Raw genomic sequence first — 225,915 nt, 5'->3', positions numbered from 1 at the left:
GATCTCGGCCCGATCGTCCTCGACGAGGTCGTGCCGGCCCGCGCCCCCTGGACCGCCGTGGTCAAGGCCGACCAGACGCTGCGGATCGTCGACCTCGAAGGCAACCAGGCCGTCGACTTCCTGATGTACGCGGAAAACGACGACGCCGAACGCTATTCAGCCCAGGACACCATCGCCGCCCAGGGGAACATCTTCCTGCGCGCCGGCTCGGTGCTGATGTCCAACGAGGGCCGGCCGATGGCGGTGGTGACCACCACCGCGGTCGACTACCACGACACCATCGGCGGGGCCTGTTCCTGCGAGAGCAACACCCTGCGCTACGGCCACCACACCAAGAGCCAGCACGCCTGCGTGGAGAACTTCCTGCAGGGCAACGCCCGCTTCGGCCGCGGCAAGCGCGATATGGTCTCCAACATCAACTGGTTCATGAACGTGCCGGTCGAGGCGGACGGGGCGCTGGGCATCGTCGACGGCATCTCCGCGCCCGGCCTCTTCGTCGATATCCGCGCCGAGATGGACCTGGTGGCGGTGGTCTCCAACTGCCCGCAGATCAACAACCCCTGCAACGGCTTCAACCCGACGCCGGTGCGGATGGTCATCGCCGGCTGACGACGAGGCGCCTCAGTGTTTTCCAAGGTCCTGATCGCCAACCGCGGCGCCATCGCCTGCCGGATCATCCGCACGCTTCGCCGGATGGGCGTGGCCTCCGTCGCGGTCTTCTCCGACGCCGACGCGGGCTCCTTGCACGTCAGCCAGGCGGACGAGGCGGTGCGGCTGGGTCCCGCGCCGGCGGCCGAGAGCTACCTCAACGTCGAGGCGGTGCTGGCCGCGGCCAAGGCGACGGGCGCCCAGGCGATCCACCCAGGCTATGGCTTCCTCTCCGAGAACACCGCCTTCGCCGAGGCCTGCGAGGCGGCGGGCATCGCTTTCATCGGCCCGACGCCCGACAACATCCGCGCCTTCGGCCTGAAGCACACCGCCCGCGACCTGGCCCAGGCCTATGGCGTGCCGCTGGCGCCCGGCACCGACCTCTTGACCGACGCCGAGGCCGCGCGCGAGGCCGCCGAGGTCATCGGCTATCCGGTGATCCTCAAGGCCACCGCCGGCGGCGGCGGCATCGGCATGCGGGTCTGCGAGGACGAGGCGGGGCTTTCCGAAGCCTTCGCCGCGGTCGCACGCCTCGCCGGCACCAACTTCTCCGACGGCGGGGTCTTCCTGGAGCGTTACGTCCGCCGCGCCCGGCACATCGAGGTGCAGGTGTTCGGCGACGGCCAGGGCAGGGTCGTCGCGCTTGGCGAGCGGGACTGCTCGCTGCAGCGGCGCAACCAGAAGGTCATCGAGGAGACGCCGGCGCCGCATCTGCCGCCGATCACTCGCGCGGCCCTGATCAACGCCGCGACCGACCTGGCCACGGCCGTGAACTACCGCTCGGCCGGCACGGTGGAGTTCCTCTACGACGCCGAGCGCGACGACTTCTTCTTCCTCGAGGTGAACACCCGCCTGCAGGTCGAGCACGGGGTGACCGAGCAGGTCACCGGGGTCGACCTTGTGGAATGGATGGTCCGCGGCGCAGCCGGCGACTTCAGCTTTCTCGACACGCCGCTCCCGGCGCCGAAGGGCGCCTCGATCCAGGCGCGCCTCTACGCCGAGGACCCGGGCCAGGACTATCGGCCGAGCTCCGGCGTCCTGACCGAGGTCAGCTTCCCGGCCGCGGCGCGAGTGGACGGCTGGGTGGCGGCCGGGACCGAGGTCAGCGCCTTCTACGACCCGCTGCTGGCCAAGCTGATCGTCACCGCGCCGACCCGCGAGCAGGCGGTGGCCGCCTTGCAGGGCTCGCTCGACGCGACCCGGCTGGCGGGCCTTGAGACCAACCTCGGCTGGCTGCGCGACGTGGCCCGCAGCGAGGCCTTCGTCACCGGCCAGGTCTCGACCCGGGTGCTGTCGGAACTGCCCTACCGCGGCCGCACGGTGCGGGTGCTGAGCGGCGGCGCCTCGACCACGGTGCAGGACTACCCCGGCCGGCTCGGCTACTGGGATGTGGGCGTGCCGCCGTCCGGGCCGATGGACGCCCTGTCCTTGCGCCTCGGCAACCGGCTGCTCGGCAATGACGAGGGCGCGGCGGGGCTGGAGATCACCGGCCTCGGTCCCAGCCTGGTGTTCAACGCCCCGGCCACCGCCTGCCTGGCGGGCGCCGAGCTTGAGGCAAGTCTCGACGGCCAGCCGGTCGCCCCCTATGCGCCGTTCCAGGTGGCCGCCGGCCAGACCCTGAAGCTCGGCCGGGTGAAGGGCGGGGGCCTGCGCGCCTATTTGCTGGTCGCCGGCGGTTTCGACGTGCCGGCCTATCTGGGCAGCCGCGCCGGCTTCACCCTCGGCGGCTTCGGCGGCCATGCGGGGAGGGCGCTGGCTGCCGGCGACGTGCTGCACCTTTCGACGGCGGTCGCCGAGAAGACCACGGCCCTGCCGGCGGGCCTGCGTCCGCAGATCGCCAAGGCCTGGACCCTGCGGGTGCTCTACGGCCCGCACGGCGCGCCAGACTTTTTCACGGCGAAGGACATCGAGACCTTCTGCGCGACCGACTGGGGCGTGCACTACAATTCCAATCGCACCGGCGTGCGCCTCGTGGGCCCCAAGCCCGAGTGGGCCCGGCGCGACGGCGGCGAGGCCGGGCTGCACCCGTCGAACATCCACGACAACGCCTACGCCATCGGCGCGGTCGACTTCACCGGCGACCTGCCGATCATCCTGGGCCCCGACGGGCCCTCGCTCGGCGGCTTCGTCTGCCCCTTCGTGGTGATCCAGGCCGACCTCTGGAAGGCGGGCCAGCTCGCGCCGGGCGATACGGTGCGGTTTGAGGCGGTGGACGATGCGACGGCGGTGGCGGCGGAGCAGGCGCAGGATGCAATGATCGCCGGTGTGGCGGATGCGCCGAACGCCCCCTCAGTCAGCTTCGCTGACAGCTCCCCCGCAAGCGGTGGAGCATCTTCGGCCCAGATCCTCCACCGCGCAGCGGGGGAGGGGGACCGCGAAGCGGTGGAGGGGGCGTTCGGCGCAGGCCGATTCTCCCCCATCCTCGGCCGCATCGCCGCTCACGACCACCGCCCGGAGGTCGTCTACCGCCGGCAGGGGGACCGCAACCTGCTGGTCGAGTACGGGCCGATCGTGCTGGATCTGGAGCTGCGGCTGCGCGTGCATGCCCTGATGCTCGAATTGCAGGCGATGGACCTCTCAGGGGTGATCGACATCACGCCTGGCATACGATCGATGCAGATCCACTACGACAGCCGCATCCTCAGCCAGGCCAAGCTGCTGCAAGCTCTCGCCGACGCGGAAGAACGGCTGGGCGGACTCGACGACTTCGAGATCCCGTCGCGGGTCGTGCGGTTGCCGCTCTCGTGGAAGGACCCGGCGATCTACGAGACCATCGACAAATACATGGCCTCGGTTCGCGACGACGCCCCCTGGTGTCCGGACAACATCGAGTTCATCCGCCGGGTGAACGGGCTTTCGTCGGAAGAGGACGTGCGCCGCATCGTCTTCGACGCCCGCTACCTGGTGATGGGCCTGGGCGACGTCTATCTCGGCGCGCCGGTGGCGACCCCGGTCGATCCGCGCCACCGGCTGGTGACCACCAAGTACAATCCCGCCCGCACCTGGACCCCGCCCAACGTGGTGGGCATCGGCGGCGCCTATATGTGCATCTACGGCATGGAGGGGCCGGGCGGGTACCAGCTGTTCGGCCGCACCATCCAGGTGTGGAACACCTGGCGGCAGACCAAGGCCTTCACCGACGGCAAGCCCTGGCTGCTGCGCTTCTTCGACCAGGTGCAGTTCTTCCCGGTCTCCGCCGAGGAGCTGACCGAGTGGCGGCGCGACTTCCCGCTCGGCCGGCGCGAGATCGAAGTCGAGCAGGAAACCTTCCGGCTTTCGGAATACCGCAGCTTCCTGGCCGACAACGCCGACAGCATCGGCGCCTTCCAGGCTACGCGTCAGGCCGCCTTTGACGCCGAGCGCGCCGACTGGCAGGCCCGAGGCGAGTTCGACCGGGTAGCGGCCCTCACTGAAGAGGTCGACGCGGGCGCCGCGCCCGAGGCCATCGAGGTTCCCGAGGGCGCGGAGCTGGTCGAGGCCCCGCTCGGCGGCAGCGTCTGGAAGATGCTGGTGAAGCCCGGCGACCGGGTCGAGAAGGGCGCCGTCATCGCCGTCATCGAGGCCATGAAGACCGAGTGCGACGTCGCCAGTCCCGAGGCCGGGGTGGTTCGCGCCGTCTACGCCGCCGAGCGCCAGGCGATCGCCGCGGGCGCCCCGATGATCGCCATCGAACCCATTTGACGGAGCCGGAGCTCGCCTGATGCCTGTCCTTAAGGTCACCGAGATCGCCGCCGAGGTTCAGGCCGGCCGGCGCACGGCCGAGACGGTCGCCCGCGAGGCGCTCGAGCGGATCGAAGCCTATGACGCCGTCCAGGCCCACGCCTGGATCGAGCGGCCCAGGGCCGAGGCCATCCTGGCCCGCGCCCGCGACGTCGACGCCCGCATCGCCGCCGGCGAGGTCCTGCCGCTGGCCGGCGTGCCCTTCGCGGTGAAGGACAATATCGACGTGGCGGGCGTGCCGACGACGGCGGCCTGTCCGACCTTCGCCTACCGGCCCGACGCTTCGGCCACCGTGGTCGCGCGACTGGAGGCGGCCGGCGCGATCATGATGGGCAAGACCAACCTCGACCAGTTCGCCACCGGCCTGGTCGGCGCGCGCAGCCCCTACGGCGCGCCGGAGTGCGTCTTCAACCGCGCCTATGTCAGCGGCGGCTCCAGCTCGGGTTCGGCCGTTTCCGTGGGCGCCGGCCTGGTCGGGTTCGCGCTCGGCACCGACACCGCAGGCTCCGGCCGGGTGCCGGCCTCCTTCAACAACCTGATCGGCCTGAAGCCGACCAAGGGCCGCTGGAGCACCACCGGCCTGGTCCCGGCCTGCCGCTCGATCGACTGCATCACCGTCTTCGCCGGCGACGTGGCCGGCGCGGCCCTGGTGGACTCGGTCGCCGCCGGTTTCGACGCGACCGACCCTTACTCGCGCAGCGATCCCGGCGCGGCCACGGCGATCCCCGCCAGCTTCCGCTTCGGCCTGCCCAAGCCCGAGCAGCAGATCTTCATGGGCGACGCCCAGGCCGAGGCGATGTTCCAGGCCGCCGTCCAGCGGGTGAAAACCATGGGCGGGACGCCGGTCGAGGTCGACATCGAGCCCTTCCTGGCCGCCGCCCAGCTGCTCTACTCCGGCCCCTGGGTCGCCGAGCGCACCGCGGCGGTCGAGGAGCTCCTGAAGACCAATCCCGGCGCCATTCAGCCGACGGTGCGGGCCATCCTGCAGGGCGGCCTGGCCTACAGCGCCGTCGACACCTTCAAGGCCATGTACGAGATGCAGGCCTACGCCCGCGTCGCCGAGCAGATGTGGGAGGGGATCGACGTCCTGCTGCTGCCGACCGCGCCCACCATCTATCGCGTCGCCGAGGTGATGGCCGAGCCGGTCGCGCTCAACGCCAACCTCGGCCGCTACACCAACTTCGTGAACCTGCTGGACATGAGCGCCGTGGCCGTCCCGGCCGGCTTCCGTGAGAACGGGACCGGCTTCGGGGTGACCCTGATCGGGCCGGCCTTCGCCGACACCGCGCTCCTGGACCTGGCCCGCCGCTATGTGGAGATCGCCCCGATGCCTGACGCCCCGCCGCTCGACCTCGAGGGCCGTCCCGAGACCGTAAAGCTGGCCGTGGTCGGCGCCCACCTCGCCGGCATGCCGCTGCACTGGCAGCTGACCTCGCGTGAGGCGAGGCTGCTGGCGCGGACCCGCACGGCGCCGGCCTACAGGCTCTACGCCATGGCCAACTCCACCCCGCCCAAGCCGGCGCTGATCCATGCGGGCGGCGAGGGGAGCCAGATCGAGGTCGAGGTCTACGAGCTGCCGGTGGCGGCCTTCGGCTCCTTCGTCGTCGAGGTGCCGGCGCCGCTGGCCATCGGAACGGTGACCCTGGAGGACGGCAGCCAGGTGAAGGGCTTCGTCGCCGAGCCCCGCGCCATCGACGGCGCCCAGGACATCACGGCGCTCGGCGGCTGGCGGGCATATATCGCGCAACGATAGCGTGGGGGGATCGCTTCGCCTGGCCGGGACTGGACAAAGCGCTGCCGTCCGATCAGGGCTATTACGCTGACGCTAGCCGCGACAAGCCGGCGAACGCCAGGTCGACGCCGTCATCCCGCCCAAGCCAACGCTGGAACCCATGCCGCACGACAGGATCGCGTTCGAACGGCAGGGTCTCGCCGCGCGGCTCGTTGCGCCGCTTTCCCGTTGGGCCCCGGCGATCTGCCTGGCGATCATCCTGGCGGGCCTCGCCATCAGGATCCTGGCCCTGCCGCACTCGCTTTGGGTCGATGAGGTGGCATCGGTCAGGTTCGCCGAGCAGCCGTGGTCCCACCTATGGTCCGACTGGATGCGGCGTGAGACCAACCCGCCTCTGTTCTACTCGGCCCTGAAGGCCTGGATCCAGATCGCGGGCGGCTCGGATCTCTCGCTCAGAATACCTTCGATCTTCTATGGCTGCGCTTCGATCGCCCTGGCCTATGTCCTGGGCGACAGGCTCTCCGGACCCTGGGCGGGCCTCGCCGCGGCCGCCCTTGTCGCGGTATCGCCCGCGGAAATCCAATACAGCCTGGAAATTCGCGGCTACGGCCAGGCTCAGCTCGCCGCCCTGGTGTCGCTCCTGGGCCTGATCAACTTCTGTGACGCCGAGCGAAACCGGGCGCGCTGGGCATGGCTCGGGCTCTATGCGGCGGGGTGTACGGCCGCCCTCTACTCCCACACCATGCTTCTGCTCTATCCGGCGATCGCAAGCCTTTGGGTCCTGGCCTGGCTCATCTTCGTCCGCAAGGCGCGGCCGGCTCTATGGCTGGAATGGATCGCGGCGAACACCCTCGTGCTGGCCGCCTACGCCTGGTGGCTGTCGATCACCCTCTGGCAGGTTCAGCACCCTGCAAACATCGCTTGGATCGAACGACCCACGCTCAGGGTCGCGATCAATCAGGTGCTCAAAAGCTACGGCCCGGGTGGTCCGACCCTGAACGTCGTCTTGGCCGCGACGGCCATGTTGGCGGCCTTCTGCTACATGATGTGGCTGCATCGGCGCAGGGCGTCCCTGGTCCTGCCCCTCTGCGCGATCGGCGCGCCGACGCTGTTGTTCGCGCTGAGCATGATCACGCCGGTCATGTTGCCCCGGGCCTTCTTCTGGGCGGTGGCGCCCTTTCTGATCGCCGTCGCCATCGGCGTCACCTCGATCCGCATCCGCGCCGTGGGGGTCGTGCTGTTCGGCCTGGTTTTCCTGCTGAACCTGTCGGGCGCTCGCGCCTACGCCAGGCGGCCCGATCCCGAGCCCTATCGCCAGATCGTCGCGGAAATACGCAAAGCGGATCCGACGGCGATCGTCGTCGCCAACAATCCGCCGACCGGGATGTCCCTGGACAGATACTGCCCGGAGCCAGGGTGTCCCTTGGAACTTATGACGCTGAAGGTTCCGGAGTGGTGGACGGTCGACATGCCGAGACCAAACCCCGTATCGGCGTCGGAGCTTCCCAACATCATCGCCTGCGCCGGAGAGCTCTATACGGTCGTGCGCGGGGATCTGAATGATCCCTCGCCGTTGTTGGCCAGCCTGGCTGATCCCGAGGACCTCGCGGGGACCTTCCAGCCGAGGAAGTCGCTGGTGATCACCCGGTGGCGGATCAAGCCTGGGAAACGGCTTGTCGGGGCGTCCCAGTGCGAGGCCGGCAGGGGGTAGCGGCTCCGGACAGTCCTTAGCGCCCTTCGTCAGCCTGGCCGCTCGGCCTTCTCCTTGGCCATCCGCGCCGCGAAGAGCGCCTGGGCCTTTGCGGCGTAGGCGCGGCAGGCGCCCGGATCGATGAACGGGTTGGGGGTGCGACCGGCCTGCAGGGCCTTCAGCTTCAGATCCGCCCCGGAGTTGTCCGGATGGGCGGAGACGAGAACGTCGCAGGGCAGGGCCGCGAGGCGCGCCCGGCTGCGCCTGAAGACGGCGGGGAGGTCGCCGTGGGCCGCGATGTCGCTGAAGCGGAAACCGGTTGCAGAGACCGGGTTGAGGCTGGCGGCGAACACCATGTTCAGGCATCGGCCGGTCTCGCAGGAGGTCCAGGTCCAGCTGGTGCTCCCCGCCGTGTGCCCCGGGGTGAACCGGGCAGTGACCGTGACGCGCCCAAGCCGCACCGATTGTCCGTCGCCGATCTCGCGGACCCGGGTCACGGCTGGGAAGGCCGGCAGGCTTCCGTATTGCGGATCGTCGGGGTTCGCAGCGCCGGCGCGCAGGGCCTTGGCGGTGGCCGGGCTGGCGACCGCCGTCGCGCCGCTGTCGCGGGCGATCGCCGCGACGCCGCCTGCGTGGTCGAAATGCGGTTCGGTGACCAGGATGTATTTGATGTCCTCGACCCGGAAGCCGAGCTGGCGGATGTGGGCCTCCACCATGGCCGCGGACTGCGGCATGGAGCCGTCGATCAGGATCAGACCGGCGTCGCTCTTGATCAGCACGACGCTCAGGCCGCCAAGGCCCACATAGTAGGTGTCGCCCCAGATCCTCAGCGGCGTCTGCGGCTTCATCCAGTCCGCCGCGCGCGACGAGGGAATGGGCGCGGTCAGCGGGTCCGGCGCGGGTTGCGCCGCAACGGCCTGCGGGGCCGCGAGGGCGATCGTGGCGGCCGATATCCAGCGCTTCATCAAGGTCGCTCCCGGCGGAATGGGGGCGGACGATCCCCCGCGCCGCCTCGCGTGGTCAAGCCGTCTAGCCGGCCTCTCTACCTCCCCCGCGCAACGCGCGGCGAGAGGGGGACCGCGTCCCCCTCAGGCCGCCGCCTCGCCGACCATCTTCTCCAGCTCCTTGCGGATCGCCGCGTTCGGTTTGTCGAGGGGGAAGTCGTAGACCGCCGTCGAGCCGTAGCGGTGCGGGGCCTGGGGGTCCTTGCGGCGCTTGTCGATGGCGATCACCCGGGTGCCGAGCTTGAAGGCTTCCTTGATGTCGTGGGTGACCATCAGGATGGTCAGGCCGTGCTCGCGCCAGAGGGTGGTGATCAGCTCGTGCATGTCGAGCCGCACGCCGGGGTCGAGCGCGCCGAACGGCTCGTCCAGCAACAGGATGCGCGGATGGGTGATCAGCGCCTGGGCGATGGCCAGCCGCTGCTGCATGCCGCCCGAAAGCGCCGCCGGATAGGCGTCGAGATTGTCGCCCAGGCCCACGTGGCGGAGCATCTCGACGGCCTCTTCGCGGACGTTCGTGGACTTGCCCTTGCACTGCACGCCGAACATCACGTTCTTCAGCACCGTCATGTGCGGGAAGACCGAATAGCGCTGGAAGACCACGCCGCGGTCGGGGCCGGGCTCGGGGCAGAGCGGCTCGTCGTCGAGGTAGATGCGGCCGCGGCTCGGGGCCTCCTGGCCCAGCACCAGGCGCAGGAAGGTGCTCTTGCCCGCCCCCGAGGGGCCGACGATGGAGACGAAGGCGCCTTCGGCGACGTCGAGCGAGACCTTCTCCAGGACGATCTTCTCGCCGTACTCGACCCAGACGTCGCGGAACGACAGTACGCTCATCAGCGGATCCTCTTGGGATGGGCCCATGGGAAGGCGGTGCGGCTTAGCGAGATCAGCGCCCAGTCCATCAGGACGGCCAGGAGCGAGATCCAGGCGACGTAGGGCAGGATGACGTCCATGGCGAGATAACGCCGGACCAGGAAGATCCGGTAGCCGAGGCCCACGTCGGCGGCGATCGCCTCGGCGGAGATCAGGAACACCCAGGCCGGGCCCAGCGAGAAGCGCAAGGACTCGATCAGCCGTGGCAGGGCCTGGGGCAGGGCGATCCTGAGCGCCACCACCCAGGTGTTGGCGCCCAGCGTCTGGGCCTTGACCAGCTGCTCTTCGGGAATGGCGGAGACCGACGAGGCCAGGTCGCGGACCATGAACGGCGTCAGGCCGACGAAGATCAGGGCGATCTTCGAGGCCTCGCCCAGGCCCATGACGATGAACAGGATGGGCAGGACGGCGATCGGCGGGATCACCGCGATGGTGGCGACCAGCGGCCCGAGACCGGCGCGCACCACGGGCAGGAGGCCGATCGCCAGGCCCAGGACCAAGGTGGTCCCGGCGGCGAGCGCGATGCCCGAGCCGAGCCGCTTGAGGCTGGCGAGGGTGTCGGCGACCAGCGGGACCTGACCCGTCTGCGGATCGACGTGAAAGGCCATCACCCGGATCTGGTCGGCCATGGCGCCGAAGGTCGGCAGGATCTTGTCGGCCGGGTTGGCTGCGTGCCGCGCCGTCGAGCCGGCCAGATAGACCAGCAGGACGATCAGGATCGGGACCAGGCCGAGCAAAAGGCGACCGCCCCCACGCGGCCGGACATTCAGCAATCGGGGCATGGGGGCGGTCTCTCCGGGGAGGGAGGCTTGGAGACTGTCGGGCTAGAGCGTTAGAGCGTGCCGGCCGCGGCGGCCGACACATAGGTCGGGTCGAACCTCAGCTTCACGTTCTGCGGGTTGCCGAGGATCTTGCCGCCCGGGAACTCGATGCCGATGTCGTCGACCGACTTGGCCCCTTGTCCAAAGAGGCCGTTCTCGAAGCTGAACTTCCGCACCTTGTCGTTGGCGTCGACCAGCTGCTGGCTCTTGGTGAAGGCCTCGGCCGCCTTCGGGTCGGCGTAGAGGAAGGTGGTCTTCAGTTGGGCGTCGAAGCCGGCGAGATCGGTGCCGGAGAGCTTGGCCATGGCTTCGCGCGCCGCCTTACCCGCCGCGTCGTCCTTGGTCATGATCGACATGGTCTCGTACCAGATGCCGGCGAGCGCCTTGCCCAGGTTGGGGTTGGCCTTGAGCACGTCCGTCGAGACGATGACCATGTCCTCGATCTCGGCCGGGATATTGGTCGAGGCGCAGACCTCGCTGGCGCCCGGGGCTTTCTTGATCTCCATCAGCATCGGGTTCCAGGTGACCATGGCGTTGGAGCCGGGCGCCGCGAACGCCGAGACCATGTCGGCGTCGGAGGTGTTCACCAGTTTGACGTCGGACGTCTTCATGCCGGCGTTCTCGAGGCAGCGCGCCAGCAGGTATTGCGAGACCGAGTTGGAGACGATGTTGACCGAGCGGCCCTTGATGTCGGCTAGGGTCTTGCCGTTCTTCAGCACCACGCCGTCGTTGCCGTTGGAGTAGTCGCCGACCATCACCACCGTCGAGTCGCGGCCGCCGGCGGCCGGGATGGTCAGGGCGTCCATATTGGTGGAGGTGACGCCGTCGAGCTTGCCGGCGGTGAACTGGTTCAGGCTCTCGACGTAGTCGTTGATCTGAACCAGCTTGATCTTGACGTTGTACTTGTCGGCCCACTTCTGGACGATGCCGGCCTGCTGGGCGTAGGGCCACGGCATCCACCCCGCATAGATGGTCCAGCCGATCTGGTACTCCTTGTCGGCGGCGGCCGGCGCAGCGGCCTGCTCGTTCGTCGCCGGCTTGCTGCAGCTGGCCAGGCTCAGGCCCACCGCCGCGGTCGCCGCGGCGACCCCCATCGTTTTCAGCCACGGATGCATCGCGATCCCCTTCTCGAACCGGCGCGTCCAAGCCGGCGTCGTTATTACTAACTGGGGAGTTCGTAATAATCCAAGCCTCGCAAGCGGCTACGGCGAGTCTCCCGCGCCGGCGCCGAATTTGTGGGCGCCCCAAGGCCGGAGAGACGAATAGGCGGTCAGTTCGCCAGGTCGTCTGCACGACAGGCGCGCCAGCCGTCCCCGCCGCTCGCCCTGGTGTTACGAAAATCGGGGTTCGTAATACCGAAGAGCGAGGAACCGTCGTGGCCGCCGACTTCCGGACCATCCCCGTCATCGACATTGCGGGGCTCGCCTCGGCCGATCTGGCCGATCGCCGGGCGGTGGCCGCGGAGATCGGCCGCGCCGCCCGCGAGGTGGGTTTCCTCTATGTCACCGGCCATGGCGTGCCGGAGGCCGTGAGCCAGGGCGTGCGCGCCGCGGCGGCGCGGTTCTTCGACCTGTCCTCGGATCAGAAGATGGCCGGCTACATCGGCCGCTCGACCAACCACTCCGGCTATGTGCCCGAGGGCGAGGAGGTGTTCGAGGCCGGCAAGGTCGACAAGAAGGAGGCCTTCGACGTCAACCTCGACCTGCCCGAGGCGGCGGGCGAGGCGCCGATGCTGGGCGGCAATCTCTGGCCGGAGCTTGACGGTTTCCGGCCGGCGGTCTCGGCCTATTACGACGCCGTGGCCGAGCTCGCCCGGCGGATGTTCCGCGGCTTTGCGCTGGCGCTCGACCTGCCGGAGGACCACTTCGACCCGCACCTTGAGCGCCCGCCCAGCCAGCTGCGGCTGGTCCACTATCCCTACGACGCCGACGCCCGCGACCAGCAGGGGATCGGCGCCCACACCGACTATGAGTTCTTCACCGTCCTGCAGGTCACCGCGCCCGGCCTGGAGGTGCGCAACGGGGCGGGCGAATGGATCGACGCCCCGCCGGTCGCGGGCGCCTTCGTCGTCAACATCGGCGACATGCTGGAGGTCTGGACCAACGGCGTCTTCCGCGCGACCGCCCATCGAGTCCGCAAGGTAACCGAGGAACGCTATTCCTTCCCCTTCTTCGCCGCCTGCGACTACTGGACGGTGGTGGAACCCGCGGCCCAGTTCGTCACCCCTGAGCGGCCGGCCCGCTTCGGCCGGGTGGTGTGCGGCGAACACCTCTGGGCCCAGACGGTGAAGACCTTCCGCTACCTCGCCCCTCGCCGCGAGAACCTGCCGGCCTGAGCGCCGAACGCCCCCTCAGTCAGCTTCGCTGACAGCTCCCCCGCTGCGCGGTGGAGCATCTACGGCCCAGATCCTCCACCGCGCAGCGGGGGAGGTGGCTCGCGTAGCGAGACGGAGGGGGCGTTGCGGCCTGTCCGCTCTCCCTAGCTCACGCGTGCGCCCGCACGACGTGGACCGTCGAGGCCTGCGGGCCCTTCTCGCCCTCGCTTTCGAAGAAGCGGACCTCGCGGCCGACCGCCAGGCGATCGAAGTCGCCGTTCACCAGGGCGTTGCGGTGGAAATAGATCTCGCGGCCGTCGCTCTCCAGGAAACCATAGCCCTGGTCTGCGAACAGCCGGCTGACCCGGGCCCGCGGCGGCTCCTCGTGGGATTTCACCTGGCCGACGATGCGGCGGTGGCGATCCTGCAGCCGCCGCCGCGCGGCGGCGAAGGCGTCGCGCACCGAGACGAAGGCGTCCTCGTGGGCGTGGTCCGCCGGCGGATTGCGGTCGATCACCAGGTCGCCAAGGCCCGGTCCTGTCAGTTGCAGCCGCACCGCGTAGAGATCGCCGTGCCGCCTTCGCCCGGCGCGGCCGGTCACGGCCACGCGGCAGGAGGTGATCCGGTCGTGGAAGCGCTCGAGCTTGGCCGCCTCCCGCTCGATCCGGCGGCGCAGCGCTTCGCTGGTCGCCAGCCCGCCTTCGAAGGTGATCTGCAGGGGAATTTGCATTCGCCACTCCTTCTGGCGCCGTCCGCGCCCGCATGGACCCGAACCACGTGGTGATTTGCGGACCTTGGACGCTCTGGGCTTTCAGCGGGATCAACATCTCGCGAGCGCCCGGCGGGGCCGCTTCGGGCCGGGCCTCCTTGGAATGGTCACCTTCCTGACCTCGACCCGCCGTGCTCGACCGCCATATGCCCCACCGTCGGATCCTGGGCGCGCCCGGCGGTTTGCTCTATCTCGTCCGTCCGACGTGTTTCTGAAGGAGGCGGTTCATGCGCCCACTCGCCCTGGCCATTTGCGCCGGTCTCGCCTTGTCGCCGCTGCCGGCCGCCGCCGCGGCGTCCGCGGGCGCCGCCCCGGCTGACGCCCGCTGCCTGATGACCATGGCGGCGCTGACCTCCTCGAAGGACGAGGCCAAGGCCCGCACCGCCCAGGCCGGCGTCATCTATTTCGCCGGGCGGGTGAAGGCGGACGACCCCAGCTACAATTTCGGCGTGAAGCTGAAGGATGTGGCCGCCTCGATGAGCCGCGAAACCCTCGCTGCGGAGGCTCAGCGCTGCGGCCCGATCCTGGTGAGCGCGCTTCGCGAGCTCGACGCCGCCCAGAAGTCCTTCCCGCCGGCGGCGCCGGCCGCCGCCGCCAAGCCGCCAGCCAAGCCACCCGCCAAACCCTGAGGCGGGTGGGCGCACTCGCCCGCGCGCGCAGGAAGCCGAGCGCAAGGTTCTCCGCCGCCGTGTAAGGTGAGCGCGCGGCGCGCCGGACACCGCCCGGTGACGACCGCTGAGCGGCCTGTGAATGACTGAGCTCAAGCGCACGATCGGGCCCGTTCAGCTGATGCTGTACGGCATGGGTTCGATGCTCGGCGCAGGCATCTACGGCCTGGTCGGCAAGGCTGCAGGCGTGATGGGCGCGGCGGTGTGGATGGCCTTCCTCGTGGCCATGGTCGCCGCCCTGTTGACGGGCGTCAGCTACGCCTCGATCGCCTCGCGCTATCCGAGGGCCGGAGGGGCCGCCTATGCGACCCAGCGGGCCTACCGTGCGCCTTGGCTGAGCTATCTGATCGGTCTCACGGTCGTCTGTTCGGGGCTTTCGTCGATCGCGACCCAGGCCAAGGTCGTGGCCGTAAACCTCAACACCCTCTTAGGCTTCGACCTGGGCTTTACGATCGCCGGGGAGCCTGCGGAAGTCACCCTGCTCGCGATCGGCTTCCTGCTGCTGGTCAGCGCCATCGTCTATCGCGGGATCACCGAGTCCCTGTGGGCCAACGCCCTGTGCACCCTGGTCGAGTCCCTGGGCCTGCTGCTCGTCGTCGCCGTCGGCCTCCGTTACTGGGGCCAGGCGGACCTGTTCGAGACGCCCCTGGGATTGGCGAATTCGGCGGGAGGCCTGAGCGCGAGCCTCGTGCTCCAGGGCTCGGTCCTCACCTTCTTCTCGTTCCTCGGCTTCGAGGACATGCTCAATGTCGCCGAGGAGGTCAAACGTCCGGAGCGGGCCATCCCGGTGGCGCTGATCGGCGCGATGGTCTTGGTCTCGCTGATCTATATGGCGGTGGCGATCACCGCGGTGTCCGTCGCGCCGTGGCGGGAATTGGCGGCGGCCCCTGGCCCGCTCAAGCTCGTCGTCGAACGCGCGGCCCCGTGGTTCCCGGCCATCGGGTTCACCTTCGTCACCATCGCCGCCGTCGCCAACACCGCCCTGGTCAACTACGTCATGGGCTCGCGCATGCTCTACGGGATGGCCAGGCAAGGGCTTCTCCCCCGTGCGATCGGCGTCGTGCACGGCGGCCGACAGACACCCCATGTGGCGATCGGCGTCCTGCTCGTGGTCGTCGTCTCTCTGCAGTTCGTGGGCGATATCAAACAGTTGGCGGCGGCGACCGTGCTTCTGCTGCTGTTTGTCTTCACCCTGGTGAATGGGGCGCTGATCATCCTCAAGCGCCGGGAGGGCGACCTCCCGGGCTGTTTCAACGCGCCGATCTTCGTTCCAGCCCTGGGGGCGGCGGTCTGCCTGCTGATGATCGTGGGGCAGGTGCGCCAGAACGATTGGCGGGCGCTCGCCGTAGCCGGGACGCTGATCGCGATGATCCTGGGGCTCTACGCGCTCACCAGGAGAGGCCTGGATGGCGGCGGGACGCCCTTCGATCCGGACGCGGTTCTGGTCAGATCGGGCTCGAACCTCAGCCCGCCGGCGCCCGCTCGCGGTCGAAGGCGTCGGCGTCGTCGAAGGCCTGCATGACGGCGCCGACGTAGCTGCGCATGAAGAACTCCCGTCGCCAGCCCTCGGTCAGCACCATGGGCCGGTTGGCGCGCACCGCACGCAGCGTCATCTGGGCTACCTCGTCAGCAGGGCGGAAATAGAGGTCCGCCATGTGCACCGAGGTCGGCGGAATGACGCCGGCCTCGGAAGGCCCGCCATATCGATCCGGTCGCACGGTCTGGCATTCGGCGATGCGGGTCGCCACGCCGCCCGGGCAGAGCACCGTGCATCCCACGCCGCGCTCGGAGAGCTCGTGGCGCAGGTTGAGCATCATGGCGATGATCCCGCCCTTGGCGGCCGCATAGGGGGCGTGGGTTGGCAGCCATTCGGGGATCAGGGCCGCCATCGAGGCCGTCGCCGTCACATGGCCGCCGCCCGCCGAGATCATGCCCGGCAGGAAGGCGTGCAGACAGTCGGCCACGCCGTGCAGGTTGACGTTGAGGATCCAGTCGATGTCGCCGCCGGACATCTCGGCCAGCGGCTGCAGGGCCGTCACCCCGGCGTTGGCGAACAGCAGCGTGACGGTTCCGAAGGCCTGCTCCGCCCTGGCCTTCATCGCCTGGATCGACGCACGATCCGACACGTCGCAGCCGACCCCGATCGCAGAGCCGCCGGCCTGGCCGATCTCCGCGGCGACCTCGGCGGCGCGGCCCTCGGCGATGTCGGCGACCACCACCGAGGCTCCCTCCGCCGCCAGGGCGAGCGCCAGGCCTCGGCCGATGCCGCTTCCACCGCCGGTCACCAGCGCCACGCGTCCTGCGATCTCCGTCACGCCGCACTCCCGCCTTTTTGTTATGGCGAGGCTTGCAGAGGCCGGCGGCTGGGACAAGGGCGGCGGAGGCGCTTGTACATGTCGGGTGGGGCAGGAGACTTGATCCCCGAAGCGTCATCGCGCCGTCGCGGCGCGGGCGGCGCAGCCTCCGCGCGGCCGGCGCACCCAAATCGAGATCATGACGGTTCCCCTTCGGCGCCGGAGATGCGCCGCATGGCGACGCCCAACGTGACCCGCTCGGCGGGTCTGGCCGCTCCGCTGGCCCGCGCCGTCGCCGAGGACCTGGAGGCCATCTTCCCGAACCCGTCGCCGAGCGACCGCCGCCTGCGCCTGCGGTTCGCGCGACGTGGCGATCAGGCGCGCGGCGTCCCGCAGCGTGGCCAGGGCCGGGTTGCGGCGCTGGGCGCGATGGTCGCCGCGGCGTTCGTCGGGGTCACCGCCGGGGCCTGGTTCGCACGCGGCCCGGAACCTGAAAGGCCCGTCCAGGCGGCCGCGCCGGCGCCGAGCCTGAGACCGCTCGCGGCGGGGCCGCCTGCGGTCGATCCGTCGCACGCCGTGGCCGCCGTCCCGACCTCGACCGCAGGTCCAGCCGCAAAGCCCGCCGCAGGTCCGATCGCGGTGGCGAGCGCTTCGCCGCCGCGGCCGGTGAAGGCCCATAAGATCTCCGCCCAAAAGGTCGCGGCCGGCAGGGCTTCGACCTACAGGAGCCCCGCCCGGAAAGCCTCCATTCGGAAGCCTGCGCCGACGCGGACGGCGCGCACGTCCCCGCTCATCGAGGCCGATGCGCGCCTGCGGAAGGCCTACGCCGCCGCGATCCGCGCCGATGTCCCGCGCGGCGTGGTGGTCGACTATCGCAATGAGTGGGAACGGCTGCGCCATCGCGCGTCGGATCAGCCCGGCATGGTCGCCACGCGATACAACGACATGGCCGGCGAGCTGAAACGGATGGCGGCGCGACGCCAGGTGGCCGACGCTTCGGCCCAACCCTCATCCCGCAACCGGCGCACCCAGCTGGCGGCGCAGTGGTGATGGGCGTGGCGGCCGACGCCCTCGAGCTGGCGCGCCCGGCGCCGCCGCCCCGCGCCCGCGGCACGGAAGGCCAGCTGATCTACGCCTTGGGCGACATTCACGGCTGTTACGACCTCCTGAAGTCGGCGCTCGCCCAGATCGCCGCCGACGCGGCCGTCGAGGCGAGAGGCCGTACGCCCGTGCTCGTCCTGCTGGGCGACTACATCGACCGCGGACCGGACTCGGCCAAGGTGCTGCAGGCCCTGGTCTGGCTGCAGCGGCGTGGAGATCTCATGCTGCGGCTGCTGAAGGGCAACCACGAGCAGGGGCTCCTGGGCTTCCTGGAGGAGCCGGAACAGGGGCAGGCGTGGTTGGACTATGGTGGGGCTCAGACGCTCGTCTCCTACGGGGTCGCGCCGCCGGACGCGGGCGCCGGACCCCAGGCCTGGCGCGAGGCGCGCGACGCCCTGCTCGACCAGTTGCCCGCCTCGCACCTGCAGCTCCTGGGCGAGCTGGAGCTGATGGTCCTCGTCGGCGACTACGCCTTCGTCCATGCCGGCGTCCGGCCCGACCGGCCGCTCGCCGCCCAGACGGAGGCCGAGCTGCTGTGGATCCGGCGCGGCTTCGTCGACGCGCCCGGTCCCTTCGAGCGGCTCATCGTCCACGGCCACACCTGGCAGAGCGAACACCCGCAGATCCTCGAGCATCGTCTCGGCCTCGACACCGGCGCCTACGCCACGGGGGTCCTCACGGGCGCTCGGCTGGACGGGGAGACGGTGCACCTCTTCCAGGCTCGCGCGGCCGCCTGACCCGCGAAGTTCCATTGTCGAAGTAGGCGTCCCAGCCCGGGTCGCCGCGCAGCCGTCGGAACAGCCGGACCATCCGCGGCCGGCTCAGCAGCCAGGCGTCGTAGGCCGCCGTCAGGACCAGGCCGGCCAGCAGGCTCTGGGTGATGACCACGGCCGCGGCCAGCAGGCCCGCCGTGGTCGCAATGCAGAATGCGATCGCCCGAACGTCGCGCGCCCTCATATCGTCCTCGCTCGCGATGTCGTCCCCATTCCACAAACGGCTAAGGGGGCGGAGTGGCTCCCGAGAAACCTTGAGGGCGCGGGTCTCAGGCGTCGGCGGGCCCGTAGATGAAGACGCAGATCTTGTTGCCGTCGAGGTCGCGGAAGTAGGCGCCATAGAAGCCGTCGGGACCCGGGCCGCGCACGCCGGGCGCGCCTTCGTCCTTGCCGCCCGCCGCGAGCGCCGTGGCGTAGACCGTGTCAACGAGGGCGCGGCTCGTAAGCTTCAGCGCCGTCATGGCGCCATTTCCCGCCGCCGCGGGCTGTCCGTCATAAGGGCCGGTGGACGGGCCGATCGCCGCCCTGGCGGAGGGGCGGGCGGATCTGGCGCTGCTGCTGATGCCGCCGTCGAGCGCAGGCCTGGACCTGATGGAGCATCGCCGGGTGGGGCGGCTGGGCTTCGCCACCGTCGTGCGCGCCGACCTGGACGAGGCCGCGGCCCTGGCGCTGCCGCAGATCGTCGCCTCCGACTTCGCGCCGGCCTCCCGCTCGTTCGGGGTGGTCGAGGGACGCCGCTATTGGCGGGTCAGCAGCCACGCCATGAAGGCCGAGCTCATCCTGGCCGGGCTCGGCTGGGGCGCCCTGCCGGCGCATCTCGTCGAGACGCCGCTGCGCGACGGGCGGCTGAAGGCCGTCGACCGCCAGGGGCAGGGCCGCTCCGAGCACGACATCTTCCTCTACCGCCGCGCCGAGGCCCCCAGAGGCCCGGTGGCGACGGCGCTCTGGGAGGCGTTCGGGGCTTAGGGAGCCCTACTTCTCGTGACCCGCCGCCAGCCCGCGGTGCTCCAGCATCGGCGCGATGTCGGGATCCTTGCCGTAGAAGGCGCGGAACATCGGGCCGTAGTCGAGGGTGTGGCCGCGCGACAGGATCAGGTCGCGGAAGCGCTGGCCGTTGGCCCGGGTCATCCCGCCGTGATCGACGAACCACTGGTAGCTGTCGTCGGCCAGCATCTGGGTCCAGAGATAGGCGTAGTAGCCGGCCGAATAGCCGTTGCTCCAGATGTGCCGGAAATAGCTCGTCCGATAGCGCGGCGGCACGTCGAGGAAGTCGACGCCGGCGGTCTTCAGCGCCTGGGTTTCGAAGGCGTCGACGTCCGTAGGCGTCGCGCCGGCGGTCTGCTGGTGCCACTGCATGTCGAGCTCTGCGGCGGCGATCAACTCGCCCATCGTGTAGCCCTGGTTGAACTTCGAGGCGGCCTTGATCTTGTCGACCAGGGCTTGGGGAATGGGCTGGCCGGTCTTGTAGTGGACGGCGTAGTTCTTCAGGACCTTCGGATCGAGCGCCCAGTTCTCATTGATCTGGCTGGGGAATTCGACGAAGTCCCGGGCGGTGTTGGTCCCGGAGATGCTGGGGTAGGTCTGGTCCGCGAAGAGGCCGTGCAGGGCGTGGCCGAACTCGTGGAACAGAGTCGTGACGTCGTCGAACGAGATCAGCGCTGGCTGGCCGGCCGCCGGCTTGGTGAAGTTCTCGACATTGTAGACGACGGGCTTGGTCCCGATCAGCTTCGACTGGTTGACGAAGTTGCTCATCCAGGCGCCGCCCGACTTGTTGTCGCGCTTGAAGAAGTCGAAATAGATCATGCCGAGCAGCGAGCCGTCCTGCTCATGCACCTCGAACACCCGCACGTCCGGCTGATAGACCGGCAGGTCCGTACGCTCCTTGAAGGTCAGGCCGTAGAGCTGGCCGGCGGCGAAGAAGACCCCGTCCTTCAGAACCCGATCGAGCTGGAAGTAGGGCTTCACCTCCGCCTCATCCAGGTCGTAGCGGGCCTTGCGGACCCGTTCGGAATAGCGGTCCCAATCCCAGGGCTTGAGCTGGAAGCTCTCGCCGCCGGCCTCGACCATCTTCTGGTTCTCGGCGGCCTCGGCCACGGAGCGCGCGCGGGCGGCCGGCGACAGCTGGCGTAGGAAGCTCTCCGTGGCCGCCGGCGTCTGGGCCATCTGGTCCTCGAGCACATAGGCCGCATAGTTCGGATAGCCGAGCAGCTTGGCCTTTTCGGCGCGCAGCTTGGCGAGGGTGAGGATGGTCTCGCGGGTGTCGTTGGCGTCGCCCTGTTCGGCGCGCGTCCAGGCCTTCTGGAACAGCTGCTCGCGCACGCTGCGGTCGGCCAGATCCTGCAGCAGCGGCTGCTGGGTGGTGTTCTGCAGCACCAGGACCCATTTGCCCTTCAGCCCGCGGGCCTCGGCCGCCGACGCGGCTGCGGTGATCTGTTCCGCGCTCAGGCCGGCCAGCTTGGCCTTGTCGTCGACGACCAGGGCGCCGGCCTTGTCGGCCGCCAGCAGCTTCTGCCGAAAGGCTGTCTCCAGCGTCGCCACCTGCGCGTTGAGCGCCTTCAGCCGGGTCTGGTCCGCCGGCGCGAGCTTGGCGCCGGCCTGGACGAAGTCCTGATAGGTGATCTTCAGCAGCTGTTGCTGTTCTGGGTTCAGTCCGAGGCTGTCGCGGCGCTCGTACAGGCTCTGCACGCGGGCGAACAGCTTGGGGTTCAGGTAGATCCAGTCGCGGTGCGCCGACAGCTTCGGCGACATCTCCGTCTCGATCTTCTGCAGGCCGTCAGAGGTGTTGGCGCTGGTCAGGGCGTCAAACACCAGGTTGACCCGCTCCAGCATCCGGCCGGACCGTTCCATGGCCGCCAGGGTGTTGTCGAAGGTGGGGGCCGCCGGGTCGTCGGCGATCTTGCCGATCTCGACCTTTTGCCGCGCCATGCCGGTTTCGAGGGCGGGCTTGAAGTCGGCTTCCTTGATCTTGTCGAACTGCGGCGCCTGCAGGAAGAGCGGGCTTGGTTCGGCGAAGATCGCCCCGGCTGTGGCGTCCGGTTGGTGTGCGTGGGTCATGGCGGGCTTGGCCTTGGGGGCGGCTGCAGTCGCGCCGGCGGCGAGCGCGCAGGCGGCGGCGCCCAGGAGAAGCGAACGAACGAAAGGCATCAAGGACTCCTTGGCCCGGGCGACGCCGGGCGGCGTCACATTTGACGTAACATTCGCCGCGGCGCAACCGCGAGAGGTGGGCGGGGAAGCGGTCTTCTACGACGCAAAAAGGGCCGGCGCGAGATCGCGCCGGCCCTTTCGCGTCAAAGCCAAGACCTAGAATCTCGCCGAGATCTCCATGCCGTAGGTGCGCGGTTCGCCCACGGCGGCGTTGTTCGTGCCAAGCGAGGCGCCCAGCGGAATGCCGCCGGTGAAATAGGCCTTGTCGAACAGGTTCTTCGCCCAAAGTGCGGCCGAGACCCGGCTGCCGCCGATATCGTCCCAGCCGAAGCGGCCGTTCACCAAGGCGTAGCCCGGCAGCTTGGTCCCGGGCGTCAGCGAATTCGCCGAGCTGGAGAAGAAGACGTGGGTCTGGGCGTAGACCTCGCCGCGCAGGCTGACGCGGCCGACCGCCTCGCTGTCGTGCACGGTGGCGACGCCGTAGAGCACGCCGGAGGCCTTCGGCGTGTCCGGGAAGGGCCCGTAGCTGAAGGCCTGGCCGAACAGGGTCACGTCGGGCTTGGTGAACTTGCTCTTCACCAGCGAGCCCGACGCGCCGATCTCGAGCCAGGCGGTCGGCATGATCGAGGAGTCGACTTCCAGCCCGTAGATCCGCGCCGCCGGCACATTCACGGTTACGGCGATCGAGCCGCCCGGCACCGCCGGGAATTCGACGCGCTGGATGTCCTGGATCCACTGGTGGAAGGCCGCGACGTTCAGCGAGGCCGGCCGCCCCATCACCTCGCCGCGGTATTTCAGCCCGGCTTCGACATCCTGGGTGTGTTCGGACTTGAAGCGGTTGCCGCCGCCGGTGGCGTCGTCGTCGACCGGCGGGGCCGCGCCGTTGAAGCCGCCGCTGCGGAAGCTGCCGCGGGTCTTCAGATAGGTCAGCAGGCCGGGCGTCGCCTGGTATTCGAGGCCAACCTCCCAGCTGGGGTCGCTGAAGTCTTCCGATTGCGCCGGCGCGCCGAAGAAGCTGGAGCCCGCGATGTGCCGGAACTTCACGTGCTCCCAGGTGTAGCGCAGGCCGGCGGTGAAGCGCAGGCCGTCGACGCCGGTGATGTCGCCGAGGTCATAGGTGCCCTGGGCGTACACGGCCTCGGTCTTGTTCTGGGTTCGATAGGCCGAGGTGACATTCGCCGCCGGCAGCACCGGCGACAGGTCGAAATAGCTCTGCGGCCAGCTGATATCGACCTTCTGATCCTGGAAGTAGCCGCCGATGATCCAGGTGAGCCGGTTGTCGAACGCCTTGCCCTGCAGCTGCACCTCTTCCGAGACGGATTTGGCGAGCAGATGGTTGCCGTTCTCGCCGGTCGCCAGGTTGCGGCTCAGGAAGATGCCGTAGGGCGCGCCCACCCCGCCCTGTTCGCTGCGATACCAGGAGCGGGACAGGCCGAAGATGTTCTTGAACTGCAGATTGTCGGAGAGGTCGACGGTGGTGGTGTTGGTCGCCATCCAGTCGTTGCCCTGGTGGCGCGAACCTCCGACATAGTTGGTCTTGTAGGGGCCGAGCCGACGCTGCTCGTCGACGTAGGCGAGGACTCCCGGCGCATAGGCGCCGGGGTGTGCGGCCAGATAGGCGGCCCAGGCCCCCGCACCGAATATTCCGTCCAGTTGCGGCCCATAGAGGGCCGCGGCCGCGCAGTTCAGGGTCGCCCCGTTGTTGGTCGCTCCGCACGGGTAGACGTTATAGACGTAGGAGGCGCCCGTGTTGGTGCCGCCGGCATGTGAATACTGGAACATGCTGGCGTTGGCGATCTTCTCGGTCGGCTTGACCAGCAGGGTCACGCGGCCGCTCTGACGACGGATGATGCCCTTCTCGTCGCCGTTGAACAGGTCGTGGATGTAGCCGTCGCGCTCGATGATGTTGAAGGCGCCGCGCAACAGCACCTTGTCGTCCACCAGCGGGATGTTGATGGAGCCTTCGGCTTCCCTCAGATCCAGGTTGCCGGCGCGCAGGCGGAACGCCGTCGAGAACTCGTTCGTCGGCTTGGCCGAGTTGTAGAGCACGGCGCCGCCGGTGGCGTTGCGGCCGAACAGCGTCCCCTGCGGACCCTTGAGCACCTGGACATTTTCGAGATCGAAGAAGGAGGACGCGGCCGAGATGCTCAGCGGAACTTCGTTCAGATAGGCGACCACGGCGGACGGCGAGCCGCTGAAGGTGTCGGCAGTCTGTCCGCGGATGGAATAGGTCAGGCTGTTGTTGCCCTGGGTCTGCCGGATCGTCAGGCCCGGAGTGGCGATCTGCAGGTCGGCGTCCGTCCGGATCGAGCGTTCGACCAGCTGCTGGCCGCTGAAGGCGGTGATCGCTGTCGGCACGCGAGACAGGTTCTCGCTACGGCGGCGGGCGGTGACGATCACCTCGCCCAACTGTGCAGCTTCGCTGGCTGCGGGCGTGTCCTGGGCCTGGGCGGCGCTGGGCGCGAACACAGCGCAGCTCAGCCCGCAGGCGAGCGCGATCGGCGCTCCGGTTCGAAGAAGCGTTTCACGGCTCAGAAGATCACGTTGAATAGCCCGCACTTCGTTTCCCCTCTGTTCTATTGAGGTTGTTGTGCGGGCAGGGGTGTCCAGCATCAAGGCAGAAGCTGGGGCTCCCTCGTCTTGAGCGGAGAGCTAACTTGTCTCTGTCGGTATTGGTCTAGTCTGGAGCTGCAAGTCCGTCAGCGTCCATCGTCGCCGCCGGCTCAGCAACTGGGCGGCGCGGGGTCTCTAATCTTCGCGACCCTCAGACAGGTCTCGTCAGTTCAGCCGCAGATCACCCACTCGGCCACATAGGCCTGGGCCTTGCGCGCCAGGACCGGCGGACCGGAGAAGTAGAACTCGCTGCCGAACCAGGATCGCAGCTCGCGCCAGGCGAGGGGGCCCGTGTCCTCCGTCCGGAGGATCTTGCGCAGTTCGTCGCGTTTGGCTTTCGGGACGAAGACGACGTAGGTGGCTTCTGACATCGGTTTACTCGGCTCGAACGGCTTAAGAAGCGGCGAGTCGCCCCTTCCATAGGGTTAACGTTCGCGTGAGGCCCCCGCGTAGACCCGGATTCGCCTGTCGCGTGTAGGCGTATCGAAAGCGCCGGCGCGTCGTCGGCTCGCGGCGCCTCGATCATGATCGCCGACCGCCCCGACGGGGTGAGACACCGCGTCCCTTGCCAAGCCATGAGGCTGAGGCGAAACAAGGTTCAGTGAACAAAGACTGATCCGGGGGAGGATGGGGTGGGGATATGGATTCGGCGCAAACGCCAGACTCCCTGAGCCCGCAGACTCCTTGAGCCCGCAGACTCCTTGAGCCAAGCAGCCGCCTTGAGCCCCGCAGCCGCCTTGATCCCCGTCGAGGCTCGTGTCGCCGGCCGCCTGACCGTCGGCTTCCTGCTGGATATCGGCGACCTGGGCCGGATGGCCACGCCGATGCTGGACGCGCTCCTGTTCGCCGCCGTCATCGAGGCCAACGTCAACCGCTTCAACCGCGACCCAGCCCTGCAGGCGGCCCACGCCCGGCTCGACAGCGCGCCGCCGGACGCGTTGCGCCGGCCGGTAAGCATCAATGCGCTGGCCACCTCCCTGCGCATTCCTTTCGAGACCGTCCGCCGGCACATCAACCAGCTGGTGGGGCAGGGCATGCTGGTGAGCACCAGCGGCGGGGTCTACGCCCCGACCGAGGTGCTGGCGGCGCCGCAGTTCGTGGCCGCGATGCGGGGCCGCTATGAACGGGTCTTCCGATTCTACGACGACCTGCGCGCGGCCGAGCTGGTCGAGCCGCTGCCCTGCGAGCCCTTGCCGGTCGATCACCCGGCCGCGCCGGTCCGCGCGGTCGGCCGCGTCCTCTCGGACTATTTCTTTCGCACCCTCGATGTGCTGCACCGGCAGGTGCCGGACGTGCTGACGGCGATGGTCCTGCTCGACGTCATCCGCACGAGCAGCGGTCACATTTCCGCCGCCCAGGAGATGGTGGCGATCCGCGCGGGATGGATTCCCGAGGCGGAGCGCACGCCCGTACGGGTGGCGCAGGTCTCGCGACGGCTGTGCATCCCCTACGAGACCACGCGTCGGCACGTCGGCTGGCTGGTCGACAAGGGCTTCTGCCGCCGGGAGGGCGGCGGTGTGCTGCTCTCGGCCGACTATCGGCAGGCGCCGACCCTGTTCTCCATCGCCACCGACAACCTGGTCAACGCGCGCCGCATGTTCCGCCAGATCGCGGCCTTGCCAAGCGGTCTGGAGCAGACGTCCGAGGGGTGCGTCTCCGGTCTCTGACCGTCTTGGCCGAAGATCGGGCCGATCTCAGGTGGCGCGGGCGGCGGGCTCTTGCGCGGCGCGGATCGCCCGGCCGCGAACCCGGCGCAGCTCGGACCAGACGCGGGCGCTCATCTGTGGAACGGTGGGCCCGAGGTCCTTGTCGCGCAGGATCGCCGGCGTAAAGCTGGGTTGCGCCGGGGACGCGGCGGGCGCTTGCGGGTCGGCTTGCGCCGCCTGGGCGGCGGTCGCCGAAACCCAGAGGGCGGCGCCCAGGATCAGGGCGCGAAGGGCTCCGTACTGAAACACCGATCACCACCTGACCTGTTGTTCTCATGTGAATCATGCGGCGATCTCTGTTAAGATCGCGTTCCGCTCCAATAGGTTAAGCCGGGATCTACATCTCGATATTGATCTTGGATCGTGCGGGCACTGACGACCCTTTCCGCGCTGGGCGACGCTGAGATTCCGTCTCGTTCCGAGGAGCGCCTGCGGAGCGGCGGATATGCGGATGGTCGGCCAAGTCCTTCTGCGTGGCGACGAGCCGATCGTGTAGGTCGCGCGTTTCACTGCGATGGCGCCCCTAGCGACGGTCTTCGTCATCACCATGCGGGCGATCGCCGGGCCTGAGAATTCTCAGCCCGACGGTCGCGACTATGACCTGCTGGTCTTCGCGCGGGCGGACACCGAGGCCGAGGCCGAGCGCGTCGCCTTTCAGGGCCTCGGCCAGCTCGGATGGATCGACCCCCAGGCGCTGCGCAGCGGCGAAATCACCGATCCGGACGCGGTTCCGGACGACCTGCTGGCCAGCTTCGCGCGGGCGCTCGAGGACGGCTGCGCCGTCATCGTTTACGACGAGCCCTGACAGTCCACGACTCCTAGAGCGTGACAGCCGCAAGTGGGTGCCGGTTGCGGCGGCCGTCACGCTCTAAGCTCTTGAAGATAGCCCCTTCTTTTCCGGTTCAGGTAATTCCACCTGAACCGGGAAGGGGCTAGGGACAGCCGAGGCTCAGCACGTCGCGCTTCGGGCCCGAGACGCGGAAGAGGGCGTAGCGGGTCCAGCGGCTGCGTCCCTGGCCGCGATCGACGACGCCCACCGGCTGCACCAGGGCGAAGCAGCGTTCGAGATCCGCGGTCTTCATCCGCCGCTCGAGGTCCAGCACCAGGCCGGGCCCGGAGAGGTCGGCGCCCTTCTGCCAGTCGAAATAGCGCTCGCGGTCGGCGATCTGGACCACCGGGGCGGCGATGCGGCGCTGGGCCTCGATCTGGGCTGTGACGCCATAGCTCTGCACCCCGACCCAGGTCGCGCCCTGGGCGATGCGCTGCGCCTCCACCTCCTGGGCGAAGGCCGGCCACTGGCGGATGTGCAGCGCCGGGTCGGAATCGCCCAGCCGCGGCGAGGGCGCGGCGAGGTGCAGCAGCGCCAGGGCTGAGAGCGCCAGGCCGAGGATCGGCGTGGCTCGCCGCAGGCCCAGGCGGCTGGTCTCGGCGGCGAAGGCGGCGGCGATCGCCAGGGCGCCGAAGGCCGGCGCGGGCCAATGGCCCTGCACCCGGTCATGCAGGCTGTGGACCGTCAGATAGAGGAGGAAGGGGGCGGCGATGGCGAGCGGCAGCAGGACGCGCGGAACGTCCGCGACCTTGCGCCCGCGCCAGGCCCGGCCGGCGCCGCGCGCGGCCAGCACGGCGATCAGCGGATTGAGCAGCAGGAACTGGGTGACCAGGAACTCCGGCAATCGGTCCAGGTGCAGGCCGTGGCCGCCGACGCGGCCGAACTGCTTGTCGAAGGTCATCCAGTCGTGCGTCGCGTTCCAGATCACGTTCGGCGCGAAGGCGGCGGCGGCGCAGACCGCCGCCAGCCACGGCCAGGGCCGCTTCAGCTCGGCCAGGCCGTTCGGCGCGAGGAGAAGCCAGACGACGACGCCGGGCGCGAGGAAGAGGCCGGAGTATTTCGAGAGGCAGCACAGCCCCGCGGCGACGCCGGCGCCCAGCCACCAGGCGCGGGTCTCGCCCTGCCAGAGCCGCGCGAGCTGCCAGAGGGTGAGGGTCCAGAACAGGCAGGCCGGCGTGTCCGGCGTCGCCAGCATGCCGCCGAGCGCCACCGTGAAGGTGGCGTTGTACCAGAGCGCCGCGCGCTCGGCCGTCGCGTCCGCAAGCCCGAGCCGCCGTGCGAGGTCGCCGATCAGCCAGGTGACGAGGCCGGTGGCCAGGGCGGGAACCAGCCTCACGCCCAGCGCCGTGTCGCCGGCGATCAGCTGGCCCAGCCGGATCCACCAGGCGATCATCGGCGGATGGTCGAGGTAGCCCGCCTGCGGGTGCTGGGCCCAGAGGCGGTAGTAGGCCTCGTCCTCCGTCAGCGGGATCAGGCCGGCGAAGACCAGCCTCATGACCGTGAGGGTCAGCGCGATCAGCAGCAGGCGCTGGGCGGGCGAAAGCCGCGCCTGCTTCACCACACCGCCAAGGCTCACCAGACCGCCAGGGCCGTCGTGACGTAGTTCCAGCCCGCCCCGACGCCCGCGCCTGCGACGCTGGCGATCCAGTCGGCAGGAACATAGGGACGCACAATCGTCGCCACCCCGACGTTGGCCGCCAGGCCGGCGCTGCAGAGCAGGCAGAAGCGGGCGTAGGCGACCGCCATGCCCCAGCCGTGCTTGCGCCGGTCGCGGTAGGTGACGGTGTTGTTGATCAGGAAGTTGGAGGTCATCGCCAGCAGGGCGGCGACCGTCTGGGCGGCGGCGAACTGCATCCCGAAGTGGCGCAGCACCTCCAGGGCGGCGAGCTGGACGACGACGCCGCTGCCGCCCACCGCGAGAAACATCAGCGCGCGTGGGGAGATCACGTCCTTGGTCATCTTGGAGCCAAGGAGGCTGAGGTACTGGGCGACGACGCCGTTATCGAGCTTGCTCTCGCCGGCGACCCGGGGCCGGAACTCATAGCCGAGCTCGACGCAGCGCAGCGGCTGGGGCTGGGAGGCGACGATGTCGAACAGCACCTTGAAGCCGCTGGCCGCGAGCTTGGGCGCCACCCGGTCGATCACCTCGCGCCGCGCCATGAAGAAGCCGCTTACCGGATCGGTCAGGTCAACCGCCAGGGCGCGCCGGCCCAGCCAGTTGGCGAAACGGCTGCCCCAGGCGCGATGGCCCTCGAGGCCGTTCACCACCCGGGCTTCGGGCTCGAGATAGCGGCTGCCGATGACGAGGTCGGTCTGGCCGCCGCGCAGCACCTGCAGCATGGCCGGCAGCAGGCTCTCGTCATGCTGCATGTCGCCGTCGATCACCGCGACGTAGGGCGCGGCGCTGGCCAGGGCGCCTTCGATCACGGCGCCTGCGAGGCCGCGGCGGCCGATGCGTCGCAGGCAGGCGATGCGGCCGTCGTCGGCGGCGATCGCCTTGACCGCCTCGGCGGTGCCGTCGGGCGAGTCGTCGTCGACGAAGATCGCCTGCCACTCGATGCCGGCGAGCGCCGTCTCGAGCTTGCGAATCAGCGGTTCGACGTTGGCGACCTCGTTGAAGGTCGGCACCACGACGGAAAGCTCCAGCCGGCGCAAGGGCTCGGGGGCGCGGGCCGCCGTGACCGGGCGGCTGGCGCGGTCGGCTTCATCCTGCGACAAGAGAGGCTCCCTGAGAGTGGCCGATTGGTAAAGACCGCAAGGTGAAGGCGATGTCGAGCCGTCAGAGCGTCTCGCGCCAGAATGCTTCGATTCAGGCCCGTCTTCAGGCAGGTTGCAGCGCTTCGGCGTGCAGGCGCGCCAGTCGTTCGACCTCCGCCTTGGAGCCCAGCATGACCGAAACCCGCTGGTGCAGGGAGACCGGCTTGCAGTCCAGCGTGGCGCCCTGGCCGTCGAAAGCCGCGCCGCCGGCCTGCTCGACCAACAGGGCCATCGGATTGGCCTCGTACATCAGGCGCAGCTTGCCGGCGCGGTTGGGTTCGCGCGCGTCCCACGGATAGAGGAAGACGCCGCCGCGCATGACGATGCGGTGGACGTCGGCGACCATCGAGGCCACCCAGCGCATGTTGAAGTTCTTGCCCCGCGGGCCGGTATCGCCGGCCAGGCACTCTTCGACGTACTGGCGCACGGGCGCAGCCCAGTGGCGCATGTTCGAGGCGTTGATCGAGAATTCCTTGGTCTCGGGCGGGATGGCCAGGGCTTCGTTGGTCTCCAGCCACTCGCCGGTGACCGGATCGAGGGTGAAGGCGCGCACGCCGGCGCGCAGCGTCAGCACCAGGGTGGTCTGCGGGCCGTAGACCACATAGCCGGCGGCGATCTGGCTGCGGCCGGGCTGCAGGAAGTCGGCTTCGGTCGCGTCGCGCTCGGTCGCCGAGGTCGGCGCCGGCAGCACCGAGAAGATGGTGCCGATCGAGACGTTGACGTCGATGTTGCTGGAGCCGTCGAGCGGGTCGAACAGCAGGAAGAAGCCGCCCTGCGGGCCGACTTTGCGGACCTCGTAGATCCCATCCATCTCTTCCGAGCCGATGGCGACCAGGCGCGAGGCCGGCGAGCAGGCCTCGAGCAGCAGCTCGTTGGAGATCACGTCCAGCTTCTTCTGGGTCTCGCCCTGGACGTTCTCGCTTTCCAGCGCGCCCAGGATGTCGCCCACGGCGCCGCGGCGGACCGCCGCGCTGATCCGTTCGCAGCCGATCGAGACAGCCAGCAGCAGTTCGACCAGGCTCGGGTCGGCTCCCGACTGCGCGAAATACTGGCCAAGCGTGACGGGCATAGAAACAATCTCCGAGGCGGCCCTCTTAAGGCCAAGGTTCCGCACCATGCCGGCGCGACGGGCGATCTTGAAGCATGTGGGGCCGGTCTTGGCCAGTCGGCGCGGATTACCGCGATTTATCTTTGCGTCTGCCCGCTCACGCGACAGAAGGGACGCAGCACTCTCCACCTCGCTTACTTTTGAGGAAGCCTCCGCGTGATCGCTGCTGCGCTCGCCGCCCTGTCGCTCAGCCTGCCGTCGCCCGAGCTGCCGAATTTGCCGCCGATCCGGCGCGACCCGCAGATCACCTACGTCGACCGCTCTGGGACGGTCCTGGGCGTGCGCGGCGGCCGCTATGCCCCGCCCGTCAACATGGCGCGCCTTCCTGCCTACGTGCCGGCGGCCTTCGTGGCCATCGAGGACCGGCGCTTCTACGAGCACACCGGCTTCGATGCGCGCGGGATCGCGCGGGCCATCGTCACCAACATCGAGCGCGGACGCGCCGCCCAGGGCGCCTCGACCATCACCCAGCAGCTGGCGCGCAACCTCTACCTCAGTTCCGACCGCACCTTGCAGCGCAAGGCCGACGAGCTGCTCTATTCGATCCAGCTTGAGCGCACCTATTCGAAGCAGCAGATCCTCGCCCTCTACCTCAGCCGGATCTATTTCGGCTCGGGCGCCTATGGGATCGAGGCGGCCTCGCAGCGCTATTTCAACAAGCCGGCGTCGCGTCTGACGCTGCGCGAGGCGGCCATTCTGGCCGCCATCCCCAAGTCGCCCACGGGTTATAACCCGACCGACCATGCGGAAGCCTCCGCCCAGCGCAGCCGCCTGGTGCTGAACGCCATGGTCGAGACCGGGGCGATCACGCCCGCCCAGCGCGCCAAGGCCCTGGCCCAGAACCCGAAGGTCTGGAAGACCCCGCCCCACGACGCGGCGCAGTACTTCCTCGACTGGCTGGACGGCGAGACGCGCCGGGCGGTGGGCGCGCCGCGTCAGGATCTGGTCGTCGAAACCACGCTCGACGCCGCCCTCGAAACCGCCGCCGGCGAGGCGGCGCGCTCGGCCGTGGCCCGCTACGCCAAGCAGGGCGTCGGCCAGGCCGCGGTGGTGGCGGTGGACGGGCAGGGCCGTGTCCGCGCCTTCGTCGGCGGCCTCGACCACACCGCCAGTCCCTTCGATCGGGCGGCGGACGCCCGGCGCCAGGCGGGCTCGTCCTGGAAGCCCTTCGTCTATCTGACCGCCCTGGAGGCCGGGCTGACGCCGGATGCGCCGGTGGTCGATGAGCCGGTGGCCTTCGGGACCTGGTCGCCGCGCAACTATGAGGACGGTTATCTCGGCCCGATCACCCTGCAGCAGGCGCTCGCCCAGTCGGTCAACACGGTCGCCGTGCGGCTGGCCGACCAGGTCGGCCGCACCAATGTCGCGGCCACGGCGCGGCGGCTGGGCGTCGCCTCGCCGATCAACACCGACCCGGCGATGGCGCTTGGCACCAGCCAGGTGTCGCCGCTGGAGATGGCCCAGGCCTACGCCGCCTTCGCCAACGGCGGGCAGCGGGTCGCAGCCTATGGGGTGGAGCGGATCCGCACGACCGGCGGCGTGGTGGTCTGGCAGCGTCGGGCGCCGGCCCCGGTCCAGGTGATCGGCAACCCCGCGCTCGGCGCGCTCAACCAGATGCTGCGCGGGGTGATCAGCTCGGGCACCGGGGCGCGCGCGGCGATGCCCGGCCGCGACGTGGCGGGCAAGACCGGCACCACATCCGACTACCGCGACGCCTGGTTCTGCGGCTTCACCGGCAATCTGACGACGGTGGTCTGGATGGGGCGAGACGACAATTCGCCGATGCGCAGCATCACCGGAGGCTCGGCGCCCGCCGAGCTTTGGCGCAGCGTGATGTCGAGCGGCGTTCAGCGCCTGTCGACCGGGCCGATCCCGCCGGGCCCGCCGCCGCCGCTCGTCGCGCCGGCGCCCATGCTCACCACCGCTCCGCTAGGGCCTACGCCCGCAGTGGGGCTCGCGCCGGCGCAGGCCGCGCCGCTGGCGGAGCCGATCGGCTGACGGCCCGGGCCTGGCTCCCGTCCGGCGTTCGCGGCCAGCCCCCAAAGCGGGCCGCAAAAACCTGGGGATAACCTGGGGAAAACCTCGGAGGCTAGCGCTCGCCGGCGCTGAGGACCGCGGGCTTGTGTTCGGCCACGATATCCTCGTGCTCGGCGGCGCGCACGGCGCGCGCGACATTCAGGCGCGTGTAGAGCCGCGCCGAGGGGTCTTTGGCGGCCGTTTTGCGGCTTTCGTTGGCGGCCTGAGACAGGTCGCTGGTGATTCCCGCCAGCAACACCTTCGGACCATTCGCATCTTCGCGCAGCACGATGTAGTTGCCGGCGATGGGCGGATGGGCTCCACCCTCCGGCCAGAGCCGGAATCGGTAGAGGGTCCCGGAAGCGCCACGCAGATCGACGAATTCTCTCATGAGTACTCCAACGCAGCTGAACGAGGGGGCCAGGGGTCCGCTGCGTGCTTTGCGCGTTATGAGCGCCGCACGCCGAAAGAGCTATCCCGAATGAGCGCCTCGTTCGACCGCTTCCTCAACGCGCGCCATCGCCAATCGCGCAAGGCGTCCCTTGGTCGCGCCTTTACAGTCACGCGTCAAAGCTGGCGCCTTAATGACGATCCGCGGGAGATCGCCCCCGAGGTGGAAGTGATGGCCACGCGGCGCAGCGCCTCCGAGGCGGCCGACCTCGCGCGGGAGGCCGCCTGGAGCTTCAAACGCTACGGATTCCACAAGCCGAGCGGCGCTTGGTGGGGGGCGGACAGCGACATGTTCCACAGATTTATGGTGGGCCCCAGCTCGCGGCGGGCCACCGGAGCTCTGCTCGCATTCGCCCTGGCGGGCGTGGCCGCGGTCGCGATCTCGCAGCGCAAGTCCGGCGGGCGGCGTCGGACGCGCGATAAAAGCTGACCGATTCGGCGGGCAGCCCTAGGACCGCCCGTCGGACGGGCGCTACAACGGATGCAGCTTTTCCGTGCATCTGGGCCGCTGCGCGCGCTGGATAGTGGTCAGGCGCGCGGGCCTGGCCTAATCGGCGCAAGTCAGCCCGGGAACCGAAGGCCACATGGACCTCAGCCGCGTCCGCATCCTCGTGGTCGACGACAACCGTCAGGCCGCCGAACTGGTGAAGTCCATCCTCGGCGGGGTGGGGGCGAACGACATCCGCCAGGCCGTCACGGCGTCCGAGGCGTTCGACTGTCTTCGCAACGAGATGATCGATCTCGTCATCCTTGATCAGAACCTAGGCGCCGGCGGCGACGGCCTGGAGCTGGTGCGGCGCATCCGCAACGATCCCAGGAGCCCGAACCCATACGTCGCGATTCTGATGCTGACCGGCCACGCCGACGAGCGGCGCGTGCTGGCGGCGCGGGACGTCGGCGCCAACGAGTTCCTGGCCAAGCCGTTCAATGTCACGTCGCTGCTGAAGCGGATCGAAGCGCTGATCTTCCAGACCAGAGGCTTCGTGCGCTCGCCCGCCTATTTCGGCCCCGATCGGCGCCGTCGTGAGGATCGCGACTACGACGGCGCGGAGCGCCGCAGTCGGAGCGACGGCGGGTCTTCGTCCCGGAACTGACCCCGCTCGAGCCGACCTCGGGACGCTAGCCGTGGGCCCGCAGCTTGTCGCGTTCGCGGGTCAGCCACTCGAATTCCTCGCAGGCCGCCGCATGGGCCGTCGCCAGGGCCGTGACGGCGTCGCCGAGGTTGTCGTCGGTATGGTTGGCCATCACCTGCAGGCGGATCCGGGCGTGGCCCTTCGGCACGTCGGGGAATTCCACCAGGTTGGCGATCAATCCCGCGTCCGGCAGGCGACGGGCGACCAGGCGGGCCAGGCCCTCGGCGCCGATCTTCACGCAGACGACGCCGGAGGGCGCCCCGTGGACCTCGAACCCGGCGTCGATCAGGCTGCGGCGCAGGCCTTGGATATTGCCCAGCAGCCGGTCGCGTAGCGTCTGGCCCTCAGCGCTCTCGATGATCTCGAAGGCCTTCATCGCCGTCGCCGCCTGGATCGGCGAGAGGGTGGTGGAATAGGCGCAGGAGGGGCTGAAGAAGCGAAGGTACTCCTTGGCCTCGCGGCTGCGGCAGGCGACGAAGCCGCCGTTGGAGCCGAAGCTCTTTGAGAAGGTCCCCACCACCAGGTCGACCTTGCCGAGCAGGTCCTGGTCGCCGAGCGCGCCCTTTCCCGCCGGGCCGAGCGCGCCGAGGTCGTGGGCGGCGTCCACCAGCAGGGTGGCGTTGAACTCGTGGCAAAGCGCCTGCAGGGCCCTGAGGTCCGGCGTGTCGGACTCCAGGGCGAACAGGCTCTCGGTCACCACCATGACGCCGTTCTGGACGTCCTTGGCGCGGATCTTCTGCAGCCAGCGGCGGCACTCTTCCACGCTGTTGTGGCGGAAGAGGTAGATGTTCTTGGTCGCGGAGGCGGCCCCTTCCTTCAGCGACGGGTGCGCCAGGGCGTCCATCAGCACATGGTCGGTCGGCCGCACCAGGCCCTTGATGGCGCCATAGGCCGCGGCCCAGCCGGTCGGGAACAGGATAGCTTCGGCGGCGCCCAGGAAGTCGGCGATCCGGCGCTCCAGCCGCACAGAGTGGGCGGTGGCGCCCAGCATGGCGGCGGTTCCGGCGCTGTGCATGCCGAACTGGTCGATCACCTCGTGGGCGACCTGTTTGATCGCCGGGTGCGAGGCCAGGTTGAGATAGTCTTCGCTGGCGAAATTGACGCCGCGGAAGTGGCCGCCGGCGTCATCGCGCGCGGCCGTCACGGGGGAGGGGCTCTCCTCGGCGGACCGCGAGAACGGCCACAGGCCGTGCTGGCGGCGAAGGTTCTGCCACTTGTAGAAGCCTTCGATCCTGGCCTGCAAATCGGCGCCACGGGGATATCGATAGTCGCGCGCGCTGCCGGTGAGCGCCGATGGCGGCGTATAGTTAAACGTCCCGTTAAGCATCCGCTGGCCCACCTGTCTTCGAACTTGTCCGCTTACTATGACAGGCAGGCCTTATTGCGAGGTATACAGCCGGGACGTGTAGGGTTACCGCAAATTTTACCATCCACTCGCGCTCAGATATCCGGATTTTACTTCGAGAGGTGGAGCTGGGAGATCTGGTTGGCGATGCTCTGGAAGGTGGAGGTGAGATTCGATCCCGCCGTGACGTCGAAATAGTGGTCAGCGCCGGAGGCGCAGGCTTGCAGCAGCGCCTTGTTGGCGGTCGTGACGCCGACGCCCACGGTGTAGATTTCGATATCGACGCTGCTGGCCTTCATGTTGGCGCAGAGCTTCTTCAGGCGGGAATCCATCGCTGCGGTCCGATCGGTCTCGGAGCTGTAGATGGCGTTCAGCTTCGTGCCGTCCGCCTTGAGGAAGCGGCCCTGCCAGACGAAGCCGGCGGCGGAATAGTTCGAGTTGTTGTTGCCGCCCTTGGTGCTCATCGTGTTGTCGCCGTCGGTCATCAGCACGACGATCTTTTTGTGCTTGGGCGTCAGATAGGCGACGCCATCGGCGAAGGGTGCGTTCGGCGACAAGGTGTGCCACCCCCACATCAGGCCGTTGGGGATGTTGGTCTCGCCGCCGTCGGTCATGGAGTTCACCGCGGATTTCAGGGCGGTGAAGTCCGTCGTCAGTCGCTGGATCGTCTGCAGGCTGCAGCCTGCGTTCGGCCCCTTCGATCCGCTCGGCTTCGGCTTGGCGGTGACCGTCAGATATTTGTTGGTGTCGCCCTGTACGGCCCACCAGGTGGTGAGCGTATTGCCGTTCGCGTCCTTGGTCGGATCCTTCAGATAGTCGTTGCCGTTCTGCTCGTCCTGTTCGTCGGGTGCGAAGAGGGGCGTGAAGAGGCTCGCCGGGTCTGCGCTGGTCGGCGGCGTGTCCTGGATGTCGTAGGGCGCCTTGCGCATCTCCACGCAGCCGCGCCAGGGGTCGATCTTGTCGAAATAGGCCCATCGATTGCCGGTCTGGGTCACGCCGGCGGCCGTCGTGAAGATCTCGTTGTTCAGCGGCGAGACGCCGCTCTGGTCCATCCACGTCGCATTCCGGTAGGTCGAGCCGACCCGCACCATGTTCGAGAACGGGACCAGCGAAATCTGGATGGAGTTGGAGATGGTGCTCTGTTTCGACGCCTTCGCCATGGTGTCGATGAAGCTCGACGCGGCGGTCTTCAGGTAGGAGAGCTTCGACCCCCCGGAGCCCAGGGTGTCGCCCATCGAGCCGGTGTTATCCAGCACCATGGCGATCTCCAGGATGCTGTTGGCGCGCATCACCTCCGTCGAAGCCGCCAGGTCGACCGGCCCGCCGCCGCTGAACGACGTCAGCATGGGTTGGAAGGTCGCCTTCGCCGAGGCGACGATCTGGTTGTTCGCCCCGATCGTGAAGACGGCGGAGGTCAGGGTGAAGTCGCTCGCGCCGCTCAGGTTCAGCTTCAGGATCCGCTCGCCGAGCGCCTGAAGCTGGGCGGCGTCCTGGCTGTCGCTGCGGCCGGTGGCCAGGGCCGCGGCGTCCAGCGCGTCCTGCAGCTCGACGCGGGCGGCGATCGTGCGGGTCAGGTCGACTGCGCCGAGCGAGGCCACGGTCAGCGGAATGATGGCGAGCGTCGTAATCATCGCAATGTTGCCGCGCTCGTCGGCGCGAAGGCGTCGGAGCGCCTGCGTCATCAATGTCTTCATCGCCTTTTCCGTGCGGCGTACCTGCATGGGAGGAGAATGGCGCGACGCGGTTAAGGCGGGGCTTCGTATAAGGGTTAAATATTGGACCCGTTGATCTGTAACCTTTTCTTGGCGCTGCCGACCTAGACTTGGCGTCGTGAGGTCAAGGGGATGAAGCCGTTGCGCGGTCGCGCTTTCAGGAAGGACGATCGGGGGGCGACCGCGATGGAGTTCGGGCTCATCGCGCCGATGTTCATCGCCATTCTCGTGGCGACCATCGAAATCGGGATGCTCGAGGTGATATCGACAAATCTTGACACGGCGGTGATGGCGGCGGCGCGCAAGATCCGCACCGGCCAATCGGATCGGCCGGCGACAGCCGCGGAGTTCACCACGCTGATCTGCGACAGCATGATCGACGACCCCGCCGACTGCCGCGGCCGCCTGGCGATCAGCGTGCAGAAGATGTCGGATTTCGCCACCGCCCAGTCGGCGGCGAACACCGCGCCGGCGGGCCAGTTCGACTCCGGCGGCCCTGGCGACATCATCCTGGTCCGCGCGACCTATCGCTGGCCGCTGGTGCTGCCGATGTATGCGGGCAACTTCCAGCTGGCCGGGCCGACTGAGGCCCTGCTCGACGCGCGCGCCGCATTCCGCAACGAGCCCTACGCATGAGCCGCGTCCTTCAGCTCCTGCGTCGGTGCGAGCGCGGCGCTGCAGCGATGGAGTTCGCCCTCGTCGCGCCGATCCTGATCCTTTGCCATTTCGGCGCGGTCGAGACGGTCCAGGCCTGGGAGGCGCATCGGCGCGTGGCCCACGTGGCCGCGGCCCTGGCGGACCTGACCGCGCAGAACCGCTCCGTGACCACCGCCGACCTGGACGACATCCTGTTGGCCGGCACGCTGATGGTCGCTCCGTTCCCCACCGCCAAGCTGGGCGAGCGGATCGCCAGCCTCTCGGCGAATTCGAGCGGGACGGTCAGCGTCGACTGGTCGGCCACCCGCAACTGGACGGCTGGCGGATCCCCATCCGTGCCTGCCGGCTACCTGCAGGCCGATGAGAGCGTGATCGTCGCCGAGGTGACCTTCGGCCACGACGCCTTGTTCGCCTTGGTGCTGCCCAGCGCCTTCACCATGCAGAAGAAGGCCTATCTGCGGCCCAGGCTCTCGCAGCAGGTCCAGAAGCTCTAGGCGCGGTCGGTCGCCGCAGCCGAGATCCGTCGCCGGCGAATTGGCGTCGCGGCAATCGCTGCCGGGCAAAACCGGCCGGCGCCCGGCAACATCTTCTTTCCGTGTAATTCTTGCCGACCCCGCGCGACGGCGGGGTTTCCGAAAACACCTAGCGAAATCAGTCAGGTGAGCCGCTCGAGGGGTCGGCGTTGCCGACTGGCCCGGCAATTGCGGCGTGGTTGGCGGGCAAAACGCCCACGGCCGTCAAAATGATAGCCGTCGACCTTGAAACAAGGAGTGCGGTTCATGCCGATGAACAGCGTGAATACCAACGTGGGCGCCATGGTGGCGCTGCAAAACCTCAACATGACGAATACGGAGCTGTCGACCACCCAGTCGCGGATCAACACCGGCCTGAAGATCGCTTCGGCCAAGGACAACGGCGCCATCTGGGCGATCGCCCAGAACCAGCGTGCGACGTCCGGCTCCCTGAACGCCGTCAAGGAATCTCTCTCGCGCGGCCAGTCCACGGTGGACGTGGCCATGGCCGCCGGCGAAAGCGTCTCCGATCTGCTGCTGCAGATGAAGCAGAAGGCGCTGGCGGCCTCCGACACCACCCTCGACACCAACAGCCGGATCGCGCTGAACGACGACTTCACCTCGCTCCGCGACCAGATCCAGAAGGCCGTGGACAACGCCGAGTTCAACGGCGCCAACATGATCAAGGCGACCGCCTCGGCGCCCTCGACGGTGATGGCCCTGGCCAACGCCGACGGCACCCAGCTGATCACGGTCGCGGCCCAGGACCTGTCCCTGGGGTCGGCGGCGCTCGGCGGGGCGTCGGGCATCAGCGCCACGGCCTCGATCGGCGCGCAGTCCACCGCCGCCTCGATGATCACCATCGTCAACAGTGCGATCATCGCGGTGTCCAGCGCCTTGTCCAAACTCGGCACGGGCTCGCGATCGCTGGCGTCGCACCTCACCTTCGTCGGCAAGCTTCAGGACACCCTGGACGCCGGGGTCGGCAACCTGGTGGACGCCGACCTGGCGAAGGAAAGCGCCAAGCTCCAGGCGCTGCAGACGAAGCAGCAGCTGGGCATCCAGGCGCTCAATATCGCCAACCAGTCGAGCTCCACCCTGATGTCGCTGTTCCGCTAGGGCTGATCGGCGGGCGTTCGCGCCCGCCGGCCACGCATCGCCGGCGGAGGGAGACCTCCGCCGGCGTTCGCATTTCCACGTAGGCGACCTTTTCCGCTTCGGCCGCAAAGCGTGCTAGTCACCGGCCGCCGCTGACTTCCGCCGAGATCCCGATGTTGCAGAACCCCTTCACCCAGACGCCCGCGAAGATTGCGGTGCTCGGCCTGGGCTATGTGGGCCTGCCGCTGGCGGTGGCCTTCGCGGCCGGCCACGAGGTGGTGGGGTTCGACCTCAACGCCCAGCGCGCCGCCGAGCTGAACGCGGGCCACGACCGGACGCTGGAGGTCTCGCCCGAGGCCCTGGCCGCCGCGCGCACCCTGCAGGTCACCGCCGACGAGGCGGATCTGGCCGGCTGCAACGTCTTCATCGTCACCGTGCCGACGCCGATCGACGCCCACAAGCAGCCGGACCTCTCGGCCCTTCTGGCCGCCAGCCGGACGGTCGGCCGGGCGATCGGGCAGGGCGGGGTGGTGATCTACGAGAGCACCGTCTATCCCGGCGCCACCGAAGACGACTGCGTGCCGGCGGTGGCGGCGGTGTCAGGCCTGGCCTTCAACCGCGACTTCTTCGCCGGCTACAGCCCGGAGCGCGCCAATCCGGGCGACCCGCAGCATCGTCTCGCCAACATCGTCAAGGTGACCGCCGGCTCGACGCCGCAGGCCGCCGAGTTCGTCGACGCCCTCTACGCCACGGTGGTCAGCGCCGGCACCCATCGCGCCAGCTCGATCAAGGTGGCCGAGGCCGCCAAGGTGATCGAGAACACCCAGCGCGACCTGAACATCGCCCTGATCAACGAGTTCGCCCTCATCTTCCATCGGCTGGGCATCGACACCCAGGAGGTGCTGGAGGCTGCGGCCACCAAGTGGAACTTCCTGAATTTCCGCCCCGGCCTGGTCGGAGGCCACTGCATCGGCGTCGATCCCTACTATCTGACCCACAAGGCCGAGGCGCTGGGCTACCACCCGGAGGTCATCCTGGCCGGGCGGCGGATCAACGACGGGATGGGCGGCTATATCGCCCGCGAGCTGGTCAAGGAGCTGATCCGGCGCGGGTCGGTGGTGAACGGAGCCCGGGTGCTGGTCATGGGCCTGGCCTTCAAGGAGAACACCCCGGACCTGCGCAACACCCGCGTGATCGACATCGTCCAGGAGCTTGCGGACTACCAGGCGAAGGTCGAGGTCTGGGATCCCTGGATCGCGCCGGCCGATGCGCGCCACGAATACGGGCTGGACCTGATCGCGCGGCCGGAGGCGGGCGACTATGACGCCATCGTCCTGGCGGTGGCGCATCGCCAGTTCGCCGAGTTGGGCGAGGACTGGATCCGTGCGCTCGGCAAGCCGGGCGCGGTGCTGTTCGATGTGAAGGGCCTGCTGCCGAAGGCGGTCACGGACCTGCGGCTCTAGGACAGGAGAACGCCGGGGCCTCCAGCGGGCGCGGCGTGGCGTGGCGCTCAGGCGGCGCCGTAATAGTCCAGGTACCAGTCGACGAACTGGCCGACGCCGACCTCCACGGGGGTCTTCGGCGCATAGTCGAGCGCGGCCGTGGTCGCTTCGACGTCGGCCTCCGTGCGGGCCACGTCGCCCGGCTGCATGGGCATGAGGTTGAGCTCGGCCTTGCGCCCGAGCTTTTCCTCCAGGACCTGGATGTAGCGCATCAGCTCGACCTTGCGCGCGGCGCCCAGGTTCAGCACCCGCCAGGGCGCGACGCCGCTGGTGGACGGGTCGGGCTTCAGCGGATCCCAGGCCGGGTCGACCTGGGCGGGACGGTCGACCGCCGCCACCAGGCCGTCGACGATGTCGTCCACGAAGGTGAAGTCGCGCTGCATCCTCCCCTCGCCGTAGACGTCGATCGGCTGGCCTTTGAGGATGGCGTCGGTGAACTTGAACAGCGCCATGTCCGGGCGGCCCCACGGACCGTAGACGGTGAAGAACCGAAATCCGGTCGCCGGTATGGAGAACAGGTGCGCATAGGCGTGCGCCATCGACTCGTTGGCGAGCTTGGTGGCGGCGTAAAGGGTGATCGGGTGATTGGCGCCGTCGTGCACGTTGAACGGCAGCTTGCCGTTGGCGCCGTAGACCGAGCTGGTGGAGGCGTAGACGAGGTGCTTCGGCTGCACCGCGCGGCAGCCTTCCAGAACGTTGAGGAAGCCCACGACGTTCGCGTCCACATAGGCCTCTGGTTTTTCAAGGCTGTAACGAACGCCGGCCTGGGCGGCGAGGTTGACCACGGCGGCCGGCCGGGTCTTGGCGAACAGGGCCGCGACCCCCTCACGGTCGGCGAGGTCGACCCGGGCGTGGCGATAACCCGGGTATTTTTCCAGGATCGCCAAGCGTGCTGCTTTCAGCGCCGGGTCGTAGTAGGCGTTCAAATTGTCGACGCCCACCACCTCGTCCCCGCGCTCCAGGAGGCGCCGGCTGAGGTGGAAGCCTATGAAACCTGCCGAACCCGTAAGCAGGACTGTCATTTTGCCTCCGTAGATAGTGACGCAGCTCGCAGCATGGGGTACGCGACCGAAGACGCTCGGTCGAGCGTAAGTGAACGAAACCGCTGAGCCAAACACCCCATGGTGCGTTGACGTGCAACGCGGATTTTTGGGCTTGGCGTGCGGCGTGCAGGGGTCGTCCCTGCATTGAGTGGATGTTCTATAATGACCGTTCGGGGGCCGGCGGAGCCGCGCTGTCCATCGGGGTTACGGAGTAATTGGATGTCTCAACCTACCGTCTCGGGTCTCGAGCCCGCGCCGACGAAAAACCAGAAGCTGATCGAATGGGTGCGGGAGATTGCAGAGCTGACACAGCCCGCCCGTGTGGTTTGGTGCGACGGATCCGAGGATGAGTGGAATCGCCTGACGGAGGAGCTCGTCCAGACGGGTACTCTCAAGCGCCTCAACCCGTCGAAGCGGCCGAACTCCTTCTACGCCGCCTCCGATCCGCGCGACGTCGCCCGCGTCGAGAGCCGCACCTTCATCTGCTCCGAAAAGCAGGTGGACGCCGGCCCGACCAACAACTGGTCCGACCCCGCCGGGATGCGGACCACCCTGCACGGCCTGTTCAAGGGCGCCATGGCCGGCCGCACCATGTATGTGGTGCCCTTCTGCATGGGACCGCTCGGCTCGAAGATCAGCGCCATCGGCGTGGAGATTACCGACTCCGCCTACGTAGCCATCTCCATGAAGGTGATGACGCGCATGGGTCAGGCCGCCCTCGACCAGCTCGGCGAGGACGGCTTTTTTGTGCCGGCCGTACACACGGTGGGCGCGCCGCTCGCCGCGGGCGAGAAGGACGTCGCCTGGCCCTGCAACGAAGAGAAATACATCGTCCACTTCCCCGAGACCCGGGAGATCTGGTCCTACGGCTCCGGCTACGGCGGCAACGCCCTGCTGGGCAAGAAGTGCTTCGCCCTGCGCATCGCCTCGGTCATGGCCCGCGACGAGGGATGGTTCGCCGAGCACATGCTGATCCTCAAGCTGACCTCGCCGGAAGGCGGCGTGCACTACGTCGCCGCCGCCTTCCCGAGCGCCTGCGGCAAGACCAACATGGCCATGCTGCAGCCGACGCTGCCCGGCTGGAAGGCCGAGACGATCGGCGACGACATATGCTGGATGCGCTTCGGCCAGGACGGCCGGCTCTATGCGGTCAATCCGGAAGCCGGCTTCTTCGGCGTGGCGCCGGGCACCGGCGTCGAGACCAACAAGAACGCCATCGACTCTCTCTACGCCAACAGCGTCTTCACCAACGTCGCCCTGACCGACGACGGCGATGTCTGGTGGGAAGGGTTGACCCCGGAAGCCCCGGCGCATCTGATCGACTGGCGCGGCCGCGACTGGACGCCGGCGAGCGACGAGCCCGCCGCCCATCCGAATGCGCGCTTCACCGTGCCGGCCTCGCAATGCCCGGTCGCCGCGGACGAATGGGAAGATCCCGCCGGCGTGCCGATCTCGGCCATCCTGTTCGGCGGCCGCCGCGCCAGCGCCGTGCCGCTGGTGCGTGAGGCGAGCGACTGGGCCCAGGGCGTCTTCATGGCCTCGAACGTCGCCTCGGAAGGCACCGCCGCGGCCGAGAACGCCATCGGCGCCCTGCGTCGCGACCCCTTCGCCATGCTGCCGTTCTGCGGCTACAACATGGGCGACTATTTCGGCCACTGGCTGGCGATGGGCGCCAAGGCGGACCCCGCGAAGCTGCCGCGCATCTATTTCGTCAACTGGTTCCGCAAGGACGAGCGCGGCAAGTTCGTCTGGCCGGGCTACGGCGACAACAGCCGCGTGCTGAAGTGGATCGTCGACCGTCTGGAAGGCCGGGCCGAGGGCGTCGAGACCTCGATCGGCCTGCTGCCCAAGGCTTCTGAACTGGACGTCTCCGGCCTCAACCTGACGGCCGAACAGATCGAGCTGCTGCTCAGCGTCGATCCGGAGATCTGGCGCCAGGAAGCGGCCCTGATCCCGCCCTTCTACGAGACCTTCGGCGAACGCCTGCCCAAGGCGCTCTGGGCCGAGTACGAGACCCTGGTGCAGCGGCTCGAGACCGCCAGCCCGGCGATGGCCGCCGCCGAATAGGCGAGGCCGTCAGAACCTGACCTGAACTCGAGGGGCCGCGGTGACGCCGCGGCCCCTTTTGCTTGTCTCGCCCTTCTCCCCTTGTGGGAGAAGGTGTCGGGCGAGAGCCCGACGGATGAGGGGGCGAAGATGATCGCCGCCTCGAAAGCTTCGCGGCTAATCCGACGGTTCTGAGAGCCCCCTCATCCGACCCGCTTCGCGGGCCACCTTCTCCCACATGGGGAGAAGGACGCCGCCGCCGGCGCGGGTGTCGCCGCCAGCCGCTCGCCTAGCGGTTCGCCACGACCCGCAGGGCGGGGGCCGCGCCGGGCTTTTCGCCGCGGATCTGGGCGACCAGCTCGAACAGAGCGCGGCGGACCTCGTCGACCTCGCCCAACTCCGCCAGCCGCTGAAGCTCGGCGAGATGGCCGGCGGTGACGCGCAGGGCCGAGGCGGAGATCACCTCCATCACCTTGGGCGCGCAGCGGATCGAGCGCTCGGTCTCGTCCAGCAGGGCTTCGGTCAGCTTTTCCCCCGGGCGCAGGCCGGTGACTTCGATCTCGATATCCCTGCGGCCGGACAAGGCGACCATCTGCCGGGCGAGGTCGAGGATCCGCACCGGGGCGCCCATCTCGAGCAGGAAGAGACGCGCGTCGCGACCCTCGCCTTCGGTGTTGGTGGCGGTGGCGTGCAGCACGAGCTGCGTCGCCTCCGGTATGGTCATGAAGAACCGTTCCATCTCCGGATGGGTGACGGTGACCGGCCCGCCGCGCTCGATCTGCGATTTGAAGATCGGCACCACCGAGCCGGCCGAGCCGAGCACATTGCCGAAGCGCACGGCGGCGAAGCGGGTGGTGTGTCCCGAGCCCTGCTGGGCGCGGATGACCGATTCCGCCAGCCGCTTGGTCGCGCCCATGACATTGGTCGGATCGACGGCCTTGTCGGTGGAGATCAGCACCATGTGGTCGGCGCCGCAGCTCTTGGCGGCCTCGGCGACGTTCCAGGTGCCGACCACATTGGTCAGCACGCCCTCGCAGGGGTGACGCTCGACCATCGAGACGTGCTTCAGGGCCGCGGCGTGGAACACAAGGTCCGGCTGCTCCTCCTGGAACAGGCTGGTCAGGCGCGCGGCGTTGCGGACGTCGCAGAGGATCGCCCGGCGCGTGGCGCTCGGGAAGGTCTCGGCGAGCTCGCGCTCGATCTCGAACAGCGCCGTTTCGGAATAGTCGAGCAGGCTGAAATGACCGCACTCGAAGGTGGCCAGCTGCCGGCAGAGCTCCGCGCCGATCGAGCCGCCGGCGCCGGTGACCAGGACCCGGCGGCCGCGCACCAGGCTGGCGATGGCGCTGCGATCGAGCTGGATGGGGTCGCGCGCCAGCAGCTCCTCGATGTTGATGTCGCGCATCGGCAGCAGGGTGACGCCGTCGTGCTGTGACAGCTCGACGATCGAGGGCAGCCGCAGCAGGCGAATTCCGTCGTTCTTGAGGCGGCCGAGCAGGCCGGCGGTCAGGCCCTTCAGCCGCGTCGGCTCGTCCAGGAACAGCAGGGCGCGCGGATATCGGTTCCAGCGCCGGAGGTCGGCGAGGGCGGCCTCGAGGTTGTCCAGGGAGTCGATGATGCAGACGCCGCGAACCTGATGGCCGACGTCGCGCTGGTCGGCGGCGACGATGCCCACCGGCGAATAGGTCCGGTCATGGCTGCGGGCGACGTCGCGCAGATAGCTGTCGGCGAGCGCCGGCGGGCCGATCAGCAGCAGCGGCGGCGCCTGGTTCGCGCGGTCGCCGAGGGAGGCCAGCGGGGCGAAGGCGCCCAGCGCATGCTCGTGCAGCGCGCGGCGCAGGATGCGGATGCCCATCGAGCCGGTCATCTGGAAGAGCGGCGCCAGGAAGAGCGTCGGCCGCGGCAGGCCGCGCGCCCGGTCGAGCACGAAGACCCAGACCAGGAAGACGCCGATGGTCAGCACCGCGACCCGCATCAGCACCACGGCGTCGGGGATCGAGGTGTAGCGCCAGGGCGAAAGCTCGCGGCGGAACAGCAGCGAGAAGCTGGCGGCGAGGGCGGCGTAAAGCACCACCAGTTGAATGAGGGTCAGCGAAGGAAGGCCGTTCGCGGCCAGGCCGTGCAGCCGCGGCGGGGCCACCATATAGGCGGCGGCGAAGGCGGCGGCGGCGATCAGGGCGTCGAGCAGAATGGTCTGGGCTCGCAAAGCCATCCGCTGCATGGGCCGCGCTCCGCTCACCCTCGAACCCCGCAACCTGCCGTCGGAGTGCGTCGGCCGACGTGCGAATCGCAACAGGAAACCCCGTGCTTTAATGAGCTTAGGTCGGCCACGTGGGACCTTAGGAACCCCGGGCTGCTGACGCAATTGGCAAAAGCCGCCGCGTTTCCGCGACGGCTTCGCCTGTGGCTAGAAGGTCGCGCCTTTTGGCGCGTCCTCTTTAGAAGGTGACCTTCAGGCCCGCCACGAGCTTCGCATCGGCGGTGCTGCCGTAGAAGCTCTTCTCCGCGCTGGCGGTGTCCCAGTAGCGCAGGTCGAAGCCGACGGTGTCGTTCAGGGCGTAGCCCGCGCCCAGGTTCCAGGTCGTGTAGTCGCCAATGCCCTGGTATTCCTGCCGCCCCACGGCGCCGCTGACCGAGAACTTGGTCTCCGGAATCGCCGCGCTGGCGTTCAGCTCGTAGTAGTAGGCGTTGACGTTGCCGGCGCCCCAGGTGTTCGGCGAATAGTAGAAGGCCGCGCCGACGGTCGCCGGGCCCACCGGCACCGAGCCGGCCGCCTTGAATTCCCAGTAGTCGTAGTCGTTGCTGTCGCCATGGGTGTAGCCGTAGCGAATCGCGCCGAAGTCGAAGGTGACCGCGCCCAGTTTCGGCTTCACGCCGGCGTAGAGGTCATACTCGATGTCGGTGTTGGTGCCGAAATCGACGTTCGACACCCAGGCGCCCGCATAGCCGATCTCGGCGATCGTCACGTCGGCGCCGGCGAAGACCTGCGGGTCGTGCTGCGTCTGCGTCACGCCGCGGAACTCATAGTTCGTCGCGGCGCCGGCGTTGAAGGTCAGGCCCAGCGGGCGGTCGGCGGCCTGGGCGGCGCCCGTGAGCGCCATCGAGCCGACAGCGGCCAGCAGCGCGAGTTTCAGCAACTTCATTCTTATCCCCTTTTTTCTGCGACCGAGATTTGACGCAGGGCTCGCCCCGCTTCGGCCGTCGCGGCATCCTCCCGGCGACGGCGTTAGGATCAATGTGGCGGCGCCGCATATTCCGGCAGGCCGTCCACCCGCCTAGCCTTTGGACGATTATGCTTAAGTGTAGGTTAAAAAATGAGCATATTCGCGTGAAGCGTAATCCGGCTCGCCCGTTTTCACCGGTGGGGTGATTCGGCGCCATCATGCCTCTGGCCGTTGTTCCCTCCCGAGCGAGGCGCTAAAGCCGCGCATATGGAAGAGACCCATCTCACGCAGCTCGGGCGCGAGGTCCGCGGATTCGCCAGCCCGGACGAGGCGGTGCTGGAGCGCGTGCCCAATCCGCACCCCGACACCCTTTATCTCGCCCGCTTCACCGCGCCGGAATTCACCTCGTTGTGCCCGGTCACCGGCCAGCCGGACTTCGCCCACATCGTCATCGACTATGCGCCGGCCGACTGGCTGGTCGAATCGAAGTCGTTGAAGCTCTACCTCAGCTCCTTCCGCAACCACGGCGCCTTCCACGAGGACTGCACCGTGTCGATCGGCCGGCGTCTGGCGACCGAGCTGGCGCCGCGCTGGCTGCGGATCGGCGGCTACTGGTATCCGCGGGGCGGCATTCCGATCGACGTCTTCTGGCAGACCGGCCCGGCCCCAGAGGGGATGTGGCTGCCGGACCAGGGTGTGACCCCATACCGCGGCCGCGGCTGAGCGCGTTTTTCCCGTGCCGGAAAGGTTATCGGAACAAGGTGAGTTGGTTAATCGTGAAGCAAAACTGACGCTTCTGACAGCTGCGAATTTCCGCCTCTTCAGCATTTGACAGATGAGTCGCGTCCGTCCCGAATTCACGCCTGGCGTGAAAATGGCGGCCTGCTCGCGCCTGCGGGCCCAACGGGCTTCCCAGGCCGGCGATTTCGATCTATATCTGTCTCGCCCATCTCTCCTCGGGCGTGTCACCTCAGGCCGGACGGCGCGACGCGTCGTTCGGCCGTTGTGTTTCTGGGGCCTGCTTCCGGGGGCCTGACGTCCAGCGTTTCGCGCTGGCTCAGCCCGCCCAGTCCGACGTCAGGCCCGCAGAATCCGGACGTTCGCGCTCGAGCGGCGGCTCGCGCGGCGTGCCGATCAGGATGAAGCCCGCCACCTTCTCATGGGCCGCGAGACCCAGGAGGGCGCAGGCCTGCGGATCGTAGGCGTACCAGTCGGTGATCCAGTTCGCTCCGAAGCCCATGGCCAGGGCGGCGTAGGTCAGGGTGGTGCACACCGCCCCGGCCGACAGCAGCTGCTCCCATTCCGGGATCGCCGCCGGCCGCGGGGCGGCGATCACCGCGATCGCCAGCGGCGGGGTCTTCAGCTTGGCGAGCTTGGAGGCCGCTGTCGCGTCGTCGCGGTCCTGGGCCAGCCGGTCGAGCCCGCCGGCGAAGGCGGCCTTGGCGGCGCCCTGCAGGACGACGAAGCGCCAGGGCGCGAGCTTGCCGTGGTCGGGAACCCGGGCGGCCAGCCGGATCAGTTCGGCGATCTGCGTCGATGAGGGCGCGGGTTCGGCCAGGGTGACCGCGGAGACGGATCGGCGGCGGGCGAGAAAGGCCAGCACCTCGGGCGCAGCCTCGACGGGCAGGGGGCTTCCGAAGGCGGGGGCCGAGGGCAGGGCGTCGGGCACGCGGGTACAGCTTTCTTTTTCACAAGACCGGGCGGCGGCCGCCCTTTATTGGGGGCGGCGGGCCCCATGTGCAAGGCAAGTTATTGGGGGCGGCGGGCCCCATGTGCAAGGCAAGTTGGCCGCAAGGCAGGTTGGCTCAAGGTAAGCTGGAAGATGTCGCAAAAGCCCGCCTGGCTTCGGCCGCACGGTCTTCCCTGGAAGCGCGGGGCGGCGCGTCTTGTCTATGACAATCCCTGGATTCGAGTCACCGACCACGAGGCTGTCGCGCCCACCGGCCAGCCTGCGCAATACGGGCTGATCAGCTTCAAGAACCTGGCGACAGCCGTCCTGCCGCTGCACGACGACGGGACTGTCACCCTGGTCGGCCAGAATCGCTTTGCGCATGCGGACTACAGCTGGGAGCTGCCGGAGGGCGGCGCGCCGCTCGATGAGGATCCGCTGGACGGCGCCAAGCGGGAGCTGGCCGAAGAGACCGGGCTGCAGGCGCTGGAATGGCGCAAGATCCTGCACGTGCAGCTGTCCAACTCGGTCACCGACGAGTGCGGCGTCGGCTACTTGGCGCTCGGCCTCTCCGAGAGCGACGGCGGCCATCAGAGCGACGACACCGAGGCCCTGATGCTGGCCCGCGTTCCATATCGTGAAGCGCTGGACGCCGCGCTCGAAGGTCATCTCAAAGACGTCCTGACGGTGGCGATGCTGCTTCGGGCCTACCATATGGCTCGGGAAGGGGCCCTGCCTGATGCTTTAACCCGCGTCATGCTAGGCTAGGGGATGCGGCCGAAGGCTGGAGGAGCGACATTGAGCCAACGACTGGAAGTGATCGATCCCGGCGTCGCGCCCCCGGTCTGGGCGGCGCTGCGCAATGAAGCGACGGCCGCCGCGCGCGATGAATCCGCGCTGGCCAGTCTGCTGGCGACGGTCATCCTCAACCACAAGACCCTGGCGGACGCCCTGTCCTACCAGCTGGCGCGCAAGCTCGGCGACCAGGAGTTCCGGGCCATGACCCTGCGCGAGATCGCCCAGGACGCCTACGCCAGCGATCCCGGCCTGGTCGACACCGCCGAGGCGGACCTGCGCGCCGTCTTCGAACGCGATCCGGCCTGCAAGGGCTATCTGCAGCCCTTCCTCTTCTTCAAGGGCTTCCTGGCCCTGCAGACCCAGCGGGTGTCGCACTGGCTTTGGCAGGAGGGGCGCGAGACCCTGGCCTTCCATCTGCAAAGCCGCACCAGCGAGCTGTTCCAGGTCGACATTCACCCCGCCACCCAGATCGGCCGGGGCGTCTTCGTCGACCACGGCACCGGCATCGTCATCGGCGAGACCGCGGTGATCGGCGACGGCGTCTCCATGCTGCAGGGCGTGACGCTCGGCGGCACCGGCGCCGACCGCGGCGACCGCCACCCGAAGATCGGCAAGGGCGTGCTGCTGGGCGCCGGCGCCAAGGTGCTCGGCAACATCACCATCGGCGACTACGCCAAGATCGCCTCCGGCTCGGTCGTGCTGAAGCCGGTGCCGCCCGGCTGCACCGCCGCCGGGGTGCCGGCGCGCCTGATCAACTGCCCGACCTGCAACGAGCCGGCCCGCAGCATGGACCACACCCTGGCCGAGGCGGTGTACGACTACGTGATCTGAGGCGCGCGCGCCTGTTTGAGGCCTGCGGCTGGCGCCGGTTGCGACCGAAATGCCAGACTCGTCCACAAAACTGCGCCGGCATCCCTCTCGCGGGGCCGGATTCTACTTTGGCGCGACGCTGCGCGCGGCTAGGTTCCGCGCGAGTGAACGTTTCAGGAGCGCCCGCGTGGACGAGAAGACCATCCGCAAGATCGAGACCCATCTGCGCGGGACTTTCGCCAACGCGCGCATCAAGCTGACGCCGCGTCCGAAGCAGAAGGACTCCGCCGAAGTCTATGTCGGCGAGGAATTCGTCGGTGTCGTCTTCCAGGACGAAGACGAAGACGGCTCCTTCATGTTCGAGATGGCGATCCTCGCCGAGGACCTTCCGTAGGTCCCATGTCGGTAGGACCCGGACCGGTCCGCACCGCCGCCTGCCGCTGCGGCGCGCTCAGCGCCCGGTGCGAGGGCGAGCCCGTGCGGGTCTCGGTCTGCCACTGCCTGGTCTGCCAGCGCCGCACCGGCAGCGCCTTTTCCGCCCAGGCGCGCTTTCCGCAAGACTCCGTCACCCTGTCCGGCGAGGCGAGCACCTATGTTCGCATCGCCGACAGCGGAGGCGAGGTCATCGACCGCTTCTGCCCGCGGTGCGGTTCGACGGTCGCCTACACCAATGAGAACATGCCGGGCGTGGTCGCCATCCCGCTCGGCGCCTTCGCCGACCCGGAGTTCCCGCCGCCGCGCTTCTCCGTCTACGAGGCGCGCAAGCATCCGTGGACCGTGGTGCTGGGCGAGACGGTCGAGCACATCGACTAGCGGATCTGCTCCACCTTCAGGCTGCCGGCGGGGAGCGGCTCCAGAGGCGGCTGCGCCTCGGCGGGGCCCAGCCAGGCCGCCCAGTGCTTGCGGTGCAGGATGACGATCTGCCGGTCGTGATAGGGCGCGATGTCCGGGCCGGGTTCGGCGGTCAGCATGGTGAAGCGGTCGTCGCGCACCAGGCCTGCGATGCAAAACAGCTCCCGGTCGTCCGCCCGGGTGAACAGCCACTTCGACTTCGGATATTTCGCGCCGGTGAACTCGTAGAAGCCGTCGGCCGGGATCAGGCAGCGCCCTGCGGGAAACCGTCGGCCGTCTGAGCGGAAGTTGATCACTGGCGGCCGGCCGGCCTGGACGAAGCCCCAGCGCAGCTGTTTCAGCTCCGCGCCCTCGGGGGCGCCCACGATGACCGGCGCGGGATCGGTGGGGCGGATGGAGTCGCGCGGTTCGAGGTTGGGCGCGCCGTCCGCCCAGTGCAGGGGCAGTTTCAGCGCGCCGAACTCCAGCGCGAGGCGGTCGAGGGACTGTTTGAAGCGGTACTCGTTGCACATGGGCGACAAGTCTGGGGGGCGGACAGCCGTGCGTCCACCCGGACGGCGCTAGGGTTGCAGCAGCGCGACCACCCGCTCGGCCAGCTCCTCCGGATAGAAGGGCTTGGGAAACATGACGGAGTCGTTGACGCCCTGCTTCTGCAGGTGGGCGGCGTGGCCGGTGATGTAGACCACCTTCAGCTCAGGATGCAGCTCGCGCGCCCGCCGGGCGACGTCGAAGCCGGTGGTCCCGGGGCCGAGGTTGATGTCGGCGATCAGCACCGAGAAGGACTGTGCTTCGTCTTCGAGAGCAGCGTAGGCAGAGCGGTCCGAGTAGACGCTCTTGACCTGCAGGCCGCGATCCTCGAGCGCATCCTGGATCATCTCCGCAATGAAGGCCTCGTCCTCGACGAGCAGGACCTGTCCCATGACCTCTCCCTGCGCAGTGGCGGCCCGGGGCTAAAGGTCGCCAGCTGCGAAGGCAAGCTGCACTTTGGAGAATTGCGCCTAGGCCGCCTTGGCGTTGCTAAGACGGTCAAAGTCGGCCACCAGCGATTCGAGCGGGGTCGAGGACCTCTGGCCCGGCGCCAGCTTGCCGCGGAAGAGGATGGCCTGCAGCTCGTCGCGGGCGCGGCGCACGCGGCTTTTCACCGTGCCCAGCGGGCAGCCGGCGATCTGGGCCACCTCATCGTAGGACATGCCGCCCGCGCCGACGAGGATCAGGGCCTCGCGCTGGAAGTCGGGGAGCATGGCCAGGGCGCGGCGCACGTCCTCCAGCGCGACGATGCTCTCGGCGTCGTCGGGGGCGACCAGTGTTCGCTCGATGACCTCCTGATCATAGTCGGCCTGCCATTTGCGGCGCCGACCGAGCGAGTAGAAGCGGTTGCGCAGGATGGTCGCCAGCCAGGCGCGCAGGTTGGTTCCCGGCTGGAACTGCTCGCGGCATTGCCAGGCCTTCATGAGGGCTTCCTGGGCGAGGTCCTCCGCCTGCTCGGGGTCGCGGCACAGGGTGCGTGCGAAGGCGCGCAGGAAGGGCGCCGCCTCCAGCAGCTCGGTCTCAAAGCGGTCGGCCTGACGGTCCGTCATTCGCACACCCCTGGTCTACCCAGGCGAAAAACGTCCATGGCGCAGCTTGGTTCCGGCCGTATGGATCGCAACGCGAGGGACGGGCTGGCGGCCCGCCCGTCCCATGTGGCCCTGTCAATGTCGGTGGATGGGGTTTTCGGCGATGCGCGGCTCGCGCGGCAGGCCGACGCTCGCGCCTGCGGCCCTGAGGGTTCGGGCCCGGGCGCGGTCGAAGCCCGGGACGAAGGCGACCTCGTCCCAGGTCAGGTATGGCCGCCAGAGCAGCAGGTCATAGGCGGCGCGCAGATCCACGCTGGGCAGCGTCTGCAACTGGGCGATCGAAGCTGAATTCAGATCTACCATCACGCCGTAACACCTTATCAGAAGATAGGTTCACCCAGCGGAGACCTTTTCCGCCGCGGGCGCCGCGCGCGCTACAGCAGCGGGCTCTGGGTGGAGCAGGTTCCCGGCCGGCCGTGTTCCGGCAATCGGATGGTGAAGCTCGCGCCGCCGTCCTGCGCCACGCCCAGCTCGCCGCGGCACTGCTGGACCAGGGAGCGCACGAGGCGCATGCCGATCCCCGTCGGCGAGCCGCCGGTGGAGATCCCCTGGCCGTCGTCGCTGACCTTGAGCAGAAACTCCCCTGGCCGATTGCGCAGCTCCACGCGGATCACGCCGCCGGCCGGCGGCGGATAGGCATATTTGGCGGCGTTGGTGACGAGCTCGTTGACGATCAGCCCCAGGGCCACCGCCTCGTCGAGCGAGGCCATCGCCGGATCGGCGTCGACGTCGATCCGTACGCGCTCGCTGTCGATCAGTCCGGTCGTCAGGCGTTCGCAGAGGCGCCGCAGATAGGCGGCGAAGTCGACCTCGTCGGTGCTGCTGACGCGATAGAGGCTGGCGTGGACCTCGCCGATTGTCGCGATGCGGTCGACCGCCTTGTTCAACTGGTCGCGGACCCGCGGATCGTCGGCCGCCCGGGCCTGCAGGCTCAGCATGGCGGAGACCGCGGCGAGGTTGTTCTTCACCCGGTGGTTCAACTCGTCGAACATTTCCGTCTGGCGGCTCTCGGCGGCCTTGCGGTCGGTGATGTCGACGAAGATCTGCGCCAGCTTGGTGTCGCCGACCCGGCTGAGGCGGATGTCGTACCAGCGCTGCGCCCGGGCGTGGAAGATCTCCAGGTGGACCGGCGGCCCGGCGAAGGCGCGCTCGCAGGCCTCAATATAGGTGGGAACGAGCCTCGTCGGGTGTTCGCTTTGCCGCCGGCCGATGATGTCGGGCGTCAGTCGGAACATCTTCAGGAGGGCGGGGTTGGCTTCGTCCAGGGCGAAGTCGAGCAGCCGTCCGTCGTCGCTCCAGACCCCATCCATCAGGGCGAAGCCCTCGGACACGCCCTCGAACAGGGCCCGGTAGCGGGCCTCCCGCTCGCCCAGCCGCAGGATGTCCACCCGGCGTCGGCGCAGCAGCCAGCGCAGCCTTGCGCCGGCAGCGCCGACGAAGGCGGCGGTGGCGACGAAGAGCAGGACGTTGACCGTGATCGTCGACATCGGCACGAGCAGGCCGCGCGCATTGTGCAGCATCAGCCAGCAGATCGAGGCGCTCAGCACCAGCGCCAGCGCTGCAGCGGCCTCCCCGCCGATGAGCGCCGCCCCCAGGATCGCCGGATAATAGAGGCTGAAGACGGTCAGGCCTGGAAGCCGCTCTCCCAGCACGGTGCGCAGGGCCGCAGCCAGAAGCACGAAGCCAACGGCGCTCAGCGGGCCGACCATTTGCCGCGCCAAGGCGGCAAGTGGGGCGAAGCGGGCGGTTGGATTGCGCGACATGCTGCGCCCTGTGCGTGCTTGTCGGCCAGTCTAAGCCCCGCAAGGTCAAGGTGGCGAATCGCATTTCCTGTGACGGGGGAGAGTCATGGGCGCCGCATATCAAATGAAAGGGCGGTTGGGTCGAACAGTGGAGGTCTTCGCGCCCAGGAGGCGTGGGTCCTTATCAGTATAAGAAACCGTCTAGATTGCAGTCAGCCTGGTGAATCGGCCGTTCTGTGCGCGCGGACGCTATCATAGGTTGAGTCAGTTGGTGCAAGCTCAAGCTGCAGGCGGGCGGAGGCCCGGGGCGGCGCCTGTTGTTCCGCCGTCCGGCGGCTGGACCTTGCGCGCGGTTTCGGCGAAGCCTCGCGGCATGATGGCGCAGACCGAACCCACGGCGGCCCTGCTGATACGCGCGGCCGCCGCTCGCGAGGCAGGCGACGCCGCCGAGGCCCGGCGACTGCTGGAGCGGGCCCTGGCTTCCGGCCCAGCCGACGCCGAGCTGTGGCGGCATCTGGCGCTCGCCTGCGAACAGGCGGGCGACCTCGAGCTCGCCGAAGCGCATCTCCGCAAGGCGCTGGAGCTTGCGCCCGAAGACATGGCGACCGCCCGCCTGCTGGCCATCCTGCTGCTCAGCCAGGGGCGATATGCCGAAGGCTTCGCCCTGTTCGAGGCGCGCCATGCGATGGACGCCTATGTAAAGCCGCGCTTGCCGTTTTCCGAGTGGCCGGGCGGCGACGTCGCGGGCCGCAAGATCCTGATCTGGCCCGAGCAAGGCTTTGGCGACCAGATCCAGTTCGCCCGTTTCGCGCCGATCCTGAAGGCGAAGGGAGCGGACGTGACCCTGGTCTGCTGGCCGCCGCTCGAGCGGCTGTTCGCCGGAAGTCTCGGGGTGCGCGTGATCCCTGCGCGCGGGGAGATCAGCTTTCCAGATCCCGACGGCTGGGTGATGGCCTGTTCCCTGGCCGCGCGGCTCGGCGTCACCGTCGAGACCGTGCCTGGCGCGCCCTATCTGCAGTCGGCGAGCCCATGGCCGAAGGCGCTGCCGCCGGGCGTCAAGGTGGGGCTGATGACCGCTGGAAACCGGGCCAACGCCAACGACCGCAACCGCTCGCTTTCAGGGCGCGAGGCCGAAGCGCTGCGCAGCCTGCCGGCCCAGGTGATCGACCTGGACCCCGCGGCCACCGGCGCCGCCGACTTCGCCGACACTGCGGCGATCGTCGAGCAGCTGGACCTGGTGATCTCGGTGGACACCGCCGTGGCCCATCTGGCCGGGGCCATGGGCAAGCCCTGCTGGGTGCTGTTGCCGGTCCAGGGGCTCGACTGGCGCTGGATGCGCGGCCGGCGGGATACGCCCTGGTATCCGTCGATGCGGCTCTATCGCCAGGCGACGCCGGGGGACTGGGCGCCGGTGCTGGGCGAGATCGCGGCGGACCTCGAGATCCTCGTCGCCGGACGATAGCGCCGGCGGGTTGCGGGGCGAGGGCGTTGGGAGTCAAGATCGTCACAGCCGCTCGGCCCGAGGGCGCGCGAAGATGGGAGACCAGATGTCAGGTTCCGCAGACGTCGCTGACGCGGCGCAGGCTCCGGTCTCGCGCTTCCGAATCTTCCGCGCCGAGCAGGCGAAGGACATGGACGAGCACAACATGCCGTCCGAGAACATCACCGCCACCGACCTGGCGGGCATCGCCCAGGCCGGTCCCGCCGGCGCTGCGGAGGGCGCCATGGCCCGGCTGCTGTTCTCCGACCCGGTCTCTGGGATGAGCATCGGCTACGGCTGGTTCAAGGCCAACTACATGCTGCCGCGGCACAGCCACAACGCCGACTGCGCCTACTATGTGATCTCGGGCGAGGCGCGCCTGGGGACCGAGGTGCTGCGCGCCGGGGACGGCTTCTTCATCCCGTCGGGCCACAACTACCAGTACAGCGCCGGGCCCGAGGGCGTGGAGGTGCTGGAGTTCCGCAACGCCGACCAGTTCAACATCCGCCTGAGCGGCAACGGCGAGGCCGTCTGGGGACGGATCGCCGCCATGGCGCTCGCCAACCGCGACCACTGGCGCGAGCAGACCCCGCCGCCGGCGGCCGCGCGGATGGGCGCGCCTATTCCCCGACCATAGCCCGGCGCCCTGGCCGAAGACGCCCGTCGGCCTATTCCGCCGCCTGCGTCTCGACCGCGGCGGCGCGGACGTTGACCGGGATGCCCGAGAAGCGCGGCATGAAGTTGATTGGCTCCAGATACTGGTCGAGCGAGGTCAGCTGTCCGGTGTTGCTGCCGCCCTGGCTCCAGGGATCGTGCGACGGCGTCATGGCGCCGAACAGGTGGGTCATCGAGACGACGCCCCGGCGCAGCCGGTCCTCGGCCCGGGCGACCCCGATGATGCGGCCGGCCTCCGAGGTGATCTCGATCGGCGCGCCCTCGGCGATCCCGTCGGCGGCCATGTCCTGCGGGTTCATATAGGCCCAGTTCACCGGATACTTCCGGCCGGTCCCACGGGACTGGCGATAGGCGCTGTTCATCGCCTCGAGGATGCGCCGGCAGGTCAGCTGGTAGCGGAAGCGGCTGTCGGCGGTTTCGGCCAGCACCGCCGCCAGCTCCTGGGCGATGTCGGGCGGACAGATCTCCAGCCGCGCGCCATTGTCCTCGACGGCCTCGACATGCTGCGGGGCGATCTGAGGCCGAACGCCGCTGGGATTGGCCTTGAGCTCCTCGAACGAGACCCGGCTGTCGCGGCAGAGGTGGCGGATCAGGTCTTCCGGATCGGGGGCGACGTCGACGTCCAGGTCGAGGCCGTCGGGGATGGAGTCGAAGTCCAGCCCATAGGTCCAGTATTTGAAGGTCAGGGGCAGGCGCAGCCGCGAGGCCGTCGCCCAGAAGAACTCCCAGTCGTCGATCAGGCCCGGCGGTTTCGGGACCACCGGGGCGGCGTACTGGGCGAAGGCCTCGGGATAGAGGCCGTCGCCGGGCACGCTCAGGTCGTGCCGCTCGAAGGGCTGGGTGGTGGCGATGACGTAGTGGGCGAGGCGGGCGGTCTCGTTCAGCCGCGCGTCGAGGCTGACCAGCAGTTCCAGATCCTGGAAGGCGGGAATCGCCTTGTCCGGATGGCCCAGCGCCATCAGCGGATTGCCGCCGAAGACGATCAGCGCCCGGATGCGGTCGGGGCCGGGGACGGTGATTTCCTCGGGCAGGCGGGCGGTGGGGAATTCGCCGAACAGCTTGCCGATGTCGGCGGTGCGGCACTTCACGCCGGTTTCCCAGGTCCGGGTGGGCGCTGCCGCCGTCTCCTTGACGACGCGCGGCTTGAGCGCGCCGGGATTGCGCACCAGGTCGCCCGCGCGCCGATATCCGCCGACCAGGGCGTTGACCGCCTCGATCATATGGTCGGCGAGGTTGGAGTGGGCTGACATCGAGGGGCCCGAGCCGCTGCCGACGAAGGGCCGGCGGGCCGCGCCCAGCAGCCGGGCGGCCTCTTCGATCTGTTCGACCGGCACCTCGGCGCGCTCGGCCGCCATCTTGGGCGTGAACGGGGCGACGGCCGCGCGCAGTTCGTCCATCTGGCTGACGAAACGGTCGCAGAAGGCTCTGTTGTAGGTCCCGTCGCGCAGCAGGATGTGGGCGATGGCGGCGAAGATTTCGGCGTCGTGGCCGGGCAGGGGCTGGATCAGCAGGTCGGCGTAGCGCGCCGTCTCGGTGCGGCGCGGGTCGACGACGATCAGCTTCACGCCGCGCGCCCTGGCCTCGGCGAAGGCGCGGGCGGGCGCGCCGCTCTCGCCCGGACCGAAGGGATAGGTCTGGTGGCTGACCACCGGATTGTTGCCGGCCAGCAGGCCGACGTCGACGTCCTTGAAGCTGGGCTTGCCGCTGGCCATCACCCCCATGCGTCCCGATGTGACCCATTTCGCCGACTGGTCGATGGTCATGGTCGAGAACAGGTTGGGCGAGCCGATCGCCGCCAGGAAGGCCTTCTCCATCAGCCCGCCCAGGACGCTGCGATAGGCGCCGGTGCCGTGGAAGACCGCGACCGAGCGCGGCCCGTGCTCGGCGATCAGGGCGCCGATCTTGGCGGCGATCTCGTCCAGCGCCCGCTCCGCCGCGATCGGGGCGAAGTCGCCCCCAAGGCCTCGGGAGGCGTCGCGCTTCAGGCTGTGCAGCAAGCGGCCCTCGGCGCCGTTGTGGAAATCGACCGCGGCTGCGCCCTTGGGACACATGTAGGCGCCGTAGGGCGAAACGGCGTCCGGATCCGGGGCGGCTTCGACCACCCGGCCGTTGTCGACGGTCACCTCCATGGAGCAGAGGGCGCCGCAGTTCCGGCAGAAGGTCTTGGCCTTGTGCGCCATCAACGGTCCTTTCGGCCTGTCGTCAGCACCCAAGGATCGCAGCTGGGGAGGGGGAGGCAAGAGCGCCGGGCCGCCGCCCCGTGTCCCTGCAGGCCAACCGGGGGCGGAAAACATTGTCCCGGAGCGTCAAGCCGTCGCCGTCGCCGTGATTCGCCGGCCAGCCGTGTCCCTCGGAGCCGAAACGAAAGGCCCCCGGCCTCGCGAGAGGACCGGGGGCTCCGGCGCGCTCCACCCGGGAAAGGGGGAGTAACGAGGGGCATCGTGATGCGCCGCTGTTTGCGGAAACGTTTTGCAATGTGTCGGGGTTCCGACATGGCGCGGCGACCCGGGGTCGCCGCGGCCTACTCTGGCAAGGTCTTGAGGACTTTCGCGGGAACGCCGCCGACCAGGGCATTGCTCGGGACGTCCTTTGTCACCACGGACCCTGCGGCGACGATGCTTCCCCGGCCGATGCGGACACCCCCCAGAACCGTGACGCACGCCCCGATCCAGACGCCGTCTTCGACGACGATCGGGTCGAATCGCTCAGCGCCGGCGCGCCGGCTCGACGGCCCAGCGTCGTGAGTATCGGTGACGAAGCGTGTAAACGGGCCTACGGCGACATTCTTTCCGATCGTCGTCTTTGCTCTGACGTAGCAGTCTCGATTGAGAAACGTCGATGCGCCGATTTCAACCGGTGAAAGAATCTCGGTGTTTCTGAATATGCTTACGCCGTCGCCAATCACTATTTCTCCGTGATTGTACAAAAACGCCACCTTGTTCCCGAGTTTGGCGCGCCCTTTAAACGTGACAAATCGAGGGGAGGAGAGGCGGATTATTTTGTTCCGAATTCGTCCGATCACCTTCTTTAGATTGAAGATATCCCCGACGTTCATTTCGGATGCCCCCGTGTTCTTGTAGGACGCAATATAGGCCAGCCTCTGGCTTGTAAACGTGGCGTTCCCATTCTCACATCTCGCACAGGCCAGGCGCGGGCTTGGGAACATCGATCCATTGAAAAGAGAGCTGGAAGCGCAAAGTCCGCCATGGACGGCCGCCAGCATCGCAACGATCGCAGCCTGCGTCAGCGCGTCGGAGGCCGCCGGCGCGACACAGGGTGAGCTGCTTGGGGATTGGGCAGGCGGGGCGAGGTCGCACCCTCGAGGCGCGGCGCCAGACGTCGTCCAGCTCTCGCCGAACGCGCAAACAGACCGCGAAGCGGCTTGCCGGCGCTCAGACGGACTATTTTTTTGGGAGGAGTGGTGTTTCCCCAAGCCCTTGAAGGGCTTGGGGAAACATGGTGCCGCCGGGCAGGATTGAACTGCCGACCTCAGCCTTACCAAGGATGCGCTCTACCACTGAGCTACGGCGGCGAAAGGCGAGGCGGGGTCTATAGCCATCGAATCCCGCGGCGTGAAGCCCCAATTCGCGCCGCGTGCGCTTGACGCGGTGGACAGCTGGCCGCACCGGTGGGCGATGGCGTCCGATCGCACCCCCCAGAAGCCGGGGGCCCCCACCGAAAGACAGGCGCGAATCGAGGCCGAGCGCGAGGCCAAGCTCGCCCGGGCGCTGCGGGCGAACCTCCGTCGGCGGAAGGTCGAGCCCAGGCGAGGGGCCGAGGCGGAGCCGCCTGAATCTGGCCCCGAATCTGGCCCCGAACCGGGCCCCAAACCAGGCGACGGCGATTCCGCCTGAGCCGCCCTTTGCGCAAAGCAGGGCGCACGTTAGATAGCGAAAGCATTTGGGCCTGCCCGCCGCGACGGAAATGGCGGTCGTTTCGAAGGATTGGGATTGGACCGCATCGCGATCACGGGCGGCGCGCGGCTGAAGGGGGAAATCCCGATCAGCGGCGCCAAGAATTCGGCCATCAAGCTGATGGCGGCGAGCCTGCTCACTGACGAGCCGCTGCGCCTGACCAACATGCCGCGGCTGGCGGACACCCGCTTCCTCGGCCGGCTGCTGCAGCGGCTGGGCGCCGACGTCGTCGAGAGCGACGGCCCGGACGGGCCGGAGACCCTGCTCACCACCCGCGAGATCGTCTCGGGCTTTGCGCCCTATGACCTAGTGCGCCAGATGCGCGCCTCGTTCAACGTGCTGGGCCCGCTCCTGGCCCGCGGCGGCCAGGCCAAGGTCTCCCTGCCCGGCGGCTGCACCATCGGCGCCCGGCCGGTCGACCTGCACCTGAAGGCGCTGGAGGCGCTGGGCGCCCGGATCGACCTGCACGAGGGCTATGTCTACGCCCAGGCGCCGCGCGGCCTGACCGGGGCGCGGATCGCGTTTCCCTTCGTCTCGGTCGGCGCGACCGAGCATGCGCTGCTGGCCGCCGTCCTGGCCGCGGGCGAAACGATTCTCGAGAACGCCGCCGCCGAACCGGAGATGGTCGACCTCGCCGACTGCCTGAACGCCATGGGCGCCAAGGTCAGCGGCGCCGGCACGAAGACCATCCGCGTGGAGGGCGTGGCCAGGCTGCACGGGGCGACCCACGCGGTCCTGCCCGACCGTATCGAGACCGGCACCTATGCGCTGGCCGCCGCCATGGCGGGCGGCGAGGTCCGGCTGACCCGCACCCGCAGCGACTTCATCCAGGCGCTGATCGGCAAGATGAGCGAGGCCGGCGTCGAGGTGATCGAGCACGACGACGGGCTGACGGTGAAGCGCGACGGCGGCCGGCTGAAGGCGGTGGACATCGAGACCGACCCCTTTCCCGGCTTCGCGACCGACCTGCAGGCCCAGTTCATGGCCCTGATGACGCTGGCCGACGGCGAGAGCGTCATCAAGGAGACCATCTTCGAGAACCGCTTCATGCACGTCCCTGAGCTTGGCCGTCTGGGCGCCGACATCTCGGTGCACGGCGGCGAGGCGCGGGTGCGCGGGGTGGCTGCGCTGGAAGGCGCGCCGGTGATGGCCACCGACCTGCGCGCCTCGGTCAGCCTGGTGATCGCCGGCCTGGCCGCGCGCGGTGAGACCGTGGTCAACCGGGTCTACCACCTCGACCGCGGCTTCGAGCGGCTGGAAGAGAAGCTCAGCGCCTGCGGGGCCCAGATCCGTCGTCTCAAGGGCGACTCCGGGCCGGCGGAGGACTGATGGCCAGCCCCTCGTCCCAGCCGGCGCCCGCGCCGCTTCGCCTCCTGGCCCAGGACGCCGACGACCTGGCGGTGATCTCGGCGGCCATGCAGGACGCCGTCGCCAAGGTCGGCGACATCATCTTCGAACCGAAGGCGCGGCGCCTGACCGTGGCCTTCAACCGCTACCGCTGGGAAACCGGCGGCGAGCGGGTGCGCTCGGCCCTGCAGCTGTCGGGCGTGCTGAGCCTGCAGACCCGCAAGATCCGCCGCACCCCCGCCGACGCCGTCGTCGAGATCCTGGCCATGACCTTCGAGCCGGGCGAGGCCCCGGGCGGGGTGGTGACCCTGACCTGCGCCGGCGGCGGCGACCTGCGGGCCACCGTCGAATGCGTCGACGCCGTGCTGGCCGACGTCTCCCAGCCCTGGCCCACGCCTCGCAAGCCGGCCCACGAGCTCTAAATAAAGACCATGCGCCGTTTCCGAACTTCCGATCCCGGCTTCGAGGCCGACTTCAGGGCCTTCGTTGAAGAGCGTCGCGATACGCCCGACGACGTGGACGCCATCGTTCGCGACGTGCTGGCCGCCGTCCGCGCGGAGGGCCTGGCCGCCTTGCTGCGCTTCGCCCGCGAGTTCGACCGGGTGGAGATCGACGAGAGCAACATCCGGGTCTCGGAAGCCGAGATCGAGGCGGGCGCCGCGGCCTGCGCGCCGGAGGTCCGCGAGGCGATCGCCTTCGCCGCCGAGCGCATCCGCACCTATCACGAGCGCCAGCGCCCGGCCGACCAGTGGTTCAAGGACGAGGCCGGCGTCGAGCTCGGCTGGCGCTGGGGGCCGATCGAGGCGGTCGGCGTCTATGTGCCGGGGGGTCGCGCGGCCTATCCCTCGACCGTGCTGATGAACGCCGTCCCGGCCGCCGCCGCGGGCGTGCAGCGGATCGCCATGGTCACTCCGCCGGGTCGGTTGCAGCCGGCGGTGCTGGCCGCCGCCAAGATCGCCGGCGTGACCGAGATCTGGCGGGTGGGCGGGGCCCAGGCCGTGGCCGCGCTGGCCTATGGCGCAGGCCCCATCGCCCCGGTCGACAAGATCGTCGGCCCAGGCAACGCCTTCGTCACCGCCGCCAAGCGACGGGTCTATGGGGTGGTCGGCATCGACGCGCTCGCCGGCCCGTCCGAGATCGTGGTGGTGGCCGACGCAGCCAACGATCCGCAGTGGATCGCCGCCGACCTCCTCTCGCAGGCCGAGCACGACCCGGCCGCCCAGTCGATCCTGATCACCGACGACGAGGCCTTCGCCGCCGAGGTCGAGGCCGCGGTCGGGAGCCAGCTGTCCCAGCTCGCCACCGGCGTAGACGCGGCCGCCTCCTGGCGCGACCACGGCGCGGTGGTGATCGCCTCGCGCGAGGACTCCGCCCGGCTGGTCGACCTGATCGCTCCCGAACACGTCGAGCTGGCCGTCGAGGACCCGGACAGCCTGTCGAGCCAGATCCGCCACGCCGGCGCGATCTTCCTGGGCCGTTACACGCCCGAGGCCGTCGGCGACTATGTGGCCGGCTCCAACCACGTGCTGCCGACCAGCCGCGCGGCGCGCTTCTCCTCGGGCCTGTCGCTCTATGACTTCCTGAAGCGCACCTCGATCGTGAAGTGCGATCCCGCGGCCTTCGCCGTCCTGGGGCCGCACACTGTGGCCCTGGCGGAAGCCGAAGGCCTGCCGGCGCACGCCCGCTCCGCCGCCATCCGCCTCGGCCGATAGAGCGCGTTGCGCAAAAGTGGACACCGGTTTTGCGCTTAGAACGCGCTCAAACATTTGATTCGAGAGCACGATGCGATCAGGCGATTCCGCCTGATCGCATCGTGCTCTAGGCCGCCGGACCGGCTTTCGAAGCTGAACAATAGCTGACAGCCCAGGTCCTGCGGCCGTTCAGGGAAGCCTCTCTATCTTCCAACTCATCGGGCGGCGACGCCTTGCAGAGAAGGAAATGGGAGAGTCTCTCATGCGGACTACGAAGACCAAGATGACGGCCGGCGCTTTCCTGGCGACGGCGATGGCTGCGGCGACGCTGGCCGGCGCGGCCGCTCCGGCCCAGGCCGAGACCCTGATTCCCGGCGTGACCAGCTGCGGCGCCTCGGGCGTCAAGCAGGAGCGCGGGGCCCTGCTGGGCGCGGTCGCCGGCGGCCTGATCGGCAACAGCGTCTCGGGCCACAACCGCACCACCGGCACGGTGGTGGGCGCGGTGGCCGGCGCCGCGGCCGGCTCGGCGGTGGGCTGCCAGATGCAGCACAACAGCCAGCAGCGCGCGGCCTCGGACCACTACGGCCAGCGCACCTATCGCCAGGGCGGCTACGACCTCTACTCCGGCGTGGCGCCGGCCAGTTACAAGAGGGTCGGCGGAACCTTCGTCGCCACCTCGACGGTCAATCTGCGGGCCGCCCCGGCCCAGGGCAGCAGCCGCGTGGGCCAACTGCGCCGCGGCGAACGCTTCGAGGCGCTCGCCAAGGTGCGTGGGACCGACTGGATCCTGGTCGGCCGCGGCGGCGTCGGCGTGGGCTATGTCCACGGCGCCTACGCCCACGCGGACGGCTACCGCTACGCCTCATACTAAGGGGATGACGGGGCTTCCGCTCAGAAGCTGAGTGGAAGCCCCCCGCCGGCGCCTCTCCCTGCGGGGAGAGGCGCTCGCGTTCCACCAAAAACCATCGCGCAGGATGACGGACGGGGGCGGAATGGCCTAAAGGTGCAGGCGCGTCCCGACCCATGGCCACGTCCAGCACCTCCCACCGCCTGCAAAGCGTCCAGCTTGACGAGGATTCCCTCGCCGCGGCTTCGCGCGACCAGGAACAGGAGCGGCAGATCGCCATCTTCGATCTGCTCGAAGACAACTATTTCGCGCCGGAAGGGGCGAACGGCGGCCCGTACGACCTGCACATGGGGCTGATGGACAATCGCCTGGTGCTCGACGTGCGCGCGTCGGGCTACGAGCGCCGCCACATTCTTTCGCTGTCGCCGTTCCGCTCGCTGATCCGTGATTATTTCATGATCTGCGAGAGCTATTTCCAAGCTATCCGCAATGCGACGCCGGCGCAGATCGAGGTCTTGGACATGGGTCGACGGGGCCTGCACAACGAGGCCTCCGAGCTATTGATGACGCGGCTCAAAGGGAAGATCGAAACCGATCTGGACACCTCGCGCAGGCTCTTCACCCTGATCTGCGCCCTGTATCGGCGGGGCTGATGGCGACGGACGACCCTCCATCTCCGCGACAGCCGGGCGCTGTGCTCTTCGCCTGCAACTTCAACCGCGTGCGCTCGCCGATGGCGGAGGCCCTGCTGCGGCGGCTGGCCGGCGACCGGATCTTCGTCGACAGCTGCGGGCTGAAGCCGACGCCGGAGGCCTTCACCGATCCTGAGCAGCCCCGCGCGGTCGATCCCCTGGTCGCCGAAGTCATGGCCGAGATCGGCTGCGATCTCTCGGGCTACAGGACCAAGACCTTCGACGAGCTGGAGGATGACAGCTTCGACCTGGTGATCTCCCTGACGCCCGAGTCGCAGCACCGCGCGGTGGAGATGGCCCGCGGCCGGGCCGCCGAGATCGAGTACTGGCCGACCCAGGATCCGACCCTCACCGAGGGCTCGCGCCAGGCGCGGCTGGAGGCCTACCGGATGACCCGCGACGCCCTGGCCCAGAAGATCGCGCGCCGCTTCCGCTGACCCCGCGGAACCTTCACCAGACCATCGACCCGCCGCGGGACGCTGCGGTATATATTCTCTGCTGTGAACGGCTCGCCGCCTATGCAAAGGGGCGAGCCGTCGCTTTGTTCGTGCAGGAGCTTGCATGGCGAAAGAAGACTTGCTGGAGTTTCCGGGGACGGTCAGCGAGGTGCTGCCGAACGCGACCTTCCGAGTGAAGCTCGAGAACGCTCACGAGATTATCGCCCACACCGCCGGCAAGATGCGTAAGAACCGCATCCGCGTTTCGGCCGGGGACAAGGTCCTCGTCGAAATGACCCCCTACGACTTGACCAAGGGACGTATCACATTCCGCGTTCGCTAAACGTTTGACCGCGCCCGTGACGCGCGTTCCCCCACGCCTCGTGCTCGCCTCCGCAAGCCCCAGGCGGCTCCACCTTCTGCGTCAGATCGGCCTTACGCCGGACGCGGTGATCGGCGCCGAGATCGACGAATCGCCCAAGCGTGACGAGACCCCGCGCCTGCTGGCCCTGCGGCTGGCGGCGGAGAAGGCTGCGCGCGTCGCGGAAGGCCGTCCTGACGTCTATGTGCTGGCGGCCGACACCGTGGTCGCTGTCGGCCGTCGCGTGCTTCCCAAGGTGGAGACCGAGGCCGAGGGCCGCCGCTGCCTGGCGCTGTTGTCCGGCCGGGCGCACCGGGTGCTGACCGGCGTGGCGGTGATCGCGCCCGACGGCCGCCGCGCCGAACGGCTGGTCGAGACGCGGGTCTATTTCAAGCGGCTCGGCCCGGACGAGGTCCGCCGCTACCTGGACAGCGGGGAAGGGCAGGGCAAGGCTGGCGGCTACGCCATCCAGGGTCTCGCCGGGGCCTTCGTCACCGATCTGAAGGGATCCTATTCCTCGGTGGTCGGCCTGCCGCTCTACGAGACGATGAATCTGCTGACGGGCCTGGGGTATCAGAGGCCATGAGCGAGCGCCGGATCTTTCTCGACCAGGGGCCGGGCGAGGCCCGCGGGGTGGTGACCCTCGACGGGGCGCCCGAGCGGCTGCTGATTCGCCGCACGGGCGACGACGCGCGCCTGCAGCTGGGCGCGCGTCTGGTGGCGGTGGTCGCCAGCGTCGAGCCCTCGCTCTCCACCGCCTTCCTCGACCTGGGCGACGGCGCCCAGGCGATCCTGCAGTTCAAGCCCGACGTCCGGCCGGCCCGCGGCGAGGTGGTCGAGGTCGAGATCCGCGCCGAGCCGCGGCGCGGCAAGCTGGCCATCGCCCGGCTGTTCGGCCCGGCCGAGGGCCGGCCGCGCCTGCTGGCCGAGGCCCCCGAGCTGGCGGAGATCCTGCAGGGGATCGTGCGCGACGGCGACCTCGTCACCGGCCGCGACGCGCGAGCCCTCGCGGACGAGGCGGAGGCCGAGGCGCTCGAGGTGCTGCATCCGCTACCGGGCGGCGGCGCGCTCGCCGTCGAGCCCACCCGGGCGCTCACCGCCGTCGACGTCGACCTGGGCGATCGCAAGGGGGCGGACGCCAAGCGCCTGACGCGTGCGGCCAACTTCGCGGCGATCGACCTGGCCGCGCGGCTGCTGCGTCTGAAGGGCCTTGGCGGCATCGTGGTCATCGACCTAGTCGGCCGCGGGCACGACGCCAAGGCCTTGCTCGCTGCGGCGCGCGTCGCCTTCGCGCCGGACAACCCGGGCGTGGCGGTCGAGCCGGTCGGCCGTTTCGGGACCATGGAGCTTTCCCTGCCCAGGCGCACCCGGCCGCTCGCCGAGATCCTCTGTCGCGAGGACGGAGCGCTCAGCGACCGCAGCCTCGCCCAGCGACTGCTGCGTCGCATCGAGGCGGAGGCCGCCGCCCAGCCGGGCGCGCGCCTGACCGCCCGCTGCGCTCCAGCCGTCGCCGTCGCCGCCGCACCCTTGGCCGGCCGTCTCTCCGATAGAATCGGCGCGCGGTTCCAGATCGCCCCCGACCCGGCCTGCGCCCGGGAGAGCCTCGACGTGGCCGCCGCATGAGCCAGCCAAAATGTCCGATCTGCGGGCGTCCGGCCGAGCCCGCGGCCCGACCCTTCTGCTCGAAGCGTTGCGCCGACGTCGACCTGCAGCGCTGGCTGACGGGCGGCTACGCCATCCCCGCCGTCGAGAACGAGGACGGCCCGTCGGACGAGCCTTCAGAAGAGGACTGAACGGTGGCTGGACTTCCAGGATCGGCTCTTTTATAGACGCGGCTCCCGCGACGGCGGCCTTCGCCTGGGTAGCTCAGTTGGTAGAGCAGCGGATTGAAAATCCGCGTGTCGGTGGTTCGAATCCGCCCCCAGGCACCATTCCTTTTCGGACAGCGTTCGATCGGCGTCGTGGCGGTCACGCCCCGCCCCGGCGTGCCGGAGCGTCCAAGTTTTCGCCCTTGCCTGTGGCGGCTCGAAAAATGATCATTTCGAGATCGCGGTTCCGCCGACTTTATTGCACTGCGGCGCCGAAATTCTTTCCGACCTGCAATCCGCTAGTCAGGACCCCTGCCTGGCGTTGTGCGGTGCAGCATGGAGCCGCCGGCCGCTGGCCACATGGCTCATGCGATCCGTCCTCCCCCTTGACGCTGGAATAAGGGGTTGCCAAAGGTCCGCAGCCGCCCGTCTAACATAGCGGTAAGACTTCGCCGTCCCCGCCGGGGAGGCGAGGTCGCCATGCGCCTTCGAAACGCAAAGCTTCCACGCTTAGTTGGGAGATCGCGTAACGGGTCGGGCGCAGCGACAGCGGCTCTGCCGTCCGACCCCCGAGACCGGGGAGTGGCGGCGGGCGTGTTTTAACTAGGGTGGAGACGCTCTCGCGCGACGACCCTCCGGCCAATCGTGCTAGACCAACCAGGAACTGGCGACAGATGCTCGACAACAAACGGAAGACCTCCCTTATCGCTCTGGTCGGCGCTGTGGCGCTGATGGTGAGCGCGCCGGCGTTCGCTCAGAACGCTGCGGATCCCGCGGCTCCGGCTGCGGCGACGGCCGAAGGCAACGCTGCGGCGGCCCCCGCCGAAGCTGAACTGCCCCCGCAGATCAGCCACGGCGGCAAGCTGAACGTCGGCACCATGTTCATGGACGCCGACCCGGTCGTGAAGACGGTGATGATCGGCCTGATGCTGGCCTCGCTCTTCTCGTGGGCGACCCTGATTACCAAGATGCTCGAGTTCCGGTCGCTGAACCGTTCCACCGACAGCTTCCTCGAAGCTTTCCGCGGCGCGAAGTCGATCAACGACATGGGCCGTATCGCCCAGTCGGAAGATTTCGAAGGCAATCCGCTGGCCGACATGGCCGCCGCGGCCGCCGCCGAAGTCGAACTTTCCCGTCAGGCCGGCCTGCAAGTGACCGGCGATCACCGGGACAGCACCATCGTCCGCGCTGAGGCGGCGGTCGGCGCCGTCCAGGCCTCTCTCGCCCGTCGCCTTTCGGGCGGCATGCAGTTCCTGGCTTCGGTCGGCTCCAACGGTCCGTTCATCGGCCTGTTCGGCACCGTCTACGGGATCATGAACTCGTTCATCGGGATCGCGAACACCAACACCACCAACCTGGCCGTCGTCGCGCCCGGCATCGCCGAAGCGCTTCTGGCCACCGGTCTGGGCCTGTTCGCCGCCATCCCGTCGGTTATCTTCTACAACTACTTCCAGACGCGGATTTCGGCCTACGGCGCCCGCACTGAAGGTTTTGTGGCCGAACTGATGAACGCGATCTCCCGGCAGCTCGACAAAGGAGCTTAATCCACATGGGAGCCAAACTTTCAGGCTCTGGTGGGGGACGTTATCAGGAAGAGCAGAACGCCGAGATCAATGTCACCCCATTCGTGGACGTGATGCTGGTTCTCTTGATCATCTTCATGGTGGCCGCGCCTATGGCGACGGTGAGCGTGAAAGTGGCTCTTCCGCCGGCGGTCGCGAAAGCGTCGCCAAACCCTCCGAAGCCGATTTACATCTCGCTACAGAGCAACGGGCGGGTGTTCATCCAGGATAACCAGAGCGACCTCGCCAGTCTTGGCGACGACCTCCGGTCCTCCCTGGGCGCGAAGCGCAACCCTACCAAGGAACGGATCTTCATCCGAGCTGACAAGGATGTCCTCTACGGGGACTTCATGGGCGTGATGAACATGCTGCAGGACAACGGGTTCTACAGCGTGGCGCTCGTCGGCGAAGACAAGCGTCCGGTGGGGCAGTGAAGCATGGCTGACATTCAACCGCGCGACATCGCCCACCCGGGGCACAACCCGTTCGACATGCCCAAGCCCAAGCGGAGCAAGGGCTTCATCGCGGCGGTCCTGATCGCCCTGGTGGCCCATGCCGCCCTGGCGATGTACCTCTGGCGAAGCAAGTTCGAAATGCGGATGCAGGAGTACTCGGACGACGTCACGGACGTGGCCCTGATCAAACCTCAGGCCCCGCCGCCGCCGCCGCCTCCGCCGCCGCCGCCGCCGAACACCCCGCCGCCGCCGCCGCCGAAGCTTCAGCCTCGTCCGCCGGTGTCGATGCCGAACGTGCCGACGATTCCTCCGCTGCCGGTCCCGCCGGTTCCGGAGCGTATCGAAACGCCCAAGCCGCCTGCGCCGCCGCCGCCGGAACCCCCGCGGGCCTCGGTGATCACGCAGCCCGACTGGGTTCGTCGTCCGTCGGCCGAGGACCTGGACCGGTACTACCCGGAACGGGCCCAGCGGATGAGCGTCGAAGGCCGCGCCAGCATCAGCTGCACGGTCGACGCGCGCGGCACCCTGCAGAACTGCTCGGTCGCCTCGGAAAACCCGAGCGACGCTGGATTCGGCGACGCCGCGATCCGGATGAGCCGGCTCTTCAAGATGCGGCCCATGACCAAGGACGGCTCGCCGGTCGACGGCGGGAAGATCGTCATCCCGATCGCCTTCCGACTGCCGAAAGGCTGAGGCCAGGGCGACCTGAAAGACCAAGCCCCGGGGCGCAAGCTCCGGGGCTTTTTCTTTGTCCGGGCTCGGTGTCGGCGCCGGACATGTTCTTTCTTGAGACGTGGCTTGATCGCGCCGCCCGGCGCGACTACAACCCCGCCCTCGCGATACGCCGCCTTAGCTCAGTTGGTTAGAGCGCCAGATTGTGGCTCTGGAGGTCTCCCGTTCGATCCGGGAAGGCGGTACCATCGCGAAGACCCGCAGGCGTTGCGGACCCGGCTTCAGATCCCTCTGCGCCTCGAGCCGTTAGGAGCCCGGCGTGGGCTGCGGCGGCCCGGTTTGCCTGTCTGGGGTCAGATTTCGCCTTCCAGGGGGCGAATGCGGCGGTCTGCCGCAAAATTCTCCCGAAGGCTCGGCTTCCCTCCCATCGACACGTTCCCATTTGCTCGTTAAATGCGCGCGATTGCGCCGGATCGGTCCGCCTCGAGCTTGGGTCGGGCCGCGTCTTGGCGTGCGTGAGTGGGAGCTGAGGACGAGCGAATGGGGTTCTCAAGGCAAGGTCTGTACGATCCGGCGAACGAGCATGACTCGTGCGGCGTGGGCTTCGTGGCCAATATCAAAGGCCGCAAAACTCATGAGACGATCCAGGCTGGCCTGAAAATCCTCGTCAACCTCGACCACCGCGGCGCCGTCGGCGCCGACCCGCTGGTCGGCGACGGAGCCGGGATTCTGATTCAGATTCCGGACGCCCTCTATCGTGACTGGGCGCAGGGCGCGGGCGTGACCCTGCCGCCGGCCGGCGAGTATGCGGTCGCCATGTGCTTCATGCCGCGGGACGAGGCGGCGCACGCCGCCGCCGTGCAGCAGTTCGAGCACTTCCTGGTGGTCGAGAAGCAGCCGCTGATCGGCTGGCGCGACGTGCCGGTCGACCTGACCGGCCTGGGCGAGGCCGTGCTGGCCTCGATGCCTGTGGTTCGCCAGTGCTTCATCGGCCGCGGCCCCAACATCCGCGACCAGGACGCCCACGAGCGCAAGCTGCTGGCCCTGCGCAAGCAGATCCAGAACCCGCTGGCGGACCTGGCGGTGAAGCGCAACCTGCCGGGGCTGAGCGAGCTCTACGTGCCGTCGCTGTCGACCCGCACCGTGGTCTACAAGGGCCTGCTGCTCGCCGACCAGGTCGGCAGCTTCTATGAGGACCTGAAGAACCCGCTGGCCCAGTCGGCGCTCGCCCTGGTCCACCAGCGCTTCTCGACCAACACCTTCCCGTCGTGGAGGCTGGCCCACCCGTACCGGTTCATCGCCCACAACGGCGAGATCAACACCGTCCGCGGCAACGTGAACTGGATGAACGCGCGGCGTCGCTCGATGGAGAGCGAACTGCTGGGGCCGGATCTGCATAAGATGTGGCCGCTGATTCCGCACGGCCAGTCGGACACCGCCTGCCTCGACAATGCGCTCGAGCTGCTGGTCGCCGGCGGCTACCCGCTGGCGCACGCGGTGATGATGCTGATCCCGGAGGCCTGGGCCGGCAACCCGCTGATGGATCCGAAGCGGAAGGCCTTCTACGAGTACCACGCCGCCCTGATGGAGCCGTGGGACGGGCCGGCCGCCGTGGCCTTCACCGACGGTCGCCAGATCGGCGCGACCCTCGACCGCAACGGCCTGCGCCCGGCGCGCTTCGTCATCACCGACGACGACAACGTCATCATGGCCTCGGAAGTCGGCGTGCTCGACGTCCCTGAGGAGAAGGTTGTCCGCAAGTGGCGGCTGCAGCCCGGCAAGATGCTGCTGATCGACATGGAAGCCGGCCGCATCATCGAGGACGAGGAGATCAAGGCCAGCCTCGCCGAGGCCGAGCCCTACGAGCACTGGCTCTCCGAGACCCAGTTCAAGCTCGAGGAGCTTTCGCTCGGCGCCGATGGCGTCGCGCCGCGGCTGAACGATCCCTCGACCCTGCTCGATCGTCAGCAGGCCTTTGGCTACACCCAGGAAGACATCGCCTTCTTCCTGGAGCCGATGGCGCGCAACGGCGACGATCCGATCGGCTCGATGGGCTCAGACACGCCGATCGCCGTGCTCTCGGCGCGGCCGAAGCTGCTCTACGAGTACTTCAAGCAGAACTTCGCCCAGGTGACGAACCCGCCGATCGACCCGATCCGCGAAGAGCTCGTCATGAGCCTGGTGTCGATGATCGGACCGCGTCCGAACCTGCTCGGCCGCCAGGCCGGCACGCACAAGCGGCTCGAGGTCTCCCAGCCGATCCTCACCGACGAGGACCTGGCCAAGATCCGTTCGATCCACGAGTTGCTGGACGGCGCGTTCCGCACCGCCACGCTCGACGCGACCTGGCCCGCCGAAGACGGCGCGGCCGGGCTCGAGGGCGCGCTCGACCGGCTCTGCCGGGAAGCCACCGAACAGGTGCTGGCCGACGCCAACATCTTGATCCTGTCGGACCGTGCGGCGTCCGCCGACTGCATCCCGATCCCGGCGGCTCTGGCCACCGCGGCGGTGCACCACCATCTGATCCGTCAGGGCCTGCGCATGCAGACCGGCCTCGTCGTCGAGACCGGCGAGGCGCGCGAGGTGCACCATTTCTGCGTGCTGGCGGGCTATGGCGCGGAAGCCGTGAACCCCTACCTGGCCTTCCAGACCCTGGAGCAGATCCGGGTCGAGAACGGCCTGCCGCAGAGCGCCTACGAGGTTCGCAAGAACTTCATCAAGGCGATCGGCAAGGGCGTGCTGAAGGTGATGTCCAAGATGGGCATCTCCACCTACCAGTCCTACTGCGGCGCGCAGATCTTCGACGGCGTCGGCCTGGCCTCGGAGCTGGTGGAGAAGTATTTCACCGGCACGGCGACGACCATCGAGGGCGTCGGCCTGGCGGAGATCGCCGAGGAAAGCGTCCGGCGTCACCGCGACGCCTACAGCGACAATCCGATCTACAAGTCGATGCTCGACGTCGGCGGTCAGTACGCCTTCCGCATCCGCGGCGAGGCCCACGCCTGGAACCCGGAATCGGTGTCGCGTCTGCAGCACGCCGTGCGCGGCAACCTGCCCGACGAGTACCGCGCCTTCTCGCGCACCATCAACGAGCAGAGCGAGCGGCTGCTCACCATCCGCGGCCTGATGCGGCTGAAGCCGGCTGACCAGCCGATCCCGCTGGACGAGGTCGAGCCGGCGGCCGAGATCGTCAAGCGCTTCGCCACCGGCGCCATGTCCTTCGGCTCGATCAGCCGCGAGGCGCACACCACGCTGGCGATCGCCATGAACCGCATCGGCGGCCGCTCGAACACCGGCGAAGGGGGCGAGGAGACCGATCGCTTCACGCCGCTGCCGAACGGCGACTCGATGCGCTCGGCGATCAAGCAGGTGGCCTCCGGCCGCTTCGGCGTGACCGCCGAGTACCTGGTCAACGCCGACGACATCCAGATCAAGATGGCCCAGGGCGCCAAGCCCGGGGAGGGCGGCCAGCTGCCCGGCCACAAGGTCGACCGCAACATCGCCCGCGTGCGTCACTCCACGCCGGGCGTGGGCCTGATCAGCCCGCCGCCGCACCACGACATCTATTCGATCGAGGATCTGGCGCAGCTGATCCACGACCTGAAGAACGTCAATCCGCGCGCCCGCATCTCCGTGAAGCTGGTGTCGGAAGTGGGCGTGGGCACCGTGGCCGCGGGCGTCGCCAAGGCGCGCGCCGACCATGTGACCATCTCCGGCTTCGAAGGCGGCACCGGGGCTTCGCCGCTCACCTCGCTGACCCATGCCGGCTCGCCCTGGGAGATCGGCCTCGCCGAGACCCAGCAGACCCTGCTGCTGAACGGCCTGCGCCGGCGGATCGCCGTCCAGGTCGACGGCGGTCTGCGCACCGGCCGCGACGTGGCCGTGGGCGCGCTGCTGGGCGCCGACGAGTTCGGCTTCGCGACGGCGCCGCTGATCGCCGCCGGCTGCATCATGATGCGCAAGTGCCACCTCAACACCTGTCCGGTGGGGGTGGCGACCCAGGACCCGGTGCTGCGCGCGCGCTTCACCGGCCAGCCCGAGCATGTGATCAACTTCTTCTTCTTCGTCGCCGAAGAGCTGCGGGAGATCATGGCCGAGATGGGCTTCCGCACCCTGAACGAGATGATCGGCCGGGTGGACCGGCTCGACATGCGTCCGGCGCTCGACCACTGGAAGGCGCACAACGTGGATCTGTCGAAGATCCTCTATGCGGCGCCAGCGCAGGCGGCGAAGGGCCTCTGGAACATGGACCGGCAGGACCATGGCCTGGGCAAGGCGCTGGACAACACCCTGATCGCCGACAGCGCGGCCGCGCTCGAACACGGCAAGCCGGTGCAGGGCGAGTATCAGGTGCGCAACATCAACCGCACCGTGGGCGCCATGCTCTCCGGCGAGGTGGCCAAGCGCTACGGCCACACGGGCCTGGCCGAGGACACCATCCAGCTGAAGTTCCTCGGCACCGCCGGGCAGAGCTTCGGGGCCTTCGCCGCGCGCGGCGTCAGCCTGGAGCTGTCCGGCGACGCCAACGACTACGTCGGCAAGGGGCTGTCGGGCGGCCGGGTGGTGGTGCGCCAGCCCCAGGGCTCCAAGCGCGATCCCACGACCAACATCATCGTCGGCAACACGGTGCTCTACGGGGCGATCGCCGGCGAGGCCTACTTCCAGGGCGTCGGCGGCGAGCGGTTCGCGGTGCGAAACTCCGGCGCGGTGACCGTGGTCGAAGGCGTGGGCGACCACGGCTGCGAATACATGACCGGCGGCGTGGTGGTGGTGCTCGGCGACACCGGGCGCAACTTCGCGGCCGGCATGAGCGGAGGCGTGGCCTATGTCTACGACCCGCAAGGCCGGTTCCGGGCGCTCTGCAACACCGCCATGGTCGAGCTGGAAGCGGTTGCTCCGGCGGCGGCGCCGAGCGCGGGCGATGACGCCTATCGTCCGCTCCAGCGGGCGCCGTCGGTCGAGAACAACGGCATGGGCGACATGCTGCGGTTCGACGCCGAGCGGCTGCGGATCCTGGTGGAGCGCCATCAGCTCTACACCGGCTCGAAGCGCGCCGCCGAGCTCCTGGCCAACTGGGACCAGGCGCTGACGTCCTTCGTCAAGGTGATGCCGACCGACTATCGCCGGGCTCTGCTCGACATGCAGGCGCAGCGGGAAGCTGCGCCGGTCGCCGCCGAGTAGACGCGTACACGCCACACCCTGTCCCGCCTGACTGAGCCAAGTCAGGCGGGATGAACAGGGTCGTCGTCTTTGGATAGAGCCCGTCTTGGCCACGCGCACTCCAGCGCGTGGGAAGGGCTCCAGAGTTGGAGACTGACCGATGGGCAAGCCCACCGGCTTCCTCGAGATCGAGCGCCACGACCGCGGCTATGATCCGCCGGCCGAGCGTCTGAAGCATTATAAGGAATTCGTCCGCCCGCTTCCGACCGCGGAGGTGACCCAGCAGGCCTCGCGCTGCATGGACTGCGGGATTCCGTTCTGTCACCAGGGCTGTCCGGTGAACAACCAGATCCCCGACTTCAACAATCTGGTCTATCGCGACCAGTGGAAGGCGGCGCTGGAGAACCTGCAGTCCACCAACAACTTCCCGGAGTTCACCGGCCGCATCTGCCCCGCGCCCTGCGAGGCCTCGTGCACCCTGAACATCCCGGACACGCCGGTGACCATCAAGACGATCGAGTGCGAGATCATCGATCGCGGGTGGAAGGAGGGCTGGGTCGCGCCGCAGCCCAGCGCGCGCGGCACCGGCAAGCGCGTGGCGGTCGTGGGCTCCGGCCCTGCTGGCCTGGCCTGCGCCCAACAGCTCGCCCGCGCCGGCCACGCCACGACGGTGTTCGAGAAGAACGACCGGATCGGCGGCCTGCTGCGCTACGGCATCCCCGACTTCAAGATGGAGAAGCATCACATCGACCGCCGCATCAAGCAGATGGAGGCGGAAGGCGTGATCTTCCGGACCAGCTTCGAGGTCGGCGTCACCGTCTCGGTCCAGCGGCTGCTCGACGACTACGATGTGCTGGTGATGGCCGGCGGCGCCGAGAACCCGCGCGACCTGCCGATCCCGGGCCGCGAGCTCGACGGCGTGCATTTCGCCATGGACTTCCTCACCCAGCAGAACAAGCGCAACGCCGGCGACGCCGAGGCGGTGGCCGCGCCGAACGGCACGCTGAGCGCCAAGGGCAAGCACGTCGTCGTCATCGGCGGCGGCGACACCGGCTCGGACTGCATCGGCACCTCCAACCGCCACGGCGCCGTCTCGGTGACCCAGCTGGAGATCATGCCGCGTCCGCCGGAGATGGAGAACAAGCAGCTCAACTGGCCCGACTGGCCGCTGAAGCTGCGCACCTCGTCCAGCCACCAGGAAGGCTGCGAGCGCGAGTTCGCCGTCGGCACCAAGCAGTTCATCGGCGAGAACGGCAAGGTGACCGCCATCCAGTGCGTGCGCCTGGAGTGGGCGGCCGACGACAGCGGCCGCATGCAGATGCGCGAAATCCCGGGGTCGGAGTTCGAGCTGAAGGCTGACCTCGTGCTGTTCGCCATGGGCTTCGTCGGTCCGAAGCACGCCGGCCTGATCGAGCAGGGCGCGGTCGAGCTCGACCCGCGCGGCAACGTCAAGGCCAACGTCGTCGACTACCGCACCTCGGCGCCGAACATCTTCTCTTGCGGCGACATGCGCCGCGGCCAGTCCCTGGTGGTCTGGGCGATCCGCGAGGGCCGCCAGTGCGCCCGCGCGATCGACGAGTACCTGATGGGCGCGACCAAGCTGCCGCGATAGGCGGCGGGTCGCGCGCTTCGGCGAGCCCTCTCCCCGCTAGCGGGGAGAGGGCTCGACGGCGGCTCGACGGCCTCAATCGCTCCGCGTGAACATGCCCGCGCCGTTCACCAGGATGAATCCCGATTCGACGCGGCAGTAGCTGCGCCGCTCCACGCGCCCGTCGGGATAGGCGAGCTCCAGCACGTAGCCGTCCAGACGGTAGCGACCGCCCTGCGGCCCGCGTCCTGTATGGCCGACGGCGCCGGGGGTGTTGAAGGCGGTGGACGAGCCGCGGTTGAAGGTTCCGTCGGGTTTGAAGCGAAAGAAGCTCTGCGACATCGTCATGCTGCGCGACTCGCCGATGCCGATGGAGGTGGCGCTGCTCATCTCGAACCCCTGGTTCAGGGTCTCGCCCGGCCGGGCGGGCCGGCAGGGCTTGGTCAACCCGCCGGGATCGACCCGGTCCTTCCGCCCCTCCGGGCCCCAGGACACCGCGTAGCCGCGGCCGTCCCGCCGCCAGCTTCCCCACCGCTGCGGCTTGGCGCGGCGCGACGCCGCCACGTCGAAGTCCTCCGGCGCGGCGTCGAAGCCGGAATAGACTGTGCCGTCCTTGAGGATGAGATAGGTGCTGCTTCGCACGTCCAGCAGGCCGGTCAGGCCGTTGTACTGGGGCAGCGACTGCCAGAAGTAGACCGCCTCAATCGCCCCGGGCTTTAGCCCCCCGCCAGGCGCGGCGCGTGCGGGCGCCGCCGCTGTGACCGCTCGCGGCGGGGCGTCGTCCTGGGCCGAGGCGGCGGTGGAGCCGTCTATCGCCGCCAGCCTGGCGCGGACCTGTCCCAGGATTTCGAAGCACATGCGATAGCCGGTCTGGAGGCTCGCCTTCGTCCCGTCGCCGACGGCGATCCGCAGCCGGCAGACGAGGCCCAGGCCGCGGCGCAGCTCTGCGCCGACGACGATGCGCAGCCGGCGGCCGTCCGCCTCCTCGATCTCTCGCATCACGGCGACGACCGGCACGCCCTCACGCGTGGTCGCATGGTTGGGGGCCGTCCGTTTCACCACCTGGCCTAGCCGGTCGAACCGAGCGGCCTCGGCCGACACCGTCGCGTCCAGGCCGCTCCTCAATGAGATCGGCTTGGACAGGGCGAGATCCGCCTGGTCGTCGGGCGAGGTGAAGGTCATCTCCCCCTCAGCGTTGACGCCCTTGCGCCACACGCCCGCCGCCTGGCCCATGGCCGACGACGAGCCGCACGCCCAGGCGATGAGGGCGCAGAGAAGGACATGGCGAAGAGAGGCTCGCATCATTGCCCCGCAAGGTTAGCGATCGGGGCCAGTAGCATCCCTAAGTTGTCATTTGTGCGAAAGCCGCGAGCCCCTTCTGGGCAGGCCGCGGCGGCTACATCGCCTGTCTGACGGCGTTCACCAGGCCGCTGGCGCGGTCGGTCCAACGGTGCTCGGCCTGGGCGCGCTTGGCGCCGGCGCGGGCGATGCGACCGGCGCGGCCGGTGTCGGCGACCAGGGCGGCGAGCTGGTCGGGCGCGCTCGCCAGCTTCGGCCAGCCGAAAGTGACGATCTCGCGGCCGTCCTTGAAGACCTCCTCGTAGTAGCGGTTGGCGTCGGAGAAGACCGCCGCCCCGGCGCACATGGCGGTGAACACCCGCTCGTGCCCGCCGGCCACGAAGCCGTTGTTGATGTTCAGCACGACGCGGGCGCGCCGCAAGGTGTGCAGGGTCTCGGCGAAGCTGCCGACGCCGCCATAGACGAAGGAGGGGTAGCGCTCGGCGAGCGGCTCCCAGCCGTTGCCCCAGATGTGCAGCGGCAGGCCCGCCGCGCCCAGGGCGGTCAGCACCGCGTCGCGATGATAGGCCTCCGCGAAGAGCTGCGCGCCGGCGGCCAGGGGTGCGGCGTCGTCGAAGATCTTCGGCGTGAGCGCCACCCCCTGCTGGGTCAGCGCCTGCCGCAGCGCCTCAAGCACCGGCAGGCGCGCGTCGGCGACCATGCGCTCGACGATCGATTCGCCGATCCTCCTGGCGGGGCTGTCCGGCCACTGCCGCCAGGGCGCCTGGGGCGCGCCGCGGTAGGTGCCGGTGAACATCAGGGGAATGTCGCGCTTGGCGAACGCTTCGTCGGAGAGATCAGGCGGCTCTGGGAGCTCGTTGGCGCCGGGCGGCAAAAAACCCAGCTGGCTGAAATTCCCGGCGCAGGGCGAGGCCCGGACGAACTGAAGGTGGCTGCGGTCCAGGAACAGGGCGATGTTCTTGCGGATCGGCGTCTTTAGCCGTTCGTAGTGGTGGATGGGATGGTCGACATAGATCGAAGCGAAGGCGACGCCCAGAAAGTCATACGCTGACTGGTCCATGATCTTCAGGTCGTGGCCGCCGCCGCTGAAGGTGAAGAAGCAGTCCGGCGGATCGAAGGTCACGACATTGAGCTGGTCCTGACGGTCGTCGGCCGCCATGTCGACGATCCGCGCCTCGTGTCCGATCGCGGTCAGGGCCTGGGCCAGCTGGTCGATGTGCAGCCGCAGGGAGCCGTACTGCGACTGGCCTTTGATCAACGCAAAGCGCAACGGCGGACCTCGAGCGGCGAAGCTCTATTAGTCAGGCGATTCCGCACCTTCGACGAGCTTGGCAGGCGTTGCGCGCAACGCGCGATCTGGCGCGTGAACAAGGAACAACGTCGGCGCGCAGCCATTGTTCAAACAAGGGCGCTGCGCAGGGCGGCGACGGCGGCGAGCGGCGACACGCCGGGCCCACCGCATCAGGGAGCCGGGGCTATGAGTTTGGAGCCCATTACATCCCATCCGGAGCGGGCGCCCGTCGGGTCGCTCGCCGGCCGGCCGCGGCAGGCGGAGACCCGCATCTGCGCGGCGGCCATCGGCGCCTACGACATCCGCGGCCACGTCGGGCGCGACATCGATCGCGGGGGCGCCTATTCGCTCGGACTTTCCTACGCCGCCGCAGCGCGCAGGGCGGGCGCCAGCCGGATCGGCGTCGCCCGCGACGGCCGGTTGAGCTCGCCGACCCTGGAGCAGGCGCTGGTCTGGGGCCTGATGGACGGCGGCATGCGGATCGAGCGGATCGGGCTCGGACCCACGCCGATGCTGGGGTTCGCCGTGCGCGAGCTCGATCTCGACGGCTCGATCATGGTCACCGCCTCGCATAACCCCGCGGCGGAGAACGGCTTCAAGATCCTGCTGGGCGCGCAGCGGGTGCACGGCGACGCGCTCAAGGCCCTGGTGCAAGGCCCCTGCGAACGCGCCGTCTGCGGCTCGGCGCGCCGCCATTCGCTGATGGACGCCTATGTCGAGGACCTGGCGCGCGCCGCGAAGGGCATGGCCTCGCTGAAGGTGGCCTGGGACTGCGGCCATGGCGCCACCGGGCCGGTGGTCGAGCGGCTGGCGGCCCTGCTGCCCGGACATCACCTGCTGCTCAACACCGAGGTCGACGGCAGCTTCCCCGCCCACCATCCGGATCCGGCGGTGGCGGGCAATCTCTCGCAGCTCGCTGAGACGGTGACCGCCCGCGGCTGCGACCTGGGCGTGGCCTTTGACGGCGACGGCGACCGGCTGGGGGTGGTGGACGCCCAGGGCCGGATCCTCTGGGCCGACCAACTGCTGCTGCTGCTCGCCCGCGACCTGATCGGCCGCCACCCGGGCGCCGGCGTGGTCGCCGACGTGAAGTGCTCCAAGGTTCTGTTCGACGGGGTGGCCCTGGCCGGCGGCCGCTGCACGCGTTCGCCGGCCGGCTATGTGCACGTGCGTGAGACCATGGTGCAGGAAGGCGCCCGGCTCGGCGGCGAGCTCTCCGGCCACATCTTCTTCGCCGACGAAGCGGGCGAGGGCGGGGTGGACGACGCCATCTACGCCGCCATCCAGACCTTTCAGGCGATCTCGCGCCTGCACGGCGGCCTGGCCGGTTTCCGCGACAGCCTGCCCTCGAGCTTCGCCACGCCGGAGGTGCGGATCCCCTGTCCCGACGCGCGCAAGTCCGAAGTCGTCGCCGAGATCGCCAAGCGCCTGGCGGGCGAGGGCGCGGTCTTCGATCCCAGGTTCGGCCTGCGCGTCGAAACCCCCGATGGCTGGTGGCTGCTGCGCGCCGCGGGTTCGGAGCCGGCGCTCACCTGCCGTTGCGAGTCGGTCCACCCCGACGGCCTCGAGCGCCTGCGCGGCGAGCTGAGGCGGCAATTGCAGCTCTCCGGCGTCGAGGCGGACCTTTAAGGGGCGAAGGCGGACGGAGGCGGAACCAGCCGGAATCGGCGCCCCGTGGCCTGAACGGAAGCCCTGTGGGGCTCCAGGGTCGGGCTTCGCGCAGCGGTTGTTTTGTCTAAGTTTTCCGTCTATTTTCAAAGGATGCACGGCGGCGGAAGCGTCGGCCTGCGCGGGGCGCGCCGCCCCGCATTGACCCCACATCGTTCGCATGCGAATTTTTTCAGGCGCCGCTGGAACCGCGCCGTGAGTTCAAAGGTTTCGCCGAAAGGCGGGGGGTGTGTCTCATTGCGTCGGAGGGGCTCCGGCGTGATCAATTCATGACCCCGACGCCGCGCCACGCAGTTCTCTGGGGGAACCATGCCGCTGTCCGACGTGAAGTCGCCGACCCCTGCTCAAGGCGCCGGCAAGGACAAACGCCGCGCGCGTCCGCGCAAATCCGAGATCCCGCTGGAGACCGCCGAACTGCTGGCGGCGCTGCGCGCCTTTAAGCGCGGCGACTTCTCGGTTCGCCTGCCCCGCGGGCTGACCGGCATGAGCGGCGAGATCGCCGAGGCCTTCAACGACGTGGTCGAGCTGAACGACCGGATGACCAAGGAATTCGACCGGCTGGGCGAGACGGTCGGCCGGCAGGGCAAGATCAACCACCGGGCCAAGCTTCCCGGAGCCCAGGGCTCCTGGGCGGCCGGCGTCGATTCCGTGAACACCCTGATCGCCGACATGGTCCACCCGACCGCCGAGATGGCCCGCGTGATCGGCGCGGTGGCCAAGGGCGACCTTTCCCAGACCATGGACCTGGAGAACGAGGAGCGGCCGCTGCGGGGGGAGTTCCTGCGCACCGGCAAGGTGGTGAACACCATGGTGGGCCAGCTGGGCTCGTTCGTGTCGGAAGTGACCCGCGTGGCGCGGGAAGTCGGCACCGAGGGCAAGCTGGGCGGCCAGGCCCAGGTGAAGGGCGTCGCCGGCGCCTGGAAGGACCTGACCGACAACGTGAACCTGATGGCCGCCAACCTGACGGGCCAGGTGCGGAACATCGCCGAGGTGACCACCGCCGTGGCCAACGGCGACCTCAGCCGCAAGATCACCGTCGACGTGAAGGGCGAGGTGCTGGAGCTGAAGAACACCATCAACACCATGGTGGACCAGCTGAACTCCTTCGCCTCGGAAGTGACGCGGGTGGCGCGGGAAGTCGGCACCGAAGGCAAGCTGGGCGGCCAGGCGCAGGTGAAGGGCGTGGCCGGCACCTGGAAGGACCTGACCGACAATGTGAACCTGATGGCCGCCAACCTGACCGGCCAGGTGCGGAACATCGCCGAGGTGACCACCGCCGTGGCCCGCGGCGACCTGTCGAAGAAGATCACCGTGGACGTGCGCGGCGAGATCCTCGAGCTGAAGAACACCATCAACACCATGGTGGACCAGCTGAACGCCTTCGCCTCGGAAGTGACCCGGGTGGCCCGCGAAGTCGGCACCGAGGGCAAGCTCGGCGGCCAGGCTCGCGTGGAGGGCGTGACCGGCGCCTGGAAGGACCTGACCGACAATGTGAACTTCATGGCCGCCAACCTGACCGGCCAGGTGCGGAACATCGCCGAGGTGACCACCGCCGTGGCCAACGGCGATCTGTCGAAGAAGATCACCGTGGACGTGCGCGGCGAGATCCTGGAGCTGAAGAACACCATCAACACCATGGTGGACCAGCTGAACGCCTTCGCCTCGGAAGTGACCCGGGTGGCCCGCGAAGTCGGCACCGAAGGCAAGCTGGGCGGCCAGGCGCAGGTGAAGGGCGTGGCCGGCACCTGGAAGGACCTGACCGACAACGTGAACCTGATGGCCGCCAACCTGACGGGCCAGGTGCGGAACATCGCCGAGGTGACCACCGCGGTGGCCATGGGCGACCTCTCCAAGAAGATCACCGTGGACGTGCGCGGGGAGATCCTGGAGCTGAAGAACACCATCAACACCATGGTGGACCAGCTGAACGCCTTCTCCTCGGAAGTGACCCGCGTGGCCCGCGAAGTCGGCACCGAAGGCAAGCTGGGCGGTCAGGCCAACGTGAAGGGCGTCGGCGGCACCTGGAAGGATCTGACCGACAACGTGAACCTGATGGCCGCCAACCTGACGGGCCAGGTGCGGAACATCGCCGAGGTGACCACCGCCGTGGCCAACGGCGACCTGTCGAAGAAGATCACCGTCGACGTGAAGGGCGAGATCCTGGAGCTCAAGAACACCATCAACACCATGGTGGACCAGCTGAACTCCTTCGCCTCGGAAGTGACCCGGGTGGCCCGTGAAGTGGGGACCGAGGGCAAGCTGGGCGGCCAGGCGCAGGTGAAGGGGGTCGCCGGCACCTGGAAGGACCTGACCGACAATGTGAACTTCATGGCCGCCAACCTGACGGGCCAGGTGCGGAACATCGCCGAGGTGACCACCGCCGTGGCCATGGGCGACCTGTCGAAGAAGATCACCGTGGACGTGCGCGGCGAGATCCTGGAGCTGAAGAACACCATCAACACCATGGTGGACCAGCTGAACGCCTTCGCCTCGGAAGTGACCCGGGTGGCGCGCGAAGTCGGCACCGAAGGCAAGCTGGGCGGCCAGGCGCAGGTGAAGGGCGTGGCCGGCACCTGGAAGGACCTGACCGACAACGTGAACCTGATGGCCGCCAACCTGACCGGCCAGGTGCGGAACATCGCCGACGTCACCACCGCCGTCGCCAAGGGCGACCTTTCCAAGAAGATCACTGTGGACGTGCGGGGAGAGATCCTGGAGCTGAAGAACACCATCAACACCATGGTGGACCAGCTGAACTCCTTCGCCTCGGAAGTGACGCGGGTGGCGCGGGAAGTCGGCACCGAGGGCAAGCTGGGCGGCCAGGCGCAGGTGCCGGGCGTGGCCGGCACCTGGAAGGACCTGACCGACAATGTGAACATGATGGCCGCCAACCTGACGGGTCAGGTGCGGAACATCGCCGACGTCGTCACCGCGGTGGCCATGGGCGACCTGAAGCGCAAGCTGACCCTGGACGCCAAGGGCGAGATCGCCGCTCTGGCCGACACCATCAACGGCATGATCGAGACGCTCGCCACCTTCGCCGACCAGGTGACCAACGTCGCCCGCGAGGTGGGGATCGAGGGCAAGCTCGGCGGCCAGGCGCGGGTGCCCGGCGCCGCCGGCCTGTGGCGCGACCTGACCGACAACGTCAACGCCATGGCCGCCAACCTGACCACCCAGGTGCGCGCCATCGCCGAGGTGTCCACCGCGGTGACCAAGGGCGACCTCACCCGGTCGATCACCGTGGAAGCCTCGGGCGAGGTGGAGGAGCTGAAGAACAACATCAACGAGATGATCCGCAACCTGAAGGATCAGACGTTGAAGAACACCGAGCAGGACTGGCTGAAGACCAACCTCGCCCGGTTCACCCGGATGCTGCAGGGCGAGCGCGACCTTTCGACCGTCTCGAACCTGGTGCTGTCGGAGCTGGCGCCGCTGATCAACGCCCAGCACGCGGTCTTCTATGTCTCCGACCGCGACGACGAGAGCCAGATGGTCATGAACCTGGCGGCCTCCTACGCCTTCAACAACCGCAAGCACCTGGCCAGCCAGTTCAAGCTGCGCGAGGGACTGATCGGCCAGTGCGCCTATGAGAAGTCGCGCATCCTGCTCGCCAATGTGCCGAAGGACTATGTGCAGATCTCGTCAGGTCTGGGCGAAGCCTCGCCGGCCAACATCATCGTTCTGCCCGCCCTGTTCGAGGGCGAGGTGAAGGCGGTGATCGAGCTGGCCACCTTCGGCGAGTTCAACGAGACCCAGCAGCAGTTCCTCGACCAGCTGATGGAATCCATCGGCATCGTCTTGAACACCATCGCCGCCAACATGCGCACCGAAGGCCTGCTGAAGCAGTCCCAGCTGCTGACCTCCGAGCTGCAGGCCCAGCAGGAAGAGCTGAAGAAGACCAACGACCGGCTGGAGCAGCAGGCCGCGTCCTTGCGTCAATCCGAAGAGCTGCTGCGGGCCAAGCAGGAGGAGCTGCAGCAGACCAACGCCGAGCTGCAGGAGAAGGCGCACCTGCTGTCGGTCCAGAACCAGCAGGTGGAAGCCAAGAACCGCGAGGTCGAACAGGCCAAGCTGGCCCTGGAGGACAAGGCCGAACAGCTGGCGCTGACCTCGAAGTACAAGTCCGAGTTCCTGGCCAACATGAGCCACGAGCTGCGCACGCCGCTGAACTCGCTGCTGATCCTGTCCAAGCTGCTGGCCGACAACGGCCAGGGCAACCTCTCCGACAAGCAGGTGGAGTTCGCCCGCAACATCCACGACGCGGGCGCCGACCTCCTGGGGCTGATCAACGACATCCTCGACCTGTCGAAGATCGAATCCGGCACGGTCACCCTCGACATCAGCGAGATGTCCTTCGCCTCCTTGCGCGACCAGGTCGACCGGATGTTCAGCCAGGTGGCGGCGGACAAGAAGCTGGACTTCCGCGTCGAGCTCGACCCCGCGTTGCCGCGGTCGCTGTACACCGACGACAAGCGGCTGCAGCAGATCATCAAGAACCTGCTCTCGAACGCCTTCAAGTTCACCGAGCAGGGCCATGTGAAGCTGAAGGTCAGCCGCGCACATGCCGGCTGGAATCCGACCAACGACCACCTGAACACCGCCGGCCAGGTGCTCGCCATCGCCGTCGAGGACACCGGCATCGGCATCCCCGACGACAAGCAGAGGATCATCTTCGAGGCCTTCCAGCAGGCCGACGGCACCACCAGCCGCAAGTACGGCGGTACCGGCCTGGGCCTGTCCATCAGCCGCGAGATCGCCCGCATGCTCGGCGGCGAGCTGCGGGTGGAATCCAAGCCGGGCCGCGGCTCGACCTTCACCCTCTACCTGCCGCTGAACTTCAGCCCGTCGCAGACGCTGACCGTCCCGCGCACCCTCGGCGCGTCGCTGCAGCGGCCGATGGTCATGCCCCTGATGCTGTCGGACGAGCCGGTCGACGCGGTGGCGGACGACCGCGAGACCATCGTCGCCGACGACAACGTGGTGCTGATCGTCGAGGACGATCCGCGCTTCGCCTCGATCCTGCTCAGCCTGGTGCACGAGAGCGGCTTCAAGGGCGTGGTGACGGGCGAGGGGGCGGCCGCGCCGTCGCTGGTCCGCCGGTTCGAGCCGGACGCCATCATGCTCGACATCGGCCTGCCGGACATGGACGGCCTGGCCCTGCTCGACCTCCTGAAGCGGACGCCCGAGACGCGGCACGTCCCGGTGCACGTCATCTCGGCGGACGACCAGAGGGGGCTCGGCCTGTCGATCGGCGCCTTCGGCTTCACCCATAAGCCGGTGGAGCGCGAGGTGGTGGTCTCGACCCTGCAAGGCGTGCGCAGTTTCGTCGAAAAGGCCGACCGCCGCGTCGTCCTGGTCGGCGAAGAGGGCGAGGCGGCCAATCTGCTGCGCGAGTGTTTCAGCCGTGTCGAGCTGGTGGACGACCTCGCCGCCGTCCTCGCAGGGGCCGCGGCCGATCGGCCGGACGCCCTGGTCGTCGACGCCACGACGGTCGGGGCGCCGGCGCTCATCGATCTCCTCAGGCAGAGCGACGGACGGATGGCGCCCGCCGTGGTCTATTCGCCGGACGAGCTGGCGCCGGACGACGACCGCCGCCTGCGGCTGGCGGTGTTTGCGGGCCTCGTTCGGCTGGCCCGCACCGGCGGCCAGCTGGTCGACCAGACCAGCCTTCTGCTGCACGCCCCGATCGAGCGGCTGCCGGCGCAAGCCAAGGCCAAGCTCGCCCCGTCCAAACATGACGACGTCGTGCTTGCCGGCCGCAAGGTGGTCGTCATCGACGACGACATCCGCAACATCTTCTCGCTCGCCTCGGCGCTCGAGGAGTACGGCATCGAGCTTTCCTATGCGGAGAGCGGGCGCGCGGGTCTCGAGGTGCTGGACGCCAAACCCGACATCGATGTGGTGCTGGTGGACATCATGATGCCCGACATGGACGGCTACGAGACGATCCGCGAAATCCGTGCGCGCGCCGGATTGCAAGACTTGCCAATCGTCGCAGTGACCGCCAAGGCGATGAAGGGAGACCGTCAGAAGTGCATCCAGGCTGGCGCCTCGGACTATGTGTCCAAGCCGGTGGACATCGACCACCTGGTCTCGGTGCTGCGGGTTTCCATCCAGCGGGCCGATGCGCTGAAGCTCGCCAATGACAGGGCGGTCCCGCTGCTTCCGCAAGCGAGCTGACGTGACGCCGGCGTCCACCGGTCCCGGTCTGACGCGCTCAGGGCGGGCGGAGCGATCGGCTCCGCCCGACCTCTCGACGCCGTTGACGGCGCGGATCCTCATCGTCGACGACGACGAGCGCAACGCCTTCGCCGCTGTCCAGGCGCTGGAGGAGCTCGGCCACGACCTGGTGGTGGCGCGCTCCGGCGAGGAGGCCTTGCGCCGCCTGCTCGACGAGGAGTTCGCGGTCATCCTGCTCGACCTGCACATGCCGGGCATGGACGGTTACGAGACCGCCGAGCTGGTGCGTTCGCGCAAGCGCACCAGCCGTACGCCGATCGTCTTCCTCACCGCGATCTTCCGCGACGAGGCGCATGTCTTCCAGGCCTATTCGGCCGGGGCGGTGGACGTGGTGTTCAAGCCGGTCGACCCCTTCATCCTGAAGTCGAAGGTCGCGGTCCTGGTCGATCTCTACCTCAAGACCGAGGAGGTGAAGCGCCAGTCCGCCTACCAGCAGTGGCTGCTCGACGAGCACGCCCGGGTGAAGGCCGAGGCGGCGCTGACGGAGCGCGCACTGCGCCAGACCGAAGCGCGGCAGGAGGCCATCCTACAGTCCCTGCCGGTCGTCTTCACCTCCCGTGCCGCGGAGCCGCCTTACGCCACCCATTTCGTCTCCCAGGCGATCGAGGCGATCACCGGCTTCCCCTCCGCCTGCTTCCTGCAGGAGGCGGAGTTCGGCCTGAGCCGGGTTCACCCCGAAGACGTCGAACAGGTGCGCCAGGCGCTGGCGGGCGCGGCCCGGACCGGCCGCTATGCCTGCGAGTTCCGCTGGCTGTGCGCGGACGGCCAGTACCGGGTGTTCCAGGACCAGGGCGTGCTGGCGCCCGCCCTCGACGGCGCGCCGCGGGAGATCTTCGGCGTCCTGCTCGACGCCACCGATCGGCGGATGCTGGAGGAACAGCTCACCCAGGCGCGCAAGATGGAGGCGGTCGGCCAGCTCACCGGCGGGGTGGCCCATGACTTCAACAACCTGCTCACCGTCGTGCTCGGCAATGTCGACATGCTGGCCCGCAAGGCCGAGGACGAGGCGCGGCGCGCCCGCCGGATTGACGCCGTGCGCCAGGCCGCCGAGCGCGGCCGCGACCTGACCCGCCAGCTGCTGGCCTTCTCGCGCCGCCAGCACCTCACGCCCGTCATCCTGGACGTGAGCGCTCTGATCCGCGACTTCACCCCGCTGATCCATCAGGCCGTGGGCGAGGCGGTGACGGTCGAGCTTTTGCTGCCGGACTCGCCGCTCTGCTCGCACGTCGATCCCACCCAGCTGGAGACCGCCCTGCTGAATCTGGCGGTCAACGCCCGCGACGCCATGCCGGAAGGCGGCGTGCTGGCGATCCGGGCCTTGCGGGAGACGACCGCGACGGGAGACTGGGTGACGATCGAGGTCGAGGACACGGGCGCCGGCATGGCGACGGAGGTGCGCGACCGCGTGTTCGAACCCTTCTTCACCACCAAGGAGGTGGGCAAGGGCTCGGGCCTGGGCCTGTCCCAGGTCTATGGCTTCGTCCGCCAGTCCGAGGGCGAGGTGCAGCTGGACAGCGCGGTCGGCCGGGGCTCGACCTTCCGTCTGCGCCTGCCGCATTCCGGCGAAGCGGCCCAGGAGGTCCGCGCCGCGGCGCCCGAGATCGAGATCGTCGGCGGCAGCGAGAAGATCCTGCTCGTCGAGGATGACCCCACGGTCCTGTCGCTGACCCACGATCTGCTCACCGGGCTTGGCTACCAGGTCACCTGCGCGACCAACGCCGCCGAGGCGCTGGTGATCCTGCGCTCGCCGGCGCCGTTCGACCTGTTGTTCACCGACGTGGTGATGCCCGGCGGCGTCAGCGGTGTCAGCCTCGCGCGCACCGCGCGCGAACTGCGGCCGGGCATGGCGGTCCTGTTGACCTCGGGCTTCATCGGCGAGGGCGCGGTCACCGCGGACGTGGAGTTCCCGTTGCTCGACAAGCCCTACGAGACCTCGATCATGTCGACCAAGCTGCGAAAGCTGCTCGACGCCGGCGCGACCCCGGCGTCGACCAAGGCAGGTTCGGTGGCGGCGGAATAGGGGCTCACCCCTCGGACGTCCGCGCCAGCCGGCGCAGGGCGGCGGCGACGAGACGGGCGCGGGCGCGGCCGGTCTCAAAATCGCGGGCGCCGGACTGCAGGGATCGGGCGAGGCGCCTGATCTGCAACGTGCGATCTTCCGGCCCGAAGGCGTCCGCCAGCATGATCGCCTCGGCCATCACCTCCGCGAGCTGGGCCGTCGGGCAGGCGTCGAGCCGGGCTTCGTCGAAATCGACGATCTCTGCGCCTGCGGCCGGCGCTCGGGATCTGGGGGCGTGGTCCATGCGAGTCTCGCAACCCACAGGCGTTACTTGGGTTCCACAACCATGAAGGGTTCGGCCCGGACCTCGTAGGTGAGGCTGCGTCCCGGCGCGAGCCGGGCCATGCCGGTGTCGAGGCCTGCCGGCCAGATGTCGCTGTAGGGATCCGCCAGGTTGAACTGCGGCTCGATGGCGGCGAACGCCTTGTCGAGCGGGGCGTAGACCTGCACCGCCTTCACCTGCGCCGTGGGGGAGCTGATGCGAAAGCCCATCCCGGCGGCCGGGTCGATCAGCTCGACGACCACGCGGCCGTCCCGGCGAACGAGGCCTGTGAAGCAGTCGTCGAGATAGAGGTCGCCCAGCGCCCGACCGTCCGCGGCGCCGAAGTCGTAGGGCGTGCCGGCCGTCTCGAGCAGCCGTCCGGTCGGCAGCACCTGATCATAGTCGTCCACCTCGACCCGGGCGGCGGCCGCCAGGCGCAGGCGGGCCTGGTCGCGCCGGCCGCTCGGCAGGGCGAAATAGGGATGCCAGCCCAGGGCGAAGGGCAGGGGCTCGGCGCCGGTGTTGCGCACGGTGACCGCCAGCTCCAGCCTGCCGCCGGCGAGCCGCCACTCCAGGTGCATCGCGGTGCGGGCCGGCCAGCGTCCGCCGAAGTCGCCGGCGTCGAGATGGCCCGTCAGCCGGTCGGGCGAGGGTTGGGCGCAGATCACCGGCGTGTCGAGGATCAGGCCGTGCATGGCGTACTGCGCAGCCCCCGGCGCCTTGCCGCCCCAGTTGCGCGGCAGCCGCACGCTGTGGCCATCGATCTCCGTTTCGATCTCGCGCGCGCCGGTGACGTGGCGGCCGCGGATGCGGTTGGCGTAGGGGGCGAGGATGGCGCCGCCGAAGCTGAAGGCCCGGTTGCCGGCGAAGTCCTCCGGTCCGCCGTCCAGCAGGCGGGCCGCCTCGGCGGGCTCGGGGCCCTGGACGCCGTCGACGATTTCACCGGAGGCCAGTCGCAGTCGGGCGCGCAGCAGCAGGAAGCCGCGACCGGGCGCCACCTCGGCGGAGACGAAGGCTGGGCCCTCGGCCGGCAGGTCGCGGGCTTCGAGCGAAACGACCGGCGCCCCGCCGATGACGACAGGCTCGGTCATCCCCTAACCTCGATCATGCCCCGATCTCGACCATGACTGGTCCTCAGCTGCCTTCGTTGGCGAGCTCGAATTCGCGCCGTCGGCTGGCGTCGTGACGCTGGCGCTCCGCGCCCGCGCCATCGAACTCCGACGGCGGCATGACCGGCACGCTCAGGCAGACGCTCTGGGTCGGCAGCACCTCGCCCCAGTCGGTGATCAGCTGCTTGTAGGAGCGGCCGACCGGGCGGATGTCGCGGTTGAGGTCGTAGAGGCCGACCGGGTGCACCCGGCCATTGTTCTCGCGAAGGCCGGTGTCCCAGTCGATCTGGTCGGTCAGCGAGTACCAGGTGAAGCCCACGGTCGGCACGCCGTCGTTGCGCACGCGCAGCACGTTGGCCCATTCCTTCCAGAGCCAGTTGACCGCCTCGTCCCCGTTCGCCCCCTCGGCGATGTTGGTTTCGGTGTGCATCACCGGCAGTCGGTAGCGGTCGTAGTACTGCCGGGTGATCTCCGAGTATCCGAAGATCTCGCCCGAGGCGCGGCTCATGCCGTCGGCCGACACCCGGTGCTCGTTGGTCCAGTAGTAGTCGTTGCCCAGGATGCAGTGGTGGTGCAGGGCGTTGCCCAGGAAGAAGTGGTACTCGTCCCGGGTCATGCCGTTGTCCATCAGGTACTCGTACATCTCCGAGTCGACCCGGTGGCCGTAGTTCAGGTCGAGGGAGAGGAAGCGCTTGGAGTTCTCCACCTCGGCCGGCTTGATCGCCGCCGGGTTCTCCGCGTGGAAATATTCCGAGGACTCGCTCTGGATGAAGATTGCGTCGGCGCGGACCTTCAGGATTTCCTGCATCGCCCGCACATTGGCCTTCACGATGTGCTTCAGGGCGGTGACGAAGGTCTGGTCCGTCGTGCCCTCTTCGTTCCACCAGCCGTACTTGGCCGAGAACTGGGCGCAGATGAACATCTCGTTGACCGGGGTGTAGAGCTGCACCCACGGAAAGCGCCGGGCGAAGGCGGCCGAATAGCGGGCGAAGATCTCCGGGAAGTCCGGGTTCTGGAAGTCGCCGAGAAAGTCGGGCACGCCGAAGTGGCAGAGGTCGACGATCGGCACGATGTCGCGGCGTTTCAGGTCGGCGAAGGTGACGTCGGCGAATTCCCAGTCGTAGCGGTCCGGACCCAGCAGCGAGGTGTGGATCGGCGGACCGTAGCGCAAGAAGCGCAGCCCCAGCTCCTCCACCAGGTCGAAGTCCTTGCGCCAGTGCCGGTAGTGGCCGCAGGACTCCATCTGATCCACGCGGACGCGACCGCCCTTGATCTTGGGTATGCTGTTCTCGATGCCGGTGGCGAACATGAATGCGGAGATAGCGAGTCCTCCGGACTGGCCCCGCACGCAGGGCGCCCCTACCGCCTAAAACTCCGGGCCTAGCCCAAGGTTCACCATCCGGACCGCTCTATTCGCGGCCGCTCGGTCTGCGACCGGCGATCGCCTATTCCGCGGCGTCCGCCAGCGGCTGGCCATTGATCTTGCGGCAGCGCGACAGGAGGGCCAGGTGGTCGGCGCCGTTCTGCACGTCGCGGACCCAGGCCTTGTCGCCATGGATGGCGACCACCTCGAAGTGGGGGAAGAAGTTCGGGCCGGTGCGGACCATGTCGCCGGGTTGAATATCCTCGGCGTATGCGCGGTCGTGGCTGATCGAGAACACGTCGGAATAGCTGGACAAGGTCATTGCGGGGATCCCCTCCCGAATCTCTATCGAAGGATACTGGACCCCTGACCCTGAATGAATTCGGAACGGACTGGTCAGGTTGTCGCAGCCCCATCTGTATGCATTCCCGCCACATCGACCGCACAGGCGCCTCATACGGTGGTTCCAGTGTCCCACAACCGTAGCGAGATCACCCATCATTTGGCTGATTTGATAAAGTAAAAGGCGACAGGCCGGCAGAATTCCGGACCCGGCTGGGTCCTCATTACGTCCGGAATTCGGTGACGGAATTCCGGTCAGAATCCTAAGCTGCTTCGCGATTAGACGACAGCCTCGGTGGTTGTCGGACTTTGGATGGCCTGCCGGTATCGCCATTCTCAGGGCCAAGCCCCACGTCGCCAATCAGTTATTGCCGGAGGCCTCTAGTAGCCTCCGGCGCGCTTGGGTTGGTCGGTTGGCGGCGATAGCGGCTGCGGGCGCGGCGGTTGGGGCTGGCGCGCCGACCGGCGCTGCCGCGACCTCACAGTGTGAAGCTTGACCGTTCTAGGTCCTTTCAGTAGCGCTTTACGGGAATTCGGGGGAAATTCAGATGCAGCGTGCAGTGGGTTTGGTCTGCGCCGCCGGCGTGTTCGCCGCCGCGCAGGGTAGCGCGTGGGCGCAAGGATCGGCGTCCGCGCAGACCGAGACACAGGCACCCGCCGCCGTGACGGCCGACGTCGCTCCAACCGCCGAACCCACACCTGCCGAGCCGTCGACGGCTCCCGCCCCAAATGCTCCAGCTGTCGCCGAAGCCGCACCGCCCGCTGCCGTACCAGCCGGGCCGCCATTGATCGCCTACACCGTCCGCCGCGCGCCGCTCGGGTTCATCATGTTGCACCCAAGCCAGGGCGCCTTGGGCCTACTCGGCGCTGCCGCCGCGATCGCGCAGAGCAAGAAGACAGTCGAGGCCTTCAAGCTGGAGGATTTGTCTGACGCCATCAGCGCGGAGATCGCCATGAGCTTCGCCACCGAGCGGGGCGGCGGTGTGGCCGCTCCGATACTGCTGGACGACACGCACAAGGATCCGGCAGCCGGCAATATCGAGAAGGCGCGCTACATACTCGACGCCGGCCAGTCGCAGGTGAACGTCGTCTACTACCCTACCAACTGGACGCATTACCGGATGACCTACGGGGTCACGGTTCGCGTGCTCGACGGCGCGACCGGCAAGGTCGTCGCCAAGGGCAAGTGCGTGGTGAAGCCTGAGAAGACGGACAACCCGCCGACCGAAGAACAGCTGTTCGCCAACAACGCCGAGATGTTGAAGACGATGATCAGGGCGGCGGGTCAAACCTGCATGCCGCAACTCCTGGCCATCGCTCAGAAGATTTAGGTTATTCGCGCTCGAAGACGAGCGGGGCGGACGGAGACGTCCGGGCGCTGTTGCGGAGAGTGGCCGCCGCCGACGCCGACGGCCGCTGTCTTTGTCAGAAGGCGTAGCGCAAGGTCACGCGGGCATTGCGAGGCTCGCCGTACACAAAGCCGGCGAACCAGGCGTTGTTGCTGTAGTAGGTCTTGTCGAACAGATTGTTGACGTTGAGTTGGATCGAGGTCCGGTCGGTCAGGTCGTAATTCGCCAACAGGTTCACCAGCACATAGGCCGACTGGCCGACCGCTTCCGCCAGCCCCGTTCGGGGGTTGACCGCCGTCTGCGGCGGCCGGCTTTCCCAGCGCAGCGACCCGCCCACGCTGAGGAGGTCCAGGGCGCCTGACAGTTCGTACTTGGTGGAAAGACGAAGCACGCGCCGCGGATGGTGGGCCTGAACGTTGACGCCGTCCCCGTCCTTGGCCGCGAACTGGCTCCAGCCGACGCTGATGTCCCAAGTCGGCAGGAGCTTGCCCGCGACCTCGAGCTCATAGCCCTCGGAAACGGTTCCCTGAGCGGTGCGATAGGCCGGATCGAGGGTGCCCGGGACCAGATAGCCTTTGTCGACGACCGCGAAATTGTCTTGCTCGATGCGGAATACGGCGCCCGAGGCCCTGAGGCGGCCGTCCATCAGGTCCGCCTTCAACCCCGTTTCATAGGTCTTGCCCTTCAACGGGGCGAGATACTTGCCCTCCCGATCCTTGGCGGTCTGCGGATCAAAGATGGTCGTATAGCTGGCATAGGCCGACAGGGTGTCGGTCAGGTCGTAGATCAACCCGACGTAGGGCGTGAACTCGTTGTTGTACTTGATGGTGTAGGCTAGGGGCGTCCACTGCGACACCTCCTCATGGCGACGCCAGGAGCTCAGTCTGCCGCCCGCGATCAGCTTCAGTTGATCCAGGATCTGCAAGCGTGTCGCCCCGTAGATGGCGCTTTGCTTCGTGGTTCCGACGCCGGACGTGTCATAGCGCTCGCCCCATTGAGGCTCCGGGAAGCTGCCGTCCCAGTTGTGGAAGTTCTCCGTGTCGGGCACGGCCGAGACCGGATCGCGGTTGCTCCAGCCGGACAGCAGGCGGTCGTACATCGCCCCCACGACCAGGTCGTGTTCGCGGCCGAAGAGGTCGTACTTGCCATTGACCGTGAGGTTGAGGTTCCACTGCTCGGGCGCTGCATTGTACCAGTAGGGCAAGGCGCTCATGCCGGCCCCCGCCTGCTTGTCCAGATCGCCCCACATCCAGAGCAGCTTCGAATCCTCGTCCTGCCGGTGATAGCTGACGTCGCCGCGGACGGTCCAACGGCGGCCCAGGGAATGCTCGAGCGTGACGAACGCCGTCTGTTCGGTGGTGTCCCATTGGTTCCACTTCGCCGCGGTCGTCTGTGAGCGCGGCCAGTCGGTGCGCGTGCCGTCGCTGTAGAAGGACGGGAGTTGTCCCCACAGCACGCCGCTGCGTTCGTCGCGCTGGTGGCTGGCCCCGACGCTGAGCCGCGTGTTCTCGCCGAGGTCGGCGTCGATCACCCCGTACAAGGTGAAGCCCTGCGAGCTCTCGAGGTCGACGAAGGAGCCGTCGTCATAGACCTGGGCGACGAAGCGCCCGCGAACCGCCCCGCTTTTCGTGAGCGGCGCGCTCACGTCCGCCGTGCCGGAGAAATGGCTCCAGGAGCCGGCCTCGATGCTGAGTTCGCCCGAGAATTCGCGAGCGTCGGCATGTTTGCGCACCAGGCTGATGGAGGCCGAAGGCTCCCCGGCGCCTTGAAGCAGGCCGGTCGCGCCGCGCACGACCTCCACGCGCTCATAGATCGCCGTGCTCGTCTCCTCCAACCCGATATTGCCGGGTTCGAACGGAACGCCGTCGATCTGGAAGTTGGTGATCTCGAAGCCCCGCGCCGAAAGCATGTTGCGGCCCCGGTCCACGGCCTTGACCGAAATGCCGGTCGTATAGGCGAGCACGTCGGTCACCCTGAACGCGGCCTGATCCTGGATCTGCTCTCGCGTGATGACGCTGAGGGATTGCGGGGTTTCCCGCGGCGTAAGGGCGAGACCGGTCGCAGCCGTATTCGCTGTGGCGCCGCGCCCGTAGACCACCAGGGCCTCCACTTCGCTCTCGGGCTTCAAGTCTTCCGCCGACGCTTCAGCCATCGGCATGACGGTCGCTGCGACAAGCGCGAGGAGGGAGGTGGAGCGGACCCACTTGAGTCGACCCGCCACGACTGAAGGATGTGTTCCAGGCATTCAACGCTCTCCGCCCCACGTCTCGATCGGGCCGATTATTGCAAATGCGAGTCGATTGCAAGAATGGCTTGGCTGTGAGCTTCCGACGCGCGGGGCGAACCGGCCTATCTGCCGCAGACCTCACTAGGGGCGCTGCACCTTCGAAGAGCGGACGTCCGAAGGGGGGAGGTGCGCGCCGGTCCGGCGCGCGATGCGCGGGCCTGACCCTGGTCAAGCGTTGCGGCGCATCTGGTCGGACAGGATGACGGCCTGGTCGCGGTGCGCCCGGTGCTGGAGCGGGTGGAGGACTCGCCAGGCTGCTGCTGGATACGTCCGACACCGCGGAGGTTGCGTTCCGCGACGCCACCCAGGCCTGCCGAGATCATCGGTCGCCCGCTGGGGACCCCCGACTTCATCGCCGATCTGGAGCGACGGTTGGGCCGGCCGCTGGCGCGTCGAGCACCCGGACGCAAGCCCAGGCCACCGTCCGCGGAGCAGCCTCTCTTACTGTAATGGATAACCTGTCACCGAATTCGAGATCGAGCCCGATCGTCGTAACCTCGCCCACGGACGCCTCCTTCGAGTGGTGCTTCAACACCTCCACTCTGGCACTTCGATGCCGTCAGGGGGCGTCCACCCCATCGCTGATGGCGCTCGGCGGATGTCATTCGCCTTCGCTGGGCGACCGAGACTCCGCCCTGGCAAGCGCCAGGAGAGTGCTCACCTGGTCGTCGACAGCGCCGATGAACGCATCCAGGTCAATGTTAGGCCGCGCCTTGAGGTCGTAGTGGCCGGCGAGGCGATCCACGAGGCCTGGCGAGCGCCGTTCTCCTTCGGAAACCAGTCGGCGTATGATCACCTCGAGTGCGGCGATCCGGACGTTCAATCCCTGCTCTGGGCCCTTGGTTTCGCTCATCACGGCCTCACACCGATAACCTAACGCTCGATTCCGTTGTGGTTCTACTGCGCGTCGGCGAGACGCCGGACGCACCGATCAGGTCGCCACAAGCACGAGATCGGCTATGGTCGGGCGATGTCAGCCGAGGCCATCTCCATACCGATCGGCGAGGGTGCGTCGGTCTCCGGCCTCTGGCTCGCGTCCGATGCGGCCCGCGCCTGTCTTATCCTAGCCCACGGCGCCGGCGCCGGCATGAGCCACCGCACCATGTCCGCCATCGCCGAGGGGCTGGCCGCCCACGGCGTGGCCACGCTGCGCTTTCAATTCCCGTACATGGAGCTTGGCCGCAAGCGGGTCGATCCTCCCGCCGTCGCTCACGCCGCCATCCGCGCAGCTGTGTCCGCGGCGCGTGGGCGGGCCCATGGCTTGCCGCTGTTCGCCGGCGGCAAGTCGTTCGGCGGGCGCATGACGTCTCAGGCGCAAGCGCAATCGGCTCTTGAAGGCGTCCGCGGTCTGGTCTTCTTCGGCTTTCCTCTCCATCCGGCCGGCAAGCCGTCCTCCGACCGAGCGGCCCATCTTGCGGAGGTCTTCATCCCGATGCTGTTCGTCCAGGGGACGAGGGACGCTCTTGCGGACCACGCTCTTCTTCGAGACGTCGTGGACAGCCTTGGCGAGCGCGCGACGCTCCAGCTCGTCGGCGACGCCGACCATTCTTTCCACGTGCCGGCCAAGACGGGGCGAAAGGATGCCGAGGTTCTAGACGAAGCCCTGGCTAAAGCCGCCGGCTGGATGATCGACATCTGACGGCGAGCGGCCCTCCAGGCGCGTCCATTGCTGCGAACGTCTGCAAACTGGAGCGGTCCTAGAGTCCGTTGATGGCGCCACTTGGACCTGGCCGCGCACGCGGCATTGGGCCCGAGCAGCGGACCTTCAGAACGGCAGGAGAGGGTGTTAGCCGCCCTACGATGATAATAGCTGAGCGATGAGCACCCTCACCGCGTTCGGCTTGTTCGCCGTCACGGCCATGTTGATCTGCTATGCGCTGGAGGGCCGCTCCTCCTGGTGGGTGCTGGGCTTTGCGCTCTCTTGCTGGCTCGGCTCGGCCTACGGCTTCATGCAGGGGGCGTGGCCGTTCGGGATCGTCGAAGCTGTGTGGGGCCTAGTTGCGGTGGCCCGATGGCGACGGCTGCGGGCAGGCGGCCGTCAGCGTGTCTGATCGGTCTGGGCGCGAGCCCGACGGACGATGGTTAGCGAAACCGGCTGCAATTCCGGCTCTTCTCGCTTTAACTCCGCCAAGGCGGAGGCGATGACCCGGGCCGCCGAGCGCAGAAACAGAGCCGCGATCCCACCGGCGATCAGAATGTCCGGCCAAGTCGAGTGCGACCAAGCCACTGCACCAGCGGCAACGAGCACACCGAGGTTCGCGATTACGTCGTTGCGGGAGCACTCGAAAGTGCTGGACATGTTCACGTCCTGCCGGCGGAACCTCCAAAGCAGGCGAAGGCAGGTGAGGTTCACGGCGAGTGCGGAGGCCCCCATGACAAGCATCAGCCGCGAGGATGGCGGGACGCCCGTCGCCAGCTTCACCCCGATCTCGGCGAGCACGCCCAGGCCAAATAGGAAGATGAAGCCGCCCTTTGCGAGCGCCGCGCCGGCTTTCCATCGCGACCCGCGCGAGAGGGCGAAGAGGCTGAGACCGTAGACGAAGGCGTCGCCCAGCATGTCGACTGCGTCCGCCATCAGGGCGGCCGAGCCGGCGACCAGGCCTGCGCCGAACTCGACGATGAACATCAGGGCGTTGAGGACAAGGACCGTCGCGAGCACGCGACGTTGGGCCGTGTCGGCGGCTAGCCGCTCCAACTCACATCCCTTCGCCGAACAGCAATCATCCATGCGTCCACGATAGGTGTAGTGCGGACCCGCTGAAAGGTCCGCCATGGGTCGTTCGGGCCCGTCAGAGCGCCGGCGCGAATGTCCTGAAACTGGAGCGAGCGCCGAGTCCGCTCCTGGCGCAAGTTTGGCCGAGATCGCCACTCGGGTCAGGAGCGGCGCCTTGACAAATCGGCCTAAATGTTCATACTTTGTTCTCAAATGCCCGCCACAGTCTCAACCCTCCCAGGCCAAGGCGACGGCCCGGCGCCCGCCGGGGCGGAGGGCGTGGCGCGTGGTCTGATCGAGCGCCAGCTTGGGCTGCTGGGCCGGCTGGCCGAGGCGGGGCTCAATATTGCGCTGGCGGTCGAGCGGCAGGTGATGGCGGTCGAGGCGGGCTCGCCCGAAGCGGGCTCGCCTGAGGCGGTGAAGGTGGTGCAGGGCCTCGCCCTGGCCTACGGGCGGGTTTCGCGGGCCGTGCGGCTGACGGTCGCCCTGCAGTCCAGGCTGGTGAAGGACCTCCAGGAGATCGACGTGGTCGCGGCCCGCAGGCGGGCCGGCGAACAGGCCGACGCCGGCCGGGCGCGCCAGCAGCGCGAGGCCGCGCGCAAGGCGCGCGTGGAGCGCATCGTCGAGCGGCTGATCCGGGCCGAGGTCGGCGACGAGGCCGAGGTCGACCGGCTGGCCGACGAGGCCTATGAGCGGCTCGACCACGACGACATCTACGGCGACCTCTTGGCCAAGCCGGTCAGCGAGATCGTAGCGATGGTCTGCCGGGACTTAGGGTTGGCGCCGGACTGGGGCCGGCTGGCTGAGGAGGCCTGGGCCCAGGAAGAGATCGACGGCGGGGCTGCGGGATCGCCGCTCATGGCGCTGCGATGGCTGGACCCGCCGCAGCCGCAGACGAACCCCGCCGATCCGCCGCCGATGGCGCCTCAGGCCGCATCGCCGTGAACCGGGCGACCGGTTGCTGCGGCTGAACTTCCCGCCTTCGATGCGGGTTTAGGCAGGGCCTCGCCGATCGCGACAAAGGGAGCCCTGCGCATGGCCGACAAACCGCTGCGTAGCCAGCGAAGCTATGGGAAGCTCGACCGCGACGGCTTCATCCACCGTAGCTGGATCAAGGGCACGGGCCTGCCCGAGCACGTCTTCGACGGCCGGCCGATCATCGGCATCTGCAACACCTGGTCGGAGCTGGTCACCTGCCAGGTGCACCTGCGCGAGCTCGCCGAGTTCGTGAAGCGCGGGGTCTGGGAGGCCGGCGGCGTGCCGATCGAATTCCCGGCCATGTCGCTGCCCGAGACCCAGATGCGGCCGACGGCCATGCTGTTCCGCAACCTGCTGGCGATGGAGGTGGAGGAATCCATCCGCGCCAACCCGATCGACGGGGTGGTGCTGCTGGGCGGTTGCGACAAGACCACGCCCGGCCAGCTGATGGGGGCGGCCAGCGTCGATCTGCCGAGCATCGTGCTCTCCTCCGGTCCGCAGCTGAACGGCGACTTCCGCGGCCACGCCATCGGCTCGGGCACCGACGTCTGGCGCTTCTCGGAGATGGTGCGGGCGGGCGAGATGACCATGGCCGAGTTCATCAGCGCCGAGGCCGGCATGAGCCGTTCGAACGGCGTCTGCAACACCATGGGCACGGCTTCGACCATCTCCACCCTGATCGAGGCCATGGGGCTCTGCCTGCCGATGAACGGCTCGCTGCCGGGGGCGGATTCCCGCCGCAAGGCGCTGGCCCACATGACCGGCGCCCGCATCGTCGAACTGGTGAAGCAGGACGTCCGGCTGTCGCAGATCCTGACGCGCGAAGCCTTTGAGAACGGTATCCTGATGCATGCGGCCTGCGGCGGCTCGACCAATGCGGTGGTGCATCTGCTGGCCCTGGCTGGGCGGGTTGGAGTCCCGCTCGACCTGCACGACTTCGACACGATCGGCCGGGAGGTCCCGCTGCTGGTCAACCTGATGCCGTCCGGCAAATATCTGATGGAGCAGTTCTGCTACGCCGGCGGCGTGCCGGCGGTGATGCACGAGCTGGGCGCCCTGATGCGCCGCGAGGCCGTGACCGCGTCCGGCCAGACCATCGGCGAGATCGCCGACGCCGCCCAGGTCTGGATCCGCGATGTGATCGGCACGCGCGAGGCTCCGATCGGCCCGTCGTCCGGCGTCTGGGTGCTGCACGGCAACCTCTGTCCGGACGGCGCCATCCTCAAGCCGAGCGCGGCGACGCCGGCCCTGCTCACCCACCGCGGCCGGGCGGTGGTCTTCGAGACCATCGAGGACTACCACGCCCGCATCGACCATCCCGATCTGGAGGTCGACGCCAGATCCGTCCTGGTGCTGAAGGGCTGCGGCCCGAAGGGGTATCCGGGCATGCCGGAGGTCGGCAACATGGCCCTGCCGCCCAAGCTGCTGCGCGAAGGCGTGCGCGACATGGTTCGCATCTCCGACGCCCGGATGAGCGGGACGGCCTATGGCACGGTGATCCTGCACGTCTCGCCCGAGGCCGAGGCCGGCGGGCCGCTGGCCCTGGTCCGGACCGGAGACGAGATCGTGCTCGACGGGCCGAACCGGTCGCTGGAGCTGGTGGTCGACGCGGCCGAGCTCGCGCGGCGCCGCGTCGAATGGAACGCGGCCCGCGAGCCCTCGCAATTCACCCGCGGCTGGTACAGGCTCTACATCGACACCGTCCTGCAGGCCGACAAGGGCGTTGACTTGGACTTCCTGGTCGGCAAGTCGAGCGCGGACGTCACCCGGGAATCCCACTGAATGCCAAACGCCGCTGTGCTCGCCTGCGACTGGGGCACGACCAACCTGCGAACCTGGACGCTGGACGCCGGCGGCGAGGTGCTGGCCAGCCGCGACTTCGAGCTGGGAGTCTCCCGGCTGCAGCCGGGCGAGGCGGCCGCCCGTTTTCAATCTGAAGTGCGGCCGGCCATGGAGGCCCTGGCGCTGCCGGCGGTGCTTTGCGGCATGATCGGCTCCAACCTCGGTTGGACGGTCGCGCCCTACCTCGATTGTCCGGTGAGCCTGCAGGACCTGGCGCGCGGCCTGGTCACGCCGCCGTCGGCCGAGGGCTGGGCGCGGCTCGCGCCCGGCGTTCGTGGCGAGGGCCTGGACGGCGCAAGCGACGTGATGCGCGGCGAAGAGACCCAGCTGTTCGGCTGGCTGGCCCTCAACCCCGACCGCGCCCGCGGCCGCCACGTCGTCTGCCATCCCGGGACCCACGCCAAATGGATGGTCGTCGAGGACGGCCGGCTGACCCATTTCATCACCGCCATGACCGGCGAGCTGTTCGCCGTCCTGCGCAAGCACAGCGTCCTGAAGAGCGACGCCGCCCCCGACGACGCCGCCGCCTTCGCCGAGGGGTTGGCCGCGGCCGGCGACGGCGGCGCACTCGCCGCGCGGCTGTTCACCGCCCGGGCGCGGGTGGTCGGCCGGGGCAAGGCGGCCGAGACCACGCCGTCCTATCTCTCCGGCCTGCTGATCGGCGCGGAGGCGGCGAGCGTGCCGAAGCTGCTGGGCGTCGAGCCGGGGACGAAGGTCGCGGTGCTCGGCGACATCGGCCTCTGCGCCCTTTACAGTCAGGCCCTGCAGGCCCAGGGGCTGGCGTGCGAAACCTTTGACGGAGAGGCGGCGGCCGTCGCCGGCCTCTTCGCCCTCTATCGGAAGGCGACCGGCCAATGACCCTCGGTCTCGACGACGCCCTGGCCGAATGCCCGGTGGTGGCCATCATCCGCGGCGTGCGCCCGGACGAGATCCTGGCCCACGCCGAGGCCCTCTACGTCGCGGGCGTCCGCGGGGTGGAGGTGCCGCTGAATTCTCCGGATCCGCTCCACAGCATCCGCAAACTGGCCGAGGCCTGGGGCGAGCGGATGGTGGTGGGCGCGGGCACGGTGCTGACCGCGGCCGGCGTCGATGACGTGGCCGCCGTCGGCGGGCGGATCATCGTCTCGCCCAACACCTCCCGCGAGGTGATCGCCCGGGCCGTCGAGCTGAAGCTTGACCCGGCGCCCGGCTTCTCGACGCCGACCGAGGCCTTCGCGGCGATCGCCGCCGGCGCACGCCATCTCAAGCTCTTTCCCGCGGTCAGCTTCGGCCCGGCGCACGTCAAGCAGATCAAGGCCGTGCTGCCGCCTGAGGCCGTGGTCTGGGCGGTGGGCGGCGTCGGCCCGGCGCAGATGGCCGACTGGTGGTCGGCAGGCGCCCGCGCCTTCGGCCTCGGCGGCGAGCTCTACCGCGCGGGCCAGTCGCCGGACGAGACCGCCGAGAAGGCCCGGCGCGTCGTCGCTGCGGCGCGCGCCCTGCGCTGAACGAAACACGCCGCTGGCGGTTATGGATCGGACGGAGGGACAACCCATGCGACAGCTCATCAAGTTCTCGGTCACCGTGCGCGAAGAGGACTTCGTGTTCCACCTGGTGGACGACGCCGGCCAGACGACCGACTTCGCCGCTTCGCCGGAACAGTTCGACGCAGTCATCGACGCCCTCGACGAGCTCCTTTCGGAGAACGAGGACGATGAGTTCGAGATCGAGGACGACGAGCCGGTCTACCAGAAGCCGCTGAGCTGATCGCCGACGTCAGGGCGATGTCGGCAGGGCCGAGCGGACGGCCGGCATGACTTCGCTCGCGAACAGTTCGCGGCGTCCGTCGCCGCCGTCCGGATAGAAGCCTGGACCGACGAACACCAGTCGTTCGAGGCCGCAACGCACCAGCTGCAGCAGGCGCTCGATGCAATGATCCGGCGGCCCGGCGATGGCGAAGCGGTCGACGAAGTCCCGCGTCAGCGAGGCGCCGACGAGCTTGTTGGTCGCCATGCTCTTGTCGTGCTTGGTCATGTCATAGCCGGTGCGGAGCGCAGCGAAGTTCTCCGCATCGCCCGCGCTCAGGGGCCCTGCCGGCGCGCCCTGGATCACCTGGAACCGGGCGAGGGGGGCCGCCGCGCTGGCTGCCATCTCCAGCGCCGTTTCGCGGTCGCGATGGCAGATGACGATGATCTGCGCGCCATAGGAGACCGCGTCCGGCTCGAGGCCGCGCCGGATGCGCGCCGCCCTGGCGAGATCGATCGCCCAGCGGATCCGCTCCGGAACCGCGCCCACGCTCAAGGTCAGCTGTTCGGCGATCGGCGCCGCCGTCTCGATCACCTTGGGCCCGGTCGCGGCGACGTCGAGCGGCGTCTTGGGCAGGTGTTCCGGGAGCCACTTCAGGCCGAAGTCGCTCGGTCGGTCGCCGAGCGACAGCGAGTCCAGGGATGGCGCGTCCGCCTCGGGAGAGGTCTCGAAGCCAAGGCGGCCGCCGCCCAGCAGGGTTTGCAGGTCGTGGAGCGCCCGCTCGAAAGCCGCAAGCGTGACCGGACCGCGCCCGAGATAGGCCAGGGCGGAGTCGCCGCGGCCGATGCCGAGCGCCGCCCGTCCGCCGGACACCAGCTGGACGGCGGCGATGCTGGCCGCCGTAACCGCCAGGTGACGGGTGAGGGGATTGGTGACGCCGGTGCACAGCTTGAGCCGCTCGGTCCGCATGGCGCAGGCGCCCATCAGGACGTAGGGGTCCGGACTGAGCGACTGGGAGTCCATGAACATCTGGCCGTCCCAGCCGGCCGCCTCGGCGGCGACCGCCGCCTCGATGGTGGTGGAGTGCCCGCCCGCTCGCCAGAATTCCACTGCCCGCATCTCCGCCCCCCCCGAGCTTCGCCGTCTCTGCGGCGCCAGCAACCGTCTCCATTCGCAACTGAACGGCGCAAGGCGCGGCGGCGTCAACTCACCCGCGGCCGGGCGCGCTCGAAGAGGTTCGGGCGCGCGCCTTCCGCCAGGGCCTCGGCCTCCGGGGCGAACTCGGCCTCGACGACGATGGCGGCGTAGCGGGCGATGGCGGTGTCGAGCGGCGGCATGACCTCCCCCCGCTCGGTGGCCAGGGCGGCGTACCTCGGCCGGCGGGCGGCCCAGTCGAACTCGCCATGGTGACGGCTGCGCACCAGGCCGGTATCCAGGTTCAGCGCCACGGCGACATGGCGGGCGAATTCCGCCCAGGAGACCGCCCCCTGGTTGGCCAGGTGGCGCACGCCGGTCTCGCCGTCGATCAGGAGGTCGAGGGTCGCATCCACCAGGTCGGGCACATAGGTCGGCGAAACGATCAGGTCCTCGGCCGCCTCGAAGGGCGCCCCGGCGGCCAGGGTGCGGGTCAGGTAGGCGGCGAAGTTGTGCGGATCGTAGGGAGAGAAGAAGGCTGCGGTGCGGATCATCAGGGCGCGTCCGCCGAGGTCGAGGATATCCCGCTCGGCTCGGGCCTTGCTGAGACCGTAGACGTTGAGCGGCGCGGGGCGGTCGCTCTCGACGTAGGGCCGGTCCAGCCTGCCGTTGAACACCAGGTCGCTGGAGAAGGCGACGTTCGGCAGGCCGCGGTCGCGGCAGGCGCGAGCCAGCCGCACCGCCCCTTCGGCGTTGGCCGCCATACAGGCCCCGGCCTCGTTCTCGGCGTCGTCTACGCGTACGAAGCCGGCGGCGTTGATCACCGCCCACGGCTCGCAGGCGTCGAGCACGCGCTCGATCGACCCCTCATGGGACAGGTCCAGCTCGTGTCGACGGGTCAGGCGATAGGCGAGGCCGCGCCATTCGCAGGCCCGGGCGAGCGCCTTGCCGAGGGTGCCGGTCGCGCCGGTGATCAGCAGCGGACGGCGCGAACCGGCCGCGGCGCTCCATTCGGCCCGCGGTTCGGGCGTCTCGACGGTGCGGTACACCGGCTGGAATTCTAGGCGCAGGTCGCGTCGCCACCAGCCGGGACCATCGCAACCCGGGTGGCGCTCGCCCGAGCCTGATCCGATCCGGGCGAGCTCGCCGGCCACGGCGGTGGGCCTGGGCTCCGGGGGTCGCACATCGAAGGCGCCGACCTCGTAGTGGCCGATGTGGCGGGTGAGCAGGCTGTTCCAGTCGAAGGCGCCGAGCAGGGCCCAGGCGGTGATCGCCTGGACCTCGACGCCGCGGACCCGCAGCCGCCCAGCGATCTCCCAGGCTTCCTGGATCCAGCGCACCTGATCCTCGCGGGTGCAGCCGTTGTGGCTTTCGGTGACCGCCAGCGGCAGGCCGTAGCGGGCCCAGGCCTCTTCGAGCGCGCCCTCCAGCCCGCCGGGCGCGGGCAGGGCGACGCGCACGGCCTCCACGTCGGCGTAGGTCATGAAGGCGTTGCCGCCGACGCGGTGCGGGGGGTAGCGCTCCACGCGGTGATCGAGGAAGCGGTCGCTGGTCAGATAGTGGTTCACGCCCAGCACGTCCGGCGGGCAGGGCGCGTCGGCGACGGCCCGCAGCCGGTCGCCGAAGCCGAAACTGTCCAGCCTGGCCCACAGCGGGTGGCCCGGCGTGACGCGGCCGGTCAGCAGGTCCCAGGTCATCCAGCGCCGGACGTTGTCGAACTCGGCTTGGTGAGCGACCGCGCGGGTCGCATAGGACCGGCCGAGGTCCTCGGTCTGCAACAGGCGGGCGGCGGGATTGACCGCGCGGATCTGCGCCATCGCCAGCTGCACCCCCTCGACCTGGTTGAGCAGGGCGGCCCAGAACATGTGCTCGTCGGCGAGGTGCGGATACCAGTGGCCGTAAAGGGCGGAGAAGCGGGCGGTGGTCAGGGGCTCGTTGATCGGCGTCCAGTCGTCGATCCACGGATAGCGTTCGGCGGCGGCGCGGGCGTAGCGGGCGAAGAGCGGGGCGAAGGCCGGATCGACCAGGCTGGTGTAGCGCGGGCCGCTGCCGTGGTGCAGCAGGCCGGCGATCGGCCGCATGCCAAGCTCGCGAATGCGCGCCAGGCGAAGGTCGGTCCATTCCCAGTCGAACTGGTCGGGCGCGTGGGGCGCCACCCGCTCCCAGAGCACAGGGTAGCGCAGGGCCTTCAACCCGAGCGCGGCGAAGCGGTCGAGATCTTCAATTCGGTGTTCATGGCCGGAGCGGACCGTCTGATCGTGGAAGGCGCCGCCGACGCGGTTCACGGTTTGCTCGTGGCCGCCCCACAGCTCCAAAGCGCGCATCAAGCCTGGCTTTCCCGTGGATCCAGAGACCTAAGGCCGCGGCGCCGCGAAACGTTCCACGCCCGGCGAAGTTGCGACAAGCGCCACCGTCGCCATGGAACCGACACGCGTACCGCTGTATTAGGGGGCATGGATCGGGGAACAAAAGCCGCCGTGCTGGTGACCGGCGGGGCCGGCTTCATCGGCGCTCACACCGCAAAAGCACTTTACGATCGCGGCTATCTGCCCGTGGTCTATGACAGTCTCAGCTCCGGCTTCCGCGAGGCGGTGCGCTGGGGGCCGTTGGTGCATGGCGATATTCGCGACGCCCGCACGCTCAGCGACGCCATGGCCGAGCACGACGTCAAGGCGGTGATCCACTTCGCCGGCCTGATCGAGGTCGGCCGTTCGACGGTCAAGCCCGACCTGTTCTGGGAGCACAATGTCGCGGGCACGGTCTCGCTGCTCGGCGCCATGCGCGAGCGCGGGGTCGGCCGGCTGGTCTTCTCCTCGAGCGCGGCGGTCTATGGCCAGGGCGGTCGCGGGGCGCTGGAGACCATCCCGGAAAACGCGCCCAAGGCGCCGGCCAGCCCCTACGGCGACACCAAGCTCGCCTGTGAATGGATGATCGAGGCCCAGTGCCGCGCCTACGGCCTGACCGGAGTGGCGTTGCGCTACTTCAACGCCGCCGGCGCTGACGCCTCGGGCCAGATCGGCGAGGCGCACGAGCCGGAGACCCACCTGATTCCGCTGGCGATCGCCGCCGCACTCGGCGACGGCAAGCCGCTCACCGTCTTCGGCGCCGACTTCGACACGCCGGACGGCACCTGCCTGCGCGACTATATCCACGTCAGCGACCTTGCCGACGCCCACGTCGCGGCGCTCGAGGCTGATCTTCCGGCGGGCGCCTACGAGGCCGCCAACGTGGGCACGGGGCAGGGCGCTTCGGTGCTCGAGGTGGTGGAAGCTGTCGGCCGCGCGGTCGGCCGTCCGGTGCCGCACAGCATCGGCCCCCGGCGCGCCGGCGACCCGCCGAGCCTGGTCGCCAACCCGGGCCGCGCCCGCGAACTGCTGGGCTGGGGCGCGACGCGCTCGTCGCTCGATCAGATCGTCGCCGACGCCTTGAGATGGGAGTCGCAGCCCAGTTACGGGGCTGGTGTGCGCGGTAAACGCAAGGCGAGTGTCCCGGTTCGCTAAACTATCGGCTGCGAACGATACTCAATAAGCTGAGCATCGGCTAACTAGCCTGTGATCATTGGGAAAATCGGAAGGAGGTTGCTGAGACCGCGGAACCTTCAGGGATGCTGGGTGTTTTCTCGCCCGGGCTTCGTGTGTCGTTTGTAAGAAAAAAGGAATGCGCCCTTGAACACTCAGTGGTTCCCGAGCGCCGAAGGCGCTGCGCCATTGCAACCTCAAGTAGGGCCGCGTTCCCGAGGTCGTCAGACCCTCCTCTGCTTTTCTCATCTTCGCTGGGATTTCGTCTTCCAACGCCCCCAGCACCTGATGACCCGTTTCGCCAAGGGGCGGCGGGTGATCGTCTGGGAAGAACCGATCTTCCACACTGATCTGAACGTCCCCGCCCTGGAGGCGCGCACCTGCGCAGACTCGGGCGTGATCGTCGCCACCCCGCAATTGCCGGCGTCCCTGTCCGCGGAGGCGCGCGAGTCCGCGCTGCGCGGGCTGCTGGACAGCATGCTCGAGGCCTACGAGGGCGACCTGATCCGCTGGTATTACACGCCGATGATGCTGAGCTTCTCGCGTCATCTGAATGCGGTCTGCACCGTCTATGACTGCATGGACGAACTTGCCAACTTCAAGTTCGCCCCGCCGGAGCTGACCAGCCTGGAGCGCGAGCTGATGGTCGCGGCCGACGTGGTCTTCACCGGCGGCTATTCGCTGTGGGAAGCCAAGCGCGACCGGCACCCCAATATCCATCCCTTTCCCTCGAGCGTCGACCGGGTCCACTTCGCCAAGGCGCGGCATCTGCGCGAGGAGCCGGCCGATCAGGCGAAGATCGCGTGGCCGCGCCTGGGCTTCTACGGCGTCATCGACGAGCGGATGGATCTCGCGCTGCTGGCGGCCCTGGCCGACGCGCGTCCCGAATGGAGCCTGGTGATCGTCGGACCGGTGGTGAAGATCGACCCGGAAAGCCTGCCCCAGCGCCCGAACCTCCATTACCTGGGCGGCAAGAGCTACGACGACCTGCCGCGCTATCTGTCGGGCTGGGACGTGGCCCTGATGCCGTTCGCGATCAACGAGTCGACGCGCTTCATCAGCCCGACCAAGACGCCGGAATACCTGGCGGCCGGCCGTCCGGTGGTCTCCACGCCGATCGTCGACGTGGTGCGCCACTACGGCGAGTTGGAGGCGGTCAAGGTCGGCTCCACCCACGAGGAGTTCATCGCCGGCTGCGATCAGGCCTTGGCGCTCTCGCGCATCCCCGGCGCCTGGCTGAAGGAGGTCGACTCCGCCCTCATCGCCCTGTCCTGGGACGAGACCTTCGCGCGGATGAACCATGAGATCGGCCGCGCCGCCGCCCAGCGCGAACGGGTCGCCGTCGACATCCTGGCCGAGAAGGGATCGAGCCTCAGCCCGCTGGTCCCCACCGGACTGGCGATGAGCGGCGTCGCCGCGCCTGCGGTGCGCCCGGCCTCGCGCAACAAGCCGTTCGACTACATGATCGTCGGCGCGGGCTTCGCCGGCTCGGTGCTGGCCGAACGGCTGACGAGCCAGCTCGGCAAGCGGGTGCTGGTCGTCGACAAGCGTCCCCACGTCGCCGGCAACGCCTATGACGAAAAGGACGCGGCCGGCGTGCTGATGCACAAGTACGGCCCGCACATCTTCCACACCAACTCCGACGACGTCGCCGCCTACCTGTCGCAGTTCACGCGCTGGCGGCCCTACGAGCATCGGGTGCTGGCGGAGGTGAAGGGCGGGCTGCATGTGCCGATTCCGATCAACCGCACCACGCTCAACACCCTGTACGGCCTGAACCTGAAGACGGACGAGGAGGCGCAGGCCTATCTCGCCGCCCGCGCCGAGCCGGTGGACAAGATCCGCACCTCCGAAGATGTCGTGGTCTCGGCCGTGGGGCGTGAACTCTACGAGACCTTCTTCCGCGGCTATACCCGCAAGCAGTGGGGCATGGACCCCTCCGAGCTCGACAAGTCGGTCACTGCGCGGGTGCCCACGCGGACCAACACGGACGATCGCTACTTCACCGACAAGTTCCAGAACATGCCCGCCGAAGGCTACACGCGGATGTTCGAGAACATGCTGGACCAGAAGGGCGTCGAACTGGAGCTGGGCGTCGAGTTCGAGGACGCGCGTCGGGAGGCGGTCTACGACCGGCTGATCTTCAGCGGTCCGGTCGACGAGTATTTCGACTTCCGGTACGGCAAACTGCCCTATCGCAGCCTCAAGTTCCGCCATGAGACCTTGGACCAGGAATGGTTCCAGCCGGTCGGCACAGTGAACTATCCGAACGAAGCCACGCCTTATACCCGGATCAGTGAATACAAGCACATGACCGGCCAGACCGTCGGCAAGACCACCATCACCTACGAATACCCAAGCGCGGAGGGCGACCCCTACTATCCGGTGCCGCGCCCTGAGAACCAGGCGTTGTACAAGAGGTACGAGGCTCTCGCCCTGGAGACGTCGAACGTCGACTTCGTGGGCAGGCTGGCGACCTACCGCTACTACAACATGGACCAGGTGGTCGGTCAGGCGCTCGCCACCTTCCGGCGGATCGCCGAGCGCGAAGGGCGCGCCACCATCGCCGCCCAGCGCCAGGGCCGGGCGATCGCGGCCAACTAACGACTTGCGGCCTAAAACCGGCCCGGCCCGCGGATCATCCCCCGCGGGGCCGGCTGTCGCCAAGAGTTCCGCCGACAGAACAGTCGTGCTATGCGCCGGCCGATGCCCGCGGCGAGCGATCCCATGAGCGAATTCCAAACTGAGCGCGCGCGAGCGGCGGCCGAAGACCTCGTCGCCCTCCTGAGCGCCTATGAGCTCGAGCTCTGCGGGCTGGAGCAGGATGCGCCGGGCGTCGCATCCCTCCGCGAGGCGGTTGGCGCCGCCCTTGCTCAGGTCTCATTCTGGATCTCGGATCGAGACGCCGAGCTTCGCCGCATAACGCGGACGACCCACTAGGCCGAAATGGCAGGATAGGAAGATACGATGACTCGCAAGCCGGAGGCGTTGGCCGATCCCGTCGATGTGGCCGTAGGCGCGCGCATCCGCCTGCTGCGCAAGCTGCGCGGCCTCTCGCAACAGGCGCTGGCCGAGGCGGCCGGCGTCACCTTCCAGCAGATTCAGAAGTACGAGCGCGGCGCCAATCGCGTCAGCGCGTCCATGCTGTCGCGCATCGCCGGCGCCCTGGAGACGCCGGTGGCCGAGATGTTCGGCGAGGCCAGCTCGAGCGGGGGAGCCATCGACGAGGTCGCCGGCCTGCTCGCAGAGCCCGGCGCGCTCGAGCTGCTGCGCGCCTATACCGCCCTGCCGCGCGGACCGGCGCGAGCGGCGCTGGTGGACTTCGTCCGCGCGCTCAGGACGCCTTTCGCCGCGGCCTGAGGCCGAAGCCTCGCGGCCGACGGATCGCGGGGCAGGGGAACCTGCGTCGCGCACGAGGGTTGCTCCCAGGACGCCGCCGCCTTGGCTGGCGCAACCTATGGGAGAGCCGCATGGCCAGCACCCCCAATGACGCCAACCCGCGATACGGCGATCGAGCCGCCGACGCCGCGCGCGAGGACGAGGCTCCGCCCTCCCGCAGCGTCGGCGAGCATGTGTTCATCTGGATCGCCTGGGCGCTGGCCGCAGCCTTCTGGGGCGGGAGCCTGACCAGCACGATGGGCATACTTCAGGCCGCGGGGCAGGACTCCTCGACGCTCAGCGCGCCGGGTGCGCCCGGCGGGTCGGCCTTCCTCGTGCTGGTGGTGGCGGCCTTTGTCGCCATGGGTGTGGCGCTGGCCTACGGATCCCTGCGTTCGGCGAGCCGCTCCGCACGCGTGGGTGAAGGGGCGACGGCGGCGCTTTACGACAGCATCGAACGTCAGGGTGGGGAAGATTCGCCCCGCCAATCTCCCGACGTGACGCGCGCAAACAGCGAAATCCGGTGATTTTCGCGCGTTTCTGGCTCCAAGAGCGGACTGGGCGTGATTGTCGCGGTGGCGCGCAGCGCGGGAGGCGCCTAGGATGTCTCAGCGACTCAGCCCTTGCTTGCAACTCCAAGGGGCGGACGCCTCATATCCAGCTGGGGGAACACCATGGCCGATGAACCGAAAAAGACCAACGCCCTGCAAAAGCCGCTGACCCCGTCTGCCGAGCTTGCCGCCGTCGTGGGCGCCGCGCAGCTCTCGCGCGGCGAAGTGGTTTCGAAGATCTGGGAGTACATCAAGAAGAACAATCTCCAGAATCCGGAGAACAAGCGCGAGATCGTCGCGGACGCCAAGCTGAAGCCGGTCTTCGGCGGCAAGGACCGCGTCTCCATGTTCGAAATGAACAAGCACCTCGCGCAACACCTTAAGTAGGGCTGCGAAGCGCGGCTCGGGCGCGCTCAAAGACCGAAGTTATGGGAACCCCGTCGGCCTGGCGCCGGCGGGGTTTCTTATTGCCTCGACTTCGCGCCATTCTGGGACATGTGCGCGGCAGGAGGTCGCACCTCACGATAGTTTAGGTTGACCTTAAGCCTTTGAAGCCAAATCTTTCCCTTGGTTCGGGCGTACGAGCTTAGTCGGGGTTTCCACGCATGCAGACAAACCTGGGAAGGCGCGGACTGTTGCTCGGCGCAGGCGCAGCGATGGCCGCCGTGGCCGCGCCGGCGATCGTGCGGGCTCAACCCCTCCCAGGCGTGCGGCGGGCTGTCCTGCACAATCTGCACACCGGCGACACCTTCAACGACGTCTTCTTCGCCAACGGCCGCTATGTTCCCGACGCCCTGGCCGAGGCCATGCGCGTGCTGCGTGACTGGCGTAACGGCGAAGAGCACCCGATGGATCCGCGGCTCTTCGACACCCTGCACGCGATCAACGACCGGCTGGACAACAACCGCCCTTTCCAAGTGATCTCCGGCTACCGGTCGCCGCGGACCAACGCCATGCTGCACGCTCGCAGCTCCGGGGTCGCGGACCGTAGCCAGCACGTGCTGGGTAAGGCCATGGACGTGCGCATCCAAGGGGTCAGCCTGCGCAATCTGCGCAACGCGGCCGTGGATGTGCAGGCCGGGGGCGTCGGCTATTATCCGGTCTCCAACTTCGTCCACGTGGACGTCGCCCGCGTCCGTCAATGGACGGGCGTCTGATCTAGGGCACGATGGCGTCGGGCGGACTCGCCGAGCCTCTCGCCTAAGCGCGGGACGACCTCCAGGCTCCGCCGGGCGAGCGCCCGGGCGTCCAGACCGGGCGCTGCGCTCTCCGGAAGCACCTCCGACGGTGTCGCCAGACAGTCTGCGAGCAGAGGGCTCAGCCCTGACTCGAGGCGGAGCGTCGCGATCAAGGCCCGCTCCTCGGCGATCTGCGCCGCCACCGTGCCGCTGCGGTAGTCGAAGATCGTTCGGCCGCAGACCAGCTCCCAGAGGATCATGCCGAAGGCCTGGACGTCGTAGCCGAGCTCCAGCGGCGCGGCGTTCGGCTTGGCGAGCCCGAAATCGACCACGGTGACGTTTCTGTCCTCGCCGATGAAGATGTGGTCGGGCGAGAGATCCCGGTGCGCGTATCCGCGCGCATGCAGCGCGGAGATCCAGTTGGCGAGGGCCGAGGCGCACTCCAGGATGTCCTCCAGCTCGGCCTCGGCGCAATATCTCGGCAGCGGCGTGGCGCGGACCAGGGCGCAGGCGTGGAACATGGGCGTGGCGGCGACGTCATGGGCGAGAAGCCGCGGCGTTCCGGCCAGGCCCTGCAGGTCGCTCAGGCAGCCGATTTCCCGCTGGAAGTTGCGGACCGGGCCGGGGGCTTCGGCGTGCAGGACCTTGACGAACACGGCCGTGTCGCTGGCCTCGTGACGTCCCAGGTAGCAGTCGGTCAGGGGCCGCCGCTGAAGGTGGCGTTCCAGGCGCAGGCCAGCCTTGGCCATGGCGGCCGGGGTGGGAAGAGCCGTGGTCATGCCGGGACCTTTCCGAACAGTTCGGCGGCGAGCGGCCGCCAGAGCGCTTCGCCGGCCGCGGTGAGGGCGCGCGTCGCCTCCAAATGGTCGGCCATCACCGCAAGGTCGGCCAGGTTCTTCTGCAGCGGGACGCCGGCGATCACCTCACGGGCCGGATCGATCTCGGCGAGCTGGCGCTGGAAGAGCGCGCCGTTGCCGAAGGCGTGGAAAGAAAACAGGATCACGTCGATCGGTCGACCGCGCTGCTTGATCGGCGAGTGATAGTCGGCCGTGTCCGAGCCGTCGTGCAGGCTGGCCAGCCGTTCGAGGGCGTAGAAGTTCTGGTGGCTCGCCTCGTGCGCCAGCCGGGCTGCGATCTCCACCGGCTCCAGCGGCGCGGAAAGGTAGACCGCCCCCGGCGTCTCGCGGGCCGTGGCGCTGAAGCGGGCGCCGCCGGCCCCGTCCAGCAGCACCAGGTCGGACACGGCGTCAGCCACCCAGGGCGCGAACGCGGGGCTCAGGTCGGCGATCAGTTCGCAAGCCTCGGCGATCGTCGGCGAGATCTCAGCCAGCGGCTTGGGGAACAGAGTCCAGCCGCTTGGCGTGGGCAGGACGGCGGGCGTGGCCAGGCTATGCAGGGCGAGGCCTCGCCCCGCCAGTCGCCCGGCGGACGCCGCCGCTTCGGCGCCGGCGCGAGTGAAGGCCCGTGCGTGGGTCCAGACGATCTCCGCGGGGGCGCAGGCGTAGAGGGCGTGCTCCAGGCGGCCCAGCCTGGGACCCCAGGCCAGCCTCCAGGGCAGGGGCGCTTCGAGCAGCTCAGTGAGTTCGGCCAGGGCGGGGTCGCCGGCGGGCGCAGCCTTGGCGCCGGCCTCCACCGCGATCTCCAGCAGGGCGCGGGCGTGTTCGCCGAACACCAGCTGCGCCGCCGCATGGTCAGCCTCGACGAGCGGCGAGGCGAAGTGGCGCGCCGCTTCCTCAGACAGGCCCATGTCGGTCACGCGGCCGTTCTCGCGGCGTCGGCGGCCAGCAGGGCGCGGGCATGGCTGAAGATGGCCTGGATGTCGGCGCACCAGACCGAGGGATTGTCGAAGCCGCGGGCCCGGCTGTAGCGATGCGGCACGTATCCGCCGGCGCAGGTGGTCTCTTCCCGACAGCCGGCGCAGCCGCGCGGCGTGGGCAGGGCGCCGGCGAACACCTGCAGGGGCGCCGGGCGCGCCTGAGCCAGATCGTCGAAGCCGTCGGCGAGCACGTTCAGCCCGCTGTCGCCGAGGCCCTCCTCGCAGACGCGTAGCGCGTCGTTGGCCTGGATCGAGCCGTCGGTCTCGATCACCAGATAGGGCGAGGGCCCGCCGCCGAAGGCGTCGGTGGCGCAGTCGTCGCCGAGCGCCAGCCGCAGGATGTCGCTGAAGAAGCGGACCTCGACGCTCGGGTCGTTCTCCGCCAGCCAGGTGTCGATCGCCGGGATCAGATAGTCCGCCGCCGGCAGCAGGCCCGCGTCGCCGAAGATCGGGCCGTAGTCGTCGTGGGACACGTCCGGCAGCAGGAAGTCGAGGCTCTGCACGCCCAGGCTGCGCAGGTGGCGATAGATGGCCGCCCCGGACTCGCCAGGCCGGACGACGCAGAGCACCGAGACCCTGACGCCGGCCTCCAGCAGAAGCTGCAGGCCGCGCGCCGCCGCGGCGTAGCTGCCACGCCCCATGTGGTCCGGGCGGCCAGCGTCGTTGACGGTCGCATCGCCGTCGAGGCTGAGACTGACCGAGAGCCTGAGGGTCTTCAGCAGCTCCGCCCACGCCGGGTCGATCAGCACGCCGTTGGTCTGCACCGCAAGGCTGCCCAGATGCGGTCCAAGCCGGTCACGGATCCGCGTCACCACCGCGGCGAAACGCTCCTTGCCCACCAGCAGGGGCTCGCCCCCGTGCAGGCAGATCGACAGCCGATGGCCCGGTCGGGCCTGGCAGTAGTCGAGGCTTCTCGAGAGCACGGCGTCGAGAATCTCGTCGCTCAGCAGGCCCGGGCGTGACCGGTAGGTCTGGTCCTTGGCGTTGTAGACATAGCAATAGCCGCAATTGAGATTGCAGGCGCCGGCGACCTTGAGGATCAGTCCGGTGACCGGCGGCAATTGCATGTCCGCGGCAGGTCCAGCCTCGCTTAGGAGGCGGAGCATCGGCGCTACTTCTGTTCGCGCTGCACGATCGCGGGGTTGATGACCTCGTCACCCATTTCGATGGTGGCGCCCATCTTCCAGTACTTCATCTTCCAGTACTTCATCTTCCAATACCCCATCCCGGCGATGGACGCGGGATCGATGTGGGTCGCTAGCTTGTAGGCGGCGCGCTTGGAATCGATCTCCGCCCGCAGTTTCGCCAGGACGAGGGACCGGTAGTGCTCGGCGTCGACCGTGACGGTCTTGGCGCCCTTTTGCTTGTCGTCAGCCATTGCGTTTCCTTCCCTGACTCAGATCGCGTCGAGGCGACCTGAGGTGACAGGGGAGATAGAAGCACAACTTTCGCTATAGTAAAGCTGCAACCGCAGGTCATGCGCACATACTGTGCGGTCGTGCCGGAAGCGCGAGCGCCTCAGCCGATCGGCTGCGATCCGGAAGGATCCGCGCCGCCGGCTGCGCTCTTGGGCTGCGAAGCCTCGTCGTCGCCGTCGCGCGTCGTCATTCCGACCGCCGCAGCGTCTTCCTGCACCTGAAGGTCCGGTGCGATCGGAATCGGCGCCGGAACCGCGGCTGGCTGCGGCGGCGGGACGGTGGCGGGCAGGGGCGTCACGGCGGGCAGGGCCGGCGGCGGGGCGGTGGTGATCTGCACCGCCTGGGCGTTGCCTGGCGCGATCGACTCGACGCGCTGGCTGCGGCCGATCAGCACGCCGACCAGAAGCGCGAGCACGAGCCCGCCCACCAGCAGCAGGATGCGGCCCAGAGTGTTCATAGCGGGGCTCCTTAAGCCTTGGGCGCGTCCAGCACGCCGATTCGCTGCAGCAGCAGGCGGTCCCAATTATAGGGATCGGAGCGGAAATTCATCGCGCCGTCCGGCGAGGCGAAGGCCGTCCAGTAGAAGATGAAGACCGGAACCTGGTCGCTCAGCCGCACCCGCAGGGTGTCGCCCTTGTCGAGCGCCGTGGCGATGGCGTCCGGAGTCCACTTCGGGTCGTTGGTCAGCAGCGCCTCGGCCAGCGCCTTGGGCTTCTCCAGCCGCACGCAACCGTGGCTCGCCTGGCGCGTGAAGCGGGCGAAGGTCGCCTGTGTCGGCGTGTCGTGCAGATAGACGCCGTAGGGATTGTCGAAGTCGAACTTGTAGCGGCCCAGAGCGCTCTTGGCCGGCTTCTGCTGCAGCCGCGAGCCGCCGCCCTCGGTCTTGATGACGACGAAGCCGTTGCGGGCGAGGTAGCCCGGATTCTGCTTCTCCTTCGGCCACAGCTCCTTGGTGGCGATCGAGCTCGGCACGTTCCAGGGCGGGTTGAGGACGACGGAGTGGATCTTCGAGAACAGCATCGGCGTCTCGTCGCCCGGCCGGCCGGAGACCGCCTTCATCGACAGCACCGGCCTGTCGTCCTGGAACAGGGTGACGATGGCGGCGCCGGAGTTCACCTGAACGCGCGAGGACGGCATGGTGGGCGGCAGCCAGCGCCAGCGCTCGAGATTGGCGATGATCTGCAGCACCCGCTGACCGATGGGCTGGTTGAGGGCCGCCAGCGTCTCGCCGGCGACCACGCCGTCGGGCTTGAGACCAAAGCGGCGCTGGGCGCCGGCGACGGCGTCCTGCAATGCAGCATCGACTTCGGCCGGGCCCTTGGCGTCGACGGTGGTGTCTTCCGCCGCCAACCGGGTGCGCAGGGCGGCGGCCCGCGGGCCCTTTTCGCCGAGGCCGAACGCCGGTCCGGCCGGAACCGGTTTCCAGCCGCCCTTGGCGGCGATCGCCCGATAGGTCGCCAGGCCGCGCCGCAGTGCGCTGTAGCCGGAGTAACGGGGCGGCAGGCTGTCGAGCCACGGGCCCAGGCGGTCGGTGGTGAGCGCGGCGGCGAGATCGGGGCGCGGGTCGTAGGCCGGAGGACGAACGCCCCATTCCTGCAGGAAGTCAGCCGCCGCGAGCCGGCCGACGTGCACTTCGTGCGCGTAGCGCAGCAGGGCCTGGGTGATCCGTTCCGGCGGGTCGTCGGCGGCGAAGATCTGCCGCGCGAGGCCGTGGGTGTCGGCGGCGTTGAGCGTGCGCACGGCGAGCGCCAACTGCGCGGCGCTGAGCGGCGGCAGCACGACCGGCGGCGGCAGGGGCGGCAGCGACGGCAGAAGCGGCGGGGCGGCCTCCTGGGCGAAGGCGCTGCCGGCGGCGGAGAGGGCGAGGGCCGGCGCGGCGACCAGCAGCGCCCGACGGCTGCAGGACGGGCGGGCGGAGGGATAGGACATCAGAAGCTTCACGCCCGCAGAACGCGTCAAAAGTGAGTCGGCACAACTGATATGGGATTCTTCCCCATTTCTTCCAGCGCTACCGCAGCGGACCGCATCCCCAAAAAAGAAATCGCCGGGCGGCAGGGCCGCCCGGCGATCGCTTTGGATCAGCCGTGCTGAGGCTTGCGCTTAGCGCGAGCCGAAGGCGTAGCGGACGTTGACGCCAACCTCACGCCGCGGCGTGTAGGTGGTGCCGAAGTAGCCGCTGGCGCCGGCGCCGAACGGATTGCCGCTGACGGTGTAGGCGTTGGCGTCGAGCGAGGTGGTCTCGTCCGTCTTGAACGCGTTCTTGGCGAAGATCGCGACTTCCCAGGCGCCGTCCTGGCTGCGGAGGCCCGCATACAGGTTCAGCAAGCTGTAGTTGTCGATCACCAGGGCGGAGCTCTTCCGCGGGTTCTCCGGATAGTAGTTGAACAGGCCGCGGACAAAGCCGTCGACGCCGTCCTTCACCGGCCGCGCGTATTCCGAGGTGGCCGTGAGGCTCCACAGCGGGTCACGCGAGGTCGAGCCGCTCGACTGGCACATCCGGATGAACTGGCCGGCGGGGATCGCGCCGTTGCACGGAATCGTGCCGTTCTCGATCCGGCCGTCGGCGTAGCTGACCGCCAGGGTGGCGTTCCAACCCTGGGTGATCTGCAGGGCCGCGTCGATGTCGAAGCCCTCGATGACCGCGGGCACGCCCGTCGTGAAGTTGAACAGGGTCGGGCTCGTGGTCTGGCCGTTGAAGGCGAGATACGAGACCGGCTCGGTCCGGATGATCAGGTTGTTGAACTTCTGCCGGAAGAGGGCGACGTTGAAGCGAGCGCGGCCGTCGAGCAGGGTCGACTTGAAGCCCACTTCATACGAGCGCGAGGTCTCGTTCCGCAGGTTCTGCAGGGCGGTCAACGTCGGGTCGTTGGCGGCGTTGGTGATGCCGACCACGCCCGGGCCGTAACGCCAGGAGCTGCCGGTGTTGGCGTAGACCATGAAGTCGCGGTTGAAGCGGTGCGACAACGACACGTTGTAGATGAACGGCCGGTCGAGCGAGCGCTTCGAGGCGCCCGGGATCGACGACGCCGGGACCGGGGCGTCGCAGAAGCCCGCATAGGTGCTGGTGAAGGGACCGCAACCGCCGCCGAACGGAAGGCGGCTGGCCGGCGTCGCGGCGAAACCGCCGGCGTTCAGGCCGAGGGAGGTGGTGCGGGTATAGCGGAAGATGATCTGGCGGCCCCCGACGGTCAGCTCGGTGTTGTCGCCGAAGTGCGCCGTCAGGCTGCCGAAGAACGAGGTCTCTTCAGCCCGGCTCGGCGAGACGATCGAGAGGTTCGTCTGGTAGCGCGGATTGATGGTGAACGGGCTGGGGGAGGCCGGCGAACCGAAATAGCCCGGCAGCAGGGTCGGCTGCGCCGCGTCCACGTCGGTGGCGATCCACTGGTAGAAGGCGCCGACCGTATAGTCGAGGAAACGGCCGGGCGCCGGGTCCGAGGCCAGGCGGATCTCATGCGAGGTCCGCTCCTGCGGGCTGCGGGTGAAGTTGAAGATCTCCACGTCCGGGATCACGTTGCCGCGGTCGACGTTTTCAGCCGCCTTGACCTTCTGGAACCCATAGGAGCCGACGTAGCTTAGGTGCTGGCCCCAGATGCGCGAGTCGATCTGGGCGGTGACCAGGTCGAAGTTCTGGTGAATGGTGCTCAGCTCGTCATTGACGGCCAGCCGGTCACCCGAGCCGATCGAGGGACCATTGTAGCCGGCGCCGAGGCCCGCGACCTGGGCGTAGCCTTGCAGGTTGCGGTCCATGTGCAGGTAGCTGACGAGCACGTTGAGCTTGTCGCTCGGCTCGAAGGCGAGGCTGGTGCGGATCGCGCCGGTCTCTTGCTTCGGGCGCAGTCGATTGTTGATGCTGCGCACGCCGTCGTAGTCGGTCTGGTCGATGATGCCGGCCACGCGCAGGGCGAGGACGTCCTGGATGATCGGCACGTTGACGGCGCCGTTGACGTTGCGGCCCTGGTGGTCAGTGACCGTGGCGTTGATGTAGCCGCCGTATTCCGAAAGGACCGGCTTGCGGGTGGTCACGGTGATCGCGCCCGACGGCGAGGAAATGCCGCGGGTCGTGCCTTGCGGACCGCGCAACACTTCGATCTGGCCGACGTCGAACAGCGACTGGAACATGACCGTCGATTCGACCGGCGCATCGTTCAGGTAGAAGGCGACGGTCGGGGCCGCCGAGGACTCCGACTGGAAGCTCACGCCGCGGGTCGAGGCCGCGGTGGCGTAGCCGCTGGCGCCGCTATTCAGCGACAGGCCCGGCGTCACGGCGGTGACGTCTTCGAGCCGTTGAATATTGAGCTTGTTGATGGTGTCTGAGGTCACCGCGGTGACGCTCTGCGGAACCTGCTGCAGGCTTTCCGAACGACGGCGGGCGGTGACGACGATCTCGCCGAGCTCGGTCTGTTCCGCGGGCGCGGCCTGTTCGGCGGGCGCTGCCTCGGCTGCGGCGGGCTGAGCGGCATGAACGCTGGTGGCGGCGGCGAGCGCGAGCAGGCTCGCGCTGGCGAAGGCAACACTAATACGCGGCGTCATTCTGAGATGACCTCCCCTCTAATTTTGTCGAGAAACCAGCCTTCTCAGGCGACCCAGGCGAAGCCGATCACGGCGCGCCGCGCGGCAAGGTCGTCGCCGGAATACCGGCGCACGCCATCGCCGACCGCGGGTGCGATCCGTTTAGGCCTTTCAAGCGTCTTCCCTCGAAGCGCCCGGCAGCGGTTGGGAGACCGCCAGGCTGCTGCAAAGTTCCGAATTCGTCAGGGCCTTACGTCAGCCGCGACCGATCCCGGAATCTTCGCTGCGGGGGCTAACATGCGTCATGGGCAGCCGCCAGCATGGCCCCGGAGCCTTGGCCCTGGCTTCGCCATACGCGGTCGTTTGTGTGGCGCAAGCGACACGTTTCTGACGTTCTGGGCAATAAAACCCCAATAACTCATACAAAAGAACGTGGGTTTTTGAGTATTCGTCCGGCGGCGATTTGAAGGCGAGTCGCCCCGCCAGCGCTGGACTTGCTGGCCGCGACGGATGGCGTCGCCGCCCGGCAGTCGCGTCCGCCTGCGTGGGCGGAGGAGCGAAGCCAAAAAACGCCGGGCGGTCGAAACCGCCCGGCGATCCTTGAGAGGTCTCTCTACAGCCTGCGCTTAGCGCGACCCGAAGGCGTAGCGGACATTGACGCCCACTTCGCGCCGCGGCGTGTAGGTTGCGCCAAAGTAGTTGGTGGTAAACGGCAGGGTCGAACCGGAGACGCCGTAGGGGTTGATGTCGAGGGAGGTGACCTCGTCCGTCTTGAAGGCGTTCTTGGCGAACACCGCCACTTCCCAGGCCCCGTCCTCGCTCCGCAGACCGGCGTAGAGGTTCAGCAGGCTGTAGGGGTTGATCACCTGCGCGGCGCTGCGGCGGGAATTCTCCGGGTAGTATTGGAACAGTCCGCGGACGAAGCCCTCCATCCCCTCCCGCACGTTATGCGAATACTCTGAGGTGATGGTCCCGTTCCATAGCGGGTCGCGCGAGGTGGAGGCGTTGGTGGTGCAGATCGCGATGCGCTGGCCCGTCGGAATTGGCCCGTTGCAGGGCACGGCGCCGTTGTTGATCCGACCGTCGGCGTAGCTGAGGGCTGCGGTGACGTTCCAGTTCGAGGTGATCTGGAAGGCCGTGTCGATGTCGAAGCCTTCGATCGTGGCCGGGACTGCGGTGGTGAAGTTGAAGAGCGCGTTCGGATCGGTCCGGCCGCCAGCGATCGAGATGTAGCGGACCGGCTCGGTGCGGATGAACAGGTTGCGGAAGGTCTGGCGGAACAGGGCGACGTTGAAGCGCATGCGGCCGTCGAGCAGAGTCGACTTGAGGCCGACCTCATACGAGCGCGAGGTCTCGTTCGGCATTTGCGAAAGACTCGAGAGCACTGGGTCGATCTGTCCGGACGCATCGGCGCCGTTGGTGATGCCGACCACTTGCGGGCCGAAGCGCCAGGCGGTGCCGTGGTTGGCGTAGACCAGGAGGTCGGGACTGAAGCGGTGCGACAGCGAGACGTTGTAGATAAAGGGGCGGTCGATGGTGCGCCTGGCCTGGGATAGCAGGGGGGTGAAGGGCACAGGGGCGTCGCAGAGGCCGGGATAGGTGCTCGGCAGCGGACCACAGGTTCCGCCGAAGGGCAGGGCGCTGGGCGGGGCGATGCTGAACCCGCCCGGGAGAAGCGCAACGTTTGTAGTCCGGACCACACGCGAGATGATTTGGCGGCCGCCGAAGGTGAGTTCGGTGTCCTCGCCGAAATGCGCGGTCAGGCTGCCGAAGAAGGAGGTCTCCTCAAGCCGGCTCGGCGAGATGATGCCGGTCGTCGTCTGGAAGCGCGTATTGATGACCGCCGGGTCGGGGGCGAATGGGTTGAAGAAGCCCGGCAGCAGGCGCGGCTGCGGCGCGTCCACGTCGGTCGCGGTCCACGAGTAGAAGGCGCCCACGGTGTAGTCCAGGAAGCGGCCCGGCGCCGGATCCGACGCCAGTCGGATTTCGTGCGTGGTCCGTTCCTGGGGCACGTAGGTGAGGTTGAAGACCTCGTAGTTCGGGATGAGGTTCCCGCGGTCGACGTTCTCCCGCACGTTCAGCTTCTGGAAGGCGTAGGAGCCGACATAGCTCAGGTGCTGGCCCCAGATGCGCGAATCGATCTGCGCCGTCACCACGTCGACGTGGTTCTTGATGTGGCTAAGCTCGTCGTTCACCGCCAGGCGATCGGAAGCCTCGATCACTGGGCCGTTGTAGCCCTGACCCGCGCCGGCCACCTGGGCGTAGCTTTGCAGCTCCCGGTCCAGGTGCATGTAGGAGACGTAGGCGTTGAAGGCGTCGCTCGGCTCGTAGGCGAGGCTCGCGCGGATGGCGTTGGTCTCCGCCTTCGGGCGCAGCGGATTGTTGACGCTGCGGACGCCGTCGAAGTCGTTCTGGTCGATAACCCCGGCGAGGCGCAGGCCGAGGATGTCCTTGATGATCGGCACGTTGACCGCAGCTTGCAGGTTCCGGCTCTGCAGGTCGGTGACCGTAGCATTGACGAAGCCACCGTATTCCGAGAGGTCGGGCCGGCGCGTGGTGAGGGTGATGGCGCCCGACGGCGAGGAGATGCCGCGCACGGTGCCTTGCGGGCCGCGCAGCACTTCGACCTGGCCGACGTCGAACATCGACTGGAAGAGGACCGGGGTCTCGACGGGCGCGTCGTTCAGGTAGAAGGCCACCGTCGGGCTGGCCGAAGTCTCTTGCTGGAAGCTCACGCCCCGCGTCGAGGCCGCAGTGGCGTAGCCGTTGTTGCCGGTGCTCAGCGATAGGCCCGGGGTCACCGAGCTGATGTCGTCGAAGTCCTGGATGTTCAGCTTCTGCAAGGTGTCGGCGGTGACCGCGGTCACGCTCTGCGGAACCTGCTGCAGGCTTTCCGAACGCCGCCGCGCCGTGACGACGATCTCGCCGAGCATGACATCGTCGGCGGGCGCCGCGGCGGGCGCCGCCGCAGGCTGGGCCGTTACGCTTGTCGCAAGTGCAGCAAAACTCGCGCTCGCAAGCGCGAGCACCATGAAACGCTTCATGTTTCCTCCCCGGACTCATCCCGCGCTTGGATGCGCTGATGTTTTTAGGCCCCCGCCCTAGCACCAGGGCTCTCGCGGCAGCAAGGCGCATTTCCTCGCTGAAATGGGGCAACCGCAAACCTGCCGTCTTTCGGGCAAAACTGTGTCTTCGCGGTCGCAGGTCCGTCAGCGCGCTCGCCCCTCGCGGTGGAGCTTGAAGCTCAGATCGTGCGCTCGGCGTGCGTTCGTGGCGGCAGGATGATTCGCCGGCCCAAAGGTCAGGGGACCTCGATCGGCCGCCAGCTGGGCGCCGGCGCGGCCTGACCCTCCGCCGCCTGGTAGACGACGCGGCCACGGTAGGACCACAGCCGCTCTCCGCTCGTCCCTTGCACCGGGCGCCATTCGCCGACCGGCAGCGCCGCCAGCGGCGCGGGAAAGGGCGTCAGGCCGTCGCACGCGCGGGCGCAGGTCTTGGGGGCCGTGTAGAGCGGCTGGTTGTCGGCGTCGGCGAAGACGTAGGCGACCTTGGACCAGTGCGCGGTCACCCCCGCGGGCGTCACGACCTTGGGGGCCGCCGGCTGATAGAGGGCCGGGCGCCAATAGAGGGTGGCGACTGGGACGCCATCCACCAGCAGGGTCGGCTTGGCGGCGTAAGACGAGAAATAGGGCGGCGCGACCTGAATCTTCGCCGCCTCGTCGAGGCTCTTGCCGGCGAAGCTGTAGAGCGGATCGCCCTTGTAGGTGAGCTGAGCGCCGCCCTTGCGCTCTGTTACGCTCCAGTCGCCGTCGGCCTTGAAGGTCTTCGGCGCCAGCGCCGGCCGCCAGAGCCGGTCGCAGACGTCGGCGCAACGCGCGGCCAGGACGCCGCCGCCGCCGCGGCGGCGCGCCATCCGGTCGATGTCGAGGCGATACAGCGGCTGACCGGCGGAGGTGGACAGCACGAGGCCGTCTTCGCTCTTCGCGACCGACAGACCCTGCGGCAGCCGCTCGCCGCCGAACGCCAAGGTCGGAAGCGCCGCGACCACGCCGGTCAGGACGCAAGCCCAGAGTTTCGACGTCCGACTCATGGTTTTCTCCGCTGGTTCCGGCGCGGCCGTTTGATCTCGCCAGCGACTATAACGCAGGCATTAAATTCATATATCGAAATGTTCGGTGTCGCGTCGCCTTCGAGGCTGGTAGAGTCCCCATCCCTGTTGAAATAAGGAATGGCCCGGCCGGGCGATCGAACCCGCAGGGGGAGTCAGAGGTAAGTCGGTGACCAAGCCCAAGACCGTCAAAGCGTCTGAAGGCGCCGAGGTCCGTCTCGATCCGCAGATCATCGCGGTAATGAGAATGACGGCGGACATGCAGCGCGCGTCCAGCCGGCACCTCAAGAGCCTGTGGCGGCAAAAGGGGCTGACCGAGCGCGGCCTCTTCATCCTGGAGCTGGTGAACAGCGGGCTGGATCGGCCGAGCAAGCTCATCGAATATTTCGACGTCCTGCCCAGCACCATCACCTTCGAGACGGAAAAGCTCGTTTCGGCCGGTCTGCTGAACCGCGAGTCGCTGCCCACCGACCGGCGTGTCGTGCAATTGAGCCTGACCGAGAAGGGCCACGAGGTTCACCGCGAGACCACGAAGATGCTCAACGCCTTTCTGCTGCCGCGGCTGAACGCGCTGGCGCCGGGCGAGCTTGAGACGTTTCTCACCATCTTCCAGAAGATCGTCGAGCCGATTCCCTTCGTCGAGCACGGCGGGGCCGACGACGAGGGTGAGCCGCAAGCTGCGGCGTCCGCGGCAGGGCGGACAGCCGCCGCGAAGGGCCGCCACGCGAGCTGACGCGCCGCGGCGCTGGCCAGGGCGCTCCGTCGCCTCAAGTCATGATTTCGGAGATCGGCTTGCTGGTGTGAAGGCCGCCTTCGCCCCAGGAATCCACCGGCACGCCCATCACCTGCTGCAGGGTCAGCCCGACGCGCGAGGCCGGAGAGCCGCCGCCGGCGACGTGCAGTCCGGTCTTGATCTTCCCGCCGGCCCGGCCCGCCAGCATCATCGGGACGCCTTCCACCGAGTGTGTCTTGGCGAAGTTGGTCTCCGAGTGGGCCACCACCAGGGTGTTGTCCAGCAGGGTGCCGTCGCCTTCCTTGAACTGGCCCAGGGTGTCCACGAACACGCCGAAGGCCTCCATGCAGCGCTCGACGAACCAGGTCGACTCCGGCTGGTAGCCAAGCTTCGGATCGATCTGCTCCTCGTGGGTCAGCTGGTGGTGCGAGATGGTGCTGCCCGCCTTCGTCAACGACGAGGCTCCGTTGTTGAAGTTCATGTTGAACACCCGGGTCTGGTTGCAGGCCAGCGCCATGGCCAGCAGCTGCGCCATCGTCTTATGGTTCTCGATGACGTACTCGATCTGGTTGTTCGGCGGGGTGGTGTCGGCGGGCCGCGGCGGGATCCGGCAGGCGGCGAGCGGCGCGGGTTTTTCCAGCTGCAGGGACAGCTGCTGCTCGGTCTGGCGAAGGGCGGTGAAGTACTGGTCGAGCCGCTCGCGGTCGCGGGCGCCCAGCCGGGCCTCCAGGTCCTTGCGCTGGTCGGCCACGGCCGACAGCACGCTCTGGCGCGCCATGATCTGCGGATCGGGCTTGAAGTCGGCCTTGTTGGGATCGACGAACTCCGGGCCGAACAGCCGGTTGTAGAAATTGATCGGCGAGCTCTCGGCGGGGTTCAGGCTGCCGGCGCCGCGGCCGCTGAGCGAGTTGGTGGCGTCCCGCGTGGCGGAGATCTCAAGCGAGCGGAACCGCGTCTGGCCGCCGATCTTGTCGGCGATCAGCACGTCGAACGACGGGGCGGGCAGGGCGGCGCTGGTGGGGGCGACTCCGGTGCGGATGCCGATGCCGCCGCTGTTGTGCGGCAGGTTGGGCTTGCCGTCGAGCGGGACGTCGAAGCCGGACAGGATGGATATCTTGTCGCTGTAGGGCGCGATCGGCTTCAGCTCGAAGGGCAGGTCGTAGCCCGCCCCGATCTTGGTCGGTTTCCAGCGGTCCTCCGTCACCCCCAGGCCCCAGAACCAGGCGCCGAAGCGGACCGGGATCGGCGCGCCGGAGGCCAACGCCTGGCCGTTGCCGTCGAGGAAGACGTCGAGCAGGGGCAGGGCGACGCCGACCGCCGCGCCGTTCAGCACGCCGCGCAGCATGGTGCGCCGGGAAAGCCGGATCATCAGCGGACCTCGCCTGTCTGAATGTTGGGCGTCTTGGGGCCGGCCGCCAGGGCCGCCACCTTGGCAGCCGGCGCGGGCGGCTCGGCCACGGCGTAGAATTCCGGGCTCAGCGCCACCTTCTCGATCAGGGCGCGGTACTTGTAGCCGCCGGCCTGGAAGCCCTTGCCGAGGGCGTCGAGCCAGCCCTTCGGCATCTTGTCCTCGGTGACGCCCGAGGCGTATTCGGCGACGCGCTTGGTCAGGCAGTCGGTCGGACCGGCGCTCTGGGACATCAGGTAGCCGAGGGCTGCGGCGCCGTCGAAGGCCTTGCCCTCGAAGCTGCCGCTGGAGTTGATCGGCGCGCCGTTCTCGGTGTTGCGGAAGGCGCCGACGCCGTCGAAGCGCTCCAGCGGCAGGCCCAGCGGATCGGTGATCTTGTGGCAGGAGGCGCAGACCGGGTCGGTGTTGTGCTGGGTCAGCCGCTGGCGCGCGGTCTTCAGCACCGCGTTCGACGTGTCGTTGAAGCCCGCGAAATCGACGTTGGCCGGCGGGTTCGGCACCGGCTGACAGAGCAGGACCTCGCGGACCGCCCGCCCGCGCAGGGTCGGCGAGCTGCGGCCCTCGTGCGAGAACAGCGCCAGGAAGGCGCCCTGGCCCAGCAGGCCGGCGCGCTCGTCCGTGGTCGGGATCTCGTACGGCTCCCAGCCGTCGGCCTTGGCGACGGGGGCGTGGTACATCAGGCCCAGCCGGCGGTTCAGGAAGGTCTTGCGGCTGGTGAAGATCTCCGGATAGGGCCGGTCCTGGCTGATCAGGTGATCGACGACCGTGAGCAGCATCTGCTCCTTCAGGTCCTGGGCCGCAGCCGCCGTGAAGCGCTTGTAGACCACCGTGTCCTTGGAGAGGTCGGAGACCCGATCCAGCATCAGGAAGTCGGTGAAGAACGCGCGGACGCCTTGCTCCGCCCGACGCGAGGCGAGCATACGTTCGACCTGCGCCTGCAGCCCCTTCGCGGTCTCCAGGTCGCCGTGAGCGGCCGCTTCCAGGAGGGCTTGGTCCGGCACGGAGTTCCAGATCAGGAAGCTCAGGCGCGCGGCCTTGGAATAGGGGTCCAGCTGCGCCCCGTCCGGCGCCGCAGTCTCCACCCGATAGAGGAACTCCGGCGAGACCAGCATCGAGGCGAGGCCGAGCTCCAGCCCCTTGTAGAAGTCCTGGGTCGGCCCGCCGCCCCGCCCGGCGAGGGTCGCATAGAATTCGACCTCGGCGGAGGTCAGCGGGCGGCGGAAGAGGTAGACGCCCAGCTGGCGATAGAAGCTGCGGGCGCAGGCGGCGTCCGCCTTGGCGGGATCGGCCGGCGTGCACGGCAGGAAGGTCGCCCGCCGCCGCTCGTCCAGCACCTGGGCGGCGATGGTCCTGGCCATGACGTCGAACTGCTCGAAGCCGGCCGGCGAGATGGTGCTGTCGGCTGCGCCGGTGGCGATCAGCTCGTGGTCGGGACGGACGATCGGATCGAAGCGGCCGCCAATCTTGATCTCGGCCCCGAAGATGTCGGCGATGGCGTTGCGGTATTGCACCTCGGTCAGCCGGCGCATGCCGACGACGCGGCCGGGCGCCTCGGCCGTGGCGACCAGGCCGGCCGCGTTCGCCTCGCGGCGGGTGGAGCAGCCGACCAGCGCCGCCATGAGGCCCGCAGCCGCCAGGGCCGTCGCCGTCCGCAGATGCCGTCGCGACGCCCGCATGCCCGCCTTGCTCCCAAACCCATGCGGCCCGTCCGGCGAGCTGCTTCGAGAGCAGGATCGAGAAGGTTCGATCTTACGTCAATTCAAAAAATGAATGATTCGTCTTGCGCGGGCGTCGGCGCGTGTGCGAGCGTCCGCGGCGTTGGGGGACAGTGACGCTCGAGGAGGCGATCTGTTGAGGTTGCGCGTGATGATGATGGCCGGCGCCGGCCTGGCTTTGGTGCTCGGCGGGAGCGCCGCGGCCCAGTTCAGTCCGAAGGAAGGTGTGGCGGCGCGGGTGAACGCCTATCGGGAGACCGGCTCGGCGTTCAAGACGATCAACGACCAGCTGAAGGCCCCAGCGCCCCTCAAGATCATGATGCGCACCTCGGCGCGGACGATCGCCGCCACGGGACGCGACCAGTACGCCTGGTTCCCGGCGGGCTCCGGTCCCGAGGCCGGGCTGAAGACAAAGGCCAAGGCCGCCATCTGGTCCGACGCAGCCGGCTTCCGCGACGCCCAGGCCCGCTTCCAGCGCGAGGCCGACCTGATGACCAAGGTCGTCGAGACCGGCGACAAGGCGGCGATGCAGAAACAGGCCCGGGCGCTCGGCCAGGCCTGTTCGGCCTGTCACCAGAAATACCGGGCGGAGGACTGAGCCGTGAACCGATCCGAGTTCGCCGGCGCCACCCGGCGCGGTCTCCTGAGGTTGGCGCTGGCCGCGCCGCTCGCCGGCTACGCCATGGCGGCCTCGGCGGCTGATGCGACCTGCGTCGACCCCGACGCCCTAACGTCCAGCCAGAAGTCGATGCGCGCCTCGCTGGGTTTCAAGTTGGTCTCGGAGGACCCGAAGAGGCGCTGCGGCGGCTGCGCCTTCTATACTGCGGCGCAGGGCGCCTGCGGCAAGTGCGCCCTGCTGAACGGTCCCGTGCCGGCGGACGGTCATTGCGATTCCTGGGCGGCGCGCAAATAGCGCGGAGAGACGGCGAGTGACTCTGGGCACAGCGTTTGGAGCCTGGCGCTCGCCGTCGCGGACCTGAAGGCGCTGGCCGCGCCCCGGCATGGCGCTAAGGTCGCCTCAAAGCAGGTCTCGGCGCCGGCCTCAGGCTGCAGCGGTCGAGCGGAGGAGGCGATATGGACGTCCAGCGCTACGGGCCCTGGGCCCTGGTCATTGGCGGCTCCGAAGGGGTGGGCGCAGCCTTTGCGCGCAAGCTGGCGGCCAGTGGCTTCAAGCTGGTTCTGGTCGCGCGCAAGGAGGCGCCGCTGCGTGAGCTGGCGGAGGAGCTCGAGACGATGGGCGGGGAGGTTCGGCGCCTGTCCGTCGACATGAGCCAGCCGGACGCCCTCGATCGCGTGCGAAGCGTCACCGACGACCTCGAGGTCGGCCTGCTGATCTACAATGCCGGGGCGAACAACACCCGCGGCGCCTTCGTCGAGCTGGATCCGGAGGTGTTCAGAGCGGTCATCGGGGTGAATGTGATCGGCCAGAGCGAGTTCGCCCGGCACTACGGCGGCCTGATGCGCGCGCGGGGGCGGGGCGGGATGATCCTGACCGGATCGCTGGCCGGCTACATGGGGGCGCCGTCGCTGGCGGCCTATTGCGGCGCCAAGGCCTTCAGCCGCATCTTCAGCGAAGCCTTGTGGGCTGAATGCAAGCCGCTCGGGATCGACGTGCTGCACCTCGTCATCGGCTTCACCGCGACGCCGGCCATGGTCCGGCTGGGCTACGACCTCAGCGCAGCGCAGTCATCGGAGGCGGTGGCGCAAGAGGGTCTCGACAACATCGCCAACGGCCCGGCGTGGATCGTCGGCGGCGAGGGAAACCTCAAGGTCGCGATCGCGCGGTCGCAGGTCACCGACCGCGCCCAGGCCATCGAGGCCTCGGCGACGCCGCCGCGGAGCTGAGCTTGGGGGCGGTCAGACGCGCGCGGTCCTGGATTTCGTGCGGGTTCCGTTGCTTGCCCGCACACGCTTCCTCGGCAGATCCACCCGATCCGCCCTCACCACGGCGGGGTTGCCGAAGTGCTGTGTAAGCCCGATCCGCCGGGCGAGCGTCTCGATCTTCTGCAACAGGGGCGCGCCTTTCGTCAGCCGATGGAGCGCCATCGGCAGCACGAATTGAGGCGTCGTTGCGCGCACGGCGAAGTCGCCCGCCTGGAAGGCGTGAGCGATCTCGCGCGGCCAGAAGCTACGATAGGTGCGCGTCGTGTTCTTCTCTATGGCGCGCTTGATGTGGAAGGACGCCACGGAGAGCAGGTTCAAGCTCTTGAAGGTCGGATAGTCGATCACCACCGTGCGGCGGGCGACGCGGCAAAACTCCTGCATGAGCCCCGTCCAGTCGTCGACGTGCGGAATAAGGCGGACCGAGACGACCGCGTCAAAACTTTCGTCGGCATAGGGCAGCCTAGAAAAGTCGGACGCCCTGAACTGCACGGCGCCGGTCGAAATCTCCCTCTGCAATCTAAGGGCGCAAGCTGTCGAGCTACCTAAAGTGGTAACGCGAAAGCCACGACGCAGCAACGGACCGGTCAGCTGAGCATGTCCGCCGCCGACATCGAGAATTGAGGAGCCCGGCGGGAGGTCCGCCAAAAGCTCGAGGACGCACTGTTCCTGGACCGAGAGCATGTATTCACCGGCCGCGCCGGCGAAACGGTTTGCGTATGCCTCAGATGACGTTTCTACATCGGCCCATTCCGCCACCGCGTCTACGGCGAAATCTCTGAAAGCCATGCCCCCACACCCCCCGATAACCCCCCGATCCACTGCCTCGTAATTGAGCGTGGGCGCCGTCTGAACCGTAGACGGCTGTCGGATTCTCAGCTTGAGGGCAATTGAGGCGTAAGTCTAGAGGTGTGGCCCCACAATCGCCACAATCTCGAGTAGCTGGCTAAGCTTGTTGATCTTGGCAAGGTTGTAATTTGGGGTTCGTCACGGCCATCGGAATCTCTAGCTTCGTCAGATTGTAGATGACGCCGCCCGCCCCGGCCGCGAAGAAGGTTTTGAGGCGGTGGAGCACAGCCGCTGAGAGCGCCACCGAAGGTGGAACGCCAAACAGGCCTAGCACGACCGTGTAGGCGAACTCCATCAGGCCGACATTTCCCAGGCTGAGGGGGATGTTCATGATCAGCATGATGAAGGGGGTGGCGTCCATGATCCGGACGAGCGGCGCAGAGGGGGCGAAGGCTGCGACGTTTAGCCAGTAGCTGACGCCGCACCCAGCGTAGAACAGAAGCGACAGGAGGAAGGCGCCCGCCAGGCGCCCATGCTGGCGCCGATAGAGGTTGATGGCGTTCAACACCTTGTCGCTCTTGTGGAACAGCCCATCGAGGCGCGGGACGAGGGACAGGCAGACGCGTCTCAGCAGGTCGAACGGCCGGCGATCGAAGATGACCCAGAGCAGCGCAAGGAGGCCGAGCGCGCTGACCGCGAGCGCTTCCTTGACGAACGGCGCCTGCAGGGAGCGGGCGTGCAGCAGGCTGCCCCCGGTGGCGAGGATCAGCAACACCACGAAGCCCGTCAGGCGGTCCGTGAAGACGCTGGCGGCCGCGGCCGCCATGTCGCCGGTGGACCGCCCCTGGAGGTTCACCCGGATGACGTCGCCGCCGATGTTGCTCGGCAGGACCAGGTTGAAGAAGCGTCCGCTCAAGTAGTAGCAGAACAGGCTCCAGACGCCGCTCTTCAGGCCCAGGGCGCGCGAAAGCACCTGCCATTTCGCCGCGCTGATGAAATCCAGCACAATGTTCATCGCGATCGACGCGGCGACGAAGGCGTAGCTAGCCCTGCTGAAGGTTGTCGCGAACTTGTTCCAGCCGTCCGCCGTGAACAGATCGGCCTTGTAGAGCACGTAACCCAGCATCAGCGCCGTGCCGACGAGCCTGGCGACCTTGAGCAGTCTGATGTTGCGGAGCTTGAACATGGCCATTGTACCCGGAAGTGCTGTTCAGGTCGGCGATCTCCAGAGAGATCTGGCTTTCATCCCATCCCGCTTCCTGCGCCATGATCCCGGCGCAAGACCGCAGCGCGTCTTCACCGGGATGCTGCAGGCTGCCCAGGTCCGTGCGGCGCAGAACGACGTCCGACAGCCGGATCGCCATCTCCTCCGTGACGGCGTGGACCACCTCGGCTTTCAGCACCGGGCTTCCGGGCAGCGTCGACATCAACTCAGGGCGCTCGCGGGCCGTGGCCAGGATCGCCTCGAACCCTGTCCCGTAGGTCGCGAGCAGACGGTCGGCTGTCGGACCGGGCAGGAAGGACAAGGCCTTGGCCCCTTCGTGCAGGAAGGCGTCCAGAGAGGCGATGTCGCCCCCATGGAGCGGTGTTCGGGCAGTGACGGATCGGGCTGCGCAGCCGAGCTTGCGGCAGGCCAGGTCGATGGCCTTCTCCGCCACGTCGCGAGAGGTGGTGAACTTCACCCCCGCAACGGAGATCAGGCCCTCGATCGCGTCGCTCTCGGCGTGGTCGATGATCTTGTCGTGCTTGTCGGGGCCCGCCTCTCCAGGGCTCTCCCCGGGCACCATGCCCCAGAGCACGCGTTTGACGTCCGATCTCGTCAGCCTGGCCGCCGGGTAGCCGTCGTTGATCATGTCGATGTAGGCGGCGATTTCTTCGTCGGAGACGCCGACCTTCTCCGGATCATCGTCGGCCGGCAGATGCAGCGAGCCGATCAGCGAGCTGCCGCGCCACGGAATGGCGAACTGGATGCTGGCCCCCTTGTCCAGCATCGCCTTCTTGTCGCGATACATGGCGCGGGCATGGAAGCTCAACGCATGGGTGTCGCAGAGCGATCGGGTGAGCAGGCTGAAGGCCTTCGAGCCGACGACGTAGTTCTGCTCCGTCACCCCTGACGCATGCAGCACCCCATTGATCCAGGGACCGGAGGCGTTGACGACCAGGCGGGCCTGCAGGGAAAGGCTCCGGCCGGAGATCCTGTCGATCGCCTCAACGCCTCTGGCGGCGCCGTTCTCCACGACGATCCGGGTCACCTCGGTATAGTTGGCGATCTCGGCGCCGGCCCCCGCGGCGGTCCGGAGCACGGACATCAGGAGGCGCTCGGTGTTCTGGATCTGGCCTTCGTGCCAGACGACGGCCCCTGCAAGTCCCTCTTGTTTGATTCCGGGCGCGATCTTCAGGGCTTCGGCCTTGGAGATCAGCCGTGAACCGGGGATCCGGCGAGCAGGATCGGCGAACTGCCGACGTTCCGGGCTCAGAAGGTCAAAGATCTTCAGGTAGATCGTCATCACCTCGCGGCCCTTCAGCCCGTGGCCATAGACGGGGAAGAGCACCGGCTGTGAGCGGACGAGATGGGGGGCGTTCTGGATCAGCAGATTGCGTTCGCGAATGGATTTCCGCATTCGGCGGAAATCGGCATGCTGCAGGTAGCGCATCCCGCTGTGGGCGATCTTGGCGCTGTTTGAAGAGGTCGCGCCGCCGAAATCGTCCCGCTCAAGCACGGCCACCTTCAAGCCGCGAAGGGTGGCGTCCAGGGCGCAGGCGGCGCCGTTGACGCCGCCCCCTACGACGATCACGTCGTAGGCCTTGCGGGTCAGGGAGGCGGTGTCTCGCTTCATCGCGGGCTCCTTCGTCGAGCACACTGTTCCGGCCTCGGCGCAGACGGGCTTTGTCGGCTCAATCGCGCTCAAGCGTCGCTATCGCTCCCGCAGAGGCGGTGTCGATACGAATGTGCGCGGACCCTCGCGGTTGCCGTTGGCGCCGCGCCCATGCTTAAGGTTGTTGAGCGTTGTGGTTGCGATTGAGGCGCCTGCGGGGGCGCATCCGGGGCTTTGCAGCGATTGCAGTCTGGAAAAGTTTCTGCGCGTCGTCGCCCGGCCGAGCCGGAAAACAGGCGGGCGGCCGCAAAGCGTCCGCCCGCCTGGCTCAGCCTCGAAGCCGGAGCCGGTCTTGCCCTGGAGCGTGATTCAGGACCCGAAGCGGTGCTTGATGCGGACGCCATACATGCGCGGCTGGCCCAGTTGGGCGGTTTCGAAGCCGGTGCTGACCCCGAGACCGGCGATGAAGGTGTAGTATTTCTCGTTCGTCACATTGGTCGCGAAGAGGGCCACGTCGACGGGCTGGCCGCCGATCGAGCTCCAGGTTGCGTCCAGGTTCACGAGGTTGAACGACGGGATGGTCCCCAGCTTCTGGATCGTCGGGTCGTCCGAGTTGCGGTCGCCGTAGTTGGTGACCTGTTTGCCGGTGTAGATGTAGTTCGCTCCGACCGTGATCCTGCCGATGCTCTCGTCGAGCGGCAGGGTGTAGTTCGCCGCGAGGGTGAGCTTGTTCTTCGGCGACAGGGCGACGGGGTCGCCCTTCCGCTGCGCGCCGTCGATCACATAGAGCGAGCCCGCGGGCGTCGGGAAGTCCGGGATCGAGAGGATCTTGGTGTTCAGGTAGGTGTAGCCCGCCTGGACGTTGAAGCCCTCGAACAAGGTCAGGGTCGTTTCGAGCTCGACGCCGTAGATCCGCGACTTGCCGGCGTTGATCGGCGCGGCGGTGAGAGCGTGCCGGCGCGGTAGCCGCGGGCGTACTTGGCGTACACCAGCACGTCCGACGTCGGCGTGTAGTCGAGGTCGATGAGCCAGGTCGGCTTGTGCGACGTCTGCTTAGAGCTGAGCGTGCAGGTCGCCGGCGGCGCCGTCGGGTTGGTGCAGACCGCAAAAGACGTGACCGGACCTGGAAGTGACCGCGCCGAAGGCCGTCGTGACGCGCGCCCTTTCGGGCTCAGTATTCCGCTGGCGGGGCGATGGCCGGCTCGGCTAATCCGATCCCATGACAGCATCGGCCGCCAACGACGATTTCGAGCCTGCCGCGCGGGTCCACCTCTCCCAGGGGCTGAGGCTCAACTACTTCGACTGGGGAAACCAGGGCGCGCCCCTGCTGCTGCTGGTTCACGGCATACGCGACCATGCGCGCAGCTGGGACTGGGTGGCGCGGGCGCTTCGCCATGACTGGCATGTGATCGCGCCGGACCTTCGCGGCCATGGCGACAGCGCCTGGTCGCCCGATGGCGGCTACCTCGGCTCCTACCATGTCCTCGACATCGCCGACCTGGTCGAGACCCTGGTCGGCGAGCCTGGGGGGCAGGGGCCGCTGACGATCATCGGCCACTCCTTCGGGGGCAATGTCGTGGCGCGCTACTGCGCCGCCTATCCCGACCGTGTGCGCAAGCTGGTGCTGGTGGAGGGGCTGGGGCCGTCGCCGAACGTGCAGGCCGAATGGGCCGCGCTCGGCCCGGCCGCACGCACGCGGGACTGGATCGACAAGCGCCGGGCCACGGCTGCGGCGCCGCCGCGGCGCATGGCCACGCTCGCCGAAGCTGTCCAGCGCATGCAGGCGGCCAACCCGCACCTCTCCGAGGCGCAGGCGTCCCATCTGGCCCGGCACGGCGCGCGCCGGCATGCCGACGGCTATGGCTGGAAGTACGATCCGCTCGTCAGCATCTTTCCGCCCGAGGACTTCTCGGCGCTGGGCCCGGCCGTCTGGCAGGCGATCGCCGCGCCGGCGCTGCTCTGCTACGGGACGGAAAGCTGGACGACCGATCCCGAGAAGGACGGCCGCGCCAGCCATTTCCGGGACCGCCGATCCCTGGCCTTCGAGATGGCCGGGCACTGGCTGCATCACGACCAGTTCGACGCCTTCATGGCGGCGCTGCGGGACTTTCTCTGACGTCGCCCGCCGTTTGACCCTGGATCAGCGCTGAGCCTGCTGGATCGGCCCGCGCGGGGCGCCGACCAGCACGCCCTTGTCGAAGACGAAGGCCGGCTTGGCGGCGAAATCGAGCCCCGTGGAGACCGAGGTGCAGGCGCCGGTCTTCGGGTCGGGATCGCCGTCGGCCAACACCCGCAGGGTCTTGCGCACCGAGGCGCAGTCCACGCCCGCCGTGCTGGCGACGCCCGGGCCGCCGACGTGCATGACCGCCAGCGCGTTGTCGATCGGACGGTAGCCGCCGGCGTCGCCCACCAGTTCGCCCTGCGGCGTCAACCGGACGCGGAGGCGGGCGTGGTTGAGGATGAATTCCCCGCCGCTCGCCCCGACCCAACTCCGCGGCAGGACCAGATTGGCCGGATCGGTCGTCAGGACGCCGTTCTCGATGCGGCCGGTGAGCACGATGCGGTAGCGCGGGTTGGAGGTCACGTTCAGGCTGCCGCCGTCGGTGATGGCCTGGGTCGTATCGACCGGCGGCTTGTCCGGCGAGGCGGCGATCAGGACCTCGACCTGGGGATCATTCTCCCAGCTGTCGACGCCGCGGACGACCACCACCACCGGATCCGACGTCCAATACAGTTCGCCGGCCCCGTCGCCGACGCCGGTCGCGGCCCCGCGCCAGAAGGTGTTGCAAGCGATGGCGCGGAAATACTGGTTGTCCACGCCGGCCTCGCCGGTCGGGCTTGTGAAGCTCTTGTGGGCGCAGGCGCCGGGCGCCGGGCGGTCGTCGGAGGCCGCACGGTCCAGGTCCAGGCCGGGGCCGATCTTGCTCTGCACGGTCTTCTGCAACCCGCGATCCGGCGTGTCGAAGGCCTCGGAATTGGTGCAGATGTCCTTGCCGCCGGGTCCGTAGACGTAGTCCTCCTTGTACTTGTGCTCGAGCTCCGCGGCGTTCTCGGCCTTCAGCAGCCGCGCCTGCTCCGCCGGCGTCTGTGTCGCCAGGAAGGCCTCGCGCAGGGAGGGCGAACGTCCTTCCGGACAATCGATCTTCTCGTCGCCGCGATAGAAGACCACGCCCATCTTGGCGAGGACGAAGCCGTAGTCGGGGTTCTGTCGCGGCTGGCCGGCTCCCGCGGAGAAGGCGAGCAGCACCAGTCCTCCCGCCGCCGCGCCGTACCGTGAGAGCTTCAGGCGCGCCATCGTTTCCTCCGCATCGACGTCACACCGCCCCGTCGCGCTCACGGCGCGGCGTTCGGCGGCCATGGGTGAATTGGAATTAGAATTATTCGTAAGTCAAATTTATTGGCGAGGGGCGACGATGGTCGCCGGCGTCTCGGCGTCTGGCCCGGCCGCCTCAACCTTTGATTCACCACGCCTTTTCACGACGCCTTAGAGGGCTGTGTGGTCTCTCGGAGCATGTCGTCGACCACCCCCGCACCCACCGATGCCTACGCCGCGAGACTGGCGGAGCTGAGACAACGTTTCCGGGCGCGACTGCCAGCGCAACTCACGGTCATCCACAAGTACGCCAAGCAGTTGCACCGCGGCGAGCTCGCGCCCGCGGAGCTCAAGCCGCTGCGGATCGAGCTGCACAGCCTGGCCGGGTCCGCCGGAGCCTTCGGCGAGGCCCAGCTCGGCGCCAAGGCGAAGGCGCTGGAGAACTGGCTCATTGAACTGGAGAGGGGCGCGCTGAGCGACGCGGCGCCGCTCGCCCGTGAATTGCTCGCCTTCACCAGCGTCATCGACGGGGACGGCGAGCCGCCGGCATGACTGTGAGCTGGCAGCCTGGACGGCTCAATCCAGCGGACGAGGCGATCGGCGACTTTCTGGTGCAGCGGCGTTTCATCACGCTGCGGCAGCTGGACGAGGCGGCCAAGGCCGCCATCGAATGGAAAATGTCGCTGAGCGACGTCCTCATGGCCAAGAACTGGCTGCGGCCGATCGTCTTCTATCGCGCCCTGGCCGAACAGTTCGACCTGCCGTTCGTGGACCTGTCGAAGGAGCCGCCGGATCCGGAGCTGCTCGATCCGGCGATGACCGAGACCTACGCGGCCCAGGCCACCCTGCCGATCCGCCGGGTGAACGGCCGGGTCGTGGTGGCCACTGCGCGCCCGGGCGTCGAAAGCCTGCTGTTCGCGCGCCGCCAGTTCGGCGCGACGGTGGACCTGGTCGTCACCTCGAAGTTCGACATCCTCTGGGCCCTGCAGCACGCCTTCCGCGAGGAGCAGTCGCACCAGGCCGTCTACGCCCTGGCGGAGACCGACCCGCTGATGTCGGCGCAGACCGTAGCGACGCGCGGACAGCTGGCGGTCATGGCCGCGCTGGGGTTCGGCTTCGTGCTGGGCCTTGTCCTTGCGCCGGTCGCAACCTTGATCGCGGTGCAGGCGCTGATCGCCCTGTTCTACACCGGCAACTTCATCTTCAAGGCGATCCTGGTCTGGGCCGGCGGCCGCGGCCAGGCCGGCGGCGCGAAGGCCCTGGAGGCGGAGGCGCGGCTGCTTTCGGAGGCGGATCTTCCCGTCTACACCATCCTCGTGCCGATGTTCCGCGAGCCGGAGGTGCTGCCGATCCTCGCCGGCGCCCTGCGCGACCTCGACTATCCGCTGGCCAAGCTCGACATCAAGATCGTGCTGGAGGAGGGCGACGAGCCGACCATCGAGGCGGCCAAGCGGCTCGGCCTGGAAGGCATCTTCGAGATCATCCGGGTGCCGCCGTCGCAGCCGCAGACCAAGCCCAAGGCCTGCAACTATGCGCTGCCCTACGCCCGCGGCGACTACCTCGTCATCTACGACGCCGAGGACAAGCCCGAGCGGGACCAGCTGCGCAAGGTGGTGGCCGCCTTTCGCCGATCGCCGAAGAACATCGCCTGCATCCAGTGCCGCCTGAACTACTACAACGCCGGGGAGAACTGGCTCACCCGGCTGTTCACGCTCGACTACTCCCTATGGTTCGACCTGATGCTGCCGGGCCTGGAGCGGCTTGGCGTGCCGATCCCGCTCGGCGGGACGTCCAACCACTTCAAGATCGACGTGCTGCGCGAGCTGCACGCCTGGGACCCCTTCAACGTCACCGAGGACGCCGATCTCGGCATCCGCATGACCCAGAAGGGCTACCGCGTCGGGGTCATCGATTCCACGACCTACGAGGAGGCGAATGTCTCCCAGAGCAACTGGGTCCGGCAGCGGTCGCGCTGGATCAAGGGCTATATGCAGACCTTCCTGGTGCACACGCGCCGCCCGCTGCATCTGATGCGCTCGGTCGGGCCGCTGGGCGTCATCGGCTTCGTCTTCTTCATCGGCGGCACGGCGGTGTCGGGCCTGCTCAACCCGATCGTCTGGGCGAGCTTCCTGTTCTGGCTTCTCGGCCGTGGCCTGGGGGTTTCGATGAACCTGCCCGAGCCCGTGCTGCTGCTTGCGCTCTTCAACCTGATCGCGGGCAATGGGCTCTTCATCTGGCTGATGAGCGTCGCGCCGATCCGGCGCAACAAGTTCGAGCTCTCGCCCTTCGCCCTGACCGCCATCTGGTACTGGGTGCTGATGTCCGTCGCGGCGTGGAAGGGATTGTGGCAGCTCGTCCGCAACCCGTTCTACTGGGAGAAGACCTCGCACGGTCTTTCCAAGCACACGGCGGCCGAGGTGGCGTCCGCCCTGGCGGCGGAGCCGACGTCGTCATCCTTCAGTTCGGGGCCAGCCTTGAATTCAGGCCCCGCCCCCAGCTCCGCGCCGGCCGTCGGCGTCTTTGCGCAGGCGGCCGATGCCTTCCCGCCCGGGCGCGCCGCCGCATGACCCGGGCCCTGGCTTCCGAGGCGTCGCCGTCGCGTTTCGCACGGGTCGGCGCGCGCGCCGCATCCGTCCTGCCGCTGGCCGCGGCGGTCGCCCTGCTGGCGCTGCAGATGCGCAGCGGAGCGCTGGACGCCGCGGCGGAGGGGACCCCCGTCACCGTGCGCGCGGCCCTCGCCCTGGACGCGCCGGCCGACGGACTGCTCGCCCGCTTGCTGGCCGGGCCCGCATCGCTGTTCGGCATGACCGGGCAGGGCGGGCTGATCGTCGCTCTCGCCCTCGTGGCGACCTTCCTCTGGTCGAGCGGATTCCAGCGGCTGTCGCAGGCCCGCTGGTCGCGGGCCGCGCTCGTTCTACTCCTGATCGCCAGCCCCATGTGGCAGGCGATCCTGGCTGCAGGCGCCGGGCCCGCGCTTGCGACGGTCGGCATGTGGGTCGCCTGCTGGGGATTGTTCGAGCTGCGTGCGGCGCCGGGCGCGCCCGCGGTCATGACGATCGCCATGGGACTGGTCGCCGCGGCCTTCGCCGACCTCATTGGCGCGGTCTTCGCCGGGTTCGCCGCCCTGTTTTTCGTCCTGGCCGCGCCCCCGGCCATGCTGCGGCGATCCTGGCTCGGCGTCGCGATCGCCCTGCTGTTCCCGCTGTTCTTCTCAGCCTTCGGCCTGGTGCTGATACGCTGGATCCTGGATCCCGCGAGCGTCGTGATTTCACCGCCCGCGGCGCTCCTGCATTTGGCGTCGGACGACCTCCTCCTCGCCGGGATGGCGGCGGCGGGCGCGCTGCTTTTCTGCACGCCGCTGATCGCCACGGTGCTCATCTCCAGACGCAGCTTCACCACCGTAGCGCCCGCCATGGCGGTCGCTGGAAGCGCGGTCTGCTCGGCCGTCGTGACCGTGCTGCTTGGCCATCCCCTGATGCTCGCCCTAGCCGCCGCCAGCGTCGCGCCCGCCATCGCCGCCGCCTGGCTGCCGTCATCCGAGCGGGCGCGCTTCCATGCCGGAGCGATCCTCGCCGTCGGATTGGCCGCCGGCGCGGCCGTCGCCTCGCTCGACGCCAGTCCGAAGCTCGGACACTGGCGCGAAGCCGTCCTGGGGGCGGACCCCGCCGCCCAGAGAATTCCCCTGCCGGCGCGTTGGCCGGAACAAAGCCTGCCCGAGGCAAGGAGCTGGCAAGGCTCCCTCGGCGATAATCCCCCCAAGCCCGTTTCGACGGCTGACTGAGGACAACATGCGCATCTTGGTTATCGACGACTCCGAGGACGCCCGCGACCTGCTCGCGGCCGCCCTGGCGTCGGGCGGGCATCTCGACATCACCTTCGCCGTCTCCGGCGAGGAGGGGCTGCAGGTCGCCGCCGAGGCGAACCCGACATTCGACATCGTCTTCCTGGACATCCTGATGGTCGGAATCGACGGGGTCGAGACCTGCGCGCGCCTGCGCACCGACCCGCGCTACGCCGACCTGCCGATCATCATGGTCACCTCGAACAACGACATGGATTCGTTGCAGCACGCCTTCATCGCCGGCGCGACGGACTACATCACCAAGCCCTTCAACCGCATCGAGCTGCTCGCGCGGCTGCGCGGCGCCGTGCGCCTCAAGGGGGAGCTCGACCGGCGCAAGTCCCGCGAGGCCGAACTCGTCGCCGCCTACAACGAGGCGCGCGCCAACGCCGGCGATCTGGTGGACCGGGCGACCGGCCTGCTCAGCCGGCAGGCGGTCGAAGCCCTGCTGCGCGAAGCGAATGACCAGCGGGACGCCGCCGACTTCAGCGTCCTGGTCGCCCAGATCGACGCCTACGACCGGTTTCGCCAGGCGCATGGATCTGCGGCCGCGGAGCAGATGTTCCGCGACGTGGCCGCCGCGGCGCGACGTCTACAGGCGCCGCTCGGCGCGCTGCTGGCCGCCTATGACGACGGCGTCCTGATGATCCTGGCGCCGGCTGCAGAACCGGCGCTGCTGGCGCGCCTCGCGGCCGAGCTCGTCGCCGCGGTGCGCGCCCTGGCGATCCCGCACCGCGACTCCGGCAGCGGCCCCTTTGTGACCCTCAGCGTCGGCGCAAGCAGCGCGAGCGGGGAGGGCGGACGCCACCCCCTCTCGCTGGCCATAGAGGCGGCCGAGCTGGCCGCCGAACAGGGCGGCGCCCGCATCCACCACGCCCCGACGAGGACGACAGGACGAACCAATGCTTCTTAGAACGATTTTGGGCGCTTCGATCGCCAGTTCCGTGGCGAGCGTCGCCGTCGCCGGCGCCTGGACCGAGCCGAAGGGCGAGGGGCAGGCCATCCTCACGGGCGCCTACAGCCATAGCGGCAAGGGCTACGCCTCGGATGGGCGTGTCGTCGACATCGGCCGCTACGACAAGACGACGCTCAGCCTGCTGATCGAATACGGCCTGACGGATCGCACGACCCTGTTCGCCAAGCCTGAATTGCGCGCCGTGGATCTGAAGGCGCCTGGCGGGACGACCCAGCGCTCTCGCGGGCTCGGGCTGAGCGAGTTCGGCGTCCGCAATCGGTTCGCGAAGATGGGCGGCTGGGTGATCGCGGCCCAGGCCAGTGGCTTCGCGCCCGGCTCCTCCAACAAGAGCACCAATGTCGCCCAGGCCGGCGCGACGGACGCCGAGGCCGACGCCCGGCTCCTGGCGGGCCGCCCCTTGCCCTTGCCGGGCGACGGCGGCTTCATCGATGTGCAGGGCGGCTATCACCTGCGGGCCGGAGCCGCGCCGAACGAATACCGCGCCGATGTGACGGTCGGCTGGCGACCCAAGCGGACCGTCCTTGTCTACGCCCAGTCGTTCAATACCTGGGCGGACGGCCGCGGACGCGGCTTCTATGACAACTACCAGTACCACAACCTCTCCCTGAACGGCGCGGTGGATATCGCGCAGAAGGTGAGGCTCCAGGCCGGCGTCTTCGGCACGGCGAGCGGACGAAACGCGCTTCGCGAGCGCGGCGTCACCATCGGCGTCTGGCGTCGTTTCTGATGGCGGGCGGCGATCTTGCCCAACTGACCGCGGCCGCCGCACTCGATGCGAGCGAGCTCCGCCGTAGTCGGCCCAAGCGGCCCCTCGCCGGCGCCCGCATTCTCGTCGCCGACGACGTCGCCGTGAACCGGGAGCTGACGCTGCTCTTCCTGCAGATGTTGGGCTGCAGCGTAACCCTGGCGGAGGACGGCGCGGCCGCCATCGAACGGTGGGAGCACGAGCCGTTCGATCTCGTCCTGATGGACCTGCTGATGCCGGTGATGGACGGGTGGAGCGCCGCGCGCGAGATCCGGCGGCGCGACGGGCAGGTGCCGATCTTCGCCATCACGGCGAGCGACGCCGATCAAGCCGCGGGACTGGCGGAGGCTGGCTTCGACGGGCGTGTCGAGAAGCCCTTCCGGCTCGACCAGTTGGCGGATGCGCTCGCCGACTGGTTCGAGGGCTGAGCGGGCGGCGACCAAGGCCGCCGTTCGCAGCGGCCTGCAAGATTGCTCAGAGCAACGCCTCGACGGCGCGTCGGATCGCCTGCGGCTTGGTGGTCGGGGCGTAGCGTTCCACGACCTTGCCGCCGCGGTCGACGAGGAACTTGGTGAAGTTCCACTTCACGGCCCGGGTCCCGAGCAGGCCTGGCGCCTGGGCCTTCAGCCAGGTGAAGAGCGGATGGGCGCCGGCGCCGTTCACCTCCACCTTGGTGAACATCGGGAAGCTCCCGTCGAAGGTCAGCTTGCAGAAGTCGGCGATCTCGGCGGCGTCGCCCGGCTCCTGGTCGCCGAACTGGTTGCAGGGGAAGCCCAGCACCGCGAAGCCGCGCGGCGCGTACTCGCGGTGCAGCGCCTCCAGCCCGTCGTATTGGGGCGTGAAGCCGCATTTGCTGGCGGTGTTGACGATCAGCAGCACCTGGCCGCGATGCCGCTCCAGCGGGGTCTCGCGGCCGGCGATGTCCTGGGCCGAGAAGTCATAGATCGTCGTCATCCGTCGCAGTCTCGACCGGATCTGCGGCTCAGACCATGGTGTTCTCGAGGATGGCGGCGCCCTGGCCGTCATTCTCGAAACGGCCCAGGCCGTAGTCGCCCTTGATGGTCGTCCGCTGCATCCGCCGCGCATGCTGCACCGGCGCGCCGCTCACGCAGTGGAGCATGCGCCAGTTGTCCCAGATGAGCATGTCGGTCGGTTTCCACGGGTGGAAATAGCCGTGGGCCTTGCGGAACACCTCCTGGCAGACCTCTTCCAGCAGACGTTCGCCCTCGGGGGTCTCGTCGCCGGAGATCCCTTCCGCCATCCAGGGCGAGACGTGGAAGACCTTGCGGCCGTCATCGCGGGTCCAGACCGCCGGGTGCAGGGCGCGCGACAGTGTCTTGGCGTAGACGTTCATGTCCCAAGCGCTCTGCGGCGTGCGCACGGCGCGGAAGGTCTTTGGCCGGCCGAAGCGCCATTCCTCGTAGACGACGTTGAGCGTGTAGATGATGTCGCGGCCTTCGATCTGGTCGCGAAGCTCGCGCGGGATGGCCTGATAGAGCTCCACGCCGTCGGCGAAGCCGGTCATGCCGCCCTCGGGCGGAATGTCGATGGCGCGCAGCACGCCCGCCCGGTTCAGCTCGTTGTTGTAGCAGTGGTCGAAATGCCAGGGCAGCCACTGCGCCAGCTGCTTGCCCTCCAGTTCGACGAGGATGGCGTTGTCCGGATCGTGGCGCATGTCGATCACGCCCGGCATGGCGTCGGCGTCGACGCGCGCGACGGTCTTCACCGGATGGTCCTTCAGCGGGCCGAAGACGTTGCTGATCGCCAGGTGCATCTGGCCGCTCGGCTCGACGTCCTCGAAGACGATCATCCCGCGGTCCTCGAAGACCTCGTTGATCTGCGCTCGCACTGCCTCGTCGCTGATGTTGTCCAGCGTCGCGCCGGAGATTCGCGCCCCGAAGGCGAGGTCTTCTTGCAGCGCGCTGACCCTGATCGATGCCATCCTGCTTCGCTCCCTGGTTCGGTTGCGCCCCCTGAAGCCGGCGTGGGGTCGCTTGCCTCCGACCACCTGTGTATTACATAGTGATCTGATTGGTTCTTATAGTGATCTTATAATGGGGCGTGGATCGTGGCGGTCAAGCGGAGCCAGAGCGCCTCTCGCGTGCTGTCGGTGCTGGAGCTGATCGCGTCGCGGCAGCCCATCGGCGTCAGCGCGCTGGCCAAGCTGCTCGACGAGGACAAGAGCGCGGTGCAGCGGGCGGTCATGACCCTGGCCGACGCCGGCTGGATCCGCGTCGCGCCGGAGCCGCCGACCCGCTGGGAGCTGACCGCCCGCATCTTCACGATCGCCCACCTGCCTTACAGCGGCAGCGACCTGCGCGATCGCGCCGGCAGGATCCTGGAGGAGCTTCGCGACGCGACCAGCGAAAGCGTCTTCCTGGCGATCCCCGACGTCCGCCGGTTCGTCGTCATCGCCGCGGTTGAGAGCGAGCAGATGCTGCGTATGGCGGTGCGGTTGGGGCAGGTCATTCCGGTGCGCGAGAGCGCGACGGGCCGGACGGTTCTGCCCTATCTCAGCCGCGAGCAGCAGGCCGCCATGCTCGGCGAAGAACCCGATGCGGCGATCCTCGCCGAGTTTGCGGCGACGCGGGGGCGGGGCTACGGCCTCAACGCCGGCGACATCCTGCCGGGGTCGACCAATCTGGCGGCGCCGATCTTCGATGCGGCCGGTCAGCCGATGGCGGCGATCGCCATCTCGGGGCCGTCCGAACGGATCACCGCCGAGCGCCACGCCCAGATCGGCGCCCTGCTTGTCGAGGCGGCGCGCGGGCTCTCGCGAGGCTCGCCGCACCCCGCCCCCTGAGCCGATGAGTCTGCGGGGGCTATGAGCCGGTCGGACTTTTCTCCATCCGGGGCAAGTCTTGTCGCCTTATCAAATATTGCAGATCTGCCAAACTTAGCCTCCAATCGGCTCGCCGACGGCATGCGGGGGGCTTCTGCGATGCGGACGCTAGCAGATCAGCCTCCCTCAACGAGGGTGGGTTCGCCCAGGAGGGTCGTTCTGCGAGCCGCGCCGGAATCCTGTGGGATCTAGAAACCAGAAGGGGACGTCTTCGCCCGTGAGGCGCACATGCTGGGCATCGTGCAAGTGCGCGTAGAATAATGCCGCTATAAACTCATAAAATCTGTCGAGCCGAGCAACTCAAGTTGTCGAGCAGCGACGAAGAGGGAGGATAATCAGATGAAGCGTCCAGCTATTGGGGCGAAGGCCGCGCTGTTTTGCGGGTCGATACTGACGGCTGCGGTGGCGGCCTCTGGAGCGGCGGCGCAAGCCGCCAGCGATTCGAACATCATCCAGGAAGTCGTCGTCACCGCCCAGCGCCGTTCCGAGCGGCTCGAGAGCGTGCCGATGTCGATCACCGCGGTGACGCCGCAGCAGATCGCCAAGTCCGGCATCACCAATATCCACGAACTCAGCCGGGTCACGCCGGGCGTGCAGATCAATCTCGCCGGCGCCTTCACCCAGCCCGCCATTCGCGGGGTCACGACGCTGACCAACGGCACCAACGTGGAGAACAACGTCGCCGTCTATGTCGACGGCTTCTACAATCCCAATTCCAACGACATCAACATGGACCTGGCGAACCTCGCCAGTATTGAAATCCTCAAGGGGCCGCAGGGGACGCTCTATGGCCGGAACGCCACTGGCGGCGCGATCCTGATCAACACCCTCGCCCCTTCGAAAGACTACAGCGGCCGCATCGAGGGCACCTACGCCCGGTTCAACGACCGCCGGGTGAGCGGCTATATCTCGGGACCGATCAGCGACCGGCTGCGTTTCTCGCTGGCCGGCTACACCCGCGACAGCGACGGCTACATCAAGAAGGCCGATCCGGCGAACACCAGCCAGACCAAGGGCCACGCCGCCCCCATCGACCAGCGGTCCGTTCGCTTCAAGCTCGAAGGCGACGTCACCAGCAAGCTGGTGGCGACGCTCGGCCTGAACTACTCGGCGGTCAACGATCCACGCGGCATCCTGTTCTCGGGCTTCGATCATGTGCCGCCGACCATTCCGGCCTCGGTGCGGGCGCCGCGATTCGGCACAGCCGCCTTCAACGGCGTAAACCGGAACCTGGTGATCACCCAGGAGACGACGCTCAAGCTCGCCTACGACACCCCGATCGGAACCCTGACCTCGTACACCGGCTTCCAGCACCGCCACAACAAGAGCGCCTTCGACACCGACGGCACCTATCTGAACAATGTCTACGCGGTGATTTCGCTGCCGCAGGACACCTTCCAGCAGGCGTTCGACTACAACATCACCGCGATCGACAAGCTCGACCTGGTGGTCGGCGGCATGTACTTCCACGACAACATCAAAACCGACGGCGGCAACCAAGTTTACCTTGGCGGCAACCTGTTCAATAAGAACTTCTTCTCGCAGCACACGGAGGCCTTGGCCTTCTACGTCGACGGCACCTATCACATCAGCGACCAGCTGAGCCTCACTCTGGGCGGGCGCTACAGCTACGATGCGAAGCAGTTCGTCTTCCTGCCGATCAGCGCGAACGGCGCGATCACGCCGGTGGCCGCCGGGATTCCACCCTTCACCGTCGACACCCGGTTCAAAACCATCAACCGCAAGTTCACGCCCCGTGCGGTCCTGCGGTACGAGATCGCGCCTCGAACCAACGTCTACGCCTCCTACTCGAAGGGGTTCCGCGCCGGCGCCTTCAACGGGTCCGGCGCGACCGATCCCCGACTGGTCACGCCGACCAAGCCGGAGACGATCACCGCCTATGAGGTCGGCTTCAAGACCGCCCGCTCGTGGGTGCGCTTCGACGCGGCGGCCTTCTACTACGACTACAAGAACCTGAACGTCTCGCTGACCGTGCCGAATCCCTTCTGTCCGAATCCGGCGAACTGCAGCATCACGACCCTGTTCGCGAACGCGCCGCAGGCCAAGATCCACGGCATCGACGGTCAGGTCACCTTCACCCCGGTTGAGAAGCTGAACATACGCATCGGCGGGGCCTGGTTGCGCGCCCGCTACGGGACCTTCACCAACGCCAGCGGCACGGGGGTGAATCCGGTCACCAACCTGAACGTCAGTCCGCAGATCCAGGACTGGTCGGACCAGCAGATGGCGCGCGCGCCCAAGTTCACCGGCAACATCGGCGTCGACTACGAGATCGACAACGTCGTCGGCGGCAAGGTGCTCCTGGCGGGCAACTACAACTACACGGACGGCTACGTCGTGAACAATGCGTCGCTGTACGGTCCGCTTTTCGCCGCGAGCAACCCGACGTTGGCCAAGTCGCAGCGCTTCCGCCAGGGCGCCTATTCCCTGCTGAGCCTGCAGGCGACCTGGAGCGATCCGACCGACCGCTACTGGGTCACGGTCTACGGCAACAACCTGACCGACACGAGCTATCGGATGATTTCCAGCGGCAGCGTCTCCGCCGGCGACTACAGCGTCCCCGGCGAGCCGCGGGTTTATGGGGTCAAGGTGGGTTACAAGTTCTAACACGCGGCGCGGCGAGCGGCTGGTCAGCCTCTCGCCGTGAACGGCTGCGGGTGTGAGATGTTCGCGCCCGCCCTGTCCGCGTTGAAGGATGGCTTCCCTTGATGCACCGGCGCGGCACATCGCAATCCTCTCAATCTCGATCGAGCGGTGAAGATGGCGGCGTCGACGACATGGCGGCGTCGCCTGCGCCCGAGGCGACTGCGGCAGGAACGTCTGGGGCCGGACCGGGGTCGCGCGCGGCGCGCCCGCTGTGGCTGGCGCTGGGGTTCGTCTTCGTCGCACTGGGCTTCGTCGGCGTCCTGTTGCCGCTCGTGCCGACGACGATCTTCCTGATCCTGGCGGCGGCTTGTTTCGCGCGGTCCTCGCCTCGCCTCGAGGCCTGGCTGCTGAACCATCCCCGTTTCGGGCCGACCTTGCGGGCGTGGCGGGACGAGGGGGCGATCAGCCGGCGCGGCAAGGCGCTGGCCTGTGGCGGGATGGCGACCGGCTATCTGCTGTTCTGGCTCGCCGCCCGGCCGAGCCTGATGGTCGCGGTGATCGTCGGCGCGGCGATGGCCGCTTGCGCCGGCTACGTCCTCAGCCGTCCCGCGCCAGGTCGCCGATAGCCGGGCTGGAACCGCCTTCCTTAGGAGGGCGGCGCGTCGGCCGAGGGGGGCAGGCCGACCGGCGTCAGGCCCACGGATGTGAGATGCGCGGCGACGCGGCTCGCCGCCGCCAGGGCGGGCTCCACAGACGGTTCCTGGAGCAGGAGCTCGATCAGAGGGCGCACCTGGTCCACGGGGCGGGTGGCGAGGTCGCGCCACATCGTCAGCAGGACCGCTTCGCTGGCGGTGATGGTCGGGTGGGCCAGGGCGCCGAGCGAGATGGGACAGCGGCGGGCGCAATAGAACTGCAGCATCAGCAGGTGAAAGTCGCTGAGCACCTTCAATCCGGCCATCTTCGAAAAGGCGGGGGCCAGGGCGACCGGCGGGCATCGCCTCTGCTGGGCGGCATGCAGCCAGCCGCGCGTCGCCCACAGGATAAAACGGCTGCCTTCGACCAGGCGATCGGCGGGTCGATCCACGAACTCGTACATCGGCAGGTCTCCCCAACGGCCGGACGGGCAGTATGAGTGCGAATGCGACTTACTCGCAAGACATTCTTCGCGTCAGGACGACGGCGGCTGGGTCTGGTCGCGGCGTAACGGCGAATCGAACGCCTACGCCGCCGAGCGGCTTCCGGCGTCCCAGCCTGAGGATCGTTCGAACGTCCTGGAGAACCCGGTCAGTTCTGTGACGCCCGCGCTGCCCGAAGACGATCTGACGTCCCAGATCATGCATCGGCCGCCCATGACTATTCTTAGCTGACGCAAGCTTGGCGGGTGGGCGAGCTGCTGCTCGAACTTCCGGGCCGCGGCGAGGCTTCGATTTCGCTTGGCTGCATGCTCACGCCCCATCTGCTAGGCGCGTGGTCGATCAACTCGATGCGCGAGCCGCTGCGCGAGGGGAGGATCGTCAAAGGCCAATGCAGCGCTTGACGTTCGTAAGAATAAATTCTCTCCCTAACCAGCGCTAAGGAGGGCGGGCAAATGCCAGATGCGCGCCAGGAACAGGAAGGACGCGCTGAGCGGAACGCTCTAAGCGAGACGTGCCTGGCCATTCTGGAGCAAATGCCGATCGGGGTTGTCGTCGCGGACGTCGCGAGCGGTAGGGTTATCTGGCACAACAAGCTGGCCCAGCGGATCACGGGGTGGGCCTGGACTCCGGTTGCGGGCGCCAGCGATCACGCGGCTCACGAAACGAGGCAAGACGAACACGATATTCGCAAGTATCCGCTCGGTCGCGCTGTGCTCGACGGCGAAGTGGTCGAGCGCCAGCGATCGCCGTATCGCCGCTGGGACGACCGGCTGATAATGCTGGAGACCAGCGGATCGCGCGTAAGCACTCCCGACGGGCGACAGCTGGCAGTCTTCGCTTTTCAAGACGTCACAGCAGAGCACGAGACCCAGCGGGCGCTGCAGGAAGCCGCGGAACGCATTCAGCTTGCGTTGGATGCAGGAGCCATCGTCGGCACCTGGGTCTATGATGCGCTTGAGAACCGCCTCACCGCAGACGAGCTGTGGGCGCGTTCCTTCGGTCTCGATCCTGACCGCTGCGGAAGGGGCCTCACCGGCGAAGAGGCCCTAGCCTCTGTCCACCCGACTGACCGTGCGGGGTTGGAAGCGGCTTTCGCGGTGGCGCTCGCTCGCGGCGGCGCCTACCGTCACCAGTACCGGGTGCTGCACCGTGACGGCGTCTATCGCTGGGTTGAAGCCACCGGTCGAGTCGAGTTGGACGAGACCGGCAAGCCGGTGCGGTTTCCCGGCGTGCTCGTCGACATCACCGCATGGAAGCAGGCTGAAGAGGCCCGCGACATGCTGATGCGGGAGGTGGATCACCGGGCGCGCAATGCTCTTGCCATGGTTCAGTCAGTCGTCCGTCTCACGGAAGCTTCCGACCCAGCTCGTTATCGCGAGGAGGTCATCGGCCGCGTCGACGCTATGGCCCGGGCGCAGAGCTCTCTGTCGCGCAGCAATTGGGCGGGCGGCGGGCTGGAAGACCTGACGCGCGCGGAGCTCTCGTCATATGCGTCGCCGCAGCAGTTCACCCTCGAGGGGCCAAAGATCACCTTGCCTGCCGAGCAGGTGCAGCCGCTGAACATGATAATACATGAGCTGACCACCAATGCGGTGAAGTACGGATCGCTCTCCGACGCGGCAGGAAAGGTGGAAGTCTCCTGCAAGGTCGGCCCGGGCGGGGAAGGCCAACTCACTTGGCGCGAGGGCAGCGGTCCGCCGGTCAAGACGCCCGAGCGCAAAGGGTTTGGATCGCGCCTCATGGAGCGCCTGGCCACCCAGTTAGGCGGCTCAATCGAAATGGACTGGCAGGTCACGGGCCTGGTGGCGACATTGACGTGGCGTATTTAGGGCGTGCGGCAGCGAAGCAGCAGACGCGCAGCTGGCGACACTCGCTCTCGTGAGTAGGCCGCCTGGCCGGCTCGGCCGGGAATCTCATGGCCAGCTGGCGTTTTGACCGCCTTTCCCTGGTGGGAGTTCACCTCCGCGCGGTTGGATCTCGCCGCCGCCGATCGGGCGACGGGAGCGCTTTCATTCGGACTTGACGGTGCGCCCACGCGCTAACCAAATGGTTAGCGAGAACGAGGTTGGGAGGAGAAGCACATGGCGGATTCAGCGGCCCTGGAGGATGAGGCCCGGCTCGATTTGAGTGACGTCGAATGGCGCTTGGGCCAGCTGGTGGGCGGCGGACAGTTGCTCGACCCGTGCTCATCGAGCGACATCCGGCGCTGGGTGATGGCGATGGATTATCCCAATCCCATCCATTGGGACGAGCCGTTCGCCCGCGCGTCCGAGTTCGGCGGCCTCGTCGCCCCGCAGTCGATCGCCGTCTGTCTCGACTACGGACACGGCTGTCAGCCGGCCGTCGTCGGTCATATCGCCGGGAGTCACCTGATCTTCGGCGGGGAGGAATGGTGGCACTACGGGTACCGGATCCGCCCCGGCGACCAGCTGTTCCAGGAGCGGCGGTTTCACGATTACAAGATCGCAGACACCAAGTTCGCGGGCCCGACGATGTTCTCGCGGGGCGACACGATCCACCGCAATCAGCACGGCACGGTCGTGGCCAAGGCCCGCTCCACCGGCATCCGGTACCTGGCCGCCGAGGCGGAGAAGCGCGGCCTGTACCAGAAGAAGCTGCCGCCGAAGCCGAAGTGGACGGCCGAGCAATACGCTGAAATCGACCAGGTCCGCCTGGCCTGGATTCTCTCGAACCGAGAAGGGATTTCCCCGATCTTTGGCGAGGTGCAGGTCGGCCAACGCCTGCCGCGCCGGGTGATCGGGCCGCATTCGATCGCCAGCTTCGCCACTGAGTATCGCGCCTTCCTGTTCAACACCTGGGGCGCCTGCCGGACCGTCGCGCCCGAGGGGGTGAAGGATCCTTGGGTCGACCAGGATCCGGGTTGGGTGGCAGGCTTCGGCTTCGACAAGGAGCGGGCGAAGATCGATCCGCGTGCTGGCGATGGCCTGTACGTCGGACCGTCGCGCGGACACATCGACGATGAAAAGGCCGGCGAGGTCGGCATGGCGCGCGCGTACGGCTATGGCGCAACGATGCAGGCCTGGGTGACGGACTACATCGCCTACTGGGCGGGTCACCAAGGCTTCGTGCGGCACGTCAAATCGGACTTTCGAGGTCCCGCGTTCGAGGGCGACGTGACTTATTTCGACGGCGAGATCGTGGAGAAGACGGCCGAGACCGCCTGGGGTGTTCCGCTGGTCACGATCAAGGCCAGGCTCACGAACCAGAATGGCGGAGTCCTCGTCGACACGACGGCCGAGGTGGAGCTGCCACTAGGCTGACCTGGTCATTGGGCGAGCGCCCCGCGGCCGGTGGCCATCTACAGAGACGGCGGTTGGATGTCGTTCGACGCCGTGAGGTCGCGGTGCTAGTTCTCCGCGCGAGAGCAGCGCCGGTGTTGCGCGAACTGGGCGCGTCATGAAGCCATTGCAAGTCGACCGGGAACGCGTGCGCCAAGCGTTCTCAGCCGCGGACGCCTATGATCAGCACGCCCATGTTCAACGGCTTGCGGCGCGGCGCCTTGCGGATCAGGTCGCCGCGCTGGGCCTCGGCGACGGCTCGGCCATCTGCGAGATCGGCTGCGGAACAGGCTTCCTGAGCGAAGAGCTGGCACGGCGGATCTCGGGCGCTCGTCTGCTGGTGTCCGACATCTCTCCGGAAATGCTCGCAAGAGCTCGCCGAAGGCTCGGCGAGCACGATCGTTTCGAATTCGAGGTCATCGATGGAGAGCGGCCGGAGCCTCTACACCGCAGGGGCTTGTTCGACGTGATCTGCTCGAATTTCGCCGTGCAATGGTTCTCCGACCTCGGCCGCGCCATCGACGGCCTCCTCAGCTGCGTAAAGCCCGGGGGGCATGTCCTAGTCACGACCTTGACCGCGGAGACCTTTTCCGAATGGCGGCGCGCGCACGGCAGGATTGGCCTCGAGGCGGGAACCCCCGAGTATCCTCGCCTCGAAGAGCTGCAAGCGATGGCGCCCGCGCAGGCCACCGCCCAGGTCGAGGGAGTCACCTATCTGGATAGGTACGCGTCCGGCCGCGCCTTCGTCGAATCGCTCCGTGCGATCGGCGCCGACACGCCGTCTCGAACGCATCGTCCCGTGTCGTTCGGGCAAATGCGTCGCGTGTTCCGGGAGTTCGAAGTGGATGGGGCGCAGGTCACCTACGAGGTGGCCTTCTGTCGTTTCCGCCGCAACGACAGCTGAGAGGCGCGGCGAGGTCCACAACCTCGCCCATCCCTATGGCGCGGGGAATGTACGAGACGATCCTTTTTAACGCGTCCCAGGATCAGCTGATGGCGGTCGCACCAGCCCGCGCGGCTGCACCACGCCCAGATCGAGATGGGTGATCAGCCCAGGCTTGGCGTCGCAGACGTGCGGGACGGCGGTGCAGCCGAGCAGCGCGGTCCAGGTGATGCCCAGGAAGGGGTGGCGACCATCGGGCGCCGCGCTGGCCATGAGGGTCGCCTCCAGCGGCGGATCGCCCTCGATCACGATGCGGTGGCGACTGTCGCCGAGATTCCAGGCGGGCTCCATGTCGTCGCCCATCATGTAGTAGAGGTGATAGACAACGAGAGGGGCGCCGTCCGCCCAGGCCGTCCATTCCCAATGCTGGCCCGCGACCGTTCCGGCCCGAATGACGCCGCCGGGGTAGGGGATGTCGTTCTTGGCCGTGGCGACCTCGTGCTTCTCCGTCAGGTCCTCGATCGTCCTGCCCAGCCCTTCCACGAGCAGAGACATGGATTGAGCGAAGGAAATCGCCGCTCCCTCCATGCAGTTCGGCTGGGCGCTGAGCTCGTCCGGATCGAGCCCGAAGCCCATGAACTGGATATAGACGGAGGGATTTCGCAGCTTGTCGGCGATCTCGTAGACCTGGATGCGATCGATCCTGTTCATGAGGCGCGTCAGCGTGAGCGGCAGAATATCGCCGACGAATCCGGGGTGGATGCCGCAGCCGTGGAATGATGTTCCGCCGTCCCTGCAGGCCGCCTCGATCCTGTCGATGTCGGCGCGAAAGTGCTCCGTCGGATAGAACGGACCCAGCGTCGAGACGACGTTCTTGCCCGACCGAAGGAGCCGGCAGACCATGTCGATATCCTGCACGAGCGGCGCGAAATGCACGCAGTCGGCGTCCAGGGCGATGATCTTCTCGACATCGTCGGTGGCGATCACGCCGGTCGCGGGAAGACCCGCGATCTCGCCCGCATCCTTGCCGACTTTTTCGGGATTCGTGACCAGCACGCCGACCAGTTCGAAGGCCGGATTCTCCGCGAAATGCCGAAGCGAGACCTTGCCGACCGTCCCGGTGGCCCATTGGATAACGCGATATGTCTGCTTGTCGGACATGAAATGCGGCGCCTTCTTCAAGTCATTGCGAGGCTGATGCTGAATCTGGGAACGTCTTCGCCGTCACGGCGCGAGGTCAGATGACCGCTCGGATCTGTCCGCCGTCGACGCGATAATTCGAGCCCGTAACGAAGCCTGACCGCGGACTGGCAAGCATGCAGGCGACCAGCGCGACATCCTCTGCGCTCCCGAGCCGGCCGACGGGAGGCAGGTCGAAAACCTTGTCGGCCGCCATGCGGTTCGCGATCTCTTCGGCGGTCATGTTGCTGTCGCCGTATGTTTCGCGCCCCCACCGGATCAGGCCGTCCATCATGATGATCCCCGGCGTGACGGTGTTGACCGTGACGCCGACGCCCTTCAGCGAGCCCGCCAGGCTGACGGTGAAATTGTTCAGCGCCGCCTTCGCGCCGGAATAGTCGGCGCCCAGATTGTTCGGCTGGATGGCGACCGCGCTCGAGATCTGGATGACCCGTCCCCACTTGGCGGCGACCATGTCCGGCACGGCGTGCAGGCACATCCGCACCGAGGAGAGCGTGTTCGCCTGATAGTTCGAGATCCACTCAGATGCGGTCACGTCGAGCGGTGGACGTGTATCGCTTCCTGTTGCTCCGCCCCCGGCATTGTTGACCAGGATCTCGATGCTTCCGCCGAGCGCGGCCTGCGCCTCGGCATGGACGGCGGCGGCGCCTTCGTCCGTCGACAGCTCGCCGATGGCGACGCCCGCAGCCTTGATGTCCGCCGCGACCTTCTCGGCCCGTTCGCGGTTCCGACCATGGACAACCACCGCGCAGCCTTCCTGGGCCAGCATGCGAGCGATGCCCTCGCCGATCCCGCTGCTGCTGCCTGTGACGAGCGCGCGCCGGCCTGTGAGCTTAAGATCCACGCCGTCCTCCACCTGTTGTTCGTGCGCCACGCCCAAGCGCCGGCGCACACGTCTGTCGTTGACCTGCTGATCGCACGCGCGGATTGGGCGGTAACCTCCCATATGGGAGGTCGAGGTGAGGGGCGGCGACGCTCGTAAAGGTGGCATGGTCATCGGCGTGCCTAGATCGGCCCGCCTGCGGCCGCTCAGCTCATATACCAGCCCCTGGGGCCGAGCGTCCGCGCCAGCCTCGCCGCCTCCTTTGCGCCGGCCGCGTCCGAGATGTCGACGGGCACGACAAGCGCGCGCCGGCCCATCGCCTCGATGGCCCGCGCGATATCCACGGCCTCCTGACTCGTCCTGCGGCATCCGACGGCGATGTCGACGCTGGCGCCGGCCAGGGCGAGCGCGATCTCGCGACCAATGCCGCGCGAGGCGCCGGTCACGAAGGCAAACTTGCCGGTCAGGTCATCCATTCCATAGCTCCTGTTCCCCGCTCGGTGGAGCTCAGGCGGCCGGCGTCAAAAGGGCCGCATTGGCATACGCATCCCGGATGTCCAGGTCCGCGGCGTACTGCTGAGCATACCCGAGGTCGGTGATGCTCACTCTTTGCAAGGTGCGCTTGTCGGCCGAAATCCGTCCCCGGGCATGCTGGACGGCCAGATTGTCCCACAGGACGAGATCGCCTGGATACCAAGCGTGTTCGTATACGTCGTCGCGGACGTAGAGCGCAGAATGCAGCTCCTGAAGCAACGCGTCGCTTTCCGCGGGCGAAAGGCCGATGATCAGGGGCGTCATGTTCTCATTGACGAAGAGGTAGGGGCGTCCCGTTCCCTCCTGTTGGCGAACGACTGAGTGCACGGTGCACAGATCGCCGGGCTGCAGGTCGGCGAGCTGATTGGAGCGGTCGGAGAACCGCTGCTTGACCTGCAGCGCGTTCAGCCCGGAGATGCGCTCGCGCAACGCCGGCGAGAGCCGTTCGTAGGCCCTGAAGCCACTGACGAACTGGGTCGAGGTGGCTCCCGGAACCACGTCGATCGCGTGCAATGCGGCGGCGAGGTAGGGCTTCGGCAAGTAGGGCACGTCGTTGTGCCACTGCAGTTCCAGGACGCCCAGGTGGCCGTCTTCTCGGGCGTTTGAGACGTAGAAGTTCTCGTACGGGCTATCGAGCACCGGGCCGAAGATGCGGCAGAACTCGCACTGCGCCTCCATGCTGAGGTCGAGGCCGCGGAACACGAGCAAGCCATCGCGTGCGTACAGCCTGCGCAGTTCTTCCTTGTTCGCCGCTGTCACTGCGCTCGAGGGGTCGATCGCCACCTCCACCCCAAACGGCGCGAGAGATGTGTGGGTGATGCGAGCGCCCATCTTCAGTCCTCCCGGCACGGCGATCCTGGTGTCCGGCCGCCGCGCGATGCTTACCAACATATATAGCATCTATTTGGACGCAACAGGAGTGAGAGGCGCGGGCCGCATCGGTGGCTATTGCCTCGACCGGATCGGGCGACGCCCATTAGAATTTTTGCGATTGCTAGGCGACGCCGAGTCTGGGCGGCAGCGCTGGCTGGGGATGGTGGGAGACGATGTGCGAATGGGCGTGAAGCGACGAATGGGGCCGCAGAACTCGACCAGCCGTGACGTCATTTTCGATGCGGTGGAGCGTGTGCTGCAGAAGGAGGGCTACATCGCCCTGACAGCGCGCCGCGTAGCCGAAGAAGCCGGCTTCAATCACCAGACCGTCTACTACTACTTCGAGACCATGGAGGAGCTGATCCTCGGCGCCTTCCGGCGGCGCTCCGAGGGCAGCTTGAAGCGCCTCGAAGCCGCCTTGGCCGCGGATCGGCCGCTCCACGCGATCTGGGCGATCTATAGCGACCCCTCGAACGGTCGGCTGAACATCGAGTTCAATGCGCTCGCCATGCGCAATGAGCCCCTCAGACTGGAGATCACCCAGTACCTCGAGCGCTCTCGCTCGATGCAGGAGGCGGCGCTCGCGCCGCTGCTCAAGGAGCTTGGGTTGCCGGACGCCGTCGGACCAATGGTGCCGGGGATGCTCATCCTGTTCGTCGCGAACTTCCTTGATCGCGAAGCGGCCCTGGGAGTCACCAAGGGGCACGGCGAGATGGAGGCCTTCGTCGACTGGTGCCTGGGCCGCTTCGAGCTGAGGCAGAACTCGGCCGAGGCTGTCACTCAACCCCTCTGAGGAGCGCCGAGCCGGTCTCGGGTACGCCGCTCTGACGATCCCAGGGCCACAAACCGCCTTGTGACCTCCACGCGGCGGTTGCTATAAAGAGTGGTAAGCAAGCGGTCGGCGTCGGATGATCGTCGACGATAGGCAAGGCCTCAGATGCGTCGAGGCGGGGCTTTGGCCCTGGCAGCGGCGGCGTCCGACCTAGGTGGAGGAGCGGCAGCCATGTCCCTAGCTCTCGACGTCCCGGCGACTTCGGTCTTGCTGCCGCCGGATAGGCCAGGCGCCTGGCTCGACAACGGTTACGAGCCGCTGCTGGCGATGAGCTGGCGTGACTGTGAAGACATCCAACTCCAGGTGCTCAAGCGACGCTTCGGGGAGATGAAGGGGCAGGTTCAGGCGCTCGAGCGGCTCGCCAAGCGCCAGGGCGTCACCAGCGTCGAGTCGGTGGAGGACGTGCTGCCGCTGCTCTTCGACCATCGGGTCTACAAGAGCTATCCGCTGAGCCTGATCGAAACCCGCGACTTCCCGAAGCTCAACGCCTGGCTCGACCGGCTGACGACACACGACCTGTCGAAGGTCGACCTCTCAGGCCTCATCATGATCGACGACTGGCTGACCCGCCTCGACGAGGCCGGCATGCTCATCGGTACGTCCTCCGGCACCACGGGCAAGCTCAGCTTCGTGCCGCGCTCCAAGGTCGAGCTTCCGGCCTGGACGCGCTCGTACAACGAGGCGAGCCGCGCGACGAGCGGGGTCGATCCCTACACCGACCACGTCGACACCTTCTTCCCCGGCTATCGGGGCGGGCATCACATGCTGATGAAGATGTTGAGCCTCTTCAACATCCCGGCGGCCGGTGGTCCCGAGCACTATCACACCCTCTACCAGACCCACATCTCGGTGGACCTGATGTCGCTGGCGGCGCGTATGCAGGTGGCCGAGGACCGCGGCGAACTCGACAAGCTCGGCCTCGAACCCGCGCTGCTGAAAGCCCGAGAGGAGATGATCGCGCAGGCAAAGCGGCGCGACCAGGACATCGAAGCCTGGTTCTTCAAGCTGTTCGAAGAATTCCGGGGCAAGCGCGTCAAGCTCGGCGGCAGCTTCGGCGATCTTGTGAAGACCGCCCGCAGCGGCATCGAGAAGGGCCTGAGGCCTGGGTTCGCGCCGGACTCCTTCATCATGACCGGCGGCGGCATGAAGGGCCTCAAGGACGCGCCGCAGGACTGGGAAGGCTATGTGAAGGACTACTTCGGGATCGAGAAGATCGGCATGGTCTACGGCATGTCTGAGGTGATGGGCATGTCGCCACGCTGCTCGCACGGCCACTTCCACATCATGCCGCACACCATACCGATCCTGTTCGACCGGGACATGAAGATGCGGCCGCGTGAAGGCGTGCAGACCGGCCGCTACGCCTTCTTCGACCTGCTGCCCGAGACCTACTGGGGCGGCTTCATCTCCGGCGACCAGGTCACCATCCACTGGGAAGAGGACTGTCCCTGCGGCTGGAAGGGCCCGCGGGTCGGCCCGGTGATCACGCGCTTCGCGGAGATGGAAGGCGGCGACGACAAGATCACCTGTGCAGGCACGGCCCAAGCCTACAATGAATTCATGGACTTCGTTTCGCAGGGATGACGATGAGCGCCATCTACGACATCCCGATCATCTCGCGCGGTCGCATCATCGAGCCGGGCGACGATGCGGTGGAGTTCAAGGGCCGGGGCGGCGCCAGCTTCCGCGCGCCAGATCCCCACAAGCACATCCACGACCTTGTGCTTGGCAATCCGGTCCTGCTCAGCGATCTGAACGATACGCCGGTGCGTGTAATCGTCGACTTCCTGGCGGAAGCCGGCAAGCGGCTGCGCCTCGAGGATAACCGGTATCTGCAGGAGTCGTTCTCGCTCGCGCTGCGGGCGGGGGGGCTGGACGAGCCGATCCTGCGCGGCGTCTATGACAGCCTGCCCGCCATGTTCGAGCGGCGCGGCCTGACCGAGCTGGCGGACAGGACCATTGGCATCAACTACCTCGACGGCTGGGTGGCGGCGCCCGCGCCCCACGCGAACGCGCGCGTGCGCGCAGTCGGCACGCGGCAGTTGCACATCACCGCCGGGAACGTGCCCGTGGTGGCCGCGCTGACCATCGTGCGGGCCGCGCTCACCAAATCCGACTGCCTGATCAAGTCGCCCTCAAACGACCCGCTGACGGCCACCGCGATCGCCCGGACGCTGATCGAGCTGGATGCGAACCACCCGGTAACCAGGCATATCGCCGTCGCCTATTGGAAAGGCGGCGACGACTTCATGGACTCGCAGATCGTCCGGACATCCCGGATCGACAAGATCACGGCCTGGGGCGGGATGTCTTCGGTCAAGCACGTCCAGAAATTCCTGACGCCGGGCATCGACCTGACCGCGCTCAATCCGAAGTACTCCATGTCCGTCATCGGCAAGGAGGCGCTCGGGACCGACGCGGCGATGGACGAGGCGGCCCTCGGCGTGGCGGTGATCTCCGGCTTCTACAATCAGACGGCCTGCGCCAACACGCGCGTCGTCTATATCGAGAGCGAGACTGACGACGAGTCCCTGGAGCGGGTCGTCGAGTTCGGCCGCAAGATCGTTGCGGCCTACAAGACGCTGCCGTCCGTGATGTCCACGTCCGCCGCGGCGCCGAATGGCGATCTCGAGGCCGAGTTGGAGGCCGCGGCGCTCGAGGAGGATTTCTACCACGTCGAGGGCGACACGGTTCACGGCGGCGTCGTGGTCTCGCGCTTTCCGGACCGGGTCGACTTCTACGACCGGCTCAACAACCGCGTCGTCAACATCGTACCGATCGCGAACCTGCTCGACATCGTCAAGTGGTGCGACGACACGACCCAGACCGTCGGCGTCTATCCGGAGGCCTTGCGCGACCGGCTCCTCGACCCGCTTTCGCTGGCCGGCGTCCAGCGGCTGGTCGCCCTCCAGGGCGGCGACGCGATGCGGCTCTTCCACGAGATGCACACCCTGCCGCCGGGCATGCCGCATGACGGCATCGAGCCGCTGCGGCGCAACGTCCGTTGGGTGATCGATCACCGCGCGCCCGTCGCCGCGGTCTCTGTCGGCATGGCGGCCGAGTAATCGCGGACGGACCCTCGTCCCAAGGGGCGCGCATGAGAAAACGCGAGCCAAGTTTGGACGCAAGAGAGCATGGAGATGCAGATGCAGGGAAAGCCCCTTGAAGGGAAGGTCGCGCTGGTCACGGGCGCCGGACGTGGCATCGGGCGGGAGATCGCCCTTCGCTTGGCGCGCGACGGGGCCACGATCATCGCCCACTACGCTCACAGCAACGCTGGCGCGGACGAGACGGTGAGCGAGATCGAGGCCGGCGGCGGCCGCGCCATCGCCTATCAGGCGGACATCGCGAAACGTCCTGAAGTCGTCGCGATGTTCGAACGGATCGATCGCGATCCCGGCCGCCTCGATATCGTCGTGAACAACTCGGGCGTGCAGGCGGGCGGTCCCCTCGCCGAGCTTCGCGACGAGGACGTCGACTACGTGTTCGGCGTCAACGTGTTCGGCCCGCTCTACATCGCCAGCGAGGCGGCCAAGCGCCTCCCCGACGGCGGACGGATCATCAATTTCGCCTCGACCCTTGCGAAGTATCCAGTGGCGGGCTCAGGGCTTTATTCGGCGGCGAAATGCGCCGTCCAGAGCTTCACGGAAAGCTGGGCCCGCGAACTCGGCGCGCACAACATCACCGTCAATACTGTGATCCCCGGCGCGACCAGTCCCGGGATGATGGACGCCTCGCCTGAATACCGCGGCTTCTTCGAGAACGCCTCGCCGTTCAAGCGCATCGGCCGGGCCGACGAGATCGCCGCGGTCGTCGCCTTCTTCGCCTCACCGGAGGCCAGCTGGGTTTCGGGGACGCACATCGTCGCGAACGGGGCGGCGAATACCTGAGGTCCGCGCCCGCTCGACCGGCCGCGAACTGTGGACGGAGCAAGCGCCCGCCAGCGGCGCGCCGCTAGCGAGGCGACGATCCGATGCGGCGCAAGGTGGCCGAACCGCATCCTGTTCCAAGTCTGAGCAATCGGAGTAGACAGCAAGAGGCGTTTTGGAGACGGCTCAGCCATGGCGATGAAGCGACGGATGGGGCCGGAGAATTCCACCACCCGGTCCCTCCTGATGGATGCGGTCGAGGCGGTCATGCGGGAGCAGGGCTATGCGGCGCTCAGCGCCCGCAGCGTCGCCGCACGCGCTGGCCTGAAGTACCAGATCGTCTTCTATTATTTCGCGACGATGGACGACCTGCTGCTGGCGACCTACCGCCGTCGCACGGAGAGCGTGCTCGCCAGGACGGAGGAGGCGCTGGGTTCCGAGCGGCCGCTGCACACCCTCTGGAAGGCGTCTTCCGACCCCTTCGACGCGTCGCTCTCGCTCGAGTACATGGCGATGTCGAACCATAACGCCGTCGTCCGGGCCGAGACGATCGCCTTCGGCGAGAGGATTCGTCACGTGGTCGCCGAGCGGCTTCGGAGCAAGCTTCAGGACGCCAGCCTGCATCCGGAAATCTTCACGCCCATGGGGGTCGCAATGTCGGTGGTCCTGATGGGCGGCATATTGGGCTTCGAGTCGGCGCTCGGACTGTCGGGCGGACACGGGGAGGTCGAAGCCATCGTCGCCTGGGGTTTGCGGCAGCTCGAGCCGGAGGGCGCGCCCGCCGAAGGAGCCCCCGTCGCGGTCGGGTGACGCGCGCATCTCGACTTACCGAGGCTGGTCGCCGAAGGTCGCTGCTGCGAGGTCTTCGGACGTCCGCCACAGGCGCGCCGCCGCCTCTGCGTCCGTGGCCGTCGGCGCGAGCGTCCGCGGTCCCGGTTCGCCCTTCATCTCCATGAGCCCGGTCGGCCCGTAGAGGGCCCCGCCGACAGCATGCGGCGAGGCCGCCGCATAGACGAGGGACCGTGCGCCCGCGGCCGCAGAGTGACCCAGCAACGGGACGAGCACATTTCGGCTGAAGAACGTGGTCAGGCTCTTGATCCCGGGCCCGTTCGCGAAGAGGTCGGTCCCGGCGAACCCAGGGTGAGCCGCGAGGCTCGTCAGTCCCCAGCCGGCTGCGTCGCTGCGCCTTTGCAGCTCCACCGCGAACATCGCCTGGGCTAGCTTCGACTGGCAGTAGGCGAGCCCGGGGCGGTAGCGCCGCTCGCTCTGCAGATCATCGAAATCGATGGCGCCGAAGCGGTGGGCGATGCTGGTCACGCTTACGACGCGCGCCGCGACGTTTTTGCGCAGCAGCGGCAGCAGGCGTGCGGTCAGCGCGAAATGCCCCAGGTAATTGACGCCGAATTGCACCTCGAAGCCGTCCGCTGTCGTCTGTCGCGTCGGCGGGGACATGATCCCCGCATTGTTCACGAGCAGGTCGACGGCCGCGTCGCAAGACTGCAGGCGGTCGGCGAAGGCCGCGACGCTCGCCAGGCTGGCGAGATCCAACAGCTCGAAGGCGATGTTGGCGTCTGGCGCGGCGGCTTTGATCTGCGCGACTGCGGCTGCGCCCTTCTGCGGATTGCGGCCCGCCAGGACGACCGCAGCGCCCGCGCGGCCCAGCGCCAGCGCCACCTCATACCCGAGGCCGCCGGCGCCCGTGACCACCGCCGTCCGGCCGACCTGCGAATTCGCGTCGGTATTCGTCGTCATTCGCCGACCTTCATCCGATAGAGGCCATAGCCTTCGCCGATTTCGCCCGAGGCGCTGTCGGACTTTTGGAAGGCGATCCACTTGCCGTCGGGGCTGACGACGGGATTGCTCACGTCGCCCGTCGTGCCGGGCGCGGTCCCGACGATCAGGCGGCTCACCGCGCCGTTCGGCTTAAGTTCAAGTCGGCAGATGTCCAGCGGCGGCAGGCCCGGGCCGGTCTGTTTTCCGCATTCGACCGTGGCCCATTTCCCATCCGGGGAGACGCCTTCGACTTCGTTGTATTCGCCGGGTTTGCGGAGATAGGTGATGAATTCGCCCGTATCGATCCGATGTCCCATGACGGAGATCAGCAAGCCGCCGTTCGCCGCGCTCATGCACGAATAGACGAGCTCCTTGTCCCGATCGCGAAAATCCTGCGGCTCGATGAAGCTGCATTCCTTCGGCAGGACCGGCATCAGCTCCCGCTTGTTGGCGATTTTCGGCGCGCCATTCTCGTACGATATCTCGGCGATGTAGCGTTTGGTCGGCCGGACGAACGCCAGCTGCCAGTTCTCTTGCGGCTTCAATTCGGGCTCGATCACCGTCCAGGCGATCAGGTTCTTGTCGCGCGAAACGGCGACGCCCTCGAAAACCTGCTCGCCGAGCGGCTGCAGTCCCCGCTGGAGGTCTTTGTCGAGAACCCACATTTCCAGATGGGCGCGCGTGTTCGCTCCCGCGTATCGCCGTGGCGCGGTCACCAGATAGTCGCCGTTGGGAAGGTACTGAATCCGCATGACGCCCTGATGCGGCAGGTTCCGGGTCAGATTGCGGACCTTCCCCGTGGCGATCTCGACCTCGTAGGCGTCGCCATAGCTCTTCCCGCCGAAGGCGATGCGGGCGCCGTCAGGCGAATAGGCCGCGCGGCCGCCGAAGGAGGACAGGCGAACCGCCTGGTCGGCCTGCATCTCTCGGGGGCGTGTCTGCGCCGACGCGGCGGCCGGCAGGGCCGTTGCGAGAGCGCCCGATGCGAAGGCGAGCGCAAGTATTTTCCGCAATGTAGCCTGCTGAAGCATAGTCAATTTCCAGGTTTCAGATGACGAAACAGCGTCGGGCGGACATGAGTCCGCCCGACGCCGTTGGCCGATTGATCCGTCAGCGCGACCCGAAGGCGTAGCGGACGCTGACGCCGATCTCGCGCTCGGCGGTGGCGCGGCTGGTGGTGTAGCCGGAGGCGCCGGTCTGCGGGCCGAAGAAGGCTCCCACGGCCCCGGTCCGCAGCGGGTCGACGCCTTGGTCGAGGACCTCGTCCGTGTTGAAGGCGTTCTTCGCGTACAGCGACAGCTCCCAGGCGCCGTCCTGGCTGCGCAGCCCGGCGTAGAGGTTCAGGAAGCTGTAAGGATCGATGGCGAAGGCCGGGGTCTGACGGTTGTTCTTGGGGTAGTAGCTGAACAACCCCCGGACGAAGCCGTCGACGCCGTCGCGTACCGGATGGACGTATTCCGTCTGGACGGACGCGTTCCACAGCGGGTTCTGCGACACCGATCCGCTGGACTTGCAGAAGGCCAGGGCCGCGCCGGCGGCGCGGAAGTCGGCCACTGACGGCGCGCCGGCGTCCGGCGTGCCGTCGAAGTTGGCGTCACGGCAGGGGATGGTGTCGTTGTCGACCCGGCCGTCGGCGTAGCTGAGGGCCGCCGAGATGCTCCAGTTGCGCGTGACCTGGAAGGCGGTGTCGATGTCGATGCCCTCCACTACCGCGTCCGCGTTGGCGGTGATGTTGGTGGTCGCGACGCTGACCGAGCTGCCATTGGTGCTCAGATAGGGCACGGGCTGCGTGCGGAAGATCAGGTTTTTGAAGGTTTGCCGGAACAGCGCCACATTCAGCCGCGCGCGCCCGTCGAGCAGGGTCGACTTGAAGCCCACCTCATAGGCGCGCGACGTTTCGGGAGCGAGGAAGATCACCGAGCCAAGCGCCGGATCGTTCTCGGCGTTGAAGATGCCGATCTGGGTCGGGCCCCTGCGCCAGGACGTGCCGTGGTTGGCATAGACCAGGAAGTCGTCGTTGAAGCGGTGCGACAGCGACACGTTGTAGATCGTCGGCCGCTTCGTCTCGCGCCGCCGCAGGTTCTGGATCACGCCGCCGGGAATGGGCGCGTCGCAGAAGCCCGGGTAGGGGCTGCTCGCCAGACGCGCGAAGGCGCAAGGGACCGGCACCGCGACCGCGATCGTGCCATCTGCGGTCGAGAGCGCGCTGCTGTTGCTGTTGATCGAGATGATGTGGCGCAGGCCCCCGCTCAGCTCGGTGTTCTCGCCGAGATGCGCGGTGAGGGTCCCGAAGAAGGACGTCTCCTGGATCGTGCCCGGGATGTCGATGACGGCGGGCACCCCATAGCGCGGGTTGAACTGCGCGGGGTCGAAGGTCCCGGGACGGCCGAAGGCGCCCGGCAGGAAGGTCCCCGGCGTGGTGACATGCCCGTTGGTGTCGATCCACAAATAGAAGGCGCCGACGGTGTAATCGAGGAAGCGGCCGGGCGCCGGGTCAGAGGCGAGCCGGATCTCGTGCGAGGTGCGTTCGCTGTCGGTGTTGTTGCGCTGGAAGAACTCCACGCCGCGGACGACGTCGCCCAGGTCCTGGGCCGCGCGCGTGCTCAGCTTGAACTTGGTGTAGGAGCCGACGTAGCTGAGGTGCTGGCCGAAGATGCGGGAGTCCAACTGAGCGGTCACAATGTCGAGGTGCTGGCGCAGGTTGTTCGGCTGGTCCTGCACCCCGACGCGGTCGCCGGGGGAGATCGCGGGATTGCGCGCGCTGCCGGACCCGGTGACCTGGTTGTAGCTGTCAAGCTTCTTGTCCAGGTGCTGCCACGCGACATTGGCGTTGATCGCGTCGTTCGGCTCGAAGCTCACGCTCGTCCGGAACGCGTTGGTCACCTGGCGCGGACCGAGGCCGTTATGAATGCTGCCGACGCCGTCGAAGTCGTCCTGGTCTAGAAGGCCGGCGACCCGCGCCGCCAGTACGTCGCGAATGATCGGCACGTTGACGGCGCCCTGCACGTTGCGTCCATGCTGATCCGTCACTGTCACGCTGCCATAGCCGCCGAACTCGGAGAGATCGGGCTTGCGGGTGGTGAGGGTGATGGCGCCGGAGGGGGCCGCCACGCCCCGCGTGGTGCCCTGCGGGCCGCGCAGCACCTCGATCTGGCCCACGTCGAACATCGACTGGAACAGGAAATTGCTCTCGACCGGCGCGTCGTTCATGTACATCGCGACCGTCGGATCAGCGGCGGAAACGACATCGAAGGTCACGCCGCGCAGCGAGGCGCCGGACTGATAGCCGGTGGCGTTGCTGGAAAGCGTCAGACCCGGAACCACCGCCTGCACGTCGTCGAACCGGCGGATGTTCAGCTTGTCCAGGGTGTCGGAAGTGACGGCGTCCACCACCTGCGGCACCTCCTGCAGGCTTTCAGACCGCCGGCGCGCAGTCACGACGATTTCGCCGAGCGTGTTGTCTGTCGGCGCTGCCGCGACCTCCGCCGATGCGGGCCGAACCGCCGCGGCCGAAGCCATGGCGACAACGCTCGCCCCCGCGAGAATGGCACAAGTATTTGATTTCACTCGATCCTCCCAATTTTTTATCTGATTTTGTATGAGGATTACAGGCTTCGGTTTGGGCGCCAAGAACAATGCGACGAAACGTAGCGTTTAAGTTTTGAGGCTTTCCCGCAACAGCTCGGTCCGAGCGGCAGCCCGACGTCGCGGAACTCGCCGTGAGCCTCCGACGCCGGACCGGCGAGGGCTAAACACAACGGTGCGTATTTTATGGATGACAGGCGTGGCATGGCCTGCAACTCTCTGCGCCGAACGCCGTCGCAAGTTCTACGTCCAGGCGCAGCGGTGCGCGGACACGGGCGCGCCTGACGGCTGGAGGGCCGCGCGGCTCACGTTCTCCCCCTCGCGTCGGGCGGGCCCTGCGTCCGCCCGGCGCTTCTTTTTCAGCCGTATCCGCAGTGACGCGAAAATAGGTCGACGTCCTCGCGGGCGCCCGACCGCAGCCGGAAGTCGCCGATCATCGATTCAGGAACGCGGCAAGCTCTGGGTCGCGGTGGATCCAGACGGCAACCCGCGTCTGCTCCGGAGCGCAAGCGCCGGACAGGCTTAGGTTGGCCGGACAACACCCGACGCGCTCGCGGCGGCGGGCTCACCACGCTGCGCTTCCGTTCAGGAGCAGGTCGACCGCCGTGTGGGCGAACGTCATCGCCTCCGCATCCGACAACTCAGGGCCGGCTCCGCTCATCCCCGCCCAGCCTGCGAGCATCGCCATCAGCGCTAAGGCCACTCGCTCGGGGTCCTTGGCGTGGATCCCCCGCTTCGGACCGAAAGCGCGGATCTCCTCCGCGAGACGGTTGGCCATATCGGTATAGCCGATCACGTCCCGTCGGCTGGGAGCCTCCGCAGGATCCTTCCAGGCGCTGGCGACCAGGCCGAGAAAGGCGCGGACTTCGCTCGAAGTCGCCTGGGTCAGCATCCAGACGGCGTGCTGTTTCAGCCGCTGTTCGATGTCGTCGCTGAGATGGGCGTCCCGCTCAGGAGGGGCCCAGGTCGCAACGCGCTCCTTCAGCACGGCCCGCAGCAGCGTCCGCTTGTCCGGAAAGCGCTTGTAGAGCGTGCTCTTGGGCACGCCGGCGCGCGCCGCAATCGCCTCCATCGAGGCACCTTCGTAGTCCGCCGACAGGAAGATCTCGGTCGCGGCGGCCAGGATGGCGTTGGCGATCGCCGCCGCCTGGTCGGCGGTGGGGCGCCCGCGCCGGGGCGTGAACGCAGCGCCGGCAGAAGCGGGGCGCGCCTTGCGGGTGGCCGGCAAGTTCTCAGCCTTTCGTCCAGCAGGCGAGGCCTGGACCGGCCTCGCGACCGTCCAGGCATAGTCGGCGAAGGCCAGGCCGACAACGATCCCAGCGCGAGACCGGCCTCATGGCTTGACATCAGAAGCGATCCCGCCGAGCAAAGCGACGGATAGTAGTTTTTCGACCCGGGGCCGCCGCGTAGCCCTGCAAACAGGGGGATGCCGGATGTCGCTGACAGCAAAGGGGCTCAAGGCCGCCGCAGCCGCTGGCCTCCTCGCGCTGACGTGCTTGGCCGCGAGTCCGGCCGCGGCGCGACCCGACTGCCCGGCCGCCTTTGCGCCCTACTCAAGCGACACCATTCTTCTCGACCTGCTGCTCGATCCTCGCACGACGGCTGTCCTCGAGCAGCAGGGCGTGCTGCGAGGGCTGCCGCCGATGCTACGCGCCGCTCAGCCTCCGACCCTGGCCGCCGTGATGAGTCCGCGATGGATGATGACGTCGGCGTTCGCCGGCGGCAGCGCGGCGGCCGCCGCGGACAAGCTGCAGACGCTGGATCGCGCGCTAGGCCAGATCCCCGTCACGGCGGACGCCGCCGAGCGCCGGTGCGCGCGCTACGATCAGGTTCCGCCCAAGCTGCCGAAGCCGGAGCAGCGCCCGGCCATCCTCGTGTTCGACAAGATCAACGGGTACAGGGACGAGCCCTCGGTCAACGCCGCGCGCAAGGCGCTGACCGACATGGCGGCCCGGCGTGGATGGTCGATCACCTTCACGAATAACGGCGCCGTCTTCAATCCGGCGCAACTGCGCGCCTACGACGCCGTCGTGTGGAACAACGTCAGCGGCGACGCCCTGACGGTCCCGCAGGAGAAAGCCTTTCAGGCCTATCTTGCGGGCGGCGGCGGATTCGCTGGAATCCACGGTTCGGCGGGCGACTTCAGCTACGTCTGGCCCTGGTACCGCGACGTGCTGATCGGCGCGACCTTCATCGGCCACACCCTCAATCCGCAGTTTCGCGCCGCCAAGGTGATGGTCGCTGGCCCGAAGGCCGGCATCACCGCCAAGCTTCCGGACAGCTGGACGATGACCGAGGAGTGGTACTCCTTCGCGGGTCCGCCGGCGCCGGGGGCCCGGATCCTCGTGCGTCTCGACGAGTCCACCTACGCACCGGGGCCGCGCCTGGCGATGGGGGACCATCCGCTCGCCTGGACCCGCTGCCTTGGCCAGGGCCGATCCTTCTACACCGCGATCGGCCACCGTCCTGAGTCCTACGTCGAACCGAACAGCGTCGAGCTCCTGGAGCAGGGGATTGCCTGGGCCGCTGGCCAGGGCGACACGCGCTGCGTGAAGGGGCGCGAGGTCCACGCCGGGACGTAGCGCGACCTCGGAGCCTGGCATGTCCGACCTGACCGAGCGCCTGATCAAGGCCTACGACAGTCCCGCGATCTCAGCTGAATTCGACCTGCCCGCGGCGCTGGAGGAGGTGCTGGCCGGGGTCGGCCTCTCCACGACGGACGCCGGCGGCATGGTCTCTCACATCGGCGCCGACCCGGTCCTCAAGAGCCCGCTGCGGATCGGGGCGGCGGCGACCATCGGCCTTCTCGCCAAATCCGTCGCCGCCGCCGCCATGCATCGCTGGCGCGGCGGCCTGGGGCAGGACATCAGCATCGATCTGCGGCGTGCGCCGCACCGTTTGAGCCCGTTCTACGACGGCAGGTGGGAGCGCCTCGGTCGCTATCCGGTCAGGTTCTCGCTCGAGGTCGGCAACGCCATGAGCGCGTTCTTCTATGAGACCGCGGACGGACGGTGGGTGCTGCCCCAGGCGATGTATCCGAACCTGCGGCTTCGTGCGCAGGAACTGCTCGGCGCACCGCTGACCTGGCGAGCGGTGACGGAGGCGATCGGAAAATGGAACGGGCCGGAGCTCGAGCTGGCGGCCGAGAACGCCGGCATCGTCATGCCCATGGTGCGCACCCTGCCGGAGTTTCTGGCGGAACGGCAGTATAAGGAGGTGCTCGCCGAGGCGCCGCTGATCGAGGTGACGAAGATCGGCGACTCCGACCCTGAGCCGCTTCCCGCCATGGGCGCTCTGCCGTTTTCGGGATTTCGCGCTCTCGGCATGGGCCACGTAATCGCCGGGGCGGGGCTCGGGCGGTCGCTCGCGCTGCACGGGGCCGACGTGCTCAACCTGTGGCGGCCGGGGGAGGGGGAGCAGGAGACCATCTACGCGACCGCCAACGTCGGGCTGCGCTCCGCCTGGCTCGACCCGCGTAGCGACCGACCGCTGCTGAGCGGCCTGCTGCGCGGCAGCGACATCTTCTTTCACAATCGACGGCCCGCGTTCCTGCGCGAGATCGCATTGACGCCGGAAGAGGCCGCGCACGAGCGGCCGGGGATCATCTATGTCTCCATCTCGCTGCACGGGACGCGCGGTCCCTGGGCCGAGCGCCCCGGGTTCGATCAGTCGGCCGGCGCCGTGACCGGGGTCATGGCCTTGGAGGGCTCGGCGCGGCAGCCGCAACTGCCGCCGATCGTCGTCGTGAACGACTATCTAACGTCCTGGCTGGCCCAGGCGGGGGTGGTCTCGGCCTTGCGCCGCCGCGCGCAGGAGGGCGGCTCCTACCATGTCCACGTCTCGCTGACGCGCGTAGCGCTGTGGATCCTCTCGCTCGGGATCTTCGACAAGGACTGGGCGCATCGCACCGCGAACGCGTCCGAAGCGCATCGATATCTCGATCCGGAGGTCTTCACGGCCGTGACGCCCCTGGGCGATTATCAGGGGGTCACCGATCAAGTCGTGATGTCGCGTACGCCCGGCGTCTACGATCCGGTTCTCGCGCCTCGCGGCGCTTCGCGCCTCGAGTGGCGCTGAGGCGGTCGCCGCGCTTATGAGTGTGGCGCCGGGGTCCTGACCGTCGCTTTTCGGCGCTTCGGCGGGGGTTCGTTCGTGAGAGCTTGCGTCGGCCCCGTCTGCGTCGCTTGGAGCGGGGTCGGCTGTCCCTGGGCGAAAGCGCGGAGACACTCGTCCACGAACTCGAGAGTCTCGGCATGACCGCGGCTTATGTCGATCGCGGATTCCAATGCGAGCACTTGCGCCAAGCTTGACAGGAGCACGATGGCGACGACCGGGCGCATGGCCGGGTCGACGCCCTGACGCTCTAGAATCTTGTTCAGGATCTCCGTCTGGAGGTCGCGGAATTCCTCGGCGGCGCGGGCCACCTCCGCCCTTACGGCGGGGCGCCGGTTCGCCAGCGCATGCAACTCCATGGACAGGATCGCCCCGTGGGGATCGCGATTGAGCCGTTGGAGTTCCCGCAGAGGCTCGTCGGAGGCGGCCGCCTCCGCGACACTCTCCCGCATTCGGTCAGCCGCGCGGCGGACGACGGCGATGAAGACGTCGTCCATCGACTTGAAGTAGTAGTGGACGATCTGGCGCTTCAGGCCGACCTTGTCGGCGAGGGTGCGCGAGGTGACGGCCGGATATCCTTCCTCGCGTATGAGCTCCTCCGCCGCATCGATGAGCTCGGCCCGCATCGCCGAACTCTCCCCGCCTCTGCGACGACTCGAAACCATTTCAGCTCCCAAGTTGCGCCCGACCTTGGTCAGGCGCGCACAGCGCATACGGCGCCCCTGCCGCGGTACAACGCGCTTACCTCCGGATCAAGGGCGGGACCGAGGCGCGCCTTCCTGTGCGGACTAAGCCGTCCGCAGGGCTGGCGGCTTCAGCCGCGAGCTCCTTCAGCGGTCGGTTTACATCCGCAAGCTGGTCGGTGGAGATCCGCATTCCTGCGAGCACCAGCGCCTTTCCTTGCACGTAGTCCTTCGTGTTGTTGACGCAGTCGAATGCGATCACCCGGCCTTGCCGCAGGTAGGCCACAGTGAAAGACCGGGTCTGCGGCGCGCCTCGCACCACGACCTCGTCGTAGCCGAGCGAGAAGCCGACGGTCTGAAGCTTGAGGTCGTACTGGTTCGACCAGAACCAGGGGACGGCCTTATAGGTCTCCGCCCCGCCGAGTATCGCCTGCACGGCGACGGCGGCCTGGTCCGCTGCGTTCTGCACCGACTCCAGGCGAACCTCGGCGTCGCCCGCGAAGGCGTTGCGATGCAGTGCGCAGTCGCCGATCGCGTAGACGTCCGTGAGGCTTGTCCGGCATTGTCCATCGACGGCCACGCCGTTGCCGCCGGCGGCGCCTGCTTCGAGCAGCGGCGCCACGGACGGGCTGATGCCGATCCCGACGACGACCATCTGCGCGGGGAGGTCTTGGCCGTCGGCGAGCCGCACGCCCGATGCGCGACCATCTTTCTCGAGGATGCAATCCACCGTGGTTCCGAGCCTCACGTCCACGCCATGGGCGCGATGCTCGGCCTCGTAGAAGCGTGAAAGCGGTTCGCCGGCGACGCGGGCGAGAACGCGGTCGAGCGCTTCGAGCAGGGTGACCTGCTTGCCGAACTTGCGAAGCACGGCGGCCGCTTCCAGGCCGATGTAGCCGCCGCCGATCACCACGACCGACTCGACGTCTGGCAGCTCGGCCATCATGCAATCGACGTCTTCGCGGGTCCGAACGCTGTGCACCCCGGGCAGGTCATGCCCCGAACAGGTGAGGCGCCGGGGCGCTCCGCCAGCGGCCCAGATCAATGAGCCGTAGCCGAGCTTCTTTTTCGACCGCAGTTGAACCTGACGATGCGCGGGATCCACCGCAATCACACGCTCGCCGAGGAGGAGCTCCACCTTGCGATCGTCCCAATAGGTCTCGGCGCGTATGAGGATCCTGTCGAAGGTCTTCTCCTGAGCCAGATACTCCTTCGAAAGCGGCGGTCGCTCGTAGGGGGCGCTCGGCTCGTCTGTGACGATCGCGACTGAGCCCTCGAACCCCTTCTGGCGCAGGGCCAGGGCGGCGGCCGCGCCGCCGTGGCCGCCGCCGATGATCAGAACATCGAACATCCGCATCCCAGCGTACCCAGCCTACATCCACATGCCGCCGTTGACGTTGATTTCCTGCCCCGTGATGTAGCTGGCCTTGTCGGAGCACAGGAACTCGCACGCGTAGGCGATGTCTTCCGGCGTGCCCGGCCGGGGGATCGGAATCATCTGCGAAATCTGCTCGAGCGGCGGGAACTGCCCGGTGCGCTCGCTTTCGCGCGCGAGCGGCGTGTCGACGACGGATGGCGGGACGGTGTTCACAGTGATCCCGTCCCTTGCGAACTCTCGCGCCAGCGAGCGGGTGAGGGCGATCACCCCGCCTTTCGAGGCGGCGTAGTGCGCCCGATCCTGCGCGCCGGACTGCGCCGCTTGCGACGAGATCGTGACGATGCGCCCCCACTTCGCAGCGAGCATGTCCGGAAGCGCGGCCTGCACGGTGTGGAACACGCCCGTGAGATTGACGTCGATCATCCGCTGCCAGGTTTCCACCGGCAGCGTCTTGAAGTCGGCGGCGTGGGAAATGCCGGCGTTCGCGATGACGATTGCAATCGGGCCGAGGGTCTCGCGCACGGCGGCGTAAGCGGCCTCCACCTGCTCGCGGTTGGCGACATCGACCTTGAGGGCGAGCATCTTGGCGCCGGCCTGTTGCAACGCCGCGCTTTCCCGCGCCAACGCGTCTTCCTGCATGTCGAGCATCGCGACGGGATGACCGTTGCGGGCGAAGACCTGGCTGACGCCCAGCCCGATGCCCGAGGCGCCGCCGGTCACCACCACAACACGCTCATTGCTCATTGAAGTCTCCAAACTCATGGGCGGGCCACACCCGCGTCGCATCGATTAGGCGCAATGCGCGCCGTCCTTAGTTGGCCGGGAGCTGCGAGAGCTCTGCGTCTGCAGCGACGAGAGCTCGTGGGTGAATAGCTCCGGCGCGAAGATCCTCAGCGTCCGCTGGGTCTTCGCGCTAGACACTTGCATAGCGTCGACGTCGCGAGGGTTCAAGCCGCAAAAGGCGGACCTGTTCCGACGCTTGGTCGAACCGTTTGACTCCGCTCTGCGCGATGCTAACCATGTGGTTAGCTATGGCCGCCAAGGGTCGCGAGCAAAGCTCGCGGCGGGCGAGCCGCGAAGAGAGGAAGACCATGCAGACCGTGGCCGAGCTAGACCTTCCGCACTTGCCGGTGGAAGACCCGGCGTTCGCTGCGGATCCGGTGCGCTACTTCCGGGAGGCGCGGGCCCAGCACCCGTGGCTGGCCAAGTCCAACATCGGCCTGCTGATCCACGAGTTCACCGCCATCCGCGAGCTGCTGGGCCAGGACGAGAAGTTCCGCCCGGCCTATGACGGCATCGTCGACCAGCTTGGCGCGCACGGAACGCCTTGGGGTCGCTTTACGGAGCAGCAGTTGATTTCGCTGCCCGTGGACCAGCACCGACTCCTGCGCGACGCCTTCGCCGCCAAGTTCACCCCTCGCTTCGCCAACCAGCTGCGGCCGATGATGCAGGCGACGATCACCCGCCTGCTTGACGAATGGGCGCCCAAGGGCCGCTTCGACTTCGAGGAGTTCGCCTCGTATTTCCCGATCTCGAACATGTTCACCCTGGTCGGGGCGCCGGTCGAGGAGATCCCGGGAATCCGCTCCAGCCTTGAGACGCTGGGCCTGGCGTTCAGCATGGACAAGAGCCGGCTGCCGGCGATCCACGAGGCGTACGATAGGCTCGAGAGCCTGGTGCAGCGGCTGATCGCCGAACGGCGCGCCGACCCGGAAGGCGGCGCCCGGGACGACCTCCTGCACCTGCTGATCAAGACGGCCGATGAGGGCGGCGTCGATCAGCGGCGGCTCGCCGACCTGATCATCTTCTTCTTCATCGCCGGCTACGACACGTCGAAGAACGTGCTCACGCACACGATGTACCTGCTGCTGCAGCACCCTGACATGTACGAGCGTTGCGCAGTCGACTTCGACTACTGCCGAAAGGTGCTGGACGAGGGGCTGCGCTATTTCAACCCCGGCTCGGTGCCGCGCTTCACCAACCAGGACATCGTGTTTCGCGACGTGCTGCTGCCGAAGGACACGATGGTCTGGTTCAACCTGAACATCTCGGGCCGCGACGCCGGCGTGTTCGAAAGGCCCGACGACTTCGATCCCGACCGGCCGTTGCAACCCAATCAGCGGCACGTCGCCTTCAGCCTCGGCAAGCACATGTGCCTCGGTCAGTTCATCGCCCGGGCGCAGTTGCAGGAAGCGCTGCACCAGATCGCCCAAAGGCTCCGCAATCCCCGGCTCGCCGGTGACTTCGGTTGGCGCCCCTACCCGGGCGCCTGGGGGATGCACGGTCTGCCGATCGCGTTCACGCCGGCGGACAAACGGGTCGAGGCCTGAGAGGATCACCTACGTCGCAGCCGGCGGCGCGCGCCGCCGGCCGGGCCGTAGGAGTGTAAAGCAATGAGCTAGACAGGCGACTAGCGTTAATTCAGCTTCCGAAACGAGCACGTGGCGGATGTCTCCGCCAAGTCATCGAAGAAACCAGAGAGGCTTTCGCCCCATGCAGATGAGCGGAGAGCAGCAGATCGCGGCGACGCGCCAGCGGGTCTGGGAGGCGCTCAACGATCCCGAGATCCTCAAGCGGTGCATTCCGGGCTGCCAGTCGCTCGAGAAGGAGGCGGACGACCGGCTCCGCGCGACCGTCGCGGTCAAGATCGGCCCGATCGGCGCCCGCTTCAACGGCGCGGTGACGCTCGCCGATCTCGATCCGCCGAACGGCTACACAATCACCGGCGAAGGCCAGGGCGGCACGGTCGGCTTCGCCAAGGGCGGCGCCAAGGTGCGCCTCGCCGACGACGGCGCCGGCGGCACGCTATTGACCTATGACGTCGACGCCCAGGTCGGCGGACGGCTGGCCCAGCTCGGAGGGCCGATCATCGACGCCACCGCCAAGCAGCTGGCCGGCAAGTTCTTCGACCAGCTCGGCCAGGTCGTCGGCGCGCCGGCGGCAACCGCCGAGCCTGTCGCCACGAGCGCAAGCGTGGAAGCCTCACGCCCTATGGCCAAGTCTTCGCCGGCGCCGGCCGCGCGGCCGGCCGGCGGGTTTCCGATGGCCTGGGTGCTGGCGATCGTGGTCGCGAGTCTTGTCGGCTACCTGATCGGCCATGGCGAGGGCGGCGAGGGCTCCGACTGGATGGGCCTGGCGATCGGCCTTTTGGTGGTGGTGGTCGCTGCGGCCGGCTTCGAGTTTGGTCGGCGCTCCGCTGCGCCCGTGGTGATGCTGGACCCGGGGCTGCTGAAGCGTCTCGTAGAGGAGGCGCAGCGATGAAGGCGGCCCCGTTCGACTACGTGGCCCCGGAGACGATCGAGGAGGCTTGCGCGCATCTGGCTGAGGCGGGCGGCGGGGCGACCGTCCTGGCCGGCGGCCAGACGCTGATGCCGCTGCTGGCGCTGCGCATGAGTCAGCCCTTCATTCTGGTCGATATCAACCGAATTGCGGCGTTGCAGGGCGTAACCCGCGCCGACGGCGGCGTCCGGGTCGGGCCGGTCACCCGCCAGAACGCGGTGCTCGCCGACCCGACGCTGGCCATGACGCTGCCGTTGCTGGTCACCGCCATGCGCCACGTCGGCCATCACCAGACCCGCAACCGCGGCACCATCGGCGGCTCGATCGCCCTGGGCGAACCTGCCGCGGAGATGCCGGCGACGGCGGCGGCGCTGGGCGCCGAAGTCGAGGTGCGCTCGACCCGCGGCGTGCGGCGCATCGCGGCCGACCAGCTCTATCTCGGCCCCTACATGACGACGCTGGAGCCCGACGAGCTGGTCACCGCCATCCACTATCCCGAGTGGCCGGCGAACACCGTCACCATCTTCCGCGAGGTGGCCCGGCGGCCCGGCGACTTCGCCCTGGTCGGCCTGACCGGCGCGGTCGTCGTCGAGGGCGGGCGCATCGCCCGGGCCGGCCTCGCCTGGTTCGGCATGGGGCCCACGCCGATCAAGGCGCGCCAGGCGGAGCAGGCGCTCATCGGCCAGCCGCTGGACGCGATCGACGCGCGCGGGATCGCTGAGCTGGCGGTCGCCGACACCGCGCCGTTCGACGACCACCACGCCACCGCCGACTACCGCCGCACCGTCGGGCGGCGGATCTTCGCGCGGACCGTAAGCGAGGCGCTCAACCTGAGGCAGGCGGCATGAGCGAGCATCGGATCGAGGTCGTCGTGAACGGCCACAGGCGCCAGGCGACGGTCGAGGGCCGCCGCACACTGGCCGACTTCCTGCGCATCGACCTGGGCTGCACCGGCGTCCACATCGGCTGCGAGCATGGCGTCTGCGGCGCCTGCACCGTCATCGTCGACGGATTGGCGGTGCGCGCCTGCCTGATGCTGGCCGTGCAGGCGGACGGCGGCGAGATCAAGACGGTCGAAGGCGTGGCCGCCGCCGACGGGACGCTGCACCCGGTGCAGCAGGCGCTGCGCGACGAGCACGGCCTGCAGTGCGGCTTCTGCACCCCCGGGGTGGTGATGACCCTGGTCGCCCTGACCAAGGGTCCCGAGACGCCGAGCGGCGAGGTGCTGGAGGCGGCTATGTCGGGGCATATCTGCCGCTGCACCGGCTACCAGGGCATTCGCCGCGCGATCCGCCGGCTGGCGGCCGGAGAACAGGCGTGAGCACGATCACCGCCCAGCGCTTCATCGGCCAGCGCCTGCCGCGAAAGGAAGACCCGCGCCTGCTGACCGGCAAGGGCACCTTCGTCGACGACGTCGTGATGCCCGGCATGCTGCACGTCGCCTTCGTGCGCAGCCCGATCGCCCGCGGCCGCATCCGCGCGATCGACGCCTCGGCCGCGCGCGACCTGCCCGGCGTGCACGCGATCCTCACCGCCGAGGACCTCGCGCGGTTTCCGGTCACCATGCACAGCTTCTTCATGGTCCCGACCGAGGTGGCGGTCACGCCGCTGGCCAGGGACCGCGTCGCCTATGTCGGCAATCCCGTCGCCATGGTCGTCGCCGACGATCGTTACATCGCCGAGGACGCGGCCGGCCTGATCGTGGTCGACTACGAGGAGGAGGACCCGGTCGTCACCCTGGACGACGCCCGGCATGGCCCGCCGGTGCACCCGGACACCGGATCCAACATCGCCGCGCAGATGGGCGACGAGGACGGCGACGAAGACCTAGAGGCGTTGCTGGCCGGCGCTCCGCACCTCGTCACAACCCAGGTGACCCACCAGCGGATCTCCCAGTCGCCGATGGAGACGCGGGGCGTCCTGGCGGTGCTGCAGGGCCCGGAGGAGCTGCTCGTCCACATCACCTGCGCCGGTCCGCAGCTGGTCGCGCGCTACATCACCATGGCGCTTGGTCTGCCGAACATGAGCGTCCGCGTCGTCGCCAAGGACGTCGGCGGCTCGTTCGGCTTCAAGAACCACCCGTGGCTGGAAGAGATGGCGGTCATCCAAGCCACCATGCTGCTCGGCCGGCCGCTGAAGTGGATCGAGGACCGGCTGGAGAACCTGACCGCCTCCAACCAGGCGCGTGAGCAGGAGATGACCCTGCGCGCCGCCTTCGACGCCGACGGCCGGCTGGTCGGGTCGCACGCCGACTACAGCTCCAACAACGGCGCCTATCCGATGGGGGCCGACGCCAACATCGCCGTGCACATGTTCCTGTGGTCGGCCTACAAGACGCCGGCCTACGGCTTCCTGACCCGCGGCTGGTACACCAACACCCAGGGCCTCGCCGCCTATCGCGGCCCCTGGGCGATCGAAAGCCTGGCGCGCGAGACCCTGCTGGACGCGGCGGCGCGGAAGATCGGCCTCGATCCGATCGAGATCCGCCGGCGCAACCTCATCACCAAGGCCGATCAGCCGACCGTCACTTCGATGGGCATCCCGCTCGAGGACATCACGCCGGCCGAGTGCCTCGACCGGCTGCTGGAGGTGGTCGACGTGCCGGCGTTCCGCGCCGAGCAGGCGGCCGCGCGGAAGGCGGGGCGCTACCTCGGCCTCGGGATCGCCACCTACATCGAGCCGACCGGCTCGGCCGGCAGCATCCCGGTGATGACCGGCGAGCTGGCGCAGGTCCGCGTCGAGCCGACCGGCAAGGTGACCGTTGTGATGAGCACCCACAGCCAAGGCCACGGCACCCAGACCACCATGGCGCAGTGCGTCGCCGAGCAGCTCGGCGTTCCCTACGAGGACGTCACGGTGTTCGAAGGCGACAGCTCGCGCGGCGGCTTCAGCCCCGGCGCCGGCGGCAGCCGCCAGGGCGTGATCGGCGGCGGCGCGGCGATAAAGGCCGGCAAGCTGCTCGCCGAGAAGGTGAAGCGGGTCGCCGCGCACCTGCTGAACGCCAATCCGGATGACGTGCGGATCGAGGACGGGATGATCCGCGTGGCGGGCGCCCCGGAGATGACCCGCAGCCTGCGCGAGATCGCCGAAATCGCCTATGGCGAGCCGGCGCGCCTGCCGCCCGGCCTGGAGACCGGGCTCGAGGTGCAGCACCGCTACGACCCGCCGCCGATGACCTTCACCAGCGCAGCGCACGCCTGCATCGTCGAGGTCGACGCTGATACCGGCTTGGTGACCATCAGGCGCTGGGTCGCCAGCGAAGACTGCGGGGTGATGATCAATCCCGCGGTTGTCGAGGGGCAGGTCTCCGGCGGCCTCGCCCAGGCGATCGGAACGGTGTTGCTGGAAGAGGCCGGCTACGATGCGCGCGGCAACCCGATCGCGGCGACCTTCAAGGACTATCTGCTGCCGACCTTCTTCGACGTGCCGGATTTCGAGCACGTCCACGCCGCCGCCACGCCAGCGAAGGGCGAAGGCGGGTTCCGCGGCGTCGGCGAGGGCGGCTGCATCATCGGCCCGCCGACCCTGGTCAACGCGATCGCCGATGCGCTCAGCCCGTTCGGCGAGGTGCCGGTCGACCTGCCGCTAACGCCGGCCAAGCTGCTCGACGTCATCGATGGCAAGCCGCCGGCGCCGAAGCCAGTCAGCCGATTTGCGCAAGCTGGCGTCGAGCATCCGGGACCGGCCACGGTCCAGGGCGACATCGCCGACGTCCCGCCGGGCGCGGCGATCCTGCCGGGCGGGGCCGCGGCGGCGATCAAAGAGGCCGAAGCCGCCGCATCGGCCGCCGCCGTCGACGGCGCCTGGAAGATGGTGCTCGCCACGCCGATGGGGCCGCAGGAGATGACCGGCCACTTCGCCACGGAGGGCAGGCTGCTCAAGGGCCGGCTCGACAGCGACCAGGGCTCGCAGGCGTTCGAAGGCGTCGTCGAGGGCGATCGGCTGAAGTGGGAGATGAAAGTCGCCAAGCCGATGGCGCTGACCCTGAAGTACGACCTGGAGGTCGCCGGCGACAAGCTCGCCGGCAAGGTCAAGATGGGCGTCTTCGGCAGCGCCAAACTCACCGGCGAGCGCCTGTGACGCGCCTCGAACAAGATCAAAAGAAGAGGGGAGGGAGAATGACCAAGCGTGTCTTGCTGACGGTGGCGTCCTGTATCGTATTCGCCGGAGCGGCGGCGGTGTCGAGCGCGGTCGGCCGCGACAATGCCGTCGCCACGGCGAACTGGACCAATCCTGGCGGCCTGGTCGACGAAAGCGGTTTCAGCCGGCTCGAGCAGATCAATTCCGGCAACGCCGCCAAGCTCGGCCTGGCCTGGGCGCTCGATCTGGACGGCGAGGTGTCGCTGGAGGCGACGCCGCTGGCCGTCGACGGGGTGCTCTACTTCACCGGCAGCCAGTCCAAGGTCTATGCGGTCGACGCGGTGAGCGGGAAGGTGCTCTGGACCTACGATCCGCAGATCTGGAAGCGCAGCCGCTTCAAGTTTCGGCTGAACTTCGGCGTGAACCGCGGCCTCGCCTACGCCGACGGCCGCATCTTCCTGGGCGCCCTGGACGGCTATCTCACCGCGCTGGACGCCAAGACCGGTCAGGAGGTCTGGAAAACCCTGAGCGTGCCGGCCGAGTCGCTGCACACCGTCACCGGCGCGCCGCGCGTGTTCAACGGCAAGGTGATCATCGGCAACGCCGGCGGCGACTCGGCGCAGCGCGGCTTCGTCACCGCCTACGACCAGAAGACCGGCCAGCAGGTCTGGCGCTTCTACACCACGCCCGCCAAGCCCGGGGAGAACGGCGGCGACCCGGTCATGGAGATGGCCGCCAAGACCTGGACCGGCGAGTACTGGAAGGTGGGCGGCGGCGGCGGCGCGGTGTGGAACGGGATCACCTTCGACCCCGAGCTGAACCGCATCTACATCGGCGTCGGCAACGCCGGCCCGTACAACCCCAAGGTCCGCAACCCGGGCGGCGGCGACAATCTGTTCATCACCTCGATCGTCGCGCTCGACGCCGAAACCGGCAAGTACGTCTGGCACTACCAGCAGAACCCGAACGAGTCGTGGGACTACAAGGCCACGGCGAACATGATCACCGCGACGCTGACGATCGACGGCAAGCCTCGCAAAGTGCTGATGCAGTCGCCGACCAACGGCTTCTTCTATGTGCTCGACCGCCAGACGGGGAAGCTGATCTCGGCCGAGAAGACCGGCAAGGTCACCTGGGCCGAGCGCATCGACCTTGAGACCGGCCGTCCGGTCGAGGCGCCGAACATCCGCTACGAGACGGGCGAGTCGATCATCTGGCCGGGCCCCGCGGGCACGCACAACTGGCAGGCGATGGCGTTCAACCCGCAGACCGGGCTCGTCTACATCCCCTATATGCAGCTCGGCGCGCGCTACACGACGAACCTCACGCCGGGCGACTTCGCCTTCGGCGGCATGACGCTTCACAGCCACAAGGATCCGAACGATCCGGCCGACGGCAAGGGCGCGTTGCTGGCCTGGGACCCGGTGCGCCAGCAGGCGCGCTGGCGCGTGCAGCATGACCACCTGTGGAATGGCGGCGTCCTGACGACCGCCGGCAACCTGGTGTTCCAGGGGACGGCGGACGGCTGGTTTTCTACCTATGACGCGACGAGCGGCAAGCGGCTGTGGCGGTTCAACGCCGGGCTCGGGATCATCGCCGCGCCGATGAGCTATGCGGTCGGCGGCAAGCAGTACGTGTCAGTGCTGGTCGGCTACGGCGGCACGACCGCGGCGATGAGCGATGTGATGAACGTCGGCTGGAAGTACGGCGCCCAACCGCGCCGGCTCCTCACCTTCACGCTGGATGGCAAGGCCGTGCTTCCGCCGTCGCCCGGCCCGGATATGGCCGTGCACGCAGTCGATGACCCCTCGATCCAGATCGACGAGGCCGATGTGACGGCCGGGCGCGCCCTGTCGGTCGCCTGCATCGCCTGCCATGGCATCGGCCTGAAGGCGGCGGGCTCGCCAGCCCCGGACCTGCGGGAATCGCAGATTGCGCTGACCCAGGACGGCCTTGCGACGGTGCTCAAGGAGGGAGCCTTGGCCGAGCGCGGCATGCCGCAGTTCGACTTTACCGACGCTCAGGTGCGGCAGCTCCACGCCTACATTCGCGCGACGGCGCGCGAGGCGCTGGGAACCCGCAAGCCCGACACCGCCCCGCCGCTTCCGTCCCGGCTTTGATCAATCCGCCTCCGGCCGGGCCGGCCGGAGGTCTCGTCGAGGGTGAGTGTCTATGCCCGTACTTTCCGCGCTGAAGCCGTTGTTCGACGCCATCGCCGCGGCGCCGAGGGCAGAGTTCGGGTCTTTGGCCGAAGCGCGCGCGGCGACTCATGCCGCGATGGAACACAGCATCGTCGGCTTCTATGCCCGACACGAGCCGCTGCTGATCGAACGCGACCACAGAGTTGAGGTCGAGGGCGGCGCGATCACCGTTCGCCTCTATGCGCCAGCGGCCCCGGCGCGGCCGCTTCCCTGCCATGTCTACTACCATGGCGGCTCCTTCTGGCTTGGAACGCTCGACCACTTCGACTCCCTGTGTCGCGGCCTCGCGAAGGACGCCGGATGCATCGTCGCTGCGGTCGACTACCGCCTTGCGCCGGAGCACAGGTTCCCGACCGCGCCGGAGGATTGCTACGCCGCTCTCTCGTGGGTCGTGGAGCAGGCCGCCGAGCTTGGCGTCGACGCCTCGCGCGTTTCGGTCGGCGGCGTGAGCGCCGGCGGCAATCTCGCGGCGGTCGTGGCGCTGATGGCGCGGGATCGCGGCGGGCCGGCCTTGAGGCTGCAGGTGCTGGAGATCCCGATCACCGATCTCACCTGCGACGCGCCGCTGCGAGCCGAGGATGAGGGCGTGGTCCTGCCCAGCGACAAGCCGCAGGTGCGAAGCCATTACCTGTCAGATGCGGCCGAGGCCCGCGATCCCTACGCTTCGCCGCTGTTGGCGGCGGACCTCCGCAACCTGCCGCCGGCGCTGATCATGACCGCGGAGTATGATCCGTTGCGGGCGGAGGGCGCAGCCTACGCGCGCAGGCTTGCCGAGGCGGGCGTCGCCGTCGAGCACCATTGCTGGGAGGGTCAGTTCCACGGCGCCCAGCCGTTGGCCGCCCTGATCCCGGCGGAGGCCGCAGCCTACCAGGATGAGGTCGCGCGCGCCCTGCGCCGGGCGTACGGCTTCAAAGCAAATCGAACGGCGTGAGATGATCGATCGTAGAACCCTCCTCCTCGCCGGCCTGGTCGGCGGCACGCTCCCCGCTCAAGCCCGGAGCGCCGAAGATCCACGATGGGTCCTGGCGGCTGACCTGCCTTGGCCGGTGCAGGAAGTCTACGGAGCCGCCTTCAAGGGCAAGGTCGTCATCGCCGGCGGAATGGCTCCTAGAGACGCCTCGCTCAGAGAGATCAATCCGCAGGATCGGACCGGCGTCTACGATCCGGCTACGGATCGGTGGCGCGAAGGACCGCGTTTGCCGTTTCCGCGGCATCATCCAGCGCTCGCGGCCGTGCGGGACCGGCTGTATGCGTTCGGCGGCTTTCGCGTCACCGAGGAGGGCGGCTGGGTGGCGATCCGCGACGCGCTCGCCTTCGACGGAAAGGTCTGGGCGCCGGCCCCCGAGATGCCCCAGATCCAGTGCGAAACCGTTGCGGTCACGCTTGGCGACCGGATTCACCTCGCCAGCGGTCGGGCGCCGTCGGGCGCGTCGAACCGGAAATGGACCGACCACGGCGACGTCGCGACGCACCAGATGTTTGACGCGCACGCCCGGCGCTGGAGCGCGGCCGCGCCCTGTCCGCTGGCCCGCAACAGCGCCACGGGCGCCGCCATCGGCGGTATGTTCTACCTGGCCGGCGGCCGCACGGTTCGGGGCGGTAATTCGGCTCAGCTCGATCGCTACGATCCGAAGGCCGACCGCTGGGAGACGCTGCGGCCCATGCCGCGAGCGGCGGGCGGGCTGGCGGGCGCGGCCGCCGGGGGGAAGCTATACGTCTTCGGCGGCGAAGGCGTACGGGACGTGATCCCGGACTGCTGGTGCTATGATCCAGGGACAGACCAGTGGACGGCAGGTCCGCCAATGCGCACGCCGCGCCACGGCCTGGCCGCCGCTTCGGTGAATGGCCGCATCTACGCGGTCGGCGGCGGCTTGAAGGTTTCAGGCGGACAGGTCTGTCCGATCAACGAGATCCTGCTTCCGGCAGCTGGCTAACGTCTCCTGCCCGGCGCCTGCCGGGGAATCCGAGTTGTTTGGAAGAGGTGCGCCGGGCGGCGCTCCCAACGTCGCCCGGCGCGTTCGTCAGCTCGGGGAAGGAAATCGAGCCGGCGAATGCTCTGCCTTTTCTGCGTTCGAGCGTCGGCGAAGCGCCAGTCAGAAAAAGGCGCGTCGGGCGGAGCGCCGCCCGACGCGAGGGGAGGGACTTGTCGATCTAGCGCGAGCCGAACGCGTAGCGGACGCTCACGCCGATCTCGCGATCTGCGGTGAAGGCGCTCCGGGTGTATCCGGAGGCGCCCGTCTGGGCGCCGAAGAAGGCTTGAACCGGCCCGGTCCGCAGCGGGTCGACGCCCTGGTCGGTGATCTCGTCCGTGTCGAACGCGTTCCGGGCGAACACCGAGAGTTCCCACGCGCCGTCCTGACTGCGCACGCCGGCGTAGAGGTTCAGGGTGCTGTAGGGATTGATCGCCAGCGCAGGAGTCTGACGGTTGTTCTTCGGGTAGTAGCTGAACAGGCCGCGGACGAAACCGTCGACCTGGTCGGCCACGGGGCGAACGTACTCGGCCTGGACCGTCGCGTTCCAGAGCGGGTTTTGCGACACCGATCCGGTCGAGCGGCAGAAGGCGAGCGCCGTGCCCGCGGCGCGGAAGTCCGCCACGGTCGGGACGCCGGCGTCGGCCACGCCGTCGAAATTGGCGTCGCGGCAGGGGACCTGGGCGTTGTCGACCCGGCCGTCCGAATAGCTGAGGGCGGCCGAGACATTCAGGTTCCGCGTCACCTGGAAGGCCGCGTCGACGTCGATCCCTTCGATCACGGCGTCGGCGTTGGTCGTGATGTTGGTCGTGGCGACGCTGGCCGAACTGCCGTTGGTGCTCAGGTAAGGCACAGGGGCGGTGCGGAAGATCAGGTCGTCGAAGGTCTGCCGGAACAGCGCCACGTTCAGCCGCGCGCGCCCGTCGAGCAGCGTGGACTTGAAGCCAACTTCGTACGACCGCGACGTTTCAGGCTGCAGGAAGATCACCGAGCTCAGCGCCGGATCGTTCTCGGCGTTGAAGATGCCGACCTGGTTCACGCCGCGGCGGAACGAGGTGCCGTGGTTGGCGTAGACCAGGAAGTCGCGGCTGAAGCGGTGCGACAGCGAGATGTTGTAGATCGTCGGACGCTTGGTCGTCCGCCGCGCGAGGTTCTGGATCACCCCGCCCGGCACGGGCGCATCGCAGAAGCCGGCGTAGCTGCTGGGCGAAAGCCCCGCCAAGGTGCAGGGGATCGGGGCGGGGAGCCGGACCGCGATCGCCCCAGGGGCGCTCGCGAGGAGGGTGTGATCGTTGGTGATCGAGATGATGTGCCGCACGCCGGCGCTCAGCTCGGTGTTCTCGCCGAAATGCGCCGTCAGGTTCCCGAAGACGGAGGTCTCCTGATAGCTGTTCGGCACCTCGATCGTCGTCGGCACCTGATAGCGGGCGTTGAACTGCGTCGGATCGAAGGTCCCGGGCGGGCCGAACGCACCCGGCAGGAAGGTGCCGGGTTGGCCGACGTGAGACTCAGTGATGTACCACTGGTAGAAGCCGCCGACGGTGTAGTCGAGGAAGCGGCCGGGCGCAGGATCCGACGCGAGCCTGATCTCGTGTGTCGTCTGCTCACGCAGGATGTTGTTTGTCTGAAAGATCTCGACGCCAGGGATCACGTCGCCCAAATCCTGCGGCGCACGGCTGCTGAGCTTCATATGCGAGTATGAGCCAACATAGCTGAGGTGCTGACCGAAGATGCGGGAATCGAGCTGAGCGGTCACCACGTCCATGTGCTGGCGAAAGTTGCTCGGCGCGTCCTGGACGCCTACGCGATCGCTGGGCGCGATCGCCGGATTGCGCGCGCTGCCCGGGCCCGTGACCTGGGTGAAGCTGTCGAGCTTCTTGTCGAGGTGCTGCCAGACGATGTTGGCGTTGATGGCGTCGTTCGGCTCGAAGCTGACGCTCGTCCGCACGGCGCTGGTCACCTGGCGCGGCGCGATGCTGCTGTGGATACTGTTCACGCCGTCGAAGTCGTCCTGGTCCAGCAGGCCCGCGACCCGCACTCCCAGGATGTCGCGGATGACCGGCACACTGATCGCGCCTTGGACGTTGCGGCCATGCTGGTCCGTGACGGTCACGCTGCCGTAGCCGCCGATCTCCGACAGGTTCGGCTTGCGAGTGGTGAGGGTGATCGCGCCCGACGGGGCCGCCACGCCGCGAGTGGTCCCTTGCGGGCCGCGCAGGACCTCGATCTGGCCGATATCGAACATCGACTGGAACAGGAAGTTCGTCTCGACCGGCGCGTCGTTCATGTACATCGCGACCGTCGGATCGGCGCCCGAGACGACGTCGAAGGTCACGCCGCGCAGCGAGGCGCCGGATTGGAAGCCGGTGTTGCTGCTGGCGAGCGTCAGGCCCGGGACGACCGCCTGAACGTCGTCGAAGCGTTTGATGTTGAGCTTGTCCAGCGTGTCCGAGGTGACTGCGTTCACGACCTGCGGGACCTGCTGCAGGCTCTCGGAACGCCGGCGCGCCGTGACGACGATCTCGCCCAGCGAGGTCTCGCTTGCGGCTTCAGCCGCAGGCGCCGGCGCGGGTTGCGCCTGAGCGGCGGCGGCCGTAGCCATCGCCAGGACGCTCGCCCCAGCGAAGGCGGCATAAGCAGTCATTTTCAATCTTCCCTCCCGATCAAATATAATCACGCGGACTCACGCCAAGACGGCGGCTGCTGCTTGGGCAGCCTTGCGACTTGGCGACTTGGAGACGTTCGCCGCATGGGCCGCACACGCCCTGTGCAGCTGACCGATGCGGCGGGGCGCCGCCTTACTGCGGCTTCAGTTGGGCGAGCTCCGCATCAAGAGCGTCGAGCGCTTCGTTGGTGAATTGCCCCGGTGCGAACTTCTGCACGGTGCGCAGCGTCATGCCCTTCGCCATCGCCATCCGTGCGTCGCTCGTGACGCCCGGAAAATGCTTGTCGAGCGCGGCCTTGGCCGCGGGATCGGCGAGCAGGGCGCCGAGCGTCGTACCGGCGGTGGAGAGGCGCGGACGCGCGGGCGCCGCGGCATCTTGTGCTTCCCGCGCGCCTGCGGCGTTCACCTTGGCGGGCGCCACGAAGTTCTCGGCCGGCGTCAGCTTGAGGTGAAGCTCGGCGAGTCCGCGGATGATGAAGCTCGGCTCGTACTCGAGGTTGCGCGCCCCACGCGGCCCGTGCTTGGCCTCGTTCAGGTCGATCTTGGCGGTGTGCTCGAGGAACTTCTCGAGAATGACGCGGACCTCGACCCGGGCGAGGGGGGCTCCGGCGCAGACGTGCTTGCCGCGCCCGAAGGCGACATGCTCCTGGATCCTCGGACGCTTGAGGACCAGCGCCTGCGGATCCTCCCATCGCCGCGGGTCGCGGTTGGCGGCCGAGAGCGCGAGCAGCACCTTCGTGCCGGCCGGGACCTCGAGGTCGCCGATGCGGGTGTCCCTGCGGGCGAGGCGGGCCGTCTGCTTCGTCGATCCCTCGATGCGGAGCACCTCCTCCAGGAAGGCCGGAATGAGAGACGGATCCTGGCGCAGCTGGTCCTGCAGGCCGGGCTGGTCGACGATGTACTTCATCGAATTGCCCAGCAGCTTGGCGCTGGTGTCCTGACCGGCGCCGAACAGGAAGGTGGCGAGGCGGACGATCTCCATCGCGTCCGGCGTCGAACCGTCCGGGAACTTGGCGTTGGCCAGCTGGGACAGCACGTCGTCGCGCGGATTCGCCCGGCGATCCTGCACATAGCCGGCGAAATAGCCGCCCATGACAACGAGCGGGTGGGTCTCCGCAGAGAAATCGTTCTGACCCGATTCAAGGCTGCCCGGGGTCGGGCCCGACTCGATCGCGTCCATGAAGATCTGGCGATCCTCCTGCGGCACGCCCAGCAGATCGGCGATCACCATGGTCACAAAGGGCGTGGCGATCGTCTTGATGAGCTCGACGCCGCCGTTGGCGACAGCGTCCTTCACCAGCTCATCGGAATATGCGGCGATGAAGCGCTCATTCGCCTTCAGCCGCGACGGCGTGAAGAGGTGGCTGAGCAGGGCTCGCGAATAGGTGTGCTGCTGGTCGTCGTAGTTGACCAGGAGATCGCCGCCGAGAAACGCGTCCCGGTGCGCCTCGATCTGGTCCTTGATATCCGAGCCCTCGGGCGTGAACGGCAAGGGGGCGGCCGCGCCGGCCAAGCCGATGATGGCCGAGAAGTCCTCGTGATTCTTGATGATCTCGAGGGTCTCCTCGAAGCCGGTGACGATGAGATAGTCCTTGCCCGGAGGCTGATAGACTGGACCCTTCGCCCGGATCGCTTCGAAATAGGCGTAAGGATCCTTGAGGATCTCGTAGTCAGTGAAGTAGTCGCGCTCTTCGAGGGCCTGCATATGGATCTCCGGGGCCTGGCGGAGCCGCCAAGCGGATAAGTGGGCGGGGTTCAGTCGGCCTGGGCGATGGTGACGCGCAGCCCGGAGAGGCCGTCGTTCATCCGGATCTGGCAGGAGAGCCGCGAGCGCGCGTCGCGGTCGCTGGCGCCGTCGAGGAGATCGTTCTCGTCCTCGCTCATCGGCGGAAGCTTGCCGGCGAATTCGGGATCGACGTGCACATGGCAGGTCGCGCAGGAGCAGACGCCGCCGCAAAGGGCCAGCAGCTCATCGACTCCGCCGTCCCGGATGACCTCCATCACGCTCAGACCGGTCGCAGCCTCGAGCGTGCGCGTTTCACCTTCGCGTGTCGTGACGATCAGTTGGGGCATCTCGAATACGCACTCTTCAAACAAGGCCTGCCGCCCATGCTGTGCAGGCCAGTTTCTGGACGGGCTAGAAACCCGGCGGCTTAGGCGCTAGACACTCGACTAGCGCGCTAGACGAGTGCATAGCGCCGGCCTGTCCGAGCCGTCAACCCTGTAGGGAGCTTTTGCCGACCATCGGCAGGCGAACTGCTGCTGGGGGCGACGCTCTCGACGTGGCGTGAGTGTGGGGAAGACGTGGAATGAAGCCGCTAGTATTGGCCACGCTGACAGCGCTGGGTTGCGCCTGGGCTGCGGGTGCGGACGTTCAAGCGCAGACGGTCGTCGCGGGATCGATGGCGCAGTCCCACCGCGAGATTGTGTCGCTGACCGACGGCTGGCGGTTCAGGCAGGACAATACGCTGCTTGGCGCCGAGCAGCCGGGGTTCTCAGACGCAGGTTGGGAGCGGGTGAGCGTTCCGCACACGTGGAACCGCGTCGGTCATTACATCCCGGCGTCGGGGGACCGTGTGAATACGCCCGAGAAGATCAACAAGACTCAAGGCGTGGGCTGGTATCGCCTTACCTTCACGGCGCCATCCACCTTCCGCGGCAAGCGCGCCTGGCTGCAGTTCGAAGCGGCCAGCAGAAAGGCGGAGGTCTGGCTGAACGGGGTTCGGCTCGGCGAGCACTCCGGCGGCTTCTCCGGGTTCCGGCTCGACGCCACGGCGGCGTTGAAGTCGGGGCGGCCCAATCTGCTGGTCGTCAAGACCGACAACAGCACGCCTACGCTGCGCTCGGCCACCGCCGATGTCCTGCCGCTCGCTGGCGACTTCTTCGTGCATGGGGGGCTCTACCGGCCAGTGAGCCTCATCGCAACCGATGCGGTGCACCTGGAGATGCTCGACTACGGCGGCCCAGGCGTCTACGCCTCCACGCGCTCGATCGAGGGCGGCCAAGCCCACGTGAGCGTCCGAGCGAAAGTGCGGAACGACGGCCGTTCTGCGGCCCCGATCCTTGTGACTGCGCGCCTGGTCGACGCCGAGGGGCGGGTCGTGGCGGAAGGATCCAACCCAGTGTCGGTAGCTGCCGGACGGGGCTCCACCGTCGAGCACGAGCTCACCATCGGGAAGGCGCGACTGTGGCAGGGCGTGGAAGATCCCTACCTCTACCGCCTGGTGGTCGAACTGCGCAGCGGCGGCGGACAGGTGCTGGATCGGGTCGACCAGGCTTTCGGCGTGCGCCAGATGCGGTTCGATCCCGAGAAGGGCTTCTTCCTGAATGGCAAGCCGCTCCGCCTCCGGGGCGTCGGGCTGCACCAGGACCTGGAAGGCAAGGGTTGGGCGCAGAGCGCGGCGGACATCGAAGCCGACATCGGCCTCATCCGCGAGATGGGCGCGAACAGCATCCGGCTCACGCACTATCAGCACGGCCAGACCGTGCATGAACTGGCGGATCGTTATGGCCTGATCCTCTGGGACGAGATTCCGCTGGTTACGCTCTGGACGCTGACGCGCGGCCAAATGGAAGCGACGTCTGGTCTGCGCGCAAACGCCCGGCAGCAGCTGCAGGAGCTCATCCGTCAGAACTACAATCACCCATCCGTCGCGGTCTGGGGCATCGCTAACGAAGTCGATTTTGGCGCCTCGCTGCCCGGCTTCCTCACCGGCGACTTGGGCGTACCCCCAGATCCCCTGCCGCTGCTGCGGGAGCTGAACGCGCTGGCCAAGGCGGAAGACCCGACGCGGCCGACCACGCAGGCTAACTGCTGCGAAGGCCGGCTCTTCGCCGGCGAGGTGGAGATCCCGATCGTCGCGCCGGCGACAGAGCTCTCAGGCGTCAATCGCTACTTCGGCTGGTACTACGGCGGGGTCGACGACCTCGGCCCGCATCTCGACGCCACCCACCGGAAGCGGCCGGCGCAACCGCTGGCCGTCACGGAGTACGGCGCCGGCGGTGCGGTGACCATGCACACCGACGACCCGCTCGGCGGGCCGCCAGATTCCCGCGGGCGCAATCAGCCCGAGGAATACATGAGCTACATCCACGAACAGGCCTGGGCCACGCTTAAGAGCAAGCCGTATCTCTGGGGAACCTGGCTCTGGAACAGCACCGATTTCGCCACGACCGTGCGGCGTGAGGGCGATGCGAACGACATCAACACCAAGGGGTTGGTCACCTACGACCGGAAGACCAAGAAGGACGCCTTCTTCTTCTACAAGGCCAACTGGAGCGATCACCCCACTCTGCACATCAACGGGCGTCGCTATGTCGATCGCGCCTACCGGGTCACTGACGTGCGGGTTTACAGCAACGCGGCCAGCACCGAACTGACGCTGAATGGCCGATCCCTTGGCCGCAAGACGGATTGCCCGCAGATGACCTGCGTCTGGGAGGCTGTGAAGCTCGATCTCGGCGAGAACGTCATCGTCGCCGCCGGACGTTTCCCCAGCGGCGATCAGCAGGACCGCATCGTCTGGCGGGTCGCTCCCGACGTTGTTGAGGCGATCCGCATCGATAGCGGGGCGCTCATGGCCGCGCCTGCGGAGTCCGTCCGGTTCGGCTCAGACGCCTTCTTCGTGGGCGGAAAGGCCGGCACGGTCAGCAAGCCTGCCGACTATGGGAAGGCCAAGGTGACGAAGGTGATTGCGGGCGCCGTGAATTCCGAGGTCGCGACCACCTATCGCGCCGGCGACTTCCAATATCGCATTCCGCTGGACAACGGCCGCTACAAGGTGACGCTGACCTTCGTCGAACCCGGCGCGAAGGCCGGCGAACGGCAGTTCGACGTCATCGCCAACGGCAAGCGCAAACTGGACCGCCTGGACGTGGCCGCGGCGGCGGGCGCGCCGCTCACCGCCGTGGTCCGCAGCTTCCCCGCACGCGTGAGCGCCGGACGTCTGGACCTGGAGTTCCGCGGCCGGGTCGGCGAAGCCATCGTCTCATCGGTGGAGGTCAGCCGGCGGTAAACGCCGGCCGCAGGTTACGGTCGGCTTCCCGGAGGAGGCGGGCCGTAAGCCACGCCGTCGATGCATCCCGTGCCGCGCGCGCTCACCGCCGCCGAACAGGCGCTGGGCTCATCGGACGGCGACGAGACCCAGGTTTTTCCCCACAGTCATTCCTCCGCTTCGACGTCGTTGTGAAGGCGCCGCCGGCGCGGCGGTGGCGAGCTTCCGCTAACGGCAGGCGGCGTTCGCGGCCTTGGGCACGGCGAGGAAGGTGATGCTCGCGGGGGCGAGCTCCAGGACGCCCTTGCCCGCCTTCGCTGGCTTCAGCTGCGGAAGCCTGTCCCCCGGCAGCATCGCCAGGGTGCGGCCGTTCAGCTTCACCGTCTTGCTCTGTAGATCGTCGGAGGTCAGCGTGTAGCGCTGGGCCGCAGAGGCGAGCTGCAATCTCGCCGGAGCGTCCTTGTCGAGATTGATCGCCACCAGGCCCACGCCGCCCGGCTTGTCGCGCAGGCACTGGGCGTAGACGTGCAGGCCGGGCTGGATCGGGCCGGCGTCCAGGACGGTCTCGCCCATCAGCTGACGCCAGAGCAACGCCGCCCAGTAGCTCGGCCGCGGTTCGTGGCCGGCGTCGTCGATCAGGGCGTAGTCGCTGGCCGACAACGTGTTGTGGAAGATCGCGTCGGCTCCGCGCTTGGCCAGCCGGCCCATCTGGTCGACGTAGCGGAAGGTGTCGAGGAAGGTCGCCGCCCATTGGTCGCCGCCGCAGGCGGCCTGCGCCATTTCGGTGATCCAGATCGGCGCGCCCGGCGTAAAGCGATCCCGCAGGCCCTTGTAGTAGTCGAACAGCACGTCTGCGCGGGCGAGCCAGGCTTCGGACAGCGCCTGGTCGGGCGTGGTCCCGGCGCTCTTGTCCATGGCCGAGCACCGCTTCGAGACCGTGCCGTAGAAATGGTAGGAGAAGATGTCGAACTGCGGCCGCGGCGCGGCGGTCATCATCTGCTCGGTGCTGGGTTGCCCCGGGACCTTCGGAAACACCACGTAGCCGGCTTCGCCGGTCGAGCCGGGGCCGATCGTCTTGATCTCGGGCGCGTCGGCCTTGATGAACGCATTGAAGCCAGCGATGTCCCGAGCGAAGGCCGCAGCGTCGTAGTCCTTGGGCAGGCCGACCATCGGCCCGACGTTCGGCTCGTTGATCAACTCGGCGGAATGGATCGAGCCGCCGAGCGCGCGGGTGTAGTTCACCATCCGCCGCGCTTGGTCCGGGTTCCAGGTCCCGTCGACGTTGCGCGCGCCGGCGCTCACCGGGAATGAGACAACGAGTTCCGCATCGACGGCCTTGGCGAAGTCGACCACGCCGGCCCATTGCGGGCGGGTCAGCACACCCTGGTAGCCCGCCGGCGGCTTTTCCGGGGGCGGGCTGTCGCTGTCGTGGAAGTAGGTCGAGTTCTGCCAGGCGCCGCTGACCCGGACGTAAGCCGGGCCGAGCGCCTTGGCGAGCACGCGCAAGCGCTTGTCGCCCTTCAGGTCCAGCGGCTCGCGCTTCTGGAACATGGCGCCGGCGATGTCGACGCCGCCGCTCTTCTGCCCGTCCGTCTGCGCCGGTCTGGCGCCTGGCTTCGGATAGGGCGCCCAGAAGCGTCCGCCGACCACTTCGACGGTCTCGACATTGTAGGACTGGAAGCGTTCATTGACCTTGCCGATGGCGGGCAGGGCGCCCGGCGCGATCGTCGCCTCAGCGGCAAGGCCGGGCGCTGCAAACAAGGACGCGGCGAGGACGCCGGCGGCAGAGGACAACAGTTTCGCGCGTTGGTGAGCCATGGACTTCCCCGGTCGTTTCCCCCCGACATTCGCGGCCGGAGGCGTCCCGCACCTGATGCTCCGGCGCGGTGGTTGTTCGCAACCAAATATATTCTAATGTCGAACTTATGCTCTAGACGCGCCTCGCCTTTGAGGTGGAGCGTCACGCCAGCTCGATCAGGGCCACGCCTTCAGGCGGCAGGTCGAGCACCAGCTCGCCGGCCTCACCCAAACGGCGCGTCTGCGGCGGCGGCAGTTCGGCCGCGGCGCGGATCTTCGTCAGCTGCTCGGGCGTGGGATACTGCGGCGAACCCAGCGCGCGCCAAGCGGGATAGGGCGAGCCCCGCTCTTGGTCGACAAACGTGACCTTCACGCTCTGGCCCGGCTTGGCGCCCTTGAGCACAACCTGCAGGCGCTTCGGCTGGCCGATCACCTTGCGCTCGCTTCGCGCGCCAGGAATGCCGGGCGGCTGCAGCACGTCGGCCAGGTTCCAGACCATCACCGCGGCGCCGGTCTTAGTCCGGGAGGCCAAGGCCGGGCCGGTCGCCTCCAGCCGGCGGTCGCCCAGCCGGCGCATCAGCTTGAAGGTGTTGAACGCGGGGCGCACGACCCCGCGCTGCGACATCAGCCCCCAGCCGTTGTCCCCCTCCTTGAACAGGTAGTCGGGGATGAAGACCTCTTCGAACGTGCCGCTCAGCTGCCAGTAGGACATGCCATCGCAATAGGGCAGGCAGCCCTTGACGATGTGGGCGATCATCGCCGGACTGTCGGAGGACCATTCGCTGAGGAAGAGCTCCGCCTTCGGGAACTTGCTGGCGGCGATCTGCTCGTGGACCTTCTTCATGGCGGCGGGGATGACGTCGTTCTGACTGTAGAGGCCAGCCTGGCCGAACATCATCTCCTGCTTGTCGCCGGCGTAGATGTGGGTGCCGATAAAGTCGACCGGCAGGTTGTTCTTGCCGCAGAAGTCGAGGAACTCGCCGATCCACTGGATCGCCGAGGTGGACGGACCGCCGACCTTCAGAGCTGGATCCACGCCCTTCAGCGCCGTCACCGTGGCGCGATAGAGCTCGAAGTAGTCGGCCTGGTTGCCCGACCAGAAGAAGGGCAGGTTGGGCTCGTTCCAGACCTCGAAATACCACTGGCGCACCTCGGCCGCGCCGTAGCGGCCGATCAGGTGCTGCGCGAAGTCGACGATGAGAGCGCTCCAGTCCAAGAGCGAAGTCGGAGGCGTGATGTTGGCGCGATAGGTGCCAAAGGTGCGAGCGCCGCTGGCCAGCTTCGTGGGCATGAAGCTGAGCTCGACGAACGGACGCAGCCCCATCTCGACGAGACCGTCGTAGATCGCGTCGACATTCTGATAGTTGTAGCCTCCGGCCGTGCGGCCAAGGGCGCCCTTCGGCGCCACCCCGACCTCGTCGTCGAAGATGCCATGGAAGCGGACGCGCTGAACGCCCAGTTCCTGGCGGACGCGTCGGGCGTCCTTGCGCCAATCCTCGCGCAAGGTGATCCCAGCTCGGTCTGAGCCGACGCATTGCTCCCAGACGTGCTCGAGCGGTCCCGCCTCGCGGCGGAGATCGACCTCCACCGTCGCCCTCGCCGGTTGGGCTTTGGCGACGCCGCCGAAGGCGGCCAAGGTCAGGAGTGAAGCTCCCGACCCCATGATCTCACGACGGTTCAAGGTCGATCTCCTGAAAAGCGGAACTGAGGATTGAAGATGGCGCCGCGACCTAGGCCAGCCGGGCGATCACCTGGGGAAGATCCGCGGTCGTGACGATCCCGGGGGGCGCGGCGCAGACATAGGGGACCGCATTGACCGGCCGGTGGGCCGTAAGGCCGGGCAGGACGGCCTGACGTTGCTCGAGCGGGATCGGGAAGCCGATCGTAATATCCAGCGGCGTGTCGCCTTCGACCGTGACCCGCCAGCCGTCCGCGCGCAGGTCCCAATGGGGCTCCAGGTCCGTGGTGACGAACCAGTTCGACCGGAAGCGCAGCAGCGGCTTGCCCTTGTGCAGTCCGGTGACCACGTGGCGCTGGGCTCCCACCGTGCCGGGTGCGATCGTCGTCTTGTGGAGCTTGGTCGGCTGGCGGGTCAGCGCAAACTCGCTGGTCACCTCGAAACGGTCGACGGGCATGCCCAGCGCATCACCGAGCACGGCCAGAGAGTGTCCGAAGACCCCGTCGCGTTCAGGGTGCTGGCGTTGCGAGAAGACCTCGGCCGTCTCGCCGAAGCCCATGATGTTCAGCAGCATCTCTTCCGAGCAGCCGTCGATGCAGTTGGCGAACTCGTCGATCATCAAAAGGTCGAGCCGGCGCGTCAGCGAGGTCAGCACGATAGGCAGGGCCTCGGTGATGAAGCCGGGGCTGCTGCCGGTGGAGTGGATGGAACTGCCGCCCCGGCGACAGGCCGCCTCGATCCGCTCGCGAACCGCCGGGTCCATCTTCGCGGGATTGAAGAAATCCGCGCGGGTCGAGACGATATTTGCGCCGCTCTCGAGCACCCGGCAGACATCGTCGAGATCGGTGCTCTCGGGCATGTAGAGCACGCAGTCCGGCTTCAGCGCCAGGATCGCCTCGAGGTCGCGCGTGGCGGCGACGCCAGTGGGCGGCAGGCCGCACAGTTCGCCAGCGTCCTTGCCTTCCTTGGCCTCCGAGTAGACCCGCACCCCCACCAGCTCCAGTCCTGGATGAGAGATGACGCCGCGCATCGCGCACGCTCCCACCGTGCCGGTCGCCCATTGGACGACCCGAAGCGGTTTTCCGATCGACCCTGCAGCCATGCCGTTTCTCCCTAGTTATTATTTTGACGAGGCAATCTCAGCGCCGTCGCCCAGAGGCGGCGCCGGTCACGAGCGCCGAGCGGTCCTTCGTCTCGGCGGCGACTGGCATGAAGTTCTCTCGCTCGGCCCGTGCGCTGTCTGAAGCTTGGTGACCCAGCGCAAGCTTGCGCCACTTGCACGAGCCGACGCGCGAGTCTCGCTAGACAGCTGCATAGCGTCCCCTCAGCGGGCGCGTCAAGCGGTTGACGGGGTCGAAACGGCGCCAAACATGAACCAAAATGATGCAATATGAGCGATATTTACTCAATCCCGCCACCCGAATAGGGCAGGGCTCAGGATCGGGCGAGCGCGGGCGGTCTGAGGCGCGATGGCTCGGCTCGCGGGTGGCGGTTCAGCACCGCAGAAAGCGGGTTGCTAACCGGCCGGAAAGCGGTTTGATTTTACAAATGTCGGCCCCGGCGGGGCGGGTCGCGGGGCTCGGCAATCGTCAGCGGGTGGAGAGGTCCGGCGTCCTCGGGAGGAAGTGAAAGTCCGCATGTCTCGCTCATCACCCGGCGTGCACCGGATCGCGGCGATCCTGGATTTCATCGCGAAGCGTCCGGGCCAAGCCTGCACCCTGACGGAGCTCGTGCGCGCCCTGAAGGTCAGCCGGGCGACGTGCCACGCCCTCCTCATGGGGCTGGTCGAGGTAGGCTACCTTCATCGCGCGAGCGACAAGAACTACGTGCTTGGCCCCGCCCTGTTGCAGATCGGCCGGACAGCCGCAGAGGATTCGCTCCTGCTGCAGATAACCAAGCCGGAAATGCGCGCGCTCGCCGACGAGTTCGAGGCGATTTGTTCGGCGTTCTTCAGAGACCAGAACGAGGTGATCGTCCGCGAACGGGCGTCCTCGGCTGCGCACGTCGGGTTCTCGATCCCGGTGGGCGCCCGGCTCCGGCTGCGCGCGCCTTTCAGCGCCAGCTTCTATGCGTGGCGCCCCGAGGAAGCGGAAGCCTGGCTCGACAACTCGACGCCGGCGCCTACTGCCGAGCATCGTGAACTGATGCGCAAATCGATGGCCTTTGCGCGTGAGCACGGGTTCATTTTCAACATACGCAACCCAGGCGTTCTTGCGGCGACGCCTGAGGAGACCTTCGCGGCCGAGCGCAACGAATTCCCGGTTTCCGCGCCTGGCGAACTCGATCTCGATCAGGCGTACATGCTCGCGGCTTTGAACGCGCCGGTCTTCGAACGGCCAGGCCATGTCGCCTTCGTGCTGGGGCTGGTGGGATTCACCCGGACAGTCCGGGGCAAAGAGATCGAGCGGATCGGGCGCCGGCTGCGCGACGCCTGCGACCGCGTCAGTTCGTATGTCGCCGGCGGGGCGGCGACGACGATTGCGATCAACCCAGCTTGAAGCACGCATGGACAGCAGCGGCGAGCTGCGGCTAAGTAGACATAGTAGAGAATAATAATTCGCGAAAGCGAACAACGGTGGCGGGGATGCGTTCCCGCTGGGAGGCCGCTCGATGATGAATGTGATTGTCGCCCCAGAGGTGCGCGACCTCGCCTCGCTCGCATGTCAGCTTACGGCTTGGCTTGAGCACCAGCTGCCCGAGGCGGTCGAGCTCAAGGTCCTCAACCTCGCCTATCCCCATGGCGCGGGGCAATCGCACGAGACGATCCTTTTCGAGGCCTCCTGGCTGGCGCACGGCCAGCCCGCGGAGCAGGGCTTCGTCGTGCGGATCAAGCCCACGTGGCATACCGTCTATCCTGACGACCTGTTCACGGCGCAGTTCCGGCTGATGCAGCTGCTGCACGACGATGGACGCGTCAGAGTGGCGCGACCGATCTGGCACGAACCGGATCCGGCGCTTCTCGGCGCCCCGTTCTTCGTCATGGAGAAGCTGAAGGGCAAGGTGGCGGTCAGCGTGCCGCCCTATTCGGACGTCGGCTGGGTGAAGGATGCGACGCCGGTCCAGCGCGCGCGGCTCTGGGAGAACGGCGTGCGTCAGCTCGCGGCCATCCAGACCGTGCCCCGGGCGGAGATGGACTTCCTAGGGGGGCCGCCTGGCGCACGCGACGGGCTGGCGCAGGAGTGGGACAAGTACGCACGCTTCGTCGACTGGGTCGGGCAACATGGCCGGTGGCCGGTGCTGCACGCGGCGCTGGATCGCCTGCGCGCGCGCTGGCCCGCGAACCGGCCGGAGGGCCTGGTCTGGGGTGACGCGCGCCTGGGCAATATGATGTTCGACGACAACTTCGACGTCATCGCCGTCATGGACTGGGAGCAGCCTTCACTCGGCGGGGCGCTGCACGATCTGGCCTGGTGGATCGTGCTCGGCGACCGCATGCACGGCCCAGGTTCAGGTCGGCCGCCGCTTCAGGGCATGGGGAGCCGGGAGGAGACCCTTGCGCTCTGGCGTGAGGTCACCGGCATCTCCACCGACGACATCGAATGGTACGAGGACTTCACCGAGCTGAAGATCTGCTGCCTGTCGATACGCACCTTCGCCCTGAAGGGTCAGTCTCTGCCAGGAAACGACGCCTTGGCGCGGCGTCTGAAGTTCTTATAGGCGCCCGTTCCGCGAAGCCGCTCGTGCTGAGCGCGAGCGGCCACAGGACATCGCCTGGGAATTTGTTCGCGCGTTTCGCATGGTCCGCGACTTCGTCCGGCCGTGAACGCGCGAACAGGATCAACCCATCATCCGCGCAGCGGCGAGCGGCGGAGGTTCGCTGCGCCAGCGCTGGTGATTGGCCGCGGCGTTTTCCGCGATGCGACGCCACGCGGCCTCGCTGTTGCCGCTCAGGCGCATGTTGAACTGGGCGGCGGTGCGGAATTCGAGCACCTCCACGCCTTCCGGCCCCGCGGCGTACTGGTAGTTGCCGCCGGCCGGGATGAAGAAGCCGTCCCCGGCGCGAAGAATCTCCGTCCCGAGATGTGCTTCCCCGGAGATCACGTAGTACGCGCAGTCGGCGTTGTGGCTGTGGCGCGGAAGGATGAAGTTGGGCTTGAACCAGCTGTAGGCCACGCTGATTCCTACAGCCTCGTCCGCGTAAAGCACCTTCACGAAGGCGCCGATCTGCTCTTCCGGGCTGGTCGGCCCCGACATAGCCTGCGCGTCAGCCTCGCTGACATTGTCCAGAGGCATCATCTCCATGCCCAACGCGACGGCGTCGTTCGCGCGGAATATCCGCATCTGCTGTCCCGGCCGATCGCCGTCGTCGAGGCCTGTCCGGTCGGATGATTTCGACATTCTCGTCTCCTATCGCGGCTCGCCGCCGCATGACCGCGATTATTGACTCCCCGCCAAGGCCGGACAATAGCTACGGACAGTAGTTTTTTAGGGAGCGGTCGAAACGGCTCGCGCCTAAGACTGCAGACACATGCGCTGTCGAAAAAACGATGGCCGGTAGGGGAGGCGCTGATGTTCTCTGGAAGGCGTTTCAGGATTGCATCCGCTCGACCTTTCCGATCGTCCTGGGTTTTCGGGCTCGCCGCGACGGTGGTCGCCGGCGTCGCCTTAACGCCCGCCGCAAATCAGCTCGCGCGCGCGGCCGGCGGCGAGCCGGCGACCGTCGGCGGCTCGCCGGGCTTTCGGCGGCTCAACGATGGCCAGTACGCGCGCACGATCGCGCAGATCTTCGGGCCCGGCATCAAGACTCCCGGCCGCTTCGACCCGCCGTTGCGCGATCAGGGCCTGATGGCGATCGGCGACGGCAAGGTCGTCGTCTCGGCGTCGGGCATCGAACAGTACGAGTTGAGGGCTCGCGAAATCTCGGCGCAGGTCCTGTCGGACGCCCGCCGAGATAAGGTCCTCACATGCGCGCCGAAGTCCACGGAGGCGTTCGATGTGCAATGCGCGAGCGAATTCTTCGAGACCTATGGCCGTCTTCTCTATCGCCGGCCGCTCTCGCCGCGTGAGTTGAACTCAGTCCTCGCCGTCGCCAGCGCGGGGGCCGGACAAAGCCACAGCTTCCACAAGGGCCTGGAGGCAGGACTGTCCCGGCTTCTGGCGTCGCCGAAGTTCATCTTCCGCGTTGAGCGCGGCGAGCCGGATCCGCAGAATTCCGGGCAGGAGCGTCTCGACGCCTACTCGCTCGCGACCCGCGTCAGCTTCCTCCTGTGGGATGCGCCTCCAGACGCCGAACTACTCGACGCCGCCGCGCGCGGGGACCTCTACGATCGTACGAAACTCGAAGCCCAGGTCGATCGCCTGATGGCCTCGCCGCGCTTCGAACAGGGCGTGCGCTCGTTCTTCTCCGACATGTTCGGCTACGAACAGTTCGCCGGCCTGACCAAGGATCAGTCGATCTATCCGAAGTTCAGCTCGGCCCTGGCTAAGGACGCCCAGGAGCAGGCGCTGCGCACCATCGTCGATCTGCTGGTCACGCAGAAGGGCGACTACCGCGACCTGTTCACGACCAAGAAGACCTTCATCAACCGCAACCTCGGCGCGCTCTACAAGGTCGCGGTGGACGAGACCGCGACAGGCGGCGGCTGGGCTCCCTACACCTTCGCCGCCAGTGATCCACGCGCCGGCATCCTCACCCTGCCGGGCTTCCTGATGCTGGATCCCACGCACGAGGGGCGAAGCTCGCCGACGATCCGGGGCAAGACTGTCCGCGAGCTTTTCCTCTGCCAACAGGTTCCCCAGCCGCCGGCCAACGTCGATTTCTCAGCGGTGCAGAACACCGCCGACCTGATGCACAAGACTGCGCGCGAGCGGCTGGCGATCCATGTGGAGGACGCGTCCTGCGCGGGCTGCCACAAGCTGACGGATCCGATCGGCCTGTCGATGGAGAATTACGACGCCATCGGCGCCTTTCGCGCGCGAGAGAACGGCGCGCCGATCGATGCGAGCGGCGCATTCGACGGCAAGCCGTACCTGGACGTGATCGGCCTGCAGACCGTGCTGCGCGACAGCCCGGCCGTTCCGGCCTGCCTCGTGCAGCGGACGTTCGAGTACGGCGTCGGACGGCCGGCGACGCCGTCGGAGCAGGCGTGGCTGGAGTACGCCACGGAGCGCTTCGCGGGCGACAAGCACCAGGTCCCCGCCCTGATGCGCCGGATTGCGACGGGCCCGGCCTTCAGATCGGTCGCCTCTGAGCCCGCGCCCGCCAACGTCCGGGTCGCGGCAGCCAACTAGAACGCGGGAGGAAGTGATGACGAGCACCACGCGGCGCTCAATTCTCAGAGGCATCATGGGCGGCTCGACCGTTGCTGTCGCGCTGCCGTTGCTGGACTGTTTCCTCGACGGCCATGGCGAGGCCCTGGCTTCGGGCAAGCCGATCCCGACCCGCTTCGGGACCTGGTTCTGGGGCTGCGGCGTGAACGAGGCCCGCTGGTTTCCGGACAAGCTCGGCGCGGATTACGACCTGAAGGAGGAACTGAGGCCGATCGCACCCTACAAGGACAAGGTCGCCATCTTTTCCAACTTCAACTGCGCCCTCGGCGGGCGGCCGAACCTCGTGCACTGGTCCGGCGTGATGGCGACGCTTTCCGGCGCGGCGCCGACCCAGGGCGGCGTGAGCGGGGGAAGCGCCGAGCTGCCGACCCTTGACTGCCTGGTGTCTGACCACATCGGCAAGGGCACGCGTTTCCAGTCGCTGGAAGTGGCCTGCACGGGCCAGTCGAGCGTCAGTTACAGCATGCGGGCCGGCTCCACCGTCAACCCGAGCGAAGTCGATCCGATCAATCTCTACAGACGCCTGTTCGGGACGGGATTCAGCGATCCGAACAAGGGGGAGTTCAAGCCGGATCCAAAGATCATGCTGCGCCAGAGCGTGTTGAGCTCGGTGAAGGAAGATCGCGACGACCTGATCCGTACGTTGGGCAGCGCGGACCGCCAGCGCGTGGACCAGTACTTCACCTCTCTCAGGCAGGTCGAGCAGCAGCTCGCCATGATGCTCGAGAAGCCGGCGCCGGCTGAAGCCTGCGTCCTGCCGAAGGAGCCCGGGAAGACTGAGCTCGGCCCGACCTGGGAGATGGCGACGAGAAGCCATGACATGCTGGGGCAGCTGGTCGTGATGGCGCTGGCCTGCAACCAGACGCGGGTCTTCAACGTCGCCCTGTCGAACGCCGGCTCGAACCTGCGCAAGGCGGGCGAGCCGGTGTCGTTCCACGAACTGACGCACGAGGAGGCCATCGACTCGCAGCTCGGCTATCAGCCGAAAGCCACCTTCTTCATCGAGCGGAGCATGGAGACCTTCGCCAGCATGCTGAAGATGATGGACTCGGTGAAGGAAGGGACCGGCACCTTGCTGGACCACAGCCTTGTGCTGGCGACGTCCGAGAGCAACTTCGCGAAGATCCACTCGGTCGACAACCTGCCGATCATGGTCGCGGGCCGGGCCGGCGGGAAGTGGAAGTCCGGACAGCATGTCAGCGGCAAGGGCGACCCAAGCTCGCGCGTCGGTCTGACCATTCAGCAGGTGCTGGGGATGCCGGTGACCAGCTGGGGGGACGCCGCCATGCAGACAAACAAGCCCATCAGCGAAGTCATGGCCTGAGGCGTCGAAGCAAATGCGGATTGTCGAGCGTAGTTCTGTGAGACGGACGCGAGCCGCCTTCAAACGGCTGGCCTTTGCAGCCGGCGTCCTGTGCGGCCTCAGCGCCACGGACGCGACCGCCTATTACATCGGACCCAGCTACCTGAAGGTCCCGGGCGTCGCCGGAGGCGCGAGACACTCGAAGTATTCGGGGTGGGTGCGGGCCGAGGCGAACTACTGGACCGAGAAGCCCGTTCTGCGGGAAATCCGCGGGATCACCGGGGACACCGCCAGCCTGCTGTTCACCGGCCCTCGCGTCCCGGAGAAGGGGCCGAACGTCCTGTCGATCTCGGTCGACAAGAAGAGCCCGGCCTTGAAGGCGATGATGGAGAAGTGCCGCGACGGCGCGCCCATCCCGAACATCAGGGTCGCAGAGTCGGCGGAGATGGCGCGTCACCCGCAGGAGCGCGGGCCGCGCCCGGCGGATGCGCCCGAGTTCTACGAATACGACTTGAAGAACGTTCGCCTGACGTGTCCGGTCGTGGCCGGTGCGCCGGAGCAGGCGTTCGCGCTGCGGTTCGACGAGATCCGCTGGGTGAACTTTCGGCCGCAGCCGAAGCCGCGTCCGATCACGGCCGAGCCGGCGAAACTCGCGCCCGCTCCGAAATCGGGCGCGAGCAAGGTCTTCGTGATCACCTGGTTCGCCCCCATCGCCGACAGCAGCGACGATCAGTGCCCCAAGCTGAACTCCAAGCCGTCGCAAGCCGACTACTACGCCCTCATGTCGCCGGAACGCGCGGCCGCACAGCGCGCCCTCCTGAAGGACAAGGGCGGCGCGGACACTCGATACCTGCCGTATCGCGGTCCGGACGAGATGAACGTGACCATGCTGCCGGGCATTGTCGCCGACCCGGGCTTCGTCGCGCCGACGACCAATGCCGCCAGGGGCTTCGATCTCGACGGCGCCGACGGCTCAGGCCCGCCGCCGCCGGGTACGCGCAAGCACAGGAACTATGTCTCGCCCGACGGGCAGAAGGGCGTCGACAACCAGCTCTTCACGGTCCAGGGCTGTATCGAGGGCTGGCGCCGCAAGGGCTTCCTGCCGATGATCAGCAATGAGTTGCGACGGGCGGGCGGTCTTTCGATCCTGGTGGAAGTCAGCGGGATCGACAACGAGCTCAATGACGACGATGTCGCTGTCACGCTCATGTACAGCACCGACCCGATGAAGCGGGACGGGACGTCGAAGATCGTCCTGGGCGATTACACCTTCAGGGTTACCGAAGACGCCGCGTACGCCCAGGACTTCGCCCGCTTCCGGGGAAAGATCGTAGGCGGCGTCGTGACCACGGAGCCACTGAAGAGGATCCACCTGCATGAGGGGCCTGCGGGGATATCGTGGTCGCTTGCGAGCGCCCGCATGCAATTGCGGCTCCTGCCCGACGGCGGGGTGAGCGCCATGCTTGGCGGCTATCGCGACTGGCGGACCTTTCTCGGCGCGGCCTTCTTCCGTTCGTCGGACTACGAGAACACCATCGGGTTCCAGGCGCCGGGAATGTACAACGCGGTGAAGCGAGCGGCGGATGGCCTGCAGGACCCGGTCACCGGGGAGTTCACCGGGATCTCGGCGGCCTATGAGATGGAAGGCCTTCCGGCGTTCATTCCAAAGGCGCAGGAGCAACGCCTCGCGAAGGGCGAGCCCCTTCGCCTGTCGTCCAACCGATGAGTGCGGCGGTCCCCGGCCGACCGGGGACCACTCACCGATCTCGTGCGTTCACCTCTTCGCGGCCTGAGCCGCCGGTGTCATCAGCCGAACCGGACCGATCAGGCCGGAGGGCCGCAGGGGCGCCTTGGCCGTGTAGGTCTTGTCCGAGGTGAAGGTGATCTTCTGGGCGCCCGGCTGCTGGTCGCCGATCAGCCGGTTCACCCAGAGGTTGGCGACCTTCACCTCCAACCTGTTGCGGCCGGGGCGGACCAGGCGGCCGACGTCGACGCGATAAGGCGCCTTCCAGAGATTTCCCGCGGGCTTGCCGTTCACCTGCACCTCGGCCACGTCGCCGACCTGTCCGAGGTCGAGCCACAGCGGCGCGCCGGTCCGCACGCCCTTCGGCAGGGTGAAGCTCGTCGTATAGGTCGCCACGCCGGAGAAGTACTTGATCCCCGGCTCGGCCTGTTCGGACAGCGAGCCGAGCCTGGCGAGCTCGATCTCCGCGGGAGCGCCGCGCCCTGGCTGGAAGGCGACCTTCCACGGGCCGGTCACTTCGGCGGCGGCGATCGGGACGAGCCGGGAGACCGTGCGTGTAGGTTGGCTGGCCGGCTCGCGGAAGACGACGAAGAAGGACTCGCCCGCCAGCATCTCCAGCGGCACGACCGTCTCCTCGCCTTCGATGCGGTAGGAGAGGGGTGCGACCGCGCCGGTGTCGGCGCGCCAGATCTGCGGCGCCTTGCCGGTGACGCGGAACCTCGCCTCGAGCTGTTCGGCGCGGGCCTTGCGGTTGCTGACGAAGTAGAGGTCGCCATCGCTCAAGTTGCGGTGCACGAACTGCACGTCCGCGTCCGGCGTCTGGGCGGCGTAGCTGAAGTCGGGCCTGGCGCCGACGGCGGCGAGCGCGGCCTCGACGTCCTTGCCGGCGAACACCTTGCCCTTGCCGACCGCCGTCACTGGCCCGCCGGCCCAGAGCCGGCGCACGAGGGCGGAAAATTCGCCTGTATCGTCCTTCAGGCTGGGAGTCGTCTGCGGCGCTTCGCCGACGATTACGCCGCCGGCCTCGGCGAAGGCGGCGAGCTTGCGCAGCACGGGGAGCGTCACGCGCGCGCTGGTCCCGCCGAGGTAGAGCACGCGGTAGCGCGCCCCGCCCTTGGAGAAGATCTCCGAGCCGTCGACCGATAGTTCGTTGATGACCGCATCCGGCGGCACGAAGTCGTAGGCGTAGCGCTTCGGAACGTCCTTCGGATAGGCGTCGCGGCCGATCACGCCGATCGGCGCCTCTTCGCCGTAGACGTAGCCGACGTCGGCGACGTTGCGGCCCTGCTGCAGCAGGTAGCTGTTGCGGGCGATGTAGTCGATCCAGCCGCCAGCCATCTCCGCCCAGGTCTCGTGGCGGCCGAACTGCTGGCCGAAGACGCCGAGCGTGAGGCCGGGCTGGCGGTCGTCGCGCGGCTGATGAACGGCGGTGTGGATCACGGGCAGATTGACGCCGCTGAGGAACTCCATGTCGATCATCGGCTGGAGGTCGCCGGGGGCGTACGCCCAGGGCGTGAGGATGGAGGTCAGCGACTCTGCAGCCACATGGCTGCGGCCATAGATGTGGGCGGTGGAGGCCGCGCCGCGCATGTCGGCGAGGTAGCCGCTCCACGGTCCGGTCCGGCCGTAGGCCCACATGGCGCCCATCGGGACGTCGGCGAACCGCCGCATTTCGATATCGTCGCCCAGACTTGCATCCACGCGGGCGGCCTCGAGAGACTCGCCATAGACCGTGAGCCCGTAGCGGTGGGCCACCTTCGCCACCGTCCCATAGTGCGCTGTCGCGTTGAGCTCGCCCAACGTGCGGCGGAAATCGTAGAGGAAGGCGTCGCTCTGGGCGCGGGAGCCGACGATGGTCCCCGTGAGCGCGGGCAGCCAGGGACGGGCGTCGTAACCGCGCAGCGTCTGGAACTGCTCGAGCATGCGCGGCGTCCAGTTCGAGGGACCCACCTCGATGCTGTCCATCACCAGGGCGCGCACGCCACGTGCGCCGAACAGGGCGTCTCCAGTCGCCTCGCGATAACCGGCGAAGTAGGTCTCGAGGTAGTCGGTCACCGCCTCGGCGTCATACTTGTCGACTTCGAGCCCGGTCGCCTCGGGACTCGCCGGCGCGTTCGTCTTGCCGGTCAGCGAATAGCCGAGGCGCAGCACGGTCCAGCGGCCGGGCGGCGGGATCCATTCCAGCATCCCGTCAGCGCCCACGCGGCCTGTCAGATCGACCACCTCGCCAGGCGCGAGGCCCTTGACGTCAGACCCGACGTGGTCGTCCAGCCCGTAATAGTTCTCGACCAGGGTGAATCCGGCCTTCTGCTCAAAGGCGTTGATCCGCGCCTGCGGCAGCAACCGGAACTCCGCCAGCTGGGGCGGCCGCGGCCGCACGCCGCCCATGCCCATGGCGGCCGTGGGATCCGCCCCCGGCGCCGGAGTCAGCGACCGGTTGGTTGCGCGCCCGCGCGCGAACACCAGTCGGAACCTCTTGGCGGTCACCGGGGCGAAGCTTGCGGTCGAGGGCGCCGCGGAAAGGCCGATCTCGGCGATCTTGCGCCAGGTCTTGCCGTCGTCGCTGGCCTCGAGCTGCGGCCGCAATGGGCCGGCGATCGCCGAGGAAGGCAGGTCCGTCACGAAGACGACCGCGGAGCGGATTGTCTGCGGAGCGGCGTAGCTGATCTCGATGGCGCCCGGTCCCTCCGGGCGCGCCGGCGGCAGCAGCACGCCGGCGTCGAACTGCTCATCCTGAAGAGGCGCCACGTCGACTGCGACGCCGTTGGCGGCGGCCGCGGCCGGGCGCGCCAGCTTCGCAGCCTCGGTTCGATAGGCGACCACGGCGGCGTCGCGAGCGAACCCGTCGACGATCTGGTGGCCTACCGCCTCGGCGTGGAGCGACTGATAGGGGCCTGTCACCGCCGGCAGCGGCGGGAGGCGAACGCGCAACCGCCTTCCGCCGCTCACCTGGAGCTCACTCCAGACGAGCTTCTTCATCGCCTGCTCGGGCTTGACCCAGGGGCCGCCCGTCTCGCTCCAGCCCGGCGAGGAGGCGATGCCCAGCTCCAGCCCGAGGGCGTCCGCCCGTTCCGCAGCCGTGCGAAAGACCGCCTTCCATTCAGGCGACATATAGTCCAACCGCTTGTCCACGATCTGCGGCGTCTTGCGGTTGGCGTCGAAAGCCTGGGCCCCGCCGATGCCGACCCGCTTCATCCAGGCGAGATCCTTATCGACCCCGTCGCGGGTGATGTTGCCGTTGAGCCAATGCCACCAGACCCGCGGCCGCGCGGCGGCGGGAGGGTCACGGAATCCGGTTGCGAGCGCGTCCGGTTCCGCGGCCAAGGCGGGGCTCACGGGGAGACACAAGGCCGACGCCGCGAGAAGGGCGCTCATTCGAGCCGAGACGCGGCCCAAGACCGCGCTGCCGTTTGCGGGTGCTCCCACGCTGATCCTCCTGATGAGCGACACCTCTCCGCCAGATCGGGACAGAAGGGACGGATAACGCTCTGGACTTGGGTTTGGTCGGGTGATGCGAGCTCTCGGCAGGCGCATCCGCCGATTGGCGCTAGACACATGACTAGCGTCCGTGGTTAGCGTGGAACGCTCGGGCAGGGCAAGGACATTCGAAAGTCGAACTATCCGCTGGCGGGATCTGCCCTGCGAGGGCGGCTCCAGTCAGCACGCCTACAGGAAAAAGCGCTAGACACGAGTCTAGCAATCATTCAAATTCCGAACGATCTGGACGGGCGGCCTGCCGCAGTCGTTCGGGCTGTATTTCAGTTTCGGCGGCGGCGCTCCGAGAGGAGGCGTGGCCGCAGCACTCTACCTTCGGGTCGAAAGGACATTTTTCATGCGTGCATCGCTCAAGGCTGCGGCCTTCGCCGTTGCGATCGTTTTCAGTGCCGGGCCGGCGCTTGCGGCTGATCCCGCTGCGGGCGCCAAGCCGGCCTATTCGACGGAGAACAGCAGCATCGGCGAGTTGATCGAGAACCCCGAGACCAAGGCGATCTTCGACAAGTATCTCCCCGGGGTCTCCAGCAACGAGCAGTTCGAGATGGCCAAGGCGATGACGCTGCGGCAGGTGCAGTCCTACGCGCCAGATCAGTTCACCGACGAAGCGCTCGCCAAGATCGACGCCGATCTCGCGAAAGTCCCGGCGAAGAAGTGAGGCGAGCGTCGTCCAGGCGCGGCCGCTAGCGACCGGCCGCTCGCGACGGCGACGGCCAGGGCCGTCTTCAAGAACAACCCATCCAGTGAGGTCCTCCTTGTCCATCCCCGACCTATCGGCCAAGCCGCTTAGCGAGATCGTTTCCCTGGCTGGCCGCTCCGCCGTCGTCACCGGCGCCGCCTGGGGGCTGGGTAAGGCGACCGCCCGCCGGCTGGCCGAAGCCGGTGCTTCGGTTCTGATCGGCGACATCGACGCGGACAAGGCGGCGGCCACGGCGCAGGAGATCAGTGACGCCTATGGCGCGCGCGTCCTGTCCGTGCCGATGGATGTCACGGACAAGGACGCCGTTATCGCAGCCGCCGATCTGGCCGTGAAGGAATTCGGCGGCATCGACGTGTGGGTCAACAACGCCGGCATTCCGTCGTTCACCCCGCTGCTGGACCTGACGGACGCTGACTGGGACAAGGTCATGGCGGTCAATCTCCGCGGGCTGTTCCTCGGCTCGCGTGAGGCGGCGCGGCGCATGATCGAAGCCGGAAAGGGCGGGGCGATCGTGAATCTCTCGTCGCTGGCCGGCTTCAGAGGGATCAGCCCCGGACAGGCCGCCTACGTCACCTCGAAGCACGGCGTCCGCGGGGCGACCCGGCAGATGGCGCTGGAACTGGCGCCGCACGGAATCCGCGTCCTCGGCGTCGCGCCCGGCTACTGCCAGACCGAACATACGGCGCACCTAGCGGAGCTGGAGCCCGAGGTCCTCGCTCAGATTCCGATCCCTGGCATCGCCAGCAGCAAGCTCGGGCGCGTCGGCGTCGCGGATGACATTGCGCGGGTGGTGCTCTTCTGCGCGTCCGACATGTCGATCTTCATGACCGGGTCCACACTGCTGGTGGACGGAGGCGAAGCGGCCTAGGGCCCGGCGGGAGGCCGCCAGCCTGGAGGCGGCGAGTCAGGCGGTTGCGGTCCTGTGCATAAGACTTGCGGCGAGGGCCAACATCATGACGCCGACGCCCAGATCGAGTGCACGCCAAGCGGCGGGCCGCGCGAAGAGCGGGGCGACAAGGCGCGCGCCAAAGCCAAGCGTTGAGAACCACGTCAGACTGGCCATCGCCGCCCCCGCGATGAACAAGGGCCGCTCGACGGGCGGGAGACTCGTCCCCACGGCTCCCATCAGCAGGACCGTGTCGATGTAGACATGGGGGTTCAAGAAGGTGAAGGCGGCGGTCCCGGTCAGGGCGGCTCCCAGGGTTATGGCCGGCTGGTCATCGACGGAAAGCGCCGACGGGCGGGCCGCACGCCGCAGAGCCGCGATCCCATACCAGCTCAGGAAGGCCGCGCCCCCTAGGCTCAGGGCGAGCGACAGGCCTGGAACCAGGGTGAGCACCCCGCCCAGACCGCTCACCCCCGCCGCGATGAGCATGGCGTCAGCCGTCGCGCAAAACAGAACGATCGGCCCGACGTGCTCTCCCCTAAGGCCCTGGCGCAGAACGAACATGTTCTGGGCGCCGATTGCGATGATCAGACCGGCGGATAGGGCGAAGCCATTGGCGAAGGCGGGCAGCAGGGAAGTGACCATGCCGGCCTTGATGAGGCGCTGATCAGATGTAGTCTAACTACAGTTCCTTAACCTGCATTAGGCGGGCTAAATATGTTGGATTACGCGTCGCTGGACGCCGTCGCCGCGGTTGTGCGTGAGGGCAGTTTCGACAAGGCCGCCGCCCTGCTCGGGGTGACCCCATCGGCCGTGTCCCAGAGAGTGAAGGGGCTCGAGGAAAGGCTAGGCGCGGTCCTCCTGACGAGAGGGAATCCCTGCCGACCCACGGCGGTCGGCGCCAGGCTTTGCGCCCATGTCGAACAGGTCCGCCTGCTCGAAAGCGAAGCTACCGCCGATCTGCCGAAGCTCGCTGAAAAACCCTCCGGTCCGGCATTGGTGAGAATCGCCGTCAACGCCGACAGCGTCAGCACCTGGTTTCCCCGCGCGGCCGCGCAGTTTGCAACCGAGACCGGCGCGATGCTCGACCTGGTCATGGACGATGAGGCCCACACGGCCAATCGGCTGCGCACGGGCGAGGTGCTCGCGGCCGTGACGGCCGACCCTACGCCGGTGTCGGGATGCCGGACCTATCGGCTCGGCCTGATCGACTATGTCGCGACCGCAAGCCCCGACTTCATGCCGCGCTTCTTCGCCGATGGCGTCGATGCGGCGAGCCTCCAGCACGCGCCGATGCTGCGTTTCGACCGTCGAGACGAGCTGCAGGCGCGGTGGGCGCAGGAGGCGCTGGGCGTTTCCCTTTCGTCGCCCGTTCACTGGACCCCGGCGACCCACGCGATGCTCGACATGAACCTGGCCGGCCTGGGCTGGGCGATGACGCCGCTCGCCTTGGCCGAACCGCATATCGCCGCTGGACGCCTGGTGGAATTGCCGCCGCGGCGGCGCATCTCCGTCGCGCTCTACTGGCAACGCACGCGGCTCGCCGCGCGATTGCTCGAAAGCCTGACGCTTGCGGTGCGAGCGGCTGCAGCGGAGGCTCTGGCGGCTCCCTAGAAAATCGCGAGTGTTGCTCCAGAGAGCTGTACATTCACGCGGACAGTCTGGCCGCCGTCATCGTTTTGGAAGAGGGCGGATCATGCCGCTAACGGTCGGCGCATACTGTCCCAGGGTACGAACACGAGCGTGCGGCAGGTGGTCGCCAGAGTTCGCCGTTCTAAACGGGAGGCTAGAACGGTCCGGCAGAAGCTGGAGTTCTTACGGCCTTGATTTTATTAGAGAAATGGTGGGTGTAGTAGGATTCGAACCTACGACCCGCTGATTAAGAGTCAGCTGCTCTACCAACTGAGCTATACACCCATCTCGGCTCAGGGCCCTTGCGAGGCCCTACGGCGAGGGCGCGGAAAATACGTGAAATCGCGGTCTTGGCAAGCTCTGTCGTGAAGAAGTTTCAAGGTCGGAAAAAGTCGTGAGTTCTGTGGATTTTAGCTACCTGGAGGGCTTCGTCGGCGGCGAGGTTTCGATCGCGCTCGAAGTGGTCGCGCTGTTCCGCCAGCAGGCGCCGATCTGGCTGGCGGGGCTGGAGGCGAGCAACCCGGACTTCCGCGCGGTGGCCCACACCATAAAGGGCGCGGCGCTCGGCATCGGCGCTAACGCCCTGGGGGCGGTCTGCCAGGCGGCGGAGTTCGGAACGCCGGAAGACCTGCCGGCGGTGCGGGCGGCGCTCGCCGTCGTGGTCGCCGACATCGTGGCCTATGAGGCCGCTCAGGCCTAAGGCTTGGACCGCGTCTGGTCCCAGCGGTCGAACTCGTAGGCGATGCAGCGGTCGACGAGGGTGCGCCAGACCGGCTCGGCGATGGCTTCGGACAGGCCCGCCTCGCGCGCGGCGGCCTTCACCTTGGCCACGACGTCCTCGATCCGGGCGACATCGCGCACCGCGGCGCGGTCGGTCTTGATGCGGGCGGCGGCGTCCATGTAGCGCTGGCGCTCGGCCAGCAGGGTCACCAGCGCCCGGTCCAGGGCGTCCACGCCCTGGCGCACCTCGGCCATGGTGGCGCAGTCTTCGGGCGCAGGCCGCGCCCCAGTCGTCGAGCTCATGGCGTCAGGCTCATCTCGTCTTCGATCCGTCTCGTCAGATGCGCAAGTCGTTGGGCGCCTTGGTTAGATGCCCGCGCCGTTGTCGATGGCCAGCAGCGCCGCTTCGTGCGCCTCGGCCTCCGCCTCGATCCAGCCGATAAAAGCCTTGACCTGCGGCAGCCGACCCTTGGCTTTCGAGTGGACGAGGTAATAGGCGAAGTCCACCGCCGTGGCGATCTGCAAAGGCGCGACCAGGCGGCCGGCGTCGAGGTCCGCCTGGGCCAGGGTGCGTTTGGCGAGCGCCACGCCGCGGCCGTTCACGGCGGCCTCGATCACCAGGCTGCTCTGGTTGAAGCGGGGCCCGCGGTTGCCGTCGACGCCGCGCAGGCCGCGGGCCGCCAGCCACATCGGCCAGTCCGGGCAGCTGTCGTCGAGATCGGGCGAGCCGTCGTGCAGCAGCACATGGTTCTTCAGGTTTTCCGGCGTCTCGAGCGGCTGTTCCTTGGCGAACTCGGGGCTGATCACCGGGATCACCGTCTCGCTGATCAGCCGGCGCACCTCCAGGCCCGGATAGCGGCCGGAGCCGTAGCGGATCGCCACGTCGACCTCGCCGGCGGTCAGGTCGACCAGCTCGATGCCGGCCGAGAGCCAGACGTCGACCTGCGGGTGAGCCTGCTCGAAGGCGCCCAGCCTCGGCACCAACCACTTGGCGGCGAAGGAGGGCGGGGCGGTGAGCGTCAGGCGTCGGCCGTCGACGGCGGCGGTGAGCAGGCTGGCGGCTTCCGCCAGCCGGTCGAAGGCTTCGCGCAGGGCGGGCAGGGCGGTCTGGGCCGCGTCGGTCAGCAGCAGGCCCTTGGGGGTGCGCTTGAAGAGGGCGGCGCCGACAAAGTCTTCGAGGTTCTGGATCTGCTGGCTGACGGCGCCTGGCGTCACCGACAGCTCGTCGGCCGCCCGGCTGAAGTTCAGGTGCCGCGCGGCCGCCTCAAAAGCGCGCAACGCGTTGAGCGGCGGCAGGCGGCGGCGCTCGTGCGGTCGTTCCATAAGATTTCCTGACACCCCGGGAAGAACTCCTCGGCTTGCGAAGTGGCCTGTGAACCCTTTATTTGCAAGCGTCCGCCGGTGTCTCGGCCCTTTTCATCGACGGGCATCCGGCGGGACGGGCGCAAGTCCGTCCCGTCCTGATTCAAAGAGTTCGGCTTTAGAGAAGCTTAAGTCCATGTCCCACCGCGACGATAGGTCTAAGGCGCGACGCGGCCTGGTGGCCCTGGGCGGCGCTGCTTCCGTCAAGCCGGGCGTGGTCTGGCTGGTGGGCGCGGGCCCCGGCGATCCGGAGCTTCTGACGATCAAGGCGCTGAAGGCGCTGCAGGCGGCCGAGGTGGTGGTCCACGACGGCCTGGTTTCCGACGAAATCCTCGACCTGGCGCCGGCGGACGCGCGGCGGATCTCGGTGGCCAAGCGCAAGTCGCGCCACTCCTACAGTCAGGACGAGATCAACCGCATGCTGGTCGCCTTCGCCCAGGAGGGCCTGAATGTGGTGCGCCTGAAGGGCGGCGACCCGTTCATGTTCGGCCGCGGCGGCGAAGAGCTGGAGGCCGCGCGCGCGGCGGGAATCGCCTGCCATGTGATCCCGGGCGTCACCGCGGCCCTGGCCGCCGCAGCCTCGGCCGGCGCGCCGCTTACTCACCGTGGCTCGGCTCAGGCGGTCACCTTCGTCACCGGCCATGCGGCGACCCAGGACGGACACGGGGCCGGCGAACCCGACCTCGACTGGGAAAGCCTCGCCAAGGCGAACCAGACGGTGGTCATCTATATGGGCCTGTCCATGGCCGCGCCGATCGCCACCCGGCTGATGGCCGCGGGCCGGGCGGGCGCCACGCCGGCGCTGATCGTCGAAAACGCTTCGCGCGGCGACGAACGGCGCGTGACCACGACGCTGGCCGGCCTTGCCGAGGCGGCGAGCGCCCTGAGCGGTCCCGCCCTGCTGATCGTCGGCGAAGCCATGGCCTTGGCCCAGACAGGCGAAGGCCTTGCCTGCGACGGCTTGGCGGGCGAAAGCGCGGCCGCAATCGAAACTCTTCTCAAGGAGGCCCGGTCATGAGGGCGCTCACGGCGAACCGGCTCGCGGACGGCGAGACGGTGTTCTGGAACAACGGCAGTTGGGTGGAGCGCTTCGTCGACGCTCAACTGTTCGACGCGCCCGATGCGGCCGAATCCGCGGAAGCCGCAGCCAAGTCCCTGCAAACCGTGGTTGTGGATCCCTATCTGATCGACGTGATCGAGGCCGGTGATGTCTGGGCGCCGCTCAGCTATCGCGAGCGGATCCGTTGCCTGGGCCCGACCAACCATCCTCAGCACGGCAAGCAGGCGGGCGGCGGGGCCGACATCGAGGCCCTGGTCCACGCCGAAGGCGCGGCTCGTTCCACCGGGCGCGTCAACCTGATCAAGCGGAAGTAAGCGCATGTACCGGTACGACGCCATCGACAAGGAATTCGTCGCCGACCGCGCGGCGGAGTTCCGCGAGCAGGTGAACCGCCGTCTGGCGGGCGAGATCACCGAGGACCAGTTCAAGCCGATCCGGCTGATGAACGGTCTCTATCTCCAGCTGCACGCCTACATGCTGCGGATCGCCATCCCCTATGGGAGCCTGCGGTCTGCGCAACTGCGCCGGCTGGCGCACATCGCCCGCGCCTACGACAAGGGCTACGGCCACTTCACCACGCGGACGAACCTGCAGCTGCACTGGATCAAGCTGAAGGACGCGCCGGAGATCCTCGACCAGCTGGCCGATGTCGGGATGCACGCCATCCAGACATCGGGGAACACCATCCGCAACGTCACCGCCGACCCCTACGCCGGCGCGACCGCCGACGAGCTCGACGACCCGCGCGTCTGGGCCGAGACCGTCCGCCAGTGGTCGACCCTGCACCCGGAATTCAGCTACCTGCCGCGCAAGTTCAAGATCGCCGTCACCGCGGCGGCCAGGGACCGCACGGCGACCAAGATCTACGACATCGGCCTGCATGTGCGGCGCGGCCGGGGCGGCGAGCTGGGCTTTGAAGTGATCGTCGGCGGCGGCCTGGGCCGGTCGCCGCACATCGGCTCGACCATCCGCGAGTTCCTGCCGACCCGCCACCTGCTGTCGTACCTGGAGGCGATCCTGCGGGTCTACAATCGCCACGGCCGGCGCGACAACATCTTCAAGGCGCGCATCAAGATCCTGGTCGCCTCCCTGGGCGCCGAGGAATTCGCCCGCCAGGTCGAAGAGGAATGGGCCAAGATCGACCACGGCCGGATCGACCTGCCGGACACCGAGCTCGCCCGCATCCGCGGCGAGTTCACGCCGTCGTTCGAGACCCTGCCGGCCCGCTCCGAAGCGCTGGAGACCGCCAAGGCGTCCGACCCGGCCTTCGCGCGGTTCCTGCGCCGCAACACCCACCCGCACAAGCAGCCGGGCTACGCCATCGTCGACATCTCGCTGAAGACGCCGGGCCTGACGCCGGGGGACATGACCTCCGAGCAGATGGAGCTGGTGGCCGACCTGGCCGAGCGCTACTCGCAGGATGACCTGCGGGTGACCTACCAGCAGAACCTGCTGTTGCCGCACGTGAAGCTCGACGACCTCCCCGAGGTCTGGCGCGCGCTTGCCGGGGCCGGCCTCGCCACGCCGAACATCGACCTGATCACCGACATCATCGCCTGCCCGGGGCTGGACTACTGCGCCCTGGCCAACGCTCGCGCCATCCCGATCGCCCAGCATATCGCCGAGCGCTTCGCCGACCCCGACCGGGCCGAGCAGGTGGGCGAGCTGAACATCAAGATCTCAGGCTGCATCAACGCCTGCGGCCACCACCACGTGGGCCACATCGGCATCCTGGGCGTCGATAAGAAGGGCGAGGAATTCTACCAGCTCACCCTGGGCGGCTCAGCCGAGGAGCAGGCCGCCCTTGGTCAGATGCTGGGCCCGGCCCTGCCGGCCGCCAAGGTGGCCGAGGCTGTCGAACAGATGGTCGAGGTCTATCTGCGGGAGCGGACGGACGGGGAGCGCTTCCTCGACACCTTCCGCCGCACGGGCGTCGCGCCCTTCAAGGAGGCCGTCTATGCCGACGCTCATTAAGCTCCAGGGCGGGCGCGCCGTTCTCGCCAACGACGCCTTCACCCACGTCGACGACGACCAGTCCCTGCCGCCGGGCGACGTCATCGTCTCGCTGACCCGCTTCCAGGCGGACGGCGAGCGGCTGCTGGGCGAGGGCCGTTCGGTCGGCGTCCGGCTGGAGCCGAACGAGGAGGCCGAGGCCCTGGCCTACGACCTGCCGCGCCTGGCCGTGGTGGCGCTGGCCTTCCCGAAGTTCCGCGACGGCCGGCAGTATTCCAACGGCCGGGTGCTGCGCGAGCGTTTCGGCTTCAAGGGCGAGGTCCGCGCCGTGGGCGACGTGCTGCGCGAGCAGGCGGTTTTCATGGTCCGCTGCGGCTTCGACGCCTTCGAGCCGGCCGACGGCTCGACGCCCGAGCAGTGGGAGCACGTGACTCGACGATTCCGACACGTCTACCAGCCTGCGGCCGACGGACGGACGCCGGCCTTTGTGGAACGGGGAAGATGAGCATGGCCTACGACGCCGTAGAGCAATCTCCCAGCCTGGCCGTCAGACTCGACGCCGAGCTGCGGCATGCCGATCCGCGCGCGGTCATCGAGGCGGCGGTCGACGCCTATGGCGACAAGCTGGCGCTGGTCTCCTCCTTCGGGGCGGAATCGGCGGTGCTGCTCGACCTCGCGGCGAAGGTGAAACCGGACATTCCGGTGCTGTTCCTCGACACCGGCATGCTGTTCGGCCAGACGCTGGACTACCGCAAGATCTTGGCGGCCCGCCTCGGCTTGACTGACGTAAGGGACCTTCGGCCCCACTATCAGGATCTGGCGACAACCGATCCCGAGGCCAAGCTTTGGCAGACCGACACCGACGCCTGCTGCAATTTGCGCAAGGTGGTCCCGCTGGACCAGGCGCTGGCGGACTTCGACGGCTGGATCACCGGGCGCAAGCGCTTCCATGGCGGGGCGCGGCTGTCATTGCCGGTCGTCGAGCAGTCCGGCCGGCATCTGAAGTTCAATCCTCTGGTCAACTGGACCAAGGCCGATCTCGACGCCTACGTCGCCGAACACGACCTTCCGCCCCACCCGCTGGTGGCCCACGGCTATCCGTCGGTCGGCTGCTGGCCGTGCACCAAGCCCGTCGAGGACAGCGAGGACGTGCGCGCCGGACGCTGGGCGGGCTCGCAAAAGACCGAATGCGGCATACATGTCGCCCGCGCCCCGGGCGCTGTCGCCAACCCGGGCGGCGACATCTAAGACGCCCCCTGGACAGCCGGATAAGCGAGAGAGCCGGATACGCATGAACGATACGACCGCAGTGGCGAAGCCCGCCCTGAAGGCGAGCGGCGCCTTCTACGTCGAGACGGTGACCTGGGTCCAGCATTGGACCCCGTCGCTGTTCTCCTTCCGCACCACCCGCGACCCCGGCCTGCGCTTCACCAGCGGCCAGTTCGTCATGGTGGGGCTGATGACCGAGGAGGGCCGCCCACTGGTGCGCGCCTATTCGGTCGCCAGCCCGGCCTGGCACGACGAGCTCGAGTTCTATTCGATCAAGGTTCAGGACGGCCCGCTGACCTCCCGCCTGCAGAAGATCCAGGTGGGCGACGAGGTGCTGATCGGCCGCAAGCCGACCGGCACCCTGGTGATGGACGGGCTAAAGCCCGGCAAGCGGCTCTACATGCTGGGCACCGGCACCGGCCTCGCGCCCTGGCTGTCGCTGGCCCGCGATCCGGAGACCTATGAGCGGTTCGACGAGGTGATCGTCACCCACACGGTCCGCGAAGTGGCCGACCTCAACTACCGCGACCTGTTCGAGGAAGAGCTGAAGGCCGACGAGATCCTCGGCGAGCTCATCGGGGACAAGCTCACCTACTACCCGACGGTGACCCGCGAACCGTTCAAGACTGAGGGGCGGATCACCGACCTGATCGCCTCGGGCAAGATCTTCGAGGACCTCGGCACGCCCCCGCTCGACCCGGCGACGGACCGGCTGATGATGTGTGGCGGCCCTTCGGTGCTGGCCGACCTGAAGCAGCTGCTGATCGACCGCGGCTTCAAGGAAGGCTCGATCGCCAATCCCGGGGACTTCGTCCTGGAAAAGGCCTTCGTCGAGACCTGATGCGCCGCGTCCCTCCCTTAACTGGGAGGGACAGCTCGCCAAAGGCGAGCAGGGTGGGGAACGGCGCTTCAAGCGCATGCGCCTGAACCTCACTGCCCCACCCCTGACCGCTCCGCGGTCGTCCCTTCCCCATGAAGGCAGGGCTATCGCATATGAACAATGCTTGTCATCCCGGCCGCAGCGAAGCGGAGATCCGGGACCCAGGGGCGGTGTGCACGGCCACTGGGGCCCGGCCCTCCAGCCCGCAAGAGCGGGCCTCCGGCCGGGATGACCGATTAGGTTGGTTTCATATGCGATAGCCCCTGCCCATGAAGGGGAGGGAGGAAGCAGAGCCTACGCCGGCGCCCGCTCTTCCGGCCCCTCGTCGGCAGGTTCCTGCTGGACAAAAATATAGCTGGACGGTTATGGGTTGATCAATAGCCATCAGGTTATCGATCCCAAATGCCGAGCACTCACGACCTGCTCTTCAGAACGCTCGCCGATCCGACTCGGCGGGCGCTCTTCGAGCGATTGTGCCGCGAAGGCGAGCAGACGGTCGGGGCGCTCACGGCTCGGGCCGGGGTCTCGCAGCCGGCCGTCTCAAAGCATCTCGGGCTTCTGAAACAGGCCGGTCTGGTGCGCGACCGCCACGAAGGTCGCCAGACGCACTATAGCGCGCAGCTCGGCGCCCTGGCTCCGCTGATCGACTGGACGAGCCAGATGGCCGGGTTCTGGGAAACCCGCTTCGACCACCTCGAAGATCTGCTCAGAAGGATGGACCAATGACCAATGCTGCGACCGAAACGCGCTCCGTCGTCGTCGAACGGGAGGTGCCTTATCCGCCGGAAAAGATCTGGCGCGCGCTGACGGAGCCACACCTGATCGAGGCGTGGCTCATGAAGAACGCCTTCGCGCCTGTCGTCGGCCACCGTTTCGATCTTCGCGCCGACTGGGGCGCTGTGGACTGTCAGGTCCTGGCGGTCGAGCCGAACAAGACGCTGTCCTACACCTGGGCGTCCACGGGACTCGAGAGCGTCGTGACCTGGACTCTCACCCCCACCAGCACGGGGACCCGCCTGCGCATGGAACAGTCGGGCTTCCAGCCGGATCAGCAGCAGGCCTACCAGGGCGCCACGTACGGTTGGCCGCGGTTCTTTGCAAACCTGGAGCAGGTTCTGGCGCGGATCGATTGAGGTCTGCCGGCGCAGGTCGTGGCTCAGACATCTGTGGGTGAACGCAATGGCCGACGAGACATCCGAGAAGCCGGCGAAGGTTGCAAGGAAGGCGGCCGAGCGGGTCGCTGCGAGGCCGGTCCTCCTCACAGGCGGCAACCCTCAGATCGCGAAGGGCGACGGGGACGCCCCCGTGCAGGCCTACATCGCGGCCATGCCTGGCTGGAAACGCGACGTCGGGTTGCGCCTCGACGCGCTGATCGTGCGCACCGTCCCCGGCGTGCGCAAGGCGGTCAAATGGAACTCGCCGCTTTACGGAGTCGAGGGCCAGGGCTGGTTTCTCGGCGTCCATACCTTCACCAACTACGTCAAGGTGGCCTTCTTCCGTGGCGCCTCCCTGCGTCCTGTCCCGCCAGGCGCATCCAAGACCAAGGACACGCGCTACCTCGACATCCACGAGGACGACCCGCTCGACGAATCTCAGCTCTCCGCGTGGGTGAAGCAAGCCAGCGAATTGCCCGGCGAACGAATGTGAGCGGCCGCGCGAGCGATAACACCGCGGAAGAAAGGGACGGCGCCCATGAAGACGAGTGAGAACGGCGTGACGCAAGGAGATGGAGGAGATTCTCCGTCTCAACTGATCAATGCGCGGATCAAGGAGCTGAGCGATTGGCGCGGCGAGACGCTCGCCCGGCTCCGAACTCTCATCAAGCAGGCCTGCCCCGACGTGGTCGAGGAATGGAAGTGGCGGGGGGTTCCGGTGTGGTCGCGCGCCGGGATGATCTGCACCGGCGAGACCTACAAGGCTGTTGTGAAGATGACCTTCGCCAAGGGCGCCTCGCTGGAGGATCCATCCGGCCTCTTCAACTCCAGCCTCGAAGGGAACACGCGGCGCGCCATCGATTTCCGTGAGGGCGACGAGATCGATGAAGAGGCCTTGAAGGCGCTTGTCCGCGCCGCCGCGGCGCTGAACACGTCGGCGCGAGCCGCTCGCCCCGTCCGTTCTCCGGCGAAACCAAAGAGCGCCTGAGGCGCGACGTCAAGGCGGCTGGCTCTCCTTAGGCCGGGGCGATGCTGGCTTGGGCCGCCTCGGCCGCCGTCTGGGCGGCTGAGGGCATGCGGTTGAAGGCGTCGAGGGCGGCGATCTTGTAGGCCTCCGCGAGCGTCGGGTAGTTGAAGGTGTTCTCGACGAAATAGTCCAAGGTCCCGCCCAGGTTCAGCACCGCCTGGCCGATGTGGATCAGCTCGGTCGCGCCTTCGCCGACGATGTGGACGCCCAGCAGCTTCCGGTCCGCGAGGGCGAAGATCATCTTCATCATGCCGGACTGCAGGCCCATGATGTGGCCGCGCGAGGTTTCCCGGAACCGCGCCACCCCGCATTCGTAGCCGATCCCCTTTAGCCGCACCTCCTCCTCCGTCAGGCCGACGGTGGAGATCTCCGGCACGGAATAGATGCCGTAGGGGAAGAAGACCGGTGCATCGGCGAGCGGCGCGCCGAAGGCGTGGCAGGACGCGATCCGGCCCTGTTCCATGGAGGTCGAGGCGAGGCTCGGGAAGCCGATCACGTCGCCGGCCGCATAGATGTGCGACTGGGTGGTCTGGAAGGTGCTGGGGTTCACCGCGATGCGGCCGCGGCCGTCTGTCGGGACGCCGATGTTCTGCAACCCCAGGTCCTCGGTCGCGCCGACCCGGCCGGCGGCGTAGAGCAGCATCTCGCTGCGGATGCGACGCTGGTCGCCCAGCAGGGCGACGGGCCAGCCCGCGGCGTCGAGCTCGACCCGCTCGACCCGGCAGCCGAGCCGGAAGCTTACCCCGCGCTGCCGAAGCTCGTGGACGAACTCCTCGAGAATCTCGCGATCGATGAACTCGAGGAAGTTGCTGCGCGGCTCGACGATCGTCACCGGCACGTCGAGCGCGCTGAAGATGGTCGCATATTCCAGGCCGATGACGCCGGCGCCGACGACCGTCAGGCTGCGCGGCACGCGCAGCTGCTCGACCAGGGTGTCGCTGTCGACCACGGCGTGGTCGTCGAACGGGATGCTCGCCGGCCGATAGGGCTTGGTGCCCACGGCAATCACGAAGCGGTCCGCCTCGTAGACCTCCGACTGGCCGTCGGCGACCACCTCGACCCGGTGCGGGTCGAGGAAACGGGCGAGGCCGCCGATGGTGCGCACGCCGTTGCGGGCGAACTGGTGCTCCAGGACGTCGATCTCGAAATCCAGGGTCATCCTCAGGCGTGCGCCCAGGTCCTTGCCCTCGATGTCCTTCTTCACCCGGTAGGCCAGGCCGTAGAAGCCGCGCTCGCGCCAGCCGGACAGGTTGAGCACGGTCTCCCGCAGGGTCTTCGACGGGATGGTCCCGGTGTGCACCGAGACCCCGCCCACGCGAATGCGGTTTTCGACGACCAGGACTGAGCGGCCGAGCTTGGCCGCCTGGATGGCGGCGCGGCGTCCGGCGGGCCCGCTGCCAATCACGATCAGTTCGAAGCGCATCGACTCGGCCCGTGCAAAGGCGGCTGGACGTGTTCGCCCCGCCGTCGGCGGTCTCATCCCCGAGAAGCCCCGAGGTCAAGCTCGACGCTGGCGGCGTCAGCATCCAGGCCAGCACGGGATTTCCCACGGTCGCAAGACGCGGGCGGGTTTCCCCAGGGATCGCGCCTCCGGCGCCCCCGGATGGCGGCAGCGTGGCGCAGAAACAGGCAGGCCATAGACGCCTGTCCTAAGGCCCGTCCGTGGTTCCACCCACGCCGGCGCCGCTACAACCGTCACGGGCATGTTGCGAAACCGACAAGCGCCCGTCACGGCCAAGCTCTAAGCGCCCCCACTCGCTCGTGGACCAGCGGGGTTCTGCGGGCGGGGCGGGGTCAGTTTGCATATGCGACAGTTCAGGAAGGCGCTCACGTCGAGCGCAGCGTCCGGCGTGCTTTTGATGGTTGCGCTTGCGGGTGGGGCCAGAGCCGAGGAGGCCGCCGCCACCGAGGTGGACGAGGTCGTCGTTCAGGGCTTCCGCCAGTCGCTGGCGGCCGCGAGGGACCAGAAGCGGGCGGCCGCAACCACTGTCGAGGTGATCGTCGCCGAGGACATGGCCAAGTTCCCGGACCTGAACCTAGCTGAGTCGCTGCAGCGGCTTCCCGGCGTGGCGATCAACCGCGAAGCCGGCGAAGGCCGGCGGATCAGCCTGCGCGGCCTGGGTCCAGACTTCACGCGGGTCCAGCTGAACGGGATGGAAGTGCTCGGCAACGTCGACTCGCCGATGGACAGCCGCGGCCAGACCTCGCGCGACCGCGCGTTCGACTTCAACATCTTCGCCTCGGAACTGTTCTCGAAGGTCGAGGTGCGCAAGTCGTTCGCGGCCGAACAGGACGAGGGCGGCATGGCCGGCACCGTAGCGCTCTATACGGCCAAGCCGTTCGACTACCAGGGCTCGCGCGCGGCGCTCTCGGTCCAGGGCGGCACGAATTCCGCCACCGAGGACTTCGAACCGCGCGCCGCGGCGATGTTCAGCCGCAACTGGGGCGACCGCTTCGGCGTCCTTGTTTCGGCCGCCTATTCCAAGCGCAAGACGCAGGAGCAGGGCTACAACACCTATTCGCCCAGCCGGGTGACCTCCGGAGGAACTAACATCTCGGCCCTCAGCGCGGCGGACCAGGCCAAGGTCAACGCCGGCACGCTCGTCTTCCAGCGCGGCAACCGTCTGTCGGTCTGGGATTCCGAACAGGAGCGGCTGGGGATCACCGCCGCGGTGCAGTGGCGGCCGGTCGACAAGCTGAAGCTCACCCTCGACGTGCTGCACGGCGAGTTCGCCGCCGACCGCGACGAGCTGCACCTGGCGACGCGCGCCTCGCAGGCGTCCACCATTCTCGGCGGCGCGGTGAAGCACTCGGGCGTCACAACGCCGGCGCCGACGCTCAACGCGATCCGCTACGACCAGTACAACACCGTCACCTACGCCGACGTCGACAATACCGTCTTCGCCACCGAGACCCGGCGGCAGGAGACCAAGAACACCTTCGACCAGCTGCTGCTGACCGGGACCTGGGAGCTGACGGACCGCCTGACGATCGACGGGCACATCGGCAAGGAGACCTCGGATTACGAGGTGCCGATCTCAGACAAGTTCTACACCGAGGCCTTCGGCGGGCTGGTCACCTCCTATACGGGCGGCAACGACGCCAGCAACACCTACAAGTGGGATACGACGGACCCGAACAACTATCGCGCCCATGAGATCGACTTCTCGGCCACCTATCAGACGACCGAGCTGGAGAACGCCGAGTTCAACGCCGCCTACCGTCTGAACGACGCTGCGACACTCAAGGCCGGCGCGTCCCACCGCGGCTTCCGCAATTCCGGCTATCAACAGGCCACCGACGACCTGCTGAAGACGGCCTGGGAGAACAGCACGCTCGACGACCGGGTGAACGGCTACGCCAAGGTCTTCGACGGCCACAAGGACCAGTCCTGGATCATCGTCGATTGGGACAAGGCGCTCGGCGCCTATGGCGTGACCCGCACCCTCGGCGCCCCGCGATCCATCTACGAGGTCGAGGAGACGACCAATGCGGCCTACGCCCAGCTGGACTGGCGCGGCCGGCTCTTCGACCGGGTCGTGCGCGGCAACGTCGGCCTGCGCGGCTACCGCACCCAGCTCACCTCCTCAGGGACGGCGAACG

196 protein-coding genes and 4 tRNA genes (2 of these 200 cut by a window edge) are annotated in these 225,915 nt (G+C 68.1%); 116 read left to right on the top strand and 84 right to left on the bottom strand.

The genetic code is table 11. The annotated features are described in order from the left end of the window. The 4 genes from ACSQ2B_RS07425 to ACSQ2B_RS07410 all read left to right on the top strand — a co-directional run. A protein-coding gene (locus tag ACSQ2B_RS07425; protein ID WP_436049605.1) for an urea amidolyase associated protein UAAP2 crosses the window boundary here: on the top strand, positions 1-609 show its 3' portion. It extends 6 nt beyond the left edge of the window; only the last 609 of its 615 coding nucleotides appear in the window; the start codon falls outside the window, past its left edge; its stop codon occupies positions 607-609. Between the two features lie 15 nt (positions 610-624). Next, the gene (gene uca / locus ACSQ2B_RS07420; protein ID WP_436048651.1) at positions 625-4,329 is read left to right on the top strand and encodes an urea carboxylase; all 3,705 of its coding nucleotides are present in this window, start codon (positions 625-627) and stop codon (positions 4,327-4,329) included. A gap of 19 nt (positions 4,330-4,348) precedes the next feature. Continuing rightward, positions 4,349-6,121: an allophanate hydrolase gene (gene atzF / locus ACSQ2B_RS07415; RefSeq protein WP_436048650.1), complete on the top strand. Its 1,773-nt coding sequence runs from the start codon at positions 4,349-4,351 to the stop codon at positions 6,119-6,121. A gap of 139 nt (positions 6,122-6,260) precedes the next feature. Further along, positions 6,261-7,811, top strand: coding sequence for a glycosyltransferase family 39 protein (locus ACSQ2B_RS07410; RefSeq protein ID WP_436048649.1), 1,551 nt, complete (start codon positions 6,261-6,263; stop codon positions 7,809-7,811). Between the two features lie 29 nt (positions 7,812-7,840). Here the strand turns inward: ACSQ2B_RS07410 and bla are convergent, their stop codons facing one another. The 4 genes from bla to ACSQ2B_RS07390 all read right to left on the bottom strand — a co-directional run bounded on the left by bla (position 7,841) and on the right by ACSQ2B_RS07390 (position 11,597). Continuing rightward, entirely contained in the window at positions 7,841-8,755 is a 915-nt protein-coding gene (gene bla, locus ACSQ2B_RS07405) for a subclass B3 metallo-beta-lactamase (protein ID WP_436048647.1), read from the bottom strand. A gap of 123 nt (positions 8,756-8,878) precedes the next feature. Then, complete coding sequence (locus ACSQ2B_RS07400; RefSeq protein WP_436048646.1) at positions 8,879-9,622, bottom strand: ABC transporter ATP-binding protein; 744 nt, start codon at positions 9,620-9,622, stop codon at positions 8,879-8,881. Then, positions 9,622-10,443, bottom strand: a complete 822-nt coding sequence (locus tag ACSQ2B_RS07395) for an ABC transporter permease (protein WP_436048645.1) — start codon at positions 10,441-10,443, stop codon at positions 9,622-9,624. The genes ACSQ2B_RS07400 and ACSQ2B_RS07395 overlap by 1 nt, the downstream gene beginning before the upstream one ends. A gap of 50 nt (positions 10,444-10,493) precedes the next feature. Then, a complete protein-coding gene (locus tag ACSQ2B_RS07390) occupies positions 10,494-11,597 on the bottom strand; it encodes a putative urea ABC transporter substrate-binding protein (protein ID WP_436048644.1) in 1,104 nt (367 codons plus the stop codon). A 260-nt stretch (positions 11,598-11,857) separates the two neighbouring features. On the opposite strand from ACSQ2B_RS07390, the gene ACSQ2B_RS07385 reads away from it, so the two are divergent. After that, positions 11,858-12,817 carry an isopenicillin N synthase family dioxygenase gene (locus ACSQ2B_RS07385; RefSeq protein ID WP_436048642.1) on the top strand — a complete coding sequence of 320 codons (960 nt, stop codon included), beginning with the start codon at positions 11,858-11,860 and terminating at the stop codon, positions 12,815-12,817. Between the two features lie 148 nt (positions 12,818-12,965). Here ACSQ2B_RS07385 and ACSQ2B_RS07380 read toward each other — a convergent pair whose 3' ends face one another. After that, positions 12,966-13,526, bottom strand: a complete 561-nt coding sequence (locus ACSQ2B_RS07380; protein WP_436048641.1) for a cold shock domain-containing protein — start codon at positions 13,524-13,526, stop codon at positions 12,966-12,968. 266 nt (positions 13,527-13,792) lie between these two features. Between ACSQ2B_RS07380 and ACSQ2B_RS07375 the strand changes: the two genes are divergently transcribed. After that, entirely contained in the window at positions 13,793-14,194 is a 402-nt protein-coding gene (locus ACSQ2B_RS07375; protein WP_436048640.1) for a hypothetical protein, read from the top strand. A gap of 121 nt (positions 14,195-14,315) precedes the next feature. Next, entirely contained in the window at positions 14,316-15,755 is a 1,440-nt protein-coding gene (locus tag ACSQ2B_RS07370; RefSeq protein ID WP_436048639.1) for an APC family permease, read from the top strand. Here ACSQ2B_RS07370 and ACSQ2B_RS07365 read toward each other — a convergent pair. Beyond that, the gene (locus tag ACSQ2B_RS07365) at positions 15,697-16,548 is read right to left on the bottom strand and encodes an SDR family NAD(P)-dependent oxidoreductase (RefSeq protein WP_436048638.1); all 852 of its coding nucleotides are present in this window, start codon (positions 16,546-16,548) and stop codon (positions 15,697-15,699) included. The genes ACSQ2B_RS07370 and ACSQ2B_RS07365 overlap by 59 nt on opposite strands. 213 nt (positions 16,549-16,761) lie before the next feature. Between ACSQ2B_RS07365 and ACSQ2B_RS07360 the strand changes: the two genes are divergently transcribed. Next, a complete protein-coding gene (locus ACSQ2B_RS07360) occupies positions 16,762-17,577 on the top strand; it encodes a hypothetical protein (protein WP_436048636.1) in 816 nt (271 codons plus the stop codon). Positions 17,578-17,582: 5 nt separating this feature from the next. Beyond that, positions 17,583-18,365: a metallophosphoesterase gene (locus ACSQ2B_RS07355; protein ID WP_436048634.1), complete on the top strand. Its 783-nt coding sequence runs from the start codon at positions 17,583-17,585 to the stop codon at positions 18,363-18,365. On the opposite strand, the gene ACSQ2B_RS07350 is transcribed toward ACSQ2B_RS07355, so the two are convergent. Together ACSQ2B_RS07350 and ACSQ2B_RS07345 are read right to left on the bottom strand one after the other, a co-directional pair. Further along, positions 18,304-18,585 carry a hypothetical protein gene (locus tag ACSQ2B_RS07350; RefSeq protein WP_436048633.1) on the bottom strand — a complete coding sequence of 94 codons (282 nt, stop codon included), beginning with the start codon at positions 18,583-18,585 and terminating at the stop codon, positions 18,304-18,306. The two genes, ACSQ2B_RS07355 and ACSQ2B_RS07350, sit on opposite strands and share 62 nt — an antisense overlap. Before the next feature lie 85 nt (positions 18,586-18,670). Next, a complete protein-coding gene (locus tag ACSQ2B_RS07345; protein ID WP_436048632.1) occupies positions 18,671-18,862 on the bottom strand; it encodes a hypothetical protein in 192 nt (63 codons plus the stop codon). Positions 18,863-18,905: 43 nt separating this feature from the next. On the opposite strand from ACSQ2B_RS07345, the gene ACSQ2B_RS07340 reads away from it, so the two are divergent. Beyond that, positions 18,906-19,367 (top strand): LysR substrate-binding domain-containing protein, encoded by a 462-nt coding sequence (locus ACSQ2B_RS07340; protein ID WP_436048630.1) that lies wholly within the window; start codon positions 18,906-18,908, stop codon positions 19,365-19,367. A 6-nt stretch (positions 19,368-19,373) separates the two neighbouring features. Here ACSQ2B_RS07340 and ACSQ2B_RS07335 read toward each other — a convergent pair whose 3' ends face one another. The 3 genes from ACSQ2B_RS07335 to ACSQ2B_RS07325 form a co-directional block, all read right to left on the bottom strand. Next, the gene (locus tag ACSQ2B_RS07335) at positions 19,374-21,545 is read right to left on the bottom strand and encodes a M3 family metallopeptidase (RefSeq protein WP_436048628.1); all 2,172 of its coding nucleotides are present in this window, start codon (positions 21,543-21,545) and stop codon (positions 19,374-19,376) included. Between the two features lie 156 nt (positions 21,546-21,701). Next, positions 21,702-24,014 (bottom strand): TonB-dependent receptor, encoded by a 2,313-nt coding sequence (locus ACSQ2B_RS07330; protein WP_436048627.1) that lies wholly within the window; start codon positions 24,012-24,014, stop codon positions 21,702-21,704. Positions 24,015-24,328: 314 nt separating this feature from the next. After that, complete coding sequence (locus tag ACSQ2B_RS07325) at positions 24,329-24,529, bottom strand: hypothetical protein (protein WP_436048625.1); 201 nt, start codon at positions 24,527-24,529, stop codon at positions 24,329-24,331. Between the two features lie 330 nt (positions 24,530-24,859). Here ACSQ2B_RS07325 and ACSQ2B_RS07320 point away from each other — a divergent pair, with 330 nt between their 5' ends. Then, the gene (locus ACSQ2B_RS07320; protein WP_436048623.1) at positions 24,860-25,825 is read left to right on the top strand and encodes a hypothetical protein; all 966 of its coding nucleotides are present in this window, start codon (positions 24,860-24,862) and stop codon (positions 25,823-25,825) included. A gap of 27 nt (positions 25,826-25,852) precedes the next feature. Here ACSQ2B_RS07320 and ACSQ2B_RS07315 read toward each other — a convergent pair whose 3' ends face one another. Then, positions 25,853-26,113 carry a hypothetical protein gene (locus ACSQ2B_RS07315; RefSeq protein WP_436048621.1) on the bottom strand — a complete coding sequence of 87 codons (261 nt, stop codon included), beginning with the start codon at positions 26,111-26,113 and terminating at the stop codon, positions 25,853-25,855. A 265-nt stretch (positions 26,114-26,378) separates the two neighbouring features. Here ACSQ2B_RS07315 and ACSQ2B_RS07310 point away from each other — a divergent pair, with 265 nt between their 5' ends. Then, positions 26,379-26,669 carry a hypothetical protein gene (locus ACSQ2B_RS07310; RefSeq protein WP_436048619.1) on the top strand — a complete coding sequence of 97 codons (291 nt, stop codon included), beginning with the start codon at positions 26,379-26,381 and terminating at the stop codon, positions 26,667-26,669. Between the two features lie 127 nt (positions 26,670-26,796). Here ACSQ2B_RS07310 and ACSQ2B_RS07305 read toward each other — a convergent pair whose 3' ends face one another. The 3 genes from ACSQ2B_RS07305 to ACSQ2B_RS07295 form a co-directional block, all read right to left on the bottom strand. Next, positions 26,797-28,269, bottom strand: coding sequence for an ArnT family glycosyltransferase (locus tag ACSQ2B_RS07305; RefSeq protein ID WP_436048618.1), 1,473 nt, complete (start codon positions 28,267-28,269; stop codon positions 26,797-26,799). After that, positions 28,266-29,411: a glycosyltransferase gene (locus tag ACSQ2B_RS07300; protein WP_436048616.1), complete on the bottom strand. Its 1,146-nt coding sequence runs from the start codon at positions 29,409-29,411 to the stop codon at positions 28,266-28,268. Before ACSQ2B_RS07300 ends, ACSQ2B_RS07305 begins: the two co-directional genes overlap by 4 nt. Before the next feature lie 103 nt (positions 29,412-29,514). Continuing rightward, positions 29,515-30,519, bottom strand: coding sequence for a class 1 fructose-bisphosphatase (locus tag ACSQ2B_RS07295; protein WP_436048615.1), 1,005 nt, complete (start codon positions 30,517-30,519; stop codon positions 29,515-29,517). Positions 30,520-30,714: 195 nt separating this feature from the next. On the opposite strand from ACSQ2B_RS07295, the gene ACSQ2B_RS07290 reads away from it, so the two are divergent. Further along, complete coding sequence (locus tag ACSQ2B_RS07290; protein WP_436048614.1) at positions 30,715-32,556, top strand: transglycosylase domain-containing protein; 1,842 nt, start codon at positions 30,715-30,717, stop codon at positions 32,554-32,556. A 91-nt stretch (positions 32,557-32,647) separates the two neighbouring features. On the opposite strand, the gene ACSQ2B_RS07285 is transcribed toward ACSQ2B_RS07290, so the two are convergent. Continuing rightward, positions 32,648-32,965 carry a hypothetical protein gene (locus ACSQ2B_RS07285; RefSeq protein ID WP_436048612.1) on the bottom strand — a complete coding sequence of 106 codons (318 nt, stop codon included), beginning with the start codon at positions 32,963-32,965 and terminating at the stop codon, positions 32,648-32,650. 90 nt (positions 32,966-33,055) lie between these two features. On the opposite strand from ACSQ2B_RS07285, the gene ACSQ2B_RS07280 reads away from it, so the two are divergent. Together ACSQ2B_RS07280 and ACSQ2B_RS07275 are read left to right on the top strand one after the other, a co-directional pair. Next, positions 33,056-33,454: a hypothetical protein gene (locus ACSQ2B_RS07280; protein WP_436048611.1), complete on the top strand. Its 399-nt coding sequence runs from the start codon at positions 33,056-33,058 to the stop codon at positions 33,452-33,454. Positions 33,455-33,608: 154 nt separating this feature from the next. Further along, entirely contained in the window at positions 33,609-34,118 is a 510-nt protein-coding gene (locus ACSQ2B_RS07275; protein ID WP_436048610.1) for a response regulator, read from the top strand. 25 nt (positions 34,119-34,143) lie between these two features. Here the strand turns inward: ACSQ2B_RS07275 and ACSQ2B_RS07270 are convergent, their stop codons facing one another. Together ACSQ2B_RS07270 and ACSQ2B_RS07265 are read right to left on the bottom strand one after the other, a co-directional pair. After that, positions 34,144-35,484, bottom strand: coding sequence for an aminotransferase class I/II-fold pyridoxal phosphate-dependent enzyme (locus ACSQ2B_RS07270; protein ID WP_436048609.1), 1,341 nt, complete (start codon positions 35,482-35,484; stop codon positions 34,144-34,146). Positions 35,485-35,612: 128 nt separating this feature from the next. Then, complete coding sequence (locus ACSQ2B_RS07265; protein WP_436048607.1) at positions 35,613-37,184, bottom strand: pilus assembly protein TadG-related protein; 1,572 nt, start codon at positions 37,182-37,184, stop codon at positions 35,613-35,615. Positions 37,185-37,400: 216 nt separating this feature from the next. On the opposite strand from ACSQ2B_RS07265, the gene ACSQ2B_RS07260 reads away from it, so the two are divergent. The 4 genes from ACSQ2B_RS07260 to ACSQ2B_RS07245 all read left to right on the top strand — a co-directional run bounded on the left by ACSQ2B_RS07260 (position 37,401) and on the right by ACSQ2B_RS07245 (position 40,944). Beyond that, positions 37,401-37,850 (top strand): TadE/TadG family type IV pilus assembly protein, encoded by a 450-nt coding sequence (locus ACSQ2B_RS07260; RefSeq protein WP_436048605.1) that lies wholly within the window; start codon positions 37,401-37,403, stop codon positions 37,848-37,850. Further along, a complete protein-coding gene (locus ACSQ2B_RS07255; protein WP_436048603.1) occupies positions 37,847-38,365 on the top strand; it encodes a TadE/TadG family type IV pilus assembly protein in 519 nt (172 codons plus the stop codon). The genes ACSQ2B_RS07260 and ACSQ2B_RS07255 overlap by 4 nt, the downstream gene beginning before the upstream one ends. Before the next feature lie 285 nt (positions 38,366-38,650). Continuing rightward, on the top strand, positions 38,651-39,502 hold the full coding sequence (locus ACSQ2B_RS07250) for a flagellin (RefSeq protein ID WP_436048601.1): 852 nt from the start codon (positions 38,651-38,653) through the stop codon (positions 39,500-39,502). A 152-nt stretch (positions 39,503-39,654) separates the two neighbouring features. Then, positions 39,655-40,944: a nucleotide sugar dehydrogenase gene (locus ACSQ2B_RS07245; RefSeq protein WP_436048599.1), complete on the top strand. Its 1,290-nt coding sequence runs from the start codon at positions 39,655-39,657 to the stop codon at positions 40,942-40,944. A gap of 47 nt (positions 40,945-40,991) precedes the next feature. Here the strand turns inward: ACSQ2B_RS07245 and ACSQ2B_RS07240 are convergent, their stop codons facing one another. Further along, on the bottom strand, positions 40,992-42,005 hold the full coding sequence (locus ACSQ2B_RS07240; protein WP_436048598.1) for an NAD-dependent epimerase: 1,014 nt from the start codon (positions 42,003-42,005) through the stop codon (positions 40,992-40,994). A 240-nt stretch (positions 42,006-42,245) separates the two neighbouring features. Here ACSQ2B_RS07240 and ACSQ2B_RS07235 point away from each other — a divergent pair, with 240 nt between their 5' ends. Next, positions 42,246-44,093, top strand: a complete 1,848-nt coding sequence (locus ACSQ2B_RS07235) for a phosphoenolpyruvate carboxykinase (GTP) (protein WP_436048597.1) — start codon at positions 42,246-42,248, stop codon at positions 44,091-44,093. A 268-nt stretch (positions 44,094-44,361) separates the two neighbouring features. On the opposite strand, the gene ACSQ2B_RS07230 is transcribed toward ACSQ2B_RS07235, so the two are convergent. Both ACSQ2B_RS07230 and ACSQ2B_RS07225 read right to left on the bottom strand, forming a co-directional pair. Next, the gene (locus ACSQ2B_RS07230) at positions 44,362-46,293 is read right to left on the bottom strand and encodes a polysaccharide biosynthesis protein (RefSeq protein ID WP_436048596.1); all 1,932 of its coding nucleotides are present in this window, start codon (positions 46,291-46,293) and stop codon (positions 44,362-44,364) included. A 217-nt stretch (positions 46,294-46,510) separates the two neighbouring features. Then, the gene (locus ACSQ2B_RS07225; protein ID WP_436048595.1) at positions 46,511-47,215 is read right to left on the bottom strand and encodes a TorF family putative porin; all 705 of its coding nucleotides are present in this window, start codon (positions 47,213-47,215) and stop codon (positions 46,511-46,513) included. 288 nt (positions 47,216-47,503) lie between these two features. On the opposite strand from ACSQ2B_RS07225, the gene queF reads away from it, so the two are divergent. Then, complete coding sequence (gene queF, locus ACSQ2B_RS07220) at positions 47,504-47,959, top strand: preQ(1) synthase (protein ID WP_436048594.1); 456 nt, start codon at positions 47,504-47,506, stop codon at positions 47,957-47,959. A gap of 334 nt (positions 47,960-48,293) precedes the next feature. Here queF and ACSQ2B_RS07215 read toward each other — a convergent pair whose 3' ends face one another. Beyond that, entirely contained in the window at positions 48,294-48,905 is a 612-nt protein-coding gene (locus ACSQ2B_RS07215; RefSeq protein ID WP_436048592.1) for a nitroreductase family protein, read from the bottom strand. Positions 48,906-49,058: 153 nt separating this feature from the next. Between ACSQ2B_RS07215 and ACSQ2B_RS07210 the strand changes: the two genes are divergently transcribed. The 4 genes from ACSQ2B_RS07210 to ACSQ2B_RS07195 all read left to right on the top strand — a co-directional run bounded on the left by ACSQ2B_RS07210 (position 49,059) and on the right by ACSQ2B_RS07195 (position 51,326). Then, positions 49,059-49,673 carry an NUDIX domain-containing protein gene (locus ACSQ2B_RS07210; RefSeq protein ID WP_436048590.1) on the top strand — a complete coding sequence of 205 codons (615 nt, stop codon included), beginning with the start codon at positions 49,059-49,061 and terminating at the stop codon, positions 49,671-49,673. Positions 49,674-49,703: 30 nt separating this feature from the next. Continuing rightward, positions 49,704-50,534: a serine O-acetyltransferase gene (cysE, locus tag ACSQ2B_RS07205; RefSeq protein ID WP_436048589.1), complete on the top strand. Its 831-nt coding sequence runs from the start codon at positions 49,704-49,706 to the stop codon at positions 50,532-50,534. Between the two features lie 166 nt (positions 50,535-50,700). Next, the gene (locus tag ACSQ2B_RS07200; RefSeq protein WP_324089588.1) at positions 50,701-50,907 is read left to right on the top strand and encodes a DUF3126 family protein; all 207 of its coding nucleotides are present in this window, start codon (positions 50,701-50,703) and stop codon (positions 50,905-50,907) included. A gap of 5 nt (positions 50,908-50,912) precedes the next feature. Then, positions 50,913-51,326, top strand: coding sequence for a GFA family protein (locus ACSQ2B_RS07195; protein WP_436048587.1), 414 nt, complete (start codon positions 50,913-50,915; stop codon positions 51,324-51,326). Here ACSQ2B_RS07195 and ACSQ2B_RS07190 read toward each other — a convergent pair. From ACSQ2B_RS07190 to ACSQ2B_RS07170, 5 genes are all read right to left on the bottom strand, one after another. Continuing rightward, positions 51,323-51,877, bottom strand: coding sequence for an SOS response-associated peptidase (locus ACSQ2B_RS07190; RefSeq protein WP_436048585.1), 555 nt, complete (start codon positions 51,875-51,877; stop codon positions 51,323-51,325). The two genes, ACSQ2B_RS07195 and ACSQ2B_RS07190, sit on opposite strands and share 4 nt — an antisense overlap. 48 nt (positions 51,878-51,925) lie before the next feature. After that, positions 51,926-52,285, bottom strand: a complete 360-nt coding sequence (locus ACSQ2B_RS07185) for a response regulator (protein WP_436048584.1) — start codon at positions 52,283-52,285, stop codon at positions 51,926-51,928. Positions 52,286-52,363: 78 nt separating this feature from the next. Continuing rightward, on the bottom strand, positions 52,364-52,942 hold the full coding sequence (locus ACSQ2B_RS07180) for a sigma-70 family RNA polymerase sigma factor (protein ID WP_436048582.1): 579 nt from the start codon (positions 52,940-52,942) through the stop codon (positions 52,364-52,366). Positions 52,943-53,056: 114 nt separating this feature from the next. Continuing rightward, the gene (locus ACSQ2B_RS07175; RefSeq protein WP_436048580.1) at positions 53,057-53,287 is read right to left on the bottom strand and encodes a hypothetical protein; all 231 of its coding nucleotides are present in this window, start codon (positions 53,285-53,287) and stop codon (positions 53,057-53,059) included. A gap of 68 nt (positions 53,288-53,355) precedes the next feature. After that, entirely contained in the window at positions 53,356-54,690 is a 1,335-nt protein-coding gene (locus ACSQ2B_RS07170; RefSeq protein ID WP_436048578.1) for a sensor histidine kinase, read from the bottom strand. 406 nt (positions 54,691-55,096) lie between these two features. On the opposite strand from ACSQ2B_RS07170, the gene ACSQ2B_RS07165 reads away from it, so the two are divergent. Together ACSQ2B_RS07165 and ACSQ2B_RS07160 are read left to right on the top strand one after the other, a co-directional pair. Next, positions 55,097-56,185, top strand: a complete 1,089-nt coding sequence (locus ACSQ2B_RS07165) for a tetratricopeptide repeat protein (RefSeq protein ID WP_436048577.1) — start codon at positions 55,097-55,099, stop codon at positions 56,183-56,185. Between the two features lie 85 nt (positions 56,186-56,270). Next, on the top strand, positions 56,271-56,840 hold the full coding sequence (locus tag ACSQ2B_RS07160) for a hypothetical protein (protein WP_436048576.1): 570 nt from the start codon (positions 56,271-56,273) through the stop codon (positions 56,838-56,840). A 31-nt stretch (positions 56,841-56,871) separates the two neighbouring features. On the opposite strand, the gene ACSQ2B_RS07155 is transcribed toward ACSQ2B_RS07160, so the two are convergent. The 3 genes from ACSQ2B_RS07155 to ACSQ2B_RS07145 all read right to left on the bottom strand — a co-directional run bounded on the left by ACSQ2B_RS07155 (position 56,872) and on the right by ACSQ2B_RS07145 (position 60,410). Next, on the bottom strand, positions 56,872-59,058 hold the full coding sequence (locus tag ACSQ2B_RS07155) for a molybdopterin-containing oxidoreductase family protein (RefSeq protein ID WP_436048574.1): 2,187 nt from the start codon (positions 59,056-59,058) through the stop codon (positions 56,872-56,874). Between the two features lie 341 nt (positions 59,059-59,399). Beyond that, positions 59,400-60,101 carry an acyltransferase gene (locus ACSQ2B_RS07150; protein ID WP_436048572.1) on the bottom strand — a complete coding sequence of 234 codons (702 nt, stop codon included), beginning with the start codon at positions 60,099-60,101 and terminating at the stop codon, positions 59,400-59,402. 234 nt (positions 60,102-60,335) lie between these two features. Continuing rightward, positions 60,336-60,410 (bottom strand) — tRNA-Thr (locus ACSQ2B_RS07145). 418 nt (positions 60,411-60,828) lie between these two features. On the opposite strand from ACSQ2B_RS07145, the gene murA reads away from it, so the two are divergent. The 17 genes from murA to ACSQ2B_RS07060 all read left to right on the top strand — a co-directional run bounded on the left by murA (position 60,829) and on the right by ACSQ2B_RS07060 (position 77,436). Next, on the top strand, positions 60,829-62,121 hold the full coding sequence (murA, locus tag ACSQ2B_RS07140; protein ID WP_436048571.1) for a UDP-N-acetylglucosamine 1-carboxyvinyltransferase: 1,293 nt from the start codon (positions 60,829-60,831) through the stop codon (positions 62,119-62,121). Continuing rightward, positions 62,121-62,561, top strand: a complete 441-nt coding sequence (locus ACSQ2B_RS07135; RefSeq protein ID WP_436048570.1) for a DUF2948 family protein — start codon at positions 62,121-62,123, stop codon at positions 62,559-62,561. Before murA ends, ACSQ2B_RS07135 begins: the two co-directional genes overlap by 1 nt. Before the next feature lie 9 nt (positions 62,562-62,570). Beyond that, positions 62,571-63,851 carry a histidinol dehydrogenase gene (gene hisD, locus ACSQ2B_RS07130; RefSeq protein ID WP_436048569.1) on the top strand — a complete coding sequence of 427 codons (1,281 nt, stop codon included), beginning with the start codon at positions 62,571-62,573 and terminating at the stop codon, positions 63,849-63,851. A gap of 241 nt (positions 63,852-64,092) precedes the next feature. Next, a complete protein-coding gene (locus ACSQ2B_RS07125) occupies positions 64,093-64,701 on the top strand; it encodes an SH3 domain-containing protein (protein WP_436048567.1) in 609 nt (202 codons plus the stop codon). A gap of 152 nt (positions 64,702-64,853) precedes the next feature. Next, positions 64,854-65,330, top strand: coding sequence for a UPF0262 family protein (locus ACSQ2B_RS07120; protein ID WP_436048565.1), 477 nt, complete (start codon positions 64,854-64,856; stop codon positions 65,328-65,330). Next, on the top strand, positions 65,330-65,806 hold the full coding sequence (locus tag ACSQ2B_RS07115; protein WP_436048563.1) for an arsenate reductase ArsC: 477 nt from the start codon (positions 65,330-65,332) through the stop codon (positions 65,804-65,806). The genes ACSQ2B_RS07120 and ACSQ2B_RS07115 overlap by 1 nt, the downstream gene beginning before the upstream one ends. Positions 65,807-65,930: 124 nt before the next feature. After that, positions 65,931-66,149: a translation initiation factor IF-1 gene (gene infA, locus ACSQ2B_RS07110; protein ID WP_436048561.1), complete on the top strand. Its 219-nt coding sequence runs from the start codon at positions 65,931-65,933 to the stop codon at positions 66,147-66,149. 16 nt (positions 66,150-66,165) lie between these two features. Next, positions 66,166-66,753 (top strand): Maf family protein, encoded by a 588-nt coding sequence (locus ACSQ2B_RS07105; protein WP_436048559.1) that lies wholly within the window; start codon positions 66,166-66,168, stop codon positions 66,751-66,753. Further along, positions 66,750-67,790, top strand: coding sequence for a ribonuclease E/G (locus tag ACSQ2B_RS07100; protein ID WP_436048557.1), 1,041 nt, complete (start codon positions 66,750-66,752; stop codon positions 67,788-67,790). The genes ACSQ2B_RS07105 and ACSQ2B_RS07100 overlap by 4 nt, the downstream gene beginning before the upstream one ends. Further along, the gene (locus ACSQ2B_RS07095) at positions 67,787-67,960 is read left to right on the top strand and encodes a DNA gyrase inhibitor YacG (RefSeq protein WP_436048555.1); all 174 of its coding nucleotides are present in this window, start codon (positions 67,787-67,789) and stop codon (positions 67,958-67,960) included. The genes ACSQ2B_RS07100 and ACSQ2B_RS07095 overlap by 4 nt, the downstream gene beginning before the upstream one ends. 62 nt (positions 67,961-68,022) lie before the next feature. Then, positions 68,023-68,098 (top strand) — tRNA-Phe (locus ACSQ2B_RS07090). Positions 68,099-68,649: 551 nt separating this feature from the next. Next, positions 68,650-69,519: a MotA/TolQ/ExbB proton channel family protein gene (locus ACSQ2B_RS07085; RefSeq protein WP_436048553.1), complete on the top strand. Its 870-nt coding sequence runs from the start codon at positions 68,650-68,652 to the stop codon at positions 69,517-69,519. Between the two features lie 5 nt (positions 69,520-69,524). Further along, positions 69,525-69,971: a biopolymer transporter ExbD gene (locus tag ACSQ2B_RS07080; protein WP_436048551.1), complete on the top strand. Its 447-nt coding sequence runs from the start codon at positions 69,525-69,527 to the stop codon at positions 69,969-69,971. Positions 69,972-69,974: 3 nt separating this feature from the next. After that, complete coding sequence (locus tag ACSQ2B_RS07075) at positions 69,975-70,685, top strand: energy transducer TonB (RefSeq protein WP_436048549.1); 711 nt, start codon at positions 69,975-69,977, stop codon at positions 70,683-70,685. 150 nt (positions 70,686-70,835) lie between these two features. After that, positions 70,836-70,912 (top strand) — tRNA-His (locus tag ACSQ2B_RS07070). Between the two features lie 292 nt (positions 70,913-71,204). Then, positions 71,205-75,845, top strand: a complete 4,641-nt coding sequence (gene gltB, locus ACSQ2B_RS07065; RefSeq protein WP_436048547.1) for a glutamate synthase large subunit — start codon at positions 71,205-71,207, stop codon at positions 75,843-75,845. Positions 75,846-75,984: 139 nt separating this feature from the next. Next, entirely contained in the window at positions 75,985-77,436 is a 1,452-nt protein-coding gene (locus tag ACSQ2B_RS07060; protein WP_436048546.1) for a glutamate synthase subunit beta, read from the top strand. Positions 77,437-77,508: 72 nt separating this feature from the next. On the opposite strand, the gene ACSQ2B_RS07055 is transcribed toward ACSQ2B_RS07060, so the two are convergent. Continuing rightward, on the bottom strand, positions 77,509-78,717 hold the full coding sequence (locus tag ACSQ2B_RS07055; RefSeq protein WP_436048544.1) for a hypothetical protein: 1,209 nt from the start codon (positions 78,715-78,717) through the stop codon (positions 77,509-77,511). A 91-nt stretch (positions 78,718-78,808) separates the two neighbouring features. Next, the gene (locus tag ACSQ2B_RS07050) at positions 78,809-79,981 is read right to left on the bottom strand and encodes a glycosyltransferase family protein (protein WP_436048542.1); all 1,173 of its coding nucleotides are present in this window, start codon (positions 79,979-79,981) and stop codon (positions 78,809-78,811) included. A gap of 207 nt (positions 79,982-80,188) precedes the next feature. On the opposite strand from ACSQ2B_RS07050, the gene ACSQ2B_RS07045 reads away from it, so the two are divergent. The 3 genes from ACSQ2B_RS07045 to ACSQ2B_RS07035 all read left to right on the top strand — a co-directional run bounded on the left by ACSQ2B_RS07045 (position 80,189) and on the right by ACSQ2B_RS07035 (position 89,933). Further along, positions 80,189-81,631: a phosphomannomutase/phosphoglucomutase gene (locus ACSQ2B_RS07045; RefSeq protein ID WP_436048540.1), complete on the top strand. Its 1,443-nt coding sequence runs from the start codon at positions 80,189-80,191 to the stop codon at positions 81,629-81,631. 348 nt (positions 81,632-81,979) lie between these two features. After that, a complete protein-coding gene (locus ACSQ2B_RS07040; RefSeq protein ID WP_436048538.1) occupies positions 81,980-87,853 on the top strand; it encodes a HAMP domain-containing protein in 5,874 nt (1,957 codons plus the stop codon). A 1-nt stretch (position 87,854) separates the two neighbouring features. After that, a complete protein-coding gene (locus ACSQ2B_RS07035) occupies positions 87,855-89,933 on the top strand; it encodes a response regulator (RefSeq protein WP_436048537.1) in 2,079 nt (692 codons plus the stop codon). A gap of 4 nt (positions 89,934-89,937) precedes the next feature. Here the strand turns inward: ACSQ2B_RS07035 and ACSQ2B_RS07030 are convergent, their stop codons facing one another. The 4 genes from ACSQ2B_RS07030 to ACSQ2B_RS07015 form a co-directional block, all read right to left on the bottom strand. Next, positions 89,938-90,216, bottom strand: a complete 279-nt coding sequence (locus tag ACSQ2B_RS07030; RefSeq protein WP_436048536.1) for a hypothetical protein — start codon at positions 90,214-90,216, stop codon at positions 89,938-89,940. A gap of 23 nt (positions 90,217-90,239) precedes the next feature. Then, complete coding sequence (locus ACSQ2B_RS07025; RefSeq protein WP_436048534.1) at positions 90,240-91,325, bottom strand: aldose 1-epimerase; 1,086 nt, start codon at positions 91,323-91,325, stop codon at positions 90,240-90,242. A gap of 43 nt (positions 91,326-91,368) precedes the next feature. Further along, a complete protein-coding gene (locus ACSQ2B_RS07020; RefSeq protein ID WP_436048533.1) occupies positions 91,369-92,691 on the bottom strand; it encodes a family 1 glycosylhydrolase in 1,323 nt (440 codons plus the stop codon). Between the two features lie 97 nt (positions 92,692-92,788). Then, positions 92,789-93,028, bottom strand: coding sequence for a hypothetical protein (locus tag ACSQ2B_RS07015; RefSeq protein ID WP_436048531.1), 240 nt, complete (start codon positions 93,026-93,028; stop codon positions 92,789-92,791). 568 nt (positions 93,029-93,596) lie between these two features. Here ACSQ2B_RS07015 and ACSQ2B_RS07010 point away from each other — a divergent pair. Then, the gene (locus ACSQ2B_RS07010) at positions 93,597-94,379 is read left to right on the top strand and encodes a hypothetical protein (protein ID WP_436048530.1); all 783 of its coding nucleotides are present in this window, start codon (positions 93,597-93,599) and stop codon (positions 94,377-94,379) included. A 94-nt stretch (positions 94,380-94,473) separates the two neighbouring features. Here ACSQ2B_RS07010 and ACSQ2B_RS07005 read toward each other — a convergent pair whose 3' ends face one another. Then, positions 94,474-96,555 (bottom strand): TonB-dependent siderophore receptor, encoded by a 2,082-nt coding sequence (locus tag ACSQ2B_RS07005; protein WP_436048529.1) that lies wholly within the window; start codon positions 96,553-96,555, stop codon positions 94,474-94,476. 730 nt (positions 96,556-97,285) lie between these two features. Continuing rightward, on the bottom strand, positions 97,286-97,537 hold the full coding sequence (locus tag ACSQ2B_RS07000; protein WP_436048527.1) for a hypothetical protein: 252 nt from the start codon (positions 97,535-97,537) through the stop codon (positions 97,286-97,288). A gap of 117 nt (positions 97,538-97,654) precedes the next feature. On the opposite strand from ACSQ2B_RS07000, the gene ACSQ2B_RS06995 reads away from it, so the two are divergent. After that, positions 97,655-98,323 (top strand): alpha/beta hydrolase family protein, encoded by a 669-nt coding sequence (locus ACSQ2B_RS06995; RefSeq protein ID WP_436048525.1) that lies wholly within the window; start codon positions 97,655-97,657, stop codon positions 98,321-98,323. 178 nt (positions 98,324-98,501) lie between these two features. Beyond that, positions 98,502-98,735 (top strand): hypothetical protein, encoded by a 234-nt coding sequence (locus ACSQ2B_RS06990; protein WP_436048523.1) that lies wholly within the window; start codon positions 98,502-98,504, stop codon positions 98,733-98,735. Here ACSQ2B_RS06990 and ACSQ2B_RS06985 read toward each other — a convergent pair. Then, the gene (locus tag ACSQ2B_RS06985; RefSeq protein WP_436048522.1) at positions 98,723-99,343 is read right to left on the bottom strand and encodes a cation transporter; all 621 of its coding nucleotides are present in this window, start codon (positions 99,341-99,343) and stop codon (positions 98,723-98,725) included. The two genes, ACSQ2B_RS06990 and ACSQ2B_RS06985, sit on opposite strands and share 13 nt — an antisense overlap. Positions 99,344-99,676: 333 nt before the next feature. Between ACSQ2B_RS06985 and ACSQ2B_RS06980 the strand changes: the two genes are divergently transcribed. The 5 genes from ACSQ2B_RS06980 to ACSQ2B_RS06960 all read left to right on the top strand — a co-directional run bounded on the left by ACSQ2B_RS06980 (position 99,677) and on the right by ACSQ2B_RS06960 (position 103,960). Continuing rightward, positions 99,677-100,342 (top strand): hypothetical protein, encoded by a 666-nt coding sequence (locus tag ACSQ2B_RS06980; RefSeq protein WP_436048520.1) that lies wholly within the window; start codon positions 99,677-99,679, stop codon positions 100,340-100,342. Positions 100,343-100,432: 90 nt separating this feature from the next. Beyond that, a complete protein-coding gene (locus ACSQ2B_RS06975; protein WP_436048519.1) occupies positions 100,433-102,157 on the top strand; it encodes an IlvD/Edd family dehydratase in 1,725 nt (574 codons plus the stop codon). After that, positions 102,158-103,075, top strand: a complete 918-nt coding sequence (locus tag ACSQ2B_RS06970; protein ID WP_436048517.1) for a 2-dehydro-3-deoxygalactonokinase — start codon at positions 102,158-102,160, stop codon at positions 103,073-103,075. Then, complete coding sequence (locus ACSQ2B_RS06965) at positions 103,072-103,701, top strand: 2-dehydro-3-deoxy-6-phosphogalactonate aldolase (protein WP_436048515.1); 630 nt, start codon at positions 103,072-103,074, stop codon at positions 103,699-103,701. Before ACSQ2B_RS06970 ends, ACSQ2B_RS06965 begins: the two co-directional genes overlap by 4 nt. Before the next feature lie 46 nt (positions 103,702-103,747). Next, positions 103,748-103,960, top strand: coding sequence for a hypothetical protein (locus tag ACSQ2B_RS06960; RefSeq protein ID WP_436048513.1), 213 nt, complete (start codon positions 103,748-103,750; stop codon positions 103,958-103,960). 9 nt (positions 103,961-103,969) lie between these two features. On the opposite strand, the gene ACSQ2B_RS06955 is transcribed toward ACSQ2B_RS06960, so the two are convergent. Continuing rightward, positions 103,970-105,049 (bottom strand): LLM class flavin-dependent oxidoreductase, encoded by a 1,080-nt coding sequence (locus ACSQ2B_RS06955; RefSeq protein ID WP_436048512.1) that lies wholly within the window; start codon positions 105,047-105,049, stop codon positions 103,970-103,972. A 92-nt stretch (positions 105,050-105,141) separates the two neighbouring features. Then, positions 105,142-107,397: a family 1 glycosylhydrolase gene (locus tag ACSQ2B_RS06950; protein ID WP_436048510.1), complete on the bottom strand. Its 2,256-nt coding sequence runs from the start codon at positions 107,395-107,397 to the stop codon at positions 105,142-105,144. Between the two features lie 129 nt (positions 107,398-107,526). On the opposite strand from ACSQ2B_RS06950, the gene galE reads away from it, so the two are divergent. From galE to ACSQ2B_RS06915, 7 genes are all read left to right on the top strand, one after another. After that, positions 107,527-108,573, top strand: coding sequence for a UDP-glucose 4-epimerase GalE (galE, locus tag ACSQ2B_RS06945; RefSeq protein WP_436048508.1), 1,047 nt, complete (start codon positions 107,527-107,529; stop codon positions 108,571-108,573). A 306-nt stretch (positions 108,574-108,879) separates the two neighbouring features. Beyond that, positions 108,880-111,195, top strand: a complete 2,316-nt coding sequence (glf, locus tag ACSQ2B_RS06940; RefSeq protein ID WP_436048506.1) for a UDP-galactopyranose mutase — start codon at positions 108,880-108,882, stop codon at positions 111,193-111,195. 123 nt (positions 111,196-111,318) lie between these two features. After that, positions 111,319-111,531, top strand: coding sequence for a hypothetical protein (locus ACSQ2B_RS06935; protein ID WP_436048504.1), 213 nt, complete (start codon positions 111,319-111,321; stop codon positions 111,529-111,531). Positions 111,532-111,558: 27 nt separating this feature from the next. Continuing rightward, on the top strand, positions 111,559-111,951 hold the full coding sequence (locus ACSQ2B_RS06930; protein ID WP_436048502.1) for a helix-turn-helix domain-containing protein: 393 nt from the start codon (positions 111,559-111,561) through the stop codon (positions 111,949-111,951). A 110-nt stretch (positions 111,952-112,061) separates the two neighbouring features. Then, positions 112,062-112,496 (top strand): hypothetical protein, encoded by a 435-nt coding sequence (locus ACSQ2B_RS06925; protein WP_436048500.1) that lies wholly within the window; start codon positions 112,062-112,064, stop codon positions 112,494-112,496. Between the two features lie 147 nt (positions 112,497-112,643). Then, positions 112,644-112,907 carry an SWIB/MDM2 domain-containing protein gene (locus ACSQ2B_RS06920; protein WP_436048498.1) on the top strand — a complete coding sequence of 88 codons (264 nt, stop codon included), beginning with the start codon at positions 112,644-112,646 and terminating at the stop codon, positions 112,905-112,907. A 218-nt stretch (positions 112,908-113,125) separates the two neighbouring features. After that, complete coding sequence (locus ACSQ2B_RS06915; protein ID WP_436048497.1) at positions 113,126-113,677, top strand: DUF882 domain-containing protein; 552 nt, start codon at positions 113,126-113,128, stop codon at positions 113,675-113,677. Here the strand turns inward: ACSQ2B_RS06915 and ACSQ2B_RS06910 are convergent. The 9 genes from ACSQ2B_RS06910 to ACSQ2B_RS06870 all read right to left on the bottom strand — a co-directional run bounded on the left by ACSQ2B_RS06910 (position 113,659) and on the right by ACSQ2B_RS06870 (position 125,531). Continuing rightward, positions 113,659-114,477: a protein kinase gene (locus tag ACSQ2B_RS06910; RefSeq protein WP_436048496.1), complete on the bottom strand. Its 819-nt coding sequence runs from the start codon at positions 114,475-114,477 to the stop codon at positions 113,659-113,661. The two genes, ACSQ2B_RS06915 and ACSQ2B_RS06910, sit on opposite strands and share 19 nt — an antisense overlap. Then, positions 114,474-115,445, bottom strand: coding sequence for an aKG-HExxH-type peptide beta-hydroxylase (locus tag ACSQ2B_RS06905; protein WP_436049603.1), 972 nt, complete (start codon positions 115,443-115,445; stop codon positions 114,474-114,476). The genes ACSQ2B_RS06910 and ACSQ2B_RS06905 overlap by 4 nt, the downstream gene beginning before the upstream one ends. 5 nt (positions 115,446-115,450) lie before the next feature. Next, complete coding sequence (locus ACSQ2B_RS06900; RefSeq protein WP_436048494.1) at positions 115,451-116,620, bottom strand: radical SAM protein; 1,170 nt, start codon at positions 116,618-116,620, stop codon at positions 115,451-115,453. A gap of 5 nt (positions 116,621-116,625) precedes the next feature. Beyond that, entirely contained in the window at positions 116,626-116,892 is a 267-nt protein-coding gene (locus ACSQ2B_RS06895) for a hypothetical protein (protein WP_436048492.1), read from the bottom strand. Between the two features lie 140 nt (positions 116,893-117,032). Further along, on the bottom strand, positions 117,033-117,389 hold the full coding sequence (locus ACSQ2B_RS06890; protein ID WP_436048491.1) for a hypothetical protein: 357 nt from the start codon (positions 117,387-117,389) through the stop codon (positions 117,033-117,035). An 11-nt stretch (positions 117,390-117,400) separates the two neighbouring features. Beyond that, positions 117,401-118,861, bottom strand: coding sequence for a L,D-transpeptidase family protein (locus tag ACSQ2B_RS06885; protein WP_436048489.1), 1,461 nt, complete (start codon positions 118,859-118,861; stop codon positions 117,401-117,403). 171 nt (positions 118,862-119,032) lie between these two features. Then, positions 119,033-121,462, bottom strand: coding sequence for a TonB-dependent receptor (locus ACSQ2B_RS06880; RefSeq protein WP_436048487.1), 2,430 nt, complete (start codon positions 121,460-121,462; stop codon positions 119,033-119,035). 605 nt (positions 121,463-122,067) lie between these two features. Then, complete coding sequence (locus tag ACSQ2B_RS06875) at positions 122,068-124,485, bottom strand: TonB-dependent receptor (protein WP_436048485.1); 2,418 nt, start codon at positions 124,483-124,485, stop codon at positions 122,068-122,070. Between the two features lie 257 nt (positions 124,486-124,742). Beyond that, positions 124,743-125,531: a hypothetical protein gene (locus tag ACSQ2B_RS06870; protein ID WP_436048484.1), complete on the bottom strand. Its 789-nt coding sequence runs from the start codon at positions 125,529-125,531 to the stop codon at positions 124,743-124,745. A 187-nt stretch (positions 125,532-125,718) separates the two neighbouring features. Between ACSQ2B_RS06870 and ACSQ2B_RS06865 the strand changes: the two genes are divergently transcribed. After that, on the top strand, positions 125,719-126,282 hold the full coding sequence (locus ACSQ2B_RS06865) for a MarR family winged helix-turn-helix transcriptional regulator (protein WP_436048483.1): 564 nt from the start codon (positions 125,719-125,721) through the stop codon (positions 126,280-126,282). A 34-nt stretch (positions 126,283-126,316) separates the two neighbouring features. Here the strand turns inward: ACSQ2B_RS06865 and ACSQ2B_RS06860 are convergent, their stop codons facing one another. Further along, positions 126,317-127,651, bottom strand: coding sequence for a DUF1552 domain-containing protein (locus ACSQ2B_RS06860; RefSeq protein ID WP_436048481.1), 1,335 nt, complete (start codon positions 127,649-127,651; stop codon positions 126,317-126,319). Further along, positions 127,651-129,366: a DUF1592 domain-containing protein gene (locus ACSQ2B_RS06855; RefSeq protein WP_436048480.1), complete on the bottom strand. Its 1,716-nt coding sequence runs from the start codon at positions 129,364-129,366 to the stop codon at positions 127,651-127,653. The genes ACSQ2B_RS06860 and ACSQ2B_RS06855 overlap by 1 nt, the downstream gene beginning before the upstream one ends. Positions 129,367-129,541: 175 nt before the next feature. On the opposite strand from ACSQ2B_RS06855, the gene ACSQ2B_RS06850 reads away from it, so the two are divergent. The 3 genes from ACSQ2B_RS06850 to ACSQ2B_RS06840 all read left to right on the top strand — a co-directional run bounded on the left by ACSQ2B_RS06850 (position 129,542) and on the right by ACSQ2B_RS06840 (position 131,250). Beyond that, complete coding sequence (locus ACSQ2B_RS06850; protein ID WP_436048478.1) at positions 129,542-130,003, top strand: c-type cytochrome; 462 nt, start codon at positions 129,542-129,544, stop codon at positions 130,001-130,003. 3 nt (positions 130,004-130,006) lie between these two features. After that, the gene (locus tag ACSQ2B_RS06845) at positions 130,007-130,318 is read left to right on the top strand and encodes a high-potential iron-sulfur protein (RefSeq protein ID WP_436048476.1); all 312 of its coding nucleotides are present in this window, start codon (positions 130,007-130,009) and stop codon (positions 130,316-130,318) included. 161 nt (positions 130,319-130,479) lie between these two features. Continuing rightward, a complete protein-coding gene (locus ACSQ2B_RS06840; RefSeq protein ID WP_436048474.1) occupies positions 130,480-131,250 on the top strand; it encodes an SDR family NAD(P)-dependent oxidoreductase in 771 nt (256 codons plus the stop codon). Positions 131,251-131,262: 12 nt separating this feature from the next. Here the strand turns inward: ACSQ2B_RS06840 and ACSQ2B_RS06835 are convergent, their stop codons facing one another. The 4 genes from ACSQ2B_RS06835 to ACSQ2B_RS06820 all read right to left on the bottom strand — a co-directional run bounded on the left by ACSQ2B_RS06835 (position 131,263) and on the right by ACSQ2B_RS06820 (position 135,824). Then, on the bottom strand, positions 131,263-132,075 hold the full coding sequence (locus tag ACSQ2B_RS06835) for a class I SAM-dependent methyltransferase (RefSeq protein WP_436048472.1): 813 nt from the start codon (positions 132,073-132,075) through the stop codon (positions 131,263-131,265). Between the two features lie 157 nt (positions 132,076-132,232). Beyond that, entirely contained in the window at positions 132,233-133,201 is a 969-nt protein-coding gene (locus ACSQ2B_RS06830; RefSeq protein WP_436048470.1) for a lysylphosphatidylglycerol synthase transmembrane domain-containing protein, read from the bottom strand. After that, on the bottom strand, positions 133,119-134,912 hold the full coding sequence (locus ACSQ2B_RS06825) for a glycerol-3-phosphate dehydrogenase/oxidase (protein ID WP_436048468.1): 1,794 nt from the start codon (positions 134,910-134,912) through the stop codon (positions 133,119-133,121). Before ACSQ2B_RS06825 ends, ACSQ2B_RS06830 begins: the two co-directional genes overlap by 83 nt. Before the next feature lie 348 nt (positions 134,913-135,260). Next, complete coding sequence (locus ACSQ2B_RS06820; protein WP_436049601.1) at positions 135,261-135,824, bottom strand: TonB-dependent receptor domain-containing protein; 564 nt, start codon at positions 135,822-135,824, stop codon at positions 135,261-135,263. A 286-nt stretch (positions 135,825-136,110) separates the two neighbouring features. Here ACSQ2B_RS06820 and ACSQ2B_RS06815 point away from each other — a divergent pair, with 286 nt between their 5' ends. Next, on the top strand, positions 136,111-137,007 hold the full coding sequence (locus ACSQ2B_RS06815; protein ID WP_436048466.1) for an alpha/beta fold hydrolase: 897 nt from the start codon (positions 136,111-136,113) through the stop codon (positions 137,005-137,007). Between the two features lie 24 nt (positions 137,008-137,031). On the opposite strand, the gene ACSQ2B_RS06810 is transcribed toward ACSQ2B_RS06815, so the two are convergent. After that, on the bottom strand, positions 137,032-138,186 hold the full coding sequence (locus ACSQ2B_RS06810) for a hypothetical protein (protein ID WP_436048464.1): 1,155 nt from the start codon (positions 138,184-138,186) through the stop codon (positions 137,032-137,034). Positions 138,187-138,402: 216 nt separating this feature from the next. Here ACSQ2B_RS06810 and ACSQ2B_RS06805 point away from each other — a divergent pair, with 216 nt between their 5' ends. The 6 genes from ACSQ2B_RS06805 to ACSQ2B_RS06780 are packed head-to-tail and all read left to right on the top strand — an operon-like array spanning position 138,403 to position 144,194. Then, a complete protein-coding gene (locus ACSQ2B_RS06805; protein ID WP_436048462.1) occupies positions 138,403-138,756 on the top strand; it encodes an Hpt domain-containing protein in 354 nt (117 codons plus the stop codon). Further along, positions 138,753-140,771 (top strand): glycosyltransferase family 2 protein, encoded by a 2,019-nt coding sequence (locus ACSQ2B_RS06800; protein WP_436048460.1) that lies wholly within the window; start codon positions 138,753-138,755, stop codon positions 140,769-140,771. The genes ACSQ2B_RS06805 and ACSQ2B_RS06800 overlap by 4 nt, the downstream gene beginning before the upstream one ends. Beyond that, a complete protein-coding gene (locus ACSQ2B_RS06795) occupies positions 140,768-141,985 on the top strand; it encodes a hypothetical protein (protein WP_436048459.1) in 1,218 nt (405 codons plus the stop codon). Before ACSQ2B_RS06800 ends, ACSQ2B_RS06795 begins: the two co-directional genes overlap by 4 nt. A gap of 7 nt (positions 141,986-141,992) precedes the next feature. Next, positions 141,993-142,958, top strand: coding sequence for a response regulator (locus ACSQ2B_RS06790; protein ID WP_436048457.1), 966 nt, complete (start codon positions 141,993-141,995; stop codon positions 142,956-142,958). After that, positions 142,948-143,748: a hypothetical protein gene (locus ACSQ2B_RS06785; protein ID WP_436048455.1), complete on the top strand. Its 801-nt coding sequence runs from the start codon at positions 142,948-142,950 to the stop codon at positions 143,746-143,748. The genes ACSQ2B_RS06790 and ACSQ2B_RS06785 overlap by 11 nt, the downstream gene beginning before the upstream one ends. Continuing rightward, a complete protein-coding gene (locus ACSQ2B_RS06780; RefSeq protein ID WP_436048454.1) occupies positions 143,748-144,194 on the top strand; it encodes a response regulator in 447 nt (148 codons plus the stop codon). Before ACSQ2B_RS06785 ends, ACSQ2B_RS06780 begins: the two co-directional genes overlap by 1 nt. 46 nt (positions 144,195-144,240) lie before the next feature. Here the strand turns inward: ACSQ2B_RS06780 and ACSQ2B_RS06775 are convergent, their stop codons facing one another. Then, positions 144,241-144,720, bottom strand: coding sequence for a glutathione peroxidase (locus ACSQ2B_RS06775; RefSeq protein ID WP_436048452.1), 480 nt, complete (start codon positions 144,718-144,720; stop codon positions 144,241-144,243). Between the two features lie 28 nt (positions 144,721-144,748). After that, positions 144,749-145,708 carry a TauD/TfdA dioxygenase family protein gene (locus ACSQ2B_RS06770; RefSeq protein WP_436048450.1) on the bottom strand — a complete coding sequence of 320 codons (960 nt, stop codon included), beginning with the start codon at positions 145,706-145,708 and terminating at the stop codon, positions 144,749-144,751. A gap of 126 nt (positions 145,709-145,834) precedes the next feature. Here ACSQ2B_RS06770 and ACSQ2B_RS06765 point away from each other — a divergent pair, with 126 nt between their 5' ends. The 3 genes from ACSQ2B_RS06765 to ACSQ2B_RS06755 all read left to right on the top strand — a co-directional run bounded on the left by ACSQ2B_RS06765 (position 145,835) and on the right by ACSQ2B_RS06755 (position 149,841). Further along, complete coding sequence (locus tag ACSQ2B_RS06765; protein ID WP_436048448.1) at positions 145,835-146,569, top strand: IclR family transcriptional regulator; 735 nt, start codon at positions 145,835-145,837, stop codon at positions 146,567-146,569. Between the two features lie 378 nt (positions 146,570-146,947). Continuing rightward, positions 146,948-149,236: a TonB-dependent receptor gene (locus tag ACSQ2B_RS06760; RefSeq protein ID WP_436048447.1), complete on the top strand. Its 2,289-nt coding sequence runs from the start codon at positions 146,948-146,950 to the stop codon at positions 149,234-149,236. A gap of 170 nt (positions 149,237-149,406) precedes the next feature. Next, the gene (locus ACSQ2B_RS06755) at positions 149,407-149,841 is read left to right on the top strand and encodes a YbaN family protein (protein WP_436048445.1); all 435 of its coding nucleotides are present in this window, start codon (positions 149,407-149,409) and stop codon (positions 149,839-149,841) included. A 20-nt stretch (positions 149,842-149,861) separates the two neighbouring features. Here ACSQ2B_RS06755 and ACSQ2B_RS06750 read toward each other — a convergent pair whose 3' ends face one another. After that, positions 149,862-150,311: a hypothetical protein gene (locus ACSQ2B_RS06750; protein ID WP_436048443.1), complete on the bottom strand. Its 450-nt coding sequence runs from the start codon at positions 150,309-150,311 to the stop codon at positions 149,862-149,864. A gap of 285 nt (positions 150,312-150,596) precedes the next feature. Between ACSQ2B_RS06750 and ACSQ2B_RS06745 the strand changes: the two genes are divergently transcribed. The 4 genes from ACSQ2B_RS06745 to ACSQ2B_RS06730 all read left to right on the top strand — a co-directional run bounded on the left by ACSQ2B_RS06745 (position 150,597) and on the right by ACSQ2B_RS06730 (position 154,554). Continuing rightward, on the top strand, positions 150,597-150,752 hold the full coding sequence (locus ACSQ2B_RS06745) for a hypothetical protein (RefSeq protein WP_436048441.1): 156 nt from the start codon (positions 150,597-150,599) through the stop codon (positions 150,750-150,752). Between the two features lie 51 nt (positions 150,753-150,803). Beyond that, complete coding sequence (locus tag ACSQ2B_RS06740) at positions 150,804-152,180, top strand: sensor histidine kinase (RefSeq protein ID WP_436048440.1); 1,377 nt, start codon at positions 150,804-150,806, stop codon at positions 152,178-152,180. Between the two features lie 252 nt (positions 152,181-152,432). Next, complete coding sequence (locus ACSQ2B_RS06735; protein WP_436048438.1) at positions 152,433-153,632, top strand: FAS1-like dehydratase domain-containing protein; 1,200 nt, start codon at positions 152,433-152,435, stop codon at positions 153,630-153,632. Positions 153,633-153,768: 136 nt separating this feature from the next. After that, on the top strand, positions 153,769-154,554 hold the full coding sequence (locus ACSQ2B_RS06730; RefSeq protein WP_436048436.1) for a methyltransferase: 786 nt from the start codon (positions 153,769-153,771) through the stop codon (positions 154,552-154,554). Between the two features lie 66 nt (positions 154,555-154,620). Here the strand turns inward: ACSQ2B_RS06730 and ACSQ2B_RS06725 are convergent, their stop codons facing one another. The 4 genes from ACSQ2B_RS06725 to ACSQ2B_RS06710 form a co-directional block, all read right to left on the bottom strand. Further along, the gene (locus ACSQ2B_RS06725; RefSeq protein ID WP_436048434.1) at positions 154,621-155,694 is read right to left on the bottom strand and encodes an NAD(P)H-dependent amine dehydrogenase family protein; all 1,074 of its coding nucleotides are present in this window, start codon (positions 155,692-155,694) and stop codon (positions 154,621-154,623) included. Between the two features lie 76 nt (positions 155,695-155,770). Further along, positions 155,771-156,607 (bottom strand): SDR family NAD(P)-dependent oxidoreductase, encoded by an 837-nt coding sequence (locus ACSQ2B_RS06720; protein ID WP_436048433.1) that lies wholly within the window; start codon positions 156,605-156,607, stop codon positions 155,771-155,773. A 155-nt stretch (positions 156,608-156,762) separates the two neighbouring features. Further along, positions 156,763-157,032 carry an SDR family NAD(P)-dependent oxidoreductase gene (locus ACSQ2B_RS06715; protein WP_436048431.1) on the bottom strand — a complete coding sequence of 90 codons (270 nt, stop codon included), beginning with the start codon at positions 157,030-157,032 and terminating at the stop codon, positions 156,763-156,765. Between the two features lie 31 nt (positions 157,033-157,063). Then, entirely contained in the window at positions 157,064-157,921 is an 858-nt protein-coding gene (locus ACSQ2B_RS06710; RefSeq protein WP_436048430.1) for a TauD/TfdA dioxygenase family protein, read from the bottom strand. Between ACSQ2B_RS06710 and ACSQ2B_RS06705 the strand changes: the two genes are divergently transcribed. From ACSQ2B_RS06705 to ACSQ2B_RS06685, 5 genes are all read left to right on the top strand, one after another. Then, on the top strand, positions 157,908-158,756 hold the full coding sequence (locus tag ACSQ2B_RS06705; protein WP_436048428.1) for a TetR/AcrR family transcriptional regulator: 849 nt from the start codon (positions 157,908-157,910) through the stop codon (positions 158,754-158,756). The genes ACSQ2B_RS06710 and ACSQ2B_RS06705 overlap by 14 nt on opposite strands. Positions 158,757-158,966: 210 nt before the next feature. After that, on the top strand, positions 158,967-160,379 hold the full coding sequence (locus ACSQ2B_RS06700) for a hypothetical protein (RefSeq protein ID WP_436048426.1): 1,413 nt from the start codon (positions 158,967-158,969) through the stop codon (positions 160,377-160,379). 2 nt (positions 160,380-160,381) lie between these two features. After that, entirely contained in the window at positions 160,382-161,860 is a 1,479-nt protein-coding gene (locus ACSQ2B_RS06695; RefSeq protein ID WP_436048424.1) for an aldehyde dehydrogenase family protein, read from the top strand. Positions 161,861-161,941: 81 nt separating this feature from the next. Next, a complete protein-coding gene (locus tag ACSQ2B_RS06690; protein ID WP_436048423.1) occupies positions 161,942-162,685 on the top strand; it encodes an SDR family oxidoreductase in 744 nt (247 codons plus the stop codon). Between the two features lie 171 nt (positions 162,686-162,856). Further along, positions 162,857-163,474, top strand: coding sequence for a TetR/AcrR family transcriptional regulator (locus ACSQ2B_RS06685; protein WP_436048421.1), 618 nt, complete (start codon positions 162,857-162,859; stop codon positions 163,472-163,474). A gap of 15 nt (positions 163,475-163,489) precedes the next feature. On the opposite strand, the gene ACSQ2B_RS06680 is transcribed toward ACSQ2B_RS06685, so the two are convergent. The 4 genes from ACSQ2B_RS06680 to ACSQ2B_RS06665 form a co-directional block, all read right to left on the bottom strand. After that, a complete protein-coding gene (locus ACSQ2B_RS06680) occupies positions 163,490-164,416 on the bottom strand; it encodes an SDR family oxidoreductase (protein ID WP_436048420.1) in 927 nt (308 codons plus the stop codon). Beyond that, entirely contained in the window at positions 164,413-165,468 is a 1,056-nt protein-coding gene (locus ACSQ2B_RS06675) for a hypothetical protein (protein WP_436048418.1), read from the bottom strand. Before ACSQ2B_RS06675 ends, ACSQ2B_RS06680 begins: the two co-directional genes overlap by 4 nt. A 79-nt stretch (positions 165,469-165,547) precedes the next feature. Further along, positions 165,548-167,875 (bottom strand): TonB-dependent receptor, encoded by a 2,328-nt coding sequence (locus ACSQ2B_RS06670; protein WP_436048416.1) that lies wholly within the window; start codon positions 167,873-167,875, stop codon positions 165,548-165,550. A gap of 712 nt (positions 167,876-168,587) precedes the next feature. Then, a complete protein-coding gene (locus tag ACSQ2B_RS06665; RefSeq protein WP_436048414.1) occupies positions 168,588-169,250 on the bottom strand; it encodes a TetR/AcrR family transcriptional regulator in 663 nt (220 codons plus the stop codon). Positions 169,251-169,455: 205 nt separating this feature from the next. Here ACSQ2B_RS06665 and ACSQ2B_RS06660 point away from each other — a divergent pair, with 205 nt between their 5' ends. Both ACSQ2B_RS06660 and ACSQ2B_RS06655 read left to right on the top strand, forming a co-directional pair. Further along, positions 169,456-170,604: a ThuA domain-containing protein gene (locus ACSQ2B_RS06660; RefSeq protein ID WP_436048412.1), complete on the top strand. Its 1,149-nt coding sequence runs from the start codon at positions 169,456-169,458 to the stop codon at positions 170,602-170,604. A gap of 19 nt (positions 170,605-170,623) precedes the next feature. Beyond that, entirely contained in the window at positions 170,624-172,099 is a 1,476-nt protein-coding gene (locus ACSQ2B_RS06655) for a CoA transferase (protein ID WP_436048410.1), read from the top strand. Positions 172,100-172,113: 14 nt separating this feature from the next. Here the strand turns inward: ACSQ2B_RS06655 and ACSQ2B_RS06650 are convergent, their stop codons facing one another. From ACSQ2B_RS06650 to ACSQ2B_RS06640, 3 genes are all read right to left on the bottom strand, one after another. Continuing rightward, positions 172,114-172,761, bottom strand: a complete 648-nt coding sequence (locus ACSQ2B_RS06650; RefSeq protein ID WP_436048408.1) for a TetR/AcrR family transcriptional regulator — start codon at positions 172,759-172,761, stop codon at positions 172,114-172,116. Positions 172,762-172,876: 115 nt separating this feature from the next. Then, the gene (locus ACSQ2B_RS06645; RefSeq protein ID WP_436048406.1) at positions 172,877-174,169 is read right to left on the bottom strand and encodes an NAD(P)/FAD-dependent oxidoreductase; all 1,293 of its coding nucleotides are present in this window, start codon (positions 174,167-174,169) and stop codon (positions 172,877-172,879) included. 21 nt (positions 174,170-174,190) lie between these two features. After that, positions 174,191-174,940, bottom strand: coding sequence for an SDR family NAD(P)-dependent oxidoreductase (locus ACSQ2B_RS06640; RefSeq protein WP_436048404.1), 750 nt, complete (start codon positions 174,938-174,940; stop codon positions 174,191-174,193). Positions 174,941-175,287: 347 nt separating this feature from the next. Here ACSQ2B_RS06640 and ACSQ2B_RS06635 point away from each other — a divergent pair, with 347 nt between their 5' ends. From ACSQ2B_RS06635 to ACSQ2B_RS06600, 8 genes are all read left to right on the top strand, one after another. Further along, positions 175,288-176,526, top strand: coding sequence for a cytochrome P450 (locus ACSQ2B_RS06635; protein ID WP_436048402.1), 1,239 nt, complete (start codon positions 175,288-175,290; stop codon positions 176,524-176,526). Between the two features lie 163 nt (positions 176,527-176,689). After that, positions 176,690-177,457: a CoxG family protein gene (locus ACSQ2B_RS06630; RefSeq protein WP_436048400.1), complete on the top strand. Its 768-nt coding sequence runs from the start codon at positions 176,690-176,692 to the stop codon at positions 177,455-177,457. Continuing rightward, complete coding sequence (locus tag ACSQ2B_RS06625) at positions 177,454-178,323, top strand: FAD binding domain-containing protein (RefSeq protein ID WP_436048398.1); 870 nt, start codon at positions 177,454-177,456, stop codon at positions 178,321-178,323. The genes ACSQ2B_RS06630 and ACSQ2B_RS06625 overlap by 4 nt, the downstream gene beginning before the upstream one ends. After that, positions 178,320-178,796, top strand: coding sequence for a (2Fe-2S)-binding protein (locus ACSQ2B_RS06620; RefSeq protein ID WP_436048396.1), 477 nt, complete (start codon positions 178,320-178,322; stop codon positions 178,794-178,796). Before ACSQ2B_RS06625 ends, ACSQ2B_RS06620 begins: the two co-directional genes overlap by 4 nt. Continuing rightward, on the top strand, positions 178,793-181,555 hold the full coding sequence (locus ACSQ2B_RS06615; RefSeq protein WP_436048395.1) for a xanthine dehydrogenase family protein molybdopterin-binding subunit: 2,763 nt from the start codon (positions 178,793-178,795) through the stop codon (positions 181,553-181,555). The genes ACSQ2B_RS06620 and ACSQ2B_RS06615 overlap by 4 nt, the downstream gene beginning before the upstream one ends. A 38-nt stretch (positions 181,556-181,593) precedes the next feature. Next, on the top strand, positions 181,594-183,675 hold the full coding sequence (locus ACSQ2B_RS06610) for a PQQ-dependent dehydrogenase, methanol/ethanol family (protein WP_436048393.1): 2,082 nt from the start codon (positions 181,594-181,596) through the stop codon (positions 183,673-183,675). A gap of 52 nt (positions 183,676-183,727) precedes the next feature. After that, complete coding sequence (locus ACSQ2B_RS06605) at positions 183,728-184,687, top strand: alpha/beta hydrolase (RefSeq protein WP_436048391.1); 960 nt, start codon at positions 183,728-183,730, stop codon at positions 184,685-184,687. 265 nt (positions 184,688-184,952) lie between these two features. Continuing rightward, entirely contained in the window at positions 184,953-185,690 is a 738-nt protein-coding gene (locus ACSQ2B_RS06600; protein WP_436048389.1) for a Kelch repeat-containing protein, read from the top strand. A 217-nt stretch (positions 185,691-185,907) separates the two neighbouring features. Here ACSQ2B_RS06600 and ACSQ2B_RS06595 read toward each other — a convergent pair whose 3' ends face one another. From ACSQ2B_RS06595 to ACSQ2B_RS06585, 3 genes are all read right to left on the bottom strand, one after another. After that, complete coding sequence (locus ACSQ2B_RS06595) at positions 185,908-188,370, bottom strand: TonB-dependent receptor (protein ID WP_436048387.1); 2,463 nt, start codon at positions 188,368-188,370, stop codon at positions 185,908-185,910. 154 nt (positions 188,371-188,524) lie between these two features. Beyond that, positions 188,525-190,096, bottom strand: a complete 1,572-nt coding sequence (locus tag ACSQ2B_RS06590) for a cytochrome P450 (protein ID WP_436048385.1) — start codon at positions 190,094-190,096, stop codon at positions 188,525-188,527. Between the two features lie 50 nt (positions 190,097-190,146). Further along, complete coding sequence (locus ACSQ2B_RS06585) at positions 190,147-190,464, bottom strand: 2Fe-2S iron-sulfur cluster-binding protein (RefSeq protein ID WP_436048384.1); 318 nt, start codon at positions 190,462-190,464, stop codon at positions 190,147-190,149. A gap of 236 nt (positions 190,465-190,700) precedes the next feature. Here ACSQ2B_RS06585 and ACSQ2B_RS06580 point away from each other — a divergent pair, with 236 nt between their 5' ends. Further along, complete coding sequence (locus tag ACSQ2B_RS06580) at positions 190,701-193,406, top strand: glycoside hydrolase family 2 TIM barrel-domain containing protein (RefSeq protein WP_436048382.1); 2,706 nt, start codon at positions 190,701-190,703, stop codon at positions 193,404-193,406. Between the two features lie 207 nt (positions 193,407-193,613). Here the strand turns inward: ACSQ2B_RS06580 and ACSQ2B_RS06575 are convergent, their stop codons facing one another. The 3 genes from ACSQ2B_RS06575 to ACSQ2B_RS06565 all read right to left on the bottom strand — a co-directional run bounded on the left by ACSQ2B_RS06575 (position 193,614) and on the right by ACSQ2B_RS06565 (position 197,962). Continuing rightward, positions 193,614-195,203 (bottom strand): hypothetical protein, encoded by a 1,590-nt coding sequence (locus ACSQ2B_RS06575; RefSeq protein ID WP_436048380.1) that lies wholly within the window; start codon positions 195,201-195,203, stop codon positions 193,614-193,616. Positions 195,204-195,345: 142 nt separating this feature from the next. Next, complete coding sequence (locus tag ACSQ2B_RS06570) at positions 195,346-196,863, bottom strand: GH39 family glycosyl hydrolase (RefSeq protein WP_436048379.1); 1,518 nt, start codon at positions 196,861-196,863, stop codon at positions 195,346-195,348. Between the two features lie 49 nt (positions 196,864-196,912). Continuing rightward, a complete protein-coding gene (locus ACSQ2B_RS06565) occupies positions 196,913-197,962 on the bottom strand; it encodes an NAD(P)H-dependent amine dehydrogenase family protein (protein ID WP_436048378.1) in 1,050 nt (349 codons plus the stop codon). Positions 197,963-198,497: 535 nt separating this feature from the next. On the opposite strand from ACSQ2B_RS06565, the gene ACSQ2B_RS06560 reads away from it, so the two are divergent. Both ACSQ2B_RS06560 and ACSQ2B_RS06555 read left to right on the top strand, forming a co-directional pair. Then, positions 198,498-199,358, top strand: a complete 861-nt coding sequence (locus ACSQ2B_RS06560) for an IclR family transcriptional regulator (protein ID WP_436048377.1) — start codon at positions 198,498-198,500, stop codon at positions 199,356-199,358. Between the two features lie 112 nt (positions 199,359-199,470). Next, positions 199,471-200,517, top strand: coding sequence for a phosphotransferase family protein (locus ACSQ2B_RS06555; RefSeq protein WP_436048375.1), 1,047 nt, complete (start codon positions 199,471-199,473; stop codon positions 200,515-200,517). A 120-nt stretch (positions 200,518-200,637) separates the two neighbouring features. On the opposite strand, the gene ACSQ2B_RS06550 is transcribed toward ACSQ2B_RS06555, so the two are convergent. Beyond that, the gene (locus ACSQ2B_RS06550) at positions 200,638-201,198 is read right to left on the bottom strand and encodes a cupin domain-containing protein (protein WP_436048373.1); all 561 of its coding nucleotides are present in this window, start codon (positions 201,196-201,198) and stop codon (positions 200,638-200,640) included. Positions 201,199-201,369: 171 nt separating this feature from the next. Between ACSQ2B_RS06550 and ACSQ2B_RS06545 the strand changes: the two genes are divergently transcribed. Genes ACSQ2B_RS06545 through ACSQ2B_RS06535 form a run of 3 tightly spaced genes read left to right on the top strand, consistent with a single transcriptional unit; the run spans position 201,370 to position 206,159 of the window. Then, a complete protein-coding gene (locus ACSQ2B_RS06545; RefSeq protein ID WP_436048371.1) occupies positions 201,370-203,091 on the top strand; it encodes a DUF1592 domain-containing protein in 1,722 nt (573 codons plus the stop codon). Positions 203,092-203,107: 16 nt separating this feature from the next. Beyond that, positions 203,108-204,454, top strand: a complete 1,347-nt coding sequence (locus ACSQ2B_RS06540) for a DUF1552 domain-containing protein (protein ID WP_436048369.1) — start codon at positions 203,108-203,110, stop codon at positions 204,452-204,454. Positions 204,455-204,491: 37 nt separating this feature from the next. Next, positions 204,492-206,159 (top strand): hypothetical protein, encoded by a 1,668-nt coding sequence (locus tag ACSQ2B_RS06535; RefSeq protein WP_436048367.1) that lies wholly within the window; start codon positions 204,492-204,494, stop codon positions 206,157-206,159. Positions 206,160-206,207: 48 nt separating this feature from the next. Here ACSQ2B_RS06535 and ACSQ2B_RS06530 read toward each other — a convergent pair whose 3' ends face one another. Next, a complete protein-coding gene (locus ACSQ2B_RS06530; RefSeq protein WP_436048365.1) occupies positions 206,208-209,501 on the bottom strand; it encodes a glycosyl hydrolase in 3,294 nt (1,097 codons plus the stop codon). Positions 209,502-209,967: 466 nt separating this feature from the next. Here ACSQ2B_RS06530 and ACSQ2B_RS06525 point away from each other — a divergent pair, with 466 nt between their 5' ends. Together ACSQ2B_RS06525 and ACSQ2B_RS06520 are read left to right on the top strand one after the other, a co-directional pair. Continuing rightward, positions 209,968-210,327 carry a hypothetical protein gene (locus tag ACSQ2B_RS06525; protein WP_436048363.1) on the top strand — a complete coding sequence of 120 codons (360 nt, stop codon included), beginning with the start codon at positions 209,968-209,970 and terminating at the stop codon, positions 210,325-210,327. 97 nt (positions 210,328-210,424) lie between these two features. Further along, positions 210,425-211,237, top strand: coding sequence for an SDR family NAD(P)-dependent oxidoreductase (locus ACSQ2B_RS06520; RefSeq protein ID WP_436048361.1), 813 nt, complete (start codon positions 210,425-210,427; stop codon positions 211,235-211,237). A 36-nt stretch (positions 211,238-211,273) separates the two neighbouring features. Here the strand turns inward: ACSQ2B_RS06520 and ACSQ2B_RS06515 are convergent, their stop codons facing one another. Then, positions 211,274-211,900: a LysE/ArgO family amino acid transporter gene (locus ACSQ2B_RS06515; RefSeq protein ID WP_436048359.1), complete on the bottom strand. Its 627-nt coding sequence runs from the start codon at positions 211,898-211,900 to the stop codon at positions 211,274-211,276. 72 nt (positions 211,901-211,972) lie between these two features. Between ACSQ2B_RS06515 and ACSQ2B_RS06510 the strand changes: the two genes are divergently transcribed. Continuing rightward, the gene (locus tag ACSQ2B_RS06510; RefSeq protein ID WP_436048358.1) at positions 211,973-212,869 is read left to right on the top strand and encodes a LysR family transcriptional regulator ArgP; all 897 of its coding nucleotides are present in this window, start codon (positions 211,973-211,975) and stop codon (positions 212,867-212,869) included. A 227-nt stretch (positions 212,870-213,096) separates the two neighbouring features. On the opposite strand, the gene ACSQ2B_RS06505 is transcribed toward ACSQ2B_RS06510, so the two are convergent. Further along, positions 213,097-213,172, bottom strand: a tRNA-Lys gene (locus tag ACSQ2B_RS06505). Positions 213,173-213,281: 109 nt separating this feature from the next. Here ACSQ2B_RS06505 and ACSQ2B_RS06500 point away from each other — a divergent pair. Next, complete coding sequence (locus ACSQ2B_RS06500) at positions 213,282-213,587, top strand: Hpt domain-containing protein (RefSeq protein ID WP_436048356.1); 306 nt, start codon at positions 213,282-213,284, stop codon at positions 213,585-213,587. On the opposite strand, the gene ACSQ2B_RS06495 is transcribed toward ACSQ2B_RS06500, so the two are convergent. Together ACSQ2B_RS06495 and gcvA are read right to left on the bottom strand one after the other, a co-directional pair. Continuing rightward, positions 213,584-213,910 carry a chorismate mutase gene (locus tag ACSQ2B_RS06495; protein ID WP_436048354.1) on the bottom strand — a complete coding sequence of 109 codons (327 nt, stop codon included), beginning with the start codon at positions 213,908-213,910 and terminating at the stop codon, positions 213,584-213,586. The genes ACSQ2B_RS06500 and ACSQ2B_RS06495 overlap by 4 nt on opposite strands. Before the next feature lie 63 nt (positions 213,911-213,973). Continuing rightward, positions 213,974-214,930 (bottom strand): transcriptional regulator GcvA, encoded by a 957-nt coding sequence (gene gcvA / locus ACSQ2B_RS06490; RefSeq protein ID WP_436048352.1) that lies wholly within the window; start codon positions 214,928-214,930, stop codon positions 213,974-213,976. Positions 214,931-215,105: 175 nt separating this feature from the next. Between gcvA and cobA the strand changes: the two genes are divergently transcribed. The 10 genes from cobA to ACSQ2B_RS06440 all read left to right on the top strand — a co-directional run bounded on the left by cobA (position 215,106) and on the right by ACSQ2B_RS06440 (position 222,273). Next, positions 215,106-215,987, top strand: coding sequence for a uroporphyrinogen-III C-methyltransferase (gene cobA, locus ACSQ2B_RS06485; protein WP_436048350.1), 882 nt, complete (start codon positions 215,106-215,108; stop codon positions 215,985-215,987). Continuing rightward, on the top strand, positions 215,984-216,343 hold the full coding sequence (locus ACSQ2B_RS06480) for a DUF2849 domain-containing protein (RefSeq protein ID WP_436048348.1): 360 nt from the start codon (positions 215,984-215,986) through the stop codon (positions 216,341-216,343). The genes cobA and ACSQ2B_RS06480 overlap by 4 nt, the downstream gene beginning before the upstream one ends. 4 nt (positions 216,344-216,347) lie before the next feature. After that, positions 216,348-218,003 carry a nitrite/sulfite reductase gene (locus ACSQ2B_RS06475; RefSeq protein WP_436048346.1) on the top strand — a complete coding sequence of 552 codons (1,656 nt, stop codon included), beginning with the start codon at positions 216,348-216,350 and terminating at the stop codon, positions 218,001-218,003. Then, positions 217,987-218,487, top strand: coding sequence for a DUF934 domain-containing protein (locus ACSQ2B_RS06470; protein ID WP_436048344.1), 501 nt, complete (start codon positions 217,987-217,989; stop codon positions 218,485-218,487). The genes ACSQ2B_RS06475 and ACSQ2B_RS06470 overlap by 17 nt, the downstream gene beginning before the upstream one ends. Before the next feature lie 2 nt (positions 218,488-218,489). Beyond that, a complete protein-coding gene (locus ACSQ2B_RS06465; protein WP_436049600.1) occupies positions 218,490-219,230 on the top strand; it encodes a phosphoadenylyl-sulfate reductase in 741 nt (246 codons plus the stop codon). Between the two features lie 43 nt (positions 219,231-219,273). Next, on the top strand, positions 219,274-220,092 hold the full coding sequence (locus tag ACSQ2B_RS06460; protein ID WP_436048342.1) for a ferredoxin--NADP reductase: 819 nt from the start codon (positions 219,274-219,276) through the stop codon (positions 220,090-220,092). Positions 220,093-220,533: 441 nt separating this feature from the next. Next, complete coding sequence (locus tag ACSQ2B_RS06455) at positions 220,534-220,857, top strand: ArsR/SmtB family transcription factor (protein WP_436048340.1); 324 nt, start codon at positions 220,534-220,536, stop codon at positions 220,855-220,857. Then, complete coding sequence (locus ACSQ2B_RS06450; protein WP_436048338.1) at positions 220,854-221,264, top strand: SRPBCC family protein; 411 nt, start codon at positions 220,854-220,856, stop codon at positions 221,262-221,264. The genes ACSQ2B_RS06455 and ACSQ2B_RS06450 overlap by 4 nt, the downstream gene beginning before the upstream one ends. Before the next feature lie 46 nt (positions 221,265-221,310). After that, positions 221,311-221,778: a DUF1801 domain-containing protein gene (locus tag ACSQ2B_RS06445; protein ID WP_436048336.1), complete on the top strand. Its 468-nt coding sequence runs from the start codon at positions 221,311-221,313 to the stop codon at positions 221,776-221,778. A 45-nt stretch (positions 221,779-221,823) separates the two neighbouring features. Further along, positions 221,824-222,273 carry a DUF1801 domain-containing protein gene (locus tag ACSQ2B_RS06440; RefSeq protein WP_436048335.1) on the top strand — a complete coding sequence of 150 codons (450 nt, stop codon included), beginning with the start codon at positions 221,824-221,826 and terminating at the stop codon, positions 222,271-222,273. 28 nt (positions 222,274-222,301) lie between these two features. Here ACSQ2B_RS06440 and sthA read toward each other — a convergent pair whose 3' ends face one another. Then, positions 222,302-223,735, bottom strand: coding sequence for a Si-specific NAD(P)(+) transhydrogenase (gene sthA, locus ACSQ2B_RS06435; protein ID WP_436048334.1), 1,434 nt, complete (start codon positions 223,733-223,735; stop codon positions 222,302-222,304). A gap of 382 nt (positions 223,736-224,117) precedes the next feature. Here sthA and ACSQ2B_RS06430 point away from each other — a divergent pair, with 382 nt between their 5' ends. Then, positions 224,118-225,915: the 5' portion of a TonB-dependent receptor gene (locus ACSQ2B_RS06430; RefSeq protein ID WP_436048333.1), read on the top strand. The gene runs 872 nt beyond the window's last position; only the first 1,798 of its 2,670 coding nucleotides appear in the window; the start codon lies at positions 224,118-224,120; its stop codon lies beyond the right edge, outside the window.

The organism is Phenylobacterium sp. LjRoot225, assembly GCF_964252855.1.
Lineage (GTDB): Bacteria > Pseudomonadota > Alphaproteobacteria > Caulobacterales > Caulobacteraceae > Phenylobacterium.
Note: the sequence above shows the minus strand (reverse complement) of the source record. Positions and strands in the feature narration are given on the sequence as shown.

Excerpts from the sequence above, each read along its gene's own strand:
- ACSQ2B_RS06735 (WP_436048438.1), top strand. The coding sequence starts at position 152,433 with ATGGCGGATTCAGCGGCCCTGGAGGATGAGGCCCGGCTCGATTTGAGT.
- ACSQ2B_RS06540 (WP_436048369.1), top strand. The coding sequence starts at position 203,108 with ATGACGAGCACCACGCGGCGCTCAATTCTCAGAGGCATCATGGGCGGC.
- ACSQ2B_RS06650 (WP_436048408.1), bottom strand. The coding sequence starts at position 172,761 with ATGCGGGCCGAGCTCATCGATGCGGCGGAGGAGCTCATACGCGAGGAA.
- ACSQ2B_RS06935 (WP_436048504.1), top strand. The coding sequence starts at position 111,319 with ATGAGCGAATTCCAAACTGAGCGCGCGCGAGCGGCGGCCGAAGACCTC.
- ACSQ2B_RS06990 (WP_436048523.1), top strand. The coding sequence starts at position 98,502 with ATGAGCACCCTCACCGCGTTCGGCTTGTTCGCCGTCACGGCCATGTTG.
- ACSQ2B_RS06580 (WP_436048382.1), top strand. The coding sequence starts at position 190,701 with ATGAAGCCGCTAGTATTGGCCACGCTGACAGCGCTGGGTTGCGCCTGG.
- ACSQ2B_RS06575 (WP_436048380.1), bottom strand. The coding sequence starts at position 195,203 with ATGGCTCACCAACGCGCGAAACTGTTGTCCTCTGCCGCCGGCGTCCTC.
- ACSQ2B_RS07030 (WP_436048536.1), bottom strand. The coding sequence starts at position 90,216 with ATGGACCACGCCCCCAGATCCCGAGCGCCGGCCGCAGGCGCAGAGATC.
- bla (WP_436048647.1), bottom strand. The coding sequence starts at position 8,755 with ATGAAGCGCTGGATATCGGCCGCCACGATCGCCCTCGCGGCCCCGCAG.
- ACSQ2B_RS06495 (WP_436048354.1), bottom strand. The coding sequence starts at position 213,910 with ATGAGCTCGACGACTGGGGCGCGGCCTGCGCCCGAAGACTGCGCCACC.
- ACSQ2B_RS06550 (WP_436048373.1), bottom strand. The coding sequence starts at position 201,198 with ATGTCGAAATCATCCGACCGGACAGGCCTCGACGACGGCGATCGGCCG.
- ACSQ2B_RS06680 (WP_436048420.1), bottom strand. The coding sequence starts at position 164,416 with ATGACGACGAATACCGACGCGAATTCGCAGGTCGGCCGGACGGCGGTG.
- ACSQ2B_RS06925 (WP_436048500.1), top strand. The coding sequence starts at position 112,062 with ATGGCCAGCACCCCCAATGACGCCAACCCGCGATACGGCGATCGAGCC.
- ACSQ2B_RS06695 (WP_436048424.1), top strand. The coding sequence starts at position 160,382 with ATGAGCGCCATCTACGACATCCCGATCATCTCGCGCGGTCGCATCATC.
- ACSQ2B_RS07150 (WP_436048572.1), bottom strand. The coding sequence starts at position 60,101 with ATGCTGGCGGCCGTCCATGGCGGACTTTGCGCTTCCAGCTCTCTTTTC.
- ACSQ2B_RS07255 (WP_436048603.1), top strand. The coding sequence starts at position 37,847 with ATGAGCCGCGTCCTTCAGCTCCTGCGTCGGTGCGAGCGCGGCGCTGCA.
- ACSQ2B_RS06920 (WP_436048498.1), top strand. The coding sequence starts at position 112,644 with ATGGCCGATGAACCGAAAAAGACCAACGCCCTGCAAAAGCCGCTGACC.
- ACSQ2B_RS07245 (WP_436048599.1), top strand. The coding sequence starts at position 39,655 with ATGTTGCAGAACCCCTTCACCCAGACGCCCGCGAAGATTGCGGTGCTC.
- ACSQ2B_RS06710 (WP_436048430.1), bottom strand. The coding sequence starts at position 157,921 with ATGGGCGCTCGCATCACCCACACATCTCTCGCGCCGTTTGGGGTGGAG.
- ACSQ2B_RS06595 (WP_436048387.1), bottom strand. The coding sequence starts at position 188,370 with ATGACTGCTTATGCCGCCTTCGCTGGGGCGAGCGTCCTGGCGATGGCT.
- ACSQ2B_RS06470 (WP_436048344.1), top strand. The coding sequence starts at position 217,987 with ATGCCGACGCTCATTAAGCTCCAGGGCGGGCGCGCCGTTCTCGCCAAC.
- ACSQ2B_RS07180 (WP_436048582.1), bottom strand. The coding sequence starts at position 52,942 with ATGACGGACCGTCAGGCCGACCGCTTTGAGACCGAGCTGCTGGAGGCG.
- ACSQ2B_RS06870 (WP_436048484.1), bottom strand. The coding sequence starts at position 125,531 with ATGAGTCGGACGTCGAAACTCTGGGCTTGCGTCCTGACCGGCGTGGTC.
- ACSQ2B_RS06950 (WP_436048510.1), bottom strand. The coding sequence starts at position 107,397 with ATGCGCGCTTTGGAGCTGTGGGGCGGCCACGAGCAAACCGTGAACCGC.
- ACSQ2B_RS07185 (WP_436048584.1), bottom strand. The coding sequence starts at position 52,285 with ATGGGACAGGTCCTGCTCGTCGAGGACGAGGCCTTCATTGCGGAGATG.
- ACSQ2B_RS07060 (WP_436048546.1), top strand. The coding sequence starts at position 75,985 with ATGGGCAAGCCCACCGGCTTCCTCGAGATCGAGCGCCACGACCGCGGC.
- ACSQ2B_RS07155 (WP_436048574.1), bottom strand. The coding sequence starts at position 59,058 with ATGGCGCACAAGGCCAAGACCTTCTGCCGGAACTGCGGCGCCCTCTGC.
- ACSQ2B_RS06800 (WP_436048460.1), top strand. The coding sequence starts at position 138,753 with ATGACTGTGAGCTGGCAGCCTGGACGGCTCAATCCAGCGGACGAGGCG.
- ACSQ2B_RS06805 (WP_436048462.1), top strand. The coding sequence starts at position 138,403 with ATGTCGTCGACCACCCCCGCACCCACCGATGCCTACGCCGCGAGACTG.
- ACSQ2B_RS06450 (WP_436048338.1), top strand. The coding sequence starts at position 220,854 with ATGACCAATGCTGCGACCGAAACGCGCTCCGTCGTCGTCGAACGGGAG.
- ACSQ2B_RS06690 (WP_436048423.1), top strand. The coding sequence starts at position 161,942 with ATGCAGGGAAAGCCCCTTGAAGGGAAGGTCGCGCTGGTCACGGGCGCC.
- ACSQ2B_RS07080 (WP_436048551.1), top strand. The coding sequence starts at position 69,525 with ATGGGAGCCAAACTTTCAGGCTCTGGTGGGGGACGTTATCAGGAAGAG.
- ACSQ2B_RS07270 (WP_436048609.1), bottom strand. The coding sequence starts at position 35,484 with ATGCTTAACGGGACGTTTAACTATACGCCGCCATCGGCGCTCACCGGC.
- ACSQ2B_RS06460 (WP_436048342.1), top strand. The coding sequence starts at position 219,274 with ATGAACGATACGACCGCAGTGGCGAAGCCCGCCCTGAAGGCGAGCGGC.
- ACSQ2B_RS06545 (WP_436048371.1), top strand. The coding sequence starts at position 201,370 with ATGTTCTCTGGAAGGCGTTTCAGGATTGCATCCGCTCGACCTTTCCGA.
- galE (WP_436048508.1), top strand. The coding sequence starts at position 107,527 with ATGGATCGGGGAACAAAAGCCGCCGTGCTGGTGACCGGCGGGGCCGGC.
- glf (WP_436048506.1), top strand. The coding sequence starts at position 108,880 with ATGACCCGTTTCGCCAAGGGGCGGCGGGTGATCGTCTGGGAAGAACCG.
- ACSQ2B_RS06755 (WP_436048445.1), top strand. The coding sequence starts at position 149,407 with ATGGCGGCGTCGCCTGCGCCCGAGGCGACTGCGGCAGGAACGTCTGGG.
- ACSQ2B_RS06780 (WP_436048454.1), top strand. The coding sequence starts at position 143,748 with ATGGCGGGCGGCGATCTTGCCCAACTGACCGCGGCCGCCGCACTCGAT.
- ACSQ2B_RS06555 (WP_436048375.1), top strand. The coding sequence starts at position 199,471 with ATGATGAATGTGATTGTCGCCCCAGAGGTGCGCGACCTCGCCTCGCTC.
- ACSQ2B_RS06620 (WP_436048396.1), top strand. The coding sequence starts at position 178,320 with ATGAGCGAGCATCGGATCGAGGTCGTCGTGAACGGCCACAGGCGCCAG.
- ACSQ2B_RS06625 (WP_436048398.1), top strand. The coding sequence starts at position 177,454 with ATGAAGGCGGCCCCGTTCGACTACGTGGCCCCGGAGACGATCGAGGAG.
- ACSQ2B_RS07000 (WP_436048527.1), bottom strand. The coding sequence starts at position 97,537 with ATGAGCGAAACCAAGGGCCCAGAGCAGGGATTGAACGTCCGGATCGCC.
- ACSQ2B_RS06860 (WP_436048481.1), bottom strand. The coding sequence starts at position 127,651 with ATGATCCGGCTTTCCCGGCGCACCATGCTGCGCGGCGTGCTGAACGGC.
- ACSQ2B_RS06840 (WP_436048474.1), top strand. The coding sequence starts at position 130,480 with ATGGACGTCCAGCGCTACGGGCCCTGGGCCCTGGTCATTGGCGGCTCC.
- ACSQ2B_RS06700 (WP_436048426.1), top strand. The coding sequence starts at position 158,967 with ATGTCCCTAGCTCTCGACGTCCCGGCGACTTCGGTCTTGCTGCCGCCG.
- ACSQ2B_RS07250 (WP_436048601.1), top strand. The coding sequence starts at position 38,651 with ATGCCGATGAACAGCGTGAATACCAACGTGGGCGCCATGGTGGCGCTG.
- ACSQ2B_RS06640 (WP_436048404.1), bottom strand. The coding sequence starts at position 174,940 with ATGAGCAATGAGCGTGTTGTGGTGGTGACCGGCGGCGCCTCGGGCATC.
- ACSQ2B_RS07010 (WP_436048530.1), top strand. The coding sequence starts at position 93,597 with ATGCAGCGTGCAGTGGGTTTGGTCTGCGCCGCCGGCGTGTTCGCCGCC.
- ACSQ2B_RS06750 (WP_436048443.1), bottom strand. The coding sequence starts at position 150,311 with ATGTACGAGTTCGTGGATCGACCCGCCGATCGCCTGGTCGAAGGCAGC.
- ACSQ2B_RS07100 (WP_436048557.1), top strand. The coding sequence starts at position 66,750 with ATGAGCGAGCGCCGGATCTTTCTCGACCAGGGGCCGGGCGAGGCCCGC.
- gltB (WP_436048547.1), top strand. The coding sequence starts at position 71,205 with ATGGGGTTCTCAAGGCAAGGTCTGTACGATCCGGCGAACGAGCATGAC.
- ACSQ2B_RS07135 (WP_436048570.1), top strand. The coding sequence starts at position 62,121 with ATGGCCAGCCCCTCGTCCCAGCCGGCGCCCGCGCCGCTTCGCCTCCTG.
- ACSQ2B_RS06825 (WP_436048468.1), bottom strand. The coding sequence starts at position 134,912 with ATGAAGCGAGACACCGCCTCCCTGACCCGCAAGGCCTACGACGTGATC.
- ACSQ2B_RS07040 (WP_436048538.1), top strand. The coding sequence starts at position 81,980 with ATGCCGCTGTCCGACGTGAAGTCGCCGACCCCTGCTCAAGGCGCCGGC.
- ACSQ2B_RS06965 (WP_436048515.1), top strand. The coding sequence starts at position 103,072 with ATGACCCTCGGTCTCGACGACGCCCTGGCCGAATGCCCGGTGGTGGCC.
- ACSQ2B_RS07325 (WP_436048625.1), bottom strand. The coding sequence starts at position 24,529 with ATGTCAGAAGCCACCTACGTCGTCTTCGTCCCGAAAGCCAAACGCGAC.
- ACSQ2B_RS06760 (WP_436048447.1), top strand. The coding sequence starts at position 146,948 with ATGAAGCGTCCAGCTATTGGGGCGAAGGCCGCGCTGTTTTGCGGGTCG.
- ACSQ2B_RS06815 (WP_436048466.1), top strand. The coding sequence starts at position 136,111 with ATGACAGCATCGGCCGCCAACGACGATTTCGAGCCTGCCGCGCGGGTC.
- sthA (WP_436048334.1), bottom strand. The coding sequence starts at position 223,735 with ATGCGCTTCGAACTGATCGTGATTGGCAGCGGGCCCGCCGGACGCCGC.
- ACSQ2B_RS06905 (WP_436049603.1), bottom strand. The coding sequence starts at position 115,445 with ATGGGCCTGTCTGAGGAAGCGGCGCGCCACTTCGCCTCGCCGCTCGTC.
- ACSQ2B_RS07395 (WP_436048645.1), bottom strand. The coding sequence starts at position 10,443 with ATGCCCCGATTGCTGAATGTCCGGCCGCGTGGGGGCGGTCGCCTTTTG.
- ACSQ2B_RS06605 (WP_436048391.1), top strand. The coding sequence starts at position 183,728 with ATGCCCGTACTTTCCGCGCTGAAGCCGTTGTTCGACGCCATCGCCGCG.
- ACSQ2B_RS07280 (WP_436048611.1), top strand. The coding sequence starts at position 33,056 with ATGAGCGCCTCGTTCGACCGCTTCCTCAACGCGCGCCATCGCCAATCG.
- ACSQ2B_RS07310 (WP_436048619.1), top strand. The coding sequence starts at position 26,379 with ATGGCGCCCCTAGCGACGGTCTTCGTCATCACCATGCGGGCGATCGCC.
- ACSQ2B_RS06480 (WP_436048348.1), top strand. The coding sequence starts at position 215,984 with ATGAGGGCGCTCACGGCGAACCGGCTCGCGGACGGCGAGACGGTGTTC.
- ACSQ2B_RS06730 (WP_436048436.1), top strand. The coding sequence starts at position 153,769 with ATGAAGCCATTGCAAGTCGACCGGGAACGCGTGCGCCAAGCGTTCTCA.
- hisD (WP_436048569.1), top strand. The coding sequence starts at position 62,571 with ATGCGCCGTTTCCGAACTTCCGATCCCGGCTTCGAGGCCGACTTCAGG.
- ACSQ2B_RS06785 (WP_436048455.1), top strand. The coding sequence starts at position 142,948 with ATGCTTCTTAGAACGATTTTGGGCGCTTCGATCGCCAGTTCCGTGGCG.
- ACSQ2B_RS07275 (WP_436048610.1), top strand. The coding sequence starts at position 33,609 with ATGGACCTCAGCCGCGTCCGCATCCTCGTGGTCGACGACAACCGTCAG.
- ACSQ2B_RS07015 (WP_436048531.1), bottom strand. The coding sequence starts at position 93,028 with ATGACCTTGTCCAGCTATTCCGACGTGTTCTCGATCAGCCACGACCGC.
- ACSQ2B_RS07285 (WP_436048612.1), bottom strand. The coding sequence starts at position 32,965 with ATGAGAGAATTCGTCGATCTGCGTGGCGCTTCCGGGACCCTCTACCGA.
- ACSQ2B_RS07230 (WP_436048596.1), bottom strand. The coding sequence starts at position 46,293 with ATGCAGCGGATGGCTTTGCGAGCCCAGACCATTCTGCTCGACGCCCTG.
- ACSQ2B_RS06630 (WP_436048400.1), top strand. The coding sequence starts at position 176,690 with ATGCAGATGAGCGGAGAGCAGCAGATCGCGGCGACGCGCCAGCGGGTC.
- ACSQ2B_RS06560 (WP_436048377.1), top strand. The coding sequence starts at position 198,498 with ATGTCTCGCTCATCACCCGGCGTGCACCGGATCGCGGCGATCCTGGAT.
- ACSQ2B_RS06775 (WP_436048452.1), bottom strand. The coding sequence starts at position 144,720 with ATGACGACGATCTATGACTTCTCGGCCCAGGACATCGCCGGCCGCGAG.
- ACSQ2B_RS07055 (WP_436048544.1), bottom strand. The coding sequence starts at position 78,717 with ATGATGCGAGCCTCTCTTCGCCATGTCCTTCTCTGCGCCCTCATCGCC.
- ACSQ2B_RS07005 (WP_436048529.1), bottom strand. The coding sequence starts at position 96,555 with ATGCCGATGGCTGAAGCGTCGGCGGAAGACTTGAAGCCCGAGAGCGAA.
- ACSQ2B_RS07400 (WP_436048646.1), bottom strand. The coding sequence starts at position 9,622 with ATGAGCGTACTGTCGTTCCGCGACGTCTGGGTCGAGTACGGCGAGAAG.
- ACSQ2B_RS07260 (WP_436048605.1), top strand. The coding sequence starts at position 37,401 with ATGGAGTTCGGGCTCATCGCGCCGATGTTCATCGCCATTCTCGTGGCG.
- infA (WP_436048561.1), top strand. The coding sequence starts at position 65,931 with ATGGCGAAAGAAGACTTGCTGGAGTTTCCGGGGACGGTCAGCGAGGTG.
- ACSQ2B_RS06970 (WP_436048517.1), top strand. The coding sequence starts at position 102,158 with ATGCCAAACGCCGCTGTGCTCGCCTGCGACTGGGGCACGACCAACCTG.
- ACSQ2B_RS06645 (WP_436048406.1), bottom strand. The coding sequence starts at position 174,169 with ATGTTCGATGTTCTGATCATCGGCGGCGGCCACGGCGGCGCGGCCGCC.
- ACSQ2B_RS06510 (WP_436048358.1), top strand. The coding sequence starts at position 211,973 with ATGTTGGATTACGCGTCGCTGGACGCCGTCGCCGCGGTTGTGCGTGAG.
- ACSQ2B_RS07350 (WP_436048633.1), bottom strand. The coding sequence starts at position 18,585 with ATGAGGGCGCGCGACGTTCGGGCGATCGCATTCTGCATTGCGACCACG.
- ACSQ2B_RS06770 (WP_436048450.1), bottom strand. The coding sequence starts at position 145,708 with ATGGCATCGATCAGGGTCAGCGCGCTGCAAGAAGACCTCGCCTTCGGG.
- atzF (WP_436048650.1), top strand. The coding sequence starts at position 4,349 with ATGCCTGTCCTTAAGGTCACCGAGATCGCCGCCGAGGTTCAGGCCGGC.
- ACSQ2B_RS06675 (WP_436048418.1), bottom strand. The coding sequence starts at position 165,468 with ATGCTTCAGCAGGCTACATTGCGGAAAATACTTGCGCTCGCCTTCGCA.
- ACSQ2B_RS07265 (WP_436048607.1), bottom strand. The coding sequence starts at position 37,184 with ATGACGCAGGCGCTCCGACGCCTTCGCGCCGACGAGCGCGGCAACATT.
- ACSQ2B_RS07075 (WP_436048549.1), top strand. The coding sequence starts at position 69,975 with ATGGCTGACATTCAACCGCGCGACATCGCCCACCCGGGGCACAACCCG.
- ACSQ2B_RS07225 (WP_436048595.1), bottom strand. The coding sequence starts at position 47,215 with ATGAAGTTGCTGAAACTCGCGCTGCTGGCCGCTGTCGGCTCGATGGCG.
- ACSQ2B_RS06960 (WP_436048513.1), top strand. The coding sequence starts at position 103,748 with ATGCGACAGCTCATCAAGTTCTCGGTCACCGTGCGCGAAGAGGACTTC.
- ACSQ2B_RS07235 (WP_436048597.1), top strand. The coding sequence starts at position 42,246 with ATGTCTCAACCTACCGTCTCGGGTCTCGAGCCCGCGCCGACGAAAAAC.
- ACSQ2B_RS07370 (WP_436048639.1), top strand. The coding sequence starts at position 14,316 with ATGACTGAGCTCAAGCGCACGATCGGGCCCGTTCAGCTGATGCTGTAC.
- ACSQ2B_RS07120 (WP_436048565.1), top strand. The coding sequence starts at position 64,854 with ATGGCCACGTCCAGCACCTCCCACCGCCTGCAAAGCGTCCAGCTTGAC.
- ACSQ2B_RS06465 (WP_436049600.1), top strand. The coding sequence starts at position 218,490 with ATGGCCTACGACGCCGTAGAGCAATCTCCCAGCCTGGCCGTCAGACTC.
- ACSQ2B_RS07170 (WP_436048578.1), bottom strand. The coding sequence starts at position 54,690 with ATGGTCGGCCCGCTGAGCGCCGTTGGCTTCGTGCTTCTGGCTGCGGCC.
- ACSQ2B_RS07410 (WP_436048649.1), top strand. The coding sequence starts at position 6,261 with ATGCCGCACGACAGGATCGCGTTCGAACGGCAGGGTCTCGCCGCGCGG.
- ACSQ2B_RS07210 (WP_436048590.1), top strand. The coding sequence starts at position 49,059 with ATGTCGCAAAAGCCCGCCTGGCTTCGGCCGCACGGTCTTCCCTGGAAG.
- ACSQ2B_RS07160 (WP_436048576.1), top strand. The coding sequence starts at position 56,271 with ATGTCAGGTTCCGCAGACGTCGCTGACGCGGCGCAGGCTCCGGTCTCG.
- ACSQ2B_RS06910 (WP_436048496.1), bottom strand. The coding sequence starts at position 114,477 with ATGACCACGGCTCTTCCCACCCCGGCCGCCATGGCCAAGGCTGGCCTG.
- ACSQ2B_RS06830 (WP_436048470.1), bottom strand. The coding sequence starts at position 133,201 with ATGCTGGGTTACGTGCTCTACAAGGCCGATCTGTTCACGGCGGACGGC.
- ACSQ2B_RS07375 (WP_436048640.1), top strand. The coding sequence starts at position 13,793 with ATGCGCCCACTCGCCCTGGCCATTTGCGCCGGTCTCGCCTTGTCGCCG.
- ACSQ2B_RS06890 (WP_436048491.1), bottom strand. The coding sequence starts at position 117,389 with ATGAACACTCTGGGCCGCATCCTGCTGCTGGTGGGCGGGCTCGTGCTC.
- ACSQ2B_RS07165 (WP_436048577.1), top strand. The coding sequence starts at position 55,097 with ATGATGGCGCAGACCGAACCCACGGCGGCCCTGCTGATACGCGCGGCC.
- ACSQ2B_RS06835 (WP_436048472.1), bottom strand. The coding sequence starts at position 132,075 with ATGGCTTTCAGAGATTTCGCCGTAGACGCGGTGGCGGAATGGGCCGAT.
- ACSQ2B_RS06875 (WP_436048485.1), bottom strand. The coding sequence starts at position 124,485 with ATGAAGCGTTTCATGGTGCTCGCGCTTGCGAGCGCGAGTTTTGCTGCA.
- ACSQ2B_RS07360 (WP_436048636.1), top strand. The coding sequence starts at position 16,762 with ATGGCGACGCCCAACGTGACCCGCTCGGCGGGTCTGGCCGCTCCGCTG.
- ACSQ2B_RS07045 (WP_436048540.1), top strand. The coding sequence starts at position 80,189 with ATGAGTTTGGAGCCCATTACATCCCATCCGGAGCGGGCGCCCGTCGGG.
- ACSQ2B_RS06455 (WP_436048340.1), top strand. The coding sequence starts at position 220,534 with ATGCCGAGCACTCACGACCTGCTCTTCAGAACGCTCGCCGATCCGACT.
- ACSQ2B_RS06475 (WP_436048346.1), top strand. The coding sequence starts at position 216,348 with ATGTACCGGTACGACGCCATCGACAAGGAATTCGTCGCCGACCGCGCG.
- ACSQ2B_RS06930 (WP_436048502.1), top strand. The coding sequence starts at position 111,559 with ATGACTCGCAAGCCGGAGGCGTTGGCCGATCCCGTCGATGTGGCCGTA.
- gcvA (WP_436048352.1), bottom strand. The coding sequence starts at position 214,930 with ATGGAACGACCGCACGAGCGCCGCCGCCTGCCGCCGCTCAACGCGTTG.
- ACSQ2B_RS06610 (WP_436048393.1), top strand. The coding sequence starts at position 181,594 with ATGACCAAGCGTGTCTTGCTGACGGTGGCGTCCTGTATCGTATTCGCC.
- ACSQ2B_RS06885 (WP_436048489.1), bottom strand. The coding sequence starts at position 118,861 with ATGTCCTATCCCTCCGCCCGCCCGTCCTGCAGCCGTCGGGCGCTGCTG.
- ACSQ2B_RS07240 (WP_436048598.1), bottom strand. The coding sequence starts at position 42,005 with ATGACAGTCCTGCTTACGGGTTCGGCAGGTTTCATAGGCTTCCACCTC.
- ACSQ2B_RS06515 (WP_436048359.1), bottom strand. The coding sequence starts at position 211,900 with ATGGTCACTTCCCTGCTGCCCGCCTTCGCCAATGGCTTCGCCCTATCC.
- ACSQ2B_RS06655 (WP_436048410.1), top strand. The coding sequence starts at position 170,624 with ATGTCCGACCTGACCGAGCGCCTGATCAAGGCCTACGACAGTCCCGCG.
- ACSQ2B_RS06565 (WP_436048378.1), bottom strand. The coding sequence starts at position 197,962 with ATGGCTGCAGGGTCGATCGGAAAACCGCTTCGGGTCGTCCAATGGGCG.
- ACSQ2B_RS06740 (WP_436048440.1), top strand. The coding sequence starts at position 150,804 with ATGCCAGATGCGCGCCAGGAACAGGAAGGACGCGCTGAGCGGAACGCT.
- ACSQ2B_RS06635 (WP_436048402.1), top strand. The coding sequence starts at position 175,288 with ATGCAGACCGTGGCCGAGCTAGACCTTCCGCACTTGCCGGTGGAAGAC.
- ACSQ2B_RS07095 (WP_436048555.1), top strand. The coding sequence starts at position 67,787 with ATGAGCCAGCCAAAATGTCCGATCTGCGGGCGTCCGGCCGAGCCCGCG.
- ACSQ2B_RS06880 (WP_436048487.1), bottom strand. The coding sequence starts at position 121,462 with ATGACGCCGCGTATTAGTGTTGCCTTCGCCAGCGCGAGCCTGCTCGCG.
- ACSQ2B_RS06995 (WP_436048525.1), top strand. The coding sequence starts at position 97,655 with ATGTCAGCCGAGGCCATCTCCATACCGATCGGCGAGGGTGCGTCGGTC.
- ACSQ2B_RS06585 (WP_436048384.1), bottom strand. The coding sequence starts at position 190,464 with ATGCCCCAACTGATCGTCACGACACGCGAAGGTGAAACGCGCACGCTC.
- ACSQ2B_RS06900 (WP_436048494.1), bottom strand. The coding sequence starts at position 116,620 with ATGCTCCGCCTCCTAAGCGAGGCTGGACCTGCCGCGGACATGCAATTG.
- ACSQ2B_RS07335 (WP_436048628.1), bottom strand. The coding sequence starts at position 21,545 with ATGCCTTTCGTTCGTTCGCTTCTCCTGGGCGCCGCCGCCTGCGCGCTC.
- ACSQ2B_RS06590 (WP_436048385.1), bottom strand. The coding sequence starts at position 190,096 with ATGCAGGCCCTCGAAGAGCGCGACTACTTCACTGACTACGAGATCCTC.
- ACSQ2B_RS07390 (WP_436048644.1), bottom strand. The coding sequence starts at position 11,597 with ATGCATCCGTGGCTGAAAACGATGGGGGTCGCCGCGGCGACCGCGGCG.
- ACSQ2B_RS06660 (WP_436048412.1), top strand. The coding sequence starts at position 169,456 with ATGTCGCTGACAGCAAAGGGGCTCAAGGCCGCCGCAGCCGCTGGCCTC.
- ACSQ2B_RS06705 (WP_436048428.1), top strand. The coding sequence starts at position 157,908 with ATGCGAGCGCCCATCTTCAGTCCTCCCGGCACGGCGATCCTGGTGTCC.
- ACSQ2B_RS07295 (WP_436048615.1), bottom strand. The coding sequence starts at position 30,519 with ATGCCCGTCACGCTTGGCCAGTATTTCGCGCAGTCGGGAGCCGACCCG.
- ACSQ2B_RS06855 (WP_436048480.1), bottom strand. The coding sequence starts at position 129,366 with ATGCGGGCGTCGCGACGGCATCTGCGGACGGCGACGGCCCTGGCGGCT.
- ACSQ2B_RS06725 (WP_436048434.1), bottom strand. The coding sequence starts at position 155,694 with ATGTCCGACAAGCAGACATATCGCGTTATCCAATGGGCCACCGGGACG.
- ACSQ2B_RS07195 (WP_436048587.1), top strand. The coding sequence starts at position 50,913 with ATGTCGGTAGGACCCGGACCGGTCCGCACCGCCGCCTGCCGCTGCGGC.
- ACSQ2B_RS06810 (WP_436048464.1), bottom strand. The coding sequence starts at position 138,186 with ATGGCGCGCCTGAAGCTCTCACGGTACGGCGCGGCGGCGGGAGGACTG.
- ACSQ2B_RS07190 (WP_436048585.1), bottom strand. The coding sequence starts at position 51,877 with ATGTGCAACGAGTACCGCTTCAAACAGTCCCTCGACCGCCTCGCGCTG.
- cobA (WP_436048350.1), top strand. The coding sequence starts at position 215,106 with ATGTCCCACCGCGACGATAGGTCTAAGGCGCGACGCGGCCTGGTGGCC.
- ACSQ2B_RS06790 (WP_436048457.1), top strand. The coding sequence starts at position 141,993 with ATGCGCATCTTGGTTATCGACGACTCCGAGGACGCCCGCGACCTGCTC.
- ACSQ2B_RS06685 (WP_436048421.1), top strand. The coding sequence starts at position 162,857 with ATGGCGATGAAGCGACGGATGGGGCCGGAGAATTCCACCACCCGGTCC.
- ACSQ2B_RS06440 (WP_436048335.1), top strand. The coding sequence starts at position 221,824 with ATGAAGACGAGTGAGAACGGCGTGACGCAAGGAGATGGAGGAGATTCT.
- ACSQ2B_RS07115 (WP_436048563.1), top strand. The coding sequence starts at position 65,330 with ATGGCGACGGACGACCCTCCATCTCCGCGACAGCCGGGCGCTGTGCTC.
- ACSQ2B_RS06915 (WP_436048497.1), top strand. The coding sequence starts at position 113,126 with ATGCAGACAAACCTGGGAAGGCGCGGACTGTTGCTCGGCGCAGGCGCA.
- ACSQ2B_RS06895 (WP_436048492.1), bottom strand. The coding sequence starts at position 116,892 with ATGGCTGACGACAAGCAAAAGGGCGCCAAGACCGTCACGGTCGACGCC.
- ACSQ2B_RS06975 (WP_436048519.1), top strand. The coding sequence starts at position 100,433 with ATGGCCGACAAACCGCTGCGTAGCCAGCGAAGCTATGGGAAGCTCGAC.
- ACSQ2B_RS07125 (WP_436048567.1), top strand. The coding sequence starts at position 64,093 with ATGCGGACTACGAAGACCAAGATGACGGCCGGCGCTTTCCTGGCGACG.
- ACSQ2B_RS07380 (WP_436048641.1), bottom strand. The coding sequence starts at position 13,526 with ATGCAAATTCCCCTGCAGATCACCTTCGAAGGCGGGCTGGCGACCAGC.
- ACSQ2B_RS07345 (WP_436048632.1), bottom strand. The coding sequence starts at position 18,862 with ATGACGGCGCTGAAGCTTACGAGCCGCGCCCTCGTTGACACGGTCTAC.
- ACSQ2B_RS06715 (WP_436048431.1), bottom strand. The coding sequence starts at position 157,032 with ATGGATGACCTGACCGGCAAGTTTGCCTTCGTGACCGGCGCCTCGCGC.
- ACSQ2B_RS06445 (WP_436048336.1), top strand. The coding sequence starts at position 221,311 with ATGGCCGACGAGACATCCGAGAAGCCGGCGAAGGTTGCAAGGAAGGCG.
- ACSQ2B_RS07085 (WP_436048553.1), top strand. The coding sequence starts at position 68,650 with ATGCTCGACAACAAACGGAAGACCTCCCTTATCGCTCTGGTCGGCGCT.
- ACSQ2B_RS07025 (WP_436048534.1), bottom strand. The coding sequence starts at position 91,325 with ATGACCGAGCCTGTCGTCATCGGCGGGGCGCCGGTCGTTTCGCTCGAA.
- ACSQ2B_RS06795 (WP_436048459.1), top strand. The coding sequence starts at position 140,768 with ATGACCCGGGCCCTGGCTTCCGAGGCGTCGCCGTCGCGTTTCGCACGG.
- queF (WP_436048594.1), top strand. The coding sequence starts at position 47,504 with ATGGAAGAGACCCATCTCACGCAGCTCGGGCGCGAGGTCCGCGGATTC.